The 226,198-nt window shown below is 68.6% G+C and carries 206 protein-coding genes, 1 tRNA gene and 1 pseudogene (2 of these 208 running past the window's edge); 112 read left to right on the forward strand and 96 right to left on the reverse strand.

The window, feature by feature from the left end; translation table 11 throughout:
* Positions 1-125, forward strand: the final stretch of a protein-coding gene (locus QRN67_RS13280; protein WP_285412131.1) for an Rne/Rng family ribonuclease. Its footprint begins 3,130 nt before the window's first position; the window shows 125 of its 3,255 coding nt (coding positions 3,131-3,255); its start codon lies off the left edge, out of view; it ends in the stop codon at positions 123-125.
* Positions 126-214: 89 nt separating this feature from the next.
* Here the strand turns inward: QRN67_RS13280 and QRN67_RS13285 are convergent, their stop codons facing one another.
* The 10 genes from QRN67_RS13285 to QRN67_RS13330 all read right to left on the reverse strand — a co-directional run bounded on the left by QRN67_RS13285 (position 215) and on the right by QRN67_RS13330 (position 10,630).
* Positions 215-1,936: an acetyl/propionyl/methylcrotonyl-CoA carboxylase subunit alpha gene (locus QRN67_RS13285; RefSeq protein ID WP_285412294.1), complete on the reverse strand. Its 1,722-nt coding sequence runs from the start codon at positions 1,934-1,936 to the stop codon at positions 215-217.
* 10 nt (positions 1,937-1,946) lie between these two features.
* Positions 1,947-3,560 (reverse strand): 5-oxoprolinase subunit B/C family protein, encoded by a 1,614-nt coding sequence (locus QRN67_RS13290; protein ID WP_285412132.1) that lies wholly within the window; start codon positions 3,558-3,560, stop codon positions 1,947-1,949.
* 18 nt (positions 3,561-3,578) lie between these two features.
* The gene (locus tag QRN67_RS13295) at positions 3,579-4,334 is read right to left on the reverse strand and encodes a LamB/YcsF family protein (RefSeq protein WP_285412133.1); all 756 of its coding nucleotides are present in this window, start codon (positions 4,332-4,334) and stop codon (positions 3,579-3,581) included.
* Positions 4,335-4,359: 25 nt separating this feature from the next.
* Positions 4,360-5,154 carry a putative hydro-lyase gene (locus tag QRN67_RS13300; protein WP_285412135.1) on the reverse strand — a complete coding sequence of 265 codons (795 nt, stop codon included), beginning with the start codon at positions 5,152-5,154 and terminating at the stop codon, positions 4,360-4,362.
* Positions 5,155-5,165: 11 nt separating this feature from the next.
* Entirely contained in the window at positions 5,166-5,870 is a 705-nt protein-coding gene (locus QRN67_RS13305; protein WP_285412295.1) for an ABC transporter ATP-binding protein, read from the reverse strand.
* Positions 5,863-6,636: an ABC transporter ATP-binding protein gene (locus tag QRN67_RS13310; RefSeq protein ID WP_285412136.1), complete on the reverse strand. Its 774-nt coding sequence runs from the start codon at positions 6,634-6,636 to the stop codon at positions 5,863-5,865. Before QRN67_RS13310 ends, QRN67_RS13305 begins: the two co-directional genes overlap by 8 nt.
* The gene (locus QRN67_RS13315) at positions 6,633-7,664 is read right to left on the reverse strand and encodes a branched-chain amino acid ABC transporter permease (protein WP_285412137.1); all 1,032 of its coding nucleotides are present in this window, start codon (positions 7,662-7,664) and stop codon (positions 6,633-6,635) included. The genes QRN67_RS13310 and QRN67_RS13315 overlap by 4 nt, the downstream gene beginning before the upstream one ends.
* Positions 7,664-8,542 (reverse strand): branched-chain amino acid ABC transporter permease, encoded by an 879-nt coding sequence (locus QRN67_RS13320; protein WP_285412139.1) that lies wholly within the window; start codon positions 8,540-8,542, stop codon positions 7,664-7,666. The genes QRN67_RS13315 and QRN67_RS13320 overlap by 1 nt, the downstream gene beginning before the upstream one ends.
* Before the next feature lie 16 nt (positions 8,543-8,558).
* A complete protein-coding gene (locus QRN67_RS13325) occupies positions 8,559-9,806 on the reverse strand; it encodes an ABC transporter substrate-binding protein (protein ID WP_285412141.1) in 1,248 nt (415 codons plus the stop codon).
* Between the two features lie 380 nt (positions 9,807-10,186).
* A complete protein-coding gene (locus QRN67_RS13330; RefSeq protein ID WP_285412142.1) occupies positions 10,187-10,630 on the reverse strand; it encodes a VOC family protein in 444 nt (147 codons plus the stop codon).
* A gap of 146 nt (positions 10,631-10,776) precedes the next feature.
* Between QRN67_RS13330 and QRN67_RS13335 the strand changes: the two genes are divergently transcribed.
* Positions 10,777-11,667: a LysR family transcriptional regulator gene (locus QRN67_RS13335; RefSeq protein ID WP_285412143.1), complete on the forward strand. Its 891-nt coding sequence runs from the start codon at positions 10,777-10,779 to the stop codon at positions 11,665-11,667.
* Positions 11,668-11,761: 94 nt separating this feature from the next.
* Here the strand turns inward: QRN67_RS13335 and QRN67_RS13340 are convergent, their stop codons facing one another.
* From QRN67_RS13340 to hemC, 4 genes are read right to left on the reverse strand one after another with little or no spacing between them, the layout of a single operon-like run.
* Positions 11,762-13,045: a heme biosynthesis protein HemY gene (locus tag QRN67_RS13340; RefSeq protein ID WP_081270060.1), complete on the reverse strand. Its 1,284-nt coding sequence runs from the start codon at positions 13,043-13,045 to the stop codon at positions 11,762-11,764.
* A gap of 7 nt (positions 13,046-13,052) precedes the next feature.
* Positions 13,053-14,147, reverse strand: coding sequence for a uroporphyrinogen-III C-methyltransferase (locus QRN67_RS13345; RefSeq protein WP_081270059.1), 1,095 nt, complete (start codon positions 14,145-14,147; stop codon positions 13,053-13,055).
* A complete protein-coding gene (locus QRN67_RS13350; RefSeq protein ID WP_285412144.1) occupies positions 14,144-14,914 on the reverse strand; it encodes a uroporphyrinogen-III synthase in 771 nt (256 codons plus the stop codon). The genes QRN67_RS13345 and QRN67_RS13350 overlap by 4 nt, the downstream gene beginning before the upstream one ends.
* Positions 14,915-14,930: 16 nt before the next feature.
* Entirely contained in the window at positions 14,931-15,836 is a 906-nt protein-coding gene (gene hemC, locus QRN67_RS13355; protein ID WP_234382752.1) for a hydroxymethylbilane synthase, read from the reverse strand.
* Positions 15,837-15,937: 101 nt separating this feature from the next.
* Between hemC and ppc the strand changes: the two genes are divergently transcribed.
* The 6 genes from ppc to QRN67_RS13385 all read left to right on the forward strand — a co-directional run bounded on the left by ppc (position 15,938) and on the right by QRN67_RS13385 (position 29,776).
* On the forward strand, positions 15,938-18,781 hold the full coding sequence (gene ppc, locus QRN67_RS13360) for a phosphoenolpyruvate carboxylase (RefSeq protein ID WP_285412145.1): 2,844 nt from the start codon (positions 15,938-15,940) through the stop codon (positions 18,779-18,781).
* Positions 18,782-18,948: 167 nt separating this feature from the next.
* Positions 18,949-19,167: a hypothetical protein gene (locus QRN67_RS13365; RefSeq protein WP_081270055.1), complete on the forward strand. Its 219-nt coding sequence runs from the start codon at positions 18,949-18,951 to the stop codon at positions 19,165-19,167.
* Positions 19,164-27,344 (forward strand): glycoside hydrolase family 94 protein, encoded by an 8,181-nt coding sequence (locus tag QRN67_RS13370; protein ID WP_285412146.1) that lies wholly within the window; start codon positions 19,164-19,166, stop codon positions 27,342-27,344. Before QRN67_RS13365 ends, QRN67_RS13370 begins: the two co-directional genes overlap by 4 nt.
* Before the next feature lie 62 nt (positions 27,345-27,406).
* Positions 27,407-27,808, forward strand: coding sequence for a GFA family protein (locus QRN67_RS13375; protein WP_285412147.1), 402 nt, complete (start codon positions 27,407-27,409; stop codon positions 27,806-27,808).
* Positions 27,805-28,350 carry a hypothetical protein gene (locus QRN67_RS13380; protein ID WP_285412148.1) on the forward strand — a complete coding sequence of 182 codons (546 nt, stop codon included), beginning with the start codon at positions 27,805-27,807 and terminating at the stop codon, positions 28,348-28,350. Before QRN67_RS13375 ends, QRN67_RS13380 begins: the two co-directional genes overlap by 4 nt.
* A gap of 169 nt (positions 28,351-28,519) precedes the next feature.
* Complete coding sequence (locus tag QRN67_RS13385; protein ID WP_285412149.1) at positions 28,520-29,776, forward strand: MFS transporter; 1,257 nt, start codon at positions 28,520-28,522, stop codon at positions 29,774-29,776.
* A gap of 10 nt (positions 29,777-29,786) precedes the next feature.
* Here QRN67_RS13385 and QRN67_RS13390 read toward each other — a convergent pair whose 3' ends face one another.
* Positions 29,787-30,710 carry a LysR family transcriptional regulator gene (locus QRN67_RS13390; protein ID WP_285412150.1) on the reverse strand — a complete coding sequence of 308 codons (924 nt, stop codon included), beginning with the start codon at positions 30,708-30,710 and terminating at the stop codon, positions 29,787-29,789.
* A gap of 49 nt (positions 30,711-30,759) precedes the next feature.
* Between QRN67_RS13390 and QRN67_RS13395 the strand changes: the two genes are divergently transcribed.
* Positions 30,760-31,284: a GNAT family N-acetyltransferase gene (locus QRN67_RS13395; protein ID WP_285412151.1), complete on the forward strand. Its 525-nt coding sequence runs from the start codon at positions 30,760-30,762 to the stop codon at positions 31,282-31,284.
* A 212-nt stretch (positions 31,285-31,496) separates the two neighbouring features.
* On the opposite strand, the gene QRN67_RS13400 is transcribed toward QRN67_RS13395, so the two are convergent.
* The 3 genes from QRN67_RS13400 to QRN67_RS13410 are packed head-to-tail and all read right to left on the reverse strand — an operon-like array spanning position 31,497 to position 34,524.
* Entirely contained in the window at positions 31,497-32,768 is a 1,272-nt protein-coding gene (locus QRN67_RS13400) for an AI-2E family transporter (protein WP_285412152.1), read from the reverse strand.
* Positions 32,765-33,520: a LytR/AlgR family response regulator transcription factor gene (locus QRN67_RS13405; RefSeq protein WP_081265843.1), complete on the reverse strand. Its 756-nt coding sequence runs from the start codon at positions 33,518-33,520 to the stop codon at positions 32,765-32,767. Before QRN67_RS13405 ends, QRN67_RS13400 begins: the two co-directional genes overlap by 4 nt.
* Positions 33,517-34,524 (reverse strand): sensor histidine kinase, encoded by a 1,008-nt coding sequence (locus QRN67_RS13410; protein ID WP_253819708.1) that lies wholly within the window; start codon positions 34,522-34,524, stop codon positions 33,517-33,519. Before QRN67_RS13410 ends, QRN67_RS13405 begins: the two co-directional genes overlap by 4 nt.
* On the opposite strand from QRN67_RS13410, the gene QRN67_RS13415 reads away from it, so the two are divergent.
* The 7 genes from QRN67_RS13415 to QRN67_RS13445 all read left to right on the forward strand — a co-directional run bounded on the left by QRN67_RS13415 (position 34,469) and on the right by QRN67_RS13445 (position 44,279).
* The gene (locus QRN67_RS13415) at positions 34,469-34,624 is read left to right on the forward strand and encodes a hypothetical protein (protein ID WP_234383002.1); all 156 of its coding nucleotides are present in this window, start codon (positions 34,469-34,471) and stop codon (positions 34,622-34,624) included. The genes QRN67_RS13410 and QRN67_RS13415 overlap by 56 nt on opposite strands.
* A gap of 31 nt (positions 34,625-34,655) precedes the next feature.
* Positions 34,656-36,053, forward strand: coding sequence for an argininosuccinate lyase (gene argH, locus QRN67_RS13420; protein WP_285412153.1), 1,398 nt, complete (start codon positions 34,656-34,658; stop codon positions 36,051-36,053).
* Between the two features lie 19 nt (positions 36,054-36,072).
* Entirely contained in the window at positions 36,073-37,542 is a 1,470-nt protein-coding gene (locus QRN67_RS13425) for a rhomboid family intramembrane serine protease (RefSeq protein WP_285412154.1), read from the forward strand.
* A gap of 29 nt (positions 37,543-37,571) precedes the next feature.
* Complete coding sequence (locus QRN67_RS13430) at positions 37,572-38,231, forward strand: hypothetical protein (protein ID WP_081265840.1); 660 nt, start codon at positions 37,572-37,574, stop codon at positions 38,229-38,231.
* 233 nt (positions 38,232-38,464) lie between these two features.
* Entirely contained in the window at positions 38,465-39,667 is a 1,203-nt protein-coding gene (locus QRN67_RS13435) for an efflux RND transporter periplasmic adaptor subunit (protein ID WP_285412155.1), read from the forward strand.
* Positions 39,668-39,675: 8 nt separating this feature from the next.
* Positions 39,676-42,846 carry an efflux RND transporter permease subunit gene (locus QRN67_RS13440; RefSeq protein ID WP_285412156.1) on the forward strand — a complete coding sequence of 1,057 codons (3,171 nt, stop codon included), beginning with the start codon at positions 39,676-39,678 and terminating at the stop codon, positions 42,844-42,846.
* Positions 42,846-44,279: an efflux transporter outer membrane subunit gene (locus tag QRN67_RS13445; RefSeq protein WP_285412157.1), complete on the forward strand. Its 1,434-nt coding sequence runs from the start codon at positions 42,846-42,848 to the stop codon at positions 44,277-44,279. Before QRN67_RS13440 ends, QRN67_RS13445 begins: the two co-directional genes overlap by 1 nt.
* 22 nt (positions 44,280-44,301) lie before the next feature.
* On the opposite strand, the gene QRN67_RS13450 is transcribed toward QRN67_RS13445, so the two are convergent.
* From QRN67_RS13450 to QRN67_RS13460, 3 genes are read right to left on the reverse strand one after another with little or no spacing between them, the layout of a single operon-like run.
* Positions 44,302-45,141, reverse strand: coding sequence for a hypothetical protein (locus QRN67_RS13450; RefSeq protein WP_285412158.1), 840 nt, complete (start codon positions 45,139-45,141; stop codon positions 44,302-44,304).
* Between the two features lie 22 nt (positions 45,142-45,163).
* Entirely contained in the window at positions 45,164-46,474 is a 1,311-nt protein-coding gene (locus tag QRN67_RS13455) for a hypothetical protein (protein WP_106935326.1), read from the reverse strand.
* 8 nt (positions 46,475-46,482) lie between these two features.
* Positions 46,483-47,019: a hypothetical protein gene (locus tag QRN67_RS13460; RefSeq protein WP_081265834.1), complete on the reverse strand. Its 537-nt coding sequence runs from the start codon at positions 47,017-47,019 to the stop codon at positions 46,483-46,485.
* 181 nt (positions 47,020-47,200) lie between these two features.
* Between QRN67_RS13460 and QRN67_RS13465 the strand changes: the two genes are divergently transcribed.
* From QRN67_RS13465 to QRN67_RS13475, 3 genes are all read left to right on the forward strand, one after another.
* Positions 47,201-47,776: an RNA polymerase sigma factor gene (locus QRN67_RS13465; protein ID WP_285412159.1), complete on the forward strand. Its 576-nt coding sequence runs from the start codon at positions 47,201-47,203 to the stop codon at positions 47,774-47,776.
* Positions 47,777-47,807: 31 nt separating this feature from the next.
* On the forward strand, positions 47,808-48,578 hold the full coding sequence (locus QRN67_RS13470; protein WP_285412160.1) for an anti-sigma factor: 771 nt from the start codon (positions 47,808-47,810) through the stop codon (positions 48,576-48,578).
* A gap of 99 nt (positions 48,579-48,677) precedes the next feature.
* Complete coding sequence (locus QRN67_RS13475) at positions 48,678-49,409, forward strand: SGNH/GDSL hydrolase family protein (RefSeq protein WP_081265864.1); 732 nt, start codon at positions 48,678-48,680, stop codon at positions 49,407-49,409.
* A gap of 21 nt (positions 49,410-49,430) precedes the next feature.
* On the opposite strand, the gene opgC is transcribed toward QRN67_RS13475, so the two are convergent.
* Positions 49,431-50,573 (reverse strand): OpgC domain-containing protein, encoded by a 1,143-nt coding sequence (gene opgC / locus QRN67_RS13480; RefSeq protein WP_285412161.1) that lies wholly within the window; start codon positions 50,571-50,573, stop codon positions 49,431-49,433.
* Between the two features lie 175 nt (positions 50,574-50,748).
* On the opposite strand from opgC, the gene QRN67_RS13485 reads away from it, so the two are divergent.
* From QRN67_RS13485 to QRN67_RS13560, 16 genes are all read left to right on the forward strand, one after another.
* Positions 50,749-56,775: an alpha-2-macroglobulin family protein gene (locus QRN67_RS13485; protein ID WP_285412162.1), complete on the forward strand. Its 6,027-nt coding sequence runs from the start codon at positions 50,749-50,751 to the stop codon at positions 56,773-56,775.
* A 37-nt stretch (positions 56,776-56,812) separates the two neighbouring features.
* On the forward strand, positions 56,813-57,460 hold the full coding sequence (locus QRN67_RS13490) for a putative DNA-mimic protein (RefSeq protein ID WP_285412163.1): 648 nt from the start codon (positions 56,813-56,815) through the stop codon (positions 57,458-57,460).
* A 21-nt stretch (positions 57,461-57,481) separates the two neighbouring features.
* Entirely contained in the window at positions 57,482-58,156 is a 675-nt protein-coding gene (locus tag QRN67_RS33305) for a VOC family protein (RefSeq protein ID WP_285412164.1), read from the forward strand.
* Positions 58,157-58,163: 7 nt separating this feature from the next.
* The gene (locus QRN67_RS13500; RefSeq protein ID WP_285412165.1) at positions 58,164-58,598 is read left to right on the forward strand and encodes a hypothetical protein; all 435 of its coding nucleotides are present in this window, start codon (positions 58,164-58,166) and stop codon (positions 58,596-58,598) included.
* A gap of 59 nt (positions 58,599-58,657) precedes the next feature.
* Positions 58,658-59,026 (forward strand): nuclear transport factor 2 family protein, encoded by a 369-nt coding sequence (locus tag QRN67_RS13505; protein WP_081265827.1) that lies wholly within the window; start codon positions 58,658-58,660, stop codon positions 59,024-59,026.
* Between the two features lie 164 nt (positions 59,027-59,190).
* Positions 59,191-60,021 carry a class D beta-lactamase gene (gene blaOXA, locus QRN67_RS13510; protein ID WP_503010899.1) on the forward strand — a complete coding sequence of 277 codons (831 nt, stop codon included), beginning with the start codon at positions 59,191-59,193 and terminating at the stop codon, positions 60,019-60,021.
* 11 nt (positions 60,022-60,032) lie between these two features.
* Positions 60,033-61,142, forward strand: a complete 1,110-nt coding sequence (locus QRN67_RS13515) for a serine hydrolase domain-containing protein (protein ID WP_285412167.1) — start codon at positions 60,033-60,035, stop codon at positions 61,140-61,142.
* A gap of 100 nt (positions 61,143-61,242) precedes the next feature.
* Entirely contained in the window at positions 61,243-62,160 is a 918-nt protein-coding gene (locus tag QRN67_RS13520; protein WP_285412168.1) for a LysR family transcriptional regulator, read from the forward strand.
* Positions 62,161-62,304: 144 nt separating this feature from the next.
* Positions 62,305-62,994, forward strand: coding sequence for a DUF4286 family protein (locus tag QRN67_RS13525; RefSeq protein ID WP_285412169.1), 690 nt, complete (start codon positions 62,305-62,307; stop codon positions 62,992-62,994).
* Positions 62,995-63,036: 42 nt separating this feature from the next.
* A complete protein-coding gene (locus tag QRN67_RS13530) occupies positions 63,037-64,362 on the forward strand; it encodes an MFS transporter (protein WP_081265822.1) in 1,326 nt (441 codons plus the stop codon).
* Between the two features lie 7 nt (positions 64,363-64,369).
* The gene (locus QRN67_RS13535) at positions 64,370-65,083 is read left to right on the forward strand and encodes a DUF2848 domain-containing protein (protein ID WP_285412170.1); all 714 of its coding nucleotides are present in this window, start codon (positions 64,370-64,372) and stop codon (positions 65,081-65,083) included.
* A 2-nt stretch (positions 65,084-65,085) separates the two neighbouring features.
* Positions 65,086-66,429 carry an amidase gene (locus QRN67_RS13540; RefSeq protein WP_285412171.1) on the forward strand — a complete coding sequence of 448 codons (1,344 nt, stop codon included), beginning with the start codon at positions 65,086-65,088 and terminating at the stop codon, positions 66,427-66,429.
* A 64-nt stretch (positions 66,430-66,493) separates the two neighbouring features.
* Positions 66,494-66,988 (forward strand): GNAT family N-acetyltransferase, encoded by a 495-nt coding sequence (locus QRN67_RS13545; RefSeq protein WP_081265820.1) that lies wholly within the window; start codon positions 66,494-66,496, stop codon positions 66,986-66,988.
* Positions 66,989-67,023: 35 nt separating this feature from the next.
* Complete coding sequence (locus QRN67_RS13550) at positions 67,024-67,311, forward strand: DUF2277 domain-containing protein (protein WP_285412172.1); 288 nt, start codon at positions 67,024-67,026, stop codon at positions 67,309-67,311.
* An 83-nt stretch (positions 67,312-67,394) separates the two neighbouring features.
* Positions 67,395-67,796: a GFA family protein gene (locus tag QRN67_RS13555; RefSeq protein WP_285412173.1), complete on the forward strand. Its 402-nt coding sequence runs from the start codon at positions 67,395-67,397 to the stop codon at positions 67,794-67,796.
* Positions 67,797-67,848: 52 nt separating this feature from the next.
* Entirely contained in the window at positions 67,849-68,475 is a 627-nt protein-coding gene (locus QRN67_RS13560; RefSeq protein WP_285412174.1) for a LysE family translocator, read from the forward strand.
* A gap of 21 nt (positions 68,476-68,496) precedes the next feature.
* On the opposite strand, the gene QRN67_RS13565 is transcribed toward QRN67_RS13560, so the two are convergent.
* Positions 68,497-68,703, reverse strand: coding sequence for a thrombospondin type 3 repeat-containing protein (locus QRN67_RS13565; RefSeq protein ID WP_081265816.1), 207 nt, complete (start codon positions 68,701-68,703; stop codon positions 68,497-68,499).
* A 185-nt stretch (positions 68,704-68,888) separates the two neighbouring features.
* On the opposite strand from QRN67_RS13565, the gene pbpC reads away from it, so the two are divergent.
* On the forward strand, positions 68,889-71,162 hold the full coding sequence (gene pbpC, locus QRN67_RS13570) for a penicillin-binding protein 1C (protein WP_285412175.1): 2,274 nt from the start codon (positions 68,889-68,891) through the stop codon (positions 71,160-71,162).
* Positions 71,159-72,628 carry a TPM domain-containing protein gene (locus tag QRN67_RS13575; protein ID WP_285412176.1) on the forward strand — a complete coding sequence of 490 codons (1,470 nt, stop codon included), beginning with the start codon at positions 71,159-71,161 and terminating at the stop codon, positions 72,626-72,628. Before pbpC ends, QRN67_RS13575 begins: the two co-directional genes overlap by 4 nt.
* Before the next feature lie 6 nt (positions 72,629-72,634).
* Here the strand turns inward: QRN67_RS13575 and QRN67_RS13580 are convergent, their stop codons facing one another.
* Entirely contained in the window at positions 72,635-73,528 is an 894-nt protein-coding gene (locus tag QRN67_RS13580; protein WP_285412177.1) for a LysR family transcriptional regulator, read from the reverse strand.
* Positions 73,529-73,879: 351 nt separating this feature from the next.
* Here QRN67_RS13580 and QRN67_RS13585 point away from each other — a divergent pair, with 351 nt between their 5' ends.
* Complete coding sequence (locus tag QRN67_RS13585) at positions 73,880-74,560, forward strand: FadR/GntR family transcriptional regulator (RefSeq protein ID WP_285412178.1); 681 nt, start codon at positions 73,880-73,882, stop codon at positions 74,558-74,560.
* Positions 74,557-75,873, forward strand: a complete 1,317-nt coding sequence (locus tag QRN67_RS13590) for a CynX/NimT family MFS transporter (RefSeq protein WP_253819707.1) — start codon at positions 74,557-74,559, stop codon at positions 75,871-75,873. Before QRN67_RS13585 ends, QRN67_RS13590 begins: the two co-directional genes overlap by 4 nt.
* Before the next feature lie 13 nt (positions 75,874-75,886).
* Here QRN67_RS13590 and QRN67_RS13595 read toward each other — a convergent pair whose 3' ends face one another.
* Positions 75,887-76,696: a hypothetical protein gene (locus QRN67_RS13595; protein WP_285412179.1), complete on the reverse strand. Its 810-nt coding sequence runs from the start codon at positions 76,694-76,696 to the stop codon at positions 75,887-75,889.
* A 24-nt stretch (positions 76,697-76,720) separates the two neighbouring features.
* Between QRN67_RS13595 and QRN67_RS13600 the strand changes: the two genes are divergently transcribed.
* The 3 genes from QRN67_RS13600 (at position 76,721) to QRN67_RS13610 (ending at position 80,204) form a co-directional block, all read left to right on the forward strand.
* Positions 76,721-77,362 carry an ABC transporter ATP-binding protein gene (locus QRN67_RS13600; protein WP_285412180.1) on the forward strand — a complete coding sequence of 214 codons (642 nt, stop codon included), beginning with the start codon at positions 76,721-76,723 and terminating at the stop codon, positions 77,360-77,362.
* A 135-nt stretch (positions 77,363-77,497) separates the two neighbouring features.
* On the forward strand, positions 77,498-79,735 hold the full coding sequence (locus QRN67_RS13605; protein ID WP_106935340.1) for an NADP-dependent isocitrate dehydrogenase: 2,238 nt from the start codon (positions 77,498-77,500) through the stop codon (positions 79,733-79,735).
* Positions 79,736-79,853: 118 nt separating this feature from the next.
* Positions 79,854-80,204 (forward strand): DUF1161 domain-containing protein, encoded by a 351-nt coding sequence (locus tag QRN67_RS13610; protein ID WP_285412181.1) that lies wholly within the window; start codon positions 79,854-79,856, stop codon positions 80,202-80,204.
* 21 nt (positions 80,205-80,225) lie between these two features.
* Here the strand turns inward: QRN67_RS13610 and QRN67_RS13615 are convergent, their stop codons facing one another.
* The gene (locus QRN67_RS13615) at positions 80,226-80,786 is read right to left on the reverse strand and encodes a helix-turn-helix transcriptional regulator (protein ID WP_285412182.1); all 561 of its coding nucleotides are present in this window, start codon (positions 80,784-80,786) and stop codon (positions 80,226-80,228) included.
* Positions 80,787-81,086: 300 nt separating this feature from the next.
* Between QRN67_RS13615 and QRN67_RS13620 the strand changes: the two genes are divergently transcribed.
* Entirely contained in the window at positions 81,087-82,025 is a 939-nt protein-coding gene (locus QRN67_RS13620) for an AraC family transcriptional regulator (protein ID WP_285412183.1), read from the forward strand.
* On the opposite strand, the gene QRN67_RS13625 is transcribed toward QRN67_RS13620, so the two are convergent.
* The gene (locus QRN67_RS13625; RefSeq protein WP_285412184.1) at positions 81,997-82,884 is read right to left on the reverse strand and encodes an alpha/beta fold hydrolase; all 888 of its coding nucleotides are present in this window, start codon (positions 82,882-82,884) and stop codon (positions 81,997-81,999) included. The genes QRN67_RS13620 and QRN67_RS13625 overlap by 29 nt on opposite strands.
* 56 nt (positions 82,885-82,940) lie before the next feature.
* Positions 82,941-83,501, reverse strand: a complete 561-nt coding sequence (locus QRN67_RS13630; RefSeq protein WP_285412185.1) for a nucleoside 2-deoxyribosyltransferase — start codon at positions 83,499-83,501, stop codon at positions 82,941-82,943.
* A 367-nt stretch (positions 83,502-83,868) separates the two neighbouring features.
* On the opposite strand from QRN67_RS13630, the gene QRN67_RS13635 reads away from it, so the two are divergent.
* Positions 83,869-84,627 carry an SDR family oxidoreductase gene (locus QRN67_RS13635; protein ID WP_285412186.1) on the forward strand — a complete coding sequence of 253 codons (759 nt, stop codon included), beginning with the start codon at positions 83,869-83,871 and terminating at the stop codon, positions 84,625-84,627.
* A 1-nt stretch (position 84,628) separates the two neighbouring features.
* Here the strand turns inward: QRN67_RS13635 and cynS are convergent, their stop codons facing one another.
* Together cynS and QRN67_RS13645 are read right to left on the reverse strand one after the other, a co-directional pair.
* Positions 84,629-85,072, reverse strand: coding sequence for a cyanase (gene cynS / locus QRN67_RS13640; protein ID WP_081265803.1), 444 nt, complete (start codon positions 85,070-85,072; stop codon positions 84,629-84,631).
* 49 nt (positions 85,073-85,121) lie between these two features.
* Positions 85,122-85,535 carry a nuclear transport factor 2 family protein gene (locus QRN67_RS13645; RefSeq protein WP_106935344.1) on the reverse strand — a complete coding sequence of 138 codons (414 nt, stop codon included), beginning with the start codon at positions 85,533-85,535 and terminating at the stop codon, positions 85,122-85,124.
* Positions 85,536-85,621: 86 nt separating this feature from the next.
* Between QRN67_RS13645 and QRN67_RS13650 the strand changes: the two genes are divergently transcribed.
* From QRN67_RS13650 to QRN67_RS13670, 5 genes are all read left to right on the forward strand, one after another.
* The gene (locus QRN67_RS13650) at positions 85,622-86,212 is read left to right on the forward strand and encodes a TetR/AcrR family transcriptional regulator (RefSeq protein ID WP_285412187.1); all 591 of its coding nucleotides are present in this window, start codon (positions 85,622-85,624) and stop codon (positions 86,210-86,212) included.
* A 65-nt stretch (positions 86,213-86,277) separates the two neighbouring features.
* On the forward strand, positions 86,278-87,165 hold the full coding sequence (locus QRN67_RS13655) for a LysR substrate-binding domain-containing protein (protein ID WP_081265800.1): 888 nt from the start codon (positions 86,278-86,280) through the stop codon (positions 87,163-87,165).
* Between the two features lie 109 nt (positions 87,166-87,274).
* On the forward strand, positions 87,275-88,432 hold the full coding sequence (locus QRN67_RS13660) for an alpha-hydroxy acid oxidase (protein ID WP_285412188.1): 1,158 nt from the start codon (positions 87,275-87,277) through the stop codon (positions 88,430-88,432).
* A 121-nt stretch (positions 88,433-88,553) separates the two neighbouring features.
* Positions 88,554-89,894: an MFS family transporter gene (locus tag QRN67_RS13665; RefSeq protein WP_285412189.1), complete on the forward strand. Its 1,341-nt coding sequence runs from the start codon at positions 88,554-88,556 to the stop codon at positions 89,892-89,894.
* A 77-nt stretch (positions 89,895-89,971) separates the two neighbouring features.
* On the forward strand, positions 89,972-90,565 hold the full coding sequence (locus QRN67_RS13670; RefSeq protein ID WP_081265797.1) for a hypothetical protein: 594 nt from the start codon (positions 89,972-89,974) through the stop codon (positions 90,563-90,565).
* A 23-nt stretch (positions 90,566-90,588) separates the two neighbouring features.
* Here the strand turns inward: QRN67_RS13670 and QRN67_RS13675 are convergent.
* Positions 90,589-90,744, reverse strand: a pseudogene (locus QRN67_RS13675) (L-rhamnose mutarotase); the annotation flags it as partial.
* Between the two features lie 3 nt (positions 90,745-90,747).
* Here QRN67_RS13675 and QRN67_RS13680 point away from each other — a divergent pair.
* Complete coding sequence (locus tag QRN67_RS13680) at positions 90,748-91,251, forward strand: FadR/GntR family transcriptional regulator (protein WP_285412190.1); 504 nt, start codon at positions 90,748-90,750, stop codon at positions 91,249-91,251.
* A 50-nt stretch (positions 91,252-91,301) separates the two neighbouring features.
* Here the strand turns inward: QRN67_RS13680 and QRN67_RS13685 are convergent, their stop codons facing one another.
* From QRN67_RS13685 to QRN67_RS13695, 3 genes are read right to left on the reverse strand one after another with little or no spacing between them, the layout of a single operon-like run.
* Positions 91,302-92,276 (reverse strand): tripartite tricarboxylate transporter substrate-binding protein, encoded by a 975-nt coding sequence (locus QRN67_RS13685; protein WP_285412191.1) that lies wholly within the window; start codon positions 92,274-92,276, stop codon positions 91,302-91,304.
* Positions 92,277-92,308: 32 nt separating this feature from the next.
* Entirely contained in the window at positions 92,309-93,613 is a 1,305-nt protein-coding gene (locus QRN67_RS13690) for an alpha/beta hydrolase (RefSeq protein WP_285412297.1), read from the reverse strand.
* A gap of 50 nt (positions 93,614-93,663) precedes the next feature.
* On the reverse strand, positions 93,664-96,402 hold the full coding sequence (locus tag QRN67_RS13695) for a tannase/feruloyl esterase family alpha/beta hydrolase (RefSeq protein ID WP_285412192.1): 2,739 nt from the start codon (positions 96,400-96,402) through the stop codon (positions 93,664-93,666).
* 121 nt (positions 96,403-96,523) lie between these two features.
* Here QRN67_RS13695 and QRN67_RS13700 point away from each other — a divergent pair, with 121 nt between their 5' ends.
* Together QRN67_RS13700 and QRN67_RS13705 are read left to right on the forward strand one after the other, a co-directional pair.
* On the forward strand, positions 96,524-97,459 hold the full coding sequence (locus tag QRN67_RS13700) for a LysR family transcriptional regulator (protein WP_081265785.1): 936 nt from the start codon (positions 96,524-96,526) through the stop codon (positions 97,457-97,459).
* Complete coding sequence (locus tag QRN67_RS13705; protein WP_285412193.1) at positions 97,456-98,451, forward strand: Bug family tripartite tricarboxylate transporter substrate binding protein; 996 nt, start codon at positions 97,456-97,458, stop codon at positions 98,449-98,451. Before QRN67_RS13700 ends, QRN67_RS13705 begins: the two co-directional genes overlap by 4 nt.
* Positions 98,452-98,472: 21 nt before the next feature.
* On the opposite strand, the gene QRN67_RS13710 is transcribed toward QRN67_RS13705, so the two are convergent.
* The gene (locus QRN67_RS13710; RefSeq protein WP_081265858.1) at positions 98,473-99,030 is read right to left on the reverse strand and encodes a putative glycolipid-binding domain-containing protein; all 558 of its coding nucleotides are present in this window, start codon (positions 99,028-99,030) and stop codon (positions 98,473-98,475) included.
* A gap of 102 nt (positions 99,031-99,132) precedes the next feature.
* On the opposite strand from QRN67_RS13710, the gene QRN67_RS13715 reads away from it, so the two are divergent.
* From QRN67_RS13715 to QRN67_RS13725, 3 genes are all read left to right on the forward strand, one after another.
* Positions 99,133-99,747, forward strand: a complete 615-nt coding sequence (locus tag QRN67_RS13715; protein WP_285412194.1) for a YiiX family permuted papain-like enzyme — start codon at positions 99,133-99,135, stop codon at positions 99,745-99,747.
* A gap of 379 nt (positions 99,748-100,126) precedes the next feature.
* Positions 100,127-101,317 (forward strand): DNA polymerase IV, encoded by a 1,191-nt coding sequence (gene dinB / locus QRN67_RS13720; RefSeq protein WP_106935360.1) that lies wholly within the window; start codon positions 100,127-100,129, stop codon positions 101,315-101,317.
* Between the two features lie 14 nt (positions 101,318-101,331).
* Positions 101,332-102,018, forward strand: a complete 687-nt coding sequence (locus QRN67_RS13725) for a TIGR02117 family protein (protein WP_285412195.1) — start codon at positions 101,332-101,334, stop codon at positions 102,016-102,018.
* A gap of 10 nt (positions 102,019-102,028) precedes the next feature.
* Here QRN67_RS13725 and QRN67_RS13730 read toward each other — a convergent pair whose 3' ends face one another.
* Positions 102,029-102,952, reverse strand: a complete 924-nt coding sequence (locus QRN67_RS13730) for a purine-nucleoside phosphorylase (RefSeq protein ID WP_285412196.1) — start codon at positions 102,950-102,952, stop codon at positions 102,029-102,031.
* Here QRN67_RS13730 and QRN67_RS13735 point away from each other — a divergent pair.
* Positions 102,942-103,193 (forward strand): hypothetical protein, encoded by a 252-nt coding sequence (locus QRN67_RS13735; RefSeq protein WP_285412197.1) that lies wholly within the window; start codon positions 102,942-102,944, stop codon positions 103,191-103,193. The genes QRN67_RS13730 and QRN67_RS13735 overlap by 11 nt on opposite strands.
* A 44-nt stretch (positions 103,194-103,237) precedes the next feature.
* Positions 103,238-104,473: a DNA topoisomerase IB gene (locus tag QRN67_RS13740; RefSeq protein ID WP_285412198.1), complete on the forward strand. Its 1,236-nt coding sequence runs from the start codon at positions 103,238-103,240 to the stop codon at positions 104,471-104,473.
* Here QRN67_RS13740 and QRN67_RS13745 read toward each other — a convergent pair.
* The 5 genes from QRN67_RS13745 to QRN67_RS13765 form a co-directional block, all read right to left on the reverse strand.
* Positions 104,416-105,096 (reverse strand): hypothetical protein, encoded by a 681-nt coding sequence (locus tag QRN67_RS13745; RefSeq protein WP_285412199.1) that lies wholly within the window; start codon positions 105,094-105,096, stop codon positions 104,416-104,418. The two genes, QRN67_RS13740 and QRN67_RS13745, sit on opposite strands and share 58 nt — an antisense overlap.
* 120 nt (positions 105,097-105,216) lie before the next feature.
* Positions 105,217-105,396 (reverse strand): DUF3606 domain-containing protein, encoded by a 180-nt coding sequence (locus tag QRN67_RS13750; RefSeq protein ID WP_081265779.1) that lies wholly within the window; start codon positions 105,394-105,396, stop codon positions 105,217-105,219.
* A gap of 111 nt (positions 105,397-105,507) precedes the next feature.
* Positions 105,508-107,010: a class I adenylate-forming enzyme family protein gene (locus QRN67_RS13755; protein WP_285412200.1), complete on the reverse strand. Its 1,503-nt coding sequence runs from the start codon at positions 107,008-107,010 to the stop codon at positions 105,508-105,510.
* A 3-nt stretch (positions 107,011-107,013) separates the two neighbouring features.
* Complete coding sequence (locus tag QRN67_RS13760; protein WP_081265777.1) at positions 107,014-108,000, reverse strand: Bug family tripartite tricarboxylate transporter substrate binding protein; 987 nt, start codon at positions 107,998-108,000, stop codon at positions 107,014-107,016.
* Between the two features lie 161 nt (positions 108,001-108,161).
* The gene (locus QRN67_RS13765) at positions 108,162-110,489 is read right to left on the reverse strand and encodes an acyl-CoA dehydrogenase family protein (RefSeq protein WP_285412201.1); all 2,328 of its coding nucleotides are present in this window, start codon (positions 110,487-110,489) and stop codon (positions 108,162-108,164) included.
* Between the two features lie 106 nt (positions 110,490-110,595).
* Between QRN67_RS13765 and QRN67_RS13770 the strand changes: the two genes are divergently transcribed.
* The 3 genes from QRN67_RS13770 (at position 110,596) to QRN67_RS13780 (ending at position 114,037) form a co-directional block, all read left to right on the forward strand.
* The gene (locus tag QRN67_RS13770) at positions 110,596-111,381 is read left to right on the forward strand and encodes a citryl-CoA lyase (RefSeq protein ID WP_106935365.1); all 786 of its coding nucleotides are present in this window, start codon (positions 110,596-110,598) and stop codon (positions 111,379-111,381) included.
* 10 nt (positions 111,382-111,391) lie between these two features.
* Entirely contained in the window at positions 111,392-112,555 is a 1,164-nt protein-coding gene (locus QRN67_RS13775; protein WP_106935366.1) for an acyl-CoA dehydrogenase family protein, read from the forward strand.
* A 111-nt stretch (positions 112,556-112,666) separates the two neighbouring features.
* Positions 112,667-114,037: an MmgE/PrpD family protein gene (locus QRN67_RS13780; RefSeq protein WP_285412202.1), complete on the forward strand. Its 1,371-nt coding sequence runs from the start codon at positions 112,667-112,669 to the stop codon at positions 114,035-114,037.
* A 6-nt stretch (positions 114,038-114,043) separates the two neighbouring features.
* Here QRN67_RS13780 and QRN67_RS13785 read toward each other — a convergent pair whose 3' ends face one another.
* The 10 genes from QRN67_RS13785 to yaaA form a co-directional block, all read right to left on the reverse strand.
* Entirely contained in the window at positions 114,044-114,751 is a 708-nt protein-coding gene (locus QRN67_RS13785; protein ID WP_285412203.1) for an arylmalonate decarboxylase, read from the reverse strand.
* A gap of 297 nt (positions 114,752-115,048) precedes the next feature.
* Positions 115,049-116,059, reverse strand: a complete 1,011-nt coding sequence (locus QRN67_RS13790; RefSeq protein ID WP_285412204.1) for a Bug family tripartite tricarboxylate transporter substrate binding protein — start codon at positions 116,057-116,059, stop codon at positions 115,049-115,051.
* Between the two features lie 40 nt (positions 116,060-116,099).
* The gene (locus tag QRN67_RS13795; protein WP_106935370.1) at positions 116,100-117,254 is read right to left on the reverse strand and encodes a mandelate racemase/muconate lactonizing enzyme family protein; all 1,155 of its coding nucleotides are present in this window, start codon (positions 117,252-117,254) and stop codon (positions 116,100-116,102) included.
* A 109-nt stretch (positions 117,255-117,363) separates the two neighbouring features.
* Entirely contained in the window at positions 117,364-118,251 is an 888-nt protein-coding gene (locus QRN67_RS13800) for a LysR family transcriptional regulator (RefSeq protein ID WP_081265770.1), read from the reverse strand.
* A 13-nt stretch (positions 118,252-118,264) separates the two neighbouring features.
* Positions 118,265-119,155 carry a LysR family transcriptional regulator gene (locus QRN67_RS13805; protein ID WP_285412205.1) on the reverse strand — a complete coding sequence of 297 codons (891 nt, stop codon included), beginning with the start codon at positions 119,153-119,155 and terminating at the stop codon, positions 118,265-118,267.
* Positions 119,156-119,240: 85 nt separating this feature from the next.
* On the reverse strand, positions 119,241-120,146 hold the full coding sequence (locus QRN67_RS13810) for an SDR family NAD(P)-dependent oxidoreductase (RefSeq protein WP_285412206.1): 906 nt from the start codon (positions 120,144-120,146) through the stop codon (positions 119,241-119,243).
* Positions 120,147-120,264: 118 nt separating this feature from the next.
* Entirely contained in the window at positions 120,265-121,131 is an 867-nt protein-coding gene (queF, locus tag QRN67_RS13815) for an NADPH-dependent 7-cyano-7-deazaguanine reductase QueF (RefSeq protein WP_285412207.1), read from the reverse strand.
* Positions 121,128-122,030: an alpha/beta fold hydrolase gene (locus QRN67_RS13820; protein WP_106935374.1), complete on the reverse strand. Its 903-nt coding sequence runs from the start codon at positions 122,028-122,030 to the stop codon at positions 121,128-121,130. The genes queF and QRN67_RS13820 overlap by 4 nt, the downstream gene beginning before the upstream one ends.
* Positions 122,031-122,044: 14 nt before the next feature.
* Positions 122,045-122,887, reverse strand: a complete 843-nt coding sequence (locus QRN67_RS13825) for a 2OG-Fe(II) oxygenase (RefSeq protein ID WP_081265765.1) — start codon at positions 122,885-122,887, stop codon at positions 122,045-122,047.
* Between the two features lie 153 nt (positions 122,888-123,040).
* Entirely contained in the window at positions 123,041-123,826 is a 786-nt protein-coding gene (gene yaaA / locus QRN67_RS13830; RefSeq protein WP_106935376.1) for a peroxide stress protein YaaA, read from the reverse strand.
* A 104-nt stretch (positions 123,827-123,930) separates the two neighbouring features.
* On the opposite strand from yaaA, the gene QRN67_RS13835 reads away from it, so the two are divergent.
* Both QRN67_RS13835 and galU read left to right on the forward strand, forming a co-directional pair.
* Positions 123,931-126,810 carry a valine--tRNA ligase gene (locus QRN67_RS13835; protein WP_285412209.1) on the forward strand — a complete coding sequence of 960 codons (2,880 nt, stop codon included), beginning with the start codon at positions 123,931-123,933 and terminating at the stop codon, positions 126,808-126,810.
* A gap of 117 nt (positions 126,811-126,927) precedes the next feature.
* Positions 126,928-127,818 (forward strand): UTP--glucose-1-phosphate uridylyltransferase GalU, encoded by an 891-nt coding sequence (galU, locus tag QRN67_RS13840; RefSeq protein ID WP_285412210.1) that lies wholly within the window; start codon positions 126,928-126,930, stop codon positions 127,816-127,818.
* 57 nt (positions 127,819-127,875) lie between these two features.
* Here galU and QRN67_RS13845 read toward each other — a convergent pair whose 3' ends face one another.
* From QRN67_RS13845 to cysM, 3 genes are all read right to left on the reverse strand, one after another.
* Positions 127,876-128,103: a sulfurtransferase TusA family protein gene (locus tag QRN67_RS13845; RefSeq protein WP_106937528.1), complete on the reverse strand. Its 228-nt coding sequence runs from the start codon at positions 128,101-128,103 to the stop codon at positions 127,876-127,878.
* Positions 128,093-128,677: an NUDIX domain-containing protein gene (locus QRN67_RS13850; protein ID WP_081265761.1), complete on the reverse strand. Its 585-nt coding sequence runs from the start codon at positions 128,675-128,677 to the stop codon at positions 128,093-128,095. The genes QRN67_RS13845 and QRN67_RS13850 overlap by 11 nt, the downstream gene beginning before the upstream one ends.
* Before the next feature lie 63 nt (positions 128,678-128,740).
* The gene (cysM, locus tag QRN67_RS13855; protein ID WP_081265760.1) at positions 128,741-129,643 is read right to left on the reverse strand and encodes a cysteine synthase CysM; all 903 of its coding nucleotides are present in this window, start codon (positions 129,641-129,643) and stop codon (positions 128,741-128,743) included.
* 42 nt (positions 129,644-129,685) lie between these two features.
* Between cysM and QRN67_RS13860 the strand changes: the two genes are divergently transcribed.
* A tRNA-Leu gene (locus tag QRN67_RS13860) sits at positions 129,686-129,770 on the forward strand.
* 122 nt (positions 129,771-129,892) lie between these two features.
* Here QRN67_RS13860 and QRN67_RS13865 read toward each other — a convergent pair.
* On the reverse strand, positions 129,893-130,834 hold the full coding sequence (locus QRN67_RS13865) for an SDR family oxidoreductase (RefSeq protein WP_285412211.1): 942 nt from the start codon (positions 130,832-130,834) through the stop codon (positions 129,893-129,895).
* A 76-nt stretch (positions 130,835-130,910) separates the two neighbouring features.
* Between QRN67_RS13865 and QRN67_RS13870 the strand changes: the two genes are divergently transcribed.
* Both QRN67_RS13870 and QRN67_RS13875 read left to right on the forward strand, forming a co-directional pair.
* The gene (locus tag QRN67_RS13870) at positions 130,911-131,975 is read left to right on the forward strand and encodes a CDP-6-deoxy-delta-3,4-glucoseen reductase (protein WP_081265752.1); all 1,065 of its coding nucleotides are present in this window, start codon (positions 130,911-130,913) and stop codon (positions 131,973-131,975) included.
* Between the two features lie 16 nt (positions 131,976-131,991).
* Positions 131,992-132,969, forward strand: a complete 978-nt coding sequence (locus tag QRN67_RS13875) for a Bug family tripartite tricarboxylate transporter substrate binding protein (RefSeq protein ID WP_285412212.1) — start codon at positions 131,992-131,994, stop codon at positions 132,967-132,969.
* Between the two features lie 24 nt (positions 132,970-132,993).
* Here QRN67_RS13875 and QRN67_RS13880 read toward each other — a convergent pair whose 3' ends face one another.
* From QRN67_RS13880 to QRN67_RS13915, 8 genes are all read right to left on the reverse strand, one after another.
* Positions 132,994-133,758: an ABC transporter ATP-binding protein gene (locus QRN67_RS13880; protein ID WP_081265852.1), complete on the reverse strand. Its 765-nt coding sequence runs from the start codon at positions 133,756-133,758 to the stop codon at positions 132,994-132,996.
* Positions 133,759-133,774: 16 nt separating this feature from the next.
* Positions 133,775-134,554 carry an ABC transporter ATP-binding protein gene (locus QRN67_RS13885; RefSeq protein WP_081265853.1) on the reverse strand — a complete coding sequence of 260 codons (780 nt, stop codon included), beginning with the start codon at positions 134,552-134,554 and terminating at the stop codon, positions 133,775-133,777.
* A gap of 20 nt (positions 134,555-134,574) precedes the next feature.
* The gene (locus tag QRN67_RS13890; RefSeq protein WP_106935458.1) at positions 134,575-135,783 is read right to left on the reverse strand and encodes a branched-chain amino acid ABC transporter permease; all 1,209 of its coding nucleotides are present in this window, start codon (positions 135,781-135,783) and stop codon (positions 134,575-134,577) included.
* Positions 135,784-135,793: 10 nt separating this feature from the next.
* The gene (locus QRN67_RS13895; protein ID WP_081265749.1) at positions 135,794-136,723 is read right to left on the reverse strand and encodes a branched-chain amino acid ABC transporter permease; all 930 of its coding nucleotides are present in this window, start codon (positions 136,721-136,723) and stop codon (positions 135,794-135,796) included.
* 240 nt (positions 136,724-136,963) lie between these two features.
* Positions 136,964-138,256 carry a replication-associated recombination protein A gene (locus QRN67_RS13900; protein ID WP_081265748.1) on the reverse strand — a complete coding sequence of 431 codons (1,293 nt, stop codon included), beginning with the start codon at positions 138,254-138,256 and terminating at the stop codon, positions 136,964-136,966.
* Positions 138,257-138,275: 19 nt separating this feature from the next.
* Positions 138,276-138,908, reverse strand: a complete 633-nt coding sequence (gene lolA, locus QRN67_RS13905; protein ID WP_285412213.1) for an outer membrane lipoprotein periplasmic chaperone LolA — start codon at positions 138,906-138,908, stop codon at positions 138,276-138,278.
* A gap of 175 nt (positions 138,909-139,083) precedes the next feature.
* The gene (locus QRN67_RS13910) at positions 139,084-141,531 is read right to left on the reverse strand and encodes a DNA translocase FtsK (protein ID WP_285412214.1); all 2,448 of its coding nucleotides are present in this window, start codon (positions 141,529-141,531) and stop codon (positions 139,084-139,086) included.
* Between the two features lie 97 nt (positions 141,532-141,628).
* Positions 141,629-142,303, reverse strand: a complete 675-nt coding sequence (locus QRN67_RS13915) for a Crp/Fnr family transcriptional regulator (RefSeq protein ID WP_081265745.1) — start codon at positions 142,301-142,303, stop codon at positions 141,629-141,631.
* A 180-nt stretch (positions 142,304-142,483) separates the two neighbouring features.
* Between QRN67_RS13915 and trxB the strand changes: the two genes are divergently transcribed.
* From trxB to rpmG, 3 genes are all read left to right on the forward strand, one after another.
* Positions 142,484-143,443, forward strand: a complete 960-nt coding sequence (gene trxB, locus QRN67_RS13920) for a thioredoxin-disulfide reductase (RefSeq protein WP_081265744.1) — start codon at positions 142,484-142,486, stop codon at positions 143,441-143,443.
* 171 nt (positions 143,444-143,614) lie between these two features.
* On the forward strand, positions 143,615-143,848 hold the full coding sequence (rpmB, locus tag QRN67_RS13925) for a 50S ribosomal protein L28 (protein WP_081265743.1): 234 nt from the start codon (positions 143,615-143,617) through the stop codon (positions 143,846-143,848).
* 11 nt (positions 143,849-143,859) lie between these two features.
* Entirely contained in the window at positions 143,860-144,033 is a 174-nt protein-coding gene (rpmG, locus tag QRN67_RS13930; protein ID WP_007830291.1) for a 50S ribosomal protein L33, read from the forward strand.
* A gap of 133 nt (positions 144,034-144,166) precedes the next feature.
* On the opposite strand, the gene QRN67_RS13935 is transcribed toward rpmG, so the two are convergent.
* The 3 genes from QRN67_RS13935 to QRN67_RS13945 form a co-directional block, all read right to left on the reverse strand.
* Positions 144,167-145,381: a DesA family fatty acid desaturase gene (locus tag QRN67_RS13935; RefSeq protein WP_081265742.1), complete on the reverse strand. Its 1,215-nt coding sequence runs from the start codon at positions 145,379-145,381 to the stop codon at positions 144,167-144,169.
* Between the two features lie 132 nt (positions 145,382-145,513).
* Positions 145,514-146,785, reverse strand: a complete 1,272-nt coding sequence (locus QRN67_RS13940) for an RsmB/NOP family class I SAM-dependent RNA methyltransferase (protein WP_081265741.1) — start codon at positions 146,783-146,785, stop codon at positions 145,514-145,516.
* 41 nt (positions 146,786-146,826) lie between these two features.
* The gene (locus QRN67_RS13945) at positions 146,827-148,680 is read right to left on the reverse strand and encodes a M48 family metallopeptidase (protein ID WP_285412223.1); all 1,854 of its coding nucleotides are present in this window, start codon (positions 148,678-148,680) and stop codon (positions 146,827-146,829) included.
* A gap of 51 nt (positions 148,681-148,731) precedes the next feature.
* On the opposite strand from QRN67_RS13945, the gene QRN67_RS13950 reads away from it, so the two are divergent.
* Entirely contained in the window at positions 148,732-148,968 is a 237-nt protein-coding gene (locus QRN67_RS13950) for a DUF1653 domain-containing protein (protein WP_081265739.1), read from the forward strand.
* A 39-nt stretch (positions 148,969-149,007) separates the two neighbouring features.
* On the opposite strand, the gene QRN67_RS13955 is transcribed toward QRN67_RS13950, so the two are convergent.
* Complete coding sequence (locus QRN67_RS13955) at positions 149,008-149,334, reverse strand: I78 family peptidase inhibitor (protein WP_106935464.1); 327 nt, start codon at positions 149,332-149,334, stop codon at positions 149,008-149,010.
* Between the two features lie 36 nt (positions 149,335-149,370).
* On the reverse strand, positions 149,371-149,967 hold the full coding sequence (gene purN / locus QRN67_RS13960) for a phosphoribosylglycinamide formyltransferase (protein ID WP_285412224.1): 597 nt from the start codon (positions 149,965-149,967) through the stop codon (positions 149,371-149,373).
* 129 nt (positions 149,968-150,096) lie between these two features.
* On the opposite strand from purN, the gene QRN67_RS13965 reads away from it, so the two are divergent.
* The 4 genes from QRN67_RS13965 to QRN67_RS13980 all read left to right on the forward strand — a co-directional run bounded on the left by QRN67_RS13965 (position 150,097) and on the right by QRN67_RS13980 (position 154,697).
* On the forward strand, positions 150,097-151,278 hold the full coding sequence (locus QRN67_RS13965) for an acyl-CoA dehydrogenase family protein (RefSeq protein ID WP_081265736.1): 1,182 nt from the start codon (positions 150,097-150,099) through the stop codon (positions 151,276-151,278).
* 12 nt (positions 151,279-151,290) lie between these two features.
* Positions 151,291-152,406, forward strand: coding sequence for an acyl-CoA dehydrogenase family protein (locus QRN67_RS13970; RefSeq protein ID WP_285412225.1), 1,116 nt, complete (start codon positions 151,291-151,293; stop codon positions 152,404-152,406).
* Between the two features lie 121 nt (positions 152,407-152,527).
* The gene (locus QRN67_RS13975) at positions 152,528-153,895 is read left to right on the forward strand and encodes an alpha/beta fold hydrolase (RefSeq protein ID WP_285412226.1); all 1,368 of its coding nucleotides are present in this window, start codon (positions 152,528-152,530) and stop codon (positions 153,893-153,895) included.
* A gap of 13 nt (positions 153,896-153,908) precedes the next feature.
* The gene (locus QRN67_RS13980) at positions 153,909-154,697 is read left to right on the forward strand and encodes an enoyl-CoA hydratase (RefSeq protein ID WP_285412227.1); all 789 of its coding nucleotides are present in this window, start codon (positions 153,909-153,911) and stop codon (positions 154,695-154,697) included.
* A gap of 2 nt (positions 154,698-154,699) precedes the next feature.
* Here QRN67_RS13980 and QRN67_RS13985 read toward each other — a convergent pair whose 3' ends face one another.
* Positions 154,700-155,260, reverse strand: coding sequence for an HNH endonuclease (locus tag QRN67_RS13985; RefSeq protein WP_081265732.1), 561 nt, complete (start codon positions 155,258-155,260; stop codon positions 154,700-154,702).
* 166 nt (positions 155,261-155,426) lie between these two features.
* On the opposite strand from QRN67_RS13985, the gene QRN67_RS13990 reads away from it, so the two are divergent.
* The 10 genes from QRN67_RS13990 (at position 155,427) to QRN67_RS14035 (ending at position 167,778) form a co-directional block, all read left to right on the forward strand.
* On the forward strand, positions 155,427-156,464 hold the full coding sequence (locus QRN67_RS13990; RefSeq protein ID WP_081265731.1) for a bifunctional riboflavin kinase/FAD synthetase: 1,038 nt from the start codon (positions 155,427-155,429) through the stop codon (positions 156,462-156,464).
* A gap of 132 nt (positions 156,465-156,596) precedes the next feature.
* A complete protein-coding gene (gene ileS, locus QRN67_RS13995) occupies positions 156,597-159,446 on the forward strand; it encodes an isoleucine--tRNA ligase (RefSeq protein ID WP_285412228.1) in 2,850 nt (949 codons plus the stop codon).
* On the forward strand, positions 159,446-159,958 hold the full coding sequence (gene lspA / locus QRN67_RS14000; protein WP_081265729.1) for a signal peptidase II: 513 nt from the start codon (positions 159,446-159,448) through the stop codon (positions 159,956-159,958). Before ileS ends, lspA begins: the two co-directional genes overlap by 1 nt.
* Positions 159,959-160,102: 144 nt before the next feature.
* Positions 160,103-161,122, forward strand: a complete 1,020-nt coding sequence (locus tag QRN67_RS14005; RefSeq protein WP_285412230.1) for a LacI family DNA-binding transcriptional regulator — start codon at positions 160,103-160,105, stop codon at positions 161,120-161,122.
* 45 nt (positions 161,123-161,167) lie between these two features.
* Positions 161,168-162,178: an ABC transporter substrate-binding protein gene (locus QRN67_RS14010; RefSeq protein ID WP_285412231.1), complete on the forward strand. Its 1,011-nt coding sequence runs from the start codon at positions 161,168-161,170 to the stop codon at positions 162,176-162,178.
* 325 nt (positions 162,179-162,503) lie between these two features.
* Complete coding sequence (locus QRN67_RS14015; protein WP_285412232.1) at positions 162,504-163,325, forward strand: ABC transporter permease; 822 nt, start codon at positions 162,504-162,506, stop codon at positions 163,323-163,325.
* Between the two features lie 12 nt (positions 163,326-163,337).
* Positions 163,338-164,138 (forward strand): ABC transporter permease, encoded by an 801-nt coding sequence (locus QRN67_RS14020; RefSeq protein WP_106935474.1) that lies wholly within the window; start codon positions 163,338-163,340, stop codon positions 164,136-164,138.
* Positions 164,128-165,192, forward strand: coding sequence for an ABC transporter ATP-binding protein (locus QRN67_RS14025; RefSeq protein ID WP_285412233.1), 1,065 nt, complete (start codon positions 164,128-164,130; stop codon positions 165,190-165,192). Before QRN67_RS14020 ends, QRN67_RS14025 begins: the two co-directional genes overlap by 11 nt.
* Complete coding sequence (locus tag QRN67_RS14030; protein ID WP_081265723.1) at positions 165,189-166,052, forward strand: phosphodiesterase; 864 nt, start codon at positions 165,189-165,191, stop codon at positions 166,050-166,052. The genes QRN67_RS14025 and QRN67_RS14030 overlap by 4 nt, the downstream gene beginning before the upstream one ends.
* A gap of 64 nt (positions 166,053-166,116) precedes the next feature.
* Positions 166,117-167,778 carry a Na/Pi cotransporter family protein gene (locus QRN67_RS14035; RefSeq protein ID WP_081265722.1) on the forward strand — a complete coding sequence of 554 codons (1,662 nt, stop codon included), beginning with the start codon at positions 166,117-166,119 and terminating at the stop codon, positions 167,776-167,778.
* Positions 167,779-167,805: 27 nt separating this feature from the next.
* On the opposite strand, the gene QRN67_RS14040 is transcribed toward QRN67_RS14035, so the two are convergent.
* Positions 167,806-168,810, reverse strand: coding sequence for a bile acid:sodium symporter family protein (locus QRN67_RS14040; RefSeq protein ID WP_285412235.1), 1,005 nt, complete (start codon positions 168,808-168,810; stop codon positions 167,806-167,808).
* 70 nt (positions 168,811-168,880) lie between these two features.
* Here QRN67_RS14040 and QRN67_RS14045 point away from each other — a divergent pair, with 70 nt between their 5' ends.
* Complete coding sequence (locus QRN67_RS14045; RefSeq protein ID WP_285412236.1) at positions 168,881-169,810, forward strand: LysR family transcriptional regulator; 930 nt, start codon at positions 168,881-168,883, stop codon at positions 169,808-169,810.
* Here QRN67_RS14045 and QRN67_RS14050 read toward each other — a convergent pair.
* Together QRN67_RS14050 and QRN67_RS14055 are read right to left on the reverse strand one after the other, a co-directional pair.
* Positions 169,764-170,189 carry a response regulator gene (locus QRN67_RS14050; RefSeq protein WP_081265720.1) on the reverse strand — a complete coding sequence of 142 codons (426 nt, stop codon included), beginning with the start codon at positions 170,187-170,189 and terminating at the stop codon, positions 169,764-169,766. The two genes, QRN67_RS14045 and QRN67_RS14050, sit on opposite strands and share 47 nt — an antisense overlap.
* A gap of 106 nt (positions 170,190-170,295) precedes the next feature.
* Positions 170,296-171,282 (reverse strand): quinone oxidoreductase family protein, encoded by a 987-nt coding sequence (locus QRN67_RS14055; RefSeq protein ID WP_285412238.1) that lies wholly within the window; start codon positions 171,280-171,282, stop codon positions 170,296-170,298.
* Between the two features lie 102 nt (positions 171,283-171,384).
* On the opposite strand from QRN67_RS14055, the gene QRN67_RS14060 reads away from it, so the two are divergent.
* The gene (locus QRN67_RS14060; RefSeq protein ID WP_285412239.1) at positions 171,385-172,293 is read left to right on the forward strand and encodes a DMT family transporter; all 909 of its coding nucleotides are present in this window, start codon (positions 171,385-171,387) and stop codon (positions 172,291-172,293) included.
* 15 nt (positions 172,294-172,308) lie between these two features.
* Here QRN67_RS14060 and QRN67_RS14065 read toward each other — a convergent pair whose 3' ends face one another.
* From QRN67_RS14065 to QRN67_RS14080, 4 genes are read right to left on the reverse strand one after another with little or no spacing between them, the layout of a single operon-like run.
* Positions 172,309-173,100, reverse strand: coding sequence for an SDR family oxidoreductase (locus tag QRN67_RS14065; protein ID WP_081265718.1), 792 nt, complete (start codon positions 173,098-173,100; stop codon positions 172,309-172,311).
* A gap of 33 nt (positions 173,101-173,133) precedes the next feature.
* Positions 173,134-174,090 carry a DMT family transporter gene (locus QRN67_RS14070; RefSeq protein ID WP_285412240.1) on the reverse strand — a complete coding sequence of 319 codons (957 nt, stop codon included), beginning with the start codon at positions 174,088-174,090 and terminating at the stop codon, positions 173,134-173,136.
* Positions 174,091-174,129: 39 nt separating this feature from the next.
* Positions 174,130-175,743, reverse strand: coding sequence for a gamma-glutamyltransferase family protein (locus QRN67_RS14075; RefSeq protein WP_106935481.1), 1,614 nt, complete (start codon positions 175,741-175,743; stop codon positions 174,130-174,132).
* A 16-nt stretch (positions 175,744-175,759) separates the two neighbouring features.
* Positions 175,760-176,731 (reverse strand): Bug family tripartite tricarboxylate transporter substrate binding protein, encoded by a 972-nt coding sequence (locus QRN67_RS14080; protein WP_081265715.1) that lies wholly within the window; start codon positions 176,729-176,731, stop codon positions 175,760-175,762.
* A 96-nt stretch (positions 176,732-176,827) separates the two neighbouring features.
* Between QRN67_RS14080 and QRN67_RS14085 the strand changes: the two genes are divergently transcribed.
* Positions 176,828-177,754: a LysR family transcriptional regulator gene (locus QRN67_RS14085; RefSeq protein WP_285412241.1), complete on the forward strand. Its 927-nt coding sequence runs from the start codon at positions 176,828-176,830 to the stop codon at positions 177,752-177,754.
* A gap of 516 nt (positions 177,755-178,270) precedes the next feature.
* Here the strand turns inward: QRN67_RS14085 and QRN67_RS14090 are convergent.
* The 7 genes from QRN67_RS14090 to QRN67_RS14120 all read right to left on the reverse strand — a co-directional run bounded on the left by QRN67_RS14090 (position 178,271) and on the right by QRN67_RS14120 (position 185,070).
* Positions 178,271-179,782, reverse strand: coding sequence for a tripartite tricarboxylate transporter permease (locus QRN67_RS14090; RefSeq protein ID WP_081265712.1), 1,512 nt, complete (start codon positions 179,780-179,782; stop codon positions 178,271-178,273).
* 19 nt (positions 179,783-179,801) lie between these two features.
* Positions 179,802-180,290 carry a tripartite tricarboxylate transporter TctB family protein gene (locus QRN67_RS14095; protein WP_081265711.1) on the reverse strand — a complete coding sequence of 163 codons (489 nt, stop codon included), beginning with the start codon at positions 180,288-180,290 and terminating at the stop codon, positions 179,802-179,804.
* 135 nt (positions 180,291-180,425) lie between these two features.
* A complete protein-coding gene (gene tfpB, locus QRN67_RS14100; RefSeq protein ID WP_285412242.1) occupies positions 180,426-182,222 on the reverse strand; it encodes a type IV pilus assembly ATPase TfpB in 1,797 nt (598 codons plus the stop codon).
* Complete coding sequence (locus tag QRN67_RS14105; protein ID WP_081265709.1) at positions 182,219-183,004, reverse strand: class I SAM-dependent methyltransferase; 786 nt, start codon at positions 183,002-183,004, stop codon at positions 182,219-182,221. The genes tfpB and QRN67_RS14105 overlap by 4 nt, the downstream gene beginning before the upstream one ends.
* Entirely contained in the window at positions 183,004-183,537 is a 534-nt protein-coding gene (locus tag QRN67_RS14110; protein ID WP_285412243.1) for a DNA-deoxyinosine glycosylase, read from the reverse strand. Before QRN67_RS14110 ends, QRN67_RS14105 begins: the two co-directional genes overlap by 1 nt.
* A 98-nt stretch (positions 183,538-183,635) precedes the next feature.
* Positions 183,636-184,076: a hypothetical protein gene (locus tag QRN67_RS14115; protein ID WP_081265707.1), complete on the reverse strand. Its 441-nt coding sequence runs from the start codon at positions 184,074-184,076 to the stop codon at positions 183,636-183,638.
* 133 nt (positions 184,077-184,209) lie between these two features.
* Positions 184,210-185,070 (reverse strand): TatD family hydrolase, encoded by an 861-nt coding sequence (locus tag QRN67_RS14120; protein ID WP_081265706.1) that lies wholly within the window; start codon positions 185,068-185,070, stop codon positions 184,210-184,212.
* Positions 185,071-185,159: 89 nt separating this feature from the next.
* Between QRN67_RS14120 and QRN67_RS14125 the strand changes: the two genes are divergently transcribed.
* From QRN67_RS14125 to QRN67_RS14140, 4 genes are read left to right on the forward strand one after another with little or no spacing between them, the layout of a single operon-like run.
* The gene (locus QRN67_RS14125; protein WP_285412244.1) at positions 185,160-186,170 is read left to right on the forward strand and encodes a S1C family serine protease; all 1,011 of its coding nucleotides are present in this window, start codon (positions 185,160-185,162) and stop codon (positions 186,168-186,170) included.
* A gap of 48 nt (positions 186,171-186,218) precedes the next feature.
* Positions 186,219-187,232: an AAA family ATPase gene (locus tag QRN67_RS14130; RefSeq protein ID WP_081265704.1), complete on the forward strand. Its 1,014-nt coding sequence runs from the start codon at positions 186,219-186,221 to the stop codon at positions 187,230-187,232.
* Positions 187,213-188,202, forward strand: coding sequence for a DUF58 domain-containing protein (locus QRN67_RS14135; protein ID WP_285412245.1), 990 nt, complete (start codon positions 187,213-187,215; stop codon positions 188,200-188,202). The genes QRN67_RS14130 and QRN67_RS14135 overlap by 20 nt, the downstream gene beginning before the upstream one ends.
* Complete coding sequence (locus tag QRN67_RS14140) at positions 188,199-189,236, forward strand: VWA domain-containing protein (protein WP_081265702.1); 1,038 nt, start codon at positions 188,199-188,201, stop codon at positions 189,234-189,236. Before QRN67_RS14135 ends, QRN67_RS14140 begins: the two co-directional genes overlap by 4 nt.
* Here QRN67_RS14140 and QRN67_RS14145 read toward each other — a convergent pair.
* Together QRN67_RS14145 and QRN67_RS14150 are read right to left on the reverse strand one after the other, a co-directional pair.
* Complete coding sequence (locus tag QRN67_RS14145) at positions 189,220-189,849, reverse strand: TetR/AcrR family transcriptional regulator (RefSeq protein WP_285412246.1); 630 nt, start codon at positions 189,847-189,849, stop codon at positions 189,220-189,222. The two genes, QRN67_RS14140 and QRN67_RS14145, sit on opposite strands and share 17 nt — an antisense overlap.
* Positions 189,850-189,913: 64 nt before the next feature.
* Positions 189,914-190,516 (reverse strand): phenylacetic acid degradation protein PaaY, encoded by a 603-nt coding sequence (locus tag QRN67_RS14150; RefSeq protein ID WP_205367873.1) that lies wholly within the window; start codon positions 190,514-190,516, stop codon positions 189,914-189,916.
* 149 nt (positions 190,517-190,665) lie between these two features.
* On the opposite strand from QRN67_RS14150, the gene QRN67_RS14155 reads away from it, so the two are divergent.
* The 21 genes from QRN67_RS14155 (at position 190,666) to QRN67_RS14255 (ending at position 211,306) form a co-directional block, all read left to right on the forward strand.
* The gene (locus tag QRN67_RS14155) at positions 190,666-191,469 is read left to right on the forward strand and encodes an enoyl-CoA hydratase-related protein (RefSeq protein WP_285412247.1); all 804 of its coding nucleotides are present in this window, start codon (positions 190,666-190,668) and stop codon (positions 191,467-191,469) included.
* Positions 191,470-191,471: 2 nt separating this feature from the next.
* On the forward strand, positions 191,472-191,915 hold the full coding sequence (gene paaI / locus QRN67_RS14160) for a hydroxyphenylacetyl-CoA thioesterase PaaI (protein WP_106935490.1): 444 nt from the start codon (positions 191,472-191,474) through the stop codon (positions 191,913-191,915).
* Between the two features lie 15 nt (positions 191,916-191,930).
* Entirely contained in the window at positions 191,931-193,244 is a 1,314-nt protein-coding gene (paaK, locus tag QRN67_RS14165) for a phenylacetate--CoA ligase PaaK (protein ID WP_106935491.1), read from the forward strand.
* A gap of 39 nt (positions 193,245-193,283) precedes the next feature.
* Entirely contained in the window at positions 193,284-194,294 is a 1,011-nt protein-coding gene (paaA, locus tag QRN67_RS14170; RefSeq protein WP_081265692.1) for a 1,2-phenylacetyl-CoA epoxidase subunit PaaA, read from the forward strand.
* Positions 194,291-194,587: a 1,2-phenylacetyl-CoA epoxidase subunit PaaB gene (paaB, locus tag QRN67_RS14175; RefSeq protein ID WP_285412248.1), complete on the forward strand. Its 297-nt coding sequence runs from the start codon at positions 194,291-194,293 to the stop codon at positions 194,585-194,587. The genes paaA and paaB overlap by 4 nt, the downstream gene beginning before the upstream one ends.
* 14 nt (positions 194,588-194,601) lie before the next feature.
* Entirely contained in the window at positions 194,602-195,381 is a 780-nt protein-coding gene (gene paaC / locus QRN67_RS14180) for a 1,2-phenylacetyl-CoA epoxidase subunit PaaC (RefSeq protein ID WP_285412250.1), read from the forward strand.
* Complete coding sequence (paaD, locus tag QRN67_RS14185; RefSeq protein WP_285412252.1) at positions 195,381-195,905, forward strand: 1,2-phenylacetyl-CoA epoxidase subunit PaaD; 525 nt, start codon at positions 195,381-195,383, stop codon at positions 195,903-195,905. Before paaC ends, paaD begins: the two co-directional genes overlap by 1 nt.
* A 15-nt stretch (positions 195,906-195,920) precedes the next feature.
* Complete coding sequence (gene paaE / locus QRN67_RS14190; protein ID WP_285412253.1) at positions 195,921-197,006, forward strand: 1,2-phenylacetyl-CoA epoxidase subunit PaaE; 1,086 nt, start codon at positions 195,921-195,923, stop codon at positions 197,004-197,006.
* A gap of 47 nt (positions 197,007-197,053) precedes the next feature.
* Complete coding sequence (locus tag QRN67_RS14195; protein ID WP_081265687.1) at positions 197,054-198,199, forward strand: ABC transporter substrate-binding protein; 1,146 nt, start codon at positions 197,054-197,056, stop codon at positions 198,197-198,199.
* A 137-nt stretch (positions 198,200-198,336) separates the two neighbouring features.
* Entirely contained in the window at positions 198,337-199,365 is a 1,029-nt protein-coding gene (locus tag QRN67_RS14200) for a branched-chain amino acid ABC transporter permease (RefSeq protein ID WP_285412254.1), read from the forward strand.
* Positions 199,362-201,272, forward strand: coding sequence for a branched-chain amino acid ABC transporter ATP-binding protein/permease (locus QRN67_RS14205; RefSeq protein WP_285412255.1), 1,911 nt, complete (start codon positions 199,362-199,364; stop codon positions 201,270-201,272). Before QRN67_RS14200 ends, QRN67_RS14205 begins: the two co-directional genes overlap by 4 nt.
* The gene (locus tag QRN67_RS14210) at positions 201,269-202,000 is read left to right on the forward strand and encodes an ABC transporter ATP-binding protein (protein WP_081266386.1); all 732 of its coding nucleotides are present in this window, start codon (positions 201,269-201,271) and stop codon (positions 201,998-202,000) included. The genes QRN67_RS14205 and QRN67_RS14210 overlap by 4 nt, the downstream gene beginning before the upstream one ends.
* Positions 202,001-202,154: 154 nt before the next feature.
* Positions 202,155-204,215: a phenylacetic acid degradation bifunctional protein PaaZ gene (gene paaZ, locus QRN67_RS14215; protein WP_081266387.1), complete on the forward strand. Its 2,061-nt coding sequence runs from the start codon at positions 202,155-202,157 to the stop codon at positions 204,213-204,215.
* The gene (locus tag QRN67_RS14220) at positions 204,212-204,979 is read left to right on the forward strand and encodes an SDR family NAD(P)-dependent oxidoreductase (protein WP_285412256.1); all 768 of its coding nucleotides are present in this window, start codon (positions 204,212-204,214) and stop codon (positions 204,977-204,979) included. Before paaZ ends, QRN67_RS14220 begins: the two co-directional genes overlap by 4 nt.
* 29 nt (positions 204,980-205,008) lie before the next feature.
* Complete coding sequence (locus QRN67_RS14225; RefSeq protein ID WP_081266388.1) at positions 205,009-205,569, forward strand: methyltransferase family protein; 561 nt, start codon at positions 205,009-205,011, stop codon at positions 205,567-205,569.
* Positions 205,570-205,677: 108 nt separating this feature from the next.
* Positions 205,678-206,127 (forward strand): hypothetical protein, encoded by a 450-nt coding sequence (locus QRN67_RS14230; protein WP_285412257.1) that lies wholly within the window; start codon positions 205,678-205,680, stop codon positions 206,125-206,127.
* 162 nt (positions 206,128-206,289) lie between these two features.
* Positions 206,290-206,874 (forward strand): phosphatase PAP2 family protein, encoded by a 585-nt coding sequence (locus tag QRN67_RS14235; protein ID WP_285412258.1) that lies wholly within the window; start codon positions 206,290-206,292, stop codon positions 206,872-206,874.
* On the forward strand, positions 206,871-207,956 hold the full coding sequence (locus QRN67_RS14240) for a glycosyltransferase family 2 protein (protein WP_285412259.1): 1,086 nt from the start codon (positions 206,871-206,873) through the stop codon (positions 207,954-207,956). Before QRN67_RS14235 ends, QRN67_RS14240 begins: the two co-directional genes overlap by 4 nt.
* Positions 207,953-209,578, forward strand: coding sequence for an ArnT family glycosyltransferase (locus QRN67_RS14245; RefSeq protein ID WP_285412260.1), 1,626 nt, complete (start codon positions 207,953-207,955; stop codon positions 209,576-209,578). Before QRN67_RS14240 ends, QRN67_RS14245 begins: the two co-directional genes overlap by 4 nt.
* Positions 209,571-210,434 (forward strand): ChbG/HpnK family deacetylase, encoded by an 864-nt coding sequence (locus QRN67_RS14250; RefSeq protein ID WP_285412261.1) that lies wholly within the window; start codon positions 209,571-209,573, stop codon positions 210,432-210,434. The genes QRN67_RS14245 and QRN67_RS14250 overlap by 8 nt, the downstream gene beginning before the upstream one ends.
* A 68-nt stretch (positions 210,435-210,502) precedes the next feature.
* Positions 210,503-211,306 carry a CPBP family intramembrane glutamic endopeptidase gene (locus QRN67_RS14255; protein ID WP_285412262.1) on the forward strand — a complete coding sequence of 268 codons (804 nt, stop codon included), beginning with the start codon at positions 210,503-210,505 and terminating at the stop codon, positions 211,304-211,306.
* Between the two features lie 9 nt (positions 211,307-211,315).
* On the opposite strand, the gene QRN67_RS14260 is transcribed toward QRN67_RS14255, so the two are convergent.
* The 6 genes from QRN67_RS14260 to QRN67_RS14285 form a co-directional block, all read right to left on the reverse strand.
* Positions 211,316-211,927, reverse strand: a complete 612-nt coding sequence (locus QRN67_RS14260) for a flavin reductase family protein (RefSeq protein ID WP_081266395.1) — start codon at positions 211,925-211,927, stop codon at positions 211,316-211,318.
* A gap of 24 nt (positions 211,928-211,951) precedes the next feature.
* Positions 211,952-213,520 (reverse strand): TerC family protein, encoded by a 1,569-nt coding sequence (locus QRN67_RS14265; RefSeq protein ID WP_285412263.1) that lies wholly within the window; start codon positions 213,518-213,520, stop codon positions 211,952-211,954.
* 201 nt (positions 213,521-213,721) lie between these two features.
* The gene (locus tag QRN67_RS14270; protein WP_285412264.1) at positions 213,722-214,447 is read right to left on the reverse strand and encodes a hypothetical protein; all 726 of its coding nucleotides are present in this window, start codon (positions 214,445-214,447) and stop codon (positions 213,722-213,724) included.
* Between the two features lie 205 nt (positions 214,448-214,652).
* Positions 214,653-215,957 carry a c-type cytochrome gene (locus QRN67_RS14275; RefSeq protein ID WP_285412265.1) on the reverse strand — a complete coding sequence of 435 codons (1,305 nt, stop codon included), beginning with the start codon at positions 215,955-215,957 and terminating at the stop codon, positions 214,653-214,655.
* Positions 215,954-218,203 carry a xanthine dehydrogenase family protein molybdopterin-binding subunit gene (locus QRN67_RS14280; RefSeq protein ID WP_285412266.1) on the reverse strand — a complete coding sequence of 750 codons (2,250 nt, stop codon included), beginning with the start codon at positions 218,201-218,203 and terminating at the stop codon, positions 215,954-215,956. Before QRN67_RS14280 ends, QRN67_RS14275 begins: the two co-directional genes overlap by 4 nt.
* Complete coding sequence (locus QRN67_RS14285; RefSeq protein WP_081266484.1) at positions 218,200-218,703, reverse strand: (2Fe-2S)-binding protein; 504 nt, start codon at positions 218,701-218,703, stop codon at positions 218,200-218,202. The genes QRN67_RS14280 and QRN67_RS14285 overlap by 4 nt, the downstream gene beginning before the upstream one ends.
* 178 nt (positions 218,704-218,881) lie before the next feature.
* On the opposite strand from QRN67_RS14285, the gene QRN67_RS14290 reads away from it, so the two are divergent.
* Entirely contained in the window at positions 218,882-220,543 is a 1,662-nt protein-coding gene (locus tag QRN67_RS14290; RefSeq protein ID WP_285412267.1) for a SulP family inorganic anion transporter, read from the forward strand.
* A gap of 115 nt (positions 220,544-220,658) precedes the next feature.
* On the opposite strand, the gene QRN67_RS14295 is transcribed toward QRN67_RS14290, so the two are convergent.
* The 5 genes from QRN67_RS14295 to QRN67_RS14315 form a co-directional block, all read right to left on the reverse strand.
* Positions 220,659-221,288 carry a hypothetical protein gene (locus QRN67_RS14295; RefSeq protein ID WP_285412268.1) on the reverse strand — a complete coding sequence of 210 codons (630 nt, stop codon included), beginning with the start codon at positions 221,286-221,288 and terminating at the stop codon, positions 220,659-220,661.
* On the reverse strand, positions 221,288-222,883 hold the full coding sequence (locus QRN67_RS14300) for a vWA domain-containing protein (RefSeq protein WP_285412269.1): 1,596 nt from the start codon (positions 222,881-222,883) through the stop codon (positions 221,288-221,290). The genes QRN67_RS14295 and QRN67_RS14300 overlap by 1 nt, the downstream gene beginning before the upstream one ends.
* Complete coding sequence (locus QRN67_RS14305; RefSeq protein WP_285412270.1) at positions 222,880-224,133, reverse strand: toxic anion resistance protein; 1,254 nt, start codon at positions 224,131-224,133, stop codon at positions 222,880-222,882. Before QRN67_RS14305 ends, QRN67_RS14300 begins: the two co-directional genes overlap by 4 nt.
* 37 nt (positions 224,134-224,170) lie before the next feature.
* A complete protein-coding gene (locus QRN67_RS14310) occupies positions 224,171-225,295 on the reverse strand; it encodes a hypothetical protein (protein WP_285412271.1) in 1,125 nt (374 codons plus the stop codon).
* Between the two features lie 74 nt (positions 225,296-225,369).
* Positions 225,370-226,198, reverse strand: the 3' portion of a protein-coding gene (locus QRN67_RS14315; protein WP_285412272.1) for an aminotransferase class V-fold PLP-dependent enzyme. It continues 467 nt past the right edge of the window; 829 of the gene's 1,296 nt are visible here — the last part of the coding sequence; its start codon lies beyond the right edge, outside the window; its stop codon occupies positions 225,370-225,372.

The following is a 226,198-nucleotide window of genomic DNA, read 5'->3' on the forward strand; positions in this document are numbered from 1 at the left end:
CGCGCGAGCGCCCGCCGGTGGTGGTGCTCGACGAAGGTCCGCTGGTGCTGGTCGAGACCCGCCGCGACCTCGGTTCGATGTCGCTGCCGTTCGAGCAGCAACAGCAGCAGCAACACCCCCTCTGAGCGGAACCCGCCCGGAAATGAAAACGGCGCCCTCGGGCGCCGTTTTCATTTCACCATCGCGCCAGCACCGGTTTGGCCGACGTCAGCTGTCAGTCAATCTGCGCGATGGCCGCCCCGGCCTCGTGGTAGCTGGCTGGCGCGGCCAGCAGCGCGATGCGGCCGCTGCGGTGTGCGAGCACCTGCATCTCCATCTTCATTGCTTCCATGACGGCAACCGGCTGGCCTTCGGCCACCGCGTCGCCGTCCTTCACCTGCCAGGCCTGCAGCGTCCCCGAGACGGGCGCCGCCACGCCCGGTACGGAGGCGGCTGGCGGCGCCGCGGCCGGGCCGGCGGCTGCGCCACCGGTCGACAGCCCCAGCAGCAGCGCGGGCGGCAACCCGAGCTGGACACGGCGTCCGTCGATTTCCACCGTCATGCGCTGCAAGGCCACTTGCTCGGTGGGCGCGGGCCGCGGGCTGGCCGCGAGCGTGGGCACCCAGTCGGTCTCGATCCAGCGCGTGTGCACGCAAAATTCGTCGCCGGCGAAGTCCGGGTGCGCCAGCACGGATTCGTGGAACGGAAGCACCGAGGCCACGCCCTCGATGCGGAACTCGCTCAGTGCGCGGCGCGCGCGGGCGATGGCCTGAGCCCGCGTGGCGCCCGTGACGACGAGCTTGGCCATCAGCGAATCGAAGTTGCCGTGCACCAGCGATCCGGCCTGCACGCCGGTGTCCAGGCGCACGCCGGGGCCGCCGGGCGCGTCGAAGCGTGTGATGCGGCCCGGGTGCGGCAGGAAGCCGCGGCCGATGTCCTCGGCGTTGATGCGCAGCTCGATCGCATGGCCGCGCGGCGCGGGCGTGGCGCTGAGCGACAGCGGCAGGCCGTCGGCCACGCGGAGCTGCTCCACCACGAGGTCCAGGCCTGTGGTCTCCTCGGTTACGGGATGCTCGACCTGCAGCCGCGTGTTGACCTCCAGGAAAGAAATGGCGCCGCCGGCGCTGAGCAGGAATTCCACCGTGCCCGCGCCCACGTAGCCCGCGTGCGCGCAGATGGCGCGCGCGGCCGCGTGGATGCGCTCGCGCTGGGCGTCCGTCAGGAAGGGTGCGGGGGCCTCTTCCACGAGCTTCTGGTTGCGCCGCTGCAGCGAGCAGTCGCGCGTGCCCAGCACCAGCACCTGGCCGTGCGTGTCGGCGATGACCTGGGCTTCGACATGGCGCGGCCGGTCCAGGAACTGTTCGACAAAGCACTCGCCCCGGCCGAAGGCGGCCACGGCCTCGCGCACGGCCGAGGCGTAGAGCTCGGCCACCTCCTCCATGGCATGCGCGACCTTGATGCCGCGACCGCCGCCGCCGAAGGCGGCCTTGATCGCGATCGGCAGGCCGTGCTGCTGCGCGAAGGCCAGCACCTCGTCGGCGTCCTTCACAGGGCCGGGCGTGCCGGCCACCAGCGGCGCGCCGACTTCCAGCGCAAGCTGGCGTGCCTGGACCTTGTCGCCCAGGCGCGCGATCACGGCGGGCGGCGGGCCGATCCAGGTCAGCTCCGCGTCGAGCACGGCCTGCGCGAAGGCCGCGTTCTCGGACAGGAAGCCGTAGCCCGGGTGCACGGCGTCGGCGCCGCTGCGCCGCGCCACGTCGAGCAGCTTGGCGATGTGCAGGTAGGTGTCGGCCGGGCGGTCGCCGCCCAGGCCCCAGGCTTCGTCGGCGCGCTGCACATGCAGGGCGTCGATGTCGGCGTCGGCATAGACGGCCACGCTTCGCACGCCGTAGTCCGCACAGGCGCGTGCGATGCGCACGGCGATCTCCCCGCGGTTGGCGATCAGGACTTTCTTCATCATGTGATGCTCAGGAAAGGGACAAGGCGCTCACCTCGACAGGGTCGAAGGCGGACACCGGGTTGAAGCGCACGCGGGCATGCACAGGGATCTGGCCCGCGCGGTCGAGGTGGTAGGTGGCAACGGTGGCGATCACCGGGTAGCCCCCCGTGAGCGGGTGGTCGGCCATGAACAGCACCGGCTGGCCGCTGGGTGGCACCTGCAGTGCGCCCAGGGCCGTGCCCTCGCTGGGCAGCTCGCCATGCACGGCGCGCAGCAGCGGTGCCTCGCCCTGCAGGCGCAGGCCGACACGGTTGGACTGCGGCGTGACCTGCCAGGCCTGCGAGAACAGCCGCTCCACCCCCTCGGGGGTGAACCAGTCGGTGCGCGGTCCCATGACCACGTCCAGCACCACGGTCTCGTCGACGAGCGGCAAGTCCGGCGCAGATGCGGCCGGCGCGCCCACGACGGCAGCGGCGGTGAGCGCGCGTACGGCCAGCCGGTCGCCCGCGGCCAGTGGCGACGGGCCGATGAAGGCCAGCGTGTCGGTCGCGCAACTGCCGAGCACGGGTGCCACGTCGAAACCGCCGCGCACGGCCAGGTAGGCCCGCACGCCGCAGCGCGGCGCGCCCAGGTGCAGGCGGTCGCCGTCGCCCAGGGCCAGTGGCGCGTGGCTGGCCACGGGCCAGCTGCGGCCATCGGGCGCGTGCAGCGTGGCGGGCACGTCGGCGCCCGTGATGGCCACCACCGTATCGCCCTGGCTTTGCACCTCGAAGCCGCCGTAGGCCACGAGTTCGATGCAGGCCGCGCCGCTGTCGTTGCCGACCAGCCGGTTGGCCTCGCGCAACGCGCCCTGGTCCATCGCGCCGCTGGCCGACACGCCCTGCGCGACCTGGCCGCTGCGACCCTTGTCCTGGAACAGGGCCTGCAGGCCGGGGCGGCGCAGCAGCAGGGCCGTGCCGCCGCCCGGTAGCGGCTCGACGGGGGCAGAGACAGGGGCTGGGGCGACAGCAGGGGGCGGCATGAAGACACGCTCTTCGCGCTCGACGAATCGCACCTGGAAGCCCGGTTGCAGCAGCGCGGGCACCGGCCGCGACAGGTCCCACATCGGCAGTTCGGTGATGCCGATGATTTGCCAGCCACCGGGGCTGGCCTTCGGGTAGACGCCGCTGAAGGCGCCGCCCAGCGCTACCGAGCCCGCCGGCACCTTGGTGCGCGGCGAGCGCCGGCGCGGCACGTCGAACACTGGGTCGCCGCCGGCAAGATAGGCGAAGCCCGGCGCGAAGCCGCAGAAGGCCACGCTGAAGAGGCTGGCGGTGTGGCGCTGCACGACCTCGCGGCGCGTGAGGCCCAGGTGTTGCGCCACATCGTCGAGATCTTCGCCGTCGTAGCGCACGGGGATCTCGATCAGCGTGGTGTCGCGCACCACGCGCCGGTTCAGGTCCAGCGCGGCGATGCGGCGCTCCAGCGCCGCGCGGCCGATCACGGACGGGCGGAAGTTCACGAGCACGGTGCGCGCCGCGGGCACCAACTCGACGACGCCGGGCAGCGGTTCGGCCTGCAGCGCGTGCAGCAGTGCCAGCGTCTGCTCCAGGTCGGCCAGCTCGACCAGCAGCACATTCAGGTTGACGGGAAGAAAACGCAAGGCAGTCTCCGGTCGGGCTCAGGCGAATGGCGCCAGCGTCACGCCCGCACCTTCCAGCACGTGGCGCACCTGCGTGGTCATGGCCAGCGCGCCGGGGCTGTCGCCGTGCACGCAGATCGAGTCGGCCTGCAGCCGGACCAGGCTGCCGTCGGCAGTTTCCATCACGCCTTCCCGCACCAGCCGCTGCATGCGCTGCGCCACGCGCGTCGGATCGTGCAGCACGGCGCCCGGCGTGCCGCGCGGCAGCAGCGTGCCGTCGGGCGCATAGCCGCGGTCCGCGAAGGCCTCGGCCACCACGCGCAGGCCGGCGTCGGCGGCCCAGCGGGCCAAGGGCGCGCCGGCCAGCACGACCAGCGGCAGGCTGGCGTCGACGGCGCGGATGGCGGCGATCACATCGCGTGCCTGTCGCGCGTCGTGCGCGATGGTGTTGTAGAGCGCGCCATGCGGCTTGACGTAGCGCACCTTGGTGCCGGCCACGCGCGCCAGCGCCTGCAACGCGCCGATCTGGTAGACCACGCCGGCCACCAGGTCGGCGCTGGCGATGTCCATGGCGCGCCGGCCGAAGCCGACGAGATCGGGGTAGGCCACGTGCGCGCCGACGGCGACGCCGCGCTCGGCCGCAGCCTTGAGGGTGGCCAGCATGCCGGCGGGATCGCCTGCGTGGAAGCCGCAGGCCACGTTGGCGCTGGTGACGAGGCCGAGCATGGCGGCGTCGTCGCCCATGCGCCACACGCCCAGGCTCTCGCCCAGGTCGCTGTTGAGGTCGATCTTCATTGGGTCGTTGTCCTGCAGCCCGGGTTCAGAAAGCCGCCAGCTCGCTGTTGCGCACGTCGGCCACGAGCATGTAGCCGGGCTTGTGCGTGAGGGCCAGCGGCGGGCGGGCCACGCGGATGGCCTGCTGCGGCGTGACGCCGCAGGCCCAGAACACCGGCACCTCGCCCCGGCGGATCTCGACCGGCATGCCGTAGTCGGGCTTGCCGATGTCGGCGATGCCGATCTCGGCCGGGTTGCCGAAGTGCACGGGTGCGCCGTGCACGGCCGGAAAGCGCGAGGTGACCTGGATCGCGCGGATGGCCTGCGCGGTGCTCATGGGCCGCATGCTGACCACCATGTTGCCGCCGAAGCGGCCGGCAGGCCGGTTGGCGATGCTGGTGTTGTACATGGGCACGGGATGGTCGTTCTCGATGTGGCGCACCGGCACGCGGGCGTCCAGCAGCGCGGCCTCGAACGATAGCGAACAGCCCAGCACGAAGCCGACCAGGTCGTCGCGCCACAGCGCGCGCAGGTCGGTCACTTCCTCGACCAGCTCGCCATCGCGGAACACGCAGTAGGCCGGCACGTCGCTGCGCAAGTCGATGTCCTCGCCAAGCTCGGGCACCGCGGGCGCGCCCGGCTCGGACATGCCGATGACGGGGCAGGCCTTGGGGTTGAGCCGGCAAAAGCGCAGGAACTCGTCGGCGTAGTCGCGCGGAAGGATGGCCAGGTTGCCCTGGGCGTGGCCGGGCGCCTGGCCGGCGGTGTGATGGCGGAAGTCGCCGCGGCGGATGGCCTGGCGCAGGGCGGCAGGCTGCTGCCACACGTGAGGGATGGTCATGGGGTTCTCTTTCACATGCCGAGGTACACGCGGCGCACCTCTGGGTTGTCGGCGATGTCCTTGGCCGAGCCGCTCAGCATCACGCGGCCGGTCTGCAGCACGTAGGCGCGGTCTGCGATCTCCAGGCTTTCCACCAGGCGCTGCTCGACCAGCAGCACCGTCACGCCGGCGGCGCGGATGGTCTTCACGGCCTCGAAGATCTCGTCCACCAGCTTGGGCATGATCCCTTGCGATGGCTCGTCCAGCATGAGGAGGCGCGGGCGCGTCATGAGCGCGCGGCCAATGGCCAGCATCTGCTGCTCGCCGCCCGACAGCGTCTCGGCGCGCTGCGCCAACCGCTCCTTGAGCCGCGGGAACAGGCTGAATACCTGCTCCAGCGGTGCCTCGCGGTCGGCCTGCTTGCGGAACAGGTAGCTGCCCAGGCGCAGGTTGTCGGCCACGGACAGGCGCGGAAACAGCCGCCTGTTCTCCGGCACATAGGACAGGCCGCAAGTGGGGATGCGATAGGCCGGCAGGGCATCGAGCGCCTGGCCGTCGAAGCGCACCGCGCCGGACTGCGGCTTCTCCATGCCCGCTATGGACTTGAGCAGCGTGGACTTGCCGGCGCCGTTGGCACCCGCGACGACGACGATCTCGCCTTCGGCCACCGTCATGGAGATGTCGGAGATGGCGATCAGGCCGTTGTAGGCCGTCGTGAGGTTGGAAACTTCAAGCAGCACGGTGGCGGTCTCCGAGGTAGGCCGAGATCACGGCCGGGTCGCGCACCACATCCTGCGGTGCGCCCTTGCTGAGCACGCGGCCAAGGTTCAGCACCACGGCACGGTCCACCAGCGGCATGACGATCTCCATCACGTGCTCGACCATGATCACGGTGACCCCGCGGTCGCGGATGCGGCGGATCAGCTCCACGCCCTTGCGGGCCTCGCTCGGCGTGAGGCCGGTCATGACCTCGTCGAGCAGCAGCAGCTGGGGCTGCGTGGCCAGCGCGCGCGCCACCTCGAGCCGGCGCCGCTCGGGCGGCGTGAGCTCGCCGGCCTGCACGATGGCCCGGTGCGCCAGGCCGCAGAACTCCAGCACCTCGAGCGCGGCCTCCCGGGCCGCTCCGGCGCGCGGGTGGCGCGCGAAGCTGCCGACCATCACGTTGTCGAGCACGCTCATGCTGTCGAACGAGCGCGGAACCTGGTAGGTGCGCGCGATGCCCAGCGCGCAGCGGCTCGGCGCGTCGAGCGCGGTGACGTCGCGGCCCTCGAACACCACCTGGCCCTGGGTCGGCTTGCGCGCCCCGGCGATGATGGCGAACAGCGTGGACTTGCCCGCGCCGTTGGGGCCGATGAGGCCAAGGATTTCGCCGCGCGGCACGTCGAAGCTGACCTCGGCATTGGCCACCAGGCCGCCGAAACGCTGCCAGATGTCCGTCAGCTGAAGGATCGGCCGGTCCTGGCCGAGGTCACGTGCGGTGCGCACGTCGCTAGCGGCGATCATGCGGCACCTCCGGCGCCACGGCGGCCGCGGAACTGGCCGAACAGGCCGACCAGCCCCTCGGGCTTGAGCACCGAGACCAGCATCACGAGCGCGCCATAGATGATGAGGTCGATGCCGGTGCCCGAGCCGCCCAGGTAGCTGCGCGTGACCTCGGTCAGCGGGATCAGGATGACCGCGCCCAGCAGCGGGCCCCACAGCGTGCCCAGGCCGCCCAGCACCACGGGCAGCACCATCAGCAGCGAGAAGCGGAAGTGCATCACGCTGTCGGGATCGATGTAGGCCACGAAGGCTGCGTAGAAGCTGCCGCCCACGGCCGTCAGGCTGGCCGACAGCGCGGCGGCTGCCATCTTGGAGCTGAACACCGTCACGCCCAGGCTTTCGCTGGCTTCCGGGTTGTCCTTCACGGCGCGCCACCAGTAGCCCCAGCGCGAGCCCTCGACCTGGAAGCTGATGACCCAGGTGATGGCGAACAGGCCCAGCACGAAGTAGAAATACGGCGCCTTGTCGCGCGCGAACTGCAGCGTGGCCCAGCTGTCAGGGCCGAGCGGCCACTGGATGCCCATGGCCGCGCCGACGAACTCCCAGTTGTGCATCAGCAGCAGTCCGATCTCCGCGATCACGAGGGTGGCGATGGAGAAGTAGTGGCCCTTCAGGCGAAAGCACATCCAGCCCAGCAGCAGCGCCATGGCAGCCGCGAGCACCGCCCCCACGGCCATGCCGAACCAGGGCAGCAAGCCGTAGTTGACGTAGAGCACGCTCGTGGCATATGCGCCGATGCCGAAGTACAGCGCGTGGCCCAGCGAGATCTGCCCGCAGTAGCCGCCCAGGATGTTCCAGGCCTGGGCCAGCGATGCGTACAGCAGCGTGAGGATCAGCACGTTGCGCAGGTAGGCGTCGTGCACCAGCAGAGGCAGCAGCGCGAGCACGGCCAGAACGGCCAGCACGCTCAGCACCTGCCGGCGCCGGTGCACCCGATAGCCGGCCACCACGCCTTGCGTGGCGCCGGACGAAACAGCAGCGGTTCCCATCACGGCTTCCCAAACAGTCCGCTGGGGCGCAGCACGACCACCAGCAGATACAACACATACACGCCAACGGTCTTCATCGAGGCCGGCAGCACCAGCGTGGTCAACGCCTCCACCAGCCCCACCACGACACCGCCGGCCAGCGCGCCGAACACGCTGCCGAAGCCGCCAAGGGCAACCACCACATAGGCGATGCCGCTGAAGGCGCCGCCCACCTGCGGGTGGATGTAGTAGAAGTTGGCCAGCATGGCGCCGGCCACGCCCACCAATGCCAGCCCCAGGCCCCAACCGAGCGCGAAGACGCGGTTGCGGTCGATGCCGACCAGCGCCACCGCGCCCTGGTCCTCGCGCGTGGCTTCCAGCGCGCGGCCGAAATCAGTGCGCGACATCAGCAGGTACAGCCCGCCGAAGGCCAGCAGCGAGACCACCGCGCCCGCAATCTGCGGCAGCGGCAGGAACACGCCGCCCAGCTCGATGGTCTTGTTGGCCAGCCAGCTGCCCGACACCTGGCGGTAGTCCGGCGTCAGGAAGTACTGCGCCAGGCCCTGCATCAGCGTGCCCAGGCCGAAGGTGGAGAAGATCTGCACCATGCCCACGTTGGCCTTGGCGCGCATGGCGTAGCGCACCAGCAGCAGGTAGACCAGCACGCCGGCCATGAACAGCGCGGCGCCGACGATGGGCACCGCCAGCACCGGGTCCAGCTGCATGCCGACGAAGAGTCCGAAGGTGATGTACATGCCCATCATCAGGAACTCGCCGTGTGCGAAGTTGACCACGTCCATCAGGCCGAAGATGAGAGAGAGGCCTGCCGCGATCAGGGCGTACATGAGCCCGATCAGCAAGCCGCTCACCAGCACCTGCGCAATCGCTTGTGCATTCATGGTTGGGAGCCTCGCGTCACGCGTTCATGGGCCAGACGGGCTGGGCCATGGCCACCGCCGTCGGGAACACTGTGGCGAAGTCCTTGCCCTTGAACTGCTGCAGCACCGGGCTGGCGAAAGTGTTCTGGCCGGTGGCATCGAACTTGATGCGGGCCCAGGGCATGATGGTCTTCTCGCCAGGGATGTCGGTGGCGGCCAGCGCGGCGCGCAGGGGCTCGCCCTCCACCGAACCGGCGCGCTGCAACGCATCGGCCAGCACGATGGTGGCCATGAACTGGCGCGAGCTCGCGTCGTTGAGGTCGCGTCCGGCGCGGGCCTTGAAGATGTTGTTGACGAAGCTGATCGAGGGGCGCTTGCCGGCCGTGTCAAGCGCGAAGCTGGCGCGCGTGAGCATGCCCTGCAGCTTGTCGCCCACCACGTCCAGCGCGGCCTTCTCGACGAAGCCCGCGGCCTGGGCCAGGATGTTGTGCGGCTTGAAGCCGAGCTGGGCCGCGGTGTTCATGAGCAGGATGACGTCCGTCGTGTAGCAGGAAGGAAGCAGCACGTCGGCGTTGGCACTCTTGAGTTGCTGGACCTCGGCCGACAACGAGGGCGAGTTGGCGCGGAACTTCACATCGGCCGCTACCTTGTAGCCACGCGCCGCGGCGAGCTTGCGCTGCACGGTGGAGGAGTCGGTGCCGAAGATGGTGTCCTCGTAGAACAGCGCGACGGTCTCGACTTTCTTGCCCTGCTGCTTCTGCAGGTCCATGAAGTCGAACATGGCCTCGGAGAACATCTCGTCGTGAGCGGCCGGCCGGAAGAAGAACTTCAGGTTGCGCCGGTGCAGGCTGGGCGAGGACGAGTCGGCGCAGACGAAGGGCACGCCATAGCGCTCGCAGGTGGCGCCGACGGTGGCGGCCACCGAGGAGTGGAAGCTGCCAATGATCGCGACCGCCTTCTCCTGCGTGATCAGGCGCTCGGCCTCGGAGCGCCCCTTCTGCGGATCGGCCTGGTGGTCGGCATAGACCACGCGCAGCTTGGCGCCGCCCAGGCTGGCGATGCCGCTCGCGGCGGCGCCGGGCAGGTCGACCTGGGTGGGTGCGTTGATGATCTGCAGCGCGGTTTCGATGGCGTGGCGGGCGTCCACGCCCACCTGCGCGTTGGGCCCGCTCATGGGGTAGACGGCGCCGACGACGATCTCGCCGCCGGCCGCACGCGCCTGCAGGGAGGTCAGCGCCAGGGCCGAAAGGCTGGAGATCTGGAACAGGGCTTCTCTACGGTTCATGGATATTCCTTTGTGGAAATAGATGGATATTGCACCGGTCCAATACCGCATGAACCATGCCAGCCAATTAACGCGTGGAGTTCCATGAATTGACGAGGATTCCGCCATTTTTTCAGGCGGTCGCGCACCAGGAATGCCCCGCAATCAATTGCCCTCCTCCAATTTGGTGCGCCAGAAGAATTTGTTAATTAATCATATAAATCAAGCACTTGGGACGATTTTTTCTCGCGGCGAATTTGCAGACGGATTCATGCAGACGACAAACGCAAAAAGGCCGCGAATTTCATTCGCAGCCTTTTATGATGATTGAACAGCCATTCTCGCAATGCGAATTTCCAGAGCCCGGCGCAATCATCACCGGGTTGGAATATGGCGGTTTGTTATTTAGCGAAGAGGCGGTCGATATTGGCGAAAGCCTTGACTTCGAGCGCATTGCCGGCCGGGTCCAGGAAGAACATGGTGGCCTGCTCGCCGACCTCGCCCTTGAAGCGGATGTAGGGCTCGATCACGAAGTCGGTGCTGGCGGCCTTGAGCTTGTCAGCCATGCTCTCCCACTGTTCCATGGGCAGCACGATGCCGAAGTGGCGCACCGGCACGCCATGGCCGTCGACCGCATTGCGCTGGGCCGGGCCGCACTCGTCGGGCGCGAGGTGAGCCACGATCTGGTGGCCGTAGAAGTTGAAGTCGATCCACCCCTCGGAGCTGCGGCCTTCGGGGCAGCCCAGCAGGTCGCCGTAGAAGCTGCGCGCCTTGGCCAGGTCGTCCACGGGGAAGGCCAGGTGGAACGGGGACATCAGGGTTGGGTTGGTGGTGACTTCGATCATGGTGGAGCGGGGTTGGAAAGCTGCTGGAGCGAAGCCTGCCGATCTGCTCGGTCCCTTGGCTCGCCAACGATGTAACGCAGTCTAAAAACGCTGAAGCAAAAATAAAATCAATATTTATTTGTTCGAAGCACAAATAAAATCTATGAATGTTGCGTGAGCTCAAGACCTTCGTTGCCGTTGCCCAGGAGGGCACCTTCGCCGCGGCCGGCCAAAAAATCGGCCTGACCCAGGCCGCCGTCAGCGCCCAGATCCAGCGGCTCGAAGAGCACCTGGGCAGCGAACTGTTCGACCGCAGCGGGCGCAACGCCAGGCTCAACGCCCAGGGCATGCATGTGCTGCAGCAGGCCCAGGAAGTGCTGAGGCTGTTCGACGAGATGGCCGGGGGCAGGCAGGCGCCCGGCCGGCCAGGGCGGGTGGTGCTGGGCTCGATCGCGTCGTCACAGGCCACGGTGCTGCCCGGAGTGCTGGAGCGGTTCCATGCGCGGCATCCCACGGTGCAGGTGCGTGTGGTGCCGGGTGTGTCTTTCAACCTGCTCAACCAGGTCGACGCGGGCGAGCTCGACCTGGCGATCATGATCCGGCCGGCCTTCGCGCTGCAGGCCGATCTGCGCTGGACCCGCTTGTCACAAGAGCGCTATTGGCTGCTGGCACCCGTGGCCTTGCCGGCCGAGCTGGGCTGGCACGAAATGCTGGCCACGCAGCCCTTCATCCGCTACGAGCGGACCTCGTTCGGCGGACGCCTGGTGGACCGCTTCCTGCGCCAGGCGGGCATCGCCGTTCAGGAACGCGCAGAGATCGACGAGCTCGGCGCGATGACGCAGATGGTGGCGCGCGGCCTGGGCATAGCGCTGGTGCCGCAGGTCTTCGGCCAGGCGCAATGGCCTGAGGGCGTGCGCGTGCTGGACCTCGGGGCGCAGGGCTTCTTCCGGGAGATCGGGCTGCTGCGGCGCACAAGCCGCATGCCGCACCCGGCCGTGGCGGATCTGGCCGACCTCATCGTGCAGGCACATGCCGGCGCGGCCGACGATGCGGACTGAGCGAGTCCCCAGCCGATCCATCGTGCGCGCCCAGTCGGCCCGCCTTGAGTGATGTGAATGTCGACGCCGTCGGTGAACTCGCCGCGCGGCGTGCTCAGGCGCTCTCGACCTGCGCCGCGCGCTTCCAGGCTTCGGCCGCCTGCGCGGTGTCGTTGCGGTCTTCGGCCAGGTGTGCCAGCGCCAGCCAGGCTCGGCGATACAGATCGGTGTCCTGCAATCCCAGCCCGGCCTGCATGAGCAGCTGCTGGGCCTTGCCCCACAGCTGGCGCTTCATGCAGGCCATGCCCGCGAGGTACTGCAGATTGGGGTCGCGCGGATTGTTGCGCTGCGCGCTCTCGATGCGCGCCAGCCATTCCGCATCGACCGAGTCGAGCCCCGCCTCGAGCGCGCGTGCCAGCTTGACGCGCAGCGCATCGCCCAGGCTGCGCGGATTGCCGACCATCTGCTCCCAGGCTGGCAGCAGCCAGCCGCGCGCGAGCGCCAGGTCGCCGCGCAGCGCGACCATGCGCTGGGCCGCGTGGATCGCTACCTCGGGCATCTGGCGTTCGTTGGTGTCGAGCTCGGACCATGCGCGCTGCAGTTGCGCCGGGTCGTGCGCGCCCGACAGCAGTTCGGTCGCGAGGCCGCGCACGATGCTCTGCGCGGCGGCCTCCGAGAACGCGCGGTGCTTGGCGAGCAGGCGCGCGGTTTCGAGTGCCTCGAGCGTGCGCCGATCCTGCCGGGCCGCCTTGAGCCTCAGCCGCAGCGCGAGCGTGCGGCGCTGCGCGCCCTGCGGCAGTTCTTCGAGGCGGGCGAGCGCAGCGGCCGCATCGCGGTCTTCGAGCGCCCAGCGCGCCGCGCGCAACTGCACGCCTTCGCGCGTTTCCGGACTGGCCAGCACGGTGCGGTCGGCGCTTTCGTTCAGTGCCTGCTGCAGATGGGCATCGCGCGCCGGCTTGTCCTGCAGCGCCTGCGCGCTCTCGGCCGCGAGCAGGTGCGACAGCACCCGCACCTGCGGCGCCTGCGGCAGGCTGGCGCCGAGCGCCGACAGCGCCTTTTCCTGCGTGAGCGCGGCCTGCGCGGCCTTGCGCGCGCGCGAGAAACGACCGGAAATCAGCTGCACCATGGCGTCGAGCAGCGCCGCATGCAGCGTGCGCTCCTTCTGCTGCAGCCGCCATTGGCGCGCCTGCTTGGGCAGCGAGAACAGCGCCGCCAGGGCCCGCAGCGCGGCGTGCAGCAGCACGAACACCACCAGCAGTATCACCAGCACCAGGTTCAGCGAAAGATCGACACGCCACGGCGGCCAGAACACGGTGATCGTGCCCTGGTTGTTGCCTGCGAAAAGAGCGACTGCCGCGGCGACGGCGAACAGTGCAAGGAGCCAGATTGCTGCGCGCATGTGCGGGTCAACGTCCTGCGGCGGCGGTGGCCAGGGCGGCCAGCGTGTCGTCGATGCGGACCGGCTCGGTCGTCCTCACCTGCTGCTGCAGTTGCTGCAGCAGGGTGGCGGCGGCCTGCGTGCGGCGCGATGCGGGGTCGAAGTAGCGGTTGAGCGATGCCGCGACCTGGGACAGCTCGGTGCGGGTGGCGTCGAACTGGCGCGACAGCAGCGACAGCCGCGCGTTGAGCAGCTTGAGCTTGAGGTTCTCGCGCAGGAAGTAAGACTGTTCGGGCGCCAGCAGCACCGCTTCCGGGCTCTGGATGCGGCCCACGCGCACCAGCGAGCGGGCCTCGCCGCGAACGGCCAGCAGCATGCGCTGCCACCAGGGCGCGTCGGCGGGAATCGGCTCGGCCTGCCATGCGTTGGCGCCGGTGCCGCGCAGGGCCACCGCGTTGAGCGTGGGCAGGTCGTCCACGCCGCGCATGAGTTCGTCGAGCCTTTGCAGGGCCTCGGCATTGTCGGTGCTGGCACTGCTGCGCAGGCGGTCGGCATCGCGCTGCATGGCGCGCTGCAAGGGGGCGAGCCGCGGTTGCGCGGCACGCGAGATGCGCACGTCGCCCGCTTTCAGCGCGGCCAGCAGCGGCTCGACGCTGCCCGTGACCTGGGCCTGCTGCAGCGCGAGGCGCACGGCCGACTCGATGTCGATCACGAGGTTCTCGTCGCGCGAACGAGAGAGGCTCTGAATGAGTTCTTCGAGCTGCGAACGCTGCAGCGCGACTTCGGCAACGCGCGTTTCGACCAGTGCCACGCGGGCCGAGGCGTCGCGCACGGTGTCGCTGGCCTGGCGTGCCAGCGTGCGCGCTTCCATCGACTGCGAAAGGGCGTCGGCACTCTGGCGCGCCAGCTGTTCCTTCATGCCGCTGACCTTCTGCCACAGCGCGACGGCCATGACCAGCGCCACCAGCGCGATGAAGGCCACGAGGCCGAATCCGAGACGCGACAGGATCGCCGCGCCCGCAGCCTGGGCGGCAGGGGTCTGGTGGGGGGCGACAGTGGCAGGCACGGGCACCGTTGCGGCTGAAGGGGGAGAAAGGTCGTCGGACGGGGACGCGGCGCTCATGCGAGGGATTCTATCGACGCGACCAACGCATCCCGCAACGGTGTGCACACACGCAACGCCCCGAAACCCGCGGCGCGCGCGGCTTCGCCGATGCGGGCATGCGTTGCGACTGCGCGTGCCGCCTGCCAGTCGGTGCCGGGCATCGCGCGTTGCAGATTGCCGATGGCTTCGGAACTGCTGAAGAGCCAGATCGCGCGGCCCTGCGCGCCGTCGGTCGCGATGCGGAGTTGTACGACGTCCAGCGACGGCGGCAGGCGCCGGTAGGCGACCACGGTGTCGCGCTGGCCGCCCGCGGCGTCGATTTCCCTGGCGAGCCAGTCGCGCCCTGCGGGCTGCCCGGACTCGTCGCCGCCGCGCACGATCAGCACGCGCACGCCGGCAGTCACCTGGCCGTGCACGCGCTCCCACAGCGCCTCGGAATCGAAGCGCGTGGCTTCGGGCGGCGGTGCATCGATCTGTTCCGGCGGCACGCCCGCACGCAGCAGGGCGCGCGTGGTGCCCGGGCCCGTTGCCCAGAAGCGGCGTCCGGCGGTCATGCCCGGTGTTTCATGCTGGAAGAAATTCTCGACCGCCGTGGCGCTCACGAACATCAACGCCGCATAGCGGTCGAGGCGGCGCCAGGCTTCGCGCAGCGGCTCGGCATCGGCCACGGGCGCGATCACGATCAGCGGCAATGCCACCGCGTCGAGCCCCGCGGCGCGCAGGTCGTCGACCCATTGCGCCGCCTCGCGCTCGGGGCGCGTGACGATGACGGGACGGGGGGTCATGCGATGACCTCCGGAATCAGTGGGCCCCGGCGTCGCGCAGCAAGGCGGCCGCTTGCCGGCCGAGTGCATCGGCCTGGGCGAAGTCGCCGGCCTGCGCCAGCGCATGCACCTTCACCAGCGGCACCTTGCCTTCGGGGTCGCCCCAGGCGGCGTCGATGCGCAGCGAACCGTCGGCCTGCCATCGGGCATGGGCCGCGAGCGGCATGGAGCAGCTGCCACCCATCGCGCGGCTCACGGCGCGCTCGGCGGCGGTGGAGAGCCAGTCGCCGCGGTGGGTGATGGCGGCGAGCAGCTCGATGAGGTCGGCGCGATCCGCCCGCACCTCGATGCCCAGGGCGCCCTGCCCGGCCGCGGGCAGCATGGTGTCGGGGTCGAAGGCCACGCGGATGCGGCTTTCGAGCCCCAGCCGCTTGAGTCCGGCTGCCGCCAGCACGATGGCGTCGTACTGCCCTTCGTCGAGCTTGCGCAGGCGGGTGTCGAGATTGCCGCGCAGCGGTTCGATGCGCAGGTCGGGCCGCAGCGCGCGCAGCAGCGCCACGCGGCGCAGGCTGGAGGTGCCGACCACTGCGCCGTGCGGCAGTTCGTCGAGCGAGGCAAAACGGGGGGAGACGAGCGCGTCGCGCGGATCTTCGCGTTCCAGCACGCAGGGCAGCACGAAGCCTTGGGGAAGGTCCATCGGCACGTCCTTGAGCGAATGGACGGCGATGTCGGCGCGCCCTTCCTCGAGCGCGAGCTCCAGTTCCTTCACGAAGAGGCCCTTGCCGCCCACCTTGCTCAGCGTGCGGTCGAGGATCTGGTCGCCGGTGGTGGTGAGGCCCAGCAGGCTGACCGTGTGGCCTCTTTCCTGCAGCAGCGCCTGCACGTGTTCGGCTTGCCACAAGGCCAGCCGGCTTTCGCGCGTGGCGATCACGATATTGCTCAAGGCCGTTCCCAAAAGTACATGTTTCAAACCGCCGGAATGCTAGCATGTTGCGCCGCAACAACGCAGGCGGCGCACCCATTCAAGACCAGGAAAAAAATCGAATGAAAGCCAGCAAGACAACTGCTCCTTCCAAGCGCCGCCAGGCCGAAGACCAGCCGCTGATCGACGATATCCGACTGTTGGGCCGCATCCTCGGCGACGTGATCCGGGAGCAGGAAGGCGAAGAAACCTATGCGCTTGTCGAGAAGGTCCGCACGCTGTCGGTGGCATTCCGCCGCGACGCCGACCACGCCGCCGACCGCGCGCTGAAGAACCTGCTCAAGGGCCTGAGCGCCGCGGAAACCGTGCGCGTCATTCGCGCCTTCACTTACTTCAGCCACCTGGCCAACCTGGCGGAAGACCGCCACCAGATCCGCCGCCGCACCGAGGCCGAGCGCGCCGGCGAAAGCGCCGAAGGCGACCTGCAGACCGCGCTGGCCCGCATCCGCAAGGCCGGCGTGAAGCCCGACGAGATCGTCGCCTCGCTGGCACACAGCTATGTGTCGCCGGTGCTCACGGCGCACCCGACCGAAGTGCAGCGCAAGAGCATCCTGGACGCCGAGCGCGCCATCGCGCAGCTGCTCACCGTGCGCGACGAAATCAAGCTGCGCCAGAGCGCCTACGCCGGCGGCAAGGACGCGCTCTCGCCAATCGAGTTCGCGGAGAACGAAACGCAGATGCGCATCCGCGTCACGCAGATCTGGCAGACGCGCCTGCTGCGCTTTTCCAAGCTCACCGTGGCCGACGAGATCGAGAACGCGCTGAGCTACTACGAAGCCACCTTCCTGCGCGAGATTCCGCGCGTGTACGCCGACCTGGAGAAGGCGCTGGCCCAGGGCGGCCACGCGCCTTCGGTGGCGCCCTTCCTGCGCATGGGCCAGTGGATCGGCGGCGACCGCGACGGCAACCCCAACGTCACCGCCGAGACGCTCAACTATGCCCTCAGCCGCCAGAGCGAGCTGGCGCTGCGCCACTACCTCACCGAAGTGCACTACCTGGGCGGCGAGCTGTCGCTGTCGGCCACGCTGGTCGACGTGACGGTCGAGATGCAGGCGCTGGCGGAGCGCTCGCCCGACACCAGCGAGCACCGCAAGGACGAGCCCTACCGCCGCGCCCTCACCGGCGTCTACGCGCGCCTGGCGGCCACGCTGCGCGAGCTCAGCGGCGGCGAGGCGGCGCGCCACGCGGTCGCGCCGCAGAACCCGTACGCCACCGCCGAAGAATTCCTGGCCGACCTGCGCACCGTCGAGGAATCGCTCGACGAGAAGCACGGCAGCGTGCTCGCGGCGCCGCGCCTGCGTCCGCTGATCCGTGCGGTGGAAGTGTTCGGCTTCCACCTGGCCACGGTCGACCTGCGCCAGAGTTCGGACAAGCACGAAGCCGTGATCGCCGAGCTGCTGGCCACCGCGCGTATCGAGCCCTCGTATGCCTCGCTGGCCGAAGAAGCCAAGCAGACGCTGCTGCTCAAGCTGCTCGACGACGCCCGCCCGCTGCGCGTGCCCGACGCCGACTACTCGCCGCTCGCCAGGAGCGAACTGGCCATCTTCGCCGCGGCCCGCGCCGCGCGCGCGCGCTACGGCGCGGCGGCCATCCGCCACTACATCATCAGCCACACCGAAACGGTGAGCGACCTGCTCGAAGCCCTGCTGCTGCAGAAGGAAGCGGGCCTGCTGCGCGGCGCGATGAACGGCAACGCGACCTGCGACCTGATCGTGGTGCCGCTGTTCGAGACCATCGAAGACTTGCGCAACGCCGCGCCCATCGTGCGCGCCTTCTATGCGCTGCCCAACATCCAGGCGCTGGTCGAACGCTCGGGCGCCGAGCAGGACGTGATGCTCGGCTACTCCGACAGCAACAAGGACGGCGGCATCTTCACCAGCAACTGGGAGCTGTACCGCGCCGGCATCGCGCTGGTGGCGCTGTTCGACGAGCTCAACAAGAAGAAGGCCAACCCGATCCGCCTGCGCATGTTCCACGGCCGTGGCGGCACGGTGGGACGCGGCGGCGGCCCGAGCTACCAGGCCATCCTCGCGCAGCCGCCTGGCACGGTGCGCGGGCAGATCCGGCTGACCGAGCAGGGCGAAGTCATCGGCTCGAAGTACGCCAACCGCGAGATCGGCCGGCGCAACCTCGAGACGCTGGTGGCCGCCACGCTGGAGGCCACGCTGCTGCCGCAGGGCAAGCTGGCGCCCGCCGCCTTCCTGTCGGCCGCGGGCGAGCTTTCGGCGGCGAGCATGGCCGCCTACCGCAAGCTGGTGTACGAGACACCCGGCTTCGGCGACTACTTCTTCGGCTCCACGCCCATCCGCGAGATCGCCGAACTCAACATCGGCTCGCGCCCCGCCTCGCGCAACCCGAGCCACAAGATCGACGACCTGCGCGCGGTGCCGTGGAGCTTCAGCTGGGGCCAGTGCCGCCTCACCATTCCGGGCTGGTTCGGCTTCGGCTCGGGCGTCGAGCAGTTCCTGGCGGCTGCCGGCAACGCCGCCGGCAGGAAGGAGCGCCAGGCGCTGCTGCAGCGCATGTACGAGCAGTGGCCGTTCTTCCGCACGCTGCTGTCGAACATGGACATGGTGCTGGCCAAGAGCGACCTCGCGCTGGCCTCGCGCTATGCCGAACTGGTGACCGACCGCAAGCTGCGCCAGAAGGTGTTCTCGATGATCGATGCCGAATGGCACCGCACGTCGGACGCGCTCACGCTCATCACCGGCGCGAAGCAGCGGCTGGAGGGCAATGCCGAGATGCAGCGCTCGGTGCGCCACCGCTTCCCGTACATCGACCCGCTGCACCACCTGCAGGTCGAGCTGATGCGCCGCTACCGCGCGGGCGACGGCGGCGAGAGGCTGCAGCGCGGCATCCACATCTCGATCAACGGGGTGGCGGCGGGACTGCGCAACACGGGTTGACAACGCAGCGGCGCTTCGCTGTCGAAAGGGGCGCCTTGTGCGCCCCTTCCTACGTGAACACGCGGCAATGAGGCACCCGTAAGGTCATTTAAAGGCGTACGGTCGGGCACGTTCAAAGTTCTCGCAATTGCGCGGCAGCTCGAAGTCGTCAAAAGGAGCCCGTTGCCATGCCCGTCCCGCAGTCCCTTACCCATTCGCAGATCGATTTCGTCGGCAGCGATTTCGAAGCGCTGGCTTCCCACATGCGCCACTGCGCGCGTGCCCACGGGCGATGGTTCTCGGTGCGCAGCCACATGCAGCGCGTGCGCGCGCTGGCTGCCGGCCGGATCGTGACGATGGCCTGCGTGGCAGTCGTCCTGGGCGTCGGCCTGCTTTCCCTCACTTGAGCGCCGCAGCCGTTGTCGACCGCCTCGAGGGGCTCAGTCACTACGCCCGTACCCTCCTGCTGGGCCCGCACGACCCGGTAGCGCCTCCGATCCGCGCCGAACTCTTCGGCGCACAACGCTTCGAACAGCACGGCCACAGCCTGGCCCGCGCCCAGGTGGTGGAAGACGACCACCGCAGCACCCACCAGGCCGCGGCTTTTTTTCCGCGCGTGGACGAGAACCTCGCCTCGCTGCGCAGCGCCTTCGACTACATCGCGCTGACATCGTTCAGCGGACGCTACGTGTCGCCGGCCGCCGAATGGCTGCTCGACAACTTCCACCTGGTCGAGGCGCAGCTGCAGCAGATCCATGACGGCGTGCCGCGCAGCTACTACGCGCGGCTGCCCAAGCTGGCCTCGCCGCCGCTCGCGGGCTTGCCGCGTGTGTACGGCATTGCCTGGGCCTACGTGGCCCACACCGACAGCGTGCTCAACAAGACGCTGTTCACCGCCTTCCTCAATGCCTACCAGGACGTCGACGAACTGACGCTCGGCGAGCTCTGGGCGCTGCCCACCACCCTGCGCGTGGTGCTGCTGGAGAACCTGCGGCGCATGGCCGAGAGCATCGCCGAGAACAAGGTTGCGCGCGAAGTCGCGCATGCCGCCTGGGACGGCGCGGCCAAGCTCTCCGAGCAGGACCTCGACGTGCTCTACCGCGCGCTGCAGAGCCACGGCCTGCAGGACAACTACCTCACGCAACTGTGGCAGCGCCTGCCGGTGGAGCGCACCGACGACACGCCCGCGCTGGTGCGCTGGACCGAACAGCACTGCCCCAACGGCCCGGCGCTGATCGGCGAGGCGCAGAACGCGCAGGCAGCCGCCAACCTGACGGTCGGCAACATCATCACCACGCTGCGCATGATCGGCCAGGTCGAGTGGAGCGACCTGATCGAGCCGGTGAGCCGTTCGCTGCGCGTGCTGCGCGAGCTGCCGAGCTTCGCGAACGAGAGCGAGATCACGCGCCAGCAGATCACGCATGCGATGGAGCAGGTGGCGCGCGGCACCCAGCGGCCCGAGCGCGAAGTGGCGCAGGCCGTGGTGCGGCTGGCCGCCGCCGCGCCGGCCGAGGACGCCGGGGCCGAGACCGGCCGGGCCGACGGCACCGCGGGCTACTACCTTTTCGGCCAGGGCCGCCCCTCGCTGATCGCCGCGCTGCAGGCAGGCAGCCCGGCTGGCAGCGCCGCGCCGCGCGCGGAGCGACTGGGCCGGCCGCGGGGCCGCCGCGGCTGGCGCCTGCCCGTCTACGTGGGCTCGGTGGCCCTCGGCACCGCCTTGCTGCTGGCCTGGGTGGTGCACGGCCTGCCGCATCGCGAAGACTGGACCACCGTCCTGGCGCTGGTGCTGCTGGCGTGGCCGCTGTCCGAGGCGCTGATCGCGCTGGCCCAGCGCATCATGGCGGAATCGGTGCGCGTGCAGGCGCTGCCGCGCCTCGACTTCGCCGCCGGCATTCCTGAACGGCACCGCGCCCTCGTCGTCATTCCCACGCTGCTGAGCTCGACCGCCGGCAACGCGCAGCTGGTTCACCGGCTCGAACTGCACTGGCTCTCCAACCGCGAAGCCCATGCGCAGTTCGCGCTGCTGACCGACTGGGCCGACGCCGCCCAGGCCCTGCTGCCCACCGACACGCCGCTGCTCGAAGACGCACTGCAACGCATCGCCGCGCTTAACGCCAAGTACCCGCCGGCCGAAGGCGCCGCACCGCGCTTCCTGCTGCTGCATCGCCCGCGCACCTGGAGCGACACCGAGCAGCGATGGATGGGCTGGGAGCGCAAGCGCGGCAAGCTCGAAATGCTGGTTCGCCTGCTCGCGGCCGGCGACGCCAGCGGCTTCCTGCCGCTCGCGCCGGGCCAGCAGCTCGCCGCCGGCCGCACGCCCTACGTGCTCACGCTCGACAGCGACACCGGCCTGCCGCCCGGCGCGCTGCGCGACCTGGTGTCGATCGCGGCCCATCCGCTCAACGCGCCCGAGGTCGATGCGAGAAGCCGGCGCGTGGTCGCGGGCTTCGGCATCCTGCAGCCGCGCATCGTCACGCCGTTCCCGATGCGCAACGAGCGCTCGCCGTACCACTGGATGTTCGCGGGCCAGTGCGGCCTCGACCCCTACGGCAGCGGCGCGTCGGACATCTACCAGGACGTGTTCGGCAGCGGCTCCTTCACCGGCAAGGGCCTGCTCAACGTGCGCGCCCTGCACGCCACGCTCGACCATCGCCTGCCCGACGGCGCGGTGCTCAGCCACGACCTGCTCGAAGGCACGGTGGCGCGCTGCGCGATGGTGAGCGACGTGGTTCTCGTGGAGGACCATCCGCACCATGCCGGCGTCGCGGCGTCGCGCGTTCACCGCTGGGTGCGCGGCGACTGGCAGCTGCTGCCGCTGATGTGGCGCGCCCACCGCTTCGGCATCGACGCGCTGGGCCTGTGGAAGATGAGCGACAACCTGCGCCGCTCGCTGGTGGTGCCGGCTTCTTTCGCGCTGCTCGCGCTGGTGATCTTCACGCAGGCCGTGCCGCTGGGCTGGGCGCTGGCGGCAGTGGCTTCGGCGCTCATGCTCGGCCCGCTGCTCGGCGCGCTGGCCGGGCTGGTGCCCACGCGGCGCGCCATCGAGCTGCGCCACTTCTTCGACGTGGGCGCGGTCGAGCTGCTGCGCTCCATGGCGGGCGCTGCATGGCAGTTCGTGCAACTGGGTGCGCAGACGCGGCTGCTGCTCGACGCCTGGTTCCGCGCGACGTGGCGGCTGGTCGTGAGCCGGCGGCACCTGCTCGAATGGACCACGGCCGCGCAGGCACAGGCGCAGGCCAGCCAGCAACTGGCGCCGTTCCTGCGCAAGGAGGCTGTGAGCAGCGTGCTGTGCCTCGTGCTCGCGGTGGCCGCGCATTGGAGTGCCTACCCGGTGGTCGGCCCCCTGCTGTTCCTGCTTTGGGCGCTTGCGCCCGTGGCGGCCTGGTGGAGCAGCCGCGTCGAAGCGAAGGCGGCCGACCCGCTCAGCGCCGGGCAGCGCACCTACCTCGACAAGCTCGCGCACGACACCTGGCGCTTCTTCGAGCACGTGGTGGGCCCGGAGGACAACCACCTGCCGCCCGACAACCTGCAGCTGGAACCGCAGCCCACCATCGCGCACCGCACGTCGCCAACCAACATCGGCATGTACCTGCTCGCCGCCTGCTGCGCGCGCGAGTTCCGCTGGATCGACACCGCCGCGCTGCTGGCGCGCCTCTCGGCCACGCTGGACACCGTCGATCGCCTGCAGAAGCACGAGGGCCACCTCTTCAACTGGTACGACACGCAGACGCTCGCGCCGCTGCCGCCCCGGTATGTGTCGAGCGTGGACAGCGGCAACTTCGCCGGCCACCTGGTCACGGTGGCGCAGGCCTGCCGCGCGTTCGCGGCCGAAGGGGGCCATTCGCAGGAAGCGGCCGCGCTCGAGGCGCTGGCCCTTCGCTGCGACCTGCTGCACGACGGCATGGACTTCAGCGGCCTCTATGACGCCAAGCGTCACCTGTTCCACATCGGCCTGCGCGTGGAAGAGAACGCGCTCGACGCCAGCTACTACGACCTGCTGGCCTCGGAGTCGCGCCTGCTGAGCTTCCTGGCGATCGCCAAGGGCGACGTGCCGCGCCGCCACTGGATGGCGCTGGGCCGGCCCTTCCTGCTGGTGGGCTTCCAGCCCAGCCTGAAGTCGTGGTCGGGCTCGATGTTCGAGTACGTGATGCCCGCGCTCGTGATGACCGAGCCCGAAGACGGCCTGCTGCAGGTGGCCAACGTCGCCGCCATCGCAGAGCAGCAGGCCTTCGGCCGCGCGCAGAACCTGCCGTGGGGCGTCTCGGAGTCGGCGTACTTCGGGCAGGACCATTCGCTGGCCTACCAGTACTCGCCCTTCGGCGTGCCGCGCCTGGCGCTGCGGCGCACGCCGCCGGCCGACCGTGTCGTGGCGCCCTACGCCAGCGCGATGGCGGCGCCGTTCGCGCCCGAGGCGGCGGTGGTCAACCTGGAGTTGCTCGAATCGCTCGGCGCGCGCGGCGAGTTCGGTTTCCACGACGCAGTCGACTTCACCGTCTCGCGCCAGACCGAAGGCCAGGACTTCACCGTGGTGCGCAACTTCATGGCGCACCACCAGGGCATGTCGCTGGTGGCGCTGTGCAACCTGCTGTGCGCCGACGCGCCGCGCCGCTGGTTCGGCAGCGCCGCGCTGGTGCAGGCGCACGAGTCGCTGCTGCACGAACGCACGCCGCGCCAGATCATCGGCAGCGCCGACCCGCGAACCCCGCCCGAGCCCGGCCAGGCCGAGCTGGCGCCGCTGTTCCAGCCCCGCGTGGTCGACCCGATGGCGCCCGGCTTCCAGCCCACGCACCTGCTGTCGAACGGCCGCTACACCGTGTCCCTGCGGGCCAACGGCGCCGGCGTGAGCCGCTGGCATGCGTTCAACGTCACGCGCTGGCGCGACGACCCGCTGCGCGACAGCTACGGCACCTTCTTCTACCTGCGCGACGAGGGCCGGCAGACGCTGACCTCCCTCACCGCCCTGCCCGCCCCCGGCGACGGCTGGCGCTACCGCACCCGCTTCCTGGCCGACCAGGTGCAGTTCGACGCCACCGGCCCGGGCCTGCAGGTGCGCACCACCGTGCTCATCAGCCCGGAGGACGACACCGAGCTGCGCAACATCACGCTGCACAACGCGGGCGACGAGACACGCACGCTCGAGCTGCTGTCGTACTTCGAGCCGGTGCTGTCGAACCCCAAGGCCGACGAGGCGCATCCGGCGTTCGCCAACCTGTTCGTCGAGTCGCGCTGGGAGCCGGCATGGCGCGCGCTGCTGATGTCGCGCAAGCCGCGCCTGCACGGCGACGCGGTGGCCGCGGCCGCGCACTTCCTGGCCTCGGTGGACGCCAATGTGCTGTCCGTCGACTGCATGACCGACCGGCGCGCCTTCATCGGGCGCAACCGCTCGCTGGCCGATCCGGCGCTCGATGCGCAGCCGCTCGCGCACAACGGCCGGCCGGTGAACGGCCTGGACCCCATCGCCTGCCTGCGCGTGCGCCTGTCGCTCGCGCCGGGTGCCACCGCGCGGCTGAGCTTCGCCACCGCCGCCGCGCAGAGCATCGAGGCGCTGATGCCCGGCATCGACCGCTACATGCAGCCGATGCACGTGGAGCGCGCCACCCGCATGGCCGCCACGCTGGCGCAGGTGCGGCTGCGCGACCTGAGCATCGCGCCCGCGCAGAACGTGGCGCTGCAGGACCTGACGACCATCCTCACCTACACCACGCCGCGCGTCATGAGCGACCGCGGGCTGATCGACCTGCGGCAGATCTGGCGCTTCGGCATTTCGGGCGACAAGCCCATCGTGCTGGTGCACATCCACTCGATGATCGGCATGGGGCTGATCAACACGCTGCTGCGCGCGCAGCCGTGGTGGGGCTTCGGCGGCGTGGCCTGCGACCTGGTGGTGCTCAACGGCGAACCCAACTCCTACCTGATGCCGCTGCAGCGCGAGATAGAGACGCTGCGCTCGCGCGTGGCGCAGCAGACGCAGAACAGCTTTCCGCGCAACGACACGGCCGGCTTCTACCTGCTGCGCGACCAGGACGTGGTGCCCTCCGAGAAGGCCGCGCTCTCCAGCCTGGCGCGGGTGGTGTTCACGGCCGAGGGGCGCTCGCTCGAGATGCAGGTGGCGGCGCTGCACGAGGCCCGAAACGAGGCCCGCAACGACACGGCCCCCGCCGCCGACGATGCCGCCGCCCCGCGCGGCGTGCCGCTGCTGTCGCACACCGCCGCCGTACCTTCGGCCGGCGCGCCCACCGGCGAGTTCGACGCCGCCACGGGCGAGTTCCACTTCGAGGTCGGCCCGGACCGCCGCACGCCGCGGCCGTGGATCAACGTCATCGCCAACGCGAACTTCGGCTTCCAGGTGTCCGAGTGGGGCACCGGCTTCACCTGGGCCGGCAACAGCCGCATGCACCAGGTCACGCCGTGGTCGAACGACCCGGTGCAGGACCCGGCCTTCGAACACTACCTGCTGCAGGACGTGGCGACCCGCGAGATGCTGCCGCTCACGCCCGCAGGCAGCGGCGACGGCGAGTCGCGCCACCGCGTGCGGCACGGCCAGGGCTACACCGTGTTCGAGTGCCGCCAGGGCCCGCTCATGCTGGAAACCACCTTCTTCGCGGACCGCGACGAGGCCGTGAAGATCGTTCATGTGCGCGTGCGCAACGAGGGCGGCGGCCAGCGCCGGCTGCGCGCGCTCTCGATGGTCGAGTGGCAGATGGGCGCGGCACGCGGCGAGCGCCGCACCGTGCATTGCTGGAAGCCCGAGGACCAGCCGGCCGTGTTCGGCGAACAGCGCGAGTCGAGCGCGGGCTTCGGCGGCAGCGCGGCCTTCTTGCTGCTCGCGGGCCTGCCCGGTGCAACGCAGTGGACTTGCGACCGCAACGAGTTCTTCGCCGGGCGCGGCATCGTCGAAGTGCCCGACGCACTGGGCCAGCGCGCGGGCAGCGGGCTCGACGCATGCGCGGCCATCGGCGGCGAATTCGTCGTGGCGGCGGGGGAGACGGCGAGCTTCAGCTTCGTGCTGGGCCACGCCGACAACGCCGAAGCCGCGCTCGCTCTCGCACGCCGCTGGCGCCAGCGCGACGTGCCCGAGGCACTGGCGCAGGTGCGCGCCTTCTGGGACGAACTGCTCGGCCGGCTGCAGGTGCGCACGCCCGATCCGCTGTTCGACGCGCTCGTCAACCGCTGGCTCGTGTACCAGACGCTGGCCTGCCGGCTCTGGTCGAAGGCCGGCTTCTACCAGGCCGGCGGCGCCTTCGGCTTTCGCGACCAGCTGCAGGACGCGATGGCCTTCGCGCTCACCGATGCGTCGCGGCTGCGCGAGCAGATCCTGCTGAACGCGGCGCGGCAGTTCCCCGAAGGCGACGTGCAGCACTGGTGGCACATGCCCGGCGGTGCCGGGGTGCGCACGCATTTCTCCGACGACCTGCTGTGGCTGCCCTATGCGTCGGCGCACTACGTCGAGGTGACGGGCGACGCCTCGCTGCTCGACGAGACGGCCGGCTTCATCGAAGGCCCCGCCATCCCGGACGGCGCCGAAGACGCCTACTACGCCCCGCAGCGCAGCGGCGAGACGGCCAGCATCTACGAGCACGGCGCGCGCGCCATCGACCGCAGCCTGAAGACCGGCATGCACGGCCTGCCGCTGATGGGCACCGGCGACTGGAACGACGGCATGAACCGCGTCGGCAACGAAGGCCGCGGCGAATCGGTGTGGCTCGCGTGGTTCCTGTGCAGCGTGGTGGCGCAGTTCGCGCCCCTCGCGCAGGCACGCGGCGACCACGAACGCGCCGCGCGCTGGACGGCCGCGCGCAGCGGCTGGATCGCCGCGCTGCACGACGCCGGCTGGGACGGCGCCTGGTTCCGCCGCGCCTTCTTCGACAACGGCGCGCCGCTGGGCTCGTCGGCCAACGACGAGTGCCGCATCGACCTGATCGCGCAGGCGTGGTCGGTGCTCTCGGGTGCTTCGGACGATGCGCACACCGGACCGGCGATGACTTCGTTGAAGAAGCTGCTGCACGACGAGCCGGCCGGCCTGCTGCGGCTGCTGACACCGCCCTTCGCCAATTCGCCCAACAACCCCGGCTACATCCAGGCCTACCCGCCGGGCGTGCGCGAGAACGGCGGACAGTACTCGCATGGCGCCGTGTGGGCGCTGATGGCGCAGGCCCGACAGGGCGACCACGAGGCGGCATGGCAGAGCTTCGAGGGCCTGAGCCCCGCCCACCGCGCGCGGCATCCCGTGCGCGGGCCGGCCTACGAACTGGAGCCCTACGTGATGGCGGGCGACATCTACGGTTCCGCGCCTTACCTCGGCCGGGGCGGATGGAGCTGGTACACCGGCTCGGCCGCATGGCTGCACCGCGCGGCGGTCGAGTCGCTGCTGGGCCTGAGCGTGAAGGGCCGGCTGCTTTCGCTGGCGCCGCACGTCCCGGCGCACTGGCCGGGCTTCGAGATCGCGTTGCGGCTAGGCGCGCGCACGCTTACGCTGCAATGGGGCGATGTGCCGGGCGCCGCAGCGCCGACGCAGCACCTGGCGGCCGGCGAATGGATCGACTGGCACGCGCTGCCGGCGGGTGCGGTGCTGCGGGTGGCGTGACGGTTCCCGCGCTGGCCTAGACTCGCAGCCCACCCCACACTGCGACCGATAAAGGAAAAGCCATGAAGGGCTCCTGCCTCTGCGGCACCGTCCGGTACGAGGCCGCGCGCTTCGCCGGCCCCATCGTCCACTGCCATTGCCAGACCTGCCGCAAGGCACACAGCGCGGCCTTCACCACCACCGCGCGCGCCGACCGCAGCGACTTCCGCTGGACTGCGGGCGAAGAAGCGATCGGCTCCTTCGAATCGACGCCCGGCAAGCTGCGCCACTTCTGCACCCGCTGCGGCACACAGCTGATTGCCGAGTGGGTGGCGCAGCCGCAGGTGATATTGCGCGTGGGCTCGCTCGACGAAGACCCGGGCGAGCGGCCGTCGATGCACATCTGGACCTCGCACGAGCAACCATGGCTGGATCACGGCACCGACATTCCCTCCTACCCGGAAGCGGCGCCGCCCAAGCCATGAGCACCACCAGGATCCAGTTCCGGCGCAAGCTGATCGTCGCCATCCTGCTGTGCGTGGCCGTGGGCGGCGCGGTGGTGCGGCACTACGCAACGCCCGGCAGCACCACGCGCGACATCGCCACGCTGCTGATGGTGCTGTGGGTGCCGATCATCGGCAACGTCATCGCGTGGCTCATCGGCAAGCGGCCGCGCCGCGCGCCCAAGCCGGTGACCGATGCGCCGCCGAGCTTCGACACGCCGGGCACCTTCACGCCGCATGCGCTGGTCGAGCTCACCTTCCGCAAGCCGGCCATCCCGTCGCAGGACGTGCCGGTGGCGCCGGGCGAATACCGCTGCGCGCTGGTGCTCGACAAGGAAGGCTTCTCGGCACGCTGGGTGGTGCCGCCCGGCGACGCACTGGAGCGCGGGCTGCCTGCATCGCTGGCCATCGAATTCCTGTCCCCGGCCCTGGCACGGCCGCGCTTTCCCGAGGGCACGGCCTTCCGCGTGCTGATCGGCGATTCGTTCATTGCCGACGGGCGCGTGCTGCGCGCAGAGGCCTGAGGCCTGCAACCGGGTGGCGATAGCCACCAGGACCCCCGATTGTTCGCCGCAGGGAAACTGACTACTGCCGGCCGGCCCCTTTGTCGGGAAGGCGACGCCTCGCACACTCCAATGCCCTCTTACCAGCATTGGCGCGTGCGCCGCCGGTGCGTCTCCAGGACAGCATTCCATGATGAATTCACCCAGCAGCAACCCGTGCATCGACGACGTCTGCGCAGTGCCGGCGGCCCCGGCAGCGCCAGCGGTGGCGGCCACCCGCTCCGCATGGCTCGCGGTCGGCTCCATCGCGGTCGGCACTTTCGCGATGGTCTCGACGGAGTTCATGCCCATCGGCCTTCTGACCGACATCGCGCGCGGCCTCAACGTCTCCGACGGCACGGCCGGCCTGATGGTCACGATGCCCGGCGTGCTGGCCGCCTTCGCCGGGCCGGCGCTGATCGTCGCCTCGGGCAAGCTCGACCGGCGCACCGTGCTGATCGCGCTCACCACGCTGCTCATCGCGTCGAACCTGCTGGCCGCTTTCGCGCCCAACTTCGCCACCATGCTGGTCGCGCGCCTGCTGCTCGGCCTGTGCGTGGGCGGCTTCTGGACCTTTGCGCCGGCCGCCGCCACGCAACTGGTGCCGCATGCGGCGCAGGCCCGGGCCATGTCCTACGTGCTGGCCGGCGTGTCGGCCGCCACCGTGCTCGGCGTGCCGGCGGGGTCGTTCCTCGGCACGCTGTTCGGCTGGCGCGCCTCTTTCGCGGTGACGGGCGCGCTCGCCACCGTGGTGCTGCTGGTGCAGCTGTGGCTGCTGCCCGCGATTCCGCCGCTGCGCGCCATCGGCGCGCGCGACCTGCTCACGCCGCTCACGCGCCGCATGGCACAGGTCGGGCTGCTCGCGGTGCTGTTCTTCATCGCCGGCCACTTCGCGGCCTACACCTACCTGAAGCCGCTGCTGCAGCAGGTGTTCGGCCTCGCGCCCAACTCGGTGTCGACGCTGCTGCTGGTCTACGGCGCGGTGGGCTTCATCGGCACCTTCCTGGGCGGCAGCCTGGTGGCACGCAGCGTGCGCGCCACCACCCTGCTGGCGGCGCTGATGCTCGCGACGGCGCTGCTGCTGTCGACGGTGATCGGCACCGGCTTCGTGCCGGGCGCGGTGGTGGTCGTGATCTGGGGCGTGGCCTTCGGCCTGATCCCGGTGGCGCTCACCGGCTGGATGATGGAAGCCGTGCCCGACGCACCCGAAGCCGGCCAGGCGCTGCTGGTGAGCGGCTTCCAGGTGGCCATCGCCTCCGGCGCGCTGATCGGCGGCGTGACGGTCGACAACCACGGCATCTCCAGCGCGATGGTGCTCAGCGGCGCCCTGGTGCTGGTCGCGGCGCTGATCGTCGGCACGCTGGGCCGTGCGCGCGGCGGCGCGCCGCTGGCCGCGATTCCGGAATAACTTCTTGCGCCTAGCGGCGGCCGGGCTTGCCGGCCGCCACGATGGCATCGAGCACCACGCGCAAGGCCTTGCTCACGGGCTTGTCCCGCCGCAGCACGACGGCCAGCGTGCGGTGCATGCGGGGGTTCAGCCGGCTGGTCTTCAGCTCAGGGTGGGCGCCGCGCCCCGTCATCGACATGCCCGGCACGATGGCATAGCCCAGCCCCGCCGCCACCATTTCCTTCATCGCCTCGACGCTGCCCAGCTCCATCACGGGTTGCGGCTGCAGGCCTTCGGCGGCGAACCAGCGGTCGACCAGCTTGCGCGTGTTGGCCGCGGGCTCGAACAGCACGAGGGGCAGCGCCCCCAGGTCGGCCGGAGCCACGCGCGCCTTCAGCGGCGCGACATCCGCGCGGCCGATGGCGACGAACTCGTCCTCCAGCACCGGCATGGCGGCCAGCGCACGGCCCGCGGCGGGCAGCGTGACCAGCGCGAGGTCGAGGCTGTTTTCCTCCACCTTGCGCGCCTGGTCTTCGGTGTTGCCCGTGCTCACCACCACGCTGAGCGCCGGGAACTGCTCGCGCAACGTGCGCAGCACCGCCGGCAGGAAATGCAGGCAGGCCGTCGCGCCCGTGCCCAGCCGCACGCGGCCCGTGACGCCGCTCGCATGGTCCGCCAGTGCATCGACGGCGTTTTCCACCGCGGTTGCGATGTGCTGCGCATGGCGCAGCAGCTCCATGCCCGCCGGCGTGGCCTTGGCGCGCTTGCCGACACGCTCGATCAGGCGCACCGACAGCCGGCGCTCAAGCTGGCGCACCTGCAGGCTCACGGCCGGCTGCGAGATGCCAAGCCGGTCGGCGGCGGCAGAGAAGCTGCCCGTTTCGATGACCAGCACGAAGGAGCGGAGCTGGTCGAGGTTGAGCGTCTTGTCCAAAGTATTCCTTATGCGCCGCATAGCTTACCCAAGCTTCACTTATCGATGATCGGTCGTCAAGATCGAGGCCATGTCATCGCCATCCATCGCATCCACCGCCGTCACGGTCATCGACGCCGAACCCCATCACATGGCCGCCGTGCAGGCCATCTACAGCCACTACGTGCTGCACGACCTGTGCTCCTTCGAGGAAGAAGTGCCCACCGTCGAGCAGATGCAGGCGCGCCGCGCCGACGTGGCCGCGCGCGGCCTGCCCTACCTCGTCGCGCTGAGAGACGGCGAGGTCGTCGGCTACGCCTACGCCACCGCCTACCGCGCGCGCTCGGCCTACCGGCACACGGTGGAAGACTCGGTGTACGTGGCCCAGGGCATGCACGGCCACGGCATCGGCACCGCCCTGCTGCGCGCCGTGATCGAGCGCTGCACCGCCGGCAGCTTCACGCAGATGGTCGCGTGCGTGGGCAACAGCGCCAACTTGGGCTCGCAGCGGCTGCACGGCAGCCTGGGTTTCGAGCAAGTGGGCGTGCTGCGCGAGGTGGGCTTCAAGTTCGGCCAGTGGGTGGACACCGTGCTGATGCAGCGCGCACTGAGCTGAGCCTGGCGCATGGCCAAAGAGACCGCCGCGCCCGCGCGCGGGTGATGATGGCCGCGATGCTCGCGAGCCTTTGCATGTACTCTGCGCCCTCGCCGATTCGTCGGTCTACTCGACTGCGCTGGCCGACGTGGTGGCGCCGCACCGGCTGGGCGTCGCGCGCCGCCCTCGCCCACCTCGCGGGAACGGTGCGCCGGGCGCAGGGCCGCCCCGGCCTATTCCCCCAGCAGCTCCCCGATCGGCTGCAAATCCTCCACCCGGTCGCAGATCGCCTTGATCACCATGGTGATCGGTATGCCCAGCAACAGGCCCCAGATGCCCCAGAGCCAGCCCCAGAAGATGACGCCCACGAAGACCGCCACCGGGTTCATGCGGCTGGTGCGGCTGGTGAGCCAGGGCATCAGCAGGTTGCCGATGATCGTGTGGATGCCCAGCGAAACGCCGGCCACCACGATGCCCATCTGCAGGCTGTTGAACTGCAGGAAGGCCACCAGCCCCGCCGCCACCAGCACGATCACCGAGCCGATGTACGGAATGAGGTTGGTCACGCCCGCGATGATTCCCCAGACAGCCGCGTTCTCCACCCCGATGACCCAGAACGCCAGGCCGGTGGCCACGCCCACCACCACGCTCACGAGGATCTGCACCAGCAGGTAGCGCTCGATGTTGCGGGTGATGTCGTCCAGCACATGGACGGTGACCTTCTTCTTCTGCAGGCTGGAGCCGGTGATCTTGATGAGCTTGCGGCGGAAGGTGTCGCCCGAACACAGCGCGAAGTAGGTGAGGAAGGCCACCAGCGTGAGCTGCCCCATCGCGCTCAGCAGGCCGACGGTGCCGCTGAGCAGGTAGTCGCGCACGTTGAAGCCGGGCCGCTCGATGATGACGCGCGCCACGCCCCGGCGCGAGGCGACCTTGGCCGAGTTTTCCTCGGCGGCCTTCTCGAGCTGCGCGGCGGCGGCCTGCACGCTCTCCAGCGGCGTGGCGCTGGCGTTCTTGTCGCGGCGCATGGCCTGGCCCAGCTTCTGCGCGGCGACCGGCAGCGAATCGAGCAGCTGCGAAGCGCTGCCCGACAGCGAATAGCCGGTCCAGCCGAGCCCGCCGAACAAGCCCATGAGGATCAGCGCCGCGCCGATCCAGCGCGGCAGCTTCCAGCGATGCAGCAGGTCGACCAGCGGCGACAGCGCGTAGGTCAGCAGCAGGCTCAGCATCAGCGGAATGAACACGGCCTGCCCCCACTGCAGCGCGAACACGCTGGCCAGCACCGCGAGCACCACCAGCGAGGCGCTGCGCACGTCGACGGGCATGTGCAGCATCAGGCGCTCGCGCTCGCGCTCACGCTTTCGCGCGGGCGAGGAGGCCGGCGCTTCGGGGGACGGCGCGGCTTCCGGCGCGGGCACCGCAGCCGCGGCCAGCGCCGGCTCGGCGGCCGGAGGCTCCGGCGCGGGCTTCGGGGTTTCGCCCGCGGATGCGTCGCGCTCGCCGGTCATCGCGCTTCCTTGATCACTTCGCGCACGGCCGCCAGCTGGCGCCGCGACACCGCGACGGGCTCGGGAACGGCATCGAGCCTCAGCGCCCAGCCCTCGGCGTCTTCGCCGTCGTCGTATTTCTCGAGCGCGCGAATGGCCGCGCGCGCCACCAGCGCATTGCGGTGAACGCGCAGGAAGCGGTGCGGATAGCGCTCCTCGAACTCGTTGAGCGAGCCGTCCAGGATGTGGCTGCGCGTGGCGGTGCGCACGGTGAGGTACTTGTATTCGGACTTGAGGTAGAGCACTTCGGACAGCGGCACGCGCTCGGCGCGGCCCCGGTCCTGGATCAGCACGGTTTCCGGTGCGGCTTCGGCCTGCAGCGCGCGGCGCTCCTTCAGGAAGCGCTCGGCCTTCTGCAGCGCCTGCTGCAGGCGCTCGGCGCGCACGGGCTTGGTGAGGTAGTCGACCGCGTCGAGGTCGAAGGCCGTCACTGCGTGGGCCGCATGCGCCGTCACGAAAACCACCGCCGGCGCGTCGGCCCGGCTGCGCAGCGCGCGCGCCACCTCGATGCCGTCGATGCCGGGCATGTGCACGTCGAGCAGCACCAGGTCGAGCGCCATCGTCGCCAGCTGCTGCTGCGCTTCGGCGCCCTGCGCGGCTTCGGCCACCACCTCGGCGCCGGGCGAGCTGCAGTCGCGCAGCAAGGTGCGCAGGCGCGAACGGGCCAGGGCTTCGTCGTCGACGATGAGTGTCTTCAGTGTGCTCGTGTTCATGATTCAGCAGTCTCTGCGGGAATGGCGATGCGCACCCGGTAGTTTTTCTGGTCCATGCCTGCGCTGAACTGCATCTGCATGTCGTGCAGCAGGCGCAGGCGGTCTCTCACATTGGCCAGGGCAATGCCGTGGCCGCGCGGCAGCGGCTCGTCGGCCCAGCGCAGCGGCGGCAGGCTGTTGACCACCTCGATCACCACCATGGAGCCGCGCCGCTCGGTGCGGATGCGCAGCCTGGCGCCCTCGGGGCTGGGTTCCACGCCGTGCTTGATGGCGTTCTCGACCAGCGGCTGCAGCAGCAGCGGCGGCAGCCGCGCCTTGCTGGCAGCGGCGTCCAGGTCCCAGCGGATGCGCAGCCGGTCGCCGAAGCGCACCTGCTCGATGGCCAGGTAGCGCTCGGCCAGCGCGATCTCGTCGGCCAGCGTGCACGATTCGCGCGGGTCGGCCAGCGCCTGGCGGAACAGCTCGGCCAGGTCTTCCAGCATGGTCTCGGCCTTGGCAGGCTCCTCGCGCACCAGCGCGATGGCGCTGTTGAGGGTGTTGAACAGAAAGTGCGGGCGGATGCGCGACTGCAGCTCCTCGAGCCGGGCCGTGGTGGCGGCGGGCGTCTGCCCCTGCGCGCGCAGCACCATCGCGGCCATCACCAGCCCCGCGAACAGCGCGCCGGTGAGCGCGCTGGCCAGCCAGGGCGCGTTCGACAGCACCCCGGTGAGCCGCAGCAGCCCGCAGCCATAGAGCGCCGCGACGGCACCGAGCGCCCCGCCCGCCGCGTACTGCCAGTGGCGCGGCAGCCGGCGCAGCGGCTTCTTCAGCCCGCAGGCCGCCACCAGCCACAGCAGCGTCGCAGGCAAGGCGCCCCCGGTAACGGTGGCCGCCTGCACCAGCCACTCGGCCGGCGAGGAAACCACGAACAGCGTGGCGATGGCCACCACCGCCTCCACGAACACCACCGTGCGCAGCACCACGCCGATGCGGCAGGCGTCGAACAGCGAAGGCACCCCGCGCAAGGCATTGCGCGCCCTCTCCGGCGATGGCGGGGACGTGGTGGAAGAGCTGGCCGATAAAATCGCCGGGTTGCGCATCGCGGACATCAGTTACATCGGGTGACCAACCCATTATTGCCTCCTGGACGGCTCCCATGACCCAAAACCAACTCGACAAGAAATCCGAAGCCTGGTCGGCACTGTTCTCAGAACCGATGAGCGACCTCGTCAAGCGCTACACCTCCAGCGTCTTCTTCGACAAGCGCCTGTGGCAGGCCGATATCCAGGGCTCCCTGGCCCATGCCGGCATGCTGGCCGCGCAGGGGATCGTCGGCGTGCAGGACCACGCCGCGATCGAACGCGGGATGGCGCAGATTCGCGCCGAAATCGAATCCGGCGCCTTCGAATGGAAGCTCGACCTCGAAGACGTGCACCTGAACATCGAGGCCCGCCTGACCCAGCTGGTGGGCGACGCCGGCAAGCGCCTGCACACCGGCCGCAGCCGCAACGACCAGGTCGCCACCGACGTGCGCCTGTGGCTGCGCGGCGAGATCGACCTCATCGGCGACCTGCTGGTCGACCTGCAGAAGGCGCTGGTGGACATCGCCGAGAAGAACGTCGACGTGATCCTGCCGGGCTTCACCCACCTTCAGGTGGCGCAGCCGGTGAGCTTCGGCCACCACATGCTGGCCTACGTGGAAATGTTCAGCCGCGACGCCGAGCGCATGGGCGAAGTGCGCAGGCGCGTGAACCGCCTGCCGCTGGGCGCCGCCGCTCTCGCCGGCACCAGCTACCCGCTCGACCGCGAACTGGTCGCCAGGACGCTGGGCATGGACGGCGTGTGCCAGAACAGCCTGGACGCCGTGAGCGACCGCGACTTCGCCATCGAATTCACCGCCGCGGCCAGCCTGTGCATGGTGCACGTGAGCCGCATGAGCGAGGAACTCATCCTGTGGATGAGCCAGAACTTCGGCTTCATCCAGATCGCCGACCGCTTCACCACGGGCTCGTCGATCATGCCGCAGAAGAAGAACCCCGACGTTCCCGAGCTGGCGCGCGGCAAGACCGGCCGCGTGGTCGGCCACCTGATGGCGCTCATCACGCTCATGAAGGGGCAGCCGCTGGCCTACAACAAGGACAACCAGGAAGACAAGGAGCCGCTGTTCGACACCGTCGACACGCTCAAGGACACCCTGCGCATCTTTGCCGAGATGATCGGCGGCATCACCGTGAAGCCCGAGGCCATGGAAGCCGCCACGCTGCGCGGCTACGCCACCGCCACCGACCTGGCCGACTACCTGGTGAAGAAGGGCCTGCCCTTCCGCGACGCGCACGAGACCGTGGCCCATGCCGTGAAGGCCGCCACCTCGCACAAGGTCGACCTGGCCGAGCTGCCGCTGGCCGTGCTGCAGCAGTTCAACCCGAGCATCGAGAAGGACGTGTACGACGTGCTGAGCCTGCGCGGCTCGCTGAACGCGCGCAACATCCTGGGCGGCACCGCCCCGGCGCAGGTGAAGGCGCAAGTGGCGCGCCACCGCGCACGCCTGGGCTGAGCGCGCTGCAGGCAGCACCGTGTTCTACGCCATCCCGCTCGAGAACAGACCGAGCTGGCGCAACCCACCGTGGATGACGGTGCTGCTGATCCTCCTGAACATGATCGTGTTCTGGGGGCCGCAGCGCAGCGAGGAAAACGCGCGGGAGCGCGCCGCCGACTACTACGTCAAGAGCGTACTGCCCGCGCTGGAGCTGCCGCCCTTCGTCGAATGGCTGGAAAAGACGGACCCGAAGCGCGGCAAGCTCGCCCGGCGCATGCTGCCGCATGAAGAGGCCTATGCACAGCTGCTGGAAGGCCTGCAGAACGACAGGAAGTTCCTGGCGAAACTGCGAGCCGACGAGATCGTCAAGCCCGCGAACCCGCGGTACGACGAATGGAAGCGCGACCGCCAGCAGTACGAGGCGATGCTGCCCGCGCCCTTCACCGCGCGCTGGTCGCAGGACTACAGCAAGGATGCCGAGTTCAAGCCCTGGACCTGGATCACCGCCGCCTTCCTCCACGGCAGCACCGGCCACCTGCTGGGCAACATGCTGTTCCTCTTCCTGTTCGGCTTCTCGGTCGAACTGGCACTGGGCCGCGGTACCTACCTGACGTTCTATCTGCTGGGCGCCGTCGGCGCATCGCTGCTGGCCGGCTGGGCCTATGCCGGCAAGGAGGGCTACGGGCTCGGCGCCTCGGGCGCCATCTCCGCGCTGATGGGCATGTACGCGGTGATGTACCGCCTGAGGCGCATCCGCTTCTTCTACCAGCTGTTCTTCTATTTCAACTACGTCACCGCACCGGCCCTGCTGCTGCTGCCGGCATGGATCGCCAACGAGCTGATGCAGCACTGGCTGGGCGGCCAGGGCATCGCGTACATGGCCCACCTGGGCGGCCTGCTGACAGGCGCCGCGCTGATGGCCGGCGCGCTGCTGCTGCGCCGCGTGAAGCCCCCCGAAGCGGCCTCCGCCCCCGAGCCCGACCGCTTCGACGAGCACGTGGCCGCCGCGCAGAAATACGGCGCCGCGATGAAGTTCGACCGCGCCTGCGCCGAGTGGCGCGCCGCCGCCGCCCTGCGCCCCGGCGACGCCGGCACGCTGCGCGCCTGGTTCAACACGGCGCGGCTGCAGCCCGCGAGCGACGACTTCCACCATGCCGCGCGCCGCATCTTCCGCCTGCCCGCCACCGACCCGGCCACGCTCGCGCTGCAGCACGCCAGCTACAAGACCTACCTCGACCAGTCCAGGCCGGGCGCGCGCCTGAAGCCCGACGACATGGCGCGGCTCGCGCGCCGCTTCGCGCGCATTCGCGAGTTCGCAGACGCCGACAAGCTCTGCCGCATCCTGCTGAAAACGGCGCCCGACCACGCCGAGCTGCCCGACACGCTCTCGGCCTGCGCCAACGGCCTGCTGCACGCGGGCGAACGCGACCGTGCCGTGAGCCTGCTGCCCGACCTGCTGCGCCTGGCGCCCAACGACATGGTGACGCGCGCCCTGCAGCGCGCCTGAACACGACAGACGAAAAGGGAAAACCGACGATGCCCCAACCGACCCATCACAAGGCCTGGCAGCGCCACTGGCACGACGTATTCGACGCCGCGCTGGGCCCCGATGACAAAGAACCGCCCGAGAACGTCGACGAAGATCTCCGGCTGCAATTCGAGTTCGCCAGCCTCGACGCCGAGGCGCGCCGCCGGGCCTTCTCGGTCTTTCCGCGCCACGAGGAAATGCTCGCGCGGCTGCAGCAATACCAGTCGACGCCGGCGCGCGCCATCGGCCCCGACGAGGCCGTGCAACTGCTGCGCGACGGCCTGGCGCTGGTCGAGCCCATGGGCCTCGATGTGCCCGACGCGAACGGCCCCATCGAAGTGCTCGACACCAGCGCGACGACGCTGCTCAAGGCCTTCTCGGAGGCCGACAGCCCCTTCATCGAACTGCACGACGCGCTCGGCGAGATGGCCCTTCGCGAGACGGGCGAAGCCGGGCAGGACGCCTACCACTTCCTGGTCGAGCCGCTCTATCGGCTGGAGACTTCGTACCCGATCCTGCACTGGGTGCTCTGGCCGCTGTGCGCGCCACCCGGCGCGCCGGACGCCACCGAGGCCGACTACCGGCTGTGGCGCGGCGGCTGGTCGGCGGGCTGGGGCCGGGACCGGGTCTTCGTGTTCGACCGCCGCAAGGAATTCGGCCTCGCCTGACAGCGGCGGCGCGCGCCGCATCGGCAACAGCCGCGACAAGCCCCTCGGCGCCGAAAGGCCTTGTGTGTCCTCGCCTGCCCGCCGGTGGCACCGCACTTGCATCGCCGCTCTGTAAAGCTCGCTTGCGGCCGCGCGTTGCATTGAACTCGCAAGCGCGTGCCCGCTCCATTTGGGACCTCCGTCACTTCCCCTGCGCCATGCACGCCTGCAAAAACTCCCGTTTCCCGTTGCTCATGACCATCGCCGCGGTCTGCGCGCTCGCAGCGATCGCCGGCTGTTCACGCACCGACAAGGGCACGAGCGCCACCGCGAAGGCCACCGCCGCACCGGAAAAGGAAGTCGGCACCGTCACCCTCAAGCACGAGACGCTGGCGCAGAGCACCGAGCTGCCCGGCCGCACCGCCGCGCCGGTCATCGCCGAGATCCGGCCGCAGGTCGGCGGCATCCTCAAGGAGCGGCTCTTCACCGAAGGCTCGCAGGTCAAGGCCGGCCAGGTGCTCTACCAGCTCGACCCGGCACCGCTGCAGGCGGCATACGCCAGCGCGCAGGCCAGCGTGCGCAAGGCCGAGTCGGCACTGGCCACCGCGCGCACCGTGGCGCGCCGCAATGCCGAGCTGGTGAAGATCGACGCCATCAGCCGGCAGGTGTTCGACGAATCCCAGGCCACCGAGCAACAGGCCGAGGCCGACCTCGGCGTGGCCCGCGCCGCCGAGCAGACCGCGCGCATCCAGCTCGGCTACACGCGCATCACCTCGCCGATCACCGGCTGGGCCGAGCTGTCGACGGTCACGCCCGGCGCGCTGGTCACGGCCAACCAGACGGCGGTGCTGACCACGGTGCAGCAGCTCGACCCGATGCATGTGCACGTCACGCAATCGAGCAGCGAGCTGCTGCGGCTCAAGCGCGAACTCGCCAGCGGCCGCCTGCAGCGCGCGAGCGACGCCGAGGCCCGCATCCAGCTGGTGCTGGAAGACCGCAGCAAGTACCCGCATGCCGGCCGCCTCACCTTCAGCGGCGTCACGGTCGATGCCGGCACCGGCAGCGTCACCCTGCGCGCGGTGGTGCCCAACCCCGACAAGCTGCTGATGCCCGGCATGTACGTGCGCGCCGTGCTGCAGGAGGGCACCGACGCCACCGCGCTGCTGGTGCCACAGCAGGCGGTGACGCGCGCGCCCGACGGCAGCGCGTCGGCACTGGTGGTCGATGCGGAGAACAAGGTCGCCAGGCGCTCCATCCAGGTCGGCCGCGCGGTCGGCACGCGCTGGCAGGTGCTCGAAGGCCTGGCCGCGGGCGACCGCGTGATGACCGAGGGCTCGCAGCGGGTGAAGGTGGGCGACAAGGTGAAGGTGGTCGAGCTCGGCGCCAAGGCCGACGCGGCATCCGACCCCGTGGCCAGCGCGCAGGCCGACGCGGCATCCGACCCCGTGGCGCGCTGAGGTCCGGCATGGCTCAGTTTTTCATCGACCGGCCCATCTTCGCGTGGGTGCTTTCCATCGTCGTCATGCTCGCGGGCCTGATGGCCATCCGCACGCTGCCGCTGGAGCAGTACCCCGACATCGCGCCGCCGCGCGTGTCCATCAACGCCACCTACACCGGCGCCTCGGCCAAGACGGTCGAGGACTCGGTCACGCAGGTCATCGAGCAGCAGATGAAGGGCCTGGACAACCTGCTCTACATGCAGGCGACCAGCAACTCGTCGGGCGTGGCGCGGCTGTCGCTCACCTTCGACGCCGGCACCAACATCGACGTGGCCCAGATGCAGGTGCAGAACAAGCTGCAGCAGGCCATGTCGCGCCTGCCGCAGCAGGTGCAGAGCCGCGGCGTCACCGTCACCAAGGGCGGCAACGACTTGCTGATGATCGTGTCGATGTACTCCGGCGACGGCAGCGCCTCGGCGGTGGATGTGGGCGACTACATCTCCAGCAACCTGGTGGACGTGATCAGCCGCATCGACGGCGTGGGCGAGGTGCAGACGCTGGGCACCGGCTACGCCATGCGCCTGTGGCTCGACCCCGACAAGCTGCGCAAATATGCGCTCATCCCCTCCGACGTGAGCGCCGCCATCACCGCGCAGAACGCGCAGGTCTCGGCCGGCCAGCTGGGCGCGCTGCCCGCGGCCGCCGGCCAGCAGCTCAACGCCACCATCACCGCGCGCAGCAAGCTGCAGACAGCCGAGCAGTTCGAGAACGTGGTGCTGCGCTCCACGCCCGACGGCGCCGTGGTCCGCCTGAAAGACGTGGCGCGCGTGGAACTGGGCGCGGAGAACCTCACCGTGCGCTCGCAGCTCGGCGGGCGGCCCGGCGCGGGCCTGGGCGTGGTGCTGGCCGACGGCGCCAACGCGGTGCAGGTGGCCGAGGCGGTGAAGGCCAGGATCGAGGAGCTCAAGCCGCTCTTCCCCAACCAGCTGCAGACCTTCGTGAGCTACGACACCACGCCCTTCGTGAGCGCCTCCATCGACGAGGTGGTCAAGGCGCTGCTGGAGGCCATGCTGCTGGTGGTGCTGGTGATGTACGTGTTCCTGCAGAACCTGCGCGCCACGCTCATTCCGGCCATCGCGGTGCCGGTGGTGCTGCTGGGCACCTTCGGCGTGCTGTCGCTGGCGGGCTATTCGATCAACACGCTCACCATGTTCGGCATGGTGCTGGCCATCGGCCTGCTGGTGGACGACGCCATCGTGGTGGTGGAGAACGTCGAGCGCGTGATGCACGAGGAAGGCCTCTCGCCCAAGGAGGCCACGCGCAAGTCGATGGCCGAGATCACGCCCGCGCTGGTGGGCATTGCGCTGGTGCTGTCGGCGGTGTTCATTCCGATGGCCTTCTTCGGCGGCTCCACCGGGGTCATCTACCGGCAGTTCTCGATCACCATCGTCTCGGCGATGGCGCTGTCGGTGTTCGTGGCGCTCACGCTCACGCCGGCGCTGTGCGCCACCCTGCTCAAGCCGGTGCACAAGGGCGAACATGCGGTGCCGCGCCGCGGGCTGCTGGGGCGGCTCGACCGCTTCTTCGCGGCCTTCAACCGCGGCTTCGACAGGAGCGCGGACCGCTACGAAGGCATCGTCGGCGGCATCGTGCGGCGCGGCAAGCGCAGCCTGGTGGTGTACCTGCTGATCGCGGGCGTGATGGCGCTGCTGTTCATGCGCCTGCCCACCTCGTTCCTGCCCGACGAGGACCAGGCCTTCCTGCAGGTGCAGGTGACCCTGCCGCCGGGCGCCTCGAATGCGCGGCTGCAGCCGGTGGTCGAGCAGGTGCAGCAGTACTTCGACAAGCAGGCCGAGGTGCTGAGCGTGAACGTCATCACCGGGCAGAACGGCGACCAGAGCTCGGCGCGCGCCTTCGTCAAGCTCAAGGACTGGTCCGAGCGCACCGGCGCGGGCCAGTCGGCGGCCGAGCTGGCGCGGCGCGCCAACAAGGACCTGTCGACGGTGCGCGATGCGCGCGTCTTCGTGCTGCTGCCGCCGGCGGTGCGCGGGCTGGGCGCCAACGCGGGCTTCAACTTCCACTTGAAGGACATCAACGGCCTGGGCCACGAGGCGCTGGTGAAGGCGCGCGACCAGGCCATCGAGCTGCTGGGCCAGCGGCCCGAAGTGGCCAACGTGCGCAGCAACAACCTGGACGACACGCCCGAGTTCGCGGTGGACATCGACGACGCGCGCGCCGGCGCGCTGAGCCTGGCCACGTCGGACATCGACAGCACGCTGTCGAGCGCCATGGGCGGCACCTACATCAACGACTTCCTCGACAAGGGCCGCGTCAAGCGCGTGTACATGCAGGGCGACACCGACTTCCGCATGCTGCCGGCCGACATCGACCGCTGGAGCGTGCGCAACAGCCTGGGCCAGATGGTGCCGTTCCCGTCGTTCTCCAGCTCGCGCTGGAGCTACGGCTCGCCGCAGCTGCAGCGCTACAACGGCAGCCCGAGCTACGAGTTCGTGGGCGACGCGGCGCCGGGCGTGAGCTCGGGCGACGCCATGGCCGCGGTGGACGCGGTGATGAAGCAGATGCCGCCCGGCATCGGCTACGAGTGGACCGGCGCGTCGCTGCAGGAGCGGCTTTCGGGCGCGCAGGCGCCGCTGCTCTACGCCATCTCGATCCTGTTCGTGTTCCTGTGCCTGGCCGCGTTGTACGAAAGCTGGTCGGTGCCGTTCTCGGTGATCCTGGTGGTGCCGCTGGGCATCGTGGGAGCGCTGCTGTTCACCAGCCTGCGCGGGCTGAGCAACGACGTGTACTTCCAGGTCGGCCTGCTGACCACGGTGGGGCTGTCGTCGAAGAACGCGATCCTGATCGTGGAATTCGCCAAGCAGCTGCAGGAGCAGGGCAAGGGCGTCGTCGAGGCCACCCTGCAGGCGGTGCGCCTGCGGCTGCGGCCCATCCTCATGACCTCGCTGGCCTTCGGCTTCGGCGTGTTGCCGCTGGCCATCGGCACCGGCGCGGGCGCGGGTGGCCGCCAGTCGATCGGCACCGCGGTGCTGGGCGGCATGGTGGTGGGCACCGCGCTGGGCATCTTCTTCGTGCCGCTGTTCTTCGCGCTGATCCGCGGCTGGCTGGAGGGCCGGCGCAAGGACAGGCTCGCGCAGGAAACCGTTGCCGGCACCACGGCTGAACAGGGAGGCCACTGATGACGAAGCGCGCATTCCCCCTGCGCTCGCTGGCCCTGTCGGCCATGGCCTCGGCCGTGCTTGCGGGCTGCGTCAACCTCGCGCCCGAATACACCGCGCCTGCATCGCCGGTGCCGCAGGCACTGCCCTCTTCCGGTGTCGAGGCGCCCACGCCGATTGACGTGGGCTGGCGCAGCTTCTTCGTCGAGCCCCGGCTGCGCGGCACCATCGAGCTTGCGCTCGCCAACAACCGAGACCTGCGAGTGGCGGCGCTCAACATCGAGCGCGCGCGGGCGCAGTACGGCATTGCGCGCGCCGGCCTGTTCCCCACCGTGGAAGCCGGCGCCAGCGGCAGCCGCTCGCGCACGCCGGGCAGCCTGTCGACCAGCGGCGAGGCGCGCATCGGCTCGCAGTACAGCGCCGACCTCGGCCTCACCAGCTACGAGATCGATTTGTTCGGTCGCGTGCGCAACCTCGGCGAATCGGCGCTGCAGAACTACTTCCAGACCGAGGAGACACGGCGCAGCACGCAGATCAGCCTGATCGCATCGGTCGCGACCGCATGGCTGCAACTGGCGGCCGACGAGCAGCGCCTGCTGCTCGCGCGCAACACGCTGGAGAGCCAGCGCAAGTCTTTCGACCTGGTGGAGCGCAGCCACCGGCTGGGCGCGCAATCGGGCCTGGCGCTGGCGCAGGCGCGCAGCACGGTGGACGCCGCGCGCGCCGACGCGGCGGCGTTCGACAGCCAGGTCGAGCAGGACCGCAACGCGCTCGCGCTGCTGGTCGGCGCGATGCCGCCGGCCGACCTGCTGCCTGCGGCGCCCGCTTCGGACACCGCGGCACCGGCCACCGCCGCGCAGCTGCTGGTGCCGCCGCCGGGTTTGCCCTCGAGCGTGCTGCAGCGGCGCCCGGACGTACGCGCCGCCGAGCACGCTTTGCGCGCGAGCAATGCCGACATCGGCGCCGCGCGTGCGGCGTTCTTCCCGCGCATCGCGCTCACCGCGTCGGCGGGCACGGCGAGCAGCACGCTGTCGGGCCTGTTCGCGGGCGGCAGCAAGGCCTGGAGCTTCGCGCCCTCGATCAGCGTGCCGATCTTCGATGGCGGCGCCAACCGCGCCAACCTTCGGGTGGCCGAGGCGCAGCAGAAGATCCAGATCGCCACCTACGAGAAGACGGTGCAGACCGCCTTCCGCGAAGTGGCCGACGCATTGGCCGAACGCCGCACGCTGGCCGAGCGGCTCGACGCGCAGCGTTCGCTGCTGGACGCCACCTCGCGCAGCTTCGAGCTGTCGCAGTCGCTGTTCAGGAGCGGCGCCAGCAGCTACCTCGACGTGCTCGACGCGCAGCGTGCCTTCTACGCCGCGCAGCAGACGCTGATCGGCCTGCAGCTCACGGAGCAGACCAACCGGCTGACGATCTACAAGACGCTGGGCGGCGGCTGGGAAGAGAGTTGACGGGAGGCCTGGGCGGCGGCCTTCACCACAGGTCGGCGCGGGTCTGCGCGAGCGTGCTGACGCACTGGTCGACGGCCTTGGCGCGCTCTTCGCGAAGGCGCTGCCAGTTGTCGGCCTTCCATGCGGTCCAGGCCACCGGTTCGGACTGATAGAAGCAGTTGGCCGGCATGGGCGAAAGTCCGAAGCGCGGGCTCGCCAGGGCCAGCCCCGCGCGGAATTGCAGGCGGTACAGCTCGTCGGTGCCCGACAGGTTCTCGTAGATCAGGCGCCAAGGGCCGGGGTTGACCGGCGCGTCGGCCACGGCCGGCAGCCTGGCCGCGGACTCCATGTCCTCACGCGTCCATCCGGTTTCACTGCGGCCGCGCTGCAGCTCTTTCCACGCCCGGGCGGCATAGACACGGGTGGCGATATCGCCGAGCGCTTCCGGCAACTCCTTCATGCCGGGGTTGCCGGCCCATGCCTGCCCCGCCAGTTCCGTGACCGGGTCGCCCGACAGGTCGTCCTTGGAGAAGCCCTGCGCTCCGACGACGGTGCCTCCTGCCACGGCCGATGCAAGCACGCTGATTGCAACCTGCGCCGCCACCGCGCCGCCCGTGTGGTCGCGGCGCACCACCCGAAGCTGGTCGAAGCCCTCGGGGTACGACTTGCCGCGCAGGCGCACTTCGGTCTTGCCCACGGGCACGAAGCCGTCGGCTGCCGCATAGCTGCCGAGCGCTGGCGCCGCAACGGCCGCTTCCTGCGGCAGCTTCGCGGCCAGCGGCGGCTGGGTGGTCACGCAGGCGCTGAGCAATAACGCGGCGCCCAGTGCCACGGGGCGCATCGCCGCGGCGTGCGCGGACGTCTTTTCTTCTTTCCTTCTCATTGGTCCTCTCTGGTTTTCTCTCTTATTGCGCGGCCGGCGTGGGCCGCAGCAGCCAGCGCACTTCCTGCGTCTGCTCGCTGTTCGGGTAGCGCGCCTCCATCGTCGTGAGGATGGGCTGCGCCATGTCGGCGCGGCCCAGCCCCTGCACCAGCGCGCGGACCGCCAATTCATACGCCTGCGGAATCGCCTCGTGGCCGCGGAAGCGCTTGTCGAAGCCCGACAGCAGCGCCAGCGTGGCGTGCGCGTCGCCATTGCGCCATTCGGCGCGCGCCATCGCGATCACCATGGCCGGGTCGTCGAGCGAAAAGGTCTTCTCGCGCTCGCGGCAAACCTTGAAGACCTTGAGCGCCTCGGAAGCCATGTCGCGACGCATCAGCAGCGGAATGAAGCGCCGCGCCTGGTCGAGCATGGTGTCCTTCTTCTCCGGCATCATGGCCAGCACGCGGTGGTAGCGGCGCTGCGCGGCAAGGTCGTCCGACGCCGCCGTGCGCTGCGCTTCGTAGGCGGTGCCCAGCGCGGTGGCCAGGTCGCCCTCGGTGATCAGCTGCGCCACCTCGGCGTCGGTGCGCTGCGCGGCGACCTGCTCCGGCGTGCGGCGGTCGGCCGGGGCGCCGCCGTCCAGCTCGCTGCCCGGCGCGGCATCGAAGCCGAAGGCGTCGTGGTGCTGGAACATCACGTAGCCCAGCAGGCTCGCCATGACCCAGCCGAAATAGATGAATGCGAAGTTGGCGATCGGCAGCACGATGCGCCCGTCGAACATCGGCAGCACCAGCGCCAGCGCCACCTGCGCGCCCGAACTCAGCAGGAACAGGAAGAAGCACAGCAGCGCATACGGCCAGCCGATGATGCGCATCGTGTCCATCACGTGGCCGGGGTTCATGGCCTGGAAGAAGCTGCCCGACTGCACCAGCACGATCACCGCCGCCGGAAAGGTGAAGGACATGACGAACAGCCCCGCCGTGCCGAGGATGGGCGAGTACCAGCCGAGCCAGCCGATCAGGAAGGCCTGCACCATCGTGATGGCGAACAGCTTCCACGGCAGGTAGGTCCACTCGTCGCTCGACTCGCGCCCGAAGTCGGCCGAATCGCGGATGCCGCGCGCACCCAGCGCGATGATCTTGAAGCTGTAGCGGCTGGCCGCCAGCATGATGCCGATCTCGATGATGACCAGCGCCAGCGCGTCGGGCAGGAAGAACACGCCCTCGAACAGCAGGCTGCAGAACGACAGCAGCAGGCCGTAGGCCAGCGGCCGCAGCTGGAACGGAAAGGCGAAGAAGCTGTTGAGCCGGTGCCAGAACGGCGGCGGCGGCGGCAACACATCTCGGATGATCATGGCTGTGCCTATTTGAAGAAGTCGCTCTGCGTCATGGTGCCGGCGCCGCCCATCCGCATCACGGTGGCCTCTTCGGCATGCACGAGGCGCATCTGGCCCATCTCGCGCTCCAGTCGCTGGGTGAAGCTGCTCCTGTACTGCAGCACCGTTTCACCCATCTTCAGCACGCTGGTGCCCTTGACGACGGCGCTCCTGCGGTCGGAGGCCACCTGGATGTCGCCGAGGTCGTAGTCGTACTCGATGGTGAGGATGCCGCCCATCTTTTCGCCGACCAGCCTGAAGGTCTCGAAAGCCTCGCGGGTCGCCTTGCAGGCCTCGTCGCGGTCATGGGAGCGCTCGACCGTGTGGCCCATCACCGTGGTCCTGCTTTCGATCCGCGCCTTGCGGCTGAGCTGCTTGCACAGCAGGTCTGCGTCGCGCGAGTAGATGGCATGGGCTTCCTTGCGGTAGTAGTCGTGCACCATCGACTCGTCGAGCTTGCGGCCGCCGACGAAGAAGTACCACGCGCCCACGCAGAGCGCCGCGACGATCGCGATTTGCTTCATTTCTCTTCCCCGACCGTGTGCGGTCCCTCGATTTTTCGGGGCAGTATACGGTCACACAAGCACACAAAAGTTTCGAACGCTTGCGTTCAGGCGGCCGACCGGCCAGCGGCCTCCCGTCTGAATCCGACCCGGGGAACCGCCCGTATATCAGGCATGCGCCCCCATGCCCGACAATCGTTGGATGACAGTACCCAGCCCCGACGCCGAACTGATGGCGCTGATCGACCGGATCGGCCATCGCGACGAAGCCGCCCTGCGCCTGCTCTACGACCGCACCTCGCCCAAGCTCATGGGCCTGGCGATGCGCGTCGTGCGGCAACGCGAGTGGGCCGAGGACGTTCTCCAGGAAGCCTTTCTGACTGTCTGGCGAGTAGCGGGCGACTATCGCTCCTCGCTCAGCCCGCCGCTGGCATGGCTGGGCCTGATCGTTCGCAGCCGGGCGCTCGACCTGTTGCGCCGGCGCACCGCCGACCGCGCCCAGCTCACGCAGGAATTCGACGAGCTGATGGCCGACACACTCGAATCGGACGCGCCCAACCCGGCGGATACCGCCGATGCCAGCGAGCAGGCATGGGCGCTGCACCAGTGCCTCAGCCAGCTCGAGGGCCGGCAGCGCGAGGTGGTCAGCCTGGCCTACCTGCGCGAAATGAGCCACGGCGAACTGGCCGAGCAGCTCAAGCTGCCGCTGGGCACGGTCAAGACATGGATCCGGCGCGGGCTGGAGAAACTGCGCGTCTGCATGGGACGCTTTGCATGAACGCGATGACGACGACGAAGGCGGTCCTCCCATGAATCTCATCGCACATCCCGAATTGCTCGAGCTGCTGGCCGCGAGCCATGCCCTCGGCACCCTGCGCGGAGGCGCCCGCCGCCGCTTCGAGGCCCTGGCCCGCGAGCAGGCGCCGGTGCGCGCCGCGGCGCTGGTCTGGCAAGGCCGGCTCGCCAGCATGACCGAGCTGCAGCCCTCCGTCGTGCCCGACCCCGCGGTGTGGACCCGCATCCGCAACATGATCGACGCCGAGCAGGCCAAGATCGCCATCGAACGCCAGCGCGACGCCGCCAATGCGCGCGACGCCGACAGGTCCCGGCAGCCGCGACAGGGCGGCTGGCTGCGCAGCCTCGCGCTCTGGCGCGGCGCCACGGCGGCCGGCGCGCTGGCCACGGTGCTGGCCGTGACCGTCGGCCTCAACCTGCGCGACCAGCTGCACAACGCCCCCGCGGTGCAGTACGTGGCCGTGCTGAACGACGACAAGGACGCGGCCTCGATGCTCGTGACCTTCGACCCCAAGAAGAAGCAGCTGGTGCTGCAGCGCGTGGGCGGTTTCAAGGAGAGCGACGACAAGTCGCTGCAGCTCTGGGCCCTGCCGCCTGGCGGCGCGCCGCGCTCGCTGGGCGTGCTCGACAACGCGCCGGGCCTGCGCCTTGCCGCGTCGGAGTCCGACGTGCATGCCGTGCCCACGCTGGCCGTCACGCTCGAAGCCAAGGGCGGCGTGCCGCCGGGCAGCGGGCCGAAGGGACCGGTCGTGTTCAAGGGCGCGCTGATCGAGAAAACCATCTAGGCCGGGCGGCTTGCCTGTCAACGGCCGCGGGCCCTGGGGCGTCGTGGTAGAAAACCCCGCCCGCCCTTCGTACTTCTTCCCGTCCTTCCGATGCCTTCGATGAAAACCGCGCTCGCCGCGGTCGCCCTGCTGACGGCGGCACTCGCCGCCCAAGCCCAGCCCGCATTCTTTCCCCAGGAATCCGAGACGGCCGCGGCCGAGGCCGCTTCCGCGCGCGACTACCTGGCCGCCAAGGAGCGCTGGCACAACGAGCTCGCGGCATTCGCACGGGCCGACCAGGAGCGCTTTCCCGCCCCCGGCGGCGTGGTGTTCGTCGGCAGCTCCACGGTGCGCATGTGGACCCGCCTCTCGCAAGATTTCGCCCGCGTGCCCGGCGGTGTCGTGAACCGCGGCTTCGGCGGCTCCACGCTGAACGACTGCAGCCTGTTCGCGCGCGACCTCGTGGTGCGCTACAAGCCGCGCCAGGTGGTGGTCTACGCCGGCGACAACGACCTGGCCGAGGGCCGCACGCCGCTGCAGGTGCTCGACAGCTTCGCGCGCTTTGCCAACGCGGTGCGCGCCGAGCTGCCCGACACGCGCATCAGCTTCGTCTCGGTCAAGCCCAGCCCCTCGCGCGAACATCTGCTGCCGCAGATCCGCGAGACCAACCACGTGATCTCGGCCTACCTCAACCTGCTGCCCAACAGCGAATACATCGACATCTACACGCCCATGCTCGGCGCCGACGGCCGCCCGCGCATGGAGCTGTTCCGCAGCGACAAGCTGCACATGACGGACGAGGGCTACCGGCTATGGCATTCGGTGATCGCGCCGCACCTGCCGAATCCTTGACTCGCCCCCAGGTCAGAGGCCTCAGGCCCGTGCCGGCTCCGTCGGCACGTCGTCCGCCGGCGGCGGCACGTCGGCCCCGCGCGTGAAGCGCGCCACGAAGTACATCCCCGAGAACACCGCCAGCAGCAGCAGGCCGTCGCCCCACCAGGGCCGCGCGGTCTGGCTGTCGCCGTAGAAGGCCAGCACCAGCAGCACCGCCACGAGGTGCGCGCAGAACACCGGCAGCGACGCCGAGCCCATCGCTTCCAGCCAGTGGAGCCGCGGGATGCGGCGCATGAGCCACGGCCCGAAGCGCACCGCCAGGATGCCCAGCGCCACCAGGTTCACCAGCCGCAGCGGGCCGAGCTGCCACTTGTCGAACAGCAGGTTCAGCTCCACGTCGCCGCCGAACGGCGCCTGCCCGTTGATGCCGTGGTGGCGCCAGTACAGGCCGTAGAGCGCTATGCCCGCCGCCAGCAGCAGCACCCACACCGGAAAGTTCAAAGGCTTCGCGGCCGGCCCGTTGCGGGTGGCGCCGATGCACAGGCCGGCGAACCACAGGAACTGCCACGCGTAGGTGTTGAACGCGCCCATCTCGTGGAACGGCACCGGCACGCCGAGGTAGTGCACGGCCAGCCCGTACACCCATTCGCTCAGGCCGAACTGCGCCGCGGCCCACACGGTCGCGCTCACCGCCATCACCCACGACCAGCCGTGGCGCATGGCAAAGGCCAGCACCCACGGGCTCATGAGCATGAAAAAGATGTACATCGGCAGGATGTCGAGCAGCGCCGGCTCGTAGATCAGCAGCAGGCCGTAGATGAAGCCCTCGCGCGGCTCCGCGAGGTAGTAGGACACCAGGTTCTTCACCGCCGGCTGGTCGATGTGCAGCCCGAGCGCCGCGATCACGGTGAACAGGAACAGCAGGATCGCCGCCTGGCACAGGTAGACCTTGAGCACGCGGCGCCAGAAGGCCTGGCGCATCGAATCCACGCCGCGCGCATAGCCGATGCGGCTGTACACCAGCCCGGCCACGAAAGCCGACAGCAGCACGAAGCCCTCGGCGGCTGAAACGAAGCCGAAGGGCTGACCCAGCGGATCGGTCAGTCGCGTGGGCAGGTGGGTGACGGTCATCAGCACGAGCATCAGCCCGCGCAAGGCGTCTATTTCCCAGTAGCGTTTCATCGGTCGGCGGCGAGGTCTTGGTGGCGGTCCGCGCGGCACACGCACGAGGGCCTCGATTGTAAGAAGACTGGCGTACCCGCGCCGTGGGCACGAAGGACATATGACCCATGGCACTGTCGAATCGTCGTTTAAATCGGCTACGCTGCGCGCTGCCTCTAGGTGGAGATACTAAAAAGTGACCCGTTTCCTTCCAACATTGCTCCTGGCCGGCGGCGCGCTCCTGTCCGGCCCGGGCCATGCCCTGCAGATCACCAGCCTCACGCCCCAGGGCGAAGTGGCGCGCGTACGCCAGATCGTCGCCAAGTTCGACCAGCCCGCCGTCAATTTCGGCGACCCCAAGGCCCCCGCGCCGCTGTCGGTGAGCTGCACCGACGCGCAGGCCGGCAAGGGCACCGGCCGCTGGACCGACGCCAAGGCCTGGGTCTACGACTTCGAGAACGACCTGCCCCCAGGCGTGCGCTGCACCGTCACGCGCATTCCCACTTTCAAGCCCGCCAGCGGCGAGCTGACCGGCCCGGAGCGCTACCAGTTCAACAGCGGCGGCCCGTTCGTGCGCAGCTACATGCCGGGCAGCTACAGCCGCATCGACGAGCAGCAGATGTTCGTGCTCGAACTCAACGGCGCGGCCACGCTCGACAGCGTGCGCCAGAACGTGTGGTGCTCGGCCGACGGCGTGGGCGAGCGCATTCCGGTCAAGCTGCTCGACGGCGACCAGCGCGCCGGCCTGCTCAAGGCCTTCGGCCGCGACAAGGCGGCCGAGAAGGAACCGCTGCGCTTCGTCACCATGCAGTGCAACCGCACGCTGACGCCCGGCGCCAAGGTGCAGATCGTCTACGGCAAGGGCGTGGCCACGCCCTCCGGCGTGCCCAACAACGTGGAACGCCGCCTCGAGTTCCAGGTGCGCGAGCCTTTTGCCGCATCGTTCACCTGCGAACGCGAGAACGCGCAGGCCGCCTGCCTGCCGCTGCGCCCGATGCAGCTGACGTTCAATGCGCCGGTCACGCGCAAGCTGGCCTCGCAGATCCAGCTCAAGGGCGACAAGACCATCAAGGCCAAGCTCGACAACGACGGCGGCACGCAGAGCGACGACGACGTGGTCAACAGCGTGAGCTTCGAGCCCCCGCTGAGCGAGAGCACCCAGTTCACCATCGAGCTGCCCTCCAGGTTCGAGGACGCCTCAGGCCGCCCGCTGGCCTCGCCCGGCAGCTTCCCGATGAAGGTGGCCACCGGCATGATGCCGCCGCTGGCCAAGTTCGCCGCCTCGCCCTTCGGCGTGGTCGAGCGTCTCGCCGAGCCCGACACCCCGGCCATGATGCCGGTCACCGTGCGCCGCGTGGAGCCGCAGCTGATGGTGCAGGCGCTCACGCCCGGCAAGGTCAGCGACATGAACCCGAAGACCGACGCGGAAATCATCGCGTGGTTCCGCAAGGTGCGCCGCTACGACAACTTCACCATCTCGCGCGAACAGGCGCGCAAGGACGTCAAGGGCCCGCTGCCCCCCGTGATCGACAAGGACGACCGCACCACGCTGCAGACGCGCATGCTGTCGCTGCTGTCGGGCCAGGCGGGCGTGAAGACGCTGGACATGCCCAAGTCGGACGCCGGCGATCCGCGCCCCTTCGAAGTCATCGGCGTGCCGCTGACGCCGGGCTTCCACGTGCTGGAGATCGCCTCGCAGAAGCTGGGCGAGGCGCTGCTCGACGAGCGCTACAACGCCGGGCGCACGATGTACGTGCGCACCACCGCGCTGGCCACCAACCTGGCCGTGCACTTCAAGCTGGGCCGCGAGAACTCCATGGCCTGGGTGACCACGCTCGACAAGGGCAAGGTCGTGGCCGGCGCCGAAGTGCGCGTGTCCAGCTGCGACGGCAAGGCCGTGGCCAGCGGCACCACCGACGCCAACGGCATCGTCATGCTCAACGGCATCTCGCCGCAGGCACCGTCGTGCAACGGCCCTAACGAATACGACAGCGGCGCCTGGTTCGTCAGCGCCCGCGCCAAGGACGACAAGGGCGTGGAAGACCTCGCCTTCACCTGGAGCGACTGGCAGCGCGGTATCGAGCCCTGGCGCTTCAACGTGCCGACCAACCTGCAGGCCGAGCCCGACCGCATCGCCCACACCATCTTCGACCGCACGCTGCTGCGCGCCGGCGAGACGGTGTCGATGAAGAGCCTGATCCGCACGCAGACCAGCAAGGGTTTCGGCCTGCCCGAGAACCGCCCCGACACGCTGGTCATCACCCACGTGGGCAGCGGCCAGCGCTTCACCCAGCCGCTGAACTGGCGCAAGACCGCCACCGGCGGCCTGAGCGCGGAGAACAGCTTTGCCATTCCGCCCGCCGCCAAGCTCGGCGTGTACGAAGTGATGCTGCGCACCGGCGGCGGCAAGGACGGCGACAGCGAAGGCGACGGCGACGGCGACGAGGGCTATGGGCGCAGCTTCGGCACCGGCATGTTCCGCGTCGAGGAATTCCGCCTGCCCGTGCTCGAAGGCCGGATCACGCCCACCGAGAAGAAACCGCTGGTGGCCGCCACCAGCGTGCCGACCGACGTGCAGATCAACTACGTGGCCGGCGGCGGCGCGGCCAACCTGCCGGTTCGCGTGTCGGCCATGGTGCGCGGCAAGAGCCTGAGCTTCCCCGACTACGACGCCTTCAGCTTCAACCCGCCGCGCGCCACCCAGGGCGACGCCAGCGATCCGGCGGCCGCGGTCTCCGCCGCTGCCGAAGCCGGCTCGGGCGAGGAAGACATCAACAGCGTGAACGACACCCGCGTGATCGCCGACAAGCTGCCGCTCACGCTCAACAAGGACGGCGCCGGCAAGGTCACGATCGACAAGGTGCCCAAGGTCAAGGCCGCGCGCGAGCTGCTGCTCGAAGCCACCTACGCCGACCCGAACGGCGAGGTGCAGACCATCCGAAGCACGCAGACGCTGTGGCCGGCTTCCGTCATCGCGGGCATCAAGACCGAGGGCTGGGTCTCCACCGCCCAGAAGCTGAAGTTCCAGGCGCTTGCGCTCGACCTCGCGGGCAAGCCCCAGGCCGGCGTGACGCTGAATGTGCGCGCCGTGGCGCGCATCACCACCACCAGCCGCAAGCGCATGGTGGGCGGCTTCTACACCTACGACAACAAGACCGAGACCAAGGACATCGGCACCGTCTGCAGCGGCAAGAGCGACGCGCGCGGCCTGCTGCTGTGCGAGTCGGAGCTGAAGGAAGCCGGCGAAGTCGAACTCATCGCCAGCGCCACCGACAGCGAAGGCCGCGACGCCAAGGCCGTCAGCTCCGTCTACGTGACCAGGCAGGGCGAGCTGTGGTTCGGCGGCGAGGACAACGACCGCATCGACGTGCTGCCCGAGAAGAAGAGCTACCAGCCCGGCGAGGTCGCCAAGTTCCAGGTGCGCAGCCCGTTCCGTTTCGCGACCGCGCTGGTCGCCGTGGAACGCGAAGGCATCATCGAGACGCACGTGGTGCAGCTCGACGGCAAGGACCCGACCGTCACGCTGCAGGTCAAGCCCGAGTGGGGCCCCAACGCCTACGTGAGCGTTCTCGCCCTGCGCGGCCGCCTGCGCGAAGTGCCGTGGTACAGCTTCTTCACCTGGGGCTTCAAGTCGCCGCGCGAATGGTGGACGGCCTTCTGGTACGAGGGCAAGGAATACGTCGCGCCCACCGCGATGGTCGACCTGAGCAAGCCCGCCTACCGGCTGGGCATGGCCGAGATCCGCGTGGGCACGCAGGCCCACCAGATCGACGTGACCGTCACCAGCGACAAGCCCAGCTACCCGATCCGCAGCAAGGCCCAGGTGACCATCAGCGCCAAGCTGCCCGACGGCAAGCCCGCCGCCGGCGCCGAAGTGGCGCTGGCCGCGGTCGACCAGGCCCTGCTGGAGCTGATGCCCAACGACAGCTGGAACCTGCTGACCGCCATGCTGCAGCGGCGCAGCTGGGGCGTGAGCACTTCTACCGCGCAGATGGAAATCGTCGGCCGGCGCCACTACGGCCGCAAGGCCGTGCCCGCGGGCGGCGGCGGCGGCAAGGGCCAGACGCGCGAGCTGCTCGACACCCTGCTGCTGTGGAACCCGAAGGTGGTGCTCGACGCCAACGGCCAGGCCGTGGTGACGGTGCCGCTGAACGACGCGCTCACCACCTTCAAGATCGTGGCCGTGGCCGATTCCGGCGTGGGCCTGTTCGGCACCGGCCAGGCGAGCATCCAGGCCACGCAGGACCTGCAGATCATCAGCGGCCTGCCGCCGCTGGTGCGCGAGGACGACCAGTTCCGCGCGCAGATCACGCTGCGCAACACCACGCAGAAGCCGATGAAGGTCGAGGCCACGCCGCGCGCCACCCTGCTCACGCTGGAGCCGCAGACCGTGGACATCCCGGCCGGCGAAGCGCGCGAGGTCGCCTGGAACGTGACCGCGCCCGCACAGCTCGCGCAGACGCGCGCCGAAGCCATCCTGTGGGAAATCGAGGCCAAGGACACCATCGGCGGCGCACGCGACGCGCTCAAGGTGCGCCAGCGCATCGTGCCCTCGGTGCCGCTCACGGTGCAGCAGGCCACGCTGGTGCAGCTCGACGGGCCGTTCACGCTCGACGTGGCTCCGCCCGCCGACGCCCTCCCCGGCCGCGGCGGCTTGAAGCTCGCCCTGCAACCCAAGCTGGCCGAAGGCCTGCCGGGCGTGCGCGACTGGTTCGCCAACTACCCCTTCATCTGCCTCGAACAGAAGACCAGCAAGTCGGTCGGCCTGCGCGACGCGAAGATGTGGCAGGGCGTGCTGGCGACGTTGCCCACCTACCTGGACAGCGACGGCCTGGCCAGCTACTTCCCGCCGCGCGACGGCGAGGCCAACCGCGGCAGCGACATCCTCACGTCGTACCTGCTCGCGGCCACCAACGAAGCCGCCGCGCTCGACCCCGCCTTCGCGCTTGCCGACGACGTACGCGCGCCGATGGAGTCGGGCCTGATCGCCTTCGTCGAAGGCCGCATCACGCGCGACTTCTGGAGCCCGCGCAAGGACCTCGACGTGCGCAAGCTCGCCGCGCTCGAAGCGCTCTCGCGCTACGGCAAGGCCAAGGGAAGCATGCTCGGCAGCATCACCATCGCGCCGAACCAGTGGCCCACCAGCGCGGTGATCGACTGGCTCAACATCCTCAAGCGCGTGAACGACGTGCCGCAGCGCCAGCAGCGCCTGGACGAAGCCAACAACGTGCTGAAGGCGCGCCTGTCCTATCAAGGCACCAAGCTGATCTTCAGCACCGAGCAGGACGACTACTGGTGGTGGCTGATGACCAACGGCGACGTCAACACCGCCCGCCTGCTGCTCAGCGTGATGGACGACCCGGGCTGGAAGGACGACATCGGCAAACTCGCCAACGGCTTCATCGGCCGCCAGCAGAACGGCGCGTGGCACACCACCACCGCCAACCTGTGGGGCGGACTGGCGCTGGAGAAGTTCAGCAAGGTGTTCGAGAGCACGCCGGTGTCGGGCGTTACCGCCGCCACGCTGGGCGCGGTGAAGGCGCAGGTCGACTGGAGCAGGGTCGAGCGCGTGAAGGCCAGCGACCCGACCGGCGCGCCCAACCAGACCACCTTCTTCGGCGCTCCCGCCTCGCCGGGCAACCTGAAGAACAACACGATGTTCCTGCCGTGGGCGGCATCGCCGTCGGGCGCGCCGGTACGCGACACGCTGCTGGTGACGCAGCAGGGCACCGGCAAGCCGTGGCTCACGCTGCAGTCGATTGCCGCCGTGCAGCTGAAGGCGCCGTTCGCGGCCGGCTACGCCATCAAAAAGACCGTCACCCCGGTCGAGCAGGCCGTGGCCGGCAAGTACACGCGCGGCGACGTGCTGCGCGTGAGCATCGAAGTCAACGCCAGCGCCGACATGACCTGGGTCGTCATCAGCGACCCGATCCCGGGCGGCGCCACCATCCTCGGCAGCGGCCTGGGCCGCGACTCGCAGATCGCCACGCAGGGCGAGAAGAAGAGCGGCGCGGGCTGGCCCGCGTTCGAGGAGCGCAGCTTCGAGGCCTTCCGCAGCTACTACGAGTACCTGCCCAAGGGCGTGGTGAAGATGGAATACACCGTGCGCCTGAACAACGTCGGCGACTTCGCGCTGCCGCCGAGCCGCGTCGAAGCCATGTACGCGCCGGAGATGTTCGGCGAGACGCCGAACGCACGGGTGAAGGTGGAGGCGGCGAAGTAAGCCGCTTCGCCGCCGCCGATTCGAAAGGGAGAACACAGTGGGCCTCGCAATCAGCATCGGCGTGCTCGTCGATCTGCTCGAACACGATCCCGAAGGAGCCGGATGGCTGCAGGAGGAACTGGCGGTGGTGAACAAGGTGCTGGCGGCGGCGGGCCTTCCGCCGCACGCCGAGCCGCGTGAACTGCCGCCGCTGCACTCGCGTGCAGCCATCGGCGGCTTCCCGTACTCGTTCATCCACTACCTGCGCCGGGCCTATGCGCACCGCGCGAATTCGCCCGGCTGGATGGCAACGCCGGTGGAAGACGGTGTCGACCCCTCGGAAGATCCGGTGGTGGAAGACGTGCTCTACAGCTCTGAGAGCCACCTGGTCTGCCACTCGGACGCGGAAGGTTTCTACGTGCCGGTCGATTTCGACGAGGTGCTGTATTCCGAACCGGACGACGACAAGCAATTGGCCGGCGGCATGCTCGGCTCCTCCTACCGCCTGCGCGACGAACTGGTGCTGGTGGCGCCAGCGCTCGGCATCAACCTCACCGACGGCGAGCTGTCGGACGAGGAAGTGGCGCGAATCGGCCGGCTGATCGACGCCGACGAAGGCCTCCATCGGGAATACGTGTCGTGGCTGCGGCTGTACGAATCGGCCCGGCTGAGCATCGCGCACAAGACCGCCATTGTTTTTACCTGAGCGACCCCGAAGGCCATGAAGATGAAGAAGCCCGTCCGCATCGGCCGCGCGCCTCTTCATCCGGCTTCCACGCCGCCGACGCCGCAAGACGAGACCCTGGCGTGCACCAAGCCATGGGACACGCTCGAAGAAACGGCCTCGCCCGGCGTTCGATACTGCGGTGATTGCCGGAAGAACGTGTCCTGGGTGGACACACTGGAGCAGATGCATGCCGCGGCCATGCAAGGCCTCTGCATCGCTGTCGACCAAGGCAGCCTTCATTTCAAAGAGCGCAATGACACCATGAGCCAATCCCCCGCCGCACGCCAACTTGCCACCGTCACCCTGCTCGTGCACGACTACGACGAAGCCATCCGCTTCTTCACCGAGGCGCTGCGCTTCGAGCTGCTCGACGACACACCGCGCGGCCCCGGCAAGCGCTGGGTGGTGGTCGCGCCCGCGCGCAATGCGGGTGCGGCGCTGCTGCTGGCCAAGGCAGTGACCGACGAACAAGAAGCCGGCATCGGCAAGCAGGCCGGCGGCCGCGTCTTCCTGTTCCTTCACACCTCGGACTTTGCGTCCGACCACGCCCACATGACATCGCACGGCGTCCGCTTCCTCGAGGAGCCGCGCCACGAGCCGCACGGCACCGTGGCGGTCTTCCAGGACCTCTGCGGCAACAAATGGGACCTGATCCAACCCAACGACAACGCATAGCGGCGAAATGAACAACATCCGCCTCGCGCTCGCCGGACTTCTGCTGCCGTTGTCCGCACTGGCCGCATCGGGCGATGCGCCGGTCTCCGTCGACTACCGCTGCCTGACGGAGTCGAGCGCGCAATCGATTCGCTTGGAATGGCGCATCTTTTCCGACCCCAACAGCAACTGGTCCGGCGGCTACGTCAGGTACAAGGGCTCGTCGAAGGTGATACCGATCGTCCCGGTGAAGAGCGAAGTCGGCGACAAGCCGGAAGGGCGTCCGTGGGAATACATCACCACCTGGGCAGAGATCGTCGACGGCCGCATCGCCGGCCAGTACGTGGTGACGACCCAGGGCGCGAACATCTACGGCTTCGACTACAAGAACCTGCGCAGCGGCAAGCAGTATTCGTTCTCGCAGGACCTCGGCTCCGACGACGGCAGGAAGTGCAGCTGGTAGGCGCCTGAATCGGCCGCATCGGCCTAAACTGCTGTCCCCTCTTCCTCAGGAGACAGGCCATGACCACGCTTGAAATCGCGAACCAGCTCGTCGCGCTATGCCGGCAGGGAAAGTTCGAAGACGCGAAATCGCTCTATGCCGATGACGCCGTGAGCGTCGAGGCGGGCGCCCCGCCCGGCCAGCAGCGCGAGGCGGTGGGCCTCGCGGCCATCGAGGCCAAGGGCAAGTGGTGGAGCGACAACCACGAGGTGCATTCGTTCAAGGTCACGGGCCCGTGGCCGCACGACGACCGCTTCATCGTCGGCTTCGAATTCGACGTGACCATGAAGGCCACCGGCCAGCGTTTCAAGATGGAAGAAGCGGGCCTGTACACGGTGCGCGACGGCGCGATCGTGCGGGAAGAGTTCTTCTACTCGATGGGCGGCTAGCCGCCTCCCGCGGCCGGCGCAGCGGTTACGCCGGTTACGGCAGTGACGACAGGCATTGCCGCCCGCGTTGTGCGGGCGCGAGGGCGGCTGGATGATTCGCGCCGTCACAACTCCGCTCTCGTGCTTTCATGCTCTCTTCCACACCCGACGAACAACGCCGCGCCATGCTGGTACGCGGCAGCGCAACCGTCGCCGCTCTCGCCACCGCGTGGCATGGCGGCCTGGCCCAGGCAGCCACCGCGCCCGATGCGGCCGCCCAGGAACGTGCGGACCTCGCCCGCCACTTCACCGCCGCGGGCACGCCCGGCACCTTCGCGCTGTTCGACGCCGCCACGGCGAAGCTCACGCTGGTCGATGCCAAGCGCGCGGGCCAGCGCTTCGTGCCCGCGTCGACCTACAAGATTCCCAACAGCCTGATCGCGCTGGAGACCGGCGCGGTGAAAGATATCGACGAAGTGCTGCCCTACGGCGGCAAGCCGCAGCGCCGCGCGGAGTGGGCGCACGACATGAATCTGCGCGACGCGATTCGCGTGTCGAACCTGCCGGTCTACCAGGGCGTGGCGCGGCGCATCGGGCTGGCGCGCATGAAGGCGTGGATCGCGCGCCTGCACTACGGCAACGAGGCGCTGGGCGACGTGGTCGACCGCTTCTGGCTCGACGGTCCGCTGAAGATTTCCGCGATCGAGCAGGCGCGCTTTCTCGCGCGGCTCGGGCTGCGCCAGCTGCCGCTGTCGGCGCGCACGCAGGACATGGTGCACGACATCACCCTCGTCGAGAAAACGCCCACGCACGCGCTGCACGCCAAGACCGGCTGGTACTACAAGCCGCCGGAATCCCTCGGCTGGTGGGTGGGCTGGGTGACGGGCGCGGACGGCGGCGTGAAGAGCTTCGCGCTCAACATGGACATGCGCCGCGACGAGGATGCGCCGAAGCGCATCACCATCGGACGTGCGCTGCTGGCCGAGCTGGGCGTGATGCCGGACGCATCGCGCTGAGGCGGCACGACATGCGCCGCAGTCACCTCATCGCATGGGCCATTGCCCAATTGGCCCCACTGCTCACCGCAGCCTGTGCGCAGGCCGAGCCGCTGAGCTTCGCCACGCCGCCGGCCGAGATCGCCGCACGCGTGATGCGCGACGCGCCCGGCAGCATCGTGGTCGGCGTATTGCGCCAGGGCGAAACACGCTTCGCGATGCAGCGCAACAGCGTCGCGCAGGCGGGCCCGGTCCGGGAGATCGCCGCCGATGGCCAGCCGATCTTCGAGGTCGGCTCGATCAGCAAGCTCTTCACGGGCGTGCTGCTGGCGCAGGCGGTCGAGCGCGGCGACCTGTCGCTCGACGACACGCTCGGCACGCTGCTGGCCGGACAGGTGACGCTGCCGCGGGAGACCGCGAGCATCACGCTTCGCCAACTGGTCACGCACACGGGTTGCCTGCCCGGCATGCTGCCGGCTCCCCCGATGGCCGAAGGCGGCAACCCGTTCGCGCACACCGATCGCGCGCGTTTGCTTGCCGGCCTGTCGACGCTCAGGCTCGACCGCGTGCCACCCTGCAACGGCCCCTACAGCAGCCTGGGCCTCGGCCTGCTCGGGCAGGTGCTTGCGGACCGCTACGGCAAGCCCTGGGAACTGCTGGTGCAGGAGAACATCGCCGTGCCGCTGGGCATGAAGGACACGATGCAGCACCTCGGCCCCGAGACCGGCCGCCTGGCGCCCGGCTACGAGGACAGGACACCACGCGCGCCCTGGGACTTCGATGCGCTGGCGGGTGCCGGCGCGTTGCGCTCCACGGCCGCCGACCTGCTGGTGTTCGCGCGTGCGCTCATGGCCGGCCGCAAGGGTCCGCTGGGCGCCGCGGCGGAACGCGCGCTCACCCCGCTGGGCCACAGCGACATCTACGAGCTGGGCTACGCCGTGCGCATCCGCGAGAACGCCGGACGCAGGCTCTACTTCCATACGGGCCAGACCGGCGGCTATCGCGCGCTGCTGGTGTTCGCGCCGGCCACGCAGGAGGCCGCGGTGATGGTTGCCAGCAATGCGTCGGCCGGGGCGGCGCGCATGGCGGACGACATCACCCTGCCGCCGCCGGCACCCGCCAGGCGCCGATCCTCGCGCTGAGCCGAACGCCCGTTCCGCCTCACGGCGCTTGCGGGTCGGCCATGAGGGCCCTGGGCGCACCGCCGCATCGAATACCGGCAAAATGCCCCGAGGTGCCCTCATGAACACAAGATTTGTCGAAGCCTTCCTCTGGGCCGCGCGGCTGGGCAGCTTCCGCGCTGCCAGCGACCGGCTCCACATCACGCAGGCGGCCGTGTCCAACCGCGTCGCCTCCCTCGAAGAAGACATCGGCGCGCGCCTGTTCGAACGCGATGCGCGCGAGCTGCGGCTCACCCCGGTCGGCGTGCGGCTCATGGACTACGGCGAACGGCTGCTCGAGCTGCGCCGCGAGATCGTGTCGCTCGGCCGCCCGCGCGAAGACCTCCTCGGCCTCGTGCGCATCGGCGCCATCGAAACGGTGGTGCACACCTGGCTGCTGGGTTTTCTGACCAACCTGCGCTCCACCTATCCGGGCATCGAGGTGCAGCTGACCTCCGAGACCACGCTGGCCCTGCATCGGGGCCTGCGCGAAGGCGCGCTCGACATCGCGCTGCAGACCGACCACATCGCCGGCGCGGGCATCGTGAGCACGCCCTGCCTGCCGATGCCGATGGGCTGGGTCGGCGCGCCGGCGGCGGAGCCGGTGCAGACCGTCGACCAGCTGCTGCGCCAGCCCGTGCTGACCATGAGCCCCGGCTCGCAGCCGCACGAGGCGCTGAAGAACCTCTACCGCTCCGTCGGCATTCCGCTGGGCAAGGTGCACTGCGTGAGCTCGATCTCCGCGCTGGCCCGGCTGGTGAAGGCGGGCTTCGGCAACGCGCTGGTGCCGCTGCCGCCGGTGTACGAGTACGTGGCAGCCGGCGACGTGCGCATCATCGAGTGCGACGCGCTCATCTCGCCGCAGCGGCTGGTGGTGAGCCACCTGGAAGCGGCCGATTCCGATGCCATCCGCCTGGTGGCCGAGCTGGCCTGCCGCGCGTCGGACCAGTTCACGGCCTCCGCCACCGCACCAACCTGGCGCGGAACGACAGAGGGTTAACCCTCAAAACAGCGCATTCGTGCCCCATGAGGGGGCCAGTAATTCTTGTGGCTGTCGCCCAGAAAAACTCGTTTGTGACAGCACGGCACTGCGGCGGAAGATCGCGCCTTCATTTTTCGAAGGCCCGCCCGCCCCTGTGCCGCCATGACTGCAACCGACTCCCTCCTCTCTCCTGAAAACACCACGGCGAACATCAACGGCCTGCTGTTCGTCGCCTCCGACGTCGAACCCGCCGACGACACCGACTTCAACCGCTGGTACGACCGAGAACACGTGGAAGAGCGCGTGCGCATCCCGGGCTTCCTGTCGGGCGCGCGCTACTTCTCGCTCGAGGGCGGACGCAAGTACCTGGGCCTGTACCGCACCGAATCGCTGGCGGTGTTCCGCTCCGCCGGCTACCGCGCCGCGTTCGAGAAGCAGACGCCGTGGTCGGTGGCCAACCTCGACCGCATGCGCCAGCCGATCCGCCGCGTGTGCGCCGTGCAGGCCGTCACCGGCTTCGGCAGCGGCAGCCATGCCGTGGTGCTGCCGCTGGCCGCGGCCGCCGACGCGCAGGCGCCGGTGGCCGGGGCGGAACGCGCCGGCCGCCAACTGGCAGCGCAGGCAGGCTTCGTGCAGTCGTACCTGCTCGTGCCCGACGCCGCGCTCAGCACGCCGCTGCCGCGCGAAGCCACCGAAGGCCGCGTGCTGCAGCCGATGCTGGTCGTCGAGACCAGCAGCGCCGAGGCCGCCCGCGCCGCGCGCGCCACGGCCGCCGCCGCGCTCGACGCCGACCCCGCCAACGGCTGGCTGCTCGCGCTCGGCTGGAAGCTGAGCGCGGCCGAGCTGCGCTGAACCGATCCGACTTTCATGTCTTCACCGAACAAAGGTATCTCCATGACCGAACATGTTCTTCCCACGCCGGCCGCCTCCGGCACCGCGCCCGATGCGCCGTCCGCCAAGATGGGCCGGCTGGCCATGGCCAGCTCCATCGGCACCACGCTGGAGTGGTACGACTTCACCGTCTACAACATCATGGCGGCGCTGGTCTTCAACGCGGTGTTCTTCCCGTCGTTCGACCCGCTGACCGGCACCATCCTGGCCTTCTCGACCTACGCGGTCGGCTACATCTCGCGCCCGCTGGGCGGCGTGGTGTTCGGCCACCTCGGCGACCGGCTGGGCAGGCGCTTCGTGCTGGTGGCCACGCTGGTCATCATGGGCGTGTCCACCGGGCTGATGGGCCTGCTGCCCACCTACGCGGCCTGGGGCATCTGGGCGCCCGTGGCGCTGGTCGCGCTGCGCTTCGTGCAGGGCGTGGCGCTCGGCGGCGAATGGGCCGGCGCGGTGCTGCTGTCGATGGAACACGGCAAGCCCGACGAGCGCGGCCGCAATGCCTCGTTCACGCAGGTCGGCCCGTCGTGCGGCACGCTGATCGGCACCGGCTTCATCGCCATCGTGTCGGCATGGCTGAGCCCTGAAGACTTCCAGAGCTGGGGCTGGCGCATTCCGTTCATCTCCAGCGTCGCGCTGGTGCTGTTCGGCCTGTGGCTGCGCCGCGGGGTCGACGAGACGCCTGTGTTCCGCGAGATGGAAGAAAAGAAGGCCACCGCCAAGACGCCCATCAAGGAAGTGCTCACGCAGCACTGGCGCCGCCTGCTGGTGGCCGGCGGCTCGCGCATCGGCTCCGACGTGCTGTATGCGCTGGTGGTGGTGTTCACCCTGACCTACGTGACGACGGTGCTGCACCTGTCGCGTCCGCTGGCGCTCACCGCCACGATGATCGGCGCGGCCTGCAACGCGATCGCGGTGCCGTGGTTCGGCAGCCTGTCGGACCGCATCGGCCGCCGCCCGGTCTACATTGCCGGCGCGCTGCTGGGCATGGCGTGGGCCTTCGTGTTCTTCGTGCTGATGGACAGCGCGCACCCGGTCGCCATCTGCGCGGCGGTGGTGGTGGGCCTGCTGATCCACGCGATGATGTACGGCCCGCAGGCCGCCTTCGTGACCGAGCAGTTCCCCGGCCGCGTGCGCTATGCCGGCGCCTCGCTGGCCTACACGCTGGCGGGCATCCTGGGCGGCGGCTTCGCGCCGCTGATCATCGCCAGCCTGTTCAAGTCGTGGGGCAGCACGGTGGCCGTGTCGCTTTACGTGGTGGCCGCGCTGGGCGTCACGCTGGTCGCCCTGGTGGTGGCGCGCGAGACGGCCAAGCGCCCGCTGGAAAGCTGAGGTGGGCATGAGCTTGCGTTTTGCCTGCGAAGCCGTCGAAGCCGACGGCACCCGCACCACCGCCCTGCACACCGTCGCGCCCAGCGCGCTGGTGGTGGCCGGCTGGACCGGCCGCGACGTCGCGGCCATCGAGCACCACATCGAGGAACTGGCCGCGCTCGGCGTGCCGCGCCCGTCGAGCGTGCCGCTGTACTACCGGGTGGCCACGCAATTGCTGACGCAGTCGCCCGCCATCGAGGCGCTGGGCGACCAGAGCTCGGGCGAGGCCGAACCGGTGCTGTTCTTCTCGCACGGCGAATGGTGGCTGAGCGTGGCCTCGGACCACACCGACCGCCATGTGGAGAGTTACTCGGTCGCCGTGTCCAAGCAGATGTGCGCGAAGCCGGTGGCCGAGACCGCCTGGCGCTGGCGCGACATCGAGGCGCACCAGGACACGCTCGAGCTGCGCTCGCGCATCTTCGAGGACGGCCGCTGGGTCGACTACCAGCGCGGCACGCTGGCATCGATCCGTCCGCTGGCGGCACTGCGCGAAGGCATGGCCCATGGCGGCGCCGCGCCCGAAGGCCTGTTCATGACCTGCGGCACGCTCGGCGCGCTGCCCAACGCGAAGGGCGAAGGCATCCGCCCCGCAGCGCAGATGGAAATCGAACTGCACGACCCGCTGCTGCGCCGGCGCATCGTGCATCGCTATGCGGTCGAAGCACTGCCCGTGGTGGCCTGACGATGAACGACGATTTCACCATTTCCGCCCTGCGCGCACGCATCGCGCGCGGCGAGCTGTCGCATGAAGCGCTGGTCGGGCAGGTGCTCGAAGCGGCAGCGCAGCCCGCCGCGCGGCATGTGTTCACGCGGCTCTATGCCGATGGCGCACTCGCCGCCGCGCGCCATGCCGATGCGGCGCGCAAGGCCGGCGTGGCGCTGGGCCCGCTCGCCGGCCTGCCCGTGTCGGTCAAGGACCTCTACGACATCGCGGGCGAGACCACCATGGCCGGCTCCGCCGTGTGCGCGGGCGAGCCTGCGGCCGCGCACGACGCGGTCGCCGTCGCGCGGCTGCGCACGCAGGGCGCGGCCATCGTCGGCAAGACCAACATGACCGAGTTCGCGTTCTCCGGCGTGGGCATCAACCCGCACCACGGCACGCCGCACAACCCGGCCGACGCGCAGACGCCGCGCATCCCGGGCGGCTCGTCCTCTGGCGCGGCGGTGTCGGTGGCGCTGGGCCTCGCGGTGGCCGGGCTGGGCTCGGACACGGGCGGCTCCATCCGCATTCCCGCCGCGCTGTGCGGAATCGTCGGCTTCAAGAGCACGCAGTCGCGCGTGCCGCGAACAGGCGCATTCGAACTCGCGCGCTCGCTCGACACCGTCTGCGCCATGGCCCGCAACGTGGAAGACTGCCTGACGGTGGACGCCGCCATTGCCGACACGCCGCTCGCGGTGCGCCGCCGCCCGCTGCAGGGCATGCGCCTCGCGGTGCCGCGCACGCTGATGTTCGACGACATCGAGCCGGCCGTGGCCTCCGCCTTCGATCGTGCGTTGCAGACGCTGTCGAAGGCCGGCGCGCAGGTGGTGGACATCACGCTGGCCGAACTCGCCGAGATCGCGACCGTCAACGCGCCCGGCGGCTTCTCGCCGGTCGAGGCCTCGGCCGTGCACCGCGAGCGCTTCGCCGCGAAGCGCGACGGCTTCGACACCCGCGTGGCCGCGCGCATTGCGCTGGGCACCGAGGTGCGCGCCGCCGACTACATCGCCATGCAGGACCGCCGGCGCGACTGGATCGGCCGCGTCGAGCACGCCATCGAAGGCTTTGACGCCCTGGTGTGCCCGACGGTGCCCATCGTCGCGCCGCCCATCGCCGCGCTCGCGGAGGACGCGGCCTTCTTCAAGGCCAACGGCCTGCTGCTGCGCAACACCTTCGCGATCAACCTGCTGGACGGCTGCGCATTCAGCCTGCCCTGCCATGGGCCGGGCGAACTGCCGGTGGGGCTGATGCTGGCCTCGGTGCGCGGCGACGATGCCAGGCTGGCGGCCGTGGCACTGGCCGTGGAATCCGCGCTGCACGCACGCTGAGCGCGGCGGCGGCCGAGGGCACCGCGATGTCGCCGCGGTGTCCGGTTCGGCTATCGTCTTGCGCATGAACCATGTCCTCGTCGTACCCACGGCCGAATCCCATTTCGAGAGCCTGCACCGCGCGCTCGATGTGGTCGCCCGCGAGCACAAGTACCTTGCGCTGACCGAGGCGCCGCCGCTGGCGCAATCGATCGCCTTCTACCGGAACGTGATCGCCACCGACTTCCCGCACTTCGTGGCGGTCGATGGCGACAGGGTCGTCGGCTGGTGCGACGTGTCTCCGGTGTTCGGGCATTCGCGCGCGCACATCGGCGTTCTCGGCATCGCGCTATTGCCCGAGGCGCGCGGGCGGGGCCTGGGCGCCAAGTTGCTGCAGGCCGCCATCGACAAGTCCTGGACACGCGGGCTGACCCGCATTGCGCTGAACGTGCGCGCCGACAACCTGAACGCCAAGGCGCTGTACGAGCGGCTCGGCTTCGAACATGAAGGCATCGTGCGTCGCGCCAGCCTGATCGACGGCGTCTACCACGACGCCCACGCGATGGCCCTGCTTCGCTAGACTGGAACCAGGTCGTCATCGAACGGAGAGCGCCCATGTGCCGCAGCATCAAGACCCTCTACAACTTCGAGCCCCCCGCCACCGAGCAGGAGATCCGCGCCGCTGCGCTGCAGTTCGTGCGCAAGCTCAGCGGCTTCAGCGTGCCGTCGAAGGCCAACGAGGAAGCCTTCGAAAGGGCTGTTGAAGAAGTGGCGGCAACGGCGGCGCGGCTGCTCGAATCGATGGTCACCACGGCCGAGCCCAAGGACCGCGCGGTCGAGGCCGAGCGCGCCAGGGCCCGGTCGGCCGCCCGGTTCGGCGCGGTACCGGAACAGGGCCGGTAAAAGCCCCGCCGCTGCCCGCCGGCGCTGCATTTGATAAGGTGTTCGCCGGCCGCTCCAACCGACCGGGAGCTGCTCACAAGCACATGAAAAAGACCTACACCGGCGGCTGTCATTGCGGCGCCGTGCGATTCGAAGCCGACATCGACCTGAGCCTTGGCACCCTTCGGTGCAATTGCGCCATCTGCACCCAGACGCGCTTCTGGCCCGCCATCGTCGCGACCGATGCCTTCCGGCTTCTCGAAGGCGAATCCGAACTCAGCGAGCAGATGCTCGACACCCGCAACAGCCACTACATCGTCTGCAGGCACTGCCGCGTGCGCTCCTTCGGCGTGGGCCATTCGCCCGAGACCGGCGCGACCGCCTACGGCGTGAACGTGACCTGCCTGGACGACGCGGACCTCGACGACCTCGCCAACTCTCCCATCCGCTACGTGGACGGGCACCGGGGCACCTGGCACGTCGCGCGCACGGCCATCGGCACCTGAACGGCAAACGCGCCCTCCACATTCACCACAACCAACAGAAGACAGGAAGCACATGCCCATCGAACTCTGGCTCGCCTTCGTCGCGGCCTCCGTCGTCCTGCTGATCATTCCGGGGCCGACCATCCTCACGGTCATCAGCTATTCGATGTCGCACGGCCGCCGCGCCAACGTGCCGCTGGTGACCGCGGTGGCGCTCGGCGATTCCACGGCGCTGGTGGTGTCGCTGCTGGGCCTGGGCGCACTGCTCTCGGCTTCGGCTTTCTGGTTCACGGTAGTGAAGTGGGCGGGCGGCCTTTACCTGCTGTACCTGGGCATCAAGCTGCTGCGCGCCGGCATCTCGCCCAGCGAAATGGCCAGGCCGGCGGCACCCGTGTCGCGCTGGAGGCTGTTCGCCAACACCTACCTGGTGACGGCGCTCAACCCCAAGGGCATCGTGTTCTTCGTGGCTTTCCTGCCGCAGTTCATCAGCCCGTCGGCGGACGTGACGCGCCAGATGTGGGTGCTGGCGCTGACCTTCGTGGCGCTGGCCACGACCAACGCCACGCTCTACGCGGTGTTTGCGGCCTCGGCGCGCAAGCTGCTGTCGTCGCCACGCGCACAGCGGCGCTTCAACCTTGCCGGCGGCTCGCTGCTGAGCGCCGCCGGCGTGTGGGCGCTGATGGCGCGCAGGCCCGGCTGAGGCGGCGCGAGCCCGGTCGCGTCAGTTGCGGTTCGGATTGTTCGGCGCGCGGTCGTAGCGGTTGGGCACGCCATCGCCGTCCCTGTCACGGTCGTAGCGGTTGGGCACGCCGTCGCGATCGCGGTCGGCCTGCGGGCGCGGCGGCGGCGGGCGGTCGTAGACCGGGGTCACGCAGCCGGCCAGGACGGCCGAGGCGGCCAGGATCAGCGCCAGTGTTTTCGTTGCCATGAAGTTCTCCTAGTAATGTTCGTGGAACCGGCGATCGCCTCCTGCGAGCCGGGGTGTGCGAACTTTGGAATGAAGCGCGCGCCGCCGCCATGAGGCCCGCGCCCCGTCCCCGGGTAGGCCGGCATCCCGATGTGCTTCGCGGAGAATGTCACCGCCACATACTTTCCGAAACGACGCTCTCCTTCATGCAGTTCGCGCCCTCTTCCTTCGACCGAAAGGCCCTGGCCTTCGCCCTGCTCGCAGCGGTTTGCGCGCAACCGGCGCTGGCGCTCGTGAGCTTCGAGGAAGTGAAGCGCGACTTCCGCTCGTCCGACACCGCCGTGCTCGACCGCAACGGCGAGCTGCTGCAGCGCGTGCGCACCGACCCCACCGTGCGGCGCGGCCAGTGGACGCCGCTGGCCGACGTTTCTCCGGCCCTGCGCACGGCCATGGTGCTGAGCGAGGACAAGCGCTTCTACGAACACAGCGGCATCGACTGGCGCGCCGTGTCGGCCGCGGCCTGGGGCAACCTGTGGAACACGCGCACGCGCGGCGCCTCGACCATCACGATGCAGCTCTCGGGCCTGCTCGACGAGGACCTGCGGCGCGCCTCGGGCGGCCGCAGCTTCACGCAGAAGATCGGCCAGACCGTGGCCGCCGCGCAGCTGGAGCGCAACTGGCGCAAGGACCAGATCCTGGAGGCATACCTCAACACCGTGCCGTTCCGCGGCGAGATCGTGGGCATCGATGCGCTCTCGCGGACGCTGTTCGGCAAGGCGCCGAGCGGGCTCGATGCGCGCGAAGCGGCGGTGGCTTCGGCGCTGGTGCGGGCCCCCAATGCCAAGCCCGCGCTGGTGGCGCAGCGCGCCTGCGACGTGCTGCGCGCCATGGAGCCGCAGCAGAAGGTCGACTGCGAGGCACTGGACATGTTCACCAGCGCCGCCGTGCAGCGCCGGGCCTTCGAGCCGAACGAGGGCATCGCGCCCCACGCTGCGCGGCGGGTGCTGCGGGAACTGAGGGACGCGAATGCGGGGGCAGCCCCCACCCCGGCCCTCCCCCAGAGCGGGAGGGAGAAAGACAGCAAGGAAGCGAGCGTGCGCACCACGCTGCGCGCGCCGCTGCAGCGCTTTGCGCTCGACACGCTGCAGCGCCACCTGCGCGAACTGCGCGACCGCCACGTGGAAGACGGCGCGCTCGTGGTGCTCGACAACGCCACCGGCGAAGTGCTCGCCTGGGTCGGATCGTCGGGCCCGCTGAGCCAGGCCGCCGAGGTCGACGGCGTCACCGCGCTGCGCCAGCCCGGCTCCACCCTCAAGCCGCTGCTCTACGGCCAGGCCATTGCCGAGCGGCGCATCACCGCCGCTTCGCTGATCGAGGACTCGTCGGCGCAGATCAGCACCGCCAGCGGCCTCTACATTCCGCAGAACTACGACCGCCGCTTCAAGGGCCCGGTGTCGGCGCGCACCGCGCTGGCCGCGTCGCTCAACGTGCCCGCCGTGCGCACACTGGTGATGGTGTCGCCCGAGGCCTTCGCGCGCGAACTGCGCGCAGCCGGCCTGCCGCTGCGCGAGAGCGGCGACTACTACGGCTACAGCCTCGCGCTCGGCAGCGCCGAGGTGTCGCTGCTGTCGCTCACCAACGCCTACCGCATGCTGGCCAACGGCGGGCGCTACGGCACCACGACGCTGACCGCGCGGCCTGCATCCAATCCAGCCGTTGCGGCCAACAACAAGGCCAGGGCCGCCGAGCCGCCGATGCTCGATACGGGCGCCGCCTTCATCGTCGGCGACATCCTCTCCGACCCGAACGCCCGCACCCGCACCTTCGGCCTGGACAGCATCCTGTCCACCCGCTTCTGGACCGCCGTGAAGACCGGCACCAGCAAGGACATGCGCGACAACTGGGCCGTGGGCTGGTCGCAGCGCTACACGGTCGGCGTGTGGGTGGGCAACGCCAGCGGCGCGTCGATGTGGGACGTGAGCGGCACCAGCGGCGCCGCGCCGGTGTGGGCCGAGGTGATGCGCTTCCTGCACGCCCGCGAGCCCAGCCGCGCGCCCGCGCCGCCGCCGGGCGTGGTGCAGGCGCACGTGGAGTTCGGCCCCGGTGCCGACGGCGGCCCGCTGGAGGCCGCGCGCGACGAGTGGTTCCTGCAGGGCACCGAGCAGCCGCTGTTCGCGCTGGACACCGGCATGGCCGGCAGCTCAGCGTCGGCGCGCATCACCGCGCCGTCCGACGGCACCATCATCGCGGTCGACCCCGACATTCCGCCGCTGCGCCAGCGCGTGCGCTTCGAGTCGGAAGGGCGCGGTGTGCAATGGCGCATCGACGGCAAGCATTTCGCGCGCGGCAACAGCGCGCAGTGGCTGCCCTGGCCGGGGCGCCATGTGATCGAGCTGGTCGACAGCACGGGCAAGGTGGTCGACCAGCGGCGCATCGAAGTGCGCGGCGCGGGCGTCGTGACCAAGAGCGCGAAGCGATGAGAGCGGGCTTCGCCAATCCGGCCGCGCACGGCTGGCTTCGGCTGGCCGCCTTCCTGATGCTGGTGGCCGCCGCGTTCGCGCTGTGCCTGCCCGCGCAGGCCAAGCCGGTGCCGGTGCCCGCGATGACCTCGCGCGTGGTCGACCTCACGAAGACGCTGAACACGGAAGACGCCGGCTCGCTGCGCGCAGACATTTCCGCCATCGAGCAACGCACGCAGGCTCAGCTCGCGGTGCTGATCGTGCCCACCACGGGGGAGGATTCGATCGAGCAGTTCGCCACGCGCGTCTTCGCGCAGTGGAAGCTCGGCCGCGAGGAAGAGAACGACGGCGTGCTGCTGCTGGTGGCGCTGAAAGACCGCCGCATGCGCATCGAGGTCGGCACGGGCCTGGAAGGCCGCGTCACCGACATCCAGGCGGCCCGCATCATCGACGGCGAGATGACGCCGCGCTTTCGCAACGGCGACTTCGCGGGCGGCGTGAAGGCGGCGGTGCAGTCGCTGTCGGAACTGATCAGCGCGCCGCAGTTGCAGGCGGTGGATGAAGAGCCGCAGGCCGAGGCGCAGGACAGGGAGTCTTCGCCGCTGCACCGCGTGATCGACGCGTTCTCCACCGAGTCCAGCCAGTCGCGCATCAACACGACGCTGCTCGCGGTGATGCTCTGGACCATCGGCGTGGGGGTGTGGCACGGAAGCCGGCCGCGCCCGGCCGCGCCGCGCGTGGTGACGCAAGGCAGCGGCAAGCGGGGCCGCAAGGGCCGGCGCGTGGACGCGCACCGGGCGCAGCGCGAAGGCGCACTCTGGGCCGACCTGAAGACCGAGCCGCCGTCGCCCGAGCGGCGCCGCTGGCCGACGGTGCTGGGCCTGCTCGCGGCCGGCCCGGTGGGCGCGACGCTGGCGCTGGCGAACCTCGCGATGCCGTTCGCCCTCTTCATGCCGGTCGGCTTCATGTATGGGGTCGGCTACCTGTCGGGCCGGTTCAGGACGGCGCGCTATGTATTCATCTGCATCGCGCTGGCGATTGCGGGTCTCGTCGGGCTCGGCTTCTACCTGGGCGCGGACAAGGTGCCGTGGATCATCGGGGGCGTGATCGCCACCGCCGTGGTCGGCATCGGCCTCGCGGTGATCGTGGCGGGCGTGCGCATTCACTGGAAGCGCGGCGCGCTCGGCTTCATGGTGCGGCTCGCGCTGGTGACGGGCGTCATCGGCTTCGCCTTCGTCCAGCTGCGGCCGGGCCCGGAGCCGGACGAGACCTGGCTCGTCATGGCACTGGTGAGCTTCATCGCGCTGGTGTTCGGGTTCTTCCCCGCCACGGGCAACGGCAGCAGCGACGACTACGACGACGACCGCGACAGCGGATGGAGCAGCAGCTCGTCGAGCAGCAGCAGTAGCAGCAGCAGTTCGTCGGACAGTTCCTCGTCCTCGGGCGGCGGCTCCAGCAGCGGCGGCGGCGCTTCGGGCAGCTGGTAGCCCTGGCTAGGAGGACCTGAAGATGCTCAGGACGTAATCGACGAAGGTCTTGATCTTTGGAGAATTCCGGCGCGCCGGCAGGTAGACCAGGTTGATTTCCTGCGGCTTCAGCTTCAGCTGCGGCAATACCGGCAGCAGCAGGTCCCTGTCCACCTGCGGCTGGGCCAGCGACACCGGCAGCAGGGCAATGCCGCGGGACGACAGCGCCAGTTGCAGGATCAGTTCCATGTCGTCCGACCGGAACGCGCTTTGCACGCGAACGCGATGGGTCTTGTCGACGGCCGCGAGGTGGACCTCCCGCTTGCGGCCGTCGGCGCTGGTGGTTAGGAACACATGCCGGGAGAAGTCCTGCAGGCTCTCGACGGCCGGATGGGGCGCCAGGTAGTCCGGCGTGGCGCAAAGCATCAGCGCCTCGTCTTTCAAATGGCGCGCGACCAGTTCGTCGCACCCGTCGCGTCCGCGGCGGATGGCCACGTCGGCCTCGTCGCGGAACAGGTCGGCGCGGTCGTTGCCGGTCTCGACCACGACCTCGAGTTGCGGATAGGCGGTCATGAACGCCGGCAGGTGGCTCATGAGCAGCGCCCTGCCGTAGTAGTGCGGCACCACGATGCGCAGCCGCCCCGTCACCGCGTTGCCGCCGGAAGACAAATTGAGCATGACGTCGTCGAGGATGGTCAGCACATGCTGCGCCGCCACCAGGAATTCGCGCCCTTCCTCCGTGAGCGCGAACCGCGTGGAGCCGCGATGCAGCAGCAGATGCCCCACCGTGGCTTCGAGCCGCTGGAGCTGGCGCGAGGCGGAAGCCTTGGGTACGTTCAGCACATCGGCGGCGGGGGTGAGGCCTCCCAACTGCGCGGCTTTCGTGAACAGCCGCACATCCGACAAAGAAAAGTCCTTCATTTCAGATTCGACGTGATCCGTTTTTCTTTTTCTCCCGGGCGCTCCCTGTTGGCGTGTTGGCGGGAGTGCCAGACGCCGAGCAGATGAAGATGAAACTTAAAGATTCATAAGTGACTTTTAGTTTCATTTTCCAGCACATGTCAGACAATTGGTAACGTTTAACTCAACCTTTCCCAAAGGTGGGGAAAAGTTCACTGTTTTGCCAAAAATCTTCGAATCCAACTTGCACAATCCAGCGGACAAGCTCCGCGACCGTTGCGTGCTGCGAAAGCGAGCAACCACCGCGCTCGCAGCCCGGGCTTTGCACAGCGGGCAAAATTCGTCCAATCATTGAATGAATAGGCCCATCTGATGCTCGCTCAAGCCCCACGCACCTCCTTGGCGGACGCCGCCGCCGAAAGCATCCGCGCGGAGATCTCCGGCGGCCGCTGGGCCGTCGGCAGCCGCATTCCCATCGAGCCGCAGCTCGCCCTGCTGCTGGGCGTGAGCCGCGGCACGGTGCGCGAGGCCGTCAAGACGCTGGTGTCGCGCGGCCTGCTCGAAGTGCGGCAGGGCTCGGGCACCTACGTGCGCTCCGGCTTCGACCCCTCTTCCAGCCTGCAGAAAATGCGCCGCGCCAGCCTGCGCGACCAGTTCGAAGTGCGCCGCGCACTCGAGGTCGAAGCCGTCCGGCTCGCGGCGGTGCGGCACACGGCCCGCGACCTGCGCCGGCTGAGCACGCTGCTCGACAAGCGCGGCGTGCCCGACGAAGCCGACGACGGCGCCGGCTTCGTCGAACGCGACCTCGCCTTCCACCTGGCGATCGTCGACGTGTCGGGCAACCTCGCGCTGGCCGAGACCTGCCGCTTCATCACCGGCTATATCAAGGAAACGATCGCCAGCACCATGGGCACCGCGCTGCCCGAGCCCGACGAGGCGGCGCACCGCGCCATCATCGACGGCATCGCCAGCGGCGACCCCGACGTCGCCGCTGCGGCGGTGCGCGCCTTCATGGCGCCGATGATCGACGCGCTGGCGCTGGGCACGGCATGAGCGCCGCCGCCCTCGAACGCGACGCCGCCGTTCAACGCACCCGCCCCCCGCAACCCGGCGCGGCCGAAGACCTGCTGATCGACGCCGAGGCCGACAACCGGCCCGCGCCGCAGCCCACGCCCGCGCCCAACCTGGGCCGGCGCATCCTGCTCGGCGCGAGCGTGGTGCTGATCGCGTTCAACCTGCGGCCGGTGTTCGCCAGCCTCTCGGTGGTGCTGCCGGAAATCATCAAGGCGACCGGCCTCTCGGCCACCGCCGCGAGCCTGCTGACCACGCTGCCCATCGTCTGCCTGGGCGTGTTCGCGCCGCTGGCACCGGGGCTCGGGCGCCGCTTCGGCACCGAGCGCACGCTGCTCGGCTGCATGGTGCTGATCCTGCTGGGCACGGTGCTGCGCGGCACCGGCAACATTCCGCTGCTGTTCCTGGCGTCGGCCATCGCGGGCAGCGGCATCGCGGTGTCGAACGTGCTGCTGTCGGGCCTGGTGAAGCGCGACTTTGCCAAGCAGGCGGCGCTGATGATGGGCCTCTACACCATGGCCGTGTGCGGCGGCGCCGCCAGCGCGGCGGGCCTCACGGTGCCCATCGAGCATGCGCTGGGCGGCGGCTGGACCATGGCGCTGGCCATGTGGGCGCTGCCGGCCGCGGTGGTCACGCTGGTCTGGGCGCCGCAGGCGCTGCCGGTCAAGGCGGTGGCGAGCGAATCGGGCTTCACGGTGCGCGGGCTGTGGCGCGACAGGCTGGCGTGGCAGGTCACCTTCTTCATGGGACTGCAGTCCGCCCTCGCCTACATCGTGATGGGCTGGCTCGCGCCGATCCTGCGCGAGCGCGGCCTCGGCAGCGAGACTGCCGGCTACGTGGTGTCGCTGTCGGTCATGACGCAGGTGGTGACCTGCCTCGTGGTGCCGGCGCTGGCGGTGAAGCTGCGCAACCAGCGCGGCCTGGCCGTGGCGCTGGCGGTGCTCACGGTGGCGGCCATGCTGGCGATGCTGTTCGCGCCGCTCGGCGGCGTGTGGCTGTGGGCGGTGCTGCTGGGCATCGCGCAGGGCGGCACCTTCGCGCTGGCGCTCACGATGATCGTGCTGCGCTCGCCCGACTCGCACGTGGCCGCGCACCTGTCGGGCATGGCGCAGGGCGTGGGCTACATGGTGGCCGCCTTCGGGCCGCTGGTGGCCGGGCTGCTGCACGGCTGGACTGGGAGCTTCCGCGCCTCGTCGTGGCTGTTCATCGGGCTGGGCATCGCGCTGGTGATCGCGGGCCTCGGCGCCGGCCGCACCAGGCATGTGGGCGCGGTGACGGTACCGCGCGGCGCCTGATCTTCCTTGCCGCCTACTGCGGCCCGCCGCCGCAGGAGTCGGCCGCGCCGCCGCCGCTGCCAACGCCGGAAAAGCGCGAGCGCGTGCTGACGGTGGCGCTGGCCGGCACGTGCGCGGCCCAGTCGCTCTGCAGCCAGGTGAACTTCCAGCCGTAGGGGCCGCCGGCCTTTGCCGGCTCGCTGTAGGCGATGCGCAGGCTGCCGCTGCTTTCGTCGTGGCAGTGCTTCGAGCTCTTGTATTCCTTCTCGGTGAAGCAGGCGCGGATCAACTTGCTGCACGAGAACGGAACGCCTTCGTACGCGGCCTTGGCGGACGCGGGATCGGCATCGAGCGGCACGAAGTCGGCGGTGGAAAACGACGCGCCGCCGCCCGAATAGCTCTCGAACTGGCGCTGCAGCACCGCCACGGCCCAGCGCCCGTCGGCCAGCGGATACAGGGCCGGCGCGAGCGCGCGACGCACCTCGCCATTGCCCACCTCGCCCGCCTCGCCCTCCTTGACGGAGCCGGCGTACCCGGTGAAGTCGTACACCCGGTCGAGCTTCCAATCCGTCGCATCCGCCGCCCGCTTCAGCCGGCCCAGGGCCAGCGGCGCTTCCGACAGCACCACGAAATCGCCGGCAGCGCCGCCGCGCGGACGATGGAGCGTCAGCGCCTTGGCGTCGCACGGCTGGGGCAGCAAGGCGCACAGGTGGGCGCGCCATTCGGCATCGATCGACTCGGGCTGCTTCACCGCGACGAAAACCTGCGCCGCCGGGGCGGCAACCGCGGGCAACGCGACCGGCAGCGCGGCCAGCAGCGCCGCGGCAATAGGCATTTTCTTCATGGGGCCGATGGTAAAACCCGGGCCGTGAACTCCGCCCCAACCTCCACTCCCATCCTGCAGCTGCAGGACATCGGCTTCGCCTACCCCGGCCAGAGCGCCATCGCATCCGGCTGGACCGCCTCGATCGGCCCCGGCGTGACGCTGCTCCATGGCGACACGGGCGCCGGCAAGTCGGCCCTGCTCCAGGTGATCGCCGGCGTGCTGCCCGCCAGCGGCCGGCTGACGGTGGCCGGCACCCGGCTGGACGCCTCGCCAGAGGCCTACCGCCGCCAGGTCTTCTTCGTCGACCCCGCCACCGAGCGCTTCGACCAGCTCACCGCCCGCGAGTGCACGCGGCAGCTCACCGAAGGCGACACCGGCTTCGACCCCGGCGCCTGGCAGGCGCTGGTCGACGGCTTCTCGCTCGAGCCGCACCTCGACAAGCAGCTCTTCATGCTCTCGACCGGCTCCAGGCGCAAGGTCTGGATGGCCGCGGGGCTTGCCTCGGGCCGGCCGCTGGTGCTGCTCGACGAGCCGACCGCCGGGCTCGACGCCGGATCCACCCGCTGCCTCTGGAAAGCCCTTTCGGATATTGCCGGGCGGGGCCGCCGGGCCGTTCTGGTCGCCAGCGCGGCGCTGGTCGACACCGTGCCGCTGGCGGCTACCATCGCCCTGCCGCTGGATTGACAGAGCCTTTCGCGGGGAGATCGCTCCCCCGGATCGGCCACCCTCCCTCCGCCCGGCGACAATCGCTACCTCGTGAACTGATTCATCCCTGAAGTTCACGCCACCCGACAACCCAGGATTTACGGACGCAAGCGCATGAGCTCGAAGCAACCCACCATCGTCTACACCCTCACCGACGAGGCGCCCCTGCTGGCGACCTACGCGTTTTTGCCCATCATCCGCGCCTTCACCAATCCGGCCGGCATCGACGTCACCACCAGCGACATCTCGGTGGCAGCCCGCATCCTGGGCGAATTTCCCGAATTCCTGAGCGACGACCAGAAGGTGCCGGACAACCTGGCCGAACTCGGCAAGCTCACGCTCAAGCCTGAAGCCAACATCATCAAGCTGCCCAACATCAGCGCCTCGGTCGCCCAGCTCAAGGCGGCGATCAAGGAACTGCAGGGCAAGGGCTACAAGATTCCCGACTACCCGGAGAACCCGACCTCGGACGAGGACAAGGACATCCGCGCGCGCTACAACAAGTGCACCGGCAGCGCCGTGAACCCGGTCCTGCGCGAAGGCAACTCCGACCGCCGCGCGCCCAAGGCCGTCAAGGAATACGCGCGCAAGAACCCGCACAGCATGGCCGAGTGGAGCCAGGCCTCGCGCTCGCACGTCTCGCACATGCACGGCGGCGACTTCTACCACGGCGAAAAGTCCATGACGCTGGACCGCGCGCGCAACGTCAAGATGGAGCTCATCACCAAGAGCGGCAAGACCATCGTGCTCAAGCCCAAGGTCGCGCTGCTGGACCGCGAGGTCATCGACTCCATGTTCATGAGCAAGAAGGCGCTGCTGGCCTTCTATGAAAAGGAAATCGAGGACGCGCACAAGACCGGCGTCATGTTCTCGCTGCACGTGAAGGCCACCATGATGAAGGTCTCGCACCCCATCGTGTTCGGCCACTGCGTGAAGATCTTCTACAAGGAAGCCTTCGAGAAACACGGCAAGCTGTTCGACGAACTGGGCATCAACGTCAACAACGGCATGGTCGACCTGTACACCAAGATCGCCACGCTGCCCCAGAGCACGCAGGACGAGATCAAGCGCGACCTGCACGCCTGCCACGAGAACCGCCCCGAGCTGGCCATGGTCGACTCGGCCAAGGGCATCACCAACTTCCATTCGCCCAACGACGTCATCGTGGACGCTTCCATGCCCGCGATGATCCGCAACGGCGGCAAGATGTGGGGCGCCGACGGCCGCCTGAAGGACGTGAAGGCCGTGATGCCCGAATCGACCTTCGCCCGCATCTACCAGGAGATCATCAACTTCTGCAAGTGGCACGGCGCCTTCGACCCCAAGACCATGGGCACGGTGCCCAACGTGGGCCTCATGGCCCAGAAGGCCGAGGAATACGGCTCGCACGACAAGACCTTCGAGATCCCCGAAGACGGCGTCGCCAACATCACCGACCTGGACACCGGCGAAGTGCTGATGAGCGAGAACGTGGAGCAAGGCGACATCTGGCGCATGTGCCAGGTCAAGGACGCCGCGATCCGCGACTGGGTCAAGCTGGCCGTCACCCGCGCGCGCAACTCGGGCATGCCTGTGGTGTTCTGGCTGGACGCCTACCGCCCGCACGAGGCGCAGCTGATCACCAAGGTCAAGATGTACCTGCACGAGCACAACACCTCGGGCCTGGACATCCAGATCATGAGCCAGGTGCGCGCCATGCGCTACACGCTGGAGCGCGTCGTGCGCGGCCTGGACACCATCAGCGCCACCGGCAACATCCTGCGCGACTACCTGACCGACCTGTTCCCCATCATGGAACTGGGCACCTCGGCCAAGATGCTGTCGATCGTGCCGCTGATGGCCGGCGGCGGCCTCTACGAAACCGGCGCGGGCGGCTCGGCCCCCAAGCACGTGCAGCAGCTGGTGGAAGAAAACCACCTGCGCTGGGACTCGCTGGGCGAATTCCTCGCGCTGGCCGTCAGCCTGGAAGACCTGGGCCTGAAGACCGGCAACAAGAAGGCCTCCATCCTGGCCAAGACGCTCGACACCGCCACCGGCAAGCTGCTGGACAACAACAAGAACCCGTCGCCCAAGACCGGCCAGCTCGACAACCGCGGCAGCCAGTTCTACCTGGCGATGTACTGGGCGCAGGAACTGGCCGCGCAGACCGAAGACAAGGAACTGCAGGCGCTGTTCGTGAAGCTGGCCGACTCGCTCACCAGCAACGAGAAGAAGATCGTCGAAGAGCTGGCGGCCGTGCAGGGCAAGCCCGTCGACATCGGCGGCTACTACCTGGCCGACAAGACGAAGTTCGAGGCGGTGATGCGCCCGAGCGCCACGCTGAACGCGGCGCTGGCTTCGGCGCAAGGCTGACGCGCTGACGAAGCGATGAGCCCACGGGACGGCGGCAAGCGCCGTCCCGGCTCACTCGCGCAGAGCGAGGGACGGAACTAGACTGTTCGCCCCCTCAGCTCTTCCAGGCAGGCCCCTCATGAAATACCGTCTGCTTATTTCCCTCGCCCTGGCCTTCGCAGGCGCCGCCCACGGCGCAGAAGACTGCGAAGCGCTGCGCACCCGCATCGAATCGAAGATCGCCGCCGCCGGTGTCGCGCGTTTCGCCGTCACCGTCGTCGATGCCAACGCAACGGCGGCCGGCCAGGTGGTGGGCAGCTGCGAACTCGGCAGCAAGAAGGTCGTGTACGAGCGCGACGTCGGGCCGGTGCGCGAAGGCGTCGCTCCCGCGCCTGCGTCGGGCGCGCCATCTGGCGGCAGCAAGCCGATCCTCACCGAATGCAGGGACGGGACCGTGTCCGTCGGCGGCGACTGCAGGAAGCAGCCCTAGCAAAAAGCCGCCGCCCCCGGATCAGCTACCCCGGGCCTCCGGGTCCAGCAGCCCCATCTGCATGCCCTCGCGCACGGCCTGCGCACGCGACTTCACGGCCAGCTTGCGGTAGATGTTCTTGACCTGCGCATCGACCGTGTGGGGCGAGCGGTAGCTCGTCTCGGCGATCTGCTTGTTGCTCAGGCCCTGGGAGACCATCCGCAGCACATTGATCTCTCGCGGGGACAGCGAAGACCGCCCGCAGTCCGGGCCCGGCGGCTGCAGGCTGCGCACCCGCCTTGGCTTGGCGGGCGGCCGCACGGCAGCCGCGTCGGCCTTGGTTTCGTGCATCTGGCGCGCATCCAGGATGCGCTGTGCGATCCGCGACGCCGTCGCCGTGTCGCCTTCCGCGACCAGCCGCATCAGGAAGGCCAGTTCGACCTCGTTCGCCTCGGAGAACAGCGAACCCACGGCGCCCGCCGCGGCCACGCAGTCCGCATGGAGCGCCTGCGCGGCCATGGACAGCGCGGCCGGCTCGGTGCCGCGCTTGCCCTCGCGCACAGGTTCGGTGGGGATCCTCGTTGTTTTTTTATCGGACAGCATGTGTCGGCGCTCGCTCGAGAAGGGTGGAAAACTGCGAGACCCCTTGTCTCGGGACCTCCGCGTGGCCCTGCAACCACGTCACCCCGAAGATTGCTTTCGTATGACAAACGGCCTTGACCGTGCGTCTCAGTTCTTGCGAGAATCCGCCGCAAATCCGTTACTTTTTGGCACTTTAGGGTTATTTTCAGATTTTCTGAGAGCCTGTCCGCCTGATTCGGAGCGTTTTTGATGGGCTTGCGCGAAACAGAAACCGCCTCCCGTTCCTCCCTGCGGAGCGGCATCTCCCACAGCCATTTCGACGTGGCTGCCGAACCCCCGCATCGGCAATTCCTGGCCTGGCGCGAGCGCGTGGGCCATGTGATCGACGTCGTCCCCTCGGCGTCGGACATCGGCAAGCCGTTCCACGCGTCCATCGACCGGTACGAAGTCGGCGACATCGTCTTCACCGACTGCCGCTCCGACGCCATGCTGCTCGAGCGCTCGCTCGCGCGCATCTCCTCCGACAACGTCCGCAACTACGCCTTCCACGTGTTCGCCGAAGGCGACGTCGACAGCGTGACCGTGCGCTCCTCGGCGCAGCGCGACGCACCGGCCGCGGCGAAGTTCGTGGCGCTCGACATGGGCCAGCCGGTGCGCATGCATCGCAACGCCTGCCATGTGCTGACCTTCTTCGTGCCGGGCGCGATGGTGCAGGAGGTTTTTCCGGACCCCGCGGCCGTCCACGCCCGCACGATGCAGCCCGACTCGCCCATCGCACAGTTGGCGCTGGACCACACGGCCGCGCTCGGCCGGGAGATCGCGACGCTGAGCGCCCCGGCCGCCGAAAGCGCCGTGCGCGACGCCGTGCAGTTGCTGCTCGCGGGCTTCGGCAAGCAGGCGCGCCTGAGCGGCGGCGCGCGTGCAGCCACCCGCGCGGCGATGTTCGGGCAGGTGCGCCGCTATGTGCAGGCCAATTTGCATCGCGCCGACCTGTCTCCGGAGAACGTGCTGGCGGCGCTGCATCTTCCGCGCCCGACCCTGTACCGGCTGTTCCAGCACGAAGGCGGCCTGGGTGCGTACATGCGCCACCTGCGGCTGCGGCATGCGGCCGACGACCTCGTGCGCTATCCGCACACCATGGTGACCGACGTGGCCTACGGCGTCGGGTTCAAGAGCCCGTCGGACTTCACGAGGGCCTTCCGAAGGGCCTACGGCATGTCGCCGCAGGAGTTCAGGGCTTCGTCGGGCGCGCCTCACTGACCACCCGCGCGATCCACGCCAGCAGCACAGCGACGACCTCGTCGCGGTTGACCTCGTTGAGCGTCTCGTGGCGCGCACCGCCGAACACATGGCTCGACACGTCTCGCAGCCCCGCCTCTCGGTAGCGCTGCACCAGCGGGTAGAACCACTCGGCCTTGTTGCTGACCGGGTCCTGGTCGCCGATGAACAGGTACAGCGGCAGATCGGGGCGGATGCGCTGTCGCATCGCCTCGGGCGTCAGGTCCGCCAGCTTCGCGAACATCGAGCCCAGCCCCTCGGCCGAGACGGTAAAGCCGCACAGCGGATCGGCGATGTACGCGTCGACCTGCGCCGGGTCGCGGCTGAGCCAGTCGAACGGCGTGCGCACATCGGGCAGCGCGGCGTTCATGTCCTCCAGCTTGAAGCCGGACTGCAGCGCGGTCCCCAGCAGGTCGAGCGCGGACGTGCCCGAGAGCACGGCCCCCGCCAGCAGCGCGCCGTGCTCGACGAGGTAGTACTGCGTGGCGAACGAGCCCATGCTGTGGCCCAGCAGGATCAGCGGCAGCCCCGGGTGCACGCCGCGCACGTGGCGGCTCAGGAGCGCCATGTCGTCCACGAGCCCGGCGAAAGCGCGTGGACCGAACTCGCCCAGCTCGCCGCGCGCGGCGGCGCCCTTGCCGTGGCCCCGGTGCTCGTTGGCGTAGACGACATAGCCGGCCTCCACCAGCGCTTGCGCCAGATGCCGGTAGCGCAGCGAATGCTCGCCCATGCCATGCGCCAGTTGAATCACGGCGCGCTGCGTCGGGCCTTGCCAGCGATGCGCTTCGATCGCGATGCCGTCGTTGGAAGTCAGGTCGAAGTGCGTCTCTGTGCTCGGCATGCAGTGCTCCATTGAAAAGGGAATGCCATCCTAGGGGGTGGCGGGCGCAGCGAGGGTCAGGGCTTTCCAGCTTCTTGCGCACGGCGGGCCGCGAGCAGCCCGGCCATCTTCTTCAAGGCCGCCTCCAGCGTGGGCTCGACGTGGATCGAGCAGGCCAGCATCAGGTTCAGCGGCTGGCCGAAGTCTTCGACGGCAATGCCGGTTCCGGTTTCGCGCAATACGCCGTTCGCGTCCACTTCGCACGGCAGCGCCGCACGCACGCGCCCTGCATAGCTGCCTTCGGGCACGCCATAAGCCACGGCCGGAATCCCCAGCGCGACTGCGGCCCCCACCTCGAACACCGTGCCCGAGTCTGGCTCCAGTCCCCTGAAGCTGGCGAGATTGGCGAGAACGCCATCGGCGCCGCGAAGGCGTTGCATGTTGGCCTCGTAGATCTGCATCTCCGGAGTCTGCGTGCTCTGGTCTTCGTTGCCATCCGCGGGTAACAGGACCGCAAGGCCCGCGGCTTCGCAAGCCGCCTTGAGCCGGACGAAGTGCTCTCTCGCGTCAGGACGAAAGACATCCGGCCCGGCCAGGTAGACGCGCGGACGCGGCGCGATGTCGAGGGCTTCATTCATCGGCAAAGCATCGGCTATTTCCGGGCCGGGCTCAATCCCGGCAGCGTGACGGGAAGTGACAGGCAGCCAGATGCATTCATGGCGGATTGGGCAAGAAGTTCGCACGAAACGGCTACCACCCAGCGCCCGTTTTTCTGAAGAATCGCTGCATCACCCAGGCTACGGTGCCGCTCTAGCGCGAAAGTACCAAGCAGCGGCCCGCGCCGGCCTTTCCCCTTCGCATCGCGTTTTGCAGGATCAGGCAGAAACCGCGTTCGATCCGGATAACGCTTGCGGCCCTTGCCGCGAGAAACTTCCCGTCATGCCCGGCGCACGCTCATCTCTGGTGTGCGCCCCGCGGCAAACCGACCAGCACAAGGAGTTCACCATGACCGCAATCCAGGAAAAAGTCGTCCTCATCACCGGCGCGAGCAGTGGTATCGGCGAAGCGACCGCGCGGCTGCTTGCGCGGCGCGGCGCCAAGGTGGTGCTCGGTGCGCGGCGCACCGACCGGCTCGCGGCGCTCGTGGCCGAGATCGAAGCCACCGGCGGCACCGCCAGCTTCCAGCGCCTCGACGTCACGCACCGGCCCGACGTGGAATCATTTGCCGAGTTCGCCCTCGAGACGCACGGGCACATCGACGTGCTGGTGAACGCCGCGGGCGTGATGCCGATGTCGCCGCTGTGGAACCGCAAGATCGAGGAGTGGGAACTCATGATCGACGTGAACCTGCGCGGCGTGCTGCTCGGCATTGCGGCCGTGCTGCCGACGATGCAGGAGCAGGGCTGGGGCCACATCGTCAATGTGGCGCCGGTGGCGATGCAGGGCGTGTCGCCCGCCTCCGCCGTCTACCACGGCACGCAGTACGCGGTGAACGCGATCTCCGAGGGGCTGCGCCAGGAGCACGCCGGCCGCCTGCACGTGACGATGATCAGCCCCGACGTGAACGGCCCGGGCGACCCGCTGGCCGAACGCATCGCCAACAGCTACTCGCGCGAACGCATCCGCACCAACCGGCGCATCGCGGTGCCGGTGGACGCGGTGGCCCGCTCGATTGCCGGCGCCATCGAGGGCTACGGCATCACCGTCGACACGATGCGGCTGCCCTACAGGCAGAAGCCGCATCCCGCCGTGTACGTGCAGTGATTCAGTAGGTCTTGTAGGGCAGGAACTTGCCCGACAGCACCACGTTGACCCGGTCGCCCTTCGGGTCGGCCTGGCGCTGGATGTCCATGCTGAAGTCGATGGCGCTCATGATGCCGTCGCCGAACTCCTCATGGATCAGTTCCTTGATGGTGGTGCCGTACACGCTCACCACCTCGTACCAGCGGTAGATGAGCGGGTCGGTCGGCACCGGCGTGGGCAGCGAGCCCTTGTACGGCACCACCTGCAGCCATTTCTGCTCTTCCGGCGTGAGGCCGAATATCTTGCCGACGACCTTGGCCTGCTTGTCGTCGAGCGTCATCTGGCCGAGGCAGGCGGCGGTGGTCCACTCCTTGGAGAGACCGACCTTCCTGGCCACGTCGGCCCACTGGATGCCCTTGCTCACCTTGACGGTGATGATCTTCTCCGTGACGTCGTTGCGGTTCATGCGGTCTCCTGTTTGAACATGCCGGAGCAAGCAACAGCCGTGCCGGAGCTCAGCGCAACTTGCGCTCCGCTTCCTTGATGGGCTGGTCGTTGATGCTCGCGAAGCGGCGCTGCATCAGGCCGTTCTCCGCGAACTCCCAGTTCTCGTTGCCGTGGCTGCGATACCACTGGCCCGCGTCGTCGTGCCACTCGTACTCGAAGCGCACCGCGATGCGGTTGTCCATGAAGGCCCACAGCTGCTTCTTCAGCCGGTAGTCGAGCTCGCGCGTCCACTTGCGCGAGAGGAACTCGACCACCTGCTCGCGGCCGTTGACGAACTCGGCGCGGTTGCGCCACTCGGTGTCGGGCGTGTAGGCCAGGCTCACACGCACGGGGTCGCGCGAGTTCCAGGCGTCTTCGGCCGCCTGGACTTTCTTGATGGCCGATTCGAGGGTGAAGGGCGGCAGCGGGGGGCGTGATTCCATGAGAGTCTTTCAATGAAGTGGCAAGAGGGAATGCACCGCAATGTGCCACATGTAGACAGACCTGTATACATGCCTACAATCGCACCATGGACATCTCCGCACTGCCGGCGCGCGAGCGCATCCTGCTCACCGCCCACGACCTCTTCTATGCCGACGGCATCCGCGCCACCGGCATCGACCGCGTCATTGCGACCTCGGGCGTCACCAAGGTCACGTTCTACCGGCACTTCCCGTCGAAGGACGACCTGGTGCGCGCCTTTCTCGACCACCGCCACGGCCTGTGGATGGCGTGGTTCGTCGACGCGCTGGGCCGGCGCGGCGCGCAACGGCACATCGAGGGCGGGCAGGCGCTGATGGTGCTGGCCGACGTGATGGCCGAGTGGTTCGCCGACCCGGCGTTTCGCGGCTGCGCGTTCATCAACTCGGTGGTGGAGATCGGCGCCAGCGTGGCCGGCGCCACCGGCATCGCGCGCGAGCACAAGCGCGAGATGGTCGAAGTCATCGCGGGCCTGCTGCCCGATGTTCCGCAACGCATGGCGCTCGCGCAGGCTGCGGCGCTGGGCGTGGACGGCGCCATCGTCAAGGCGCAGATGGGCGACGCGGCACTGGCGCGCGAAGCCGTCGACGACCTGCGCCGGCTGCTCCAGGCACTGACGGCCACGCTCGCCGTCGCCTAGGCCGGAGCACTGGCAGCCGGGAGCGTTCGATACCATCGAACCCCGCAGCTTTAGCCGACAAGAAGATGGTTTCACCGCGCCTCCCCTCGACCCAGGGCCTCCAGGCCTTCGAGGCCGTCGCGCGCCTGCGCAGCGTGAACCTGGCGGCCGAGGAACTCAGCGTGACGCCCAGCGCGGTGAGCCACCGCATCCGCCAGCTCGAGCTTCTGCTGGAACTCAAGTTCTTCACCGGCAGCGACTTCAGCCTCAGCGCCGACGGCATGGCCTACCTGGCCCGCGTGCGCGAGGCCATTGCGGCACTGCAGCAAGTGCCCGGCCGCGAGCCGGCGTCGCAGATGCGGCGGCTGCGCGTGGCGGTCACGCCCACCTTCTCACGGCAGATACTGCTGCCCCGGCTCGCGCGCTTTCGCGACACCTACCCGAACATCGAGCTGATGCTGCAGGTGACGGCACCGGTGCGCAGCTCCACGCTGGAAGAAGTCGACCTGGAGCTGCGCTTCGGCACCGGCCCGTTTCACGACCGCGAGTTCTGCCAGCTGCTGGCCGACGAGGTGTCGCCCGCGTGCAGCCCGGCGTACCTGCAACGCCACGGCCCTTTCGAGGACGGCTTCTCGACCGACGCCGAGGTGTCGCGCTCGCAGTTGCTGCGCACGCCGCTGGAGTCTTGGCGCACCTGGTTCAAGGCCTGCGGCATTGGCCTGCCCGAGCCCGCCACCGGCCACCAGCTCACCGACCTGGGCCTGGCGCTCGATGCGGCGGCGGAAGACTTCGGCGTGGTGCTGATGCACCTGAAGCTCGGCAGCGCCTGGCTCGACAACGGCCGGCTCGTGCGGCTGTCGCCGCGCAGCGTACCTTCGCCCAACGCCTACTTCCTGTGCTGGCGGCCGGGCACCATGGAACGCTGGGAATGCGCCACCTTCGTCGAGTGGCTGCGGCAGGCACTGCGCGACTGAATTCTTTTCAGCCGAAGCCCCCGCTTTTTTCAGATGGCCCGCCGGGGCACCTGCCGATAATGGCCGGTTAGCCCCCGCCAACCCACAAAGACCATCCAGGAGACGCACCTTGCCCGACCTTTCCAAGATCACCAGCATCGAAGACCTGCGGGTGATCGCCAAGCGGCGCGTGCCGAAGATGTTCTACGACTACGCCGACTCCGGCGCCTGGACCGAGGGCACCTACCGCGCCAACGAAAGCGACTTCCAGAAGATCAAGCTGCGCCAGCGCGTGGCGGTGAACATGGAAGGCCGCTCGCTGCGCACCACCATGGCCGGCCAGGAAACCGCGATGCCCGTGGCCATTGCGCCCACCGGCCTCACCGGCATGCAGCACGCCGACGGCGAGATCCTCGGCGCCCGCGCGGCCAAGGCCTTCGGCATTCCGTTCACGCTGTCGACCATGAGCATCTGCTCGCTGGAAGATATCGCCGAGCACACCGGCCGCCACCCGTTCTGGTTCCAGCTCTACGTCATGAAGGACCGCGACTTCATCGAACGCCTGATCGAGCGCGCCAAGGCCGCCAACGTCACCGCGCTGCAGCTCACGCTGGACCTGCAGATCCTGGGGCAGCGCCACAAGGACATCAAGAACGGCCTCACCGCGCCGCCCAAGCCCACCATCAAGAACCTCATCAACCTCGCCACCAAGCCGGCCTGGTGCATGGGCATGCTGGGCACGAAGCGACGCACCTTCGGCAACATCGCGGGCCATGCCAAGGGCGTGAAAGACCTGTCGTCGCTGTCTTCGTGGACCGCCGAGCAGTTCGACCCCGCGCTCAGCTGGGCCGACGTCGAGTGGATCAAGAAGCTCTGGGGCGGCAAGCTCATCCTCAAGGGCATCATGGACGTGGAAGACGCGCGCCTGGCCGCCAACAGCGGCGCCGATGCGCTCATCGTGTCGAACCACGGCGGCCGCCAGCTCGACGGCGCACCCTCTTCCATCGCGGCACTGCCCGCCATCGTCGAAGCGGTGGGCAGCGAGATCGAGGTGTGGATGGACGGCGGCATCCGCAGCGGGCAGGACGTGCTCAAGGCCCGCGCGCTGGGCGCACGCGGCACGCTCATCGGCCGCAGCTTCCTGTACGGGCTGGGCGCCCACGGCGAGGCCGGCGTGACGCGCGCGCTGCAGATCATCCAGAAGGAACTCGACATCACCATGGCCTTCTGCGGCCGCACGAACATCGACGACGTCGATTCGAGCATCCTGCTGCCAGGCACGTTCTAGGGCCTGCGCGAAGGCCACTTCGGGGGTAGGCCGATGAGGCGCCGGCTGACACGGCGCCCCCACGTGCAGGCGCAGAATGTTTTGGCAACAACAACATCGCCCGCACGGCGGCAAAGGCACCATGAGCGCAGTCACGCCTACCCATGGAGGCCAGACGGCTTCCTCTTCTTCTTCGTCCCCACCGCACTACAGCGCCGAAGAAAAGCGCCACCGCGTCTTCGCGATCATGGCGGCCTCCTCGGGCAACCTGGTCGAGTGGTTCGACTTCTACGTGTATGCCTTCTCGGCGCTGTACTTCGCGCCGGCCTTCTTTCCCAAATCGGACCCCACCGCGCAACTGCTGAACACCGCCGGCGTGTTCGCGGCCGGCTTCCTCATGCGGCCCATCGGCGGCTGGCTGTTCGGCCGCGTGGCCGACCGGCTCGGGCGCAAGACCTCGATGCTGATCTCCGTCACCATGATGTGCGGCGGCTCGCTCGTCATCGCGGCGCTGCCCACCTACGCGCAGATCGGCGCCTGGGCGCCCTTCCTGCTGCTCATCTGCCGCCTGTTCCAGGGCCTGTCGGTGGGCGGCGAATACGGCACCACCGCCACCTACATGAGCGAGGTCGCGCTGCGCGGCCAGCGCGGCTTCTTCTCGTCGTTCCAGTACGTCACGCTGATCGGCGGGCAACTGCTGGCGGTGCTGGTCATCGTGGCGCTGGAGCAGATGCTGACCGAGGCCGAGCTCAAGGCCTGGGGCTGGCGCATTCCGTTCGTCATCGGCGCCATCGCCGCTGTGGTCGCGCTGCTGCTGCGCCGCACGCTGCATGAAACCCAGAGCGCCGAGGCCCGCGAGAACAAGGAGGCCGGCAGCATCGCGGGCCTCTTCAAGCACCACACGCCTGCGTTCCTGACGGTGCTGGGCTACACGGCCGGCGGCTCGCTCATCTTCTATACCTTCACCACCTACATGCAGAAGTACCTGGTGAACACGGTGCACCTGCCGATCAAGACCGCGAGCTACGTCATGACCGGCGCGCTGTTCGTCTACATGTGCATGCAGCCGGTGTTCGGCGCGCTGTCGGACCGCATCGGGCGGCGCAACAACATGCTGCTGTTCGGCGGACTGGGTGCGCTGGCCACGGTGCCCATTCTCACGGCCCTGCAGCACACCACCAGCCCGGTGCTGGCCTTCGTGCTCATCATCGTGGCCCTGGCCATCGTGAGCTTCTACACCTCGATCAGCGGCATCGTGAAGGCCGAGATGTTCCCGCCCGAAGTGCGCGCGCTGGGCGTCGGGCTGGCCTATGCGGTGGCGAACGCCATCTTCGGCGGCTCGGCGGAGTACGTGGCGCTGGGCCTCAAGTCGCTGGGCCACGAGTCGGTCTTCTTCTGGTACGTGAGCGCGATGATGGTCCTCGCCTTCGTCGTCAGCCTGCGCCTGCCGCGGCAGGCCAGCTACCTGCATCACGATCACTGAGGGTGCAAAACCCCTTTGTTCGGGCAATTCAGACCCGAACCAAGGGGACATACTTCCGCCTCCTAGAGGAAAGAGGCATGAAGTCAAAGCTGGAAACAGCCATGGTGTGCGGCGTTGCCGTGCTCGTCTACGGCGCGCTGATCGGCGTGTTCGCGGCCTATCCACCGGCCGCCACCGGCGACTGGGCAGCCTGGGCCCAGGCCTTCGGCTCCGTCACCGCCATCGGCCTGGGGCTGTGGGTCGTGCAGCGTCAGCACACGCTGGAGATGCAGCGCCGCGAGGCACGCAAGCTGGCGGCCCGGCTTTCGATGCACCAGGGGGCGCTGCAACTGATCAACGCGGTTTATGTGGTCGCGGAGAAGGTCAAGTCGCACCCCGACGAAACCGCGCTCGACCTGCTTCACCTGTCGCTCGAAGTCGAAGGCATCACGTCGGCGCTGGCGAATGTGGACCACCTGCGCTTCGAAACCCCGCGTGCGATCGATGCGCTATTGGCGGCGCAGTCGGCTTCGAGGAAGCTGCTGGCGCATCTGCAGCGGGCTTATGACTTGTCTCTGGATGGGCGGGGGCACAAGTGGGCGCCGGTGAAGGAGTTTGCGGAGCAGGCCAGTGCGTTGGTGAGGCCGCCGATGGAGGCGTTTCGTGCGGAGCTTGCGCAGGCGCAGAAGTAGGCAGCGCCTGGAAGTGCTTCTCGGCGTGCCCCCACAGGCGTCCAAGGCGTAGCCGCCTGAAACTTCCACATCAGCTCTTCCCAATCCCGAATCTTCGGATCGCTCTTCGAGGCCAGCGCCATCGCCTCCGCGTCATAACGCGCGTCGTCCGTCTCCATCAGCATCACCATCCGCGTGCCCGGATGGGTTCGGGCGTCTATGTCTGCGCGTCGCAAGACACGTCCGAGCGCGCAACGCCGGCGGTCGGCGAGAGCCCTTCCGAAATGATGCAGGCCCGCGCCATGCTCGAAGGCTCCGTGGTGACGCTGGCGTCGGCCCGCGTCACTTCACAGCAGCTCGAGCGCGTGAAGAACTGCCTGGAAGACATGCGCCAGGACGGCCTCCACGGCCGTTCGCAGCTCGAGAACGACCGGCGCTTTCACCTCGCCATTGCGGAGATGACGGAGAACTCCGTCCTTGTACGGCTCGTGGGAGAGCTGTTCGACGGGCGGCACAGCCCGATCTCGTCGCGCATGAGCGCAAGCACCGAAGACTCGCAAGCGTGGAAGGCCGCGTTCGCCGAGCACGAGGCCATCTACCGCGCGCTGGAGGCGCGGGACCCTCAAGCCGCCGTGGCGGCGATGCTTCATCACCTGAGCGCATCGCATGCGCGATGGACGGGGGAAACGCAGGCATCCGTGCCCTGACCGGCACCTGCGCCCATCGCTGAAGCGCGGCGCGGCGCGGCGCGGTACGGCTATTCGGCGTACACGCCGGCCGCCTTGATGATCGGCATCCACTTGGCGATTTCTTCCGCCACGAACTTCTTGTGGCCCGCAGGCTCGATGCGCCCGTCGGTCGCCACCACTGCGCCCAGCAGTTCCTCGCGGTGGATGAAGTCGGGGTCTTTCAGCGCGGTCTTTACCGCGTCGCTCAGCTTCTTCAGCACCGGCGCGGGCGTGCCCTTGGGCGCATACAGGCCGTGCCAGATCGTGACCTGGAAGTTCTTCAGGCCCGCCTCGTCGAGCGTGGGCAGGTCTTTCAGCGCCGGCAGCGCGAGCCGCCTGGGCGTGGTCACGGCAAAGGCCTTGACCTTGCCGGACTGGATCTGCGGCGTGGTGTTGGTGGTCTGGTCGCACAGCAGGTCGATCTGCCCGCCGATCAGGTCGGTGATGGCCGGTGCGGTGCCCTTGTAGGGAACGGCGGTCATCTCGGTCTTGGTGGCGCTCTGGTAAAGCAACCCGCACAGGTGCGAGGCCGAGCCCACGCCGGCATTGCCGATGTTGATCTTGCCCTTATTGGCCGCGATCCAGCTCGTCAGCTCCTTGTAGTTGGTGGCGGGGATGCTCGGCTTGGAGATGAGCGTCATCGGCACGTCGTTGACGATGCCCAGGTATTCGAAGTCGCTCTCCACCTTGAACGGCAGGTTGCGCACCAGGCTCGGCACGGTGGCCATCGCGATGTGGTTGAGCAGCAGCGTGTAGCCGTCGGGCGTGGCGCGTGCCACCTTGGCGGCGCCGATGGAACTGCCGGCGCCGGGCACGTTGTCGATGATCACCGTGCCGCCGCCCAGCGGCTTGCGCAGCGCCTCGGCCAGGTCGCGCGCCACGCGGTCGGTCGGGCCGCCGGCCGCGAAGGGCACGACGATGGTGATCGACTTGCCGGCCGGGAAGTCCTGCGCATGCGCGCCGGCGGCAATGGCGATCGCCGCGAGGGCGAACAGTTTTTTCATGAAGTCTCCGTTGCGTTGTCAAAAAAAGAAATTCAGGGCGCGCGCGAAGGCACGCGGCTCTCGAGCGCGGGCGGCTGCCATTGCGGCTGGATGTGGCAGCCGTTCCTGCCGTCGGTGTCGTAGCGCGGCATCAATGCCTTGCAACGCTGCGCGAGGCCTTCGGGCGTGGGCTTCTCGCCCTTGTCGATCCAGTCGAGCAGCGCGGCGAAGAGCGCCGGGTATTCCGAATCGCTCAGGTAGCTGTGCTCGCGCTCGCTGCTGAAGCTCTGCACCAGCAGGCTGCCGGTGCCGGCCGCGTCGCGGATGCGGCGGTACGAGCTCTCCAGTTCGACGAAGGCGGTGGGGTCGTCTATCGCGTGCAGGCCCACAGTGGGCAGCGACGTGCGGCCGGTGGGCTGGCTGTCGGCCGCCAGCGCGCCCTTGGCCTGTGGGTCGGCCGCGTAGCGCAGCACACCGGCATTGAGCGCCGCATCGTCGGCCGAGCCGCTGTAGACCGCACCGATGTTGCCGAAGGGGTTGCGCCCGCCAAGCCGCTTCTGCACCAGGTCCTGGAACAGCCAGGTGGCCCACGTCAGGTGGCCGAGCAGCGAGCGCTCCTGGATCTTCACGACAGAAAGAATGGTCTTCAGCCGCGCGGCCTGCTCGGGCGTGCGCTGCGCGGCGGGCAGGCCGACGCCGGTGCATTCCTTCACGCGTGCGGCAAGGTCGGCGCGGGTGAGCTTCGAGTCGAGCGGCAGGCCCATCCACAGCGGGTACTGCGGCTCGTCGGGCTTCGGATGGTTGTGGCAGACGTACTGGTACACCACGCGCAGGTCGAGCCGGAAGTCGTAGGCGCTGTTGCCGCCGCCGAGCACGCCGCTGGTGAGCATCAGGCCGTCGTAGGGGCTCTTGGCTCCGCCCGCGGGCGCATACAGTTCGGCCGCCTTCGCCGCCACGCCCGCGCCGTAGCTCTGCCCGTGCAGCAGCGTGCGATGCGGCTGGCCGAAGTGGCGCACGAAGATCTGGCGCAGCCGCTCGGTGTCTTCGGCCGCCATGGTCACGCCGTAGCCGCCGCGCCGGTAGGTGGAGCCGGCCCAGGCATAGCCGGCCTTCACGGTGACGGCCCAGCGCTTGAGGTCTTCCTCGCTGCGCTCGAGCTTGGGCGGGCCGGTCTCGGGGCCGCCGTGGGCGTGCATCACGAGCACGCGGTTCGCGTCGTTCGCCCAGCCGCCCGGAATGGCGATCCAGTAGAGGGCGCCCGTGCCGTCCTCACCGGTATAGCAGCGGGTGGCCTCCGGCACCGGCGACGGGCAGGCAGCCGCGTTGGGCCCCGTGGGCTCAGCGTGCGCGGAAAGCATCGGCGCCGCGCCGATCAGCGCGAATGCCGCGAGGCAAAAGAGTCGTTTGTTCAATGGCGTACTCCGAATTCGAGCGCCGCGTTCGCCCCCGGGCTGGAGACGAAACCGAGGACGCCGCTGTTGAAGATGAAATTGCCCGGTCGGCCCGCATCGGCCTGCGCCACGCCGGGCACCGGCGTGTCGTAGCTCAGCCCCGCGGTCGCACCGCCGAGGCCAAGGCTGCCGCCGGCCACCGTGGCATCGTGGTTCTCGCCCTTGACGCTGACCAGCGCATAGCTGCCGTCGGCCACACCGGCGGCAAGGCTCTGCTGCAGGCCATGCACGCGCATGCCGACGCTGGTGGCCGGCTCGCGCACCAGGTGCAGCGGCACGGCAGCGCCGTTGACGAGGCCGATCACCATCGAGCCGGTGAGCGTGCCGCCGGTGGTCACGGCACCGCCGTTGGGCGAGGTGGTGAAGAGGTCGAAGGCGGCGCGCGCGGTGTTGTAGGCGACGTAGCCCTTCTCGGTCTGCGTGCAGTTAGCGTCGTAGACCATGAAGCCGCCCGAGACCGGGTCGCGGCAGTATTGGAAGGTGCCCGCGTTGCGCAGCCGCACCGACGAAGCGAAGGCATTGGCGCTGCCGGCGCCCTGCTGCACGCCCACCGCATTGAACACGTTCGCCACCGGCTTGAAGTCGCCCGACACCGGCGCGGCCGAGAAGCTGTTCTGGAATGCCAGCAGCGGCGCGAAGCCTCCGCCGCTCGGCGCGTTCACGCCGCCCGACAGCACGCCGCCAGCGCCGAAGCTGAACACCGCCCCGCTCTCGGCGCTGGCATAGCTGCAGCTGCCTTCCGACACCAGCGAGCCGGTGCGCTGCGTGCCGGCGGCACGCTGCAGGCTTGCATCGATGGTGACGGTGTAGGCCATGGTGGCCGGGTCGATCTGCACGTGAAGTTCCTCGCCGAAGCTGTTGCCGCCCTTGTAGCTGGTCACGGAAGCTGGCAGGTTCGGGCAGGCCAGCGGGTCGCCGACTTCGGTCACGCAGCTGTAGTTGACGGCCGCGTCGAGGCTGCCGCTGCCACGGTACTTGGGCCACGACGGGAACTGGCACAGCGGACGCGTGCGGCCGTAGGTGCCGGCCACCGCATCCACCGCCACGCCGGTGGCGGGTGCGAGCCCGGCCTCCACCCAGCCTTCGAGCGCCGCCAGCGAATCCCAGTTGGGAATGAAGCTGCCGGTGCCGTGGCCCATGCCGGGCACGGTGTAGAAGCGCACGTTCTGGTCGACCGCCGCCTGGCCCACGGTGGCGATGAGCTGCCTGTAGTAGTCGATGGTCGAGTTGGGGCTGATCACTTCGTCGGCCAGGCCGTGCAGCATGATGAGCCGGCCGCCGTGCGCGAAGAACGGCGCGAGGTTCGGGTTGGTCGCGTCGGTGAGGTTCGACACCTCCGTCACGCGCGCGGCATGGCTGCCCGGGTTCAAGGGGTCGAAGGTCAGCGTGTCGAAGCCTGCGATGCGCGTGACGAAGAACTTCACCCACTGGTCGCCGGTGACGTACATGTTCGCATCGGACGACGTGGCCGGATTGCCCGGCACCTTGCGCGTGCCGAGATCACGCGTGGTGTAGGGCCCCGCCACCAGTGCGCCTTCGAGCAGGTTGTAGCCGCCCGCGCGCTTCACACCGTTGGCCAGCGAATAGGTGGTGAAGTCCAGCGGCGACTCGATGGCGTGCACGGTGGCGATCTGCGCGTCCGACAGGCAGGTGTCGCCCGTATCGGCGCCGCCGCTGCAGCGCATCGAAGCAATGACCTGCGCATTGAGCAGGCGGCAACTTTCGACGTTGCTCACGATGTTGTCGGCCGCGCCGTCGAGCTTGTCGCAGGCCTGCATCACGGTCCTTTGCACCAGCAGCGTCTTGGCCACGTTCATCCAGCCCGCGCCACCGTTGTTGTAGAGCGCGCGGCCCACGGCCACGTTCGACAGCCGCGTGCCGGTGTAGTTGAGCGCGGGTTCGTTGGCGATCACGCCGTCGTAGTCCTCGGGCCAGCGCTGGATGTAGCTGAGCGCATCGCGCCCGCCGGTCGAGGTGCCGAGGAAGTAGGCGTGCTTCGGCTTCACCGCATAGCGCGCGAACACCAGCGCCTGCGCCACGTCGCGCGTCTTCTTGAGCGAATTGCCGCCGTAGTTGGCGAGCTGCTCGTCGTTGGCCGCGAACCTGCCGTCGGTGATGCTGCTCGACTGATGGCCGGAGTCGTCGCCGTAGGTGGCGTAGCCCAGCGCCAGCGGCGCGGGCTTGCCGGCGGGGCCGAAGCGGATGACCTCGGTGCCGTCGATGAGCACGCCGTCGAAACCGCCGCCGCCGAAGTGGATGGTCTTCTGGTTCCACTTCTCCGGCAGGTTCACCGCGAAGTTGATGACCGAGGCGCTCGGGTCGACCGGCTGGATGGTGCCGCGCACGCGGCAGTAGTCGCCGAGCGTGTTGCCCGCATCGCCCGCGGCCACCGGCGTGGCGCTGGTGACGGTGGCGCCCTGGGTGGGCAGGCTGATCAGCGAGGCCGGCAGGCTCTTGCCGTTCAGGTCGGCGCAGGCAACCACCGGTTGCACCGGCGCGGGTGGCTGGTTGTCCGGCGGATCGTTGGCGGGCGGGTTGTTGCCGTTGGCCGGTGGCGTGGCGGGCAGCAGGCCGACACCGCCGCCCCCTCCTCCTCCGCCACCACCACCGCAGGCGGCAAGGATCAGCGAAACCAGCGAAAGGCCGATCGCATACAGGACGGCACGAATCACCGATGCAGGGCGCGTTGTGCGCATGGGTTTGTCTCCGGCATGCGGCCTCGTCGGGCCGCTTGTTCTTGAATGGGCGGCCGGACGATAGATTCGGTGTGACTTAGGGTCAAATAAAATAACAAGGCACTTTCAATACCAAAAACATATGGACATAAGGGCACTGCGCTACTTCGTGGCCGTCGCGGGCACCGGCCACATGACGCGCGCGGCCGAGCAGCTCGGCATCCAGCAGCCGCCGCTGAGCCTGCAGATCAAGGCGCTGGAACGCGAGCTGGGCATGCCGCTGTTCCGCCGCCACCCGCGCGGCGTGGCGCTCACCGACGCGGGCCGGCTGTTCCAGGCCGAGGCGCTGCGCATGCTGCAGGACATGGAGTCCATGAAGCAGCGCATGGCCCGCGTGGCCAAGGGCCAGGCCGGCACGCTGGCGGTCGGCTTCACCAGTTCGGCGGCGGCGCACCGCTTCATGCCCGAGGCGCTGCGCGCATTCCGCCGCGCCTACCCCCTGGTTGAACTGCAGCTGCGCGAGGACAACGCCGCCGAACTCACCGAGGCACTGGCCGCCGGGCGGCTGCATTGCGGCCTGCTGCGCGTGCCGGTGGCCCGGCCCGAGGGGCTGGTGTTCGAGACGATGCTGCGCGAACCGGTGCTGGTGGCCATGCCCAGCGACCATCGCTTTGCCCTCGCCCGCACCAAGGCTTCACGCCCGCTGCCGCTTGCCAGGCTGTGCGAGGAAGGCATCATCCTCGTGCGGCGCCCGGGTGCTCCCGGCCTCTATGCCGAGCTGCTCGCGCTGTGCCACGCCAAGGGGCTGCGCCCGCGCGTGGTGGCCGAAGTCGATCGCATGATGACCAACCTCAACCTCGTGGCCGCGGGCGTGGGCCTGTCGGTGGTGCCCGCCTCGATGACCGGCGTGCACGCGCACGCCATCGCCTACATGCGGCTGGCCGACGGCGGCCAGCTCGACGCGCCGCTCACGCTGGTGTCGCGCGCGGAAGAAGACAACCTGCCCGCGCAGCATTTCGCGGCGCTGCTGCGCAAGCTGGCAGGCGAGCACGCCGGCAACCACCCGTCGGCGCCATGAGCGCGCAGGCAAGGCGCCGCTTCGCGCAGGGTGCGGGCGCCTTGCTCGCCGCTGCCTGCGCGGCGCCGGGCCTGCTGCGCGCGGCCCCTCCTGCCTGGCCCCAACGCGCGGTGCGGCTGATCGTGGTGTACCCGCCCGGCGGCGTGAGCGACGGCATGGCCCGCGTGCTGGCCGAACCGCTCGCACAGGCGATCGGCGCGCCGGTGCTGATCGAAAACCGCCCCGGCGCGGGCGGCAGCCTGGGCATGGACGCGCTCGCGCGTTTGGCGCCCGACGGCTGCACGCTGGCTTTCTCGGCCATCAGCCCGCTCACGCTGCATCCGCTGCTGGCGCGCGTGCCCTACGACCCGCAGCACGCCTTCGTGCCCGTGGCCAGCGTGATGCGCACGCCGGTGCTGGTGGTCGGCACGCCGGCCTTCGCGGGGCGCGGCTTCGGCGCGCTGATCGCGCAGGCGCGCAGCCGGCCGGGCGCGGTGCGCTGGGCCACATCGGGCGTGGCCACCATCGGCCACATGGTGCTGGCGCAGGTGCGCATGCAAAGCCGCACCGACATCACGCACATCCCCTACCAGGGCGGCGGCCCGCAGCTCAACGATGCGCTCAGCGGGCAGTTCGAAGTGCTGTCCACCAACGTGGCCGCGCAACAGCTGCAATACATAGAGGGCGGCCGCTTCCAGCCGCTGGCGGTGGGTGCGCCCGCGCGCATCGAGGCCCTGGCCGAGGTGCCGACGCTGGCGGAACTGGGCTTCGAGAAGGCGAACCGCGATTCGCTCTTCGGCATCTTCGCGCCGGCGCGCACGCCGCCAGCGGTCGTGCAGCGGCTCAACGCCGAGATCAACCGCGTGCTGCGCAGCGACGGCGTGCGTGCGCGGCTGCGCGAGGCCTACAACCTGCCGGCCGGCGGCAGCACAGAAGATTTCATGCGCGAGATCGCCATCGACCGGCGGCGCAACCGCGAGCTGGTGGCAGGCGACCGTTCGCAATTCGACTGAGCGCGGCAGCGGCCGCGCCGTTCAGCCTTCGGCCCAGAGACGCGGATAGTCCTTCACGAAACCGTCGGGCGTGGCGACCAGCACCGCGCTGTAGTCAAAGCGCCTTGCCTCGTAGGCGTACTCGGCTTCGCCGCGCCGCTCGTAGCGCTGCGCCAGTTCGCTCAGCACGCCGCCGTCCAGGTCCAGCCACGCGGCCGGGGCGTCGGCGCTCTCGCCCTTCTCGAGGTTGAGCCGCCGCAGCTGCAGCAAGTTGGTGGCGGGCGTGAAGCCCAGGTCCAGATCGACGCAATGCGACATGTCGGTCACGGCTTCGTCGTTGAGCTTCCAGTGGCCGCGCGCGTCGCGCGTGATCGACAGGTCGATGGCCGAGCCGCCGAGCCAGCCGCGCACGGTGCCCCATTGGGTGTGCCAGTGCAGGTCGCAGCGCACGCGGTAGTGCAGCTGGCCGATGCGGCCGTCTTCCATGCGGAACACGGCGGCACCGTCGAGTTGCCAGGCCGAGGCATTGCGTTCGAGGCGGCAGGCGTCGTGACCCGGTGCGTCGAGCCTGCGCCAGAGAATGGAGGCAACGGTTTGCATGGCGCGGATGATGGACCGGCATGCTGCGGTGCGCAAGCCTTGTCCCTTCGTCATGGCCGAAGAAAAATGGCCGCCGATGCATGCCGGACAATGCCGGGCACCATGACCAAGCTCCCCGCGGCGCTCGCGCTGCTCCTGTCCGTCTTCTTCTGCGGCGCCGGCCATGCCGCAGCCGCGCTGAAAGACGGCGACATCGTCTTCCACACCTCGCGCTCGGCGCAGAGCGTGGCGGTGCAGCGTGCCACCGGCTCGCGCTACAGCCACATGGGCATCGTGCTGATGCGGGGCGGAAAGCCCTACGTGTTCGAGGCGGTGTCGACGGTGCGCTACACGCCGCTCGCACAATGGACCGCGCGCGGCAATGGCGGCCACTACGTGGTCAAGCGGCTGCGCGATGCCGACCGGCTGCTGACGCCGGGCGCAGTGGCCACGCTGCGCGCCCGCACCACCGATTTCGAGGGCCGCCCTTACGACCTGACGTTCGAATGGTCGGACCATCGCATCTACTGCTCCGAACTCGTGTGGAAGCTCTACCAGCGCGCGCTGGGCGTGCGCATCGGCGAGCTGCAGAAGATCCGCGAATTCAACCTGACGGACCCGGCGGTGCGCGCCAAGATGCGCGAGCGCTACGGCGACAAGGTGCCGATGGACGAGCCGGTGATCTCTCCGGTGGCGATGTTCGAGTCGCCGTTGCTCAGGACCGTCGAGACGCGCTGACGGTTTTTCAGGGTAGCGCTCACGCCGACGGGGTGCCTTGCTCCGCGAATGTCCCCCGGGGCTTCGCCCCTCCTCCTTTATTTCGCTGCGCAAGGTACCCCGTCGGCGTGATCGTTCAGAGCACCGGTTGATCTGCCAGCACAAGAGCCGCGTCCATCGTGCGCAGGGCGCCGGGTGCTCCCCGCAGCGAAATAAAGGAGGAGGCCGAAGGCCGGGGGACATTCGCGGAGGGGAGTACCCGGCGGCCTGTGCACACGCCCTGAAAGCGCCCCCAAAAGCGCCCCTCGACAGGCAAGACAGTCCCACCCGCGAGACAATCGTTGCCGTGAGTTCCCAGCCCCCGTCAGCCCCGCGAATCCGCCGCATCGCCCACCTCGACATGGACGCCTTCTATGCGTCCGTCGAGCTGCTGCGCTACCCGCAGCTCAAGGGCCTGCCCGTGGTGATCGGCGGCGGCCGGCGGCGGGTGGACGAGGCCATCCGCGACCTGCCCGAGGGCGGCACCCTGGCCGACATTCCGGTCGACTCGTTTCCAAGGCTCAAGGACTACACCGGCCGCGGCGTCATCACCACCGCCACCTACCCCGCGCGCCAGTTCGGCGTCGGCTCGGCCATGGGGCTCATGAAGGCCGCCAAGCTGTGCCCGCAGGCCATCATCCTGCCGGTGGACTTCGACGAATATCGGCGCTTCTCGCGCGCCTTCAAGCAGGTCATCCTCGAAGTCGCGCCGCTCATGGAAGACCGCGGCGTGGACGAGGTGTACATCGACTTCACCGACGTGCCCGGCGGCCAGCGCGACGGCGGGCGCTCGCTGGCGCGGCTGCTGCAGAAGGCCATCTTCAGCGAGACCGGGCTGACCTGCTCCATCGGCGTGGCGCCCAACAAGCTCATCGCCAAGATGGCGAGCGAATTCAACAAGCCCAACGGCATCTCGGTGGTCTATGAAGACGACCTCGAATCGCGCATCTGGCCGCTGCCCTGCCGCAAGGTGAACGGCATCGGCCCCAAGGCCGACGAGAAGCTCAAGCGCTTCGGCATCGAGACCGTCGGCCAGCTCGCGGCGCGCGACCGCGACTGGCTCATCGCCAACTTCGGCAAGGCCACCGGCGCCTGGATGCACGAGGTGGCCTGGGGCCGCGACGACCGCCCGGTGGTGACCGAGAGCGAGCCCGTGTCGATGAGCCGCGAGACCACCTTCGACCGCGACCTGCACGCGGTGCGCAACCGCGCCGAGCTGGGCGCGATCTTCACCAGGCTGTGCGAGCAGGTGGCCGCCGACCTGCAGCGCAAGGGCTACGTGGGCAAGACCATCGGCATCAAGCTGCGCTATGACGACTTCAAGATTGCCACGCGCGACCAGACCATCGGCCACTTCACCGCCGACGCCAAGACCATCCGCCAGACCGGCGGCCAATGCCTGAAGCGCGTGCCGCTCGAACGCCCGCTGCGGCTGCTGGGCGTGCGCGTGGGCGCGCTGGCCAAGGCCGGCAGCCCCGAGGCGCTGGCGCCTGCCGGCGGCGCGCAGCGCGCGGCATCGGAGCCGGTGGCCACCACGGCCTCTCTCTTCTGACGGGCGCCACCACCATGCTGAAACGCTGGCTCCGGAACACAGCATTCACACTGCTGGGGCTGGCCTCGCTGATCGGGCTGTATGTCGCGGTCGCGTGCGCGCTGGTGTTCTGGCCGGCCAACGGCGCGAAGCCGGCGGGCGATGTACCCGCCGAAGTGCAGGCCTGGGTGCTGAGCAACGGCGTGCACACCGACTACGTGTTCCCGGTCCGCTCGGCCACCATCGACTGGCTGCAGGTGTTCCCGCTGAAAGACTTCAAGGCGCCGCCGCCCGATGCCGAGTTCATCGCCATCGGCTGGGGCGACCGCGAGTTCTACCTGAACACGCCCACCTGGGGCGACCTGACGGTCTCGCGCGCCTTCGGGGCACTGTCGGGCGGCAACCGCTCGCTGCTGCACGTGAGCTACCTGCGGCGCGGGCAACTGGGCCGCGGCGCATTCGAGCTGCCGCTGTCGCAGGCCCGGTACGCGCAGCTCGTCGGCCATGTGCGTGCGAGCCTGCCGCCGGGGCCGGCGCAACCCATCGCGGGCGCGCACTACGACAGCCAGGACGCCTTCTACGAAGCCGAGGGCGCCTACAACCTCTTCGAGACCTGCAACACCTGGATCGGCCGCGGCCTGCGGCAGGCGGGCGTCACGGTGAGCCGCTGGACGCCCTTCGACTTCACCGTGACCTGGCACCTGCAGCCGGCGCGGCCCTGACCAGGCAGGCTCAGGGCTTGGGCACGCCGCCCTGCCACTGCGGCCAGTTGGCCACGATGTGGTCGACCACGCGGCTGCCCACGCGCTCGATGTTCTCCACCGTCTCCGCAAAGCCGCCGGCCGTTTCGCCGGGGGCGGGGTCCAGGTGCTGCAGCGTGGTTTCCTTCGGGTTGCCCTGGTCGAAGTTGACCGCGCCGCGCAGGCTCATCACGCGGTCGGTGCCGTGGGTGCGCTTGATGACCAGCGTGATGGCGGCGGCCTCCATCTCGGTGATGACGTAGTCGTCCGCGCCGTAGAGCTTGGCGATGTACTGCGCCTGCTTCGACATGCCCGGGCCGTGGAAGAAGGTGTCGCCCGTCATGTGGGTGCCGGTGCCGACGAAGGGCGCGCGGCGGGCCGCCGCGTCGGGGTAGCGCAGGCGGTACTTGCGGGCCGACTCGGAGTCTTTCAGCGGCGTGTCGGCTGACAGCCTCATGGCCCAGCGCACGAGGTCGGGGTTGAGCTGGAAGCGGCGGTATTCCTCGTAGCCCTTGCGCGGCATGAAGGTCGGTTCGCCAGGCTTGTTTTCTTCAGGCGCCCAGCGGTGGCCCAGGTCGTAGTCGACCAGCCAGGTGCCCCAGTTCACTTCGCCGATGGTGCCGCGCGAGGGCGGCGTGCCGGCCACGCCGGAGATGACGTAGTAGGCCTGCGAAAAATCCAGCCGCGGGTTCAGCAGGATGGCCTGCATCGACGACGAGGAGTTGACCTTGCCCATGCCCAGCACCGCGCCGCACACGCCGTCGGTGTTGCAGTACACGGGCTGCAGCGCGCCGGGCACGGCGATGGGCTTGGCGTCTTTCCAGTAGCGCTCGTACCAGTGCTGGAACTCGCCGGCACGGTCGCCCGTGTTCTGGCCGATCTCGAACATGGCGGCGACGAAAACCTTGACCTTCACGGGCGGTGCGGAAGCCGTGGCCGGAACGGCGGTGGAGGTGGAGGTGGAGGTGGAGGTAGAGGTAGAGGTAGAGGTAGAGGTAGAGGTAGAGGTAGAAGTGGAAGCGCAGCCCGCGGCAAGCAGCGCGGTTGCCGGCAGCAGGAGCCAGCAGGTACGGAAGGACGAAGGGCGAGAAGACATGGAGAAGCTCGATAAGGGAAAGAACAGACGGCCCGCATTTGCGGCGTCCTACAGGCCGTGATTGTCGGCGCTGGCAAAAACGGTGCGTACCACCACGCAAACCCCATGCCGGCCACTGTTCTTTCCACCTCTCCCGTGTCGCAGCCGTCCGCGCGGCCGCCGTCGAAGCCCACGCCCATCGCCAACGGGCTGGTCTACGTGAACCCCGACATGCCGGGCATTCGCCGCCTGAAGCACGGCACGCGCTTTCGCTACCGCGACGCCAAGGGCCAATGGCTGCGCGACGTGGACGAAATCTCGCGCATCCGCATGCTGGCCATTCCGCCGGCCTACACCCAGGTCTGGATCTGCCCGCTGCCCAACGGCCACCTGCAGGCCACCGGCATCGACGCGCGCGGGCGCAAGCAGTACCGCTACCACGCCGACTGGCGCGTAATGAAGGACGAGACCAAGTTCGAGCGGCTCGAAGCCTTCGCGCTCGCGCTGCCGCGCATCCGCGCCCGCGTGGCGCGCGACCTGCAAGCCGACAGGAAAAACAAGGCGCCCGACCGCAGCCAGGTGCTGGCGGCGCTGGTGCGCCTGCTCGACACCACCCTGCTGCGCATCGGCAACGAAGAGTACGCAAGCAGCAACGGCTCCTACGGCCTCACCACGCTGCGCAACCGGCATGTGGACGTGCACGGCACCGCGCTGCGGCTGCGCTTCAAGGGCAAGAGCGGCGTGATGCACGAGGCCAGGCTGGAAGACCCGCGCGTGGCCAAGGTGGTGCGGCAGTGCCAGCAGTTGCCCGGGCAGGCCCTGTTCCAGTACGCGGGCGAAGACGGCGAGCTGCACAGCGTGTCGTCCACCGACGTGAACGACTACCTTGCCGAAGCCTCGCCCGGCGAACGCTTCACCGCCAAGGACTTCCGCACCTGGCACGGCACGGTGCAGGCCCTGGAGCTCACCCGGCTGGCCTGCGAGCCGGGGCGCAGCGCGGCGGACGGCACCCGCTACCGCGCCAAGGACATCCTCGCGGCAGTCGCCAAGCAGCTCGGCAACACGCCGGCGGTCTGCAAGAAGGCCTATGTGCACCCGGCCGTGCTGGCCCTGGGCAGCGCGCTGTCGGACAACGATGAAGACGCCGCCACCGCGCTGTTCGAGAAGATCGCGGGCCGCAAGACCGCGCGGCCTTCACGCGGGCTCTATGCGGCCGAACGCCGGCTGCAGGCCTTCCTGCGCACGCACCGGCAAGCGCAGGCGCGTGCTGCGGCGGGCAACAGCCGCCGAGGCGGAAGGAACCTTCAGGCCGCGGTGGCGAGCGCGAAGCGCACGCTGTCGCCGTCCACGGCGACGACATAACCCAGGTCTTCCGCCAGGTTCTGCAGCGCGACGGCATCGATGGCCAGCGCGCGCGGCGCACGATGCGCATCGAGCACGGCGTCGGTGGCGCCCGCTTCGCGAGGCATTGCAGAAAGCCTCAGCGCATTGGCGCCTTCGGCCTGCACGCGGATCGTGCCGGCCTCGTCGGCGCTGTCGTGCAGGTAGCCCAGCACGCCGAGGAACAGATAGCGCAAGGCCGCCGCCGCGGGCCAGCGTTGCTCGTCCTCGCTCGGCTCGAGCGCGGGGTCGATGTCGAGCGTCACGCCGTGCAGGTCGAAGGCCGCGCGCATCAAGGTCGTGCATTGCGCCACCAGCGCGCTGCGGGCGATGCCGTCGTCGGTGGTCGCCAGTTCCCAGTCGCGCAGCGAGCGGATGGCACTGACCAGTTCGGCCACCTGGTTGTCGATCAGCGCCACGCGCTCTTCGCAGGCGGCGGCATCGACGGTGGCTGCGCTGACCTGCCGCTTGAGCATCAGCAGCGCCATGCGGATCACCGAGACCGGCGCCGCCATGTCATGCCGCAGGGCGGGCAGGGCTCGGGTGAGAAGTTCGTGGCGCACGCCTGCGGCGATCCAGCTGCGCGCACTGGGAGAAGACTTCATTGCGCGGCTGCCAGAGGCGTGGGGTTCATCGGCACGGTCACGGGTACTTCCTGAAACGAGAGGGAGTAACAAGTATCGTGCCCGGCTACCGCGCCGGGTGTAGGAGCGAGCCTACGAGCCTCAGGGCTTGCCCAGGTAGGTGCGCACGTCCTTCACCAGCACACCGGCGGCGGCGATGGCAGAGCGCAACTGCGCCTCGGTCACGCCCAGCGTCTGGGTCCAGTAGCGCACTTCGTGCGCCTCGTTCACGTTGATGCGGGCGGCGTCTGGCGGCCCGCGCTTGCTCAAGTCATCGGCCATGGTGATTTCCTTTGTAGAAGGAACCACGATGCGGCGCGCCCCGGAGGCGCGTGGAAGGACTGCGGCGCACCCGCTTGCAGGAAAACGCGAAGCGCCCGGCGGCACACCTGCCTACGCTGCGCGCAGCCGCGCCTGCAGTTCGCGCTTGAGCAGCTTGCCGTTGGGGGTGGTCGGCATGGTGTCGATCACCTCGATGCGGGAGGGGCGCTTGTAGGGCGACAGGTGTTCCACCAGATGCGCGCGCAGCGCCGCCTCATCGAGCACCGCACCCGGCTCCAGCTCCACGAAGGCGACCACCTGCTCGTTGCCATCCGCCTCCGGCACGCCGACCACCGCGCACAGGTGCACGCCGCCGAAACGGCCGATGACCGCCTCGACCTCCGCCGGATACACGTTGAAGCCCGAGCGGATGATCATTTCCTTCAGCCGGCCGACCACGAACAGCGCGCCGTCGGAGCCGAAGCGCCCGAGGTCGCCGGTGGCGTACCAGCCGCCGGGGCGCATCACCTGCGCGGTGGCGGCCGTGTCGCGGAAATAGCCGAGCATGAGGCCCGGCCCGCGCAGCCAGATCTCGCCGGTGTCGCCTTGCGGCACGTCATGCCCCTCGAGCGACACGATGCGGGCCTCGCCGCCCTCCACCGCATGGCCGGCCGCCGTGTCCGAACGCGGGGCTTCCGTGCGCGTGAGGAACACCGAGCCCGCATATTCCGAAAGCCCGTAGCCGTAGTGCAGCGGCTGGCCGAACAGCCGCTCCACGCGCTGCTTGAGCGCGGGGTCGAGCGGTGCCGAACCGGTGTACACGTAGCGCAGATGCGGAAAGCGCGGCACCACGCGCTCGCTGTCGATGTGGGCCAGCAGGCGCGCGTACATGGTCGGCGGCCCGAGCAGGTTGGACACCTGCTCGTGCGCCAGCGCCTGCAGCATGTCGGCCGGTGAGAAGCTGCCGCGCAGCACCAGCGAAGCGCCGCCGGTGAGCGCGGCCATCAGCACGGTGCCGATGCCGAAGATGTGCGTCATCGGCAGGAAGGCGTAGGCACGGTCGCGCTCGCTCAGCGCCCTCACGCCGGCCGACACCCGCCCGAAGTGCAGCAGCCCGCGGTGGGAGACCATCACGCCCTTCGGCGTGCCCGAAGTGCCGGAGGTGAAGATGATGGCGGCGGTGTCGGCCAGCGCCGGGTCGGGTTCGGTGCGTGCTTCTTCGCGCGTGGCCGAGCGCATCACGCCCGCAAGCGAGGACGGCACCGCACCGGCGCGCCGGGCGTGCTGTTCGGCCGCCTGCGAAGCGCTTGTGGTGAAGCAGCAAAGGCGCGCGTCCGCCCGTTCCACGATCGCCGCGATCTCGCCCGGCGACATGCGCGCGTTCACGCCGCAAGACCATGCGCCGATGCGGCTGCACGCCATCAGCAGCGCGATGTGCGCGGCGCAGTTCTCGGCCACCAGCACCACGCGGTCGGTCGGGCGCACGCCGGCGTCCAGCAGGTCTTGCGTGGCGGTCTCGGCCATTGCCTGCAGCGCCGCGTAGGTGGTCGTGGCGCCGGGCTCGAAAAGAAAGACTGCCTCCGGCGTGCGTGCCGCGCGGGCCTCCAGCAGCTCGTGAATGCGTGATTGCCGCATCGCCTATTCCGCCTCGATGCCCTTGGACGCCGTGGCCCAGAGCTGCCGGTCCGACTTGCCCTTGGTAGCGAGCAGGTCGGCCGCGCCGGACCACACGTCGTAGCCCTGCTCGCGCAGGCGGCTCGCGATGTCTTCGCGCGCCAGCATCTTCTGCGCGGCGGCATTCATGCGCGCGACCAGTGCCGGGTCCATGCGCGCCGGGCCGTACAGGCCGAACCAGCCGCCCACGTCGTAGCCCGCCACGCCCGACTCGATCATGGTCGGCACCTCCGGCAGCATGCGGTTGCGCTGGCGCGAGGTGACGGCCAGCGCGCGCACCTTGCCGGACTGGATGAAGGGCTTGGAGGTCGCGATGATGTCGAACATCATCGTCACCGTGCCCGCCATCACGTCGGCCAGCGCGGGCGCGCTGCCCTTGTACGGCACATGGGTGAGCTGCACGCCGGCCATCTTCTCGAGCAGCGCGCCGCTCAGGTGGTTCGACGCGCCCACGCCCGCCGACCCGTAGAACACCTTGCCGGGCCGCGCCTTCGCATATTCGAGCAGCTCGGCCACGCTGCGCACCGGCACGTCGTTGTTGATGACGAGCACGTTGGTGTAGTCCACCAGCGGCGCGATGGGCACGAGGTCCTTCATCGGGTCGAAGGCCATGTGCCGCTGCACGTTGGGGTTGATGGTGATGGTCGGGCTCGCGCCGAAGAACAGCATCGTGCCGTCGGCCGCGGCCTTGGCCACCGCGTCGCCGCCGAGCGAGCCGCTCGCGCCGGGTCGGTTGTCCACGATCACCTGCGTGCCCAGCGCCTGGCTCAGCGCGGGCGCGAGCAGGCGCGCAGCGCCGTCCACCGGGCCGCCGGCCGAATAGCCGACCACCAGCTTGATGAGCGGCGGCAATGGCTGCTGCGCAAAGGCGCGGTGCGGAAGTGCGCCGAGTGCCGCGCCGCCGGCCAGCGCGGCCATGAGTTGGCGGCGCGAGAAGTGAGTCGATGTCATGAGCGTTGTCTCCTGTTGTTGATCTACAAGTCAGGCTCGAAAGCCAGGCAGGACTGTTCTTTCGTGAAACACCGCGGAACCGGCTTTGCCGGGCCGCAGGTGTTGCCCCCGGTAGGGGGTTGGCGAAGCGACACGAAGTGCGCGAAGACTGGGGGCGAGCCTCATGCAGGCAAATCGAGGACCTGCCGCGCGAGGATGTTGCGCTGTATCTCGTTCGTGCCGCCGTAGATCATTGCGGCGGTGGAGCCGATGAGCGGCGAGAGCACGTTGAAGCTCTGCCCGTCGAGCACCTGGTCGCCGGCCACGGCGCCCTGCTCTTCGGCCGCCTCGACCAGCAGCGCGCCGATGCGGTGATAGGTCTCGCTGGCCCAGATCTTCAGCAGCGACACCGACGCGGGCAGCGGCTTGCCGGCCCGCACGATGTTCGCGAAGCCGGTGTACGCCGCCGACAAGTCGAGCACGTCGAGCCGCAGCGCCGCGAAGCGCTGCGCGAACACCGGGTCGGCAAACAGCCGCCGCGCCTGCGCCAGCCGCGCAAGCTGCCCCAGCGCGTACTGCGACTGCTTGGGGCTGCCCAGGAAGATGCGCTCGAAGCCCAGCAACGCCTTCGCGATGGTCCACCCGCCGTGCAGCCTGCCGACCAGGTTTTCCGCCGGCACGCGCACGTTGTCGAAGAACACCTCGCAGAACTCCGGCTCGCCGGCCAGCGTGCGGATCGGCCGGATGGTGATGCCCGGCGTGCGCAGGTCGCACAGCAGGAAGCTGATGCCCTCCTGCTTGCGCGCGTCCTTGTCGGTGCGCACCAGCATGAAGATGTGGTTGGCGTCCTGCGCGAGCGTGGTCCAGATCTTCTGGCCGTTGACCACGAAGTGCTCGCCCTGCGCGTCGCGCGCCGGCATCGCCTCGGTGCGCAGGCCCGCGAGGTCCGAACCGGCATTGGGCTCCGAGTAACCCTGGCACCACACATGCTCGCCGCTGAGGATGCGCGGCAGAAAGCGCTGCTGCTGTTCAGGCGTGCCGTGCTGTATGAGCAGCGGGCCGATCATCACGATGCCCTGGTCGGGCGCGCGCGCCACGCCGTGCTGCTCCAGCTCCTCGATCCACGCGATGAGCTTGTCGGCCGGCAGGCCCATGCCGCCGTGCGCCTGCGGCCATGCGGGCGCGATCCAGCCTTGCGCCGACAGCGTGAGATACCACTCGCGCATCTCGCTCCATCGCGCGCGGTGCGACAGGTAGCGAAGCTGCTGCGGATAGCGCTGCTGCAGGAAGGCGCGCACCATGCGGCGGAAATCGGCCTCGGGCATCGCCGCCCAGTCGGCGGTGCGGGGGAATTCGCCCTGCCACTGCGCAGTGCCCGCTGCTGCCTCCGCATCGCGCGACAGCGACGCATGCCGGTGCCGGTGCGCGCTGGCATTGCCCAGCCAGGCCGACAGGCACAGCACGCGCTTGTAGAACAGGCTCAGGTCGCATTCCTGCGTGTAGCCGATGGCGCCATGCAGCTGCACCGATGCGCGCGAGGCCTGCAGCGCGGCTGCCGTGCAGCGCGCATTGACGCGGCTGGCCTCGGCCTCCATGCGCTCTGCCGTCGGTTCCTGCACCACCTGCGCCAGCACTTCGTCCAGCGTCGACTTCGCCACTTCGAGGTGGATGAACATGTCGACGCAGCGGTGCTGCAGCGCCTGGAAGCTGCCGATGGGCTTGCCGAACTGCGACCGCGTGCGCAGGTAGGCCAGCGTCTGCGCGAGCATGGCCTGCCCCGCGCCCAGCAGCTCGGCCGACTGCAGGATCTGCCCGCCCGCGAGCGCCCGGCGCAGCGCCTCCTGCGCGGCCGGGCCCTCGGCCAGCACCGCGTCGGCCGGCAGCCTGACCTGCTCGAAGCGCAGGTTCGACGCCTGGCTGCCGTCGACCAGCGGCACCGGCGTTTCGCTCACGCCCACGGTGCCGCGCGGCACCCACAGCAGCACCGCGTCGTCTTCGCCACGCGCCGACACCAGCCAGCCGCTGGCGGCGGCGCCGGGCAGCACCATGAGCTTTTCGCCCTGCAGCAGCACGCCGCCGGCATCGCCCGCCAACGCTTCGCAGCCGCAGGCCAGCGGCACCGCGCTGAGGTCGCCCGCGCTCTCCTGCCACGCCAGCGCCGGCAGGCTGCGGCCCGCGACCAGTTGGGCCAGCAGCGCATCGGCGCGCGGGGTGTGCAGCGCCGACAGCAGCAGCGCGCTCAGACCGGCCACGGCCAGCAATGGCTCCGGCGCCGCGTGCTCGCCGGCCGCGCGCAGAATTTCCGCCGCACCGGCCAGCCCCAGCGCGAGGCCGCCGGCCGATTCGGGCGCCAGCATGCCGGGCCAGCCCAGCGCGGCGATGTCGCGCCAGCCTTCGGCCTCGTCGGCATCCGGTTGTTCCATGCGCTGGCGCCGCCGCTGGGTGGCGCGGCTGCGAACGAAGTAGTCGAGCGCCGATTCGCGCACCGCCGAAAGTGATTCAAGGTCCATCGCCGCAGCGTGCCCGAAGACCCTGCCGCCGAGCATTTGCATTTGCCGAAGGGAGGGTTTCGCAATCAGAGAGCCACCCCGCGCGAGGCGGGGCTAGATTCGGCGCATGACCACCAAGATCAAGAAATCCCTGCATACGGAGCTGGGCCACAGCACGCCCGACAGGATCACCGTGCGCGGGCGCGACCTGCCTTCGGAAATCCTGGGCCACCTCAACCTGGGCGACATGGCCTTCCTGGAGCTGACCGGGCGCATCCCGACGCCCCAGGAGTCGGTGACCTTCAATGCCATCGTCGTCACGCTGGTGGAGCACGGCATCACGCCCAGCGCCCTGGCGGCGCGCCTTACCTATGCGGGCGCTCCCGAAGCGCTGCAGGCGGCCGTGGCAGCCGGTCTCTGCGGCCTTGGCACGGTATTCGTCGGCAGCACCGAAGGCGCGGCCAGGATGCTCTACGAAGCGATCCCTTTCGGAGAGAAACCCACGCGCCCGCTCGCAGACATGGCGAAGGACATCGTGGCCGACCACCGCGCGCGCAAGCAGATCGTGCCGGGCCTGGGCCATCCGCTGCACAAGCCGATCGACCCGCGCACGCCGCGCCTGTTCCAGATCGCGGCGGAGAACGGGCTCTCCAGCCACTATGTCGCGCTGATGCAGGCGGTGCAGGAAGAAGCCGAGCGGGTGTCGGGCAAGTCGCTGCCGATCAACGCCACGGGTGCCATCGGCGCGATCGCGGCGGAGTTCGGCTTTCCCTGGAAGATCATTCGCGGCTTCGGCGTGATGGCGCGCGCCATCGGCCTCGTGGGCCATATCCTGGAAGAGATCGACGACCCGATGGCGGTGGAGATCTGGCAACGCGTGGAGAAGGAAGCCGGCGGCCCGCGCCAGGACTGAGCAAAGAACGATGAACAACGCCAACGACAAGAACTACCCCGACATCCGCGACGCCGTGCGCGACCTGTGCGCGCAGTTTCCCGATGCCTACTTCCGCAAGATCGACGAGGCGCGCGGCTACCCCGCCGAGTTCGTCGACGCGCTCACCAAGGCCGGCTGGATGGCGGCACTGATTCCGCAGGAGTACGGCGGCTCCGGCCTGGGCCTGACCGAGGCCTCGGTCATCATGGAAGAGATCAACCGCTGCGGCGGCAACTCGGGCGCCTGCCACGGCCAGATGTACAACATGGGCACGCTGCTGCGCCACGGCAGCGAGGCGCAGAAGCGCAACTACCTGCCGAAGATCGCCAACGGCGAACTGCGCCTGCAGTCGATGGGCGTGACCGAGCCCACCACCGGCACCGACACCACCAAGATCAAGACCACCGCCGTGAAGAAGGGCGACCGCTACGTCGTCAACGGCCAGAAGGTGTGGATCTCGCGCATCCAGCACTCCGACCTGATGATCCTGCTGGCGCGCACCACGCCGCTGGCGGACGTGAAGAAGAAGTCCGAGGGCATGTCGATCTTCATCGTCGACCTGCGCGAGGCCATCGGCAAGGGGCTCACGGTGCAGCCCATCCTGAACATGGTGAACCACGAGACCAACGAGCTGTTCTTCGAGAACCTCGAGATCCCGGCCGAGAACCTGATCGGCGAGGAAGGCCAGGGCTTCAAGTACATCCTGGACGGGCTCAACGCCGAGCGCACCTTGATTGCCGCCGAGTGCATCGGCGACGGCTACTGGTTCATCGACCGCGTGACGAAGTACACCAAGGAACGCGTGGTGTTCGGCCGGCCCATCGGGCAGAACCAGGGCGTGCAGTTTCCGATTGCGGAGGCCTTCATCGAAGTGGAAGCCGCGAACCTGATGCGCTACGAGGCCTGCCGCCTGTTCGATGCGCACCAGCCCTGCGGCGCGCAGGCCAACATGGCGAAGTACCTGGCGGCCAAGGCGAGCTGGGAGGCCGCCAATGCCTGCCTGCAGTTCCATGGCGGCTTCGGCTTCGCGTGCGAATACGACATCGAGCGCAAGTTCAGGGAGACGCGGCTGTATCAGGTGGCGCCGATCTCGACGAACCTGATCCTGAGCTACGTGGCCGAACACATGCTCGGCCTCCCCCGTTCCTTTTGACTAACCCCCAGGCTTCGCGCACTTCGTGTCGCTTCGCCTCCCCCCTTGCAGGGGGCAACGCCTGCGGCCCGGCAAAGCCGGTTCCGCGGCATTCCACGAAAGGATCCATTCATGACATCCGCCGTTGCCGACCATCCGAGCAAGGTGCTCGCGACTTTCGCGGCCGAACTGCAGTTCGCCGACATTCCCGCCCCCGTGCTGCGCCGCACCGAGGACCTGATGCTCGACTGGCTGGGCTCGGTGCTGGCGGCCCGCACGGCGCGGCCCGTGCGCAGCATCGAGCGCTTCGCCCGGATGATGGGCCCCGCGGAAGGCCCCAGCGAAATACTGACTTCGCGCCAGACCAGCTCGCCGCTGTTCGCCGCGCTGGTGAATGCGGCGGCCTCGCACTTCGTGGAGCAGGACGACGTGCACAACGGCTCGGTGTTCCATCCGGCCGCCGTCGTCATCGCGCCCGCGCTCGCGGTGGCGCAGAGCATCGGTGCGAGCGGCGCGCAGTTGCTCACGGCCGTGGTCGCAGGGTATGAAGTCGGCATCCGCGTCGGCGAATTCCTCGGCCGCTCGCACTACAAGACCTTCCACACGACGGCGACCGCGGGCACGCTCGCGGCGGCTGCTGCAGTGGGCCGCCTGCTGGAACTCACGCCGCAGCAGATGCTGCACGCCTTCGGCTCGGCCGGCACGCAATCCGCCGGCGTGTGGGAGTTCCTGCGCGACGCGGCCGATTCCAAGCAGTTGCACTGCGCGCACGCGGCGGCCAGCGGGCTGATGTCGGCCTACCTCGCGCAGGACGGCTTCACCGGCGCGGCGAAGATCCTCGAAGGCGCGCAAGGCCTGGGCGTCGGCATGTCGAGGGACGCCGACCCGGCCAGGCTCACCGACGGCCTCGGCACGCGCTGGACGCTGGCCGAAACCTCGTTCAAATACCACGCCTCCTGCCGCCACACCCACCCCGCCGCCGATGCGCTGCTGCAGGTAATGCAGCAGAACAACCTGAAGCCCGCCGACGTGTCGCGCGTGACCACACACGTGCACCAAGGCGCCATCGACGTGCTGGGCCGCGTCGAGGTGCCGGCCACGGTGCACCAGGGCAAGTTCTCGATGGGCACCGTGCTGGGCCTGATCGCCGTGCACGGCCGCGCAGGCCTGGGCGAGTTCGACCGCGACTTCCTCGCGCCCGAGGTCTCGGCATTCCGCGAGAAGGTGACGATGGAGCTCGACGAAGAGGTCGACACCGCCTACCCGGCGCGCTGGATCGGCAAGGTCAGCGTCCACACCGCCGACGGCCGCAGGCTGCAGGGCCGCGTGGACGAACCCAAGGGCGACCCCGGCAACAGCCTGGACCGCGCGGAGATCGAGGACAAGATGCAGCGCCTGGTGCACTACGGCGAAGGCGCCACCGCCGACGAGGCGAAGGCGCTGTGCGAGCAGGTCTGGAAGCTGGCCGATACGCCGCGCGTGGGGCGCTGGCTGATCGGCTGAAGCGGCTCAGGCGAAAAGTCGCCCCTGGCCGGGCACGCGCGGGTCGAGCCCCGCGGTACCGACGAGGTCCCAGAAGCCGGCGGGCGAACTCGACACCACGGGCACCCGCAGCCGGGCTTCGACTTCACGCACGGCATCGAGCGTGACCAGCCCGCCGCACGAGATGAGGATGCCGTCGGCGCCGGGCTGGGCTTCGAACACCTTCAGGCACAAATCGACCAGCACCCGGGTCGGCACTTCGCCCACGGCCTTCACGTCGGAGATGGAAAGGCCTTCGAGCGCGAGAGGCTCGAAGTCGCTCTGCTCCAGGTACTTGCGCAGGTGCTGGTTGACTTCATCGATGTACGCCGTGGCCACCGCCACGCGCCGCACGCCGAGGTGACGCAGCGCACCGACGATGGCGTTGCTCATGGTGGTGCAGGGCAATCCGGTGGCGCGCGTCATCTCCGCTTCGAGCTCCCGGTTGAAGGCCGCGCCGCGAAAGAAGCTCAGCGAGGTGCCCATGAGCGAGACCGCGCTCACGCCCTCTTCCTTGAGCGCGACGGCTTTCTCGACCACCGAGTCGATGACATCCAGATAACCGCGCGTGGAAATCTCTCCAAGGCCCAGGCCTTTGGCACTGAAGCGGATGCGCTCGCCGTAGAGCAGCGGGCCATCCACCGGCACTGCGCCGGCTGCAGGGGGGACTATCAGGCCGAGGTGGGGTGTTGTCATTTCAGTGTTTCGTGTTTTGTTTGTGGGTCTTTCGGGGCGTGTGCACAGGCCACCGGGTACTCCCCTCCGCGAATGTCCCCCGGCCTGCGGCCTCCTCCTTTATTTCGCTGCGGGCAGCACCCGGTGTCCTGTGCACAAGGCACGCCGCTGGTTAGCCGCCGATCAGCCAGTGCTCTGAGCGCTCACGCTGGCGGGGTACCTTGCGCAGCGAAATAAAGGAGGAGGGGCGAAGCCCCGGGGGACATTCGCGGAGCAAGGTACCCCGCCGGCGTGAGCGAGCCCCGAACAAAAAAAACCTCAGTTCCCCTCAGCCACGATGCGCTGGTCAGAAATGATCTTCTTCCACCGCGAAGTCTCCGCAGCCATGTCCTTCCCAAGCTGCGATGGCGTTGAATAGGCACGCAGCGTGCCCTGCGCCGCGGCAGCAGCACCGGCCTCCGGCGTGTCGAGCACCGACTTCACCGCAGCCGACAGCTGCTCGACCACTTCGTTCGGCGTGCCAGCCGGCGCCAGCACGAAGATGCGCGGCGCCACGTCGAAGCCCGGCAACGCATCGGCCAGCGGCGGCACGCTCTCCGCGCCTTCGAGCTTCGCCGTGTTCATCAGCGCCACCGCGCGCAGCTTGCCCGCCTTGGCCTGCGCCATGCCCGCAGTCGCGCTCACCACGCCAAGGGGAATCTGCCCGCCGATCACGTCCGGCACGATCTGCGCGGCACCGCGGTACGGCACATGCACCACCGAGCTGCCGGTGGATTGCTTGAGCATCTCGAAGCCCAGGTGCTGCACCGTGCCGACGCCCGACGTGGCATACGAATAGCGCGAGGCATTGGCCTTGAGCTCCTTCACCAGCTCCGCGGGCGTCTTCGCGGGGAAGTCGTTGTTGGCGACGATCATCAGCGGCGAGATGAACGCGCCCGCCACCGGCTTGAAGCTGGTGAGCGGATCGATGCCGATCTTCGGCTGCAGCAGCTTGGCGATGAGCAAGGCGCTGTCGCCCATCATCAGCGTGTACCCGTCGGGCGGCGCCTTGGCGACGAACTCGGCCGCGATGAGCCCCGTGGCGCCGGTGCGGTTCTCCACCAGCACCTGCTGGCCCAGCACGGCCGACAGGCGCACGCCGAGCAGGCGGGCCACCGCATCCACGCCGCCGCCGGCCGAATAGCCAACCACGAGGCGGATCGGCTTGTCGGGGTATTTCTGGGCGCGGGCCACGGGCGCCGCAAGGGCAAAGGCACCCGCAAGGCCCAGGGCCGCCATCGCGCGCAGTGCATGGCGGCGCTTGGGTCGAATCGCTTGTCTGGCTTTCATCTTGTCTCCGTTGTCTTGGTCGGAATCGCCGGCCGGCTGCTCAGGCCTTGCCCTTGCCGTGCGAGGTCGGCAGCTTCGCCAGCTCGCGCACGCGGTCGGCATTGGGAGCGAAGCCCAGGCCCGGCGTCTCGGGCAGCGTGAGCCAGCCCTGGTCGGGCACCGGCAGGCCGTCGAAGATCTGCTTGAGCATCTGCACCGCCACGTAGTGGTACTCGACCAGCCCGCCGTTCGACACGCCCGCATGCAGGTGCATGTTGTGGAAGGGCCAGGCGCCGCCGTTGTCGATGGGCACGTTGAAGGCCTGCGCCATGCCCGCGATCTTCAGCACCTGCGAGTAGCCGCCGGAGATGGTCACGTTGGGCTGCAGCACGTCGGCGGCCTGGTTCACCAGCAGGTCGCGGAAGCGGAAGGCCAGGCCCTCGTTCTGGCCGCAGGCCAGCGGAATGCGGGTGCGCGCGCGCAGCTGGGCCATCTGGCGCACGTCGTTCTGCGTGAGCGGCTCCTCGAAGAAGCTGATGCCGTAGGGCTCGATGCGGTGCGCCAGTTCGGTGGCGTGGAACAGGTCGAGGCCGCAGTTGGCGTCGACGTACAGCTTCACGTCGGGGCCCACGGCCTCGCGCACCGCCGCCACGCGGCGCACGTCCTCGGCAATGACTTCGTCGAGCGGGCGCGGCTCGTCGCGGCGTGCGAGCGCGTGGTTGCCGACGGTCATCTTCAAACGCTGGAAGCCCTGCGACACCCACAGCCTGGCGGCGGCGGCGAGCTGGTCGCGCTCGAAGAAGCCGAAGCCGAAGGTGGCGTACACCGGCACCCTGGCGCGCGCGCCGCCCAGCAGGCGCCACAGCGGCTGGCCGAGCGCCCTGGCCTTGATGTCCCACAGCGCGATGTCCAGCGCGGCGATGGTATGGCTGGCATAGCCGGTCTGGCCGCGCGGCGAGAGCAGCCAGTAGAGCTTCTCCCACAGGCGCTCGGTGGCCATCGGGTCTTCGCCGATCAGCGCGGGGCCGGCCACTTCGCGCACGGCGGCGGCGATGATTTCTTCCTCGGTGATGGCGGTCATGCCGTGGCCGACGAGGCCGGTGTCGGTCTCGATCTCCGTAAGGCACAGCGACAGCGAGGTCTGCTTGTTCAGGCCGACCACGTCGATGGTCACGGGAATGTTCAGCGGCGTGGCGCTGACGCGAACGATCTTCAAGGGTGTCTCCTTTGGTTTGCGCGATCTTTGCGCGCGGGCCACGGGAGAACAATTCGTTTTTGGCGAGCGCGAGGCTTCGCGCGGCGCGAAGGCTGGCGCGCCCTCGCGTTCAGTCCGGCCGGCCGAGGTGCTCGAGCACGGAGCGCGCGGCCACGGTCAGGTCCTGCTGCCTGCGCACGCACAGCAGGTGGCGGCGCAGCGCCCAGGGCGCGTCGAGCTTCAGGCAGCGCAGCCGCAGTATCTGCAGCTGCGGCAGGATGGCCGCATAAGGCAGCACGCCGATGCCCACGCCCTGCTCCACCATGCGGCACACCATGTCGAAACTGCCCACCTGCATGCGCACCTTCAGCGGCACCTGCGCCTCCAGCGCGGCGGCCAGCAGCACCCGGTGCAGCGCGGTGCCTTCGCGCACCACGATATGGTCGTAGCGCAGAACCTCTTCCACGCCGATGCGCTTGCGCCGCGCGAGCGGGTGGTCGCGCGCGATCACCACGGCCAGTTCGTCGTTTCGGTACGGCAGGCATTCGAGGCCCTCGGCGGGCGTGTGGCTCTCGATCACGCCGATGTCGGCCAGGCCCGCCTGCACGGCCTTGACCACCTCGGTGCTGGCGCGCTCCTGCAGGTCGATCTTCAGCACCGGGTGCAGCCGCAGGAAGGAGCCGATCTGCGCCGGCAGGAACTGCGCGATGGTCGACGCGTTGGCCGTGATGCTGACCACGCCCGCCACGCCGTTCTGGAAATCGTCGAACTCGGCGCCGAGGCGGTCCATGGCCGAGAGCACGGCGCGCGCATGCAGCAGCAGGCCATGCCCCGCCGAAGTGAGCGTGACGCCGCGCGCATGGCGCACCAGCAGCGGCAGCCTGGCGCGGGCCTCGAGGTCGGAGATGCGCTTGCTGGCGGCCGCAAGCGCGATGTGGCAGCGCTTGGCGCCTTCGCTGATGCTGCCGTGGTCGGCCACGGTCACGAACAGGCGCAGCGACTTCAGGTCGGCGGACATGGCGTGCGCGCCCTCAGTGCGAAACAAGGTGGTCGAACAGCTCGCGCGCGGAGGCCGGCAGCTGCTCGCGGTTGCGCGCGATCAGCTTCAGCTCGCGCTCGGCCCAGGCATCGCTGAGCGCCACGGTCGAGATGCGCATCGCCATCGACAGGCGCTGCGCCGACGACGCCGGCAGCACGCCCACCCCCACGCCCGCTTCGATCATCAGGCAGATGGCCTCGAAGCTGCTCACCTGGATGCGCGGGTTGAAGCCCCGGCCCGCGAGCTCGGCGCGGCGCTGCAGGAAGCGGTGGATGGCGCTGCCGTGGTGCAGGCCCACGTGCTGCTCGTCGAGCGTGTCGGCGAAGGCCACGGAGGGCGCGCCCGCCAGGTGATGCGTGGTGGGCACGACCAGCACGAGCTGGTTGCTGCCGAAGGGGCGCGCGTCGAAGTCGCCGGTGTGCACGTCGCCCGCGAGGATGCCGATGTCGGCCTCGCCGTCGGCCACCGCGCGCACGATCTCCTCGCTCAGGTATTCGCGCAGGTCCACCTGCACGGCCGGGTGCTGCGTGAGGAAGCCGGCCAGCTTCTGCGGCAGGTATTCGGTGATCGACGTGGTGTTGGCGAACACCCGCACATGGCCCTTGATGCCCTTGCCGAAGTCCTGCATGTCGCAGCGCAAGTGCTCCATCTGCTGCATCACGCGCTTGGCGTGGTACAGCACCGCCTGCCCCGCGGCAGTGAGCGTCACGCCCTGCGCGCTGCGGTGCAGCAGCTTGCCGCCCACCGCCTCTTCCATCTGCTTGATGCGGGTGGAAGCCGCGGCCAGCGAGATGCAGGCTTTTTCCGCACCGCGCGTGAGGCTGTGCGCGTCCGCCACGTAGACGAACAGTTTCAGGTCGAACAGGTCGAAGTGCAGGTTCACCGGGCGCGGGCACGAAGGAGGAAGGGAACGCGCATTGTCCGGCGAATGAAGCCGAAGCCGCGCCCGGACTGCTGCGGGTTTGTCCTCAGACCGGGTCCCAGCTGAACACGTCGGCCGAACGGTCCAGCGGGAAGAAGCTGGCGCGCATCGCGGGCATGGCGTGCTCGGCGATGCTCTGCGGCGTCCAGCCCTCGGAGCGGTGGATGGAGCGCACCGGGCGCGGCTGGCTGATGAGCGAGATCTCGTTGTTGCGCACCGAGAAGATCTGCCCGTTGACCGCGCCGGCTGCGTCGCTCGCTAGGTACACCGCGAGCGGCGCGACCTTGGCGGGCGTCATCTGCTTGATCTTGTCGACGCGTGCGCGCTGCTCGTCGGTGTCGGTGGGAATGGCGCCGATCATGCGGCTCCAGGCAAAGGGCGCGATGCAGTTGGAGCGCACATTGAATTTCTGCATGTCCAGCGCGATCGACTTCGACAGCGCGACGATGCCGAGCTTGGCCGCCGAGTAGTTGGCCTGCCCGAAGTTGCCGATGAGGCCCGAGGTCGAGGTCATGTGCACCAGCGCGCCCGAGTTCTGCTCCTTGAAGTGCGTGGCGGCGGCGCGGCTCACGTAATACGAGCCGTAAAGATGCACCTTGAGCACCGAGTCCCACTCGTCTACCGCCATCTTGTGGAAGAAGCGGTCGCGCAGGATGCCCGCGTTGTTGACCACCGCGTCGATGCGGCCAAAATTGTCGAGCGCGCATTGCACGATGCGCGCGGCGCTGGCGGCATCGGCCACGTTGTCGGTGTTGGGCACGGCCTGCCCGCCGGCCGCGCGGATCTCGTCGGCCACCTGCTGCGCGGGGCCGGCGCTGCCGCCTTCGCCGTCGAGCGCCGCGCCGATGTCGTTGACCACCACCTTCGCGCCATGCGCCGCCATCGCCAGCGCGATGTCGCGCCCGATGCCGCCGCCCGCGCCGGTGACGACGACCACTTTTCCTTCAACCATGCTTGTCTGTGCTCCGGATGTTCGCCCGCGCGATCGGCGGGCGAATCCAGAATGCCACAGGAGCGGCGGGCGCGGGTTTCGGGTTTCCGAAGAGGGGCTTCGGCAAAGCCCCGGCGGTCTACTGCCGCGCGGTACGGATGTTCGCCGGCAGCGCCTGCGGCCAGCTCGTGCGGAACGGGTTGATGTCCAGCCCGCCGCGCCGCGTGTAGCGCGCATACACCGCGAGCTTGGTCGGCTTGCAGCGGCTCCAGATGTCCGTGAACATGCGCTCGGCGCAGGGCTCGTGGAATTCGTTGTGGTTGCGAAAGCTCACGATGTACGCGAGCAGCCCGGCCTGGTCGATGGGCGGGCCGCTGTAGCGGATCTGCACGCTGCCCCAGTCGGGCTGGCCGGTGACGAGGCAGTTGCTCTTGAGCAGGCGGCTGGTGAGGGTTTCGTTCACGTGCACCTGCGTGGTGTCGCTGCTCAGCAGATCTGGGGCGGGCTGGTAGCGGGTGCATTCGATGTCGAGCCGGTCGAGGTCGAGGCCGTCGATCTCGTGCACCGGTTCGCGGTCGAACAGCTCGGGCGTGAGCAGTTTCACGCCGATGCCGCCCGACTGGTCGCTGCCGCGCCAGGCGGCCTCGGCGAGGTCGGTGCGCAGGTGCTCGCGCACGGCGTCGATGCTGGCGAAGGTGCTGTTGTTGAAGCTGTTCAGGTAGAGCTTGAAGCTCTTGCTTTCGATGATGTTGGGCGTCTCGCACGGGATGGTGAAGTGCGCGATGGCCAGCTGCGGCTTGCCGCGCGCATTGAGCCAGCTCACCTCGAACGCGGTCCACAGGTCGGCGCCGAAGAAGGGCAAGGCGCCGGACTTGATGCCCATGGCCTCGCGCTGCGTGGCGCGCGCGATGGGAAACAGCAGCGAGGGGTCGTAGCGGTCCGCGTAGGCCGAGGCGCGGCCCAGTTGCGATTGCTCGGGGGTGTTGGGGTTGTGGTCTGTGCTCATGGCTTTGGATCTCGGGCTTCGGCCGCGTGCGCGAACGGTGCAATGTGGTTGGCGAGGATGGCGCACACCTCGGGCGGCAGGTCGTGGCCCATGCCGGGTACGGAAACGAAACGCGAACCCGGAATGCGCCGGGCGGTGTCTTCGCCGCAGGCCATGGGCACGAGCGCGTCGGCGTCGCCGTGCAGCACCAGCGCCGGGCACTGGATGCGTGGCAGCACCTGGGGGCGCTCGTCGTCCGCGCCAATGGCGAGCATCTGCCGCATCAGGCCGGCCGGGTGGTAGGAACGCCGCATGCTGAAGGTCAGGCGCTCGGCCAGCTCCTGGTCGGTCTGCGGGTAGGCGGGGCTCTGGATCAGCCGCAGCAGCCTGATGCTGTGCGCCACCAGTTCGGCCTCGCTCTTGCCCAGGGGCCGGCGCATGAGCATGGCCGTTACCTCGCGGCGCGGCCCTGGCAGGCCGCGCGCGCCGCTGGAGCTCATGATGCTCACGAGGCTGGTGCTGCGCCGCGGCGCGAAGGCGGCGATGCGCTGGGCGATCATGCCGCCCATCGAGGCGCCGACGATGTGCGCCCGGGCGATGCCCAGCGCGTCGAGCACGCCGAGCGAATCGAGCGCCATGTCCTGCAGCGTGTAGGCCGAGCGCACCTTGAGGCCGAGCCGGTGGCGAATGGTCTGCCACACCACGTTGCCGGTGCCCGCGTGGTCGAAGCCCTGGCTCAGGCCGATGTCGCGGTTGTCGTGGCGCACCACGCGAAAGCCCGCGTCCACCAGCCGCTGCACGAAGCCGTTCGGCCATGCCACCAGCTGCATGCCCAGGCCCATGATGAGCAGGATGACGGGGCGCCCTTCGCCTCCGGTGTCGTCGACTTCGATCTGCAGCCCGTTGGCGGTGACTTTCATCGGTTCCTTTTTGCCTACTTGAACTCGCGCTCGCGCAGCCACTTGGTGGCGACCCACTTCTCGCCCGCCAGCACCGGCGCGCCGCCGTGCAGGGTGCGGGTGACGGGGTCGGGCCGGTCGTAGCTGAAGAACACGCCGGTGCCGCGCACCGGCGCCACCTCGAGGCCCACGTCGGGGAAGGTGGTGGCGCCGCCGCCCTCGGGCTCCTGCAGGTACATGACGAGCGTGGCCACGCGCTGGCCGCCTCGCTTGAGGATGGTGGGCGTGCCGGGCTCGCCGGGGTCGAAGTAGTCGTAGTGCGGGCGGTACTGCGCGCCGGGGGCGTAGCGCAGTATTTGCAGGCCCTCGCCGAACTCGAGCGGCCAGCGCAGCAGCATGGCGATGCGCTGCTCCAGGCGCGCGACGATCTCGTTCTCGCCGCGCTCGAAGAACATGCCGTCGCTGGTGCGGTCGACGTTGAGCACCTCGCCGCCGGTGCGCGTTTCCACGGTGAGCGAGCGCGCCAGCCGCACCCGCGCGGCGGCGATCAGGCCCTCGCATTCCTCGCCCGACAGCAGGTTGCCGAACACCACCACGCGCGGATGGCGCATGGTCTGCAGCACCTGCACGCGGCGGTCGCCGGCATCGAGGTACAGCGGCGCGCCGTCGAGGTCGGGGCCGGGCATTTCGGTGCGCACGGGCGGCAGCGCCACCTCGACGTTGGGAAAACCGGCTTCGAGCTGGGCCAGCGCCGTATCGGCGGCGGCGTCATGCCAGCCGGCCGCGCGCATGGACGCGCGCAGCGCCGGCACCGAGTGCCCGGCCGCGAGCTGGGCCACCAGCCATTCGCGCAGTTCCGGACTGATCGCTTGCGACATCTCAGTAAACCTCCAAGTTGCGCCAAGACTCAAGACGCATGAAACCACCGCTGCTCGCGCCAGGAACACCGCGGAACCGGCTTTGCCGGGCCGCCGGTGTTGCCCCCTGGAAGGGGGTTGGCGAAGCGACACGAAGTGCGCGAAGACTGGGGGTCATCCCAGCCTTCTCCTGAACACCAGCCTTTCGGCTGTCGACACTTGAGCGTCGAAACCATAACCCTCGAGGTCGAACTTTTCCAGTGCCTTGGGCGTCGCCGCCTTGTGCTGCGCCGCCCATCGGGCCAGCAGGCCGCGGGCGCGCTTGGCGAAGAAGCTGACGATCTTGTACTTGTCGCCCTTCCACTCCTCGAACACGCATTCGACCACACGGGCCTTGAGCACCTTCCTGTCGACCGACTTGAAGTACTCCTGCGAGGCCACGTTGACGACCACCGGCGTGCGGTCGGCCGCGAGCCGCTCGTTCAGGTGCTCGGCGATGCGCGAGCCCCAGAAGGCGTAGAGGTCCTTGCCGTGGCGGTTGGCCAGCGCGGTGCCCATCTCGAGGCGGTAGGGCTGCAGCAGGTCGAGCGGGCGCAGCAGGCCGTAGAGGCCGCTGAGAATGCAGACGTGGTCCTGCGCCCAGTCGAGCTGCGCCCGGGTGAGCGTGCGGGCGTCCAGGCCGCCGTAGACGTCGCCGTCGAAGGCGAAGGCGGCCTGGCGGGCGTTCCTGGGCGTGCTCTTGCTCGACCAGGCCTCGTAGCGGGCCACGTTCAGCGCCGAGAGCTTGTCCGACAGGTGCATCAGCTCGGAGATCTGCTGCGGCGACTTCTCGCGCAGCAGCTTGATGAGTTCGACCGAGGGGCCGCGCGGGGACTCGAAATGGGGTTGGGTGGCGGGGATTTCGGCGGGTACCGGGGTGTCGTAGTCGAGCGACTTCGCGGGGGAGAGCAGGAACAGCATCCCGGAATTATGAGTGGCCGAAGTGACCGGAGGCAGCGCCGGTAAAATCACCGGCAATCCCACCTCGTTACGACGGCACCCGAGGGTGCCGTTTTGCATTCCCCATGAGCGAACCCACCACCTCCCCCGCCCAACCCGGCCTCGACAGCCTGTCGAAATCGTTCGAACCCGCCGCCATCGAGGCGCACTGGGGCCCGGAATGGGAAAAGCGCGGCTACGCCAAGGCGGGCTACCGCGGCACGCAGCAGCCCAGGGAAGGCGCCGAGTCGTTCGCGATCCAGCTGCCGCCGCCCAACGTGACCGGCACGCTGCACATGGGCCATGCGTTCAACCAGACGATCATGGACAGCCTCACGCGCTACCACCGCATGAAGGGCGCCAACACGCTGTGGGTGCCGGGCACCGACCATGCCGGCATCGCGACGCAGATCGTGGTGGAGCGCCAGCTGCAGGAGCAGAAGATCAGCCGCCACGAACTCGGCCGCAAGAACTTCGTGGCGCGCGTGTGGGAGTGGAAGGAAAAGTCGGGCAACACCATCACGCAGCAGATGCGCCGCATGGGCGACACGGTCGACTGGAGCCGCGAGTACTTCACGATGGACGACGACCTGTCGAAGGTCGTGATGCACACCTTCGTGAAGCTGTACGAAGAAGGCCTCATCTACCGCGGCAAGCGCCTGGGCAACTGGGACCCGGTGCTCAAGACATCGGTGAGCGACCTCGAGGTCGAGAGCGAGGAGGAAGACGGCTTCCTCTGGCACCTGTCGTACCCGCTGGAAGACGGCAGCGGCGCGCTGACCGTGGCCACCACCCGGCCCGAGACCATGCTCGGCGACACGGCCGTGATGGTCCACCCCGAGGACGAGCGCTACAAGCATCTCATCGGCCAGCGCGTGAAGCTGCCGCTGGTGGGCCGGCTGATTCCGATCATCGCCGACGACTACGTGGACAAGGAATTCGGCACCGGCGTGGTCAAGGTCACGCCGGCACATGACTACAACGACTACGCCGTCGGCCAGCGCCACAAGCTCGAGATGATCGGCGTGCTGACGCTGGACGCGACCATCAACGACAACGCGCCCGAAAAATACCGCGGCATGGACCGCTTCGTGGCGCGCAAGGCCGTGGTGGCCGACCTCGACGCGCTGGGCCTGCTGGTCGAGGTGAAGAAGCACAAGCTGATGGTGCCGCGCTGCGCGCGCTCGGGCGCCATCGTCGAGCCGATGCTCACCGACCAGTGGTACGTGGCCATGACGCGCCCCGGCGCCGACGGCCAGTCGATAGCGCAGAAGGCCATCGACGTGGTGAAGTCGGGCGAAGTGCGCTTCGTGCCCGAGAACTGGGTCAACACCTACAACCACTGGATGGAGAACATCCAGGACTGGACCATCTCGCGCCAGCTCTGGTGGGGCCACCAGATTCCCGCCTGGTACGACGAGGAAGGCAACGTGTACGTGGCCGAGGACGAAGCCGCCGCGCAGGCCAAGGCGCCCGGCAGGAAGCTGACGCGCGACGAGGACGTGCTGGACACCTGGTACTCGTCGGCGCTGGTGCCCTTCTCTTCGCTGGGCTGGCCCGGAAAGACCAGGGAGCTGGAGCTGTACCTGCCCTCCACCGTGCTGGTGACGGGCTACGACATCATCTTCTTCTGGGTCGCCCGGATGATCATGATGACCAAGCACTTCACCGGCAAGGTGCCGTTCAAGGACGTCTACATCCACGGCCTGGTGCGCGACGCGCAGGGCAAGAAGATGAGCAAGTCCGAGGGCAACGTGCTCGACCCGGTCGACCTGATCGACGGCATCGCGCTGCCGCAGCTGCTGGACAAGCGCAGCCAGGGCCTGCGCAAGCCCGAGACCGCGCCCACGGTGCGCAAGAACACGCAGAAGGAGTTCCCGGAGGGCATTCCGGCCTTCGGCGCCGATGCGCTGCGCTTCACCTTCGCGTCGCTGGCCTCGCTGGGCCGCAGCATCAACTTCGACTCGAAGCGCTGCGAGGGCTATCGCAACTTCTGCAACAAACTGTGGAACGCCACGCGCTTCGTGCTGATGAACTGCGAAGGCCAGGACTGCGGCCTGCTGGAGCACACGAAGGAAGACTGCAAGGTCGGCGGCCCGGCCCACGGCTACCTGAAGTTCAGCCGCGCCGACTACTGGATCGTGTCGCAGCTGCAGCGCGTCGAGGCCGAAGTGACCAAGGGCTTCGAGGAATACCGCCTCGACAACGTGGCCAACACGATCTACCAGTTCGCCTGGGACGAGTTCTGCGACTGGTACCTCGAAATCGCCAAGGTGCAGATCCAGACCGGCGACGACGCGCAGAAGCGCGCCACCCGCCGCACGCTCATCCGCGTGCTCGAAACGCTGCTGCGCCTGGCGCACCCGGTGATTCCGTTCATCACGGAAGAGCTGTGGCAGAAGGTGTCGAAGGTTGCGGGGCGCGAGGGCGAGTCGATCATGGTGGCGGCGTATCCGCAGAGCCAGCCGGAGAAGATCGACGAGGCGGCCGAAGCTTACGTGGCGCGGCTGAAGAGCCTGGTCGACGCATGCCGCACGCTGCGCGGCGAGATGAACGTGTCGCCCGCGATGCGCCTGCCGCTGTACGCCGTGGCCGACGACGCCGAGGGCGCTGCCTTCCTGCGCGAAGCGGCGCCCGTGCTGCAGGCGCTGGCCAAGCTCAAGGAAGTGAAGGTCTTCGACGACGAGGCCTCCTGGCAGGCGGCCGCGGAAGCGGCGCCGGTGGCGGTGGTGGGCGCCGCGCGCCTGTGCCTGCACATGGAAATCGACAAGGCGGCCGAGAAGCTGCGCATCGGCAAGGAGATCGCTCGCATCGAGGGCGAGATCGCCAAGGTGCACGGCAAGCTCGGCAACGAGGCCTTCGTGGCCAAGGCCCCGCCCGCCGTGATCGAGCAGGAGCGCAAGCGGCTGGCCGATTTCACCGCCACGCTGGAGCGCCTGCGCGACCAGCTTGTGCGCCTCGGCTGACAGACGGACAAAATACCGGGCGTTTAGGATGCTGGTTCGGCACTTGCTTGCCGCTCCTGCGACCACTCCCGGGACCTCCCCCTTTCTTTCTTCCAACGAACCGACGCCGAACTGCCCATGTCCACACCATCGACACGTATCCGCAAGGCTGTATTTCCCGTTGCGGGCTTTGGCACCCGCTTTCTGCCCGCCACCAAGGCACAGCCGAAGGAAATGCTGCCGGTGGTCGACAAGCCGCTGATCCAGTACGCCGTCGAAGAGGCCTACGCCGCGGGCATCCGCGACATGATCTTCGTGACCGGCCGCAACAAGCGCGCCATCGAGGACCACTACGACACCGCCTACGAGCTCGAAAGCCAGCTCGAGGCCAGCGGCAAGACCGCCCTGCTGAACATCGCCCGCTCGGTCATGCCCGACGACATGGCCTGCTCCTACGTGCGCCAGCCGCGCATGCTGGGCCTGGGCCATGCCGTGCTGTGCGCCGAGCACCTGGTGGGCAACGAGCCCTTCGCCGTGCTGCTGGCGGACGACCTGATGGTCGGACCCAAGGGCGGCGAACCCGTGCTGGCGCAAATGACCGCGGCCTTCGCCCGCCTCGGCGGCTCGCTGCTGGCGGTGCAGGAAGTGCCGCTGGAACACGTCAAGCGCTACGGCATCGTGGCCGGCGACGCGATCGAGGAAGGCCTGGTGAAGGTCAGCCACATGGTCGAGAAGCCGAAGCCCGAAGACGCGCCCTCGCGCCTGGGCGTGGCCGGCCGCTACATCCTGACGCCGGGCGTGTTCGCCGAGATCCGCAACCAGCCCAAGGGCGCGGGCGGCGAGATCCAGCTGACCGACGGCATCGCGGCGCTGATGAAGAAGGAATCGGTGTACGCGTACTCGTACAAGGGCATCCGCTACGACTGCGGCAGCAAGGAAGGCTTCCTGCAGGCATCGGTGGAACTGGCGCTGGCCCACCCTGAAGTGGGCGCGGAGTTCCGCGAATACCTCAAGAGCCTGAAGCTGTAACAGCGCTCGTCGCGCGTGTGCAAAGGGCCGCTTTCGCGGCCCTTTTCTTTTGCTTCCTCAGCGGCGCTTGAGCACGTGGATGAAGTCGGTGCCCACGGTTTCCTGCTCCATCAGCTCGTTGCCGGTCTGGCGCGCGAAGGCCTGGAAGTCGCGGATCGACCCGGGGTCGGTCGACACCACCTTCAGCAGCTGCCCGCTCGTCATCTCGTTGAGCGATTTCTTCGCCTTGAGGATGGGCAGCGGGCAGTTCAGCCCGCGCGTGTCGAGCTCGCGGTCAGCTTGCACTTCCACGCTCCTCGGGTTCCGGCGGCAGGTTCAGGCCGCGGCGGCGCTCTTCGTTTTCCGCGGCGGTGAAGAACACGGGCTCATGGCCGCGCGTGCGCAGCCAGTCGGCCAGCGCATAGCCTGTGCCGGCCGGCCAGCACTTCAGGTCGGGCAGGTCGTAGAGGCGGTAGTCGACCAGTTCGGGCGAGAGCTTCACCTCACCATCGGCCACCACGTGGTAGGCGATGATGACCTGGTTCATGCGCTGGAAGTCGTACGCGCCGACGATCTTGAGGGCGCTGACGTCGAGGTTGGTCTCTTCCTTGACCTCGCGCGCAACTCCTTCCTCGGGCGTCTCGCCGGCCTCCATGAAGCCGGTGATCAGCGCGAACATCTTGCCCGGCCACGCCGCATTGCGCGCAAGCAGCACCTGGCCGCGGTACTCGACGATGGCCGCGAGCACGGGCGTGGGGTTGTTCCAGTGCGTGTGGCCGCAGTTGGAGCAGCGCAGGCGCTCCTTGGGACCGCCGTCTTCCATCAGCGCGATCCACTCGAGCGGCGTGGCACAGACCTGGCAAAACTTGGGATGGGGCATGGGGTCTCTTTTCTTTTTATGGCGCCGCCTCGGGCAAGGCGGACGCGGGTTGGCTGAGGACGATCAGGCCGGGAACACGCCGGTGGAGAGATAGCGGTCGCCGCGGTCGCAGACCACGAACACGATGGTCGCGTTCTCGACCGTCTTCGACACCTCGAGCGCGGCCCAGAGCGCGCCGGCAGCCGAGATGCCGCCGAAGATGCCCTCTTCGCGCGCAAGGCGGCGGCACATTTCTTCGGCGTCGTCCTGGCTCACGCTGATTTCCTGGTCGACCCGGCTCGGATCGAAGATCTTCGGCATGTATTCGGCCGGCCATTTGCGGATGCCCGGAATGCGCGAGCCTTCGGCCGGTTGCGCGCCGACGATGCGGATGGCGGGGTTCTTCTCTTTCAGGAAGCGCGAAACGCCGGTGATGGTGCCCGTGGTGCCCATCGCGCTCACGAAGTGGGTGACCTTGCCCTTGGTGTCGGCCCAGATTTCGGGGCCCGTGGTCTCGTAGTGGATGCGCGGGTTATCGGGGTTGGCGAACTGGTCGAGCACCCGGCCCTTGCCCTGCGCGACCATCTGCTCGGCGAGATCGCGCGCGTATTCCATGCCGCCGCTCTTGGGCGTGAGGACCAGTTCGGCGCCGAAAGCCTTCATGGTCTGGGCACGCTCGACGGAGAGGTCCTCCGGCATGATCAGCACCATTCGGTAACCCTTGATGGCCGCGGCCATGGCCAGCGCGATGCCTGTGTTGCCGGAGGTGGCTTCGATCAGCGTGTCGCCGGGCTTGATTTCACCGCGCTCCTCGGCGCGCTTGATCATCGAGAGGGCCGGCCGGTCTTTCACCGAGCCTGCCGGATTGTTGCCTTCCAGCTTGCCGAGAATCACGTTGCCACGCTTGGCGTTTTCTGCGGCATGGATGCGTTGCAGGGCGACCAGGGGGGTCTTGCCGATGGCATCTTCGATCGTCGGATAATTCATGGCAGCCACTGTGCCATAATTTTGGGCTTCGTTCAGAACCCTGCCCGGGTGGTGAAATTGGTAGACGCAGGGGACTCAAAATCCCCCACCGAAAGGTGTGCCGGTTCGATTCCGGCCCCGGGCACCACACTTTGGCTCGCCCCCAGGCTGCGCGGCACTTCGTGTCCGCTTCGCCTTCCCCCTACCGGGGGCAACACCTGAGGCCCGGCCAAGCCGGTTCCTCGGTGTTCCTGGAATGGGCCTCTCCCACTACGACTGCCCGTTGGCCTCCATCAGGCCCGTATGCACCGTCGGGTGCGCCAGCCGCACCCGCAGTTCGCGCTTGAGCCGCGTGTTGTCCAGCCGGCGCGATTCCCCCATGAAGCTCAGCAACTGCAGCGGCAACTGCCGCTCGGCCTCGCCGCGGGCCACGCGCGGAGGGCGGGGCATGCCGTACAGGTCGGCGGCCAGGTCCATGTAGTCGCCCATCTTCAGTTCGGTGTCGTCCGACGCATGCACGATGCGCTGCGGCTTGCCGCGGAACAGCGCGGCCTCGCAGGCTCGCGCCAGGTCGTCGGCGTGGATATGGTTGGTGTAGACGTCGTCCTCGTGCCGCAGCACGGGGGTGCCGCGCTGCAGGCGGGCGCGCGGCGTGCCGTTCTCGCGGTCCGGCGCATAGATGCCGGGAATCCGCAGGATGCTGGCACGGATGCCGGCACTGCGGCCCAGCCAGCGCACGGCGCGTTCGGCGTCCACGCGGCGATGCGAGCGGGGCGTGTCCGGCCGCACGCCGCGGGTTTCGTTCACGCGAGCGCCGCCGCAGTCGCCGTAGACGCCGCTGGTCGAGCCGTAGACGAAGGTCGAAGGCACCGAGCGCAGCCGCAGCGCGCGGGCCAGCGCGGTGGTGCGCTGGTCGCGCCACCAGGCGGCGCCCCCGTCGCGGGCCGGCGGCGCCAGGTGCAGCACCCGGGTCGCGATGCCCGCCAGCCTGCGCAGGGTGGCCGCGTCGTCCAGGTTGCCCACCAGCGGGCGCACGCCGGCTGCCCGCAGGGCGGCCACCCGGTCCCTGGAGGAAGTGAGCGCCACCAGTTGCATGCGGCCCGAAAGATCGCGCGCGACACGCTGGCCGACGTCGCCGCAGCCCACGATGAGAAGGCGCTCGCGCCGGAAACGCGCCGGCAGAGCGCCGGAGGGGCTATTGATTGAAGGCAAAATCCTGTTCCTGTCCCAATTCAGTTGCTCCCGCGCTGTCTGCAGCGCCCAGGAGATTACCCCCCGAAGAATACCGATGACTGCTACCGCGCCGCATGAGGCAGGCTTTTCCATCACCGTCGAGCCCAGCGGGCGCCATTTCGTGGCGCAGGGCGATGAAACCATCCTCGCGGCCGGCATCCGGCAAGGCATCGGCCTGCCCTACGGCTGCAAGGACGGCGCCTGCGGCTCCTGCAAATGCAAGAAGCTCTCGGGCGAGGTCACGCTCGGCCCCCACCAGAGCAAGGCGCTGAGCGCCGAAGAACAGCTGGCCGGCTTCGTGCTGACCTGCTGCGCCCACGCCACCAGCGACGTGGTGCTCGAGTCGCGCCAGGTCACGGAAGCCGGCGCGCTGCCGATCCGCAAGATGCCCGTGCGGGTGATGGGGCTCACGCGCCAGTCGCACGACGTGATTCTCTTGCGCCTGCAGCTGCCGGCGGGCGAGCCGCTGCAGTTCTACGCGGGCCAGTACGTCGAATTCATCCTGCGCGACGGCGCCCGCCGCAGCTATTCGATGGCCAACGCGCCGCACACCGTCGGCGTGCCCGGCACGGGCATCGAGCTGCACCTGCGTCACCTGCCGGGCGGCAAGTTCACCGACCACGTGTTCGGCACGATGAAGGAAAAGGAAATCCTGCGCATCGAAGGCCCCTTCGGCAGCTTCTTCCTGCGTGAGGACTCCGACAAGCCGATCATCCTGCTGGCCTCGGGCACCGGCTTCGCGCCCATCAAGGCGCTGCTGGAACACATGCAGTTCAAGGGCATCACGCGGCCCGTGTCGCTCTACTGGGGCGGCCGCCGCCCCGAAGACCTGTACATGGACGCCTGGGTGCGCGAGCAGATGCCCAACATGCCCCAGCTGCGCTACGTGCCCGTCGTCTCCAACGCGACGCCGCAGGACAACTGGACCGGCCGCACCGGCTTCGTCCACCAGGCCGTGCTGGAAGACTTCGCCGACCTGTCGGGCCACCAGGTCTATGCCTGCGGCGCGCCCATCGTGGTGGATTCGGCCAAGCGCGACTACGTGGCGCTGGCCGGGCTGCCGGAAGAAGAGTTCTTTGCAGACGCGTTCACCACCGAGGCCGACAAGGCCGTTCCCTGAAGACAACACAAGAAACATGAAGACGAGACACTTCCTTCTCACCCTCCTTGCAAGTGCCACCGCCCTGATGGGCACCGGCACGGCCAGCGCGCAGCAGCAGCGCCCCATACGCCTCGTCGTGCCCTACGCGGCCGGCGGCCCGATCGACAACACCGCGCGCATCCTGGCCGAACGCGTCAAGGACACGCTGGGCCCGGTCATCATCGACAACAAGCCCGGTGCGGGCGGCAACATCGGCGCGGACATCGTGGCGAAGGCACCGCCGGACGGCCTGACCATCGGCATCGCGGCCACCGCCACGAACGCGGTGAATCCGTGGCTCTACAACAAGATCCCGTTCAACGCCGCGACCGACTTCGCGCCCATCACCCAGATGGTCCGCGTGCCCAACGTGCTGGTGATGAACGCCGACACCGCGAAGCGCCTGAACATCAACAGCGTGGCCGACCTCATCCGCTACGCCAAGGCCAACCCCGCCAAGCTCAACTACGGCAGCGGCGGCAACGGCAGCGCGGGGCACCTGGCGGGCGAGCTGTTCAAGAAGGAAGCGGGCATCTTCGCGGTGCACATTCCGTACAACGGCGGCAGCCCGGCGCAGCTGGCGCTGATCTCGGGTCAGGTCGACTTCAACTTCGACAACCTCGCCACCGCCGCGCCGAACATCCGCTCGGGCAAGCTGAAGGCGATTGCGGTGACGACGCTGCAGCGCAGCAGCTCGCTGCCCGAGGTACCGCCCATCGCCGACACGCTCAAGGGCTTTTCCATCGACACGTGGTGGGGCCTGGTGGCACCGGCGGGCACGCCGCACGACGTGGTCGTGAAGCTGAATCAGGCGTTCGTGGCCGCGCTGAATGCGCCGGAAACGAAGACGCGCTTCGCCGGCCTGCTGGCGGAGCCGGTGGCCAGCTCGCCGGAACAGTTCGGTGCGTTCATGAAGAGCGAACTGGCGAAGTACGAAGCCGTGGTCAAGGCGACTGGCGCCAAGGTCGACTGAAGGCGCCCCCTCGGGGGCCCTTGTTCATTCGCCCAGGTACGCGGCCCGCACGCGCGGGTCGCTCAGCAGGGCCTTGGCCTCGCCGCTCATGGTGATCAGGCCCGACTCCATCACGTAGCCGCGGTCGGCCAGCTGCAGCGCGCGGTTGGCGTTCTGCTCCACCAGCAGGATCGTGACGCCCTGCGAGGCCACGGTCTGCACCACCTCGAAGATCTTGTCGCACATGATCGGCGACAGGCCCATGGTCGGTTCGTCCAGCAGCAGAACCTTGGGGCGCGCCATCAGCGCGCGGCCCATGGCCAGCATCTGCTGCTCGCCGCCCGACATGGTGCCGGCCAGCTGGTCCTTGCGCTCGCGCAGGCGCGGGAAGGTGACGAACACGCGCTCCATGTCGCTGGCGATCTCGGCCTTGTCCTTGCGGATGTAGGCGCCGATCTGCAGGTTCTCGGTGATGGTCATGCGCGTGAACACGCCACGGCCTTCCGGCACCATCACCAGGCCCTCGGACACCAGGTCCCAGGCGCCGCGGCCCTTGATGCTGCGGCCCAGGAACTCGATGTTGCCGGCCCCGGCCGGCAGCGTGCCGGTGATCGCCTTCATGGTGGTGGTCTTGCCGGCACCGTTGGAGCCGATCAGCGAGACCAGCTCGCCCTCGCGCACCTCGAAGTCCACGCCCTTGACGGCCTGGATGCCGCCGTAGCCCACCTTCAGGCCGCCGACCTTCAGCAGCGTCTTGCCGGCCGCCTTGGCCTGCGCGGCGCTGGCCAGGGTGTCTTGTTCGCTCGTCATCGTTGCTGTCGTCATTTCAGTGGCCTCCGGTGCCGAGGTAGGCCTCGATCACCTTCTCGTTCTTCTGCACGTCGTAGGGCGTTCCCTCGGCGATCTGCTTGCCGTAGTCCAGCACGGTGACGCGGTCGCACAGGCCCATGATGAGCTTGACGTCGTGTTCGATGATGAGGATGGTGCGGTTGTCGCGGCGGATGCGGTCGATCAGCTCGCGCAGCGCCACCTTCTCGGTGGAGTTCATGCCCGCGGCCGGCTCGTCCAGCGCGATGAGCTGCGGATCGGTGGCCAGGGCGCGCGCGATTTCCAGGCGGCGCTGGTCGCCGTAGCTCAGCGTGCGCGCCTTGTAGTCGGCGAACTTGCCGATGCCCACGTAGTCGAGCAGCTCCTGCGCGCGCTTGGCGATGGCGGCCTCCTCGGCCTTGAAGCTGCCCGTGCGCAGCATGGCGCCGAACACGCCCGAATGGGTACGGATGTGGCGCCCGACCATCACGTTCTCCAGCGCCGTCATTTCGGCGAAGAGACGGATGTTCTGGAAGGTGCGCGCAATGCCGGCCTTGGCCACTTCGTGCACGGCCGTCGGCTGGTAGGGCTTGCCGGCCAGCTCGAAGGTGCCGCTGTCGGGCGTGTACAGGCCGGTGATCACGTTGAAGAACGTGGTCTTGCCCGCGCCGTTGGGGCCGATCAGCCCGTAGACCTGGCCGCGCTTGATGGTGATGCCCACGTCCGAGAGCGCCTGCAAGCCGCCGAAGCGCTTGGAGATGCCGCGTACGTCGAGGATGGTGTCCGTAGTCGTCGTCATGTTGATTTCTCCTTCGGCGTTCACGGATTGATCGACATGGGACGCGAGGCCGCACCCGGCAGCTCGTCGGCGGGCGTATCGATGCCCGGCGCATGGGTCTGCAGCGAGCCCGGGGCCACGGCCGCATGGGTCGGGTCGACGGGGGCGCCGCCCTTCTTCGTCAGGGACTTGCCATGCTCCGGCGACGGCCACAGGCCGCGCGGGCGCACCAACATGATGACGATCATGGCCAGGGCGATGAACAGCTGGCGCAGGATGGATGCGTCGAGGCGGCCGTCGGTGGCCGCCTGCAGCGGGCCGGCCACGTAGCGCAGCACTTCGGGCAACGCCGCCAGCAGCACCGCGCCCAGGATGACGCCGGGAAGATGCCCGATGCCGCCGAGCACCACCATCGCCACGATCATCACCGACTCCATCAGGCTGAAGGACTCGGGCGATACGAAGCCCTGGAAGGCCGCGAACATCGCGCCCGACACGCCGCCGAAGCTCGCGCCCATGCCGAAGGCCAGCAGCTTCATGTTGCGGGTATTGATGCCCATGGCCTTGGCGGCGATCTCGTCTTCGCGGATGGCCATCCAGGCGCGGCCGATGCGCGAAGTCTGCAGGCGGTGCGAGATGATCACGGTCGCGACCACGAGCGCCAGGAACAGGTAGTAGTACAGCGACACCGAGGAGATCGTGAAGCCGTCGAACTTCCATGCCTTGCCGAGGTCGAGGCCCCAGAACTTGATGGAGTCGATGGCCGTGATGCCCTTGGGCCCGTTGGTGATGTTGACGGGCTGGTCCAGGTTGTTCAGGAACACGCGGATGATTTCGCCGAAGCCCAGCGTGACGATGGCGAGGTAGTCGCCGCGCAGCTTGAGCGTGGGCGCGCCCAGCAGCACGCCGAGCACGGCGGCCACCACCAGCGCCAGCGGAATCACGATCAGCAGCGAGGTGTGCATGCCGTTCGGGAACATCTGCGCGAACCACGGGAAGGTCTCGGTCAGGTGAGACGAGCCCATGAGCGCGAAGAGATAGGCGCCCACCGCAAAGAAGGCCACGTAGCCCAGGTCGAGCAGGCCGGCGTAGCCGACCACGATGTTCAGGCCCAGTGCCAGCAGCACGTAGAGCAGGGCGATGTCGGCGATGCGCACCCATGCGTTGCCCTGCATCTGCAGCAGCAGCGGCAGAGCGAGCACGGCGATGGCGCCGATGACGTAGAGCGCGAGGTTCTTGCTGTTCTTCATGGCTCGCTCCTTACGCACGGTCCGCCACGCGTTCGCCGAGCAGGCCCGACGGACGCAGGGTGAGCATGACGATCAGCACGATGAACGCGAAGATGTCGCTGTAGTTGCTGCCCAGCACGCCACCGGTGATGGTGCCGATGTAGCCCGAGCCGATGGCCTCGATGAGCCCCAGCAGGATGCCGCCGACCACCGCGCCCGCGAGGTTGCCGATGCCGCCGAACACCGCCGCGGTGAAGGCCTTGAGGCCGGGCAGGAAGCCCATCGCGTGCTGCGCGATGCCGTAGTTCGACGCGTACATCACGCCTGCGATGGCCGCGAGCACGGCGCCGATGATGAAGGTGGCCGAGATGACCATGTCGGGGCGGATGCCCATGAGGGCGGCCACGCGCGGGTTCTCCGCGGTGGCGCGCATCGCGCGGCCGAGCTTGGTGTAGTTGACCAGCCACATGAGCACCACGAGCGAGAACGCCGTGACGCTGAGGATCATCACCTGCGTGGGCGAGATCACCGCGCCGCCCACGTGGATGGGGTCGGTCGGCAGCAGGTTGGGATAGGCCTTGTTGGTCGGCTTCCAGATGATCATCGCCAGCGTCTGCAGCAGGATCGACATGCCGATGGCGGTGATCAGCGGCGCGAGCTTGGGGCTGTTGCGCAGCGGCCGGTAGGCCACTTTCTCGATCACGAAATTGAGGGTTGCCGCGACGATGCAGGCAATGATCAGGGCAATGAGCAGAACCAGCCAGCCCGGTGTGTTGGGCATGCCGTCCTTCATGAGGCCGATGATGGTCCAGCTCGTCAGAGCCCCCACCATTAATACTTCTCCGTGCGCAAAGTTGATCAGATTGATGATGCCGTACACCATGGTGTAGCCCAAGGCTATCAAGGCATACATGCTGCCGAGAACCAGACCGTTGATGATCTGCTGCAGCAAAATGTCCATATCGCGTTCCCTATGTGTTGCACCGTTGCGGGGTGCCATTCACCCACCGGGGCACCGGTTTGGCGCCCCCAGCTTGATAAGCAAAAAACCAGCCAACATGTGTCGCCGGCGGATTTGTGGGCGGGATTGTAGTCACGCGCCAGCGCTGATTTGGTGCGTGTTGACCGGGGTTTACCCGCTCACCTCATGCTGTATGCGCGTGAGTTCATGCACGGCTTGCGTGCATGTTGCAAGACCGTATCAGTCGTTGCCTTCAGCGTTCAGGCGACGCAGTTCCCGGAGCTTCTCGCCGATGCGGATCTCGAGTCCGCGGTCGACCGGCTCGTAGAAGACCTGGCCTTCCAGGCCGTCGGGAAGGTAGCGCTCGCCGGCGGCGAAACCGCCCTCCTCGTCGTGCGCATAGCGGTAACCCTTGCCGTAGTCGAGCTCTTTCATGAGCTTGGTGGGTGCATTGCGCAGGTGCATGGGCACCGGGCGCGTGCTGTCCTTCTTCACGAGGGCGCGCACTGCGTTGTAGGCCTTGTAGACCGCGTTCGACTTGGGCGCGATCGCGAGGTAGACCACGCACTCGGCCAGCGCCAGTTCGCCTTCGGGGGTACCCAGCCGTTCGTAGACCTCGGCCGCGTCGAGCGCGAGGCGCAGCGCGCGCGGGTCGGCCAGGCCGATGTCCTCGCTCGCCATGCGCACCAGCCGGCGTGCCATGTAGCGTGGGTCGGCGCCGCCGTCGAGCATGCGCACGAACCAGTAGAGGGCGGCATCGGGGTCGCTGCCGCGCACGGACTTGTGCAGCGCGCTGATGGTGTCGTAGAACTGCTCGCCGCCCTTGTCGTAGCGCCGCATGCGTTCGCCGAGCACACGCAGCAGCCATTCGTCGGAGATGTTCGAGAGCTTCTCGGCACGCGCTGCTACGGCCAGTGTCTCGAGGGTGTTGAGCAGCCGGCGCGCATCGCCGTCGGCATAGGCCACGAGGCGGTCGACCGCTGCAGCGTCTATGGCGGGCACGGCCTGGATGTCCTGTGCGCGCGCCACGATCTGCTTGAGATCGCCTTCGTCGAGCGACTGCAGCACGTACACCGCGGCACGCGAAAGCAGCGCGGAGTTGACCTCGAACGACGGGTTCTCGGTGGTCGCGCCGATGAAAGTGAAAAGGCCCGATTCCACGTGCGGCAGGAAGGCGTCCTGCTGGCTCTTGTTGAAGCGGTGCACTTCGTCGACGAAGACGATGGTGCGCTGCTGAGTGAGCCCGTCGCGCGCGGCGGTGGCAAGGTCCACGGCCTCGCGGATGTCCTTCACGCCGCCGAGCACCGCGCTGATGCTGAGGAACTGCGCGTCGAAGGCATCGGCCATGAGCCGCGCGATGGTCGTCTTGCCGGTGCCGGGCGGCCCCCAGAGGATGCACGAGTGCGGCTGGCCCGACTCGAACGCGATGCGCAGCGACATGCCCGGCCCCAGCAGATGCTGCTGGCCGATCACTTCGCCGAGCGTGCGCGGACGCAGGCGCTCGGCGAGAGGTTGATGCGCGCTGGTGGCCAAACCCGTGGTGCGTCCTGGCTTACTGCTTGACGACGTCGGCGCCAGCGGGTGCCTTGAAGTCGAACACACCGGCCGGCAGCGACGGATTCACTTCGACCTTGTTGAACTTGAGCACCGAACGCTGGCCGAAGCTGTCGAGAATCTCGAGCGCCGCGAGCGCGTCGCCCTGGAAGCCCACCTGCACGCTCTGCAGCTGGCCGTCCTTGTTCTTAGGCGTGGCCTTGACCCATTGCAGGCCATCGCGGTCGGGCGTGGCCTCGAGCGTGAAGTCGGCCTGCAGCGCCTTCAGGTCGGGCGCGGCGGCAATCAGCGCGGCGGGCGTGGAGCCCAATGCCTGAGCCTGTGCGCGCTGCGTGACCTGGTTCAGGTCGGCGTCGTAGAGCCACAGCGTCTTGCCGTCGGCCACGATGCTTTGCGCGAAGGGCTTCTGGTAATCGAACTTGAATTTGCCGGGGCGCTGGAATTCGAAGGTGCCGGTCGAAGTCTTGGTGCGGCCCGGCTGGCCTTCGCGCGACGGCGCGGTCACGGTCTGGGTGAAGTCGGCACGGCCGGACTTGACCGTCTTCACGAAGGTTTCGAGGCTCTCGAGCCCTCCCGCCCACGCGTTGGCGGAACACACGAGGCCGATCAATAGCCAATGACGCAATTTCAATTTGAATTCCTCGCAATAGCTTTTGGGCTGTGCCACGGAGCGTGACACTCGACTTCGACCCTAACCGCCGCGAATTGCGGCAGGTGTAGGTCTTGATGAAGATTTGCAATGCCGGATGGCTTTTTGCAAATTTCCTTTCAGCCCGTAACCTGAAATACCGGTTCGTCCCCGCGAATTATTCGGCCGCGCGCGCCGGCACCAGGATTTCCCGCTGGCCGCTGCCGCTCATGGCGCTGACCAAGCCGGCCTTTTCCATGTCCTCGACCAGGCGGGCGGCGCGGTTGTAGCCGATCTTCAGGTGCCGCTGCACGAGCGAGATGCTGGCCTTGCGGTTCTTGAGCACGACTTCCACCGCCTGGTCGTACATCGGGTCTTTCTCGGCATCGCCGCCGCCGAGCATGTCGCCGTCACCGTCGCCATCGACCGTGCCGCCTTCGAGCACGCCCTCGATGTAGTCGGGCTCGCCCTGGCTCTTGAGGTAGGCCACCACGCGGTGCACTTCCTCGTCGCTCACGAAGGCACCGTGCACGCGGATCGGCAGGCCGGTGCCGCTGGGCATGTAGAGCATGTCGCCCATGCCGAGCAGCGCTTCGGCGCCCATCTGGTCGAGGATGGTGCGGCTGTCGATCTTGCTCGACACCTGGAACGCGATGCGGGTCGGGATGTTGGCCTTGATGAGGCCGGTGATCACGTCGACGCTGGGCCGCTGCGTGGCCAGGATCAGGTGGATGCCCGCGGCGCGCGCCTTCTGCGCCAGTCGGGCGATCAGCTCTTCGATCTTCTTGCCGACCACCATCATCAGGTCGGCCAGTTCGTCGATCACCACGACGATGTGCGGTTCGCGCTTGAGCGGTTCCGGATCGTCGGGCGTCAGGCTGAAGGGGTTGTAGATGAACTCCTCGCGCGCCTTGGCTTCGTCGATCTTGGTGTTGTAGCCGGCCAGGTTGCGCACGCCCAGCTTGCTCATGAGCTTGTAGCGGCGCTCCATCTCGGCCACGCACCAGTTCAGGCCGTGGGCTGCCTGGCGCATGTCGGTGACCACGGGCGCCAGCAGGTGCGGGATGCCTTCGTAGACCGACATTTCGAGCATCTTCGGGTCGATCATGAGCAGGCGGACGTCGCGCGCCTCGGCCTTGTAGAGCAGCGACAGGATCATGGCGTTGATACCCACCGACTTGCCCGAGCCGGTGGTACCGGCCACCAGCACGTGCGGCATCTTCGCGAGGTCGGCCACCACGGGGTTGCCGATGATGTCCTTGCCGAGGCCCATGGTGAGCATCGACTTGCCTTCGTTGTAGATCTGCGAGCCCAGGATTTCGCTGAGCTTGATCGACTGGCGCTTGGCGTTCGGCAGTTCGAGCGCCATGTAGTTCTTGCCCGGGATGGTCTCCACCACGCGGATGGACACCAGCGAGAGCGAACGCGCGAGGTCCTTCGCGAGATTGACGATCTGCGAGCCCTTGACGCCGGTGGCGGGCTCGATTTCATAGCGCGTGATGACAGGGCCAGGCGAAGCGAGCACCACGCGCACCTCGACGCCGAAATCCTTGAGCTTCTTCTCGATCATGCGCGAGGTCATCTCGAGCGTGTCGGAAGAGACGGTTTCCTGGCGCACTTGGGCGGCATCGAGCAGGTCGACCTGCGGCAGCTTGCTGTCGGGCAGTTCCTTGAAGAGCGGCTTCTGGCGCTCCTTGACGACGCGATCGCTCTTGGGCACCTCGGTCATCGCGGGCTCGATCTGCACGGGCGGCGACGGGACGCGGCGCTTGGGCCGCGGGTCGATGCGGATTTCGTCATCGTCGTCCGCAAAGGCCGACGACGCGGAAGACATGGACGGCTCGCCGCCCCTGTTGTCCGACGCACCGCCGCCGCGCGTGAACGCGGGCTCGTCGGCCTCGGCACGCTCGCGGGCCGCCTGCTTGCCCATGGCGATGTCGGCGGCCATCTCGCGCTTCTCGCGGCGCGACTCGAAGAGCGAATAGGCGCGCGCGCCGATGCGCTCGGCGATCAGGCTCCAAGAGAAGCGGAACACCAGCGCCGAACCGATCACGCCGCCGGCGATGGCGACCAGCGCCGAGCCGGTGAAGCCGAGCCAGCGCACGCTGGCCGGCCCCACCAGGGCACCGATCGCGCCGCCGCCGGCACCGCCCGGCAGGTGGCCTTCGAGACGGTACAGGCGCGACCATTCGAGCATCGCACTGGCGCACAGCAGCAGCGCAAGACCGAACCAGAAGGCGAGGCGGCTGCGGTTGAAGCGGCCGCGCGGCGCCTGCTCGGCCGCCGAAGTCGGTTCGCCACCGCGCAGCCAGCTGGCCAGCGAAGACAGCCACGCGCGCAGCCCGGCTGCAAGGCACCACCACACGGAAAAGCCCGCGGCAAAGTAGCTGCCATCGGCCAGCCAGGCGCCGAAACGGCCACCCCAGTTCTTGATTTCGCCCCCGGTGCCCGATGTCGACCAGGCGGCATCGGAAAGCGTGAAGCTCAGCATTGAAAGCAGCCAGAACAGCAGCGCTGCGAATCCAGCAATCAGCGTGATTTCGTGGGCGAAGCGCATGGCGCGCGTGCGCACGGGTTGCCCGTCGGCGGCAGAGGAAGATTGAAGCGTATTGAGCGAATAGGTCATGAAAAACGCGGCACCCGGTCCAGAAAATCGGGGGCCGGACACACGAACACTACAACAAAAGGCCGGAGCCGCCCGCAGCGGACCCGGCCCCGGAAGCTCAAGCCAGGGACAGGAGCCGTTCCTTGACGATCATCGACCCGTCGTCCAGGGTCTGCACGAAGCCGCGCTCCTCGAGGTCCTTCATGACGCGGCTCACCATTTCGCGCGAGGCGCCGACCATCTTGGCCAGATCCTGGCGGGAGATCTTGTCGCGCACCTTGAGGATGCCCGCGCCGTCTTCGATGGCGAACTCGAGCAGCGAGCGGGCCACGCGGCCGTACACGTCCATCAGCGCCAGCGATTCGATCTTGCGGTCGGCGTGGCGCAGGCGCTGCACGAGGCCGCGCATGATGTTGTAGGCCATCGAGGAGTTCTCCGGCAGGCAGCGCGCGAAAGCGTCGCGGCCCAGCATGAGCACGTCGCACTGGATCTCGGTACGCACGGTGGCCGAGTGCGGCTCGTCGTCGATCAGGCTCATCTCGCCAAGGTAGTCCCCAGGATGCAGCGTGGCCAGGATGACCTCGCGGCCGCGGCTGTCGGCGCTGGTGACGCGGGCACGCCCGGTCAGGATGATGTAGAGCGCGTCGGACTTCTTGCCCTGCTCCACGACGACTTCCGCGCGCTTGAAGCGCTTCTTGATGATCGCGTCCGCGATGCTGGCGGACTGCGTGGCCGTCAGCGACGCGAACAATGGAACGCGCCGAAGCAATTCGAGGTTGGACAGCATCGACATTTATCAATCCCTGCTACAGCGCGCGGAGCGGTCCAAAAGGCAGGCCAATGGATTACTACAATCGCGCGCATTGAAAACACCGTTCACCCGGTGTTGAACCGGGCGGTGATACTCCATATATATCGCTACCACCCTGAAAATGTACACGCTGAATCAGCGTATATCCTAGGTTTTCTACTCATGTCCGCTCCCCAACACGCCAAGGTTTTGATTCTCGGCTCCGGCCCCGCCGGCTACACCGCCGCCGTCTACGCAGCCCGCGCAAACCTGCAGCCGCTGCTCATCACGGGCATCGCCCAGGGCGGCCAGCTGATGACCACCACCGAGGTCGACAACTGGCCGGCCGACGTTCATGGCGTGCAGGGACCGGAGCTGATGCAGCGCTTCCTGGAGCATGCAGAGCGCTTCAAGACGCAGATCGTGTTCGACCACATCAACAAGGTCGACCTGAGCAAGCGCCCGTTCACGCTGACCGGCGACAGCGGCACCTACACCTGCGACTCGCTGATCATCGCCACGGGCGCTTCGGCGAAGTACCTGGGCCTCGACTCTGAACAGAAGTTCATGGGCCGCGGCGTCTCCGCATGCGCCACCTGCGACGGCTTCTTCTACCGCGAGCAGGAGGTCTGCGTGATCGGTGGCGGCAATACCGCCGTGGAAGAAGCGCTCTACCTCGCCAACATCGCCAACAAGGTGACGCTGGTGCATCGCCGCGACAAGTTCCGCGCAGAGCCCATCCTGATCGACAAGGTCAAGGAAAAGGTCGCCGAAGGCAAGATCGTGCTGAAGCTGCACAGCGAACTCGACCAGGTGCTGGGCGACGACACCGGCGTGACGGGCATCCGCATCAAGAACACGCAGACCGGCGCCACCGAGCAGATCGACCTGAAGGGCTGCTTCATCGCCATCGGACACCATCCGAACACGGACATCTTCCAGGGCCAGCTGGAAATGAAGGACAACTACATCCTGACCCGTTCCGGCCTGCAGGGCTTTGCCACGATGACCAGCATTCCGGGCGTCTTCGCCGCCGGCGACGTGCAGGACAACGTGTACCGCCAGGCCATCACGAGCGCCGGTACCGGCTGCATGGCGGCACTCGACGCACAGCGCTTCCTGGAGCAGGACGGCACACTCTGAGAGGCGGGCCCTCCAAAAGGGCTATAATCCGAGGCTTTGCCGAAACAGGGCTCTCACACGAGTCGCGGCAAAGTCGGGGTACCGCCACCCGTTTCTGGCGAGGTCAAGCTGCAAAACATCTGCAATCGCCACGATTGCGCCGGTGCCAGCTGTTCAAGAAAGAGTGTCCACATGGCACGCGTATGCGACGTAACGGGCAAAGGCCCGATGGTCGGAAACAACGTTTCCCACGCCAACAACAAAACCAAGCGCCGGTTCCTGCCGAACCTGCAATACCGCCGTTTCTGGGTCGAGACTGAAAACCGCTGGGTTCGCCTGCGCGTTTCGAGCGCCGCGCTGCGCCTGATCGACAAGAACGGTATCGACTCCGTGCTCGCAGACCTGCGCGCACGCGGCCAAGCTTAAGGAGCTGAATCATGGCAACGAGCAAAGGCGGACGCGAAAAGATCAAGCTGGAATCCACCGCGGGTACCGGCCACTTCTACACGACCAGCAAGAACAAGAAGACGATGCCTGAAAAGATGTCGATCATGAAGTTCGACCCGAAGGCGCGCAAGCACGTCGAATACAAGGAAATCAAGCTGAAGTAATTCAGGCCTGGTTTCCAAGACAAGAACCCGCTGCTTACCCAGCGGGTTTTTTGTTGCCCGTCGAATCGCAATCGACGGACGCAAAAAAGCCGACCCGGAGGTCGGCTTTTTGATTTGGAGGCGAGAGCGGTTGTTAAGCGCGCGCGGCCCGCAGACGCGTCGAGAAGTCACGCAGACCCGCAATGCCGCTGGCTTCCGCACGGTGGCACCAGGCCGCCAGATCGGCCGCCAGTTGCTCGCGCGACTGCGAGGTGTTCATCCAGAGCTGACGCAGCTCCTCGCGCATCGTGACCATCTTGTCCAGCACCGGGTGTGCGGCACGAGCCTGGGTGACATGCGTGCGGGCCGAAGCAGGCACCTTGTCGTCGTCGCGATGCAGCCAGCGCTTGGCAGCCTTGAGCACCGACAGGTCGGCACCCTTGTTCTTGAGGGCTTCCAGTTCCTGGCTGGTGGCACGGCGCATTTCGCGCGCATAGCCGGCCATGACTTCGTAGCGGTTGGCAATGACGGCTTCGAGCGTCTTCTCATTGGCCACGGGCTGGATGTCGCCCATCAGCATCTTCGGCGGCACCTTCTTGACCTTGGCCCAGCCCAGTTTCTGCAGCGCCTGGATGTAGATCCAGCCGATGTCGAACTCGTACTTCTTGACCGAGAACTTGGCCGAGGTCGGGTAGGTGTGGTGGTTGTTGTGCAGCTCTTCGCCGCCGATGATCAGGCCCCAGGGCATGATGTTGCGGCTGGCGTCGGGCGCCTCGAAGTTGCGATAGCCCCAATAGTGGCCGATGCCGTTGATGATGCCGGCGGCGGTGATGGGAATCCACAGCATCTGGACAGCCCACACGGCCATGCCGAGCGTGCCGAACAGCGCCAGGTTCAGGATCAGCATGAGGCCTACGCCTTGCCAGCTGTAGCGCGAATACAGGTTGCGCTCGATCCAGTCATCGGGCGTGCCGTGACCGTAGCGCTCCATCGTTTCCTTGTTCCGGGATTCGGCGCGATAGAGTTCGGCGCCGCGCCAGAGCACTTCGTCGATGCCCTTGACCTGCGGGCTGTGCGGGTCGTCCTGGGTTTCGCACTTGGCGTGGTGCTTACGGTGAATGGCGACCCATTCCTTCGTCACCATGCCGGTGCCGATCCAGAGCCAGAAACGGAAGAAGTGCGAGGGAATAGGGCCCAGATCCATGGCCCGGTGCGTTTGCGTCCGGTGCAGGAAGATGGTGACCGCGGCAATCGTGATGTGCGTGGTGACGAGCGTGTACAGCACGACTTGCCACCATGCGATGTCCCACAGGCCGTGTCCGAGCCATTCGATGGCCGCGTTCAAAACGGCGGAGTCAGGAAGCAACATTGAGTCAGGTACTCCATGGCCACACGAAGGTGCAGCCTTCAGATAACCCGCGATTTTAAAGGCGAGGGCCTAGAACAAGCCCTTTAAACCTTCAAGAAATGCGCTGATTAACCCTAGTTTGGAGTGCAATCCCTATTTGCGGTTCCATACGGCGGCAAAGAAACCGTCCGTCGCATGGCGATGCGGCCATAGCCGCAGATAGCGCCTGCCATCCTCGCCGCCCGCGCACAGGGCCTCGAAACCTTCCACTTTGAGCCCTTGCAGCAGCTCAGCGGCGTCCACGGGCACGAAATCAGGGTTCGCAGCGCCAAAAGCCTCGGCAATGGCCTCGTTTTCCTCCGGCAGCACACTGCATGTGGCGTAAACCAGACGTCCGCCCGATTTCACCAGCCGTGCCGCGCTCTGCAGGATGGCGGCCTGCTTGACCGTCAGTTCTTCCACCGCCTTGGCCGACTGGCGCCATTTCAGGTCCGGATTGCGCCGCAGCGTGCCCAGTCCCGAGCAAGGTGCATCGACCAGGACGCGGTCGATCTTGCCCGCTAGGCGCTTGATGCGGTCGTCGCGCTCGTGGGCGATCGCGGCCGGATGCACGTTCGACAGCTTGCTGCGCGCCAGCCGCGGCTTGAGCGCGTCGAGCCGGTGGGCCGACGTGTCGAAGGCGTAGAGCCGGCCGGTGTTTCGCATCGTCGCGCCGATGGCCAGCGTCTTGCCGCCGGCGCCTGCGCAGAAATCGACCACCATCTCGCCGCGCTTGGCGTCCAGCAGCAGCGCCAGGAGTTGAGAGCCTTCGTCCTGCACCTCGATGGCGCCGCGGGCAAAGGCGTCCAGCTTGGTCAGCGCCGGCTTGCCTTCGATGCGCAAGCCCCAGGGCGAGAACGGTGTTGCTTCCGATTTGATAGCAGCCTTCGCAAGCTCGGCCTTCACGTCCGCGCGTTTATCGGTCAGCGCATTGACGCGCAGGTCGAGCGGCGCCGGCTGCTGAAGGCTCTCGACCAGCGGCCAGAAACCGTCGCCAAGCTGGGCCTTGAGGGGCGCGACCAGCCATTCCGGCAGGTTGTGGCGATGGCGCTCGAGCAGGTCGTCGGGTTTCACCGCGTCGCAGTTGTCTAACCAGCGCTTCTCGGTGTCGTTGAGTGCGCTTTTCAGGAAATCGCGCGGGCCGTAGAAGCCGAGGATCGCCATGCGGCGCTCCTTGGAGCCGGTACCCGAAGGCGAAAGATGGTCGAACAGAAGCTTCTTGCGAAGCACGGTGTAGACGGTTTCGGCGAGCGTCGCGCGCTCGCGCGGGCCGAACTCGCGGTGGTCGCGGAAAAACCGCGAAACGACCTGGTCGGCCGGGTGATCGAATTTCAGGACAAGGCCGACCAGATCGGCGGTGGCCTCCAACAGGGCTTTGGGGTGCATGCCCCGATTGTCTCAGCCAGCGGAGCCGGCGGACCGAAGGGCTATGCGCTGCGCGTCCAGACCACCCCGAAAGCCTCGCGCTCGATGTCTTCCAAGGTGGGCGAGTGGCCCGCCCACAGCACCAGCGTGGCGCCGGGCAAAGTGAGCGTCTGCTCCAGCTGGCGGCACATGTGCCAGCGGTCTTCGTCGTCCAGCCCGGGCAGTTCGATGAACACGACGTACGCACGGCGCCACGGAAATTCCCGAAGGTTCTTGCGCACCAGCCAGGCCCGCGACGCCGGCAGGCAGCGCACGAGGTCGGCCCGCAGTTCGCCCAGTTCGTAGTCGTTCAGGTCGTGGCGCGATATCTGGCTGAAAAACGGCGTGGCGGTGATTTCCTCCCAGGCACGCGCCTCGGCTTCCTCCGCTTCCTTGAGCCGGCCGCGCCACAACTTGAGCGCCATTTCGTCGTGCGGCCCGGCGTCCGGGTCTTCGAGCGAGGCCACGGCGCTCTTGGCGGCCCACCAGCGGCTGGCCGCGCCGGAACCGTGCAGCCGCTCGAGCACCACCAGCCGGGCAGCGCGGTCGCTCGCGGGCAGCATCTGGGCCAGCCCGCGCAGCGCGCCGGGATGCTCGGGCGCGATCTGCAAGGCGTTCTCGTAGCGCATCCGCACCGGCGCCGAGGGGTTGAGGCGGCGCTCGGAATCGGCCCATTCGACCATCTCGTCCGGCGTGTTGCGCTCACCGCGCGCGGCCAGCACGTCGATGCGTTCGCGGATGCGCGCACGGTGGGCGTGATGCTGCTTCCAGTCGGCGGCGTGGGCGCGGCACCAGCGGTTGTCGAAATATTCGATCCATTTCTTCCGGTCAGCCAGCAGTTCCAGCGCGGGACGCGCCGACCATTCGGGCAAGACCGCCTTCTGCTCGAGGGCCTCCAGCCGGTCGCGCAGGACCGGATGGGTGTCCTCCAGGTCGCTCACGCGGCGCATCGCCTCGCGCAACGCCTGGCGCGCGAAATCGTCGGCCGGCGGCGTGCGCACCCGCTTGCGCAGCGCGGCGAACGGCCCCGGCGGCAGCGGCTCGCGTTCGGCGCGCGCCCAATGCCAGGGCCAGAATTCGTTGGCGTACCAGTTTCCCTTGATCGCGATCTCGGTCAGCGCCGCGGCGGCCACCGAGGTGCCCAGCAGCCGGCCCGAGATGCGGTCGGCCTCGTATTCGTCCTGGCGGGCCAGCGCGAAAGTCTTGGCCGCGAAGCGCGGGAAGTACCAGCGGAAGAAGGCTTGCGAGACCAGCGCCATCACGCCCTCGTCGCGCTGCAGGCTGGCATCGAGCTTGAGCCACGACAGCCGCGTGCGGTAGATCCAGGCGCTGAGCTTGCCGTGATTGCCGCGCAGGTGGCCGTATTCGTGCGCCAGCACCGAAAGCAGCCGCCGCCGGTCGAGCATCATCAGGAGCGGCAGGCCGATGTTCAGCGAGTTGACGGCGCCGCCGAACAGCCCGAAACGCGGCACCTGCCGGATGCTGGCGTTGAATTCGTCGTCGAGGTAGACGTGATGGACCGGCGGCCCCTTGATCTTCGACCGGATGCGGTCGAGCGCCTCGAAGAGCGCGGGCGCGTCGTCGCGCTGCAGTTCCACGCCCTCGGGTTCGTCGAAGCGCACCCACAGCGCGCGAAGCGTGGCCCAGAGCAGGCCGCCCGCGAACAGCAGCAGCCAGCCGCGGGTGAAGGTGAAGCGTTCCTCGCGCACCGGCAGCAGCACCCAGGCGATGAGGCCCACCGCGAGCCCCAGGCAGCCGAGCACCCACAGGTAGCCGAGCGCGGCAAAGGCCGCCACGCTGCGTCGATAGCGCGCACTGTCGTCCGCGCTGGCATGCTCGCTCAGTCGAACCAGGTGAACAAAATCAGCGCGATCCATCCGACTCCCGTCAAATCAAGCCACGACAGTTTTTGAAGAAAGAAGCCCCCGTTGAACAACGACGACGACCTCCCTCCCCTGATCGAAACACCTCCCGGCCGCTACCGCCACTACAAAGGCGGCGAATACGAGGTGCTCGGCACCGTCCGCCACAGCGAGACCCTGGAGCCGATGACGCTGTACCGCGCCTTGTATGGAGCCCACGGACTCTGGGTCCGCCCTGCCGCGATGTTCGACGAAACCGTCGAGATAGACGGCGTGGCGCGGCGGAGATTCACACCGATCTAGCCATCACGGCCCGGCCCGGGCCGGCTCTGAAGGAATGCGTCAGCCGCAGCGGACCTCGGTCACGCGGTTGCGCGCATCGACGTCCAGGTTCAGGCGTCCGCCGTTGAGTTCCATCGTCGCTGCCTCGCCGGGCTTCAGCACCCGCACGACGCCAGCTCCGGCGCGCACGCGGGCGGCGGCTTCCAGCTGCGGCGTCAGCGGCTGGCCGACCGCGAAGCGGGCACCATCTGCGTTGCACTGATAGACCGGTGCCGGGGGTGGCACGGGCGCGGCGGGCGCAGGAGCGGGTGCGGGGGCCGGGGCGGCGCAGCCCGCGAGCAGGGCGACAGCGCCGGCGACGGTCAGCAGCAGCGATTTGGTTTTCACTTCGAACTCCCGAAAACCCGCGAATATAAAACAACTTTACGGGTTGTGACTCGATGTATCAGCCAGCCATCCGGCGATCGCTCGTGGATACAACAGGTGCTCCTGCGCGAGCACCCGGCCGGCCAGCGTGGCGGCCGTGTCGTCGGGCAGCACCGGCACCACGGCCTGCGCCAGGATCGGGCCGTGGTCGAGTTCGGTCGTCACCTGGTGGACGGTCACGCCGGCCACCTTGCAGCCCGCCTCGATGGCGCGCTGATGGGTGTGGAGCCCCGGGAAAGCGGGCAGCAGCGAGGGATGGATATTTACCAGCCGCCCCGCATAGCGTCCGACGAAGCCGGGCGTCAGGATGCGCATGAACCCGGCCAGCACCACCAGCGCAGGCGAATGGGCGTCCACCGCTGCAGCCAGGGCCTCGTCGAAAGCCTCGCGGGTCGCGAACTCGGTGTGCGGCACCACGGCGGTGTCGATGCCGTGCGAACGGGCAATGGCCAGCCCGCCGGCCTCGGCCTTGTTGCTGATGACCGCGGCGATGCGGGCGCCGAAGCGCTCGGCCCAGCGGTCGCGCTCGGCGGCGCGCACGATGGCCGCCATGTTGGAGCCGCCGCCGGAGATCAGGATCACGATGTTCTTCATGGGAGGCGGGATTATCCGCGCCGTGCTTGTCGCGACGCGGACACCGTTTCACAGCACGACCGTGCTAAAACTCACGGTTCCGGAGACACACCGCGTCTGCGGTGAACCGATCAACACAGCGAGGCACGCATGGATTTGAGCTTCACACCCGAAGAACAGAAGTTCCGCGAAGAGGTTCGCGCCTGGGTCAAAGAAAACCTTCCCCAAGAGATTTCGCACAAGGTGCACAACGCGCTGGAGCTGACGCGCGACGATTTGCAAGGCTGGGCCAAGATCCTCGGCAAGAAGGGCTGGCTGGGCTACGGCTGGCCGAAGGAATTCGGCGGCCCGGGCTGGACCGCCGTGCAGCGCCATTTGTTCGAGGAAGAAACCGCACTGGCCGGCGCGCCGCGCATCATTCCGTTCGGCCCTGTCATGGTGGCACCGGTGATCATGGCCTTCGGCAATGCCGAGCAGCAGAAGCGCTTCCTCCCCGGCATCGCCAGCGGCGAAGTCTGGTGGAGCCAGGGCTACAGCGAGCCCGGCTCGGGTTCCGACCTCGCCTCGGTCAAGACGAAGGCGGAGCGCAAAGGCGACAAATACATCGTCAACGGCCAGAAGACCTGGACCACGCTCGGCCAGTACGGCGACTGGATGTTCAACCTCGTGCGTACCAGCAACGAAGGCAAGCCCCAGACCGGCATCAGCTTCCTGCTGCTCGACATGAAGTCGCCCGGTGTCACCGTGCGCCCGATCAAGCTGCTCGACGGCGGCCATGAAGTGAACGAGGTGTTCTTCGACAACGTCGAAGTGCCCGCCGAAAACCTGATCGGCGAAGAGAACAAGGGCTGGACCTACGCCAAGCACCTGCTCTCGCACGAGCGCACCAACATCGCCGACGTGAACCGCGCCAAGCGCGAGCTCGAGCGCCTCAAGCGCATCGCCAAGAGCGAAGGCGTGTACGAAGACCAGCGCTTCCGCGACGAGATCGCCAAGCTCGAAGTCGACATCGTCGCCCTCGAGATGATGGTGCTGCGCGTGCTGTCGGCCGCCACCTCGGGCAAGAACTCGCTCGACGTGGCGGGCCTGCTCAAGATCCGCGGCAGCGAGATCCAGCAGCGCTACAGCGAACTGATGATGCTGGCCGGCGGCCCCTATTCGCTGCCGCTGATCCGCGAGGCAATGGAAGCCGGCTGGCAAGGCGACTTCCCGGGCGGCAACCCGGCGCTCGCGCCGCTGACGTCGACCTTCTTCAACATGCGCAAGACGACCATCTACGGTGGCTCGAACGAAGTGCAACGCAACATCGTCGCGCAGACGGTTCTGGGCTGAGGAGACACGAACATGGATTTCAATTTTTCCGACGACCAGGAACAACTGCGCGACGCCGTTCGCAAGTGGGTCGACAAGGGCTATGACTTCGAGCGCCGCCGCGGCATCGAGGCCAAGGGCGGCTTCTCCCGGGAAGCCTGGGACGAACTGGCCGAACTCGGCCTGGGCGGCCTGTACATCAGCGAAGACGACGGCGGCCTGGGCATGGGCCCGGTGGCCGGCATGGTCGTCATGGAAGAACTCGGCCGCGGCATCGTGCTGGAGCCGTTCGCGCAGACGCTGATCGCCGGCGCGGTGCTCAGCGGCTATGCCGACGCGAACACCAAGGAAGGCTGGCTGCCGCGCATCGCCGGCGGCCAGGCCATCGTGGTGCTGGCCTACCAGGAGCGCAAGGCACGCTACCGCCTGGACGTGTGCGACGCCCACGCCGCGAAGAGCGGCAGCGGCTGGTCGCTGAACGGCGCCAAGAGCGTGGTGCCGGTCGGCGACGAAGCCGACGCCTACCTCGTGCCCGCCAAGGTCGACGGCAAGATCGCCCTCTTCCTCGTCGAGCGCAGCGCCAGCGGCGTCGAGGCCCGCGGCTACGGCACGCAGGACGGCGGCCGCGCGGCCGAGGTGGTGTTCGACAAGGCCGACGCCACGCTGGTCTCGCTCGACGGCCTGGCAGCGCTCGAATACGCGGTGGACGTCGGCATTGCCGCCACCTGCGCCGAGGCAGTGGGCGTGATGGACAAGACCGTGGCCCTCACCGTCGACTACATGAACCAGCGCAAGCAGTTCGGCGTGACCATCTCGACATTCCAGGCACTGCGCCATCGTGTCGCCGACATGAAGATGCAGCTCGAACTCGCGCGCTCGATGAGCTACTACGCCACGCTCAAGCTCAACGCCCCGGCCGACGAACGCCGCCAGGCACTGGCACGCGCCAAGTACCAGCTCGGCGTTTCCATGCGCTACGTGGCCGCGAACTCGGTGCAGCTGCACGGCGGTATCGGCGTGACCGACGAATACATCGGCAGCCACTACTTCCGCAAGCTCACGCAGCTCGAGCTGACTTTCGGCGACACGCTCCACCACCTGGGTGAAGTGTCGGCCCGCATGCAGGACACCGCCGGCGTCTTCGCCTGACGACGACGGCGACACCCGCAACCCGGCAACGCCGGTTTCACGTTGTTCCGATAGCATCCAACGCCCGCCCGCCTTGCGCCGACGGGCGTTTTCACGTGGACTCCAGCCCCAGGAACGAAACATGCAATCCCGCCGCACCCTTCTAGCCATGGCCGTCATCGGGACCGCCGCCACCGCCATGCTGACCGCCTGCGCCACCTCTTCGTCGCCCTCGCCGTCGTATGCCGAGCGGCCGCCCGTCGTGTTCGTCCACGGCAACGGCGATTCGGCCGCGCTCTGGCAGACGACGATCTGGCGTTTCGAGTCCAACGGCTGGCCGGCCGACCGGCTGTTTGCCTTCGACCAGCCGAACCCGCTCGCGCGCGACGACGATGCCGTGGCCCAGCCCGGACGCAGTTCGACGGCCGAATCGGCGGCGTTCCTCAAGGCGCAGGTCGACAAGGTGCTGAAGGCCACGGGCGCCGCCAAGGTGGTGCTGATCGGCAATTCGCGCGGCGGCAACACCATCCGCAACTACGTGCAGAACGGCGGCGGCGCGGCCGTGGTGAGCCACGTGGTGCTGGGCGGCAACCCCGCGCACGGCATCTGGGCGGTGAAGGGTTTCCGCGAGAACAACGAGTTCTCGGGGCTGTCGGGCTTCATGCAGCAGCTCAATGCGCCCAAAGGTCCGGACGGCCAGGAGGTAACGCCGGGCGTGAAGTGGATGACCCTGCGCTCCGACAACAACGACAAGTACGCGCAGCCCGACGGCGTGTGGATCGGCGCCCCCGGCAAGCCGACCAACATCGGCTTCGACGGCCCTGCGCTCAAGGGCGCGACCAACGTCGTGCTGCCGCGCGTGGACCACCGCGAGACTTCTTTCTCGCCCGCGGCGTTCGCGGCCACATGGCAATTCCTGACCGGAGAAGCACCGCGCACCACCGCCGTGGTGCCGGACACCAAGGTCGTGCTCGACGGCCGAGCGATCGGCGCCGAAAACCTCGCGCTGAACGGCGCGCAGGTCACGGTCTATGCCGTGGACCCGGCAACCGGCGCGCGGCTGGGCGAGGCCGTGCACACCAAGCCGGTCGGCGCCGATGGCCGCTGGGGCCCGTTCAACGCGCGCGGCGACACCGCCTATGAATTCGTCCTGAGCGCGCCGGGGTACGGCACCACGCACATCTACCGCAGCCCCTTCCCGCGCAGCGGCAGCTTCGTGCACCTGCGGCCGGAGCGCATCACGCCGGCCGACAACGGCGCGAGTTCCGTCGTCGTCTTCACGCGTCCGCGCGGCTACTTCGATGCCCAGCGCGACACCATGCGCTTCGACGGCAAGAGCCCGCCTCCCGGCGTGCCGCCCAAGGGCGCGGGCGTGGCCACTTCCAGGCTGCGGCTGGAAGGCGGCGGCGCGCCGCGCGCGGTGGCGGGCGAATTCAACGGCGAGCGCATCACCGGCCTGACGTGGCCGGCCGCCCAGGAGCACGTGACGGTGCTCGAGCTGACCTACTGAAGAGGCACCCGCCATGACCGACTCCGCCACCCCCTTCGTGCTGCAGTCGCGCGACGCGCGCGGCGTGGTCACGCTGACGCTGAACCGCCCGGCCTCGTTCAACGCCCTGTCGGAAGGCATGCTGGGCGCGCTGGAGCAGGCGCTGGCCGGCATCGCAGCCGACGAGAGCGTGCGCGCCGTCGTCATCGCGGCAGCCGGCAAGGCCTTCTGCGCCGGCCATGACCTGAAGGAAATGCGCGCCAAACCATCGCTCGGCTACTACCAGCAGCTGTTCGAGCGCTGCGGGGCGATGATGCTGTCGATCCAGAAGCTCGACGTGCCGGTGATCGCGCGCGTGCACGGCATCGCGACCGCGGCGGGCTGCCAGCTGGTGGCCGTGTGCGACCTGGCGGTGGCATCGAGCGAAGCCCGCTTCGCGGTCAGCGGCGTGAACGTGGGGCTGTTCTGCGCCACGCCGAGCGTCACGCTGTCGCGCAACCTCGGGCGCAAGGAAGCCTTCGAGATGCTCGTGACGGGCGAATTCATCGGCGCGGAAGAAGCGCGCGAGAAGGGGCTGGTCAACCGGGTGGCGGCATCCGCTGAACTCGACGCGGCCGTCGAGGCGCTGGTGGCGAGCATCATCGCCAAGCCGCGCAAGGCGCTGGCGCTGGGCAAGGCCCTGTTCTACCGCCAGCTCGAAACCGGCATCGAGGCCGCTTTGGCAGACGCCAGCCAGACCATGGCCTGCAACATGATGGACGAGAGCGCGCTGGAAGGCGTTCAGGCCTTCATCGAGAAGCGCCCGCCTTCCTGGAAGCGCTGAAGCTAGGTGTCGTGCAGCCGCGAGCTTTGCGGCAGGTGCGCCATCAGGAACTCCATCTGGTCGGCCAGGATGCGCCGGTTGCGCAGGATGAAGTCTTCCCAGAGGCTGGGCACGTAAGGCGCGTAAAGCAGCGGCATGCCGGCCTGCTCGGGCGTGCGGCTGCTCTTGCGGTGGTTGCACGGCTTGCAGGCCGTGACCACGTTCATCCAGGTGTCGATGCCCCTCTGGGCAAAGGGAATGATGTGCTCGCGGGTGAGCTCGTCTTCATGGAAGTGCCCGCCGCAGTAGGCGCAGACGTTGCGGTCGCGCGAGAACAGCTTGCTGTTGGTCAGCCCCGGCCGCTGCGTGAAGGGATTGATGCGCGGCACGCCCTTGGTGCCGATGATGCTGTTGATCGCGATCTGCGATTGCTCGCCCGTGATGGCGTTGTGGCCGCCACGGAACACAGCCACCTGCGCGCCCACTTCCCAGCGAACTTCATCCGCCGCATAGTGGATCACCGCCTGTTCCAGCGAAATCCATGACTGGGGCAGCCCTTGGGCCGACAGCTTCAAGACCTTCACACACGCCTCCTCGAAAAGTGAGAGAACACGGAAAGACCAGGGACACGGAGCGCGTTGGAGACCCACGCCGGTCAACGCACTGCGTCACAATATACCGGCTTTGTGACAAATCGGCCTGATTCGCCCAATCGACGGGCGAAAGGCGCTATCAAAAAGATACTCACCGATGCAGGTTTTCCGCGGCTTCCGGCACCCGGGCGTAGCCCCCGCCTGCGCCCTCACCATTGGCAATTTCGACGGCGTGCACCGTGGCCACCAGGCCATGCTCGCGCTCTTGCAGACCGAGGCCCGCCAGCGCGGGCTGCCGAGCTGCGTGCTCACCTTCGAGCCCCATCCGCGCGACTACTTCGCCGCGCTCACCAAGAAGCCCGACCTGGCGCCGGCGCGCATCGGCACGCTGCGAGACAAGCTCAGCGAGCTGGCCGCCTGCGGCGTGGCACAGACCATCGTGCTGCCGTTCGACAGCCGGCTGGCCTCCCAGACGCCGGAAGAATTCATCCAGAACGTGCTGGTCGACGGCCTGGGCGCGCGCTATGTGCTGGTGGGCGACGATTTCCGCTTCGGCGCCAAGCGGGCCGGCGACTACGCCATGCTCGACGCGGCCGGCGACGCCCGCGGCTTCGACGTGGCGCGCATGAACAGCTACGAGGTGCACGGCCTGCGGGTTTCCAGTTCCGCCGTGCGCGAGGCGCTGGCCGAAGGCCGCATGGCCGACGCCCAGACGCTGCTCGGGCGGCCCTACACGATCTCCGGCCACGTGGTCCACGGCCGCAAGCTCGGCCGCGCGCTGGGTGCCTCGGCGCCGGGCCTGGACGACGGTTTCCGCACCCTCAACCTGCGCTTCAAGCACTGGAAGCCGGCCGCCAGCGGCATCTTCGCGGTGCTGGTCCACGGGCTGGCCGACCAGCCGCTGCCGGGCGTGGCGAACCTGGGCGTGCGCCCCTCGCTGGACGCCAACGACGTCAACGGCGGGCGGGTTCTCCTGGAAACCCATTGCCTGGAGTGGCCCTCGCATCTGGGGACCGAAGGGGCCTACGGTAAAATCGTGCGCGTGGAACTCCTGCACAAACTGCACGACGAATTGCGCTACACCAGCCTCGAGGCCCTCACAGCGGGCATCGCGAAGGATGGGCGCGACGCACGTGCGTTCTTTGCGTCCACCCACGCCGAAACCCACCGCCAGACCACGCGCGACCGAATTTAGCCCTGCACGCCCGTGCTGCCGCCCTTCGACAAGCTCAGGGCGAACGGCTATACCTTCCGCACCGACACGCTTCATGCAGTTCGGGCTGAGCCTGTCGAAGCCCCCTAGAAGCCTTCTGCTTCGCACCCCAACATGTCTGACGCTGCTTCCCCCAAAGATTACCGCTCCACGCTGAACCTGCCCGACACCCCCTTCCCGATGCGCGGCGACCTGCCCAAGCGCGAACCGGGCTGGGTGAAGGAATGGAACGACGAAGGCCGCTACCACCGCCTGCGCGACGCCCGCCACGGCGCGCCCAAGTTCATCCTGCACGACGGCCCGCCGTACGCCAACGGCCAGATCCACATGGGCCACGCGGTGAACAAGATCCTCAAGGACATGATCACCAAGGCGCGCCAGCTCGAAGGCTACGACGCGCTCTACGTGCCGGGCTGGGACTGCCACGGCCTGCCGATCGAGAACGCCATCGAAAAGCAGTACGGCCGCAACCTGAGCCGCGACGAGATGCAGGCCAAGAGCCGCGCCTTCGCCACCGGGCAGATCGCACAGCAGATGGCCGACTTCCAGCGCCTGGGCGTGCTGGGCGAATGGGACCATCCCTACAAGACCATGGACTTCGCCAACGAGGCCGGCGAGCTGCGCGTCTTCAAGCGCGTCATTGAGCGCGGCTTCGTCTACCGCGGCCTGAAGCCGGTGTACTGGTGCTTCGACTGCGGCTCCTCGCTGGCCGAGTTCGAGATCGAATACGCCGACAAGAAGAGCCAGACCATCGACGTCGCCTTCAAGGCGCACGAGCGCGAGAAGGTGCTCAAGGCCTTCGGCACCGACCACACGATCCTGGGCGACATCTTCGCCGTGATCTGGACCACCACCGCGTGGACCATCCCCGCCAACCAGGCGATCAACCTCAACCCCGAGCTCGAGTACTCGCTGGTCGATACCGAGCGCGGCCTGCTGATCCTGGCCAACTCGCTGGTCGAGATGTGCATGACGCGCTATGCGCTCGACGGCAAGGTGCTGGCCACGGTCAAGGGCGAGAAGCTGGGCGGCCTCGAATTCGAGCATCCGCTGTATGACGCGGACGCCGGCTACAGGCGCCTGTCGCCCATCTACCTGGCCGACTACGCCACCGCCACCGACGGCACGGGCCTGGTGCACTCCTCGCCCGCCTACGGCGTGGACGACTTCAACTCCTGCATCGCCCACGGCCTGGCGTACGACGACATCCTGAACCCGGTGCAGGGCAACGGCAGCTACGCGCCCGACTTCCCGCTGTTCGGAGGCCAGAACATCTGGAAGGCCGTGCCGGTCATCATCGCCGCGCTGCGCGATGCCAACCGCCTGCTGACCACCGAGACCATCACCCACAGCTACCCGCACTGCTGGCGCCACAAGACGCCGGTGATCTACCGCGCCGCCGCGCAGTGGTTCGTGCGCATGGACGAGGGTGAAGGCGTGTTCACCAAGGACAAGGCGCCCAAGACACTGCGCCAGACCGCGCTCGACGCCATCGAGCAGACCAGCTTCTACCCTGAGAACGGCAAGGCCCGCCTGCACGACATGATCGCCGGGCGGCCCGACTGGTGCATCAGCCGCCAGCGCAGCTGGGGCGTGCCGATCCCGTTCTTCCTGCACAAGGATTCGGGCGAGCTGCATCCGCGCACCATGGAAATCCTCGACCAGGCCGCCGACATCGTCGAAAAAGGCGGCATCGAGGCCTGGAGCCGCGTCACGGTCGAGGAAATCCTCGGCGCCGAAGACGCACCGCACTACACCAAGAGCACCGACATCCTCGAGGTGTGGTTCGACTCGGGCTCGACCTTCTCGCACGTGCTGCGCGGCACGCACCCCACGGTGCACCACGAGACGGGGCCGGAAGCCGACCTGTACCTCGAAGGCCACGACCAGCATCGCGGCTGGTTCCACTCGTCGCTGCTGATCGCCTGCGCGCTGGAAGACCGCGCGCCGTACCGCGGCCTGCTGACGCACGGCTTCACGGTCGATGCCAAGGGCATCAAGATGAGCAAGTCGCTCAAGAACGGCATCGACCCGCAGGAAATCAGCAACAAGCTGGGCTCGGAAATCATCCGCCTGTGGGTGGCCGCGAGCGACTATTCGGGCGACATCGCCGGCGACGACAAGATCCTCGCCCGCGTGGTCGATGCCTACCGCCGCATCCGCAACACGCTGCGCTTCCTGCTCGCGAACACCAGCGACTTCGACATCGAGAAAGACGGCGTGCCGCTCGACCAGCTGTTCGAGATCGACCGCTACGCGCTGTCGCGCGCGGCGCAGTTCCAGGCCGAGATCCTCGCGCACTACAAGGTGTACGAGTTCCATCCGGTGGTGGCCAAGCTGCAGATCTACTGCTCGGAAGAGCTGGGCGGCTTCTACCTCGACATCTTGAAAGACCGCCTCTACACGACGGCCCCGGGCTCGCTGGCACGGCGCAGCGCGCAGACGGCGCTGTGGCACATCTCGCAAGCCATGCTGCGCTGGATGGCGCCGTTCCTGAGCTTCACGGCCGAAGAGGCATGGAAGTTCGTGGGCACCGGCAAGCCGGGCGAATCGATCTTCACGCAGACCTACAGCAAGTTCGACGGGCCCGACGAGGCCCTGCTCGCCAAATGGAACCGCATCCGCGAGATCCGCGACGTGGTGAACAAGGACATCGAGACGGTCCGCGCCGAAGGCAAGGTCGGCTCGTCGCTGCAGGCCAACCTGCAACTGACGGCACCGGCCGGCGACTTCGCGCTGCTGGATACGCTGGGCGACGACCTGAAGTTCGTCTTCATCACCTCGGCCATCGCGCTGGCGGCCGGCGAGACGCTGTCGACGGTGGTGACCCCGAGCGCCGCGCAGAAGTGCGAGCGCTGCTGGCACTACCGCGACGACGTGGGCCACGATGCGGCCCATCCGACGATCTGCGGGCGCTGCACCAGCAACCTGTTCGGCGCCGGTGAATCGCGGAGCTTTGCCTGATGGCCGCCGCCCGCTCCATGTCGGCCTCGCGTTCGCGCGGCAGCAGCATCTGGCCCTGGCTGGGGCTGGCGGTGATCATCGTGATCATCGACCAGTTCACCAAGACGCTGATCCTGGGCTACTACAAGCTCGGTGACGCGACCTACGTGACGAGCTTCTTCAACGTCGTGCGCGCGCACAACACGGGGGCCGCCTTCTCTTTCCTCGCGGATCACTCGGGCTGGCAGCGCTGGCTGTTCACGGCCATCGGCGTGGCGGCGGCGGTGTTCATCGTGTGGATGCTGAAGTCGCACGCGGGGCAGAAGCTGTTTTCGTTCTCCATGGCCTGCATCCTGGGCGGCGCGATCGGCAACGTGGTCGACCGGATGATGCACGGCTACGTGGTCGACTTCCTGAGCTTCCACGCGGGGAACTGGTACTTCCCGGCATTCAACGCCGCGGACAGTGCGATCACGCTCGGGGCCATCTGCCTGATCCTGGACGAGATCCGGCGGGTTCGCCGGGGCAAGTAGGTTTTCTCAGGGGCCCCGCGGGGCCCCTTCTTCTTGGGGCTTTTCCCTCGTCCAGGCCCTTCGGGTTTTTCCCCCTTTCAGGCGATGTCATAACAAAGTCATACTCCGGCGGTCCAATGTAATCGATTACATGAACACCGCAAGATGAGTATTCAAGACGTTGCAGCCAAAGCCGGGGTCTCCGTGGCCACGGTCTCGCGCGCCTTCAACTTTCCCGACAAGGTCACGCCCGCCACCCGCGAACTGGTGGAGCGCGTGGCGCAAGAGCTCAACTACCTGCCAAACGCCAGTGCGCGCACCCTGCGCACGCAACGCAGCCGCGTGCTCGGCATCGTGCTGCCGACGCTGCTGAACCCGACCTTCGCCGAATGCCTGCAGGGCATCGCGCGGGCCGCCGTGGCGGGGGGCTACGCGATCATTCCCGTCACCACCGGCTACCGGCTCGACGAGGAAGAGCGCGCCGTCCACCTGCTGCTGGCGGGCAACGTCGACGGGCTGATCCTGGTGGTGTCGAACCCCTCGACCTCGGCGGCGCTGCCCCGGCTCCAGGCCGCCGGCGTGCCCTACGTGCTGGCCTACAACCGCCATGCGGAGCACCCCTGCGTGTCGGTCGACAGCGAAGGCGCGGTGGCCGACGCGGTCAGCCGGCTCGTGCTGCTGGGCCACCGGCGCATCGCGATGGTCAGCGGCACGCTGGCCGCATCGGACCGTGCGCAGCAGCGCTACCGCGGCTACCTCAAGGGCATGGCCGACACCGGGCTCGACGCACAGCCGGTGATCGAAGTGCCCTTCGTCGAGACCGCCGTCGACGCGCTCTCCACCCACCTGCAGGCCCACCAGCGCCCCACCGCGCTGATCTGTTCGAACGACCTGCTGGCCATCCGCAGCATCCGCGCCGCCCACCTCGGCGGCCTGTCGGTGCCCGAGGACCTCAGCGTGGTCGGCTTCGACGGCATTGCACTCGGCGAAGACCTCACGCCCGCGCTCACCAGCATCACCCAGCCCAACAGCGACATCGGCCGCCAGGGCGTCGAGCTGCTGATCCAGGCGATTGCCGGCGGCACCACGCTGCGGGCGGATTCGAGCCTGCTGCTTCCCCATGCCTTCCGAGACGGCGAGTCGTGCGCTTCGGCGCGCGAAGACAACAACGCCGCGACTTTCTGACCTCACCAACCTCTTTCTCCGACTCATCCTCCAAGGAGCTCCCGCATGTCCTCCCGCTTCCACCGACTGGCCCGCCTGGGCCTGATCGCCGCCACGCTCGCCGCCGGCAGCGCCATGGCCCAGACCGCCATCTGCTACAACTGCCCGACCGAATGGGCCGACTGGGGCACCCAGCTGAAGGCCATCAAGGCCAAGACGGGCGTCACCGTGCCGCCCGACAACAAGAACTCGGGCCAGTCGCTGGCCCAGTTGGCGGCCGAGAAGGCCAGCCCCGTGGCCGACGTCACCTACCTCGGCGTGACCTTCGCGGTGCAGGCCGCCAAGGACGGCCTGGTCGAGCCCTACAAGCCGGCCGCGTGGAAAGACATTCCCGACGGCATGAAGGACCCGGCCGGCAACTGGTTCACCATCCACTCGGGCACGCTCGGCTTCATGGTCAACGTCGACGCGCTCAAGGGCAAGCCGATTCCGAAGTCGTGGGCCGATCTGCTCAAGCCCGAATACAAGGGCCTGATCGGCTATCTCGACCCGGCCTCGGCCTTCGTGGGCTACGTCGGCGCGGTCGCGGTGAACGAAGCGCGCGGCGGCACGCTAGACAACTTCAAGCCGGCCATCGACTACTTCAAGGCGCTGCAGAAGAACGAGCCGATCGTGCCGAAGCAGACGTCGTATGCGCGCGTGCTGTCGGGCGAAATCGCGATCCTGCTGGACTACGACTTCAACGCCTACCGCGCCAAGTACAAGGACAAGGCCAACGTCGCGTTCGTGATCCCGAGCGAAGGCACGCTGGCCGTGCCCTACGTGATGAGCCTGGTCGCCAAGGCCCCGCACGCGGCCGACGCCAGGAAGGTGCTCGACTTCACGCTGTCCGACGAAGGCCAGGCCATCTGGGCCAAGGCTTACCTGCGGCCGGTGCGCGCGAGCGCGATGCCCAAGGAAATCGAAGCCCAGTTCCTGCCCGCCAGCGACTACGCCCGTGCGAAGAGCGTGGACTATGGGCGCATGGCTGCCGCGCAACGCGCTTTCTCCGATGAGTACTTGAAGGAAGTGCGCTAACTCTGTGTGCTTCGTTGCGGGGGCGCGCTTTTCGGGGCGCGCTCCCGACGACGGGGTGCCTTGCTCCGCGAATGTCCCCCGGGGCTGCGCCCCTCCTCCTTTATTTCGCTGCGCAAGGCACCCCGCCGTCGTGATCGTTCAGGGCACTGGTTGATCAGCCGCAAACCAACGACGCGTCCAGTGCACAGGACGTCGGGTGCTCCCCGCAGCGAAATAAAGGAGGAGCCCGCAGGGCGGGGGACATTCGCGGAGGGGAGTACCCGATGGCCTGTGCACACGCCCTGAAGAAGAGCCTCAAGCAACAAGACAAGGCGAAAAAGCCGACATGAAGTCCAACAACTCCTGGAACCCAAGCTGGCGCCTGCTGGCCTGCGCAGCGCCCGCTGCCGCCTTCTTCGCGGCCTTCTGGCTGCTGCCGGTCGTGCGCCTGGTGACGCTGCCCGCCGACAAAGGCTGGGCAACCTATTTCGCCGTGCTCACGGATTCGCGCTATCTCGCGAGCATGGCCAACACGGTGGTGCTCTCCATCACGGTCACCCTCGCCACCCTGGTGCTGGGCGCGGCAGTGGGCATCTACCTCGCGCGGCATGCCTTCGTCGGCAAGCGCATGCTGCTGTCGCTGCTCACGCTGCCGCTGTCGTTCCCGGGCGTGATCATCGGCTTCTTCGTGATCCTGCTGGGCGGGCGCCAAGGCGTGGTCGCGGACCTCAGCGACAGCCTGATCGGACAGCGCATCACCTTCGCCTACGGCCTGCTCGGGCTGTTCCTGGCGTACCTTTATTTTTCGCTGCCGCGCGCCATCGCCACCTACGCAGCGGCGGCCGAGTCGATGAACACCCAGCTCGAGGAAGCCGCGCGTTCGCTCGGCGCCTCGCGGCTGCGCGTGGCGCGCGACGTGTGGATGCCCGAACTCGCGCCCACCACGCTGGCCTGCGGCGCGATCCTGTTCGCCACGTCGATGGGCGCCTTCGGCACAGCCTTCACGCTGGCCAGCAAGTTCGAGGTCATTCCCATCACCATCTACAACGAGTTCACCAACTACGCCAACTTCGCGCTCGCCGCGTCGCTGTCGATCTCGCTGGGCATCGTGACCTGGCTGGTGCTGTTCGTGGCGCGCCGCTTCGGCGCCAATCCCGTCGCACGCTGAGGCACATCCACCATGCGAAAGAACACTCAGGCCAAGGCGCCCTTCCTGCTCGCCGTCACGCTGATCGTGAGCCTCTTCATGATCGCGCCGATGCTGCTGTCGGTGATGGCGGGCCTGGTCAACAACTACAGCACCGGCCTCAAGAGCGGCTTCACGCTGCGCTGGCTCGGCGAGGTGTGGGAGAACTACGGCGGCACCGTCGGCTGGTCGCTCGCGCTGGCCGTGGCCTGCGTGATCGGCACCGTGCTGATCGGCGTGCCCTGCGCCTATGCGCTGGCGCGCAGCCGCTCGCGCGCCGCGCGCATCTTCGAGGAACTGCTGACGCTGCCGGTCGCGGTGCCGGGCCTGGCCACGGCGCTTGCGCTGATCCTCGCCTACGGCCAGCTCACGGCCTTTCGCCAGAGCTTCGCCTTCATCCTCGTGGGCCACATCGTCTTCACGCTGCCGTTCATGGTGCGCACCGTCAGCTCGGCCTTCGAGCGCGACGACCTGCTCGCGCTGGAGGAAGCCGCGCGCTCGCTGGGCGCGAACTTCCGCCAGCGCTTCATGGGCATCCTGGTGCCGGCCGTGTTCCCCGCCATCGTGGCCGGCAGCCTGATGGTGTTCACGCTCTCGGTCGGCGAATTCAACCTCACGTGGATGCTGCACACGCCGCTCACGCGCACGCTGCCCGTGGGGCTGGCCGACAGCTATGCCTCCATGCGCATCGAGATCGGATCGGCCTACACGCTGGTTTTCTTTGCCGTCATCCTTCCGGTGCTGTGGGCCCTGCAGTACCTTGCCAACCTCATGCAGAAACGCCATGGAACTTGAACGCATCACCATCGACATCGCCAACTGCGCAAAGACCTATGCCGACGGCACGCGCGGCCTGCAGCCCACCAACCTGCGGGTGGAAGCCGGCGAAGTGCTGGCGCTGCTGGGCCCCTCGGGCTGCGGCAAGACCACGCTGCTGCGGCTGATTGCCGGGCTGGATGCGCCCGACGCGGGCAGCCGCATCGTCTTCGGCGACCAGGACGTGACCCAGCGCCCGGTCGAGCACCGCGGCGTGGGCATGGTGTTCCAGAGCTACGCGCTCTTCCCGCAGATGACGGTGGCGGCCAACATCGGCTACGGCCTGCGCATTCGCGGCGTCTCGCCCGAAGAAGAGAAGCGCAGCGTGGGCGAGCTGGTCGACCTGGTGCGCCTGGGCGGCCTGGAGAACAAGCGCCCCGCCGAGCTTTCGGGAGGCCAGCGCCAGCGCGTGGCCCTGGCGCGCGCCGTGGCCGTGCGCCCGCGCGTGCTGCTGCTCGACGAGCCGCTGGCCGCGCTCGACGCCAAGCTCAAGGAATCGCTGCGCGACGAGCTGGCCGAGCTGCTGCGCCGCCTGCACATCACGGCCATCCACGTCACGCACGACCAGCAGGAGGCCCTGGCCATTGCCGACCGCCTCGCGGTGATGCGCGCCGGCCGCATCGTGCAGGTGGGCCGCGGCGAAGACCTCTACCGCGCCCCCGCGCACCCCTTCGTGGCCGAGTTCCTGGGCCGGGTCAACCGGCTGGAGCGCACGGCCGAGGCCATCGCGCAGGGCGTCGTGCGGCTCGGCGGAACCACCCTGCCCTGCCCGGGCGCCTGGCGCGACCATGCAACCCTGCTGGTGCGCCCCGAAGACATCGAAGTCGGCGCGCCCCAGCTGGACTGGGCCGCCGGCATCGTCGAGCGCCGCACCTTCCTCGGCGACCGCGTCCAGCTGCACCTGCTCGCGCAGGACCAGCCCCTGCTGGTGGCCGACGTGGGTCGCGACAAGCCCTTCAAGCCAGGCGACACCGTGGGCTTTCGCATCCACCCCGACCGCCTGATGACGTCGCAGGAGACCACCACCGCATGACGACAAGCAACACACCCCAAGACACCACCTTCCTGGTCCAGCTGACCGACCTGCACATCCGCGAGCCGGGCCGGCTGGCCTACGGCCGCATCAACACCGCGCCCTACCTGGAGCGCGCCGTGCAGTCGGTGCTGGCGCTGCGCCAGCCGCCCGACGCGGTGGTCGTCACCGGCGACCTGACCGACTTCGGCCGCGCGGCCGAGTACGAACACCTCGCGCGCCTGCTGGCCCCGCTGACCATGCCGGTCTACCTGATGCCCGGCAACCACGACGACCGCGACCAGCTGCGCCGCAGCTTCCCCGGCCACGCCTACCTGGGCACGGGCGCCGGCACCGACGGCTTCATCCAGTACTCGGTGCGCGTCGGCCCGCTGCGCCTGCTCACGCTCGACACCTGCGTGCCCGGCGCGAGCCACGGCTCGCTGTGCGAGAAGCGCCTGGCCTGGCTCGAAGCGCAGCTGGAAGCCTGCCGCGGCGAACCCGTGGTGATCGCCATGCACCATCCGCCGTTCGAGACGCTGATCGGCCACATGGACGAAATCGGCCTGCTCCAGGGCTCGGAGGCGCTGGAGGCGCTGGTCTCGCGCTACCCCAACGTCGAGCGCATCATCTGCGGCCACCTGCACCGCGCCATCGACGTGCGCTTCGGCGGCACCATCGCCTCGACCTCGCCGGCGCAGGCGCACCAGGTCTGCCTCGATCTGGCGCCGGACGCGCCCTCGGCCTGGACGCTGGAACCGCCCGGCTTCCGCGTCCATGCGTGGCTGCCGCGCAACCGCCGGCTGGTGACGCATCTGGCGGCTTGCGGTAGCTTCGAAGGCCCCTATCCCTTCCACGATAACGGAGCGCTTATCGACTGATTCGCTATCTTGTGGAAAATGGGGTCAAAACGAACCAAAACGAAAAGGATAGAACCCGACACCCATGAAGCATCTTCTGAACCTGCTGGCGGCAGTCGCATTGCTGGTGTGGGGTACGCACCTCGTTCGTACCGGCGTGCTGCGCGTATTCGGCGCCAACCTGCGCAAGATCCTCGTGCAGAGCATGCGCAACCGCTTCACCGCCGCCCTTTCGGGCATCGGCGTGACCGCCCTGGTGCAATCGAGCACGGCCACCTCCCTCATGACTTCGTCCTTCGTCGGGCAGGGCCTGGTCACGCTGCCGGCTGCGCTGGCGGTGATGCGCGGCGCCGACGTGGGCACAGCGCTGATTTCCGTGCTGTTCTCGGCCGACCTGTCCTGGCTGTCGCCGATGTTCATCTTCGTGGGCGTGGTGCTGTTCATCACGCGCTCGGCCTCGGTGGCGGGACGCGTGGGCCGGGTGCTCATCGGCCTGGGGCTCATGCTGCTGGCGCTGCAGCTGGTGGTGGAAGCGACCGAGCCGCTGTTCTCGTCGCCCGCCGTGCGCACGCTGCTGGCCTCGCTCAACAGCGACGTGCTGCTGGAGATCACCATCGGCTCGGTGCTGGCCATCGTGGCCTATTCGAGCCTGGCGGTGGTGCTGCTGGTGGCGGCCATGGCCACCTCGAACGTGGTGCCGCTGGACGTGGCGCTGGGCCTGGTGCTCGGCGCCAACCTCGGCAGCGGCCTGCTGGCGGTGCTGACCACGGCCAAGTCGGCGGTGTCGGTGCGGCAGGTGACCGTCGGCAACCTGCTGTTCAAGGCGCTGGGCGTGGCCATCGTGGCGCCCTTCATCGGCCTGTGGATCCGCCACGTGCAGCCCGAGCTGCCGAACCAGGCGCACGGCGTGGTGCTGTTCCACCTGGGCTTCAACGTCATCATCAGCGTGGGGTTCATCGGGCTCACCCAATGGGTGGCCAAGCTGGTGACGCGGCTGCTGCCGGCGCCGCAGCAGCCGGCCGGCACCATGCGGCTGCACCACCTCGACCCATCGGCGCTGTCGACCCCTTCGCTGGCCATTTCGAACGCGGCGCGCGAGGCGCTGCACCAGGCCGACATCGTGGAGACCATGCTCATCGGCACGCTCGACGTGATCCGCCACAACGACCTGCGGCTGGCGCAGGAGCTGCGGCAGCTCGACGATGCGGTGGACGAGCTGTACTCGGCCATCAAGTACTACATGACGCGCATCTCGCGCGAGGCGCTGGGCGAGGAAGAAAGCCGGCGCTGGACCGACATCATCAGCTTCACGATCAACATGGAGCAGATCGGCGACATCATCGAGCGGGTGATCATCGACATCGAGGACAAGAAGATCAAGCCGCAGCGCAACTTCTCCGAAGCCGGCATGGCCGAGATCGTGGAGCTGCACGGCCGGCTCATTGCCAACCTGCGGCTGAGCATGAGCGTGTTCCTGAACGGCAACGTGCGCGACGCCCAGAAGCTGCTCGAAGAAAAGGCGCGCTTCCGCGACCTGGAACGGGCCTACGCCACCACCCACCTGGACCGCCTGTCCGACCGGACCACGCTGAGCATCGAGACCAGTTCGCTGCACATCGACCTGATCAGCGACCTGAAGCGCATCAACTCGCACATCTGCTCGATCGCTTATCCGATCCTGGAGTCGGCCGGGGCGCTGGCGCCGAGCCGGCTGAAGGATCCCCAGCTGGGCCAGCTGGAGAGCTGACCTGACAGCGCCCCGGCCGGAAAGAAGCTACTTCTGCCCGGCAGGCTTCAGCGCCGGGGCGGCTTCCTGCCCCCGCCGCGCATAGCGCTGCGCCAGCACCGCGCACACCATCAGCTGCATCTGGTGGAACAGCATCAGCGGCAGCACGATGGCGCCCACGGCATGCGAAGCGAACAGCACCTTCGCCATCGGGATGCCGCTCGCGAGGCTCTTCTTGGAGCCGCAGAAGACGATGGTGATCTCGTCCGCCTTGTCGAAACCCAGCTTGCGCGCGGTGAAGGTCGTGAGCGTGAGCGCCAGTGCCAGCAGCACGGCGCACACCAGCAGCAGGCCCAGCAGCGCGCTCACGGGAATCTGCTTCCAGAGCCCCTCGATCACCGCCGCGCTGAACGCGGTGTAGACCACCAGCAGGATCGAGCCCTGGTCCACGAACTTGAGCACCGCCGCGCGCTTCTGCACCCACTTGCCGATGACCGGGCGCAGCAGGTGGCCGGCCAGGAAGGGCACCATCAACTGCAGCAGGATGCGGCCGATCGAGTCGAAGGACGAGGTCGCGCCGCCGTTGTGCGGCAGCACCACCAGGTTCACCAGCACGGGCGTGATGAACACGCCCAGCAACGTGGACGCCGAGGCGCTGCAGATGGCGGCCGGCATGTTGCCCCGGGCCATCGCGGTGAAGGCGATGGCCGACTGCACCGTGGCCGGCAGCACGCACAGGAACAGCACGCCGGTGTAGAGCTCGGGCGTCACCAGCGGCGACAGCACGGGCTTGAGCGCGAGCCCCAGCAACGGGAACAGGACGAAGGTGCTCGCGAACACCAGCAGGTGCAGCCGCCAGTGGGTGATGCCCGCCATGATCGCCTCGCGCGACAGCTTGGCGCCGTGCAGGAAGAACAGCAGTCCGATGGCGACCGTGGTCAGGCCTTCGAAGAAATGCGCCGTGCGCCCGCTGGCGGGCAGCAGGCTGGCAATGGTCACGACCGTGACGAGCGCGAGCGTGAAGTTGTCGGGGAGGAAGCGTGAACGGGCCATGGCAAGCATTGGACGCCGGAGGCATTCAAAAGAGAAATGGATTTATCTGATGGATATATGATTCGAGCGCATGAATGTCACGCTGCGCCAGCTTCGCGTGTTCCGCTCGGTGGCCGAGGGACGCAATTTCAGCCGCGCCGGCGACCAGGTCGGCCTGAGCCAGCCGGCGGTCAGCCGCTCGATCCTGGAGCTGGAGTCGCAGCTCGGGCTCAAGCTGCTCGACCGCACCACCCGCGAGGTGGTTCTGACGGAAGCCGGCCAGTCGCTCGCGGCCCGGCTCGACCGCGTGCTCGACGACCTCGACCAGACCCTGCAGGACGTGGCCGGCCTGGCCAGCGCGCGCGGCGGCAAGGTGCGTGTGGCGAGCAGCCCCACGCTGTCGGCCAACCTGATGCCCGGCTGCATCGCCACCTGCGCGGTGCAGGCGCCTGGCATCCAGTTTCTTCTGCTCGACCGCATCCAGCAGGACGTGCTCGACAGCGTGCGCAGCGGCGAAGTCGATTTCGGCGTGGTCATCGAGCCCTCGGAGGCCGAGGACCTGCATTGCGAAGCGATCCTCGACGACCCATTCGTGCTCGTGGTGCCGCCCGCGCACCGGCTCGCGCAGAAGGCATCGGTGCGCTGGACCGCGCTGGACGGCGAATCCCTGGTGCTGCTCGACCATGCCTCGGGCAGCCGCCGGCTGATCGACCAGGCGCTGGAGCGGCATGGCGCGCACTGCGAAGTGAAGCAGCAGCTCGGCCACCCGACCACCGTGTTCCGCATGGTCGAGGCGGGCATCGGCATCAGCGTGATGCCGGAGCTTTCATTGCCGCCGGAGGGTTTGCCGCAGCTCGTGGTGCGGCCGCTGGTGCCGCGCGTTCAGCGGGCGATCATGCTGATCCGGCGCCGCAACCGGGCGCTTTCGCCGCTCGCGGAGCGGGTGTGGGGCATCGTGCGCGAGACCGCCGCGCTCAGTGAGTCAGCGGCGCCCGGTTCGACGACGCAGACGGATGGCTGAGCCGCGCCTGCCGCTGTCGCACGCAGAAATCGATCAGGTCTTCCACCTCGGTGGCCTTGTCGAACACCGCGTCGGCGCCCAGCAGGGCGCACTTACGGCGCATCTCGGGCGTCGCGTAGTTGCTCAGCACCACCATCTTCTGCATCGGATGACGGTCGCGGCAGGCTTCGAGCACGCGGAAACCGGTGCCGTCCTTCAGGAACAGGTCGATGATGGCCAGGTCCCACTGGGTCGGGTTGCGCGTGAGCCAGCGCAGGCCCTCGGCTTCGGATTCGGCCTGGCCGATGGGGTCTACCCGCGCTACCTCGCGCAAGGTGCCCACCAGGTTCTCGCGAATGGTGGGGTTGTCTTCGACTATGTATGTGCGAACGGTGTTCATGCGGCTTTGCCTCTGAGCTTTGACCCAAGGCTACAAAGTGCGCCAGTCACAAGTCGAAGGCATGACACCACTGCCCGGGTAGGACAAGACTGTCCTTTCCGACTTATCAGAGCGTGAGGATCGTGCAGCCCGTGGTCTTGCGCGCCTCGAGGTCGCGGTGCGCCTGCTGCACGTCGTCCAGTGCATAGCGCTGGTCGATCGGGATCTTCACCGCGCCGCTTCGCACCACCGCGAACAGGTCGTCGGCCATGGCCTGGGTGCTCTCGCGCGTGGACATGTGGGTGAAGAGCGTGGGCCGCGTGACGTACAGCGAGCCCTTGGAAGCGAGCGTGCCGAGGTTCACCGGCGGCACCGGACCCGAACCGTTGCCGAACACCGCCAGCAGGCCGAAGGGCCGCAAGCAGTCGATCGAGCCTTCGAAGGTGTCCTTGCCGACCGAGTCGTACACCACCTTCACGCCCTTGCCGCCAGTGATTTCCTTCACCCGCGCCGCGAAGTTCTCGGTGCTGTAGTTGATGGCGTGCGCCGCGCCGTGTTCGAGCGCCAGCTTGCACTTGGCGTCGCTGCCGGCAGTGCCGATGAGCTGCAGGCCGAGCGCCTTGGCCCACTGGCAGGCGATGAGGCCCACGCCGCCCGCGGCAGCATGGAACAGGATGAAGTCGCCGGCCTGCAGGCCTTCGGCGGGCAGCGTCTTCTTCAGCAGGTACTGCGTGGTGAGGCCCTTGAGCATCATGGCCGCGCCGGTCTCGAAGGAAATGTCGTCGGGCAGCTTGCACACGCACTTGGCCGGCATCACGCGCAGTTCGCAGTACGAGCCGGGCGGCGGGCTGGCATAGGCGGCGCGGTCGCCGGCCTTCAGGTGCGTCACGCCCTCGCCCACCGCCTCGACGATGCCGGAGGCTTCCATGCCCAGCTGCAGCGGCATGGCAAACGGATAGAGCCCGCTGCGCTGGTAGGTGTCGATGAAGTTCAGGCCCACCGCCTTGTGGCGGATGCGGATCTCGCCGGGGCCGGGTTCGCCGACCTCGACCTCGACGATCTTCAGTTCTTCGGGACCGCCGGGGCGATCGATACGGACGGCTTTGCTCTTCATGATGGCAGTCTCCACGCGCAGGAAAAAAGAAGAGGGGCATCCTGCCATGTTTGCCTTTCCCGCGACAGCACGGGGCATTGCCGCCCGGTAGAGTCGGCGCCCATGCAGACACAGCCGCAGCGCCTCACACCCCTCGTCGTTTTCATGCTGGTCGTCCCGCCGCTTCTGTGGGCAGGCAACGCCGTCGTCGGGCGCCTCGTGCGCGAGCTGGTGTCGCCGCTCACGCTGAACTTCGTGCGCTGGATCATCGCGTTCGTCATCGTGCTGCCGCTGGCCGCGCCGGTGCTGCGCCGCGACAGCGCCCTGTGGCCGCACTGGCGGCGCTACGCGCTGCTGGGCCTGCTCGGCATCGGGCTCTACAACGCGTTCCAGTACCTCGCGCTGCAGACCTCCACGCCGATCAACGTCACGCTGGTGGGCTCGAGCGCGCCGCTGTGGATGCTGGCGACCGGCGCCCTCTTCTTCGGTGCACGCATCAGCGCGCGCGAGGTCGGCGGCGCACTGCTGTCGATGGCGGGCGTGCTGCTGGTGCTCAGCCGCGGCGAATGGCGGCAGTTGATGGCGCTGCGGCTGGTGCCGGGCGATCTCTACATGATCCTCGGCTCCATCGCGTGGGCCTTCTACAGCTGGATGCTGGCGCGCACGCACGAACCCAGGGGCGTGCGGCAGGACTGGTCCGCCTTCCTGATGGCGCAGCTGGTGTTCGGCATCGCGTGGTCGGGCGCGCTGGCGGCCGGCGAATGGACGCTGACCGACGCGCACATCGACCTCGGCTGGCCGCTCGTCGCCGCCATGCTGTTCATCGGCATCGGCCCGGCGGTGCTCGCCTACCGCTGCTGGGGCACCGCGGTGCAGCGCGCGGGCCCGCAGGCCGCGAGCATCTTCATGAACCTCACGCCGCTGTTCGCGGCGGTGCTCTCCGCCGCGTTCCTGCGCGAACTGCCGCACTGGTACCACGGCGCGGCGTTCCTGCTGATCGTGGGCGGGATCGTGGTGGCGTCGCGGCGCTGAAGGCGCCGCCGCCGGTCAGTACGTGCCGGGGTAGGCGCCGCCGTCCGCCAGCACGTTCTGGCCGGTCATGTAGCCGGCCTGCATGCTGCACAGGAACGCGCAGATGGCGCCGAACTCGGCCGGGGTGCCGAAGCGCTTGGCAGGAATGTTCTTCTTGCGGGCTTCCCACACGGTGTCGAAGTCCTGGCCCGTCTTCTGCGCCGTGCCGGCCATGGTGCCCTTCAGCCGGTCGGTGTCGAACGAGCCGGGCAGCAGGTTGTTGATGGTCACGCCCTGCGCCGCGATGGGCGTGCGCGCCACGCCGGCCACGAAGCCGGTGAGGCCGCTGCGCGCGCCGTTCGACAGGCCCAGGATGTCGATCGGCGACTTCACCGAGCTCGACGTGATGTTCACGATGCGCCCGAAGCCGCGCTTGGCCATGCCGTCCACCGTGGCCTTGATGAGTTCGATGGGCGTGAGCATGTTGGCGTCGACCGCCTTGATCCACGCTTCGCGGTCCCAGTTTCGGAAGTCGCCGGGCGGCGGGCCGCCGGCGTTGGTGACGACGATGTCGAAGTCGTGGCCCAGCGCGAACACCGCCGCGCGGCCAGCTTCGGTGGTGATGTCGGCGGCCACGTGCTTCACGAACGGGCCCGATGCGCCCGCAGCCTCGGCCAGCTTCTTCGCCGCGGCTTCGAGCGCCTCGGCGCCGCGCGCGACGATCACCACGTTCACGCCCTCGCGCACCAGCGCCTCGGCGCAGCCGTAGCCCAGCCCCTTGCTCGCGCCGCACACCAGTGCGGTCTTGCCTGCAATACCCAGATCCATGTCGTGTTTCTCCAATGATTGCAGCAAGGGGCTTCAGCGCCCCTTGCGCGTGAAAACGAAAATGCCCGCGATGACGAGCACGGTGCCGGCCGCGATCCACGGCGTGAACGGCTCGCCGAGTATCAACACCCCCATGAGGATGGTCGACAGCGGCCCGATCATGCCGGTTTGCGCGGCCACCGCGGGGCCGATGCGCTCGATGGCCATCATCACCATGAGGACGGGCACCGCCGTGCACAGCGTGGCGTTGAGCACCGACAGCCAGATGACCTCGGGCGCGAGCCCGAAAGCCACGCTCATGGGCCGCGTCAGCACGAACTGCAGGATGCACAGCACGCAGGCCACGGTGGTCGCCAGCCCCACGAGCCGCAGCGAGCCCAGCCGCTTGACGAACTCGCCGCTGTAGACGAGGTAGCCCGCATAGCTCACGGCGCTCAGGAACACCAGGAACGCACCCCAGGCCGCGGCACCGCCGCCCTTGCCGCCGCCACCGGTCCACAGCTCGTGGCCGAACACCAGCAGCACGCCGGCGTAGCTCACGACCATGCCGAGCACCTGCGGCCGCGTCGGGCGGCGCCGGTACATCAGCCATCCGAAGAACAGCACCAGCGTCGGGTTGAGATAAAGAATGAGCCGCTCGAAGCTGGCCGAGATGTAGGCCAGCCCGGCGAAGTCGAGAAAGCTCGCGAGGTAGTAGCCCGAGAAGCCGAGCCCCACCACGCCGAGCCAGTCGCGCGCGGTGAGCGACGGCTTGCCGCGCCCGGCCCACCACGCCATGACCGCGAACAGCGGCAGCGCGAACAGCATGCGCAGCATGATGAGCGTCACCGCGTCCACGCCGTAGCGGTACGCGAGCTTGACGATGATGGCCTTGCCGCTGAACGCGATGGCGCCCAGCGTGGCCAGGATCAGGCCGGTCGCGATGCCCTTCCTGGCGGCATCGTGGGAGGGTCGAGGGGGCATGCCGGCCGTCGCGGCTGTCTTGTTCATCCCCCGATCATCGCGGCAAGCTCAAACCCTCGCTCGTGCTCAGTAACCCGCGGCCACGCCGTCGCGGCGCGGATCGCTGGCGGCCACGTAGCCTTCGACCGAAGGCTCGCCCGCGCGCCAGATGAACTGGCCCGCGCCGAAGTCCTGGTAGGAGTCGTTGATCACTTCCAGGTGGTGGCCCAGGTCGCGCAGGCCCTGCACCGTGGCCGGGTTCATCGCCGCCTCGACGTTGATCTCCAGCCCCGCGTTGAAGCGCCAGCGCGGCGCGTCGCAGGCGGCCTGCGGGTTCTGCTTGTAGTCGAGCATGCGCACCAGCGTCTGCATGTGGCCCTGCGGCTGCATGTTGCCGCCCATCACGCCGAAGCTCATGACGGGCTGGCCGTCCTTGGTGAGGAAGGCCGGGATGATGGTGTGGAACGGGCGCTTGCCCGGTGCCACCACGTTGGGGCTCTCGGCCTTCAGGCTGAAGCCGTGGCCGCGGTTCTGCAGGCTGATGCCGAACTCGGGCTCCACGCAGCCCGAGCCGAAGCCCATGTAGTTGCTCTGTATGAAGCTCACCATCATGCCGCTCTCGTCGGCCGCCGTGAGGTAGATGGTGCCGCCCTTCACCGGGTTGCCGGCCTTGAAGTCCTGCGCCTTCTTCACGTCGATGAGGCGCGCGCGCGAGGCGAGGTAGGCGTCGTCGAGCATCTGCTCGGTCGTCACTTCCATGGTCTTGCGCTCCGACACGTAGCGGTACACGTCGGCAAAGGCCAGCTTCATGGCCTCGATCTGCAGATGCTGCGACTGCACCGAATCGACCGGCAGCGAGGCGATGTCGAACTTCTCCAGGATCCCCAGCGCGATCAGCGCCGCAATGCCCTGGCCGTTGGGCGGGATCTCGTGCAGCGTGTGGCCGCGGTAGTCGCGCGAGATGGGCTTGACCCACTCGGGCTGGTAGGCCGCGAGGTCGGCCACGGTGAGCGCACCGCCCTGCTCGGCCGAGAACTTGGCGAGCGCCTCGGCGATCTCGCCGCTGTAGTAGGCCTCGCCCTTGGTGCGGGCGATGGCCTTGAGCGCGCGCGCGGCGGCGGTGAAGCGGAACAGCTCGCCCACTTCGGGCGCGCGGCCCCAGGGCAGGAAGGTCTGCGCAAAGCCCGGCTGCGACTGCAGCACCGGCGTGGCCGCGGCCCACTTGCCCTGCACCACCGGCGGCACCAGGTAGCCGCGCTCGGCGATGTCGATGGCCGGCGCCAGCAGGTCGGCGAAAGGCAGCTTGCCGAAGCGCTCGCTCATCGCAACCCAGCCGCGCACCGCGCCCGGCACCGTGACCGAGTCGATGCCGCGCATGGGCGGATTGGCCGCGTCGGCACCGTACTTGGCCTTGAAGTATTCGGGCGTCCAGGCCTTGGGCGCCGGGCCCGAGGCATTGAGGCCGTGCAGTTCCTTGCCGTCCCAGAGGATGCAGAACGCATCGCTGCCCAGGCCGTTGCTCACCGGCTCGACCAGCGTCATCACCGCCGCGGTGGCAATGGCCGCATCGACCGCGTTGCCGCCCTGCTGCAGGATGCGCAGCCCGGCCTGCGAGGCCAGCGGGTGCGAGGTCGACACCACGTTGCGCGCGAAGATCGGGATGCGGGTCGAGAGGTAGGGGTTGTTGAAGTCGAAGTTCATTTCGATGTGCTCTGCGTTATTCGTTGGTGATCTTGCGGTCGACCACGATCTTTTTCCACTTCGCGGCGTCCACCGCCACCATCTTCGCGAACTGGTCGGGCGTGCCAGGCGTGGCGGGCTCGATGCCCAGGCGCGCGAGCTTTTCCTTCACTTCGGGGTCGGCCAGCGAGTCGTTCGCGGCCTTGTTGATCTTCGCGACGATGTCCGCCGGCAGGTTCTTCGGGCCATAGAAGCCGAACCAGGTGTTCGACTCGTAGCCGGGCAGCGTGTCGGCAATGGGCGGCAGCTCGGGCGCCAGCGGGCTGCGCTTGAGCGAGGTGACGCCCAGCGCGCGCAGGCGGCCGTCGCGCACATGCGGCATGCCGGTGGGCAGCGAGTCGAACAGCACGTCGACCTTGCCGCTGATCAGGTCGGGAATGGCCAGTGCCGTGCCCTTGTAGGGAATGTGCGTGACGAACACGCCGGCCTGCGCCTTGAACAGCTCCGCCGTGAGCTGCACGATGGTGCCGTTGCCGCTCGATGCGTAGTTGAGCTTGCCGGGGTTCTTCTTGGCGTAGTCGATCCATTCGCGCACCGTCTTCGCCGGCGAATTGACCGGCACCAGCATGATGCTGGCCGCGTCGCCCACGTGCGCGATGGGCGTGAAGTCGCGCACCGTGTCGTAGGGCAGCTTGCTGACGGCCGGGCCGATGGAGTGCGTGCTGGTGGTGGCCAGCAGGATGGTGTAGCCGTCGGGCGCGGCCTTCGCGGCCTGGTCGGAACCGATGGCGCCGCCGGCGCCGGGCTTGTTGTCGACCACCAGCGTGGTGCCGAGCTTCTCGCTCATCTTCTGTCCCAGCGTGCGGGCGAACAGGTCGGTGGCACCTGCAGCCGGGAACGGAACGATCAGGCGTATCGGCTTGTTCGGGTAGCCCTGGGCCAGGACGGCGGAAGACGCGGCCATGCCGAGCGCGACGGCAAGCACCTGGAGGAAGCGGAGGCGTTTCATGTGCGGGGAATTCTGTGCCTGTGTAAAAAAAGAATGCTATGCAGCGGCAGCGCATCAATCCAGATAATTCCGCTTATTCAACTATCAATGCTGTTTATGACCAAGGGTGCCGCCGAAGACATCTCGCTGCAGCAGCTGCGCGCGCTGACGGCGGTGGCCGAAACAGGCAGCTTCACGCTCGCGGCCGAGGCGCTCCAGCTCACCCAGCCTGCCATCAGCCACCTGATCAAGCGACTGGAGGAGGAGCTGGCACAGCCTCTGGTGGTGCGCGGGCGCCGCATCCGCATGACCAACGCGGGCCAGATGATGGTCGACACCGCCGTGCGCGCGTTGCGGCTGATCGACGAGTCGGTGGACGCCTGCCGCTCGCAGTCGCAACTGCGCGAGGGCCGCATCGTGCTGGCGGTGGGGCACCTCACGGCCGGCGCCCTGCTGCCGCCGCTGCTCGGCCGCTTCTCGCAGAAGCACCCGACGCTCGCGACCACGCTGCTCGACAGCACGGCCGAGCAGATGATCTCGCGCATCCTCTCGCAGGAGGCCGACCTGGGCTTCGGCTCGGACATCGGCCAGAAGCACTCCGAACTCGCGACCGAGCCGCTGTTCTCGGAGCGCATGGCGCTGTTCGTGCGCGACGACCATCCGCTGGCGCAGCACGCGGTGGTCGAGGCCCGGCACCTGGAGGGCCTGCCTTTCATCCACGTCAACCCCGACGCCAACGTGTGGCGCGCCGTGAGCCGCCAGCTCGCGAGCGCGGCCAACGTGTACCCGCACGTGGTGCACCATGTGTCGATGCTGTCGACCGCGTTCGGCCTGATCCAGGCGGGCGCGGGCGTGGCGCTGGCGCCGCGCTATGTGGAAGTGCTGATGCCGCCCAACCTGCGCGCAGTGGCCGTCACGCGGCCCACGCTCGAATACCCCGTGGTCGCCATACGGCTGGCCAAGCATCCGCTGAGCCCGGCGGCGATGGCTTTCCTGGCGATGGCGCGGCAACATATGAAGCCGCCGCGTTCTGCCAAGGTTTAGCGCTCTGGCTTCGGGGCGCGATCAGGCCGACGGGGTACCTTGCTCCGCGAATGTCCCCCGCGGCTTCGCCGCTCCTCCTTTATTTCGCTGCGCAAGGCACCCCATCGGCCTGATCGTTGAGCGCCGCTGTGGAAGCTGCATTTGTTGGCGCTCGGCCGGACTTCGTGCCGCATCGAGCGGCTGCTTTGCCCGGCTCTTCTCCAGAGTCGACGGCAGGTGGTCGGTGCGAAAGCAGCGATGCAGATGCGAGGTATCAAAAGGCGACGGCCGGGACGTTCTCAGCGCAGCGTCAAAGCCAAGCCCGGCCTGAACGCCCAAGCAGCGTCCAGGTGCGCAGGGCGCCGGGTGCTCCCCGCAGCGAAATAAAGGAGGAGCCCGAAGGGCGGGGGACATTCGCGGAGGGGAGTACCCGGCGGCCTGTGCACACGCCCCGAACAGCAGCGCCCACATCTACACAGCACAAACAAAAACGGCACCCGAAGGCGCCGTCTTGAAGCGTGCAAAAAAACTAGAAGATCAGTCTTCGACGAAAGCTTCTTCGCGCTTCGACTTCACGGCCGGCAGCAGCACGATGATCAGCAGCAATGCGGCTGCAGCCAGCAGGCTCGCCGAGATCGGACGCGTGACAAACACGCTCCAGTCACCGCGCGACAGCAGCAGCGAACGGCGCAGGTTCTCTTCCATCATCGGGCCCAGGATGAAGCCCAGCAGCAGCGGCGCGGGTTCGCATCCGAGCTTGAAGAAGGTGTAGCCCACCAGACCGAAGATGCCGACCATCCACACGTCGAAGGTGTTGTTGTTGGTCGAGTACACGCCAATCGCGCAGAACAGCACGATCGCCGGGAACAGGTACTTGTACGGCACCGACAGCAGCTTGATCCACATGCCGATCAGCGGCAGGTTCAGGATGATCAGCATCGCGTTGCCGATCCACATCGAGGCGATTAGGCCCCAGAACAGCTCGGGGTTGCTGGTCATCACCTGCGGGCCCGGCTGGATGTTGTGGATCGTCATGGCACCCACCATCAGCGCCATCACCGCGTTGGGCGGAATGCCCAGCGTCAGCAGCGGGATGAAGGAGGTCTGCGCGCCGGCGTTGTTGGCCGACTCGGGAGCCGCCACGCCGCGGATGTTGCCCTTGCCGAAGGGCACTTCGCCCGGCTTCAGCTTGGTCTTCTTCTCGATCGTGTAGGCCGCGAAAGCCGCCAGCAGCGCGCCGCCGCCGGGCAGGATGCCCAGTGCCGAACCCAGCGCAGTGCCGCGCAGCACGGCGGGAATCATGCGCTTGAAGTCTTCCTTGGTCGGGAACAGGCCCGAGACCTTGGCGGTGAACACTTCGCGCTCGTCGTCGGGACGCGAGAGGTTGGCGATGATTTCACCGTAGCCGAACACGCCCATGGCGATGGCCACGAAGCCGATGCCGTCGGTCAGCTCGGGGATGTCGAAGCTATAGCGCGCCACGCCGGAGTTCACGTCGGTACCGACCAGGCCGAGCAGCAGGCCCAGCACGATCATCGCGATGGCCTTGAGCAGCGAGCCCGAAGCCAGCACCACGGCACCGATCAGGCCCAGGATCATCAGCGAGAAATATTCGGCCGGGCCGAACTTGAAGGCCAGCTCGGTCAGCGGCGGTGCGAAGGCAGCCAGGATCAGCGTGCCCACGCAGCCCGCGAAGAACGAGCCCAGGCCCGCCGCGGCGAGCGCCGGACCCGCGCGGCCCTTGCGTGCCATCTGGTAGCCGTCGATCACGGTCACCACCGACGAAGACTCGCCCGGCAGGTTCACAAGAATCGCGGTGGTGGAGCCGCCGTACTGCGCGCCGTAGTAGATGCCGGCCAGCATGATCAGCGCCGACACAGGAGGCAGCGCGTAGGTGGCGGGCAGCAGCATCGCGATGGTCGCGACCGGGCCGATGCCGGGGAGCACGCCGATCAGCGTACCCAGGATGCAGCCGACCAGGCAGTACAGCAGGTTGGTGAAGGTAAAGGCAACGCCAAAACCCATCGAGAGGTGTTCAACCAATTCCATGATGTGAGCAGCTTTCTTCTCAGCCAGTGATGAAGGTCGGCCAGACCTGGATCTGGAGCTTCAGCGCCCAGATGAATGCAACGTAGCTGCCCACGGCCAGGACGGTCGCGAGGATCAGCACTTTCTTGAGGTCGAACTCGTTGCCTGCGAGGCTCGAGATGATCACCAGCGCGTAGATCGCGATGATCATGCCCATGGCCGGCACGCCGATGCTCGGCAGGCCGCCGAGCAGAATGCCGAACGCGAGGTTGGCGCCCAGGATGAACACCACCTGCTTCCAGGCCCACTTGCCGATCTTTTCGCCGTCGTTGGTTTCGACGGTGAGGCCGCTGAACATGATCCCCAGGCCGATGAGAGCCATCAGGATGCCGAGCATCAACGGGAAGTAACCCGGACCCATGCGGGCGCCGCTGCCCACGCTGTAGGTGGTGGCGCCCCATGCGAACGCCACGCCCACGACCGTGAACATCAGACCCGAGAAAAAGTCTTTCTGACTTTTGATTTTCACAACCGAACTCCTCGAATATTTTCGATGGAGGCGATTGTGGAGTCAGCTCCCGGTCAGCCCGATGTGGGTTCCACTAACCGGAGGCCTAGGGATAACCCGAAAGGCCACACGGGCCTTTGCGTGGCTTTTGCGTCGCTATTCGAGCGGCGGCGTGGCGCTGAGCACTTCCTCGATGGTGGTCACGCCCTCGGCCACGCGCAGCGCGCCGGCCAGGCGCAGCGGGCGCATGCCGTCGATCACGGCCTGGCGACGAAGGCCCGCCAGGTTGGGCTCTTTGGTGACCTGCGTCTTGAACGGCTCGCTGATGCTCAGCAGTTCGTAGAGACCCATGCGGCCCATGTAGCCGGTCATGCGGCAGTCGACGCAGCCCACCGGCTTGTACGCGCGCACCGAGCCCGTGATCTGCCACGGCTTGACGATGGTCTCCAGGCTCTCGCGCGTGACGGTGTCGTCGGGCTGCTTGCAGTGCGGGCACAGCGTGCGCACCAGGCGTTGCGCGAGCACGCCCAGCATCACCGCGTTGATGAGGTAGGAAGGCACGCCCAGCTCCATGAGCCGCGTGATGGCGCTCGGCGCGTCGTTGGTGTGCAGCGTGCTGAACACCAAGTGGCCGGTGAGCGCGGCCTGCACCGCCATCTCGGCGGTGGCGAGGTCGCGGATTTCGCCGACCATGATGATGTCCGGGTCCTGCCGCATCAGCGCGCGCAGGCCCTCTGTGAAGCCGAAGTCGAGCTGCGGCTGCACCTGCGACTGGTTGAACGACGGCTCGATCATTTCGATCGGGTCTTCCACCGTGCTCACGTTGACCTCTTCGGTGGCCACGCGCTTGAGCGTGGAGTACAGCGTGGTGGTCTTGCCCGAGCCCGTGGGCCCGGTCACCAGGATGATGCCGTTGGGCCGCGTGACCAGCTGTTCCCAGCGCTGCGCGTCGTGCTGCGAGAAGCCCAGCGCGTCGAGGTCTTTCACCGCGGTGTCGGGGTCGAAGATGCGCATGACCATCTTCTCGCCGAAGGCGGTGGGCAAGGTAGACAGGCGCATTTCGACTTCTTCGCCGCGCATGTTGCGGGTCTTGATGCGGCCGTCGAGCGGGCGTCGTTTCTCGACGACGTCCATGCGGCCGAGCAGCTTGATGCGCGCGACCATCGCGTTCATCACGCCCATCGGCATCTGGTAGGCCGGATGCAGGATGCCGTCGATGCGAAAGCGGATCACGCCCTGCTCGCGCCGCGGCTCCAGGTGGATGTCGCTCGCGCGCTGGTCGAAGGCGTATTGCCAGAGCCAGTCGACCACCTGCACCACGCTCTGGTCGTTGGCGTCGAGCTGCTTGTTGCTCTTGCCCAGCTCCACCAGCTGCTCGAAGCTCGCGCCGCCGGTGTTGCCGCCGGCCTTCTGCGCGGCGCGCACCGACTTCGCGAGCGAGAAGAACTCGGCGGTGTAGCGCTGGATGTCGGCCGGGTTGGCGACCACGCGGCGCACCGTGCGGCGCGACTGGCGCTCGACCTCGGCGATCCAGTCGGTGAGGAAGGGCTCGGCCGTGGCCACCACCACCTCGTTGGGCAACACCTGCACAGGCAGCACCTTGTGGCGCTCCGCATAGGCCGCGCTCATGGTGTCGGCCACCTTGCCCACGTCGACCTTGAGCGGATCGATGCGCAGGTACGTGAGGCCGGCACGGCCCGCGAGCCATTGCGTGAGCATCTCGAGGTCGAGCGGCTTGCTGTCGCTCTCGCGGGTCATCGCCACGTTGGCCAGGCGCACCAGCGGTGCCTGGCGGCTCTCGGCCTGGGCGCAGCGCGCGATGGTGCGCTTGGCTTCGACCGGGGAGATCACGCCGTCGGAGGCGAGCCATTCGATCAGGCGCCGCAGATCGAGCGGGCCTTCGTGGCGCGAGGCCGGCGAGGCGGGAACGGAAGCAGCGGGTACAGCGCTCATGAGCCGGTGGTTCGGGTGAGTGTCGGGTTCTGGGGTTTGAACACCCGCAGCCACTTGGGTGCGGGCAAGCCCCATCGAGTCTGGATCGTTTGGGCGCGCTCGGCAAGCGCCTCGCGCTTGGGGCGGCTCGGCGTGCGCTGCGCGAGCACCACCGTGTTGCCTTCGCGCGTCGGCTTGAAGGCCCAGACCGCGTCCGCGCCGAAGGCACTCGCAATCTTCTCGAGGCTGCGCTCGTAGCTCGACGAGCGGCCGAAAAGGTTGACGGTCATGCAACCGTCATCGGTGAGCAGCGCGCGGCAGTCGGCGTAGAAGTCTTCGCTGTCGAGCACGGGCGCCGCGGCCTCGTGGTCGTAGAGGTCGACCTGCAGCGCGTCGACCGTGCCGTGCCATTCGGGCTTGCGGATCTCGGCCGCCGCGTCGGCGATCACCACGCGCAGCTTCGGGTCGTCGGCCGGCAGCTTGAACCAGCCGCGGCAGGCCGACACCACCTGCGGATTGAGCTCGATCGCGGTGGTGCGCATGCGCAGGATCTTGCGGCTGAACTTGGTGAGCGTGGCGGCGCCCAGGCCGAGCTGCATCGCGTGGCGGCTGGCCACGGTCTTGCCGTCGGCGAACAGCAGCCAGGCCATCATGCGCTGCACGTACTCGAGTTCGATCTCGAAGGGCGCGTCGATCTTCATCGAGCCCTGGACCCATTCGGTGCCGAGGTGCAGATAACGGATGTCGCCCCAGTCGGAAAAATTGACTTCGGGAAGAGAGACGGGGGTTTTGCTCGATGCCATCAGACGACTAGATTGTGGGCAGCCAGAACCTCGCGCCAGGCGCCGAGCTTGCGCTCGAAACTCCATGACGCATTGGCGGGGCTGGTGGAAGGCAGCTGGTAGACCGGCACGCCCAGCGTCCGGGTGTGGCGCGCGTGCTTGAAGCTCTCGCCGCCGTTATGGGCGATGGCCGCGAGCTTCGGCAGATGCAGCCCGGCGATGTCGTTCACCACGGGCGCGCGGATGGCGGAGTCGAGACTGCCTTCGCGCTCGCAGGACGCATACACGTCCCACACGCCCAGGCCGCGATCGAGCAGCCACCGGCAGCGCGGCCCGTAGCTGTCGGCGCCCGAGGGAAGGGGAATGTCGGGCCACACGGCTTGCAGGATCTTCCAGAACTGGTTTTGAGGGTGTGCATAGTACTGCTGCCGCTCGAGCGACTTGACCCCGGGGAAGCTGCCGAGGATGAGTACGACGGTCTTTGGCGAGACGATGGGCTGCAGGCCGGTGAGCACGGCGCTGGCGGCGGCATCGGGTGCGACGGGAAGCTTCATGGACGGTATCGTGCCACCGCCTTCCGCCAGCGAGCAAAAATGAAAAAACCCGCCGGAGCGGGTTTTTTTGGCGAATGCCGGAACAGGTCCGGGCTTGCTTACTTCTTGGCGGCTTCGTTCTCGGCCGTGCCGGGGATCTTCTCGCCGATGGCCTTGCCGGTGGAGCGCATGCCGTCGGCCGTCTTGTGGCCGGCGTTCTCGACGACTTCGCCCGTCTTGGCGGCGGCGTTCTTGGTGGCGTTGGTGGCCTTCTTGGTGGTGCGCTTGGTGGCGTTCCATGCCTTCTTGGTGCCATTTTCGGTGGCGTTCACGGCCTTCTTGGTCGTGCGCTTGGTGGCGTCGTAGGCCTTTTCCGCTCCGCGCTCGGTGGCGTTCACAGCGTCCTTGCCGGCTTCCTTCACCTTCTCGGTGGTGCTCGGCTGGGCGGTGGCCGGCGTGGCGGTGGCGGGTGCCGTGGTCTGAGCCACAGCCGACACGCCGATGGAGGCGAGCGCCAGCGCGAGGACAACGGGCATCGTGCGAATGAAAGACGTGGTCATGAAAAGGCTCCTTGTTGGATGAAGTTTTTAGCAGTGACTGACTTGCCACTGGTCTAGCAACGAGCTAGCGAACCCAAAGGATGACAGCAAATTTGCAACCTCTGCATACACGGATGCAGGTCGGGACATTGGCCTACGCGATGTGGGGCGCGCGTTCCGACATGGCCATGAGAATCTGTAGCCGCGGAAGCACTTCGAGTGCATTGCGAGTGGTGGCTGCGGCCAGTTCCTCGATGCCGATGCCCCTCAACCCGGCCACCACTTCCGCGATGCGCGGCAGCTCGCCGGGCTCGTTGCGGCCCTGCGCCTGGCCGGCGTCGCGCTGGGCCTGCGTGCGGTAGAGCCAGTGAGGCTGTATGTCGGGCGCATCGGTCTCCATTACGATCGACTCCATCGGCAGGCTTGCCGCCAGCCGACGCAGCTGGAGGGCGCGCTCGAATGTCACGGCCCCGCCGAAGCCCAGCTTCAGCCCGAGGGCGATGCACGCCTCGGCCTGCTGCTCGCTGCCGTTGAACGCATGGGCAATGCCCAGCCACGGCTTGCCGCCCGCCGTCTGCCGCAGATGCTTGAGCACCTTGTCGACCGAACGCCGGACATGGATGAGGATGGGTAACCCGTGCTTGCGTGCCAGTTGCAACTGAGTGTGAAAAAACCGCTCCTGCCTGTCGCCGTCCAGGCCTTCGACGAAATAGTCCAGCCCGATTTCGCCGACCGCCACCAGCCGGGGGTCGTCGCGCCGCGCGGTCAGTTCGGCGTCCAGCGCCTCCAGGTCGGCGTCGGCGGCCTGGCCGGTGCACAGCGGATGGATGCCCAGCGCATAGGCGTCGCCCTGCAGGTGGGCCAGCTCCCGCACGGCCTGGAAATTGAAGGCGGCCACCGCGGGGATGACGCACATGGCCACGCCGCGTTCGGCCGCGCGGGCGCGGATGGCGGGCATCTCGGCACCGAATTCGTGCGCGTCCAGGTGGCAGTGGGTATCGATGAAGGTAGCCATCGCGCGATGATGCCCGAAGGGATGCGCAGGCTCGGAAAGCGTGCTACTGTGAACTCCTTCACGCGATATTTTTTGCCGGAGGTGCTCCGATGCGCAGGCCTGCTTTCTACAGCCGATCGCCCCGCACGCTGCCACCGGCCGCAGACGATGCGGCCGATCGGGCGGATGCATCGGCATCGTCCGAAGCGGACGGCGCCGCACCGCCGCCTGTCGCCTCCGAGCCCCCCAGGACGGGCTGGCAGCCAGGGCGCCGCAGCTTCGCGCTGCTCATCGTGCTGTGCGCCGCCCTCGTCACCGGCACCGCGCTGTGGGCGCCCCGGCCCGGCGGCAAGGCGCTCACCCAGAAAGACATCGACGCGGCCGTGCTGCGCACGCTGCAGACCAACACCCTGCCCTCGCCCGCCGCCAAGGCGGCCGACATCATCCGGCCTTCGGTGGTGCGGGTGGTGAGCTACGGCGAGGAGAAGAACACGCCGGAAGCCAAGGTCCAGAAGCGCGGGCGCAACATGGCCAAGGGCAAGCCGCCGGAAGCACCCAACGACGGCGGCCCGTCGGGCGAGGTCGAGCGCGGCGTGGGCACCGGCGTGGTGATCGTCGACAAGGGCGTCATCCTCACCAACCTGCACGTGGTCGCGGGCGCCGACAAGATCAAGGTCACCTTCTTCGACGGCCTGGAAGCCGTGGCCACCATCACCGGCGTGCAGCCCGAGAACGACCTCGCGGTGCTGCAGGCGCAGAAGGTGCCCGACGACCTGATTCCCGCCACCATGCGCTCCACCGCCGACCTGCGCTCCGGCGACCAGGTGGCCGCGGTGGGCTTCCCGTTCGGCATCGGGCCTTCGGTGTCGGCCGGCGTGGTGTCGGGGCTCAAGCGCTCTTTCCGCTCGCCCGAGGGCAAGCAGGAGCTGGGCAACCTGATCCAGTTCGACGCCGCCGCCAACCCCGGCAATTCGGGCGGCCCGCTCATCAACATGGACGGCGAGGTGCTCGGCATCGTCACCGCCATCCTGAACCCGACGCAGCAGCGCACCTTCATCGGCATCGGCTTCGCGGTGCCCATCGAGAACGCCGCCTCGGCCGCCGGTTCGCCGCCGTTCTGATCGATCTTCTACCCAGACCCAGCCTCTACTTCTTCGAAAGCCCTTCGCATGAGCACAGAGACAGCCGCCCCCACGCCCGCCGGCACCGCCGAACTGATGGAGCAGATCCTCTACGAGGTGAAGCGCGTGGTCGTCGGGCAGGACCGCTTCCTGGAGCGCGTCATGGTCGCCATGCTCGCGGGCGGGCACCTGCTGGTGGAAGGCGTGCCGGGCCTCGCGAAGACGCTCACCATCAAGACGCTGGCCGACACCGTGCGCGGCCAGTTCAAGCGCATCCAGTTCACGCCCGACCTGGTGCCGGCCGACCTGGTGGGCACGCGCATCTACAACCAGAAGACCGGCGAATTCAGCACCTCGCTGGGCCCGGTGTTCGCCAACCTGCTGCTGGCCGACGAAATCAACCGCGCGCCGGCCAAGGTGCAGAGCGCGCTGCTCGAAGTGATGCAGGAGCGGCAGGTGACCATCGCCGGCGAAACCCACAAGGTGCCGCGACCGTTCCTGGTGATGGCCACGCAGAACCCTATCGAGACCGAAGGCACCTACGCGCTGCCCGAGGCGCAGGTCGATCGCTTCATGATGAAGGTCATGGTCGACTACCCGAGCGACGAGGAAGAATTCGTCATCGTCCAGCGCGTGATCGGCGCGCCCGTGGCGGCCACGCCCGTCGCCACCACCGAGCAGCTGGCCGAGCTGCAGGCCGAGGCGCGGCGCGTGTACGTCGACCCTTCGCTGATCCAGTACGCGGTGAAGCTGGTGTCGGCCACGCGCACGCCCGAGAAGCACGGCCTGAAGGACCTGCGCCGCTTCATCACCTTCGGCGCCAGCCCGCGCGCCAGCATCAGCCTGACCGAAGGCGCGCGCGCCCTGGCGCTGCTGCGCGGCCGCAGCTACGCGCTGCCCGAGGACATGACCGCGCTGGTGCCCGACGTGCTGCGCCACCGCGTGACACTGTCCTACGAAGGCCTGTCCGAAGGCCTGACGCCCGATGGGCTGGTCGACAAGATCATGCGCGCGGTCCCCGCTCCACCCAAGCCGCTCGAACATGAAAAGCTGGTGGCGTAAGGCCCCCGCGGCCGCGAACGACGAACGGCTCGCCGCTGAAACCGGCGGCGCTGAACGCGCGCTGCGCCGGCTCGAGTGGACGGTGATCCGCCGCCTCGACGGCCTGCTGCAGGGCGACTACCGCACGCTGATGCGCGGGGCCGGGCTCGACCTGGCCGACCTACGCGAGTACCAGCACCACGACGACGTTCGCCACATCGACTGGAACGTCACCGCGCGGCTGCAGACGCCGCATGTGCGCGTGTTCACCGAAGACCGCGAGATGACCGCGTGGTTCGTGCTCGACCTGAGCCGCTCGGTCGACTTCGGCTCGGGCCTGAAGGCCAAGCGCGAGATCTCGGCCGGCTTCGTCGGCGTGCTCGCGCGGCTGCTCACCCGGCACGGCAACAGGGTCGGCGCGCTGGTCTACGGCAGCGACCTCGAAGCGGTGATTCCGCCGCGCAGTGGGCGCCGCCATGTGCTGCACCTGCTGCATGCGATGGACAAGCGCGCCGACAAGGCGGAGCACACGCCCCGGCAGAAGGGGATGACGCGGCTGGACACCCTGCTCAAGTCGGCCGCCACGCTGATGCCGCGCCGCTCCACCGTGTTCGTGGTGTCCGACTTCCTGAGCGAGCCCGGCTGGGAACGCCCGCTCGGCCAGCTGGCACAGCGCCATGAAGTGGTTGCCGTGCGCCTGTTCGACCCGCTCGAACTCGAGCTGCCGGACCTGGGCCTGGTGCCGCTGCGCGACGCCGAGACGGGCGAGCAGCTCTGGGTCGACACCCACGACGCGGGCTTTCGCAAGCGCTTCGCCCGCATCGCGGCCGAGCGCGAAGCCGCCTTGCGCGGCGCGCTGGCCAAGGCCGGCGTCGACGCGCTCGAACTCTCGACCAGCGACGACCTGGTGGAAGCCATCGTCCGTTTCGCCGATATGCGCAAGCGCCGCACGCGCATCGGCCTCGCAGGCATGAAGGCGGTGGCAGCATGACTTTTCTCTGGCCTCAATTCCTCTGGCTGCTGGCGGCGCTGCCGCTGCTGGTGCTGCTCTACGTCTGGCTGATACGCCGCAAGAAGAAGCTGGCGGTGCGCTACGCCAGCCTGTCGATCGTGCGCGAGGCCATGGGCGCGGGCCAGACGATGCGCCGCCACATTCCGCCCGCGCTGTTCCTGCTGGCCATGGCCGCGATGCTGATCGCCGCGGCCCGGCCGATGGCGGTGGTGGTGCTGCCGTCGAACCAGCAGACCATCATCCTCGCGATGGACGTGTCGGGCAGCATGCGCGCGGCCGACGTGCTGCCCAACCGGCTGGTGGCAGCGCAGGAGGCGGCCAAGAGCTTCATCAAGGACCTGCCGCGCAGCGTGAAGGTGGGCGTGGTGGCCTTCGCCGGCAGCGCGCAGGTGGCACAGCTGCCGACCACCAACCATGAAGACCTGGTGACCGCCATCGACAGCTTCCAGCTGCAGCGCGCCACGGCCACCGGCAATGCCATCGTGGTGTCGCTGGCCACGCTGTTCCCCGACGCCGGCTTGGACGTGGAGCAGTTCAGCGCGCCGAGCCGCCAGCGCGGCGCGGCCATCGACTCGTCGGAGAAGAAGCTCAAGGACTTCACACCCGTGGCGCCCGGCTCGTTCACATCGGCCGCGATCATCATGCTGACCGACGGCCAGCGCACCACCGGCGTCGATCCGCTCGACGCCGCCAAGGCAGCGGCCGACCGCGGCGTGCGCATCTACACCGTGGGCGTGGGCACGGTCGACGGCGAGACCATCGGCTTCGAGGGCTGGTCGATGCGCGTGCGCCTCGACGAGGACACGCTCAAGGCCATCGCGCAGAAAACCAATGCCGAGTACTTCTACGCCGGCACGGCGAGCGACCTGAAGAAGGTCTACGAGACGCTGAGCACCAAGCTCACCGTGGAGAAGAAGGAAACCGAGATCTCGGCGCTGTTCGCGCTCGGTGCGGCGGTGCTGACGCTGCTGTCGGCGGGGCTGTCGCTGCTCTGGTTCAACCGGATTCTTTAGAGCCGGCGGGCACCTGGGGCGACTTCACCGCCCCGATGCCGCCCAGGAACAGATCGGCCACGATCGGCGCAATGGCCGCGTGGTCGAGCCGGCCGTCGGGCTTCATCCAGGTGAACATCCAGTTGATCATGCCGAACAGCAGCATGGTCAGCGGCTTGGCGAGGTCGTCGCTCGGCGCGCCGGGGCGCAGTGCCGAGACTGCGCGCGCAAAGCCCGCGACCACCTCGCGCTCCTTGTCGAGCACGCGCTCGCGGTCGGCCTCTTCGAGAAAGCGCACGTCGTCGGTCAGCACGCGGTGCGCGTCCTGCGCGCCGGCGTATTCCTCGACGATGCGGTAGATGAAGCGGCGCAGGCGCTCTTCGTCGGTCTGCGTCGAGGCCTCTTCCTCGGCCACCAGGGCCGCGAGCTTGGACACGTGCGTCTCGGCGATGCTGATCAGCAGGCTGCTCTTGTCCTTGTAGTAGTGGTAGAGCGTGGCCTTCGATAGGCCGCAGGCCTCTGCCACCTGGTTCATCGAGGTGGCGGGGTAGCCGCTGCGCGCGAACAGTTGCGCGGCCTGCGCGAGGATCAGTTCACGCTGGTCGTCGTAGGTGGCGGATCTTCCACGCGGCATCGGGTCGGTTTCCTGGGTTGGGCTGTTGGAACAACGCGCGATCTTGCACGAAGCGCAATCGAGATCAGCCGCGCCTGGTCGCGATGAGCGAGCGCACGTCGGTGGCCGGCAGGCGCGGCCTGCCCTGCTCCACCCGGGCGAGCGGCGCCACCTCGTGAAGGCTGGCGAGGCTGCGCACCGTGAGGGCCTGGTAGGTCTGCGTGCCTTCCAGCTTCCAGGCGATCTCGTCCTCGGTCAGCTCGCGCTTCACCTTGGCCGGGATGCCCGCCACCAGCGAGCGCGCCGGCACCTTCATGCCGGCCGGCACGAAGGCGCAGGCCGCGACGATGGCTTTCTCGCCGATCTCGGCCTCGTCCATGACCACCGCGTTCATGCCCACCAGCGCGTCGCGCCGCACGATGCAACTGTGCAGGATCGCGCCGTGGCCGATGTGGCCGTTGGCCTCGATCACCGTGTCGTTGTCGGGAAAGCCGTGCACGCAGCAATGGTCCTGCACGTTCGAGCCCTCCTCCAGCACGATGCGGCCGAAGTCGCCGCGCAGGCTGGCGCAGGGGCCCACATAGCAGTTGGGGCCGACGATCACGTCGCCGATCAGCACGGCCGTGGGGTGCACGTAGGCGCTCGGATCGACGACCGGGATCACGCCGTCGATGGAATAGCTGGGCATTCGGTCTCCTTTGTCTTGGGGTCTCAGGGTTTGCCCTGAAGCGACCCCGCTTGTGTCGGAATCGAGGTCGATCCTAAAATCAACCGAACGGTCGGTCAATAGTGTTTGCACGCCAGGCCGCCTCCCAGGAAGGACGAAAGAGACACGCAATGACTGAGCCTTTGGTACTCATCAGCAACGCGGGCGCGGTGCGCACGCTGAGCCTGAACCGCCCCGCGGCGCTCAACAGCTTCACCACCGGGCTGCATGCCGAACTGATGGCCGCCCTCGAAGCGGCGGCGAACGACGAGGGCGTGCGCTGCGTGGTGCTCACCGGCGCCGGCCGCGCCTTCTGCGCGGGGCAAGACCTGGCCGACCCGTCGGTCGCGCCCGACCCCACGCCCGGTGCCGCGCCCAAGGACCTGGGCCACGTCATCTCCAGCTACTACGCCCCGCTCGTCGCGCGCCTGCGCTCGATGCCGGTGCCGGTGGTTGCCGCCGTCAACGGCGTGGCCGCCGGCGCGGGCGCCAACCTGGCGCTGTGCTGCGACCTCGTGGTGGCCGGCCGCTCGGCCAGCTTCATCCAGGCCTTCACCAAGATCGGCCTCGTGCCCGACACAGGCGGCACCTGGCTGCTGCCGCGTCTCGTCGGCTCGGCGCGCGCGCTGGGCATCGCGATGCTCGGCGACAAGCTGCCCGCCGAGGAAGCCGCGCGCATCGGCCTGATCTGGCAGTGCGTGGACGACGCGGCCCTGGCCGAAACAGCCGCCACGCTCGCCACGAAGCTGGCGGGCATGCCCACCCGCGCCCTCGTCGCCACCCGCCGGGCCATGGCCGCCGCGCAGGACATGGACCTGGACACCGCCCTCGCCGAAGAAGCCCGCGTCCAGCGCGACCTGGGCAACGCCGACGACTACCGCGAAGGCGTCGCGGCCTTCCGCGCCAAGCGCGCGCCCGTCTTCAAGGACCGCTGAGCATGACCGACACACAACGCACGCCGCAGCAGACGGCCGAATACGTCCGCGACGGCATGTTCGCCAACGACAACGCCACCAAGGGCCTGGGCATGCGCATCGTCGAGGTCGGCCCCGGCCAGGCCACGATCGAGATGCGCGTGCGCTCCGAAATGCTCAACGGCCACGCCACCTGCCACGGCGGCTTCATGGCCACGCTGGCCGACTCCACCTTCGCCTTCGCCTGCAACTCGTACAACGAGCTGACCGTGGCCTCGGGCTTTTCCATCGACTTCATCGCCCCGGCGCGCGAGGGCGACCTGCTCACCGCGCGCTGCCATGAAGTGTCGAAGGCCGGCCGCACCGGCGTGTACGACACCGAAATCACCAACCAGCGCGGCGAGCGCATCGCGATGTTCCGCGGCCGCTCGTACACGGCCAAGGGCCGCCCCGCCGTCGCTGCCTGAGGAGACATCCAGACCATGACAGCCAGACACCCCGCCCCCGGCGAACTCGACCCCATCGAAACCGCCAGCCGCGACGAGATCGCGGCACTGCAGCTCACCCGCCTGCGCGCCACGCTGCAGCGCGCGTACGACAACGTGCCGCACTACCGCAAGGCTTTCGACGCCAAGGGCGTGCACCCGGGCGACCTGAAGTCGCTGGCCGACCTGTCGAAGTTCCCGTTCACGGTGAAGAGCGACCTGCGCGACAACTACCCCTTCGGCATGTTCGCCGTGCCGCGCACGCAGGTGGCGCGCATCCATGCATCGTCGGGCACCACCGGCAAGCCGACCGTGGTGGGCTACACGAAGAACGACATCGACACCTGGGCAGACCTGGTCGCGCGCTCGATCCGCGCGGCCGGCGGGCGTGCCGGCGACATGATCCACGTGTCCTACGGCTACGGCCTGTTCACCGGCGGCCTGGGCGCGCACTACGGCGCCGAGCGCGCGGGCTGCACCGTCATCCCGATGTCGGGCGGCCAGACCGAGAAGCAGGTGCAGCTCATCCAGGACTTCAAGCCCGACATCATCATGGTCACGCCCAGCTACATGCAGGTGATCATCGAGCAGTTCGAGCGCCAGGGCCTCGACGCGAAAGACAGCTCGCTGAAGATTGGCATCTTCGGCGCCGAGCCCTGGACCGAAGCCATGCGCCGCGACATCGAGGCCAAGGCCGGCATCGACGCGGTGGACATCTACGGCCTCAGCGAAGTGATGGGCCCGGGCGTGGCCAGCGAATGCGTGGAGAGCAAGGACGGCCCCGTGATCTGGGAAGACCACTTCTACCCCGAGATCATCGACCCCGAGACCGGCGAGCTGAAGGCCGACGGCGAAGAAGGCGAACTGGTCTTCACCTCGCTGAGCAAGGAGGCCATGCCCATCGTGCGCTACCGCACGCGCGACCTCACGCGGCTGCTGCCGCCCACCTCGCGCGCGTTCCGCCGCATGGGCAAGATCGTCGGGCGCAGCGACGACATGATGATCATCCGCGGCGTCAACGTCTTTCCCACGCAGGTGGAGGAGATCGTGCTCGCGCACGAGCGCCTGTCGGGCCTCTACCAGGTGCACGTGCGCCGCGACGGGCTGCTCGACGAGGTCGAGGTGCACTGCGAGCTGCAGCCGCGCACGAGCATCGACGAGAGCGAACGCAAGGCCATCGCGAGCTGGGTGCAGGACCGCGTGAAGACGCTGGTCGGCATCTCGACCACGGTGCGCGTGTTCGACCCCGACTCCATCGAACGCACGCAGACCGGCAAGGCCCGACGCGTGTTCGACACCCGGCCGCGCTGAGCGCGCGCCGCTTCAACCCTCTTTCCAAAGGACACGCACATGTACACCCAGGCAATGGACACCATGGGCAAGGACGCAGGCGACGGCAAGCAGAAGGCCGTGCGCTCCGCCGAAGAGATGCGGCTCGAGGAGCGCTTCGACGCCCACATCGACGCCGGCGACTTCATCGAGGCGAAAGACTGGATGCCCGAGCACTACCGCAAGACGCTGGTGCGGCAGATCAGCCAGCATGCGCACTCGGAAATCGTCGGCATGCTGCCCGAGGGCAACTGGATCAGCCGCGCGCCCACGCTCAAGCGCAAGGCCATCCTGCTGGCCAAGGTGCAGGACGAAGGCGGCCACGGCCTCTACCTGTATGCCGCAGCGGAGACGCTGGGCACCTCGCGCGACCAGATGTTCGACGCGCTGCACAGCGGCAAGGCCAAGTACAGCTCCATCTTCAACTACCCCACGCTCACCTGGGCCGACATGGGCACCATCGGCTGGCTGGTCGATGGCGCCGCCATCATGAACCAGGTGCCGATCTGCCGCTGCTCGTATGCGCCTTATGCGCGCGCCATGATCCGCATCTGCCGCGAGGAAAGCTTCCACCAGCGCCAGGGCTATGAAGCCCTGCTCACCATGATGACCCACGGCACCGACGCGCAGAAGGCCATGGTGCAGGACGCGGTCAACCGCTGGTGGTGGCCCTCGATCATGATGTTCGGCCCGCCGGACGACCAGTCGCCCAACAGCGCGCAGTCGATGCGCTGGGGCATCAAGCGCTTCAGCAACGACGAGCTGCGCCAGAAGTTCGTCGACGCCACGGTGGAGCAGGCGCGCATCCTCGGCGTGACCCTGCCCGACCCCGACCTGAAGTGGAACGAGGAGCGCCAGGCGCACGACTTCGGCGCCATCGACTGGAGCGAGTTCTGGCGCGTGATCGGCGGCGACGGCCCCTGCAACCGCGAGCGGCTGCAGGCCCGCGTCGACGCCTGGGAAGAAGGCGCATGGGTGCGCGAAGCCGCGATGGCCCATGCCAACAAGCAACCGATGAAGGAGGCGGCATGACCGTCGAAAAGAAACAAGAGTGGCCCCTGTGGGAAGTGTTCGTGCGCAGCAAGGCCGGCCTCGACCACAAGCACTGCGGCAGCCTGCACGCGGCCGATTCGAAGATGGCGATCCAGATGGCGCGCGACGTGTACACCCGCCGCCAGGAAGGCAGCAGCATCTGGGTGGTGCGCTCAGAGCAGATCGTGGCCAGCGACCCGGGCGACAAGGACATGTTCTTCGACCCGGCGGAAGACAAGGTCTACCGCCACCCGACCTTCTACGCGCTGCCCAAGTCGGTCGACCACATGTGAGCAGGGCCAGGACCATGCAAGCATCGATCGAACTGAACCGCACGCCCGCCGTGCAATACCTGCTGCGCATCGGCGACACCTGCCTCGTGCTGGCACAGCGCCTGGGCGAGTGGTGCGGCCACGCGCCCGTGCTGGAAGAAGACATCGCGATGGCCAACATCGCGCTCGACCTCGTCGGCCAGGCCCGGGCGCTGCTCACCCACGCCGGCAAGCTGGAAGGCGCCGGCCGCGAGCATGACGAAGACCAGCTCGCCTACCTGCGCGAGGAGCGCGACTACTTCAACCTCACCATCGCCGAGCTGCCGCGCGGCGACTTCGCCTTTGCCGTGGTGCGCAACACCATGGTGTCGACGCTGCTCAAGCTGCTGTGGCAGCGCCTGGCCGCATCGAGCGACGCCGAGGTGGCCGCCATCGCCGGCAAGGCGGTGAAGGAAGCGCGCTACCACCAGCAGCACTCGGGCGACTGGGTCGTGCGCCTGGGCGACGGCACGGAAGAATCGCGCCGCCGCACGGAGAAAGCGCTGAAGCAGCTCTGGCTCTACGTGCCCGAGCTGTTCGAGAGCGACGCCGTGGATGCCGAAGCCAGCGCCAGCGGCCTCGGCCCGGCCTGGAGCGAACTGCGCGAGCCCTGGCTCGCCGACATGCAACAGGTGCTGGACGCCGCCGGCCTCGCCATGCCCAAGGAAGCCGCGTTCCGCAGCACCGGCAAGCAGGGCGTGCACAGCGAGCACATGGGCTACATCCTGGCCGAGATGCAGCACCTGCAGCGCAGCTTCCCCGGAGGCGTGTGGTGATGACCGCGCTGGCGTCGCGCGTCGATGCGGCGTGGGCCGTGCTCCACACGGTGCCCGATCCCGAGGTGCCGGCCGTGTCGGTCTGCGACCTGGGCATCGTGCGCGAGGTGATCGCGCACGAAGACGGCCTGGAGATCGTGCTCACGCCCACCTACTCCGGCTGCCCCGCCACCGAAGCCATCGAGCACGACGTGCTGGCCGCCGTCGAGCAGGCTGGCCTGGGCCGCGCACGCGCCACGCTGCGCCGCGCGCCCGCATGGACGAGCGACTGGATCAGCGAGGAAGGCCGCGCCAAGCTCAAGGCCTACGGCATCGCGCCGCCCGCCCACCTCACCCCGGAAGCCGCGGCCAACACCGCCATGCCGATCAAGCTCTTCGGCCGCATCGCCGGCGAGCGCATCGCCTGCCCGCGCTGCGCGAGCGAGCGCACCGAGCGCCTCTCCGCATTCGGCTCCACCGCCTGCAAGGCCCTGTACCGCTGCATGGCGTGCAAGGAGCCGTTCGAACACTTCAAGCCGATCTAGAAAAGCACCCTCGCGATGAGCACCCTCTTCCATCCCCTGCGCGTGAAGGCCATCGAGCCCGACACGGCCGAGGCCGTCATCGTCTCCTTCGAAGTCCCCACCGACCTGCAGGAAGTGTTCGGCTTCACGCAAGGCCAGTACCTCACGCTTCGCAAGGACATCGACGGCCAGGACCTGCGCCGCTCCTATTCGATCTGCGCCGGGCTCGATGACGGCGAACTGCGCGTGGGCGTGCGCAAGGTGCGCGGCGGCGTGTTCTCCAACTGGATCAACGCCAGCCTGCAGCCGGGCGACACCCTGCAGGTGATGGCGCCGCAGGGCCGCTTCTTCGTGCCCATCGAGCCGGCCTCCGCGCGGCACCACGTCGGCATCGCGGGCGGCAGCGGCATCACGCCGATCCTGTCGATCATGAAGACGGTGCTGGCGCGCGAGCCCGCGAGCCGCTTCACGCTGATCTACGGCAACCGCCAGCTGCAGTCCACGATGTTCAAGGAAGAAATCGAGGACCTGAAGAATCGCTACATGACCCGGCTGGTGCTGCAGCACGTGTTCTCCGACGAGCACACCGATTCGCCCCTGGGCTTCGGCGTGATGAACCGCGAGAAGATCGGCGAATTCCTGCACAGCGTGGTGCCTGCCGCGCAGATCGACCATGTGTACGTGTGCGGCCCGTTCCAGATGAACGACGAGGCCGAGGCCGCGCTGCTCGCGGCAGGCGTGCCCGAGGAGCGCATCCACATCGAGCGCTTCGGCGTGGCGCTGCCCTCGGCCACGCAGGTGGGCGCGGTGGTGCACGAGGCCCAGCCGGGCGACGCCAAGCGGTCGCGCATCACCATCGTGCGCGACGGCCTGCAGCGCGAGATCACCTTCACCGAAGGCCAGCCCAGCATCCTCGACGCGGCTTCGGCGGCGGGGCTGGAAGTGCCGTTCTCCTGCACGTCGGGCGTGTGCGGCACATGCCGCGCCAAGCTGGTGGACGGGGAAGTCCGAATGGAGCGCAACTTCGCTCTCGACAAGAATGAGGTGGCCGCGGGTTTCGTGCTGACCTGCCAGGCGCACCCCCTCACCGAATGCGTCACGCTCTCCTTCGACGAGCGGTGATAGATACTTCAGTCCTCAACAATTTTTCAACCCGGAGACAAGTCCAAATGAAATTCTTCAAGCCCCTGCTGATCGCAGCGCTGTGCGCCACCGCCGCCGCCTCGTGGGCCGACGTCAATGTCGGCGTCACCATCTCGGCCACCGGCCCGGCAGCATCGCTGGGCATCCCCGAGAAGAACACGATCTCGCTGATGCCCAAAACGATCGGCGGGCAGAAGATCAACTACATCGTGCTGGACGACGCCTCCGACACCACCGCGGCCGTCAACAACACGCGCAAGCTCATCGCAGAGAACAAGGTCGACGTGATCCTGGGCTCGACCACCACGCCGGCCTCGCTCGCCATGATCGACGTGGCCAGCGAAGCGCAGACGCCGATGATCTCGGTGGCCGCGTCGGCGCGCATCATCGAGCCGATGGACGCCAAGAAGAAGTGGGTGTTCAAGACGCCGCAGAACGACATCATGATGTCCCTGGCCATCGCCGAGCACATGGCCGCCAACGGCGTGAAGACCGTCGCCTTCATCGGCTTCTCCGACGCCTACGGCGAAGGCTGGTCGCAGGAATTCGCCAAGGCCGCCGACCTGAAGAAGATCAAGGTCGTGGCCAACGAGCGCTATGCCCGCACCGACACCTCGGTGACCGGCCAGGCCCTGAAGATCATGGCCGCCAAGCCCGACGCGGTGCTGGTGGCCGGCTCCGGCACGCCGGCCGCGCTGCCGCAGAAGACGCTGAAGGAACGCGGCTACGGCGGCAAGATGTACCAGACCCACGGCGTGGCCAACGCCGACTTCCTGCGCGTGGGCGGCAAGGACGTGGAAGGCACCTTCCTGCCCGCCGGCCCGGTGCTGGTGGCCGACCAGCTGCCGGCCAGCAACCCGGTGAAGAAGTCCGCGCTCGCCTATGTGTCCGCGTATGAAGCCGCCTACGGCAAGGGCTCGGTCTCGACCTTCGGCGCGCACGCCTGGGACGCCGGCCTGCTGATGAGCTCGGCCGTGCCGGCCGCGCTGAAGAAGGCGCAGCCCGGCACGCCCGAGTTCCGTGCGGCGCTGCGCGACGCGCTGGAGCAGACCAAGGATGTGTCCGGCGCGCACGGCGTGTTCAACATGACCGCGCAGGACCATCTGGGCCTGGACCAGCGCGCCCGCGTGATGGTGAAGATCGAGAACGGCGCCTGGAAGTATCAGCCCTGATCCTGGGCTCACCCCCAGGCTCCGCGCACTTCGTGTCGCTTCTCCCACCCCCTGCCGGGGGCAACACCTGAGGCCCGGCAAAGCCGGTTCCTCGGTGTTCCTGAACTGAGTCACGGGCGACGCCCGAAGGTTGTTTTATGGATTTGCAGATTGCCCTGTTGCTGGGGCAGGACGGCATCGTGAACGGCGCGGTCTACGGACTGATGGCGCTCGCGCTGGTGCTGGTGTTTTCGGTCACGCGCGTGATCTTCATCCCGCAGGGCGAGTTCGTCGCCTTCGGTGCGCTCTCCATGGCCGCGCTGCAGGGCGGCCGCGCGCCTTCCACGCTGTGGCTGCTGCTGGCGCTGGCGGTGATCGTGCTGGTGGTGGAAGCATGGCGCTGGAAGCGCGGTGCCGTCGTCGACTGGCGCTCGGCGCTGACCTGGTGCGTGGCCTTCCCGGCCGTGGCGGCCGTGCTGATACTGGGCCTGAAGCCCACGTCGCTTGCGATGCAGTCGCTCGCCACGCTGGTGCTGATCGCGCCGCTGGGCCCGCTGCTCTACCGCGTCGCCTATCGCCCGCTGGCCGACGCCAGCGTGCTGATGCTGCTGATCGTCTCGGTGGCGCTGCACGGCGTGCTGGTCGGCCTGGGGCTCTTCTTCTTCGGTGCCGAGGGTTCGCGCACCAGCGCGTTCTCCGAGGCGCGCTTCGACCTCGGCGGCATTCCGGTCAACGGACAGTCGCTGGTGGTGGTCGGCGTCACGCTGGTGCTGGTGATCGCCATGTTCTGGTTCTTCGGCCGCTCGATGATCGGCAAGGCGCTGCGCGCCACCGCCATCAACCGCGTGGGCGCACGGCTGTCGGGCATTCCCACCGAACTGTCGGGCGACCTGAGCTTCGCGCTGGCCGCCGTCATCGGCGCCATCTCGGGCCTGCTGATCGCGCCCATCACCACGGTCTACTACGACACCGGCTTCCTGATCGGCCTGAAAGGCTTCGTGGCCGCCATCGTCGGCGGGCTCGCGAGCTATCCGCTGGCGCTCGCGGGCGCGCTGCTGGTCGGCCTGCTCGAAGCCTTCTCTTCCTTTTGGGCCAGCGCATACAAGGAAGTGCTGGTGTTCACCCTGATCATTCCGGTGCTGCTGTGGCGCTCGCTCAACAGCCATCATGTGGAGGACGAGGAATGAACCCGTCTCCGTCGACCACCGCTTCTACCGCCGCGAACGCGGCGCCCGAGGGCCGCCCGCTGGTGACGCCGCGCGTACTCACGCTGGTCTTCATCGTCGCGCTCGCGCTGGCCTGGGGCTGGCTGCCCGAGTTCACCGTCTCGGTGCTCAGCAACATCGGCCTCTACGCCCTGGTGGCGGTGGGCCTCGTGCTGCTGACCGGCGTGGGCGGCATGACCTCCTTCGGTCAGGCCGCCTTCGTCGGCATGGGCGCGTATGCCACGGCCTGGATATGCACTTCGCCCACGGCCGCCGGCTGGCTCGGCGGCCTCGCGGGCTCGGCGCTGGTGCCCTGGCTCGGCCTGCTGCTGGGGCTGGTGCTGACCTTCGCGCTGGCCTGGGCGCTCGGCGCGGTCACGCTCAAGCTTTCGGGCCACTACCTGCCGCTGTGCACCATCGCCTGGGGCCTGAGCCTGTACTTCCTGCTCGGCAACATGGAATTCCTCGGGGGCCAGACCGGCATCACCGGCGTTCCGCCGCTGGTGGTGGCGGGCGTCTCCTTCGCCACGCCGCGCATGCTGGGCGTGGTGATCTGGGCCGTTCTGCTGCTCGCGCTGTGGGCCATGCACAACCTGCTCGACTCGCGCGAGGGCCGCGCCATCCGCGCGCTCAAGGGCGGCCGGCTGATGGCCGAGTCGATGGGCGTGGACACCGCGCGCCACCGCATCAAGCTGTTCGTGCTGGCGGCCCTGCTCGCGGCCATCTCGGGCTGGCTCTATGCGCACATGCAGCGCTTCGTGAACCCCACGCCTTTCAACCTCAACATCGGCATCGAGATGCTGTTCATGGCGGTAGTGGGCGGCGCGGGCCACCTGTGGGGCGCGGTGCTCGGCGCCACGCTGATCACGCTGCTCAAGGAGAAGCTGCAGGACGTGCTGCCCGCGCTGCTGGGCACCAGCGGCAACTTCGAGGTGGTGGTGTTCGGCCTCTTGATGCTGTTCGTGCTGCAGCGCTTTGCCGACGGCCTGTGGCCCACGCTGGCGCGGCTGTCGCGCCGCTGGGTGCGCGAAGTGCCGCGCGCCGCCGGCGCCGGTCCCGCCGCGTCGACGATGGAACCGCTCGCGCAGCGCGCGGTGCCCGCCGCCGGCACCCTGCTGCTGCAGGCCGACGGCGTGAGCAAGCGCTTCGGCGGCCTGGTGGCCAACAACGACATCTCGATGACGCTGAAGGCCGGCGAGGTGCATGCGCTGATCGGCCCCAACGGCGCCGGCAAGAGCACCTTCTTCAACATGATCTCGGGCGTGGACGACCCGACCACGGGCGAAGTGCGCCTGGTGGGCCAGCCGATGTCGGGCAAGCCTTCGCGCGCCTTTGCCGCGCTGGGCCTGGGCCGCACCTTCCAGCACGTGCGCCTGCTGGGGCAGCGCAGCGTGGCCGAGAACGTCGCGCTCGGCGCCCACCTGCGTGCGAAGCGCGGCTGGCTCGCGGCCATGCTGCGCCTGGACCGCGCCGAAGAAGCCGCGCTGATGGCCGAAGCCCGCAAGCACATCGACCGATGCGGCCTCGGCGCGCATGCCGAGACCCCCGCCGCATCGCTCTCCCTCGGCCAGCAGCGCGTGGTCGAAATTGCCCGCGCGCTCGCCGCCCAGCCTTCGGTGCTGCTGCTCGACGAACCCGCCGCCGGCCTGCGCCACCTTGAAAAGCGCGCGCTCTCCGAGCTGCTGAGCCAGCTGCGCGCCGAAGGCCTCGGCATCCTGGTGGTGGAGCACGACATGGAGTTCGTGATGAACCTGGCCGACCGCATCACGGTGCTCGAGTTCGGCACCGTCATCGCCACCGGCACGCCCGCCGAGGTGCAGGCCAACCCGCGCGTGCTCGAAGCCTACCTGGGCGGCGCCGACGACGAATTGCTGGAAGACGCACGATGAGCCATCCCATTCTTCAACTGGAAGACTTCTGCGTCGCCTACCGCACCGTGGAAGCGGTGCACGGCGTGCGCCTGCAGGTGAACGAAGGCGAGATCGTCACGGTGATCGGCCCCAACGGCGCCGGCAAGACCACGCTGCTGTGCGCGGCCATGGGGCTGCTGCAATCGACCGGCCAGCTGATGCTGGACGGCGAGCGCATCGCGCGCCCCGGCGTCGAGACCATGGTGGCGCGCGGCGTGGCGCTGGTGCCCGAGCGGCGCGAGCTGTTCGGCGAGATGTCGGTCGAAGACAACCTGCTGCTCGGCGGCTTCTACCAGTGGCGCAAGGGCAAGCGCGACCAGCGCGCGCGCATGGACGAGATCTTCGAGATCTTCCCGCGCCTGAAGGAACGCCGCCCGCAGATGGCCTCCACGCTCTCGGGCGGCGAGCGCCAGATGCTGGCCATCGGCCGCGCGCTGATGGCGCGCCCGCGCCTGCTGATGCTCGACGAGCCCTCGCTGGGCCTGGCGCCGCTGGTGGTGCGCGAAGTGCTGCGCGTGGTGTCGCAGCTGCGCAGCCACGGGGTGTCGGTGCTGCTGGTGGAGCAGAACGCACGCGCCGCGCTGCAGGTGGCCGACCGCGCCTATGTGCTGGAGATGGGCGCCGTGGCGCTCGAAGGCAAGGCGCGCGACCTGCTGCATGACCAGCGGATCATTGATACCTACCTGGGTATCGGCAAGAAGGATTGAACGGTTTTTCTCCCTCCCCTTCCGGGGGAGGGTTGGGGTGGGGGCACGGCGGCCGCTGACAGGGCACAGCGCCGAACCGATGCCGCTGGCCCCCATCCCCGCCTTCCCCCAGAGGGGGAAGGAGCAAGACAGACATCGCGAAAGGACCCGCACCATGACCACCACCCTCCAAAGCTACATCGCCGGCCGCTGGATCGGCCAGCAGGCCGCGCAGCAGCTGCGCAGCGCCGTCAACGGCCAACCCGTGGCAAGCACCCACGCCGAGGCCATCGACTTCGCGGAGGCCCTGCAGTACGCGCGTCGCACCGGCATTCCCGAGCTCATGAAGCTCGACTTCCAGCAGCGCGCCGAGCGCCTGAAGGCGCTGGCCAAGTACATCGCCGCGAACAAGGAAACGCTCTACGCCATCTCCGCCCACACCGGTGCCACGCGCGCCGACAGCTGGATCGACATCGAAGGCGGCGCGGGCACGCTGAGCGCCTATGCCGGCATCGGCACCAACGAGCTGCCCTCGGGCAACCTGGTGCACGAAGGCCCGGCCTTCCCGCTCGGCAAGAAGGGCGGCTTCGCGGGCACGCACATCCTGGTGCCGCGCGGCGGCGTGGCGGTGCACATCGACGCGTTCAACTTCCCGGTGTGGGGTTTGCTCGAGAAGTTCGCGCCCAGCTTCCTCGCGGGCATGCCCTGCATCGGCAAGCCGGCCACGGCCACCAGCTACCTGACGGAAGCGCTGGTGCGGCTCATCGTGCAGTCGGGCATCCTGCCCGCGGGCAGCCTGCAGCTGGTCATCGGCAGCACGGGCGACCTGCTCGACCGGCTCGAAGGGCCCGACGTGGTCACCTTCACCGGCTCGGCCGACACCGCCGCCAAGCTGCGCGTGCACCCCAACATCGTGCGCCAGTCGATCCCGTTCAATGCCGAGGCCGACTCGCTGAACTGCGCGATCCTCGCGCCCGACGTGACGCCCGACGACGAGGAGTTCGACCTCTTCGTGAAGGAGGTCGCGCGCGAGATGACCATCAAGGCCGGCCAGAAGTGCACCGCCATCCGCCGCGCGATCGTGCCGCGCCAGCACCTCGACGCGGTGGCCGAGCGGCTGCGCGCGCGGCTGGCCAAGACCGTGGTCGGCGACCCGTCGCGCGAAGAGGTGCGCATGGGGGCGCTCGCCTCGCGCGACCAGCAGGCTGACGTGGCCGAGCGCGTCGCCACGCTGCTGCAGGGCGCGGAGCTGGTGTACGGCGAGCGCGACGGCTTCTCGCCGGTGGGCGACGGCGTGGGCGAAGGCGCCTTCTTCGCGCCCACGCTGCTGCTGAGCCGCAAGCCGCTGGAGCACGACGCGGCGCATGACGTCGAGGCCTTCGGCCCCGTCAGCACGCTGATGCCCTACGACGGCATCGACGAGGCGCTGGCACTGGCCGCGCGCGGCCGCGGCAGCCTGGTCGGCACGCTGGTCACGCGCGACCCGGCCATCGCCGCCAAGGCGATTCCGGTGGCTGCCGCATGGCACGGCCGGCTGCTGGTGCTCGAGCGCGAGGCCGCGGCCGAATCGACCGGCCACGGCTCGCCGCTGCCGCAGCTCAAGCACGGCGGCCCGGGGCGTGCCGGCGGCGGCGAAGAGCTCGGCGGCCTGCGCGCCGTCAAGCACTACCTGCAGCGCACCGCATTGCAGGGCTCGCCCACCATGCTGGCCGCCATCACCGGCGAGCATGTGCGCGGCGCGGCCGTGCGCGAGAGCGAGGTGCATCCGTTCCGCCGCTACTTCGAAGACCTGCGTGTCGGCGACTCGCTGCTCACGCACCGCCGCACCGTCGGCGAGGCCGACATCGTGGCCTTCGGCGGCATCTCGGGCGACTATTTCTACATGCACTTCGACGAGGTGGCGGCCAAGCAGTCGCCCTTCGGCAAGCGCATTGCGCACGGGTACTTCGTGCTGTCGGCGGCGGCCGGCCTGTTCGTGTCGCCCTCGCCCGGCCCGGTGCTCGCCAACTACGGCCTGGACACGCTGCGCTTCACCAAGCCCGTGGGCATCGGCGACACCATCCAGGCGCGCCTGACCTGCAAGCGCAAGATCGACCGCAACAAGAAAGACGCCAGCGGCCAGGGCCAGGGCGTGGTGGCCTGGGACGTGGAAGTGACCAACCAGGACGGCGAGCTGGTCGCCAGCTACGACATCCTGACGCTGGTCTCCAAGAAGCCGGAAGCGGTGCAGGCATGACGACGATGTTCGACCTCACGGGCAAGGTCGCGCTGGTCACGGGGGGCAACGGGGGCATCGGCCTCGGCATGGCGCAAGGGCTCGCCAAGGCCGGCGCGCGCGTCATCGTGGCAGCGCGCAACGCGCAGAAGTCGGCCGCCGCGGTCGAGGCGCTGAAGGCGCTGGGCAGCGACAGCTTCGCGCTCGAGGCCGACGTGAGCGACGAGGCCTCGGTGCAGAAGCTGTTCGACGAGGCCGCCGCGCGCTGCGGGCGGCTCGACATCCTCATCAACAACGCCGGCACCACGGTGCGCAAGCCCGTCGACCAGCTCGCGCTGTCCGAATGGCACAAGGTGATGGACACCAACCTCACCAGCGCCTTCCTGTGCAGCCGCGCCGCGCATGCGCACCTGAAGGCCGCGGGCGGCGGCAAGATCATCAACATCGGCTCCATGATGTCGATCTTCGGCGCGCCCTATGCGCCGGCCTACGCCGCCAGCAAGGCCGGCATCGTGCAGCTCACCAAGTCGACCGCGCTCTCGTGGGCACCAGACAACATCCAGGTCAACGCGATCCTGCCCGGCTGGTTCGAGACCGAGCTCACCGACGGCGCGCGCAGCCAGATCCCGGGCCTGTACGACCGCGTGGTGGCCCGCGCCGCCGCCGGCCGCTGGGGCCAGCCGGGCGACATCGCCGGCACCGCCGTGTTCCTGTCGAGCGCCGCGTCCGACTACGTGACGGGCACCGCGATTCCGGTGGACGGCGGGTTTTCTATAGCCGGATAGATCGACGCGGCCGTGTAAATTCGGCCGCCATGCTCTTCTGGTTCCAGATCTTCGCCTTCATCGCCGGCACCGCCGCGCTGCTCTACGCTTCGCGCGGCCCGCTGAGCCGGCCCGGCTCGCACGGCTTCTACCGCTTCTTCGCATGGGAATGCATGCTGGTGCTGGCGCTGGTCAACCTGCCGTGGTGGCATGACGATCCGTTCTCGGCCAGGCAGATCGTCTCCAGCATCTTCTTCGTGCTGTCGATCTGGCTGCCGATCCACGCGGTGCGCCTGCTCAAGGCGCAGGGCAAGCCGACCGAGGCGCGCAGCGACGACCCCGCGCTCTACGGCTTCGAGAAGACATCCGCCGTCGTCAGCAGCGGCGCTTTCCGCTACATCCGCCACCCGATGTACACCGCGCTGATGCTGCTGGCCTGGGGTGCGTTTCTCAAGCAGTTCAGCTGGCTCACGCTGCTGCTGGTGCTCGCGGCCACGGTGCTGCTGTTCATGACGGCGCTGCGCGACGAGCAGGAATGCATCGCGCATTTCGGCGATGCCTACCGCGACTACATGCGGCGCACGCGGCGCTTCATTCCCTTCGTTCTGTAGCTGCACGGCGCGGGCGCGCGCCTTATACCGCAGGCCCGTGCCGCTACCTTGCGGGATGCTGACCCGCACGATCAGGTTCCGTTCACACGAACCTCCTAGCATTCCTGCATGCTTCTCGCACGCGTCCGCCATTTCGCCAGAGCGCACTACCGTTGGTGGTGCGTGGCGGGCCTGCTGCTGGTTGTTCTCCAGCCTTTCATCGCGGTCCATTACCGCTGCGACGGCCTGGAAGACGAGCCGATGCTGCGGGTGCGCAGCGTCAGCGACACCACGCAGTTCGAGGCCGACGATCGCGCCGACCACCCGAGCGACCACGAGACCACGGTCTTCGTCCAGGCGCCGGCGAGCATCGACCACCCCGACGCCTTCGACTTCGGGCTGAGCGCGCTCATGGCCATGGTGCTCGCGATGCTGCCGCTGGCCGTGGCCTTGGCACGGCTTGCCACGCCCATCGTGCGCGAAGCGCCCGAACACGTGCCGCCGCACGGCGGCGCGCCGCCCTGCGCGCAGCCCTGGCGGCGCCTGCCGCCCACCGCCGCCCCGCCCTACGGGATCTGAGAAAACCGGCGCCTCGCGCGTCGCGTCCTCCCGCTGACGTCTGCGCAGCGGGCCTCTCTTCCTCGTCGAAAGGACTGACATGTCCACATTTTTCAGGTGCGCCTGCCGCACCTTGCGCAGCCCTGCGCCTGTTGTTTGCATTCATCCGCAAGGAGTGGCGCCATGGACGCGCTGAACCTCGCCTTCTTTCACTGGATCCACGCCGGCAGCCATCCCACGCCGTGGGTGCTCTCGGTCGCCGTCGCCTTCGCGCTGTGGGGCAGCTGGCTCGCCGCGGGCATCGTCGTGGTGGCGCTGTGGCGGCAACGCGCCGACCGCGCCTACCTGTGCATCGTGGCCGCCGCCGCCGGCGTGACTTCGCTGATCGCGCACACCATCGCCACGAGCCTCAATGTTCCTCGCCCGTTCGCGGCGGGGCTGGGCCAGGCCTACATCGAGCATGCGAGCCGCGGCTCGCTGCCGAGCACGCACGCGGCCGTCATGTTCATGGTCGCGCTGGCCTTCATGCTGCGCCCCAGCCTGCGCCGCATCGGCGTGCCGCTGCTGGCGCTGGCCGCCGCCACCGGGTGGGCGCGCGTGTACGTGGGCGTGCATTTCCCGCTCGACATCGTCGCCGGCCTGCTGCTGGGCGCGGTGGTTGCCGGCGCGATCGCCATCGCGCGGTGGCTCTTTCTCTTCTTCGTCCCGCGAACTGGCCGCGCATCCGCCGACAGTCCGGCGACCAGCTCTCTCTGGAGGCACTCATGATCTCTTCGTCCGCCGCAAGACATTCGCGCCCCGGCGCCGGCATCGCTCCCGGCGCGGTCCTGCCGCCCCACACCTCGGCCCCCCCCGAGCCGCTGGCCCAGGCCGGCATGCCCGACGCACCCGCCCCCGACGCGCGCAGCATCTCGTGCGTCATCCCCTGCTACAACGAGGCGGCCAACCTGCGCCTCATGCTGCCGCTGCTGGAAGACATCCTCTGGGCCACGCGGCTGCGCTGGGAAATCATCGTGGTGGACGACGGCAGCACCGACGACACCGCCGCCGTGGCCGAGGCATGGTGCGAGCTCGCGGGCTTCCGCTGCATTTCACTGTCGCGCAACTTCGGCAAGGAAGCCGCACTCACCGCCGGCCTTGCGGCGGCCACCGGCGACGCCGTGGTGCTGCTCGACGGCGACCTGCAGCACTCGCCCGAGCTGATCCACGCGATGCTCGCGCAATGGACGGCCGGTGCCGAGGTGGTCTACGCGGTGCGCGAGCAGCGCAGCGACGAAAGCCGCTTCAAGCAGCTCGGCAGCAAGCTCTTCTACGGCCTTGTCAATTCGTCGGACCGCTTCGAGGTGCCCAAGGACGCGGGCGACTTCCGCCTGATGGACCGCAAGGTGGTGGACGCGCTCATGGCCATGCCAGAGCGCAGCCGCTTCATGAAGGGCCTCTACGCCTGGGTGGGCTTCCGCGCCGTGGCGCTGCCCTACACGCCCGCGCCGCGCGCCGAAGGCACCACCAAGTTCAACGCGCGCCGGCTGATCGGCCTGGCCATCGACGGCCTCACCGCCTTCACCACCTGGCCGCTGCGCATGGTGAGCGTGGCGGGCCTCCTGCTCGCGGTGCCGGCCTTCGGCTACGGCACATTCGTGACCATCGACCACCTGCTGTTCGGCAACTCCGTGTCCGGCTGGACCACCATCGTCGTGAGCCTGATGTTCTTCATCGGCATCCAGATGATCTCCACCGGCATCGTGGGCGAGTACATCGCCCGCATTTACGAAGAGGTGAAGGGGCGTCCGCTGTACGTGGTCCGGCGCGAACACGGCAAGGGACTCCAGGCCGAGCCCGGGAAACCATGAGACGGCCCGGCTCCGCCCGGTGGACATCGCCCCGACCCCTCTGGCTCATTGCCGCGCTGTTCGCGTGGCTGCTCGCGACCGCATGGGTGCGCCCGCTGATGGCGCCCGACGAAGGGCGCTACGGCAGCGTGGCGCTTGCGATGCTGCACTCCGGCGACTGGCTGGTGCCGCGGCTGGACGGCCTGCCCTTCTTCCACAAGCCGCCGCTGTTCTACTGGATCGGCGCGGCGGCGATGTCGGTGGCGGGCCCGGTCGAATGGGCCGCGCGGCTGCCTTCGATCCTCGGCGCGGGCACGGCGGCGGCGGCGCTGTTCCTGTTCCTGCGGCGCTGGTCGACGATGCGGCAGGCGCTGCTGTCGACCGTGGTTCTGGTGACCACGCCCTTCTTCTTCCTGGGCGCGCAATTCGCCAACCTCGACATGCTGGTGGCCGGCTGCATCTCGGCCACGGTGCTGCTGGCCGCCGGCGCGGCGCTGGCGCGGGAGCGCGGCGAGCCCTGGCGCGCCCTGCTCGCGGGCGCCTACCTGATGGCCGCGGCCGGGCTGCTGGCCAAGGGACTGATCGGCCTGGTGCTGCCCGGTGCGGTGCTGGTGCTGTGGTGCGCCGCCACGCGCAAGACCGTGGTGCTGAAGCTCGCGCTCTGGCTGCCGGGCTGGGCGATCCTGCTGGCGGCGGCGGGCCCGTGGTTCGTTGCCATGCAGCTGAAGTACCCCGAGTTCTTCGACTACTTCGTCATCACCCAGCACTTCCGGCGCTTCGCTTCGTCGGGGTTCAACAACGAGCACCCGTTCTGGTTCTACGTACCGGTGCTGGCGGTGCTCACGCTGCCGTGGTTCGCATGGGTGCTCGTGCCGCGCGGCAAGGACGACAAGGACGGCGCGCCCCGGTCGCGCCTGTCCGACGTCGACTGGCTCATGTGGATCTGGCTGGCGGTGATCGTGGTGTTCTTCTCGCTGCCGCGGTCCAAGCTGGTGGGCTACGTGCTGCCCGCGCTGCCGCCGCTGGCCTGCCTGATCGCGCAGCGCGTGCTGGCAGGGCGCGCCGTCGAAAAGCTGCTGCCCAAGATGCGCGCCACGTCGGCGGTCGCGGCCGTGCTGTGCGTGGCGTGCGTGGTCGCTGTTGCGCTCTACTCGGTGCCGCCGGGCACGCGGCTGCGGCTGCCGGCCGGCCAGTCGGTGGCGCCGGGCGACCAGGTGATGATGCTCGACAGCTACTACTACGAGATTCCCTTCTACTGGAACCTGCGCCAGCCGGTGCTCGTGTCGGACGACTGGAAGGCCGCCGCCACCGACACCCGCGACAACTGGCGCAAGGAGATCTTCGACGCGAGCCGCTTCGAGCCCGCGCGCGCCGACGCCACGCTGATCGACCGGACGCAGCTGGCGCCCGTGCTGTGCGTGCCGCGCACCACCTGGCTGGTCGGGCCGATCGCCTCGCAGCTGTCCAACCCATGGCTGGGCAAGGCGCAGCTGGTGGCGGTCAACGAAAGCATCGCGGCCTGGCGCTTCGCGGGGAGCGCCACGCGCGACCCGGACTGCCTGGGCACCCCTGCCTCCGCGCCCGCCGGAGCCGCCGTACCATCCCCTCCCGTGCCTGCCCCCTCCACGAATGGCAATGACTGACACCACCGGCCCGCTGGGACCGACGATGCGCCACCTTTGCGTGTGCGCGGACGACTTCGGCATGAGCCCCGGCATCAACGCCGCCGTGCTCGAGCTTGCCGAGCTGGGCAAGATCTCCGCGACCAGCGGCATGGTGCGGCGCGGCGCATGGGCCGCGGGCGCACGGGCGCTGCGGCGGCTGGACGCCACGCGGCTGGACGTGGGCCTGCACCTGGACCTCACGCGCCCCGACACGCCCGACGGTGCAGAGCCCGGCCTCGCGGGGCTGATCGCGCGGACCTACACGCGCACCGTGTTCTCGCCCGTGCTGCACGCCGACATCCGCGACCAGTTCACCCGCTTCGAAGACGCGATGGGCCGTGCGCCGGCGTTCGTCGACGGACACCGGCATGTGCACCAGTTCCCGGTGGTGCGCGAGCTGCTGGTCGACGAGATCGTGCGCCGCTACCCGAAGTCGCCGCCTTGGGTGCGCTATACCGCGCCCGTCGACCGTAGCGGCCCCGACCGGCTGAAGGCCCGCGTGATCCATGCGCTGGGCGGCGCGCGGCTGGCAGCGCTCGCCGCCGAGCACGGCATTCCGGTGAGCCGGCGCCTGCTCGGCGTGTACGACTTCACCGGCGACGTGCAGGGCTACGAAGCGCGCCTTGCCGACTGGCTCGCGGCCTGCCGCACCGGCGACGTGCTGATGTGCCACCCCTCGACCGGCATCCAGCCCGGCGATCCGCACGGCTCTGCGCGCATGCGCGAATACGCGGTGCTGCGCGCGCTTTCGCTGCCGCCGCAGGGGCAATCCGGCGCGATCGCGATCACGCCGCTGTCGCAGGTCTTCAGGCGCGGCGAACTCGCCCACGCATAGGCCCCCGCCATGTGCAACACGGGGGCGCTAACATGCGCGCCTCCTCATCCGCGCAGCCCGACTCTCCCATGCCCTCCCCGAAAAGCACCGCCTTTCCCTCGGCGGCGCAAGCCGCACTGCTGTTCCTCGCGCTGTGCCTGTGCGAGATCGTCGTGGGTGCGGCGCTGCGCGATGCCAACCGGTGGCTCGGCCTGAACGGCATGCAGATCGGCGTGCTGTCGGCGGTGCTCGGCAACGGCTGCGTGTTCGCGGCCGTGATGCATGCGCAGCAGCTCACATGGCGCGAGCTGTTCCACCAGTCGCGCGCTTCCGCCGGCGTCACGCTGCTGCTGGTGGTGCCGCCGGTGCTGCTGCTGGTGCCCGCGCTGCTGCTGACCGTCACCTCCGCGTTCAACCTGCTGGTGCGCATCGCGCCGCTCTCGGCCTGGGAAGAAGCCATGTTCAGCCGCATGGCCGACGGCAGCGTGGCGGCCGTGCTGGCGGTGTGCGTGGTGGCGCCGCTGCTCGAGGAAATGCTGTTCCGCGGCATCGTGCTGCGCGGCTTCCTGCAGCGCTATCCGCGCTGGCAGGCCATTTTTCTCTCGGCCCTGCTGTTCGGCGCCGCGCACATGAACATCTACCAGTTCGTGGTCGGCCTCATCATGGGCACGGTGCTCGCGTGGCTCTACGAGCGCACGCGCTCGCTCATTCCCTGCATTGCGCTGCATGCCGCGTACAACAGCGCCACGCTGCTGCTGGCGGACTGGCTCGACGCCGCGTCGCCGGCACGCCTGCTGTGGGTCGCGCTGCTTGCACTTGCCGCCGCCGTGTGCGGCACGCTGGTGCTGCGGCTGATGCTGGTGGCCAGGCCGGCGCGGCGCACCTCGGCCTAGGAGCGAGCGCTAGGAGCCGGTGGGCGGCAGCGGCCGCGCATCGACCGCCTCCCCGTCGACGATGAAGTGCCCGCCCGCCACGTGGTGCAGCGTGCGCAGCTCGTCATGCCCGTCGAAATTCCAGCGCCCGTTGGCGAACACGCGCGAATCGGCCTGCGCGGCGATCACCTCGCCCAGGAACAGGTCGTAGCTCTGCTGGATGTGCGGCTCCGGCAGCAGGCGGCATTCGAGCCACGCGGCGCAGCCTTCGAGCAGCGGCGCATCGGTGGCCGTGCCAGCGAAGGTCTGCAGGCCGTAGGCCGCGAACTTGTCGTGCCCCGACTGCTCGACGATCTCGCGGCCGGAGCTGTTGCCCAGCGCTTCCGTCAGATCGAGCTGCGCGCGCGTGGGCACCTGCAGCGCGAAGCTGCCGGCACCTTCGAGCAGCACGCGCGTCCATGTGCTCTTGTCGAGCACCACCGCCACCTTGGGCGGCGCAAAGTCCAGCGGCATGGCCCAGGCCGCGGCCATGATGTTGCGCTGGCCGCCGTGCGCCGCGCTCACCAGCACGGTGGGGCCGTGGTTGAGCAGGCGGTAGGCCTTGTCGAGGGGAACGGGCAGGCGGTGGTGGGGGACGTTCATGGCAGGGGCTCCGGGAGCGGCAGTTCAGTTGCCTGATTCTGTCGCAGGCAGGCGCCGCACCACCACCGCGCGGATGCGCTGCGCGTCGACGTCGGTCACCTCGAACTCGCAGCCGTCGTGCACCCATGTCCGGCCCTGCGGAGGCAGGCCGCCGAAGCGCGCGAGCAGGAAGCCCGCGACCGAGGTGTAGCTGTCGTCGTCGCTCAGCAGGCCGTGCGTCTGCAATGCCTGCTCCAGCAGGTGCAGGTCGGCGCTGCCGGAAACCGTCCAGGTGTCGGCGGCGGTCTGCTGGATTTCCAGCGTCTCGTCCTCGTCGGGAAACTCGCCCGCGATGGCTTCGAGCACGTCGATGGGCGTGACCACGCCGGTCAGCGTGCCGTGCTCGTCGTTGACCAGCGCGAGCTGCCCGCGCGCGCCGCGCAGCGTGTCGATCAGGCGGATCACGGTGGTCGATTCGGGCACGTAGATCGGCGCGCGCAGGCCGCCGCTCTCGTCGATCTTTCCGTGCCGCAGCAGGTGGCCCAGCAGGTCTTTCGCGCGCGCCACGCCCACCACCTCGTCGAGCGAGCCGCGGCACACCGGGAAGATGCCGTGCGGCGTGTCGAGCAGCTGCTCGCGCACCGCCTCGGGGTCGTCGTTCAGGTCGACCCAGGAGATGTCGGCGCGCGGCGTCATCACCGAGCGCACGTTGCGCTCGGCCAGCGACAGCACGCCGCTGACCATGTTGCGCTCCTCGACCGCGAACGCGGGCTCGGGCAGCGGCGCTTCGCCGTCGGCGGCGGCGCCGGCCGGTGCCGGTTCGCCCGGCGCGCGGCCGCCCAGCAGCCGCAGGATGGATTCGGCCGTGCGGTCGCGCAGCGGACGGCGCGCCTCGTGCTTCAGCGCATTGCGCTTGGCCCACTGGTTCAGCGCCTCGATCATCACGGAGAAGCCGATGGCGCCGTACAGGTAGCCCTTCGGAATGTGGAAGCCCAGGCCCTCGGCCACCAGGCTCAGGCCGATCATCAGCAGGAAGCTCAGGCACAGCACCACCACCGTGGGGTGCGCATTGACGAAGCGCGTGAGCGGCTTCGACGCCCACAGCATGATGCCGATCGAGATGATCACCGCCGCCATCATCACCGGCAGGTGGTCGACCATGCCCACGGCGGTGATGACCGCGTCGAGCGAGAACACCGCGTCGAGCACCACGATCTGCGTCACCACCAGGCCGAAGCTCGCGTACACGGTGGAGCCGCCGGCCGTGTGCGTCACGCCCTCGAGCCGCTCGTGCAGCTCCGCGGTGGCCTTGAACAGCAGGAACAGGCCGCCCACCAGCAGGATCAGGTCGCGCCCCGAAAAGCCCTGGCCGAACACGGTGAACAGCGGCGTGGTCAGCGTGACCAGCCACGACACCACCGACAGCAGCGCCAGCCGCATGAACAGCGCCAGGCCCAGGCCCAGCCGTCTGGCGCGGTCGCGCAGGTGCGGCGGCAGCTTCTCTGCGAGGATCGCGATGAAGATCAGGTTGTCGATGCCCAGCACGATCTCCAGGACGACCAGCGTCAGGAGACCGATCCAGGCGGCGGGGTCGGTGAGCAGTTCAACGATCATGGTGGAAGAAGAAGGCGCGGCAACGCGCATGGCCCGGCAAGGCGTGGGCCATGTCGGGCGACAACAGGGAAGAGGCGGAATGGACGGGAGCCGCGAGGGGGTCGGTCGCGGCGCACGGAGACAGGCGGAAGCTGGCGCAGGCCAGCGGCCTACTGGGAGGCTCGGAGGAAGATTTCACCCCTCCAGTCTATAGAACCCGCGTCAGCCGGCCGGCAGGCGCTGCATCAGGCAGGCCAGCAGCACCGGTTCGTTCTCGATCTTCGAGCGGTCGATGCGGCGCGTCCGGCCGTTCGCGATGATCACCAGATGCTCGTCCACCAGCACCCCGTCGGTTTCCGATTGCGTGTGCACCGTGTCGATGCTCGACCACGCGATGAGTTGCCCCTCGTGCACCAGGCCTTCCGCATTCATGGCCAACGCGCCGAAGTCCACCGTGTCGCCGGCATGCATGCGCCGCTCGACATCGCCGCGCAGCACTTTGCCGATCGCCTCCTCCACCTCGGCCCGCAGCGCGGCCGCGTGGTCCCACAGGCCCAGCCGCAGCCGCGTGGTCTTGCCGCTGCGCGTGGTGATCAGCATGTGGTCGCGGCCGTGGCGATGGCGCAGCCGCGTCACGTCGGCAAAGGCGACGGTGCGGCGGCCGAGCTGCAGGCCGTGCGCGCCGAGCGTCAGCACCGGCGGCGTGCGCCACCATGCGAAGAAATCGCCGCCGCGCCAGACCATCAGGTAGAGCCCCGCCGGAACGGCCATCGACGCGAGAAAGAGCATGCCCTCGTCGGACACCGGCTCGCCGTCGGAAAGAAACGGCAGGATGAAGATTCGCGCGGGCATCAGCATCACCGCGCACAACGCATAGGCCACGGCCACACCGCCCAGCACGCAGTGGAACGCGTGGCGGGGAAAGATTCTGGCGTGGCGGATAGGCATGTGGACTGCCCGATGCGCGGACAGCGCGCGCAGGGCCTGGATCGAAAAAAGCAGGGGCACACCTTAACAGCGCGACGCGGTCCGAACGCGCACGCGCATGCCGTCGCAGGGCTCTTTTTTCCGGTATCGGCGCTGCGTCGGCAGGGCCGATAGGTAGGAAGATTTAAATTCCGCGCCGGCCGCTGCGTGAGCCCTGCTCAAGCGCTCATTGCGCGCGCTGCTTCGCCACGAACTCCGACGTCACCGTCCCCTGCTTGTTGCCGAACTGCGCGATGACGTAGTTCGCGAGCGCCGCGACTTCGGTGTCGGTGTAGGCCTTATCGAACGCGGGCATGTAGACCTCGTTGTCGTGCACGCGCATCTTCACGCCCCGCAGGATCATCTGCGTGACGTTCGCGCCGCCCGGGTCGTTCACGCCGCGCGTTCCCAGCAGCGACGCGTAGCTGGTCTGCTGCCCCTGGCCGTTCCATTGGTGGCAGCTGGCGCATGCCGCGGCGAAGAGCCTGAGCCCCTGCTCATGCCCTTCGGCCGTGTTGGCCGCCGGCGCGGCCGCGCTCGAGGCCACGGCCCAGGGCGCCTTCGCATCGATCTCGATCGGCTCCTTGCCGGCCTTCGCGGGCACCGTGCGCAGGTAGCTCACCAGCGCCGCGGTGTCCTCGGCCTTCAGGTACTGCAGGCTGTGCTCCACCGCCTCGCCCATCGGCCCCGAGGCCGAGCCCCGGCCATCGGCGTGACCCGTGGTGAGGTAGGCGGCGATCTCCGCGTCGCTCCATCCGCCGATGCCGTTCTTCGCGTCCGACGTGATGTTGTAGGCGCGCCAGCCCTGGACCGTTTCGCCCGCCAGGTTGTTGCTCGTCTCCAGCGCGAAGGCAAAGTTGCGCGGCGTGTGGCATTCCGCGCAATGGCCCAGCGCGGTGGCCAGGTACTTGCCCTGGTTCCACGCGGGCGGCTGCGACGGGTCGGCATCGAAGCGGCGGCTCTTGAAGAAGGCCGCGTTCCAGAAGCCCATGGCCCAGCGCTGGTTGAACGGAAAGCCCAGATCGGGCTCGCGGTTCGGCTGCTTCACCTGGGGCAGGCTGAAGAGGTAGGCCTTGATCGCGAGCACGTCCTTGCGGCTGAGCGCTGTGTACGCGGTGTACGGGAACGCCGGGTACAGGCGCTTCCCGTCGGCGCGCACGCCGTCGTGCATGGCGCGCACGAACTGTTCGTCGCTCCAGTTGCCGATGCCGGTGGCCGGGTCGGCCGTGATGTTCGACGAGTAGATGGTGCCGAAGGGCAGCACGAAAGGCAGCCCGCCCGCAAAGGGCTCGCCCTTGCCGGGCACCGTGTGGCACGCGATGCAGTCGGCGGCCTTGGTGAGGTACTCGCCGCGCACCAGCAGCGCCGCATCGGCCGGCGCGCCGGCCAGCACGGGCGCCTCGCCCTCCGACTTGTCGGTGCGGTTCAGAAAGAAGTACAGCGCCGCGCCCACCACGAACACGGCCACCAGCAGCTTGAAGAGTCGCTTCATGCCGTGCTCCTTTCGCCTGGCGCCGCCTGCGAGGCATCGGCGATCTTCTTCTTCAGCGCTTCCTTGTCCTGCACCAGCAGCGCGCGGTTCACGGGCAGCGCGCGCAGGCGCACGCCGGTGGCCGCGAAGATCGCATTGGCCAGCGCCGGCGCGGCGATGGCGGTGCCGACCTCGCCGAGCCCGCCGGGCGCCTCCCCGCTCTTGATGGTGTGGACCTCGACCGGTGGCGACTCGTTGATGCGCAGCATCCGGTAGTCGTGGAAGTTGCTCTGCTCGATGGCGCCCTCGCGCAGCGTGATCTCGCTGAACAGCGCGGCGCTGAGCCCGAACAGCAACCCGCCCTGGATCTGCGCCTCGATGGAGCTCGCATTCACCGCAATGCCGCAGTCCAGCGCGACCACCGCGCGCCGCAGCCGCACCTCGCCCTGCGGCGTGACCTCGACCTCGACCATGGCGCACACGCGGCTGCCGAACGGGTCGCCCACGGCCACGCCGCGCCCCACGCGTGCCGGCAGCGCGCCCTTGCCCCAGCCGATCTTTTCGGCGGCCAGGTCGAGCACCGCGAGCGTGCGCGGGTTCTTCTTCAGCAGCGCGCGACGGTAGGCCACCGGGTCCTTCTTCGCGCGCTGCGCCAGTTCGTCGATGAAGCTCTCCAGCACGAAGAGGTTGTGCGTCGGCCCCACGCCGCGCCACCAGCCGACGTTCAGGCCGCTCGGCATGTCGTGCCGCACCCACTCCACCTTGAGGTTCGGCAGGTCGTAGCAGGGCTCGGCGACGCATTCGATCAGGTCGCCGTCCATGCCGTCCTTGCCCATGAAGGCCGGCGCCCAGCGGCCCAGCACGGTGCCGCCCGAGATGCGGTCGCCGAACCACAGGATCTGCCCGTCGCCGTCGACCACGGCCGAGATGTCGTCGTGGTACATCGGCCGCACGATGTCGTGGCGGATGTCTTCCTCGCGCGTCCACACCACCTTCAGCGGATACGCCACCTGCTTCGCGAAGGCCACGGCCTGTTCGACCGAGTCGGTCTCCAGCCGCCGTCCGAAGCCGCCGCCCAGGTACTGGTTGTGCAGCACGACCTTGTCCTCGGCCAGCCCGGTGATCTTGGCGGCCACGCTCACGCAGCGCGCCGGCACCTGGGTGCCGACCCAGATCTCGCAGCCGTCGGGCCGCACATGCACCGTGGTGTTGAGCGGCTCCATGGTCGCGTGCGCCAGCATCGGCAGGTCGTAGGTGGCCTGCACCAGCGTGCCGTCGGGCCGCTTGCCGGTTTCCTTGCCGACGATGGCCTTGTCCTTCGCGAGCGCATCGGCCAGCGCCGAGCGCAACTGCTGTGTCGTGAGCGCGGCGTTCTGCCCCGGCGTCCAACGGATCTTGAGCGCGTCGAGGCCGCGCTTGGCGGCCCAGAAATGTTCGCCCACCACGGCGACCGCGTCCTTGATGCGCAGCACGTCGATCACGCCGGGAATCGCGCGTGCGGCCTTGTCGTCCACCGAGGCCAGCACGCCGCCGAGCGTGGGGCTGGCCTTGACCGTCGCCACCTTCATGCCCGGCACACGCACGTCGATGCCGAACTGCGTGCTGCCGTTGACCTTGCCGGCCGAGTCGACGCGCCGCAGCGGCTGGCCGATGAGTTTGAAGTCCTTCGGCTCCTTCAGCGCCACCTTGGCCGGCATCGGCAGCTTCGCGGCGGCCGATGCGAGCGCGCCGAAGCCGAGCTGCCGGTTCGAGGCCGCATGGCTCACCACGCCGCGCGCGACCGTGCAGCTCGCGGGGTCGACGCTCCATTGCGCGGCGGCTGCGCCGACCAGCAGCGTGCGCGCGACGGCACCGGCCTCGCGCAGCACGGCGTAGGTGCCGCGCGTGCTGGTCGAGCCGCCGGTGATCTGGCCGCCGAGCAGCGGCATGCCGTAGAGCGCTTCGTTGGGCGGCGAATGCTCCACGCGCACCTGGTCGAGCTCGACGCCGAGTTCCTCGGCCAGCAGCATCGCCGAGCCGGTATAGATGGCCTGGCCCATCTCGACCATCGGCATCACGAGGCGCACGCCGCCGTCGGCGTCGATGCGGATGAAGGCGTTGGGCGCGAAGGCGGGGTTGCCGTCCGCAAGCGCGGCGGCCGCGTCCGCGGGTTGCTGGCGCGCGCTGATGGCCGCAAAGGCCTTGCTGCCGCCGACCCAGGTGAAGGCCAGCGCCAGGCCGCCCGCCTGCAGGGCGGCGCGCCGGCTGATTCCGGCGGCGGCGCTCACGATGCGCTCCTGGCCGGCATCGTCACCACCGACTGCAGCACCTCGGGCTTGCCCGTGGCGGCCTGCTTGATGGCGGCCCGGATGCGCGAATAGGTACAGCATCGGCAGACGTTGCCCGACATGGCGAGGTCGATGTCAGCGTCGCTCGGGTTGGGGGTGCGCTGTATCAGCGCCGCGGCGGACATGATCTGCCCGGACTGGCAATAGCCGCACTGCACCACGTCGACGTCGAGCCAGGCCTTCTGGATGCTCTGGCCGGCCGGGGTCTGCGCGATGGCTTCGATGGTGGTGACGGCCTTCTTGCCGATCGCGCCGACCGGCAGCACGCAAGAGCGCACGGGCTGGCCGTCGAGGTGCACGGTGCAGGCGCCGCATTGCGCGATGCCGCAGCCGAACTTGGTTCCTGTCAGCCCCACGATGTCGCGCAATGCCCAGAGCAAGGGCATGTCGTCGGGAGCGTTGACAGCAACGGACTGGCCGTTGATGTTGATATCAATCATGGGCCCTGCCTTTTCTGCTTGTTTCATCGGGGGTCGGGACTGCACCATAGCGCCAGTTTGAAAAATGCGCTCGGGCTTTTCCAAACCTGCCGGCAAGCGGCAACGAAAGTTTTCATCGTCAGCTTCCGGTCCGTCGGAGGCTGCCAGCATTCCGCGACAACAAAAAAGCAAGAAGGCCATGTCCATTCCCGCAGAAACCGCACCGCCGCCCGGCGCCACCCGCCGCCCCGGCGTCGCCGACTTCGTGGCGGGCGTGTCCATCGCCGGCCTGCTGCTGCCGGAAGCCGTGGCCTATTCAGGCATCGCGGGCCTGCCGCCCCAGGCCGGGGTGATCGCGCTCTTCGCCGGCCTGCTGGTCTACGGCATATTCGGCAGCAGCCGCTTCGCGATCGTCTCGGCCACCTCGTCGTCGGCCGCCGTGCTGTTCGCGGCCACCACGTCGATGCCGGGCATCGACACGGCCACGCGGCTGGCAATAGGCGCGGCCATCGTCGCCCTGGCCGGGGTGTTCTTCGTGATCGCGGGCATCGCGAAGCTGGGCGCGGTGTCCAGCCTCATCGCCAAGCCGGTGCTGCGCGGCTTTGCGCTGGGCCTGGCGCTGACCATCGTGGTCAAGCAGCTGCCCAAGGTGCTGTCGGTGCAGCCGGCGCACAGCGACTTCTTCCGCCTCTTCGCCGGGCTGGCCACCGAATGGCGCCATTGGAACCTGGCCGGCGCGGCGATGGCGTTGGCCGCGTTGCTGCTGCTGCGAGGCCTCTCGCGCTGGCGCGCGGTGCCGGCGGCGCTGCTGGTGATCGTCTGCGGCATCGCGCTCGACGTGAGCGGGCTGTGCCATGCGTGGGGCGTGGCGGCGGTGGGGCCGATCTCGCTCGACTTCTCGCACCCCGGCGTGCCGCAGCTCGACCGCGCGCAGTGGCAGAACCTGGGCGGGCTCGCGTTCGCGATGGCGCTGATCCTCTATGCGGAGTCGTACGGCTCGATCCGCACCTTCGCCATGCGCCACGGCGACAACGTCTCGGCCAACCGCGACCTGCTGGCGCTGGGCGGGGCGAACATGCTGTCGGCGCTGTTCCAGGGCATGCCGGTGGGCGCGGGCTATTCGGCCACGTCGGCCAACGAATCGGCGGGCGCGCAGAGCCGGGCGGCGGGCATCGTGGCCGGGCTGGTGGTGGGGGTGGCGGTGTTCACGCTGCTGCCGTGGATCGCGCACACGCCCGAGCCGCTGCTGGCGGCCATCGTGATCAACGCGGTGAGCCATTCGCTCAACCCCTCGGCGCTGCGGCCATATTTCCATTGGCGGCGCGACCGCCTGGTGGCGCTGGTGGCGGTGGCCGCAGTGCTGGTGCTGGGCGTGCTCGACGGGCTGCTGGCGGCCATCGGCGTGAGCCTGCTGCTGCTGCTGCGCGGCTTCTCGCGCACCACGGTGAGCTGGCTCGGCCGGCTGGGCCAGAGCCACGACTACGTCGACACCGCCCGGCACCCCGAGGCGGTGGTGCCGCCGGGCGTGCTGATCGCGCGGCCCGAGGTGCCGCTTTTCTTCGGCAATGCCGATGCCGTGTTCACGTCGATCCGCGCGCGCATCGACGCCACGCCGGGCCTGCGGCGCATGGTGCTGAGCCTGGAAGAGTCGCCCGACCTCGACGCCACCAGCATCGAGGCGCTGTGCGACTTCGCGGCCTACGTGCGCGTGCGCGGCCTGCGCCTGTCGCTGGCGCGGGTGAAGGACGACGTGCGCGACCTGCTGGCCAAGGTGAACTCGCCCGACCTGCACGCGGAGGTGTATGCGCCTTGGAGCGTGGACGATGCGGTGCAGCCGCCGCAGCAGCAGGTCAGCGCGTGACCGCCTGCCGCCTTGACTCGCCGGGGCTGACACCCGTGTGCTCGCGGCCAGGCGCGCGCCTGGAACATGGCGCAGCGCATCGAGGCCGGCGCGCAAGCCTTCAAGGCGGCCTGGTTCAGCTGGCCAGGAAGTCGGGCTGGCGGAATTTCTTCTCGAGGAACTGCCCGTTGGCCACCAGCGCGGCGGCATCGCTCGACGCCACGTTCGCGACGATCTCGCGCAGCTTGGCATCGAGCAGGCCCAGCTGTTCGCCGAGCAACTGGCGCGCCGTCTTGCCATCCTTCACCGCATGCGTCATGCGAAAGGCCGGGGGCAGCGCGACGTAGTTGGCGAGCGTTTCGGGCAGGTAGCGCAGCACGGTCTCGCGCACGGTGAAGAGGTCGTCGCCGTGCGCGCCGGCGCCCACCAGCCGCGGCAGCACCTCGCCCACCGAGCCGCGCACGTTGTCCAGGCTCTTGCGCATGTCGTCTGTGAGGTGCGGCTGCGCCTGCGCGACCACGCGGTCGAGGCGCTCCAGCGTCTGCTCCACACTGAGGCTGTCTTCGATGCGGCGCTCCAGCTCGGGCGCCTTGCGGCCCATGAGCCAGCCGGCCGCGTACAGGCCGGCGGTGATCAGCAGCCAGCCCCGATCGATCACGCCCGCGAACAGCAGCGCCGGCCCCAGCAGCGCCAGCGCGCAGCCCAGGATGTTGCCGTTGCCGTAGAGGAACAGCAGCGCGCGCAGCTTCAGCGAACGCTCCGGCATCACTGGTAGCCCCGGATTTCCTTGAACACCTGCGCCAGCCGCAGCTTGCGGCCGTCGAATTCGCGGCCTCCAGAGAGCTGCGCGATCTGCCGCATCTCGTCCACGTTGCCTTCGCCGAACAGGATCGGGAAGATGCGCGCCGGCAGGCCGCCTGCCGCATAGCGGTCGTGGAACTCGCTCGGCCGCAGCCCGGAGTTGTTCTCGCCGTCGGTCAGCAGCACGATGCTGACGAAGCGCCCGGGGTCGTTCTGCTGCTCCTGCCGCGCGAGGTCTTCGGCGGCGGCCAGCGCCGAGTAGATGGCGGTGCCGCCGTCGGCCTTCATGGCATCGGCGCGCTGGCGCAGCTCGGCGCGGGCGCTGTCGATCTGGTCGGCTTCGAAGCGCACCCACACCGGGGCCTGCACCCGGGTGGCGAAGGTGATGAGCACCACGCGCTCACGGCTCTGGAAAGCGCTGTAGCGCGTGCTGGCGGTGGCCGCGGCGGTGCTGGCCGCATCTGCGCCCGACAGCAGCTTGAGCGCCTCGCGCATCGACTCCAGCCGCGCGCCCTGCATCGAGCCGCTGAGGTCGAGCACGAAGATCGAGGTGGCGGGCTTGCGCCATTGCGACTGGTAGGTGCCGAGCACCGCGTCGATCACCTCCAGCCGGTTGGGAAAGCCCAGCTCGGCCACGGCGGCGGTGGGCAGCGCGCTGGCGGCGGCAACCTCCGGATTGGCGGGGCGCAGGAAAGCAACCGACAAGGCATCGCGCTGGAACGGCGCGGCCTTGAGCGCGCCGACCAGCCGGGTGTAGGCATCGCGCTTGCGGTCGTTTAGCAGCATCAGCGGATAGTCGGCCGAGATCATTCCGTCGCGCGGGTAGATCAGCGCGAGTTGGTCGGCCTTGGGCAGCTTCTCGTTGGCGCGCAGGATCACCGCCTCGTAGTTGACCATCGCGTCGATGGCTGACGGGTCTTTCACGTAGGCGTCGGCCAGCCAGCCCGAGCTGCCCGCAGTGAACTTCTGGCCCGAGAGAAAGGCCTTGAGCGTCTTCTCGTCCACGTCCTGCGCCGTCAGGTCTTCCGTCTTGCCGGCCAGTGCGGAGGCCACGGCGAAGAGCGCGCTCATGCCGGTGTTGGAGCTGGTGGCGTTGGTCATGCCGTAGCGCAGCTGGCCGGAGCCCGCGGCCTTGGCGATCTCGGCCCAGCCCGGCGGCTTCCGGTTCCAGCCGAGCTGCGCGGCCTTGGCGTTCTTCACGCCGAGCGCAATGCGCGAGTAGAAGAGCTTGTCGCGCGCCAGCGGCTTGGTCTGCAGCGCCAGCGCGGGGTAGGCGCCGTTGGGCGGAAGGATCGCGTCGAAGCGCTCGCCGGCGTTGATGCGCTCGACGATGTCCAGCGTGCCGGCGTACGAGAACTTCACCTCCACGCCGGCCGCCTTGGCGGCATCGACGACGGGGCCTTCGATGTCCTTCAGTTCCGAGCCCGCGAGGATGGAGAAGGCGGCCGTATCTGCAGCAGGCGCCGGGTTGCCCTGCGATTCATCCTTGCCGCAAGCCGCAAGGCCCAGCGACAACGCCGCCAGCAGCGTCAGCGCCAGCCGGCGCGACCACAGGCTCACAGTGCGACCTCGCCGCGCGGCTGCTGCAGCGCCTCGCTCGTTTCCTGGCGGCGCACGCGGTCGAGGTAGGTGCGGCTCTTGGCGACTTCGTTCGTCAGCGTGTCCACCGTGGTCTGCATGGAGTCGAGCGCCCGGCTCTTGAAGTCGGCGATCGTGTCCATGGTCTGGTAGATGTTGGCAAAGGCCTGCTGCAGCTTGGCGATCTCGATGGTGCTGGAGGCGGCCTGCTGGTGGATGGCGCTGCTCTGGTCGCGCAGCATCTCGCTGGTGCTGGCGATGAGGTTGCCGGTGGTGGCGTTGAGCGCGCTGATCTGGTCGAGCACCAGCTTCTGGTTGGACAGCGCCTGCGCCACGATCACCGCGGTACGCAGCGCGGCCACGGTGGTGGTGGTGGCGCGGTCCACCCCCTTCATCAGCTCCAGGTTGTTCTTGCGGATCATGTCCAGCGCCAGGTAGCCCTGGATGTTCACCGCGAGCTGGGTGAGCAGGTCGGTGACCTTCTGGCGCGAATAGAACAGCATTTCCTCGCGGATCACGCGCGCCTTCTCGGGGTCGGTGGTTTCCAGCACGCGCGCCTTGGCGTCGAGCTGGCCGTCCAGCGCCTTGCCGATGTGCACGTATTTCTCGAGCCGCTCCATCAGCGTCCAGAGGTTGACCTTTTCCTGCTCGATGGCGGTGTTGTCGCGAAGCAGCTCGTCCTTGCCGCGCTTGAGCGATTCGATGATGGCGTTCAGGTGCGACTGCGACGACTGGTAGCGCTCGAAGTAGGCCAGCAGCCTGTTGCCCAGAGGAATGATGCCCAGCAGCTTGCGCGCCGAGAACAGGTCGCCCTGCTTCGAGGGATCGAGGTCTTCCACCTGGTGGCGCAGGTCGATGAGCGACTGGCCGATCTGCGCGCCCTTGTCGAACAGGCCGTTGCGCAGCGAGCCCACGGGCCGCTCAAGCATGCGGTTGGACACCGAAGCCGAGGCCTCGATGTCCTTGCTGCCCATCGAGTGGATGCGCTCCACCGCTTCCTTGAACTGCGGATGCTGGCTGTCGTGCTGGGTGATGTCGTCGATGAAACGCGCCACCTGCGCGTCGAGATCGGCCACGTCCTCGGGCTTCAGGCGCACCTTGCCGCTGGCCGATTCGACCGGCACCGGCGCGACGGGCGCGGGCGGCTCCAGCGTGAAGGCCTGCGGCGGCTGCAGGTCGATGGGCGCGGTTGCGGCGGTGGTGGTGGTTGCAGTGGTGACAGGCGCGTTCATGGTCGATCCTCGGTTCGTTCGTTGTCTGTTCGTCGATTCACTTGAAGCGGGCTTCGATGCCCGCGGTCATCCGCTCGAGCCACTCGAAGCTCGGCGGGTCGATCACGTCGACGAGCACGTCCGGCACCTTCACGCCGCGCGCGGCCCAGGTCTCAGGGCCCTTGGTGTCGCCGCCGGTGCGGTAGCCGTATTCGTGGGCCAGTTCGCGCAGGGCCGGATCGTTTTCGAGTGCCGCGCCCAGGCGCGCGCCGCCCGGCGTGTAGGGCACCAACACATGCTTCGAATAGACGGTGGGCTTGGGATAGAGCAGCACCATGTCGCTCTTGAGCCGGTCGGGGTTCTTGAGCCAGAACTCGACCATCTGCGACTCGTAGGCCACCAGCAGCGGCGCCTTGCCCATGCCGAGCGCCAGGTAGTCTTCGAACGGCCCGGCCGACGACTGCTCCTGGAAGCCCTGCCGCAGGAAGAGCGGCGCGACCACCGGCATGACGCGGTCCACGTCCTGCTGGCTCTGCACGATCTGCTGGCTGTTGGCCAGGTAGCTCGCCAGCGCCAGGTACATGGCCGCCGAGTTGGAGGTGCGCACGTCGGTCGAGTTGATGAGCAGCGACTTGCTGGTGGAGAACGCGCTGCTCGCCTTGAGCTCCTTCCAGCGCGTGCCCTTCTCGATCATGGCCATCAGGCCCGGCAGGTCGACCACGTAGTAGAAGTCGCCCTGCTTCTGCGCGATGCCGTTGGCCACGAGGATCTCGGCAATCGGCCGCCAGCTGGCCAGCACGATGGGCGTGTAGAACGGATTGAAGACGTTGGGCGCCTTGGCCAGCGTCTTGAGCTGCGCCGCGGCGGGCGCGCCCGAGGGGAATCCGAAGTCGAACTTGCTGGCGTCGTAGCGGCTGGCAATGGCGCGGGAGCCGGCCTTCTCGACCACCACGGTGATGCCCTGCGCGGCAAGGGCTTTCTGCACGCGCGGGTCGGCAAAGAAGGTTTCTTTCTCGGAGCCGATCAGGCCGCGCAGCGTGACCTGTTTGTCTTGTTCGATGCGGGTCGCCGCGGCGGTGGCCGAGTCATCGTGCAGGCGGGTGTTCGAATACCAGACGCCGCCCGCCACCGCGGCCAGCAGGACCGCGGCCAGCACCGGCGCGATCAGCTTGCGAATTTCCAAGTCTCATGCTCCTCGCCCCCTGTGAGCGGGGGTCGAGAAACATTCTGCCGACGCAATATGACGGAATATGACAGTCAGGTGTCAGCGGCGATCCGCGCGGTGATGCGCAGGAATTTCTCCACGTCGGCCACCGAATTGCAGTGCAGCGGCGACACCCGCACGGTGCCCGCGATGCCGAAGGATTCGAGCATGCGCTTCGAATAGATACTGGTGGCCACGCGCTCGTACACGGTCACGCCGTGCTTCGCATATTCGACCACCGCCTGCGTGCAGTCGATGCGGTCGAAACCGATGCCCAGGATCAGGTCGCGCTTCGTCAGGTCCTCGTGGTCGAGGAACACTTCCACGCCGGGCATCTCGCGCATGCCGGTGGCGTTCCCGTTGCCGTCCAGCAGCAGGGCCAGCAGCGCGCGCTCGTGCAGCTCGATGTGCGTGATGCCGGCCACGAACAATGCGCGGCGGTCGGTGGCGTCGCTGAAGTGGCCGCCAAGCCAGCACACGTAGTCGACGATCTCGGTGAGCACCGCGAACTGCCAGGGCGCCGAGCTGCCGAGGTCCCAGTAGCCGGGCTTCTTGCCGGCCAGCTTGTGGTGCGGCAGCACGGCCGCGCGCTCCGACAGCCACGACAGCCCAGAGCCACGGCAGCCGAAGAACTTGTACGGCGCGAGGTTGATGCCATCCACCGGTGTCTTCTGCAGGTCGATGAGGCCGTGCGGCGCGTGCTGCACGGCGTCGACCAGGATGTAGAGGTCGGGCTTGATCTCGCGCGCGCGGCGCACGATGGCCTCCATGTCGAGCTTGGCGCCCGAGATGTTCGACGCGTAGATCACGTTGAGCAGGCAGGTGTCCTTGTCGACCAGCCGCACGATCTCTTCCACGTCGATGCCGCCGGTGACCGGGTTG

Source organism: Variovorax sp. efr-133-TYG-130, from assembly GCF_030208835.1.
GTDB lineage: Bacteria > Pseudomonadota > Gammaproteobacteria > Burkholderiales > Burkholderiaceae_C > Variovorax.

Bases quoted from the DNA above. Each gene is read 5' to 3' on its own strand.
- QRN67_RS13540 (WP_285412171.1), top strand. From the start codon at position 65,086: ATGAACGACGATTTCACCATTTCCGCCCTGCGCGCACGCATCGCGCGC.
- QRN67_RS14155 (WP_285412247.1), top strand. From the start codon at position 190,666: ATGACTGAGCCTTTGGTACTCATCAGCAACGCGGGCGCGGTGCGCACG.
- paaE (WP_285412253.1), top strand. From the start codon at position 195,921: ATGAGCACCCTCTTCCATCCCCTGCGCGTGAAGGCCATCGAGCCCGAC.
- QRN67_RS13400 (WP_285412152.1), bottom strand. From the start codon at position 32,768: ATGACCGGCGAGCGCGACGCATCCGCGGGCGAAACCCCGAAGCCCGCG.
- rpmB (WP_081265743.1), top strand. From the start codon at position 143,615: ATGGCACGCGTATGCGACGTAACGGGCAAAGGCCCGATGGTCGGAAAC.
- QRN67_RS14225 (WP_081266388.1), top strand. From the start codon at position 205,009: ATGCTCTTCTGGTTCCAGATCTTCGCCTTCATCGCCGGCACCGCCGCG.
- QRN67_RS14110 (WP_285412243.1), bottom strand. From the start codon at position 183,537: ATGAAGCTTCCCGTCGCACCCGATGCCGCCGCCAGCGCCGTGCTCACC.
- QRN67_RS13470 (WP_285412160.1), top strand. From the start codon at position 47,808: ATGAATCTCATCGCACATCCCGAATTGCTCGAGCTGCTGGCCGCGAGC.
- QRN67_RS13285 (WP_285412294.1), bottom strand. From the start codon at position 1,936: ATGAAGAAAGTCCTGATCGCCAACCGCGGGGAGATCGCCGTGCGCATC.
- QRN67_RS14250 (WP_285412261.1), top strand. From the start codon at position 209,571: ATGACTGACACCACCGGCCCGCTGGGACCGACGATGCGCCACCTTTGC.
- QRN67_RS13760 (WP_081265777.1), bottom strand. From the start codon at position 108,000: ATGACATCGACTCACTTCTCGCGCCGCCAACTCATGGCCGCGCTGGCC.
- QRN67_RS14130 (WP_081265704.1), top strand. From the start codon at position 186,219: ATGAGCACAGAGACAGCCGCCCCCACGCCCGCCGGCACCGCCGAACTG.
- QRN67_RS13750 (WP_081265779.1), bottom strand. From the start codon at position 105,396: ATGGCCGATGACTTGAGCAAGCGCGGGCCGCCAGACGCCGCCCGCATC.
- QRN67_RS13820 (WP_106935374.1), bottom strand. From the start codon at position 122,030: ATGAAAGTCACCGCCAACGGGCTGCAGATCGAAGTCGACGACACCGGA.
- QRN67_RS14305 (WP_285412270.1), bottom strand. From the start codon at position 224,133: ATGAACGCGCCTGTCACCACTGCAACCACCACCACCGCCGCAACCGCG.
- paaK (WP_106935491.1), top strand. From the start codon at position 191,931: ATGACAGCCAGACACCCCGCCCCCGGCGAACTCGACCCCATCGAAACC.
- QRN67_RS13555 (WP_285412173.1), top strand. From the start codon at position 67,395: ATGAAAAAGACCTACACCGGCGGCTGTCATTGCGGCGCCGTGCGATTC.
- paaA (WP_081265692.1), top strand. From the start codon at position 193,284: ATGTACACCCAGGCAATGGACACCATGGGCAAGGACGCAGGCGACGGC.
- QRN67_RS13625 (WP_285412184.1), bottom strand. From the start codon at position 82,884: ATGCCGAGCACAGAGACGCACTTCGACCTGACTTCCAACGACGGCATC.
- QRN67_RS33305 (WP_285412164.1), top strand. From the start codon at position 57,482: ATGAAGAAGCCCGTCCGCATCGGCCGCGCGCCTCTTCATCCGGCTTCC.
- QRN67_RS14020 (WP_106935474.1), top strand. From the start codon at position 163,338: ATGCGAAAGAACACTCAGGCCAAGGCGCCCTTCCTGCTCGCCGTCACG.
- QRN67_RS14090 (WP_081265712.1), bottom strand. From the start codon at position 179,782: ATGGAATTGGTTGAACACCTCTCGATGGGTTTTGGCGTTGCCTTTACC.
- QRN67_RS14120 (WP_081265706.1), bottom strand. From the start codon at position 185,070: ATGGCTACCTTCATCGATACCCACTGCCACCTGGACGCGCACGAATTC.
- QRN67_RS14290 (WP_285412267.1), top strand. From the start codon at position 218,882: ATGTCCATTCCCGCAGAAACCGCACCGCCGCCCGGCGCCACCCGCCGC.
- QRN67_RS13390 (WP_285412150.1), bottom strand. From the start codon at position 30,710: ATGCGGCGCATAAGGAATACTTTGGACAAGACGCTCAACCTCGACCAG.
- QRN67_RS14035 (WP_081265722.1), top strand. From the start codon at position 166,117: ATGAAGCATCTTCTGAACCTGCTGGCGGCAGTCGCATTGCTGGTGTGG.
- QRN67_RS14270 (WP_285412264.1), bottom strand. From the start codon at position 214,447: ATGCCTATCCGCCACGCCAGAATCTTTCCCCGCCACGCGTTCCACTGC.
- QRN67_RS14045 (WP_285412236.1), top strand. From the start codon at position 168,881: ATGAATGTCACGCTGCGCCAGCTTCGCGTGTTCCGCTCGGTGGCCGAG.
- QRN67_RS13790 (WP_285412204.1), bottom strand. From the start codon at position 116,059: ATGAAAGCCAGACAAGCGATTCGACCCAAGCGCCGCCATGCACTGCGC.
- QRN67_RS13850 (WP_081265761.1), bottom strand. From the start codon at position 128,677: ATGCCCCATCCCAAGTTTTGCCAGGTCTGTGCCACGCCGCTCGAGTGG.
- QRN67_RS13975 (WP_285412226.1), top strand. From the start codon at position 152,528: ATGCAATCCCGCCGCACCCTTCTAGCCATGGCCGTCATCGGGACCGCC.
- QRN67_RS14030 (WP_081265723.1), top strand. From the start codon at position 165,189: ATGACGACAAGCAACACACCCCAAGACACCACCTTCCTGGTCCAGCTG.
- QRN67_RS13535 (WP_285412170.1), top strand. From the start codon at position 64,370: ATGAGCTTGCGTTTTGCCTGCGAAGCCGTCGAAGCCGACGGCACCCGC.
- QRN67_RS14200 (WP_285412254.1), top strand. From the start codon at position 198,337: ATGGATTTGCAGATTGCCCTGTTGCTGGGGCAGGACGGCATCGTGAAC.
- QRN67_RS13375 (WP_285412147.1), top strand. From the start codon at position 27,407: ATGAAGGGCTCCTGCCTCTGCGGCACCGTCCGGTACGAGGCCGCGCGC.
- QRN67_RS14255 (WP_285412262.1), top strand. From the start codon at position 210,503: ATGCCCTCCCCGAAAAGCACCGCCTTTCCCTCGGCGGCGCAAGCCGCA.
- QRN67_RS14125 (WP_285412244.1), top strand. From the start codon at position 185,160: ATGCGCAGGCCTGCTTTCTACAGCCGATCGCCCCGCACGCTGCCACCG.
- pbpC (WP_285412175.1), top strand. From the start codon at position 68,889: ATGCAGTTCGCGCCCTCTTCCTTCGACCGAAAGGCCCTGGCCTTCGCC.
- QRN67_RS13945 (WP_285412223.1), bottom strand. From the start codon at position 148,680: ATGGATCGCGCTGATTTTGTTCACCTGGTTCGACTGAGCGAGCATGCC.
- QRN67_RS13650 (WP_285412187.1), top strand. From the start codon at position 85,622: ATGGACATCTCCGCACTGCCGGCGCGCGAGCGCATCCTGCTCACCGCC.
- QRN67_RS14245 (WP_285412260.1), top strand. From the start codon at position 207,953: ATGAGACGGCCCGGCTCCGCCCGGTGGACATCGCCCCGACCCCTCTGG.
- QRN67_RS13690 (WP_285412297.1), bottom strand. From the start codon at position 93,613: ATGCTTTCCGCGCACGCTGAGCCCACGGGGCCCAACGCGGCTGCCTGC.
- QRN67_RS13565 (WP_081265816.1), bottom strand. From the start codon at position 68,703: ATGGCAACGAAAACACTGGCGCTGATCCTGGCCGCCTCGGCCGTCCTG.
- QRN67_RS13725 (WP_285412195.1), top strand. From the start codon at position 101,332: ATGCTGAAACGCTGGCTCCGGAACACAGCATTCACACTGCTGGGGCTG.
- QRN67_RS13500 (WP_285412165.1), top strand. From the start codon at position 58,164: ATGAACAACATCCGCCTCGCGCTCGCCGGACTTCTGCTGCCGTTGTCC.
- QRN67_RS13700 (WP_081265785.1), top strand. From the start codon at position 96,524: ATGGACATAAGGGCACTGCGCTACTTCGTGGCCGTCGCGGGCACCGGC.
- QRN67_RS13780 (WP_285412202.1), top strand. From the start codon at position 112,667: ATGACATCCGCCGTTGCCGACCATCCGAGCAAGGTGCTCGCGACTTTC.
- queF (WP_285412207.1), bottom strand. From the start codon at position 121,131: ATGAGCACAGACCACAACCCCAACACCCCCGAGCAATCGCAACTGGGC.
- paaB (WP_285412248.1), top strand. From the start codon at position 194,291: ATGACCGTCGAAAAGAAACAAGAGTGGCCCCTGTGGGAAGTGTTCGTG.
- QRN67_RS13300 (WP_285412135.1), bottom strand. From the start codon at position 5,154: ATGACCATCCCTCACGTGTGGCAGCAGCCTGCCGCCCTGCGCCAGGCC.
- QRN67_RS13630 (WP_285412185.1), bottom strand. From the start codon at position 83,501: ATGAATGAAGCCCTCGACATCGCGCCGCGTCCGCGCGTCTACCTGGCC.
- QRN67_RS13295 (WP_285412133.1), bottom strand. From the start codon at position 4,334: ATGAAGATCGACCTCAACAGCGACCTGGGCGAGAGCCTGGGCGTGTGG.
- QRN67_RS13315 (WP_285412137.1), bottom strand. From the start codon at position 7,664: ATGGGAACCGCTGCTGTTTCGTCCGGCGCCACGCAAGGCGTGGTGGCC.
- trxB (WP_081265744.1), top strand. From the start codon at position 142,484: ATGTCCGCTCCCCAACACGCCAAGGTTTTGATTCTCGGCTCCGGCCCC.
- QRN67_RS14115 (WP_081265707.1), bottom strand. From the start codon at position 184,076: ATGACCACGTCTTTCATTCGCACGATGCCCGTTGTCCTCGCGCTGGCG.
- yaaA (WP_106935376.1), bottom strand. From the start codon at position 123,826: ATGCTGTTCCTGCTCTCCCCCGCGAAGTCGCTCGACTACGACACCCCG.
- QRN67_RS14060 (WP_285412239.1), top strand. From the start codon at position 171,385: ATGCAGACACAGCCGCAGCGCCTCACACCCCTCGTCGTTTTCATGCTG.
- QRN67_RS14295 (WP_285412268.1), bottom strand. From the start codon at position 221,288: ATGCCGGAGCGTTCGCTGAAGCTGCGCGCGCTGCTGTTCCTCTACGGC.
- opgC (WP_285412161.1), bottom strand. From the start codon at position 50,573: ATGAAACGCTACTGGGAAATAGACGCCTTGCGCGGGCTGATGCTCGTG.
- QRN67_RS14230 (WP_285412257.1), top strand. From the start codon at position 205,678: ATGCTTCTCGCACGCGTCCGCCATTTCGCCAGAGCGCACTACCGTTGG.
- QRN67_RS13785 (WP_285412203.1), bottom strand. From the start codon at position 114,751: ATGACAACACCCCACCTCGGCCTGATAGTCCCCCCTGCAGCCGGCGCA.
- QRN67_RS13380 (WP_285412148.1), top strand. From the start codon at position 27,805: ATGAGCACCACCAGGATCCAGTTCCGGCGCAAGCTGATCGTCGCCATC.
- QRN67_RS13990 (WP_081265731.1), top strand. From the start codon at position 155,427: ATGCAGGTTTTCCGCGGCTTCCGGCACCCGGGCGTAGCCCCCGCCTGC.
- QRN67_RS13335 (WP_285412143.1), top strand. From the start codon at position 10,777: ATGTTGCGTGAGCTCAAGACCTTCGTTGCCGTTGCCCAGGAGGGCACC.
- QRN67_RS14015 (WP_285412232.1), top strand. From the start codon at position 162,504: ATGAAGTCCAACAACTCCTGGAACCCAAGCTGGCGCCTGCTGGCCTGC.
- QRN67_RS13835 (WP_285412209.1), top strand. From the start codon at position 123,931: ATGAGCGAACCCACCACCTCCCCCGCCCAACCCGGCCTCGACAGCCTG.
- QRN67_RS14145 (WP_285412246.1), bottom strand. From the start codon at position 189,849: ATGCCGCGTGGAAGATCCGCCACCTACGACGACCAGCGTGAACTGATC.
- QRN67_RS13935 (WP_081265742.1), bottom strand. From the start codon at position 145,381: ATGTTGCTTCCTGACTCCGCCGTTTTGAACGCGGCCATCGAATGGCTC.
- QRN67_RS14140 (WP_081265702.1), top strand. From the start codon at position 188,199: ATGACTTTTCTCTGGCCTCAATTCCTCTGGCTGCTGGCGGCGCTGCCG.
- paaZ (WP_081266387.1), top strand. From the start codon at position 202,155: ATGACCACCACCCTCCAAAGCTACATCGCCGGCCGCTGGATCGGCCAG.
- QRN67_RS14040 (WP_285412235.1), bottom strand. From the start codon at position 168,810: ATGGCCCGTTCACGCTTCCTCCCCGACAACTTCACGCTCGCGCTCGTC.
- QRN67_RS13610 (WP_285412181.1), top strand. From the start codon at position 79,854: ATGAAATACCGTCTGCTTATTTCCCTCGCCCTGGCCTTCGCAGGCGCC.
- QRN67_RS13505 (WP_081265827.1), top strand. From the start codon at position 58,658: ATGACCACGCTTGAAATCGCGAACCAGCTCGTCGCGCTATGCCGGCAG.
- QRN67_RS13770 (WP_106935365.1), top strand. From the start codon at position 110,596: ATGACCACCAAGATCAAGAAATCCCTGCATACGGAGCTGGGCCACAGC.
- QRN67_RS14220 (WP_285412256.1), top strand. From the start codon at position 204,212: ATGACGACGATGTTCGACCTCACGGGCAAGGTCGCGCTGGTCACGGGG.
- QRN67_RS14275 (WP_285412265.1), bottom strand. From the start codon at position 215,957: ATGAAGCGACTCTTCAAGCTGCTGGTGGCCGTGTTCGTGGTGGGCGCG.
- QRN67_RS14260 (WP_081266395.1), bottom strand. From the start codon at position 211,927: ATGAACGTCCCCCACCACCGCCTGCCCGTTCCCCTCGACAAGGCCTAC.
- QRN67_RS14265 (WP_285412263.1), bottom strand. From the start codon at position 213,520: ATGATCGTTGAACTGCTCACCGACCCCGCCGCCTGGATCGGTCTCCTG.
- QRN67_RS14075 (WP_106935481.1), bottom strand. From the start codon at position 175,743: ATGAACTTCGACTTCAACAACCCCTACCTCTCGACCCGCATCCCGATC.
- QRN67_RS13435 (WP_285412155.1), top strand. From the start codon at position 38,465: ATGACCATCGCCGCGGTCTGCGCGCTCGCAGCGATCGCCGGCTGTTCA.
- QRN67_RS14235 (WP_285412258.1), top strand. From the start codon at position 206,290: ATGGACGCGCTGAACCTCGCCTTCTTTCACTGGATCCACGCCGGCAGC.
- QRN67_RS13395 (WP_285412151.1), top strand. From the start codon at position 30,760: ATGTCATCGCCATCCATCGCATCCACCGCCGTCACGGTCATCGACGCC.
- paaD (WP_285412252.1), top strand. From the start codon at position 195,381: ATGACCGCGCTGGCGTCGCGCGTCGATGCGGCGTGGGCCGTGCTCCAC.
- QRN67_RS14195 (WP_081265687.1), top strand. From the start codon at position 197,054: ATGAAATTCTTCAAGCCCCTGCTGATCGCAGCGCTGTGCGCCACCGCC.
- paaI (WP_106935490.1), top strand. From the start codon at position 191,472: ATGACCGACACACAACGCACGCCGCAGCAGACGGCCGAATACGTCCGC.
- QRN67_RS13635 (WP_285412186.1), top strand. From the start codon at position 83,869: ATGACCGCAATCCAGGAAAAAGTCGTCCTCATCACCGGCGCGAGCAGT.
- dinB (WP_106935360.1), top strand. From the start codon at position 100,127: ATGGACGCCTTCTATGCGTCCGTCGAGCTGCTGCGCTACCCGCAGCTC.
- QRN67_RS13515 (WP_285412167.1), top strand. From the start codon at position 60,033: ATGCGCCGCAGTCACCTCATCGCATGGGCCATTGCCCAATTGGCCCCA.
- QRN67_RS13545 (WP_081265820.1), top strand. From the start codon at position 66,494: ATGAACCATGTCCTCGTCGTACCCACGGCCGAATCCCATTTCGAGAGC.
- rpmG (WP_007830291.1), top strand. From the start codon at position 143,860: ATGGCAACGAGCAAAGGCGGACGCGAAAAGATCAAGCTGGAATCCACC.
- QRN67_RS13340 (WP_081270060.1), bottom strand. From the start codon at position 13,045: ATGCGCGCAGCAATCTGGCTCCTTGCACTGTTCGCCGTCGCCGCGGCA.
- QRN67_RS13615 (WP_285412182.1), bottom strand. From the start codon at position 80,786: ATGCTGTCCGATAAAAAAACAACGAGGATCCCCACCGAACCTGTGCGC.
- QRN67_RS13715 (WP_285412194.1), top strand. From the start codon at position 99,133: ATGACCAAGCTCCCCGCGGCGCTCGCGCTGCTCCTGTCCGTCTTCTTC.
- cynS (WP_081265803.1), bottom strand. From the start codon at position 85,072: ATGAACCGCAACGACGTCACGGAGAAGATCATCACCGTCAAGGTGAGC.
- QRN67_RS13915 (WP_081265745.1), bottom strand. From the start codon at position 142,303: ATGTCGATGCTGTCCAACCTCGAATTGCTTCGGCGCGTTCCATTGTTC.
- QRN67_RS13885 (WP_081265853.1), bottom strand. From the start codon at position 134,554: ATGACGACGACTACGGACACCATCCTCGACGTACGCGGCATCTCCAAG.
- QRN67_RS13525 (WP_285412169.1), top strand. From the start codon at position 62,305: ATGACTGCAACCGACTCCCTCCTCTCTCCTGAAAACACCACGGCGAAC.
- QRN67_RS13580 (WP_285412177.1), bottom strand. From the start codon at position 73,528: ATGAAGGACTTTTCTTTGTCGGATGTGCGGCTGTTCACGAAAGCCGCG.
- QRN67_RS13595 (WP_285412179.1), bottom strand. From the start codon at position 76,696: ATGAAGAAAATGCCTATTGCCGCGGCGCTGCTGGCCGCGCTGCCGGTC.
- ileS (WP_285412228.1), top strand. From the start codon at position 156,597: ATGTCTGACGCTGCTTCCCCCAAAGATTACCGCTCCACGCTGAACCTG.
- QRN67_RS13385 (WP_285412149.1), top strand. From the start codon at position 28,520: ATGATGAATTCACCCAGCAGCAACCCGTGCATCGACGACGTCTGCGCA.
- QRN67_RS13890 (WP_106935458.1), bottom strand. From the start codon at position 135,783: ATGAAGAACAGCAAGAACCTCGCGCTCTACGTCATCGGCGCCATCGCC.
- QRN67_RS13825 (WP_081265765.1), bottom strand. From the start codon at position 122,887: ATGTCGCAAGCGATCAGTCCGGAACTGCGCGAATGGCTGGTGGCCCAG.
- QRN67_RS13870 (WP_081265752.1), top strand. From the start codon at position 130,911: ATGACTGCTACCGCGCCGCATGAGGCAGGCTTTTCCATCACCGTCGAG.
- argH (WP_285412153.1), top strand. From the start codon at position 34,656: ATGACCCAAAACCAACTCGACAAGAAATCCGAAGCCTGGTCGGCACTG.
- QRN67_RS14065 (WP_081265718.1), bottom strand. From the start codon at position 173,100: ATGGATCTGGGTATTGCAGGCAAGACCGCACTGGTGTGCGGCGCGAGC.
- QRN67_RS14005 (WP_285412230.1), top strand. From the start codon at position 160,103: ATGAGTATTCAAGACGTTGCAGCCAAAGCCGGGGTCTCCGTGGCCACG.
- QRN67_RS13940 (WP_081265741.1), bottom strand. From the start codon at position 146,785: ATGCACCCCAAAGCCCTGTTGGAGGCCACCGCCGATCTGGTCGGCCTT.
- QRN67_RS13665 (WP_285412189.1), top strand. From the start codon at position 88,554: ATGAGCGCAGTCACGCCTACCCATGGAGGCCAGACGGCTTCCTCTTCT.
- QRN67_RS13430 (WP_081265840.1), top strand. From the start codon at position 37,572: ATGCCCCAACCGACCCATCACAAGGCCTGGCAGCGCCACTGGCACGAC.
- QRN67_RS13450 (WP_285412158.1), bottom strand. From the start codon at position 45,141: ATGAGAAGGAAAGAAGAAAAGACGTCCGCGCACGCCGCGGCGATGCGC.
- QRN67_RS13310 (WP_285412136.1), bottom strand. From the start codon at position 6,636: ATGATCGCCGCTAGCGACGTGCGCACCGCACGTGACCTCGGCCAGGAC.
- QRN67_RS14135 (WP_285412245.1), top strand. From the start codon at position 187,213: ATGAAAAGCTGGTGGCGTAAGGCCCCCGCGGCCGCGAACGACGAACGG.
- QRN67_RS14010 (WP_285412231.1), top strand. From the start codon at position 161,168: ATGTCCTCCCGCTTCCACCGACTGGCCCGCCTGGGCCTGATCGCCGCC.
- QRN67_RS13350 (WP_285412144.1), bottom strand. From the start codon at position 14,914: ATGACCCCCCGTCCCGTCATCGTCACGCGCCCCGAGCGCGAGGCGGCG.
- QRN67_RS13560 (WP_285412174.1), top strand. From the start codon at position 67,849: ATGCCCATCGAACTCTGGCTCGCCTTCGTCGCGGCCTCCGTCGTCCTG.
- QRN67_RS13910 (WP_285412214.1), bottom strand. From the start codon at position 141,531: ATGACCTATTCGCTCAATACGCTTCAATCTTCCTCTGCCGCCGACGGG.
- QRN67_RS13325 (WP_285412141.1), bottom strand. From the start codon at position 9,806: ATGAACCGTAGAGAAGCCCTGTTCCAGATCTCCAGCCTTTCGGCCCTG.
- QRN67_RS13645 (WP_106935344.1), bottom strand. From the start codon at position 85,535: ATGGAATCACGCCCCCCGCTGCCGCCCTTCACCCTCGAATCGGCCATC.
- ppc (WP_285412145.1), top strand. From the start codon at position 15,938: ATGAAAGCCAGCAAGACAACTGCTCCTTCCAAGCGCCGCCAGGCCGAA.
- QRN67_RS13695 (WP_285412192.1), bottom strand. From the start codon at position 96,402: ATGCGCACAACGCGCCCTGCATCGGTGATTCGTGCCGTCCTGTATGCG.
- QRN67_RS13895 (WP_081265749.1), bottom strand. From the start codon at position 136,723: ATGGACATTTTGCTGCAGCAGATCATCAACGGTCTGGTTCTCGGCAGC.
- QRN67_RS13575 (WP_285412176.1), top strand. From the start codon at position 71,159: ATGAGAGCGGGCTTCGCCAATCCGGCCGCGCACGGCTGGCTTCGGCTG.
- QRN67_RS13585 (WP_285412178.1), top strand. From the start codon at position 73,880: ATGCTCGCTCAAGCCCCACGCACCTCCTTGGCGGACGCCGCCGCCGAA.
- QRN67_RS13405 (WP_081265843.1), bottom strand. From the start codon at position 33,520: ATGAACACGAGCACACTGAAGACACTCATCGTCGACGACGAAGCCCTG.
- QRN67_RS13810 (WP_285412206.1), bottom strand. From the start codon at position 120,146: ATGGTTGAAGGAAAAGTGGTCGTCGTCACCGGCGCGGGCGGCGGCATC.
- QRN67_RS13965 (WP_081265736.1), top strand. From the start codon at position 150,097: ATGGATTTGAGCTTCACACCCGAAGAACAGAAGTTCCGCGAAGAGGTT.
- QRN67_RS13345 (WP_081270059.1), bottom strand. From the start codon at position 14,147: ATGAGCGCCGCGTCCCCGTCCGACGACCTTTCTCCCCCTTCAGCCGCA.
- QRN67_RS13670 (WP_081265797.1), top strand. From the start codon at position 89,972: ATGAAGTCAAAGCTGGAAACAGCCATGGTGTGCGGCGTTGCCGTGCTC.
- QRN67_RS13320 (WP_285412139.1), bottom strand. From the start codon at position 8,542: ATGAATGCACAAGCGATTGCGCAGGTGCTGGTGAGCGGCTTGCTGATC.
- QRN67_RS14080 (WP_081265715.1), bottom strand. From the start codon at position 176,731: ATGAAACGCCTCCGCTTCCTCCAGGTGCTTGCCGTCGCGCTCGGCATG.
- QRN67_RS13605 (WP_106935340.1), top strand. From the start codon at position 77,498: ATGAGCTCGAAGCAACCCACCATCGTCTACACCCTCACCGACGAGGCG.
- tfpB (WP_285412242.1), bottom strand. From the start codon at position 182,222: ATGAGCGCTGTACCCGCTGCTTCCGTTCCCGCCTCGCCGGCCTCGCGC.
- QRN67_RS13875 (WP_285412212.1), top strand. From the start codon at position 131,992: ATGAAGACGAGACACTTCCTTCTCACCCTCCTTGCAAGTGCCACCGCC.
- QRN67_RS13685 (WP_285412191.1), bottom strand. From the start codon at position 92,276: ATGAAAAAACTGTTCGCCCTCGCGGCGATCGCCATTGCCGCCGGCGCG.
- QRN67_RS13365 (WP_081270055.1), top strand. From the start codon at position 18,949: ATGCCCGTCCCGCAGTCCCTTACCCATTCGCAGATCGATTTCGTCGGC.
- QRN67_RS13755 (WP_285412200.1), bottom strand. From the start codon at position 107,010: ATGCGGCAATCACGCATTCACGAGCTGCTGGAGGCCCGCGCGGCACGC.
- QRN67_RS13465 (WP_285412159.1), top strand. From the start codon at position 47,201: ATGACAGTACCCAGCCCCGACGCCGAACTGATGGCGCTGATCGACCGG.
- QRN67_RS13550 (WP_285412172.1), top strand. From the start codon at position 67,024: ATGTGCCGCAGCATCAAGACCCTCTACAACTTCGAGCCCCCCGCCACC.
- QRN67_RS14085 (WP_285412241.1), top strand. From the start codon at position 176,828: ATGACCAAGGGTGCCGCCGAAGACATCTCGCTGCAGCAGCTGCGCGCG.
- QRN67_RS13455 (WP_106935326.1), bottom strand. From the start codon at position 46,474: ATGATCATCCGAGATGTGTTGCCGCCGCCGCCGCCGTTCTGGCACCGG.
- purN (WP_285412224.1), bottom strand. From the start codon at position 149,967: ATGAAGAACATCGTGATCCTGATCTCCGGCGGCGGCTCCAACATGGCG.
- QRN67_RS13705 (WP_285412193.1), top strand. From the start codon at position 97,456: ATGAGCGCGCAGGCAAGGCGCCGCTTCGCGCAGGGTGCGGGCGCCTTG.
- QRN67_RS13330 (WP_285412142.1), bottom strand. From the start codon at position 10,630: ATGATCGAAGTCACCACCAACCCAACCCTGATGTCCCCGTTCCACCTG.
- QRN67_RS13880 (WP_081265852.1), bottom strand. From the start codon at position 133,758: ATGACGAGCGAACAAGACACCCTGGCCAGCGCCGCGCAGGCCAAGGCG.
- QRN67_RS13440 (WP_285412156.1), top strand. From the start codon at position 39,676: ATGGCTCAGTTTTTCATCGACCGGCCCATCTTCGCGTGGGTGCTTTCC.
- QRN67_RS14240 (WP_285412259.1), top strand. From the start codon at position 206,871: ATGATCTCTTCGTCCGCCGCAAGACATTCGCGCCCCGGCGCCGGCATC.
- QRN67_RS13530 (WP_081265822.1), top strand. From the start codon at position 63,037: ATGACCGAACATGTTCTTCCCACGCCGGCCGCCTCCGGCACCGCGCCC.
- QRN67_RS13980 (WP_285412227.1), top strand. From the start codon at position 153,909: ATGACCGACTCCGCCACCCCCTTCGTGCTGCAGTCGCGCGACGCGCGC.
- QRN67_RS13475 (WP_081265864.1), top strand. From the start codon at position 48,678: ATGAAAACCGCGCTCGCCGCGGTCGCCCTGCTGACGGCGGCACTCGCC.
- QRN67_RS14285 (WP_081266484.1), bottom strand. From the start codon at position 218,703: ATGATTGATATCAACATCAACGGCCAGTCCGTTGCTGTCAACGCTCCC.
- QRN67_RS13590 (WP_253819707.1), top strand. From the start codon at position 74,557: ATGAGCGCCGCCGCCCTCGAACGCGACGCCGCCGTTCAACGCACCCGC.
- QRN67_RS13970 (WP_285412225.1), top strand. From the start codon at position 151,291: ATGGATTTCAATTTTTCCGACGACCAGGAACAACTGCGCGACGCCGTT.
- QRN67_RS13655 (WP_081265800.1), top strand. From the start codon at position 86,278: ATGGTTTCACCGCGCCTCCCCTCGACCCAGGGCCTCCAGGCCTTCGAG.
- galU (WP_285412210.1), top strand. From the start codon at position 126,928: ATGTCCACACCATCGACACGTATCCGCAAGGCTGTATTTCCCGTTGCG.
- QRN67_RS14205 (WP_285412255.1), top strand. From the start codon at position 199,362: ATGAACCCGTCTCCGTCGACCACCGCTTCTACCGCCGCGAACGCGGCG.
- QRN67_RS14070 (WP_285412240.1), bottom strand. From the start codon at position 174,090: ATGAACAAGACAGCCGCGACGGCCGGCATGCCCCCTCGACCCTCCCAC.
- QRN67_RS13520 (WP_285412168.1), top strand. From the start codon at position 61,243: ATGAACACAAGATTTGTCGAAGCCTTCCTCTGGGCCGCGCGGCTGGGC.
- QRN67_RS13680 (WP_285412190.1), top strand. From the start codon at position 90,748: ATGGGTTCGGGCGTCTATGTCTGCGCGTCGCAAGACACGTCCGAGCGC.
- QRN67_RS13745 (WP_285412199.1), bottom strand. From the start codon at position 105,096: ATGAAGTCTTCTCCCAGTGCGCGCAGCTGGATCGCCGCAGGCGTGCGC.
- blaOXA (WP_503010899.1), top strand. From the start codon at position 59,191: ATGCTGGTACGCGGCAGCGCAACCGTCGCCGCTCTCGCCACCGCGTGG.
- QRN67_RS14150 (WP_205367873.1), bottom strand. From the start codon at position 190,516: ATGCCCAGCTATTCCATCGACGGCGTGATCCCGGTCGTCGATCCGAGC.
- QRN67_RS14050 (WP_081265720.1), bottom strand. From the start codon at position 170,189: ATGAACACCGTTCGCACATACATAGTCGAAGACAACCCCACCATTCGC.
- QRN67_RS14210 (WP_081266386.1), top strand. From the start codon at position 201,269: ATGAGCCATCCCATTCTTCAACTGGAAGACTTCTGCGTCGCCTACCGC.
- QRN67_RS14025 (WP_285412233.1), top strand. From the start codon at position 164,128: ATGGAACTTGAACGCATCACCATCGACATCGCCAACTGCGCAAAGACC.
- QRN67_RS13460 (WP_081265834.1), bottom strand. From the start codon at position 47,019: ATGAAGCAAATCGCGATCGTCGCGGCGCTCTGCGTGGGCGCGTGGTAC.
- QRN67_RS13775 (WP_106935366.1), top strand. From the start codon at position 111,392: ATGAACAACGCCAACGACAAGAACTACCCCGACATCCGCGACGCCGTG.
- cysM (WP_081265760.1), bottom strand. From the start codon at position 129,643: ATGAATTATCCGACGATCGAAGATGCCATCGGCAAGACCCCCCTGGTC.
- paaC (WP_285412250.1), top strand. From the start codon at position 194,602: ATGCAAGCATCGATCGAACTGAACCGCACGCCCGCCGTGCAATACCTG.
- QRN67_RS14105 (WP_081265709.1), bottom strand. From the start codon at position 183,004: ATGGCATCGAGCAAAACCCCCGTCTCTCTTCCCGAAGTCAATTTTTCC.
- QRN67_RS13710 (WP_081265858.1), bottom strand. From the start codon at position 99,030: ATGCAAACCGTTGCCTCCATTCTCTGGCGCAGGCTCGACGCACCGGGT.
- QRN67_RS13445 (WP_285412157.1), top strand. From the start codon at position 42,846: ATGACGAAGCGCGCATTCCCCCTGCGCTCGCTGGCCCTGTCGGCCATG.
- lspA (WP_081265729.1), top strand. From the start codon at position 159,446: ATGGCCGCCGCCCGCTCCATGTCGGCCTCGCGTTCGCGCGGCAGCAGC.
- QRN67_RS13765 (WP_285412201.1), bottom strand. From the start codon at position 110,489: ATGGACCTTGAATCACTTTCGGCGGTGCGCGAATCGGCGCTCGACTAC.
- QRN67_RS13740 (WP_285412198.1), top strand. From the start codon at position 103,238: ATGCCGGCCACTGTTCTTTCCACCTCTCCCGTGTCGCAGCCGTCCGCG.
- QRN67_RS14055 (WP_285412238.1), bottom strand. From the start codon at position 171,282: ATGAAGAGCAAAGCCGTCCGTATCGATCGCCCCGGCGGTCCCGAAGAA.
- QRN67_RS13800 (WP_081265770.1), bottom strand. From the start codon at position 118,251: ATGTCCGCCGACCTGAAGTCGCTGCGCCTGTTCGTGACCGTGGCCGAC.